The sequence below is a fragment of the Pigmentiphaga litoralis genome (genome assembly GCF_013408655.1).
Lineage (GTDB): Bacteria > Pseudomonadota > Gammaproteobacteria > Burkholderiales > Burkholderiaceae_B > Pigmentiphaga > Pigmentiphaga litoralis_A.
In genome coordinates this window covers 2907097-3135005 of sequence record NZ_JACCBP010000001.1, presented here as the reverse complement: position 1 = coordinate 3135005, position 227909 = coordinate 2907097, and the positions used below count along the sequence as shown (strand labels likewise).

Genomic DNA, 227909 nt, shown 5'->3' with positions numbered 1-227909 from the left:
TATGAAGACCTGCTGGGCCTGCCGCTGGTGCATGTCATCAAGAGCGACCACGTGCCCAGCACGGGCGAATACTGCCCCTACGTCCACATTTTTTTCCAGATGCGCGATGGTTCCTACATCGCGTTCTTCGACCTGGGCGACGACATCAAGGCCGATCCGTCGCCGAACACGCCGTCGTGGGTCAATCACATTGCCTTGCGCGTGGAGTCGGTGGCGGCGCTGCTGGCGGCCAAGGCCCGGCTCGAAGGCGCGGGGGTCGAGGTGCTGGGCGTGACCGATCACCACATCATCGAGTCCATCTATTTCTTTGATCCCAATGGCATTCGGGTCGAACTGACGACACCCACCGTGCCGCAATCCGAGATGGACGCGCATGCCTTGCATGCACGCGCCGATCTGGACGAGTGGACCGCGCGCAAAGCCGCCAGGCTGGCAGGGCAGGCCGCCCATGTCTGACCTGAAGATTGCCGTGATCGACGTCAAACCGGGCGCGTCGATGGAAAGCCAGTCCGGACTGCAGATGCTGCGGCCCCGCATCTTTGGCGCCTACCGTGCGCCGGCGGATCGCCGCAAGGTGGCTGCCATCGTCATGCACCCGACCAGCAATTTCATGGGGCACTATCTGATCGAGCCGCTGGCCGAGCGGGGCATCTGCTGCATGGGGTTGAACTCCCGCTACATGGGCAACGACACGTTGCTGCTGATGGAACGGGCGATCCAGGACCTGGGCGCGGGCGTCAAATACCTGCGTGACGCGGGGTACGAGAAGGTGGTGCTGATCGGCAATTCGGGCGGCGCGGCCCTGGCCAGTTTCTACCAGGCCCAGGCCGAGCGGCTGACCGCAACGCAGTTTCCGGATGGCGACCCCACCCATCTGCATGCTGACGATCTGCCGCCGGTCGATGGCATTGCGCTGTGTGCGGCGCACCTGGGCCGCAGCCGCCTGATGCGCGACTGGATCGATCCGTCGGTGACCGACGAACACGATCCAATGTCGGTCGACCCGGCGCTGGACATGTATGACCCGCGGCATGGCGGGCAGGGTGTGCAAGGTGTGCGCGAAGTGCAGGGTGTACAGGAAGTGCGTTATGACGCGGACTTTCTGGCGCGATTTTCCGCCGGGCAGCAGGCGCGATTGGACCGCATCGAACAGTGGGCGATGGACCGGCTGCGCACACTGCGCGCGACGCCGGGCGCGCCGCGCGATCAGGCCTTCATCGTGTATCGCACGCATGCCGACCCGCGTTGCCTGGACCTGTCTATCGACGCAAATGACCGCGCGCCCGGCAGCGTGTGGGGCGATGCGCGGCAGGTGAACTATTCGGCCAATGCGATGGGCCGCACCACGTCGCTGACGGCTTTCCTGTCGCAGTGGTCGTCCCGGTCGCAAGCCGATGGGCCGACCAATCTGGCGCGCACGTCGGTGCCGGTGCTGTTGCTGACCTATACGGCGGACCAGTCGACCTTCCCGAGCACACGCGATGCGTGGATGGCCGCGGGCGGCGATCGCATCCGCAATGTCGATATCGTTGGCGGCAACCACTATCTGGCCGGGCAACCTGCCTTGGTGCCGCAGGCAGCGGACGCCATCGCAGGCTGGGCAGACGGGCTATGACGCGCGTTTCCGCCGATGGTCATTCCGTGTCGGCAGGCGTACAAGGTGCAAAGGCTTCCTCCATGAATTCCCGCATGACATCCCCCTTTCCCACGGCACGCCCTGGCGACGCTGGCACCGGGCCCCTGCCGCCTGTTGCCGGTGACATGCCGCCTTCGGTCGGCGCCTTTCACTACACGCGATACACGTCGCCAATGCCTGCATTGGTGCACGGCGTCGAGCCGGGCGTGCATCCGGTGGTGATCGCCGGCGGGGGGCCGGTCGGCATGGCCCTGGCGCTGGGTCTGGCCAACCACGGCGTGCGCAGCGTGGTCCTGGAACTGGACGACACGGTATGCGTGGGCAGCCGCGCCGCCTGCATTTCGCGCCGCAGCCTGGAAATCGTGGAGCGCCTGGGCGCCTTGCCGGCGTTTCTTGCCAAGGGCCTGCCGTGGACAGGCGGCCGCAGCTATTACAAGACGGACGAGGTGTTCCGGTTTGCGATGCCGCACGACGACACGCAAAAGCTGCCGCCCATGATCAACCTCGAGCAGTACTACATCGAGCACTATCTGCTGCAGGAAATCGAGCGCCGCAACGCCGCGACACCAGGCCTGATTGATGTGCGGTGGAGCACCGAAGTGACCGCACTGACGCAGCACGACGATCACGTGATGCTGTCGGTGCGCCAGCCTGCAGGGGCCTATCAGTTGCGCGGCGCGTGGCTGGCGGCCTGCGATGGCGGGCAGAGCTTCGTGCGCAAATCGTTGGGGCTGAGCCTGGAAGGCACGGCCTATGAAGGCCGCTACGTCATCATCGATATCGAACTGCACAGCAGTCACCCGACCGAGCGCCGGGCCTGGTTCGATCCGCCCTGGAATCCGGGGTCGACCGTGCTGATGCACCGGCAGCCCGACGACATTTGGCGCATCGACTACCAGTTGCGGGAAGGGCAATCGACCGAAGACGCGCTGCAACCCGCCGCCGTGGCCGAGTTCGTGCAGCGGCATCTGGATGCGATTGGCGAGGGGCACCTGCCCTGGCACACGGTGTGGACGTCGGTGTACCGCGCCGGGGCCATGACCTTGCCCAGCTACCGTCACGATCGTGTGCTGTTCGCGGGCAATGCGGCGCATGCCATGCCGATCTTTGGCGTGCGCGGATTGAACTCGGGCTTTGACGACGCCGACAATCTGGCGTGGAAACTGGCGAGGGTTGCGCGCGGCGTGGCTGGCACGGGATTGCTGGACAGCTATTCCGGTGAACGGATCGCCGCGTTCCATGTGAATGCCGAGAACGCCATGCGCAGTACCGAGTTCATGTCGCCGCCGTCCCGGGGGTTCGACCTGCTGCGCGAAGCGGCGTTGTCCTTGTCGGGCCGGCATCGGGATATCGCGAATCTGATCAATCCGCGGCAGACGCAAGCCGTGCGCTACGCGGCGTCGCCGCTGTCGTCGGACAGCGATGCCCTGGCAGCCGGACCCCTGCCGGGCGAGGTCATGCCGAACCTGAAACTGGGACCGGACAGGCATCTGAGTGACCTGCTGCAGACGCCGGGGTTTGTGGTGCTGGCGGTGGGCACCGAGCCGCCCGGCAGCGCAGAGATCGAAGCGTGTTTGCGGCAGGATCCGCACCTGTCGGTTCACGTGCTGCGTCGTGAGGACACTGGCGAACCTGCGCTTGCCGCACTTGGCGCCGCCGGGGCAACCGGCGCATCTGGTGCCACCGGTGCATCTGGTGCCACCGGCGCCACGTATCTGCTGCGGCCCGACAGCCACGTTGCGGCCCGCTGGTCTGGCAGGCTGGCGGACGGCGTGCTTGCGCAGGCGCTCGCCCGCGCCCTATGTTTGCCGGCATCAACGCTGCCGCCCGAAAGGTTGTCACCTGCAACGTTGTCACCCGCAACGTTGCCGCCCACAACGTTGTCGTCGTCAACGTTGTCATCATCCACTTCCCCGCTGGAGGCCTCATGAGCGCCCCGCTGGCCCCCGACGCGCGCGACCGCCTGTACGCGGCGTGCGCCAACGCCGTGACCGACGCCGGTCCGGAACGCGAATCCCTGTTTCTGGCGCGTCTGGCCCTGCTGCTGTTCGAGCAGGTCGGCGACGAGGCGCGCTGCCGCCAGGCGCTAACCGACGCGCTGGAGGACCTGCCCATGCCTTCGCTTTCCTAGATTCGCTTTCCCAGATTCGAATTTCCCCTGGAGACATCAACAATGACACTGCAACGCAGAACCTTCCTGGCCGGCATGGCGGCCGCCGCGGCATCGACCACACTGCCGTCCCTGGCCCGCGCCCAAGGCTATCCCGAACAACTCGTCAAATGGGTCGTGCCTTACCCGGCCGGCGGGGGCACCGACGTGATCGCGCGCACCCTGGCCGACGCCATCCGCCCGGCGCTGGGGCAATCCCTGGTGATCGACAACCGCCCGGGCGCATCGACCAACATCGGCGCCGACCTGGTCGCCAAGAGCAAGCCCGACGGCTACACCATCATGTCGGCCGACAACGCCGTGCTCGCCTTCAACGAATTCCTGTTCGGCAAGCTGCCCTTCAATCCCGAAAAAGACTTCACCTACATCGGCGCGATCGGCCGCTTTCCGCTGGCCCTGGTCGTCAATCCCGAATTCCCGGCCAAGGACTTCAAGGCCTTCCTGGCCTATGCCAAGGCCAATCCCGGCAAGCTGAACTACGCGTCACCCGGCAACGGCTCGCCGCATCACCTGGCCATGGAGATGTTCAAGAACCGCACCGGCACCTTCATCACGCACATTCCCTATCGCGGCGCGGCGCCTGCCATGGCCGACGTGATGGGCGGACAGGTGAACTGCATGTTCCTGGACCTGGCATCGGGCCTGCAGATCATGCAGGCCGGCAAGGTGCGCGTCCTGGCCATCGGCTCGGCCCAGCGCAGCAAGCTGCTGCCCGACATCCCGACCCTGGCCGAAGTCGGTGTGCCGAACACCGAGGTCTTCGCCTTCCAGGGCGTGCTTGGCCCGGCCGGCATGCCCCCGGCCGTGGTGTCGCGCCTCAACGCGGAATTGAACAAGGCCTTCAGCAACCCGGCGGTGCAAAAGCGCTTTACCGACTTCGGCATGGAAGCACTGCCTGGCACGCCCGAACAGTTCGCGGCCCTGTCGCGGGGCGAGGCGAACCGGTGGGGCCCGATCATCAAGGCACAGGGGATCCGGCTGGACTAAGGCCACACTGCAGCCACTACGGATGAGCTGGAAGCAAGAAAAGGTTACATTAGGAATGAGAAATATTCTCAAAACTGACATAACTTTGGATTTCCAGCATGCGTCGTCTCGTCGTTTCGGTGTGCGTTCTCAACGCCTCATCGCTTGCCTGGGCACAACAGCCCCCGGGTGCCCCTTCAGCCGTCCAACTGGATGCCGTGACGGTCTACGCACCCGGCGAAACGGCGGAAGGCCCCGTCGTTGGCTACCGGGCCACCCGGTCGGCCAGCGCCACGCGCACCGATACGCCGCTGCATGACACCCCCCAGTCGGTCACGGTGCTGCCGCGCGATGTCGTGGAGGACACCGCCGCCACGCGGCTGATCGACGTGCTCGATTACGCGGGCGGCGTGGGCCGCGTCAACAATTTTGGCGGGCAGGGGCTGGCGCTCTTCAGCACGCGCGGCTTTACCAGTGGCGAGTTCTATCGCAACGGTTTCCCGATCAATCGCGGTTACCCCACGGCGCCCGATGCGTCCACCATCGAGCGGCTGGAAGTCGTGCGCGGCCCGTCGGCAGCCCTGTACGGACGCGGCGATCCGGGCGGCACCTTCAACATCGTGTCCAAGCAGCCCCTGTCGCGGCCCGCGGTCACGGTCGGCAGCCAGCTGAGCGATCAAGGCCTGCGGCGCGCAACAGTCGATGCGACCGGTCCGTTGGACACCGAAGGCAAGCTGGCCTATCGGCTGAACGCGGTGGCCGAGGGCGGCAAGACGTTCCGTGATGGCGCAGACACCGAACGGTACGGCGTCTCTCCAGTTATCAGCTGGCAATTGACCGAGGCGACCCGGATCATTTTTGAAGCCGACCTGATGCGCAACAACGCCCCGCTGGATCGCGGGCGTACCGCCTATACGACGCAGCAGGGACGATCCTCGCGCAGCGTCAACTTGTGGGAGATGGGCAATGGCAATCTTCTGCACAGCGACAATGCCATGGCCCAGGTGCGCTTCGATCACGCCATCAATGACGACTGGACGCTGGCGGGCGGTGTGCAATGGATGGATGGGTCCCTCAAGGGCAATGCCGTCGAAGCCAATGGCCTGCAAGGCGATGGCCGCACGCTGGGGCGCAATGCCAACTACCGCAGGCTGGACTGGACGGACCGCACCGTTCAATTGAACCTGACCGGCAAGGTCGACACCTGGGGCATCCGGCACACGCTGTTCACAGGCGTCGAATACGACAACTACGACTACGCGTCGATCATCCAGCGCTCTGCCGCCGGGGCGACCGCCTATCCGATCGATATCTTCAATCCGGCCGTGGGCCAGCCCTGGCCTGCGTTGACCCGCACCACCACCCACGACCGCGAATCGCTCAACACCTGGGCTGCGTTCGTGCAGGACCAGATCAGCCTGACCGACAAGCTCAAGGCCCTGGTGGGCGTGCGGCTCGAGCGCTTCAAGCATGACTACACCGACCTGTCACCCGCCGCGCGCAGCTTTGCCAAATCCGATACGGCTGTCACCCCGCGCTTTGGGCTGATGTATGACGTGACGCCCACCGTCGCGGTGTACGCCAACACGGCGCGATCCTACAAGCCCAACACAGGCGCACAGCGGCTGGGGGGCGGCTTTGACCCTGAGAAGGGCCGGTCCAATGAGGTCGGCGTGAAATGGGAAGCGCTGGATCGCACCCTTAGCGTCAATGGCGCGCTGTACCACACGGTCAAACAGAACGTGCAGACCGTCGACCCGGTCGATTCCAGCTATCGCATTGCAACGGGCGAAGTGCGCAGCCAGGGACTGGACCTGAACGTGGTGGGCAACATCACCCCCGCCTGGCGTGTGATCGCCGGCTACGCGTTGGTGGATGCCGAAGTGACCAAAGACAACGTTGCGCCGGCAGGCACGCGGCTGGCAAACATTCCGCGCACCATGGCGAGCTTGCTGAACGTGTACACCTTTCAGGAAGGACCGGCCCGCGGGCTGGGCCTGGGCGCCGGCATCAAACACACGGCGGATCGCCCGGCCTCTACCGGAACGGGGGCCTACACCATGAAGCGCTACACCGTGGTCGACCTGCTGGCCTTCTACCAGGTGAACAGGAAACTGCGCGTCAACCTGGACGTCAGGAACCTGTTCAACAAGGATTATGACGAGGGCGCGTTCCAGTCCTACGTCTACCCGGGCGCGCCGCGCACCGTCCAGGTCGGGATGGCATACACGTTCTGATTCTGACGGCGAAGAAGTCGGTGCACCGACATATCAAGTCGCAGGTGACCCGGTGGAATTAAGGCGCGCTTCGCTTTCGCGCCGTCGTGTGATGTCGGCCAATGTGGTGCTGCAGGTTTTACTTTTCCCGCCGCGACGTCCGCGAGTCCTTTTTCAGCATCATCGATCAGTTTCAGATGTAGATATTCACGTTTTCGCTGACCTCCCTCGCAGGTCGATGTGTTGTCGACTTCGTTCATTGCATCCCCTCGGTGCAGGTAATTGACGGTTGCATGTAGAGGATACGGCACGAAGTCTCCGCGTGGCGCTTCCCCGCAGTTGCTGGTATTCTTGCCAACGCGCCGTGTGCCTACGCCCGGCGCGTCCCAGACCGATCTCTCAAGCATTCCAGAAATGATGTCGATGACGCCGATTCGTATTGCCAAGTGGTGGTGGCGCTTCTTCTAAGAAGCGGCATGCTTACGCGGTACGAATCCGCACCTTGCCGCCGTTCCCGGACAGGCAAGGTATCGGAATCCTCTCTCCAGGCGCGGCGGCTCACTCCAGAGACCGATCGATGCCCAGCACGTATCCCCCTTCCGTTTTACCGACGTTCGCGCACCGCCTGCCCCGGCAGCCGTTGACTCGCGCTCATACGCCCCACGCACCCCGCCGTCCCGCCGCGGCCGGACGATGGCGCCCTGTCGATTAGCCCTTGCCCGCGCGGATCCTTCCGCGCCACATCGACTTTTCATTGATCGCGACTGATTCGCGAACGACAGGTGCCCCATGCTGCTCATGCTCGACAATTACGATTCCTTTACCTACAACCTGGTGCAGTACTTCGGCGAACTCGGCGAAGACGTGCGCGTGTATCGCAACGATGAGATCACCCTGGACGAGGTCGAACGCCTGGCGCCCGACCGGATCTGCGTGTCGCCCGGGCCGTGCTCCCCGGCGGAAGCCGGCATCTCGGTGCCGCTGATCCAGAGGTTTGCCGGGCAGGTGCCGATCCTGGGCGTGTGCCTGGGGCATCAGGCCATCGGCGCCGCGTTCGGTGGCAAAATCGTGCGCGCACAGCAGTTGATGCATGGCAAAACGTCGGTGATTACCCACCGTGGCACCGATGTGTTCCGCGATCTGCCGTCGCCTTACACCGTGATCCGTTACCATTCGCTGGCGATCGACCGCGACGAGGTGCCGGACTGCCTTGATGTGACGGCGCAGACGCTGGACGGCGAGATCATGGGCGTGCGGCATCGCACGCTGCCGGTGGTGGGCGTGCAGTTCCACCCCGAATCCATCCTGAGCGAACATGGTCATGCGCTGCTGCGCAATTTCCTGACGCTGGCCGCATGAACCACGCGCAACGATTCCCCAAGGAGACCGTGTTGCCCATCACCCCCAACGAAGCACTGGTGCGTTGCATCGAACATCGGGAAATCTTTCACGACGAGATGCTGTCTCTGATGCGCATGCTGATGCGCGGCGAGATGGCGCCCGCGACGGCCTCGGCCCTGATCATGGGGTTGCGCGTCAAGAAAGAGACGATCGGCGAAATCACCGCGGCCGCGCAGGTCATGCGCGAATTCGCGACCCGCGTCGATGTGCCCGACACCAGCAGCCTGGTCGACCTGGCCGGCACGGGGGGCGACGCCGCCCACACCTTCAACATTTCCACGGCCGCCATGTTCGTGGCGGCGGCGGGCGGCGCGCGAATCGCCAAGCACGGCAACCGCAGCGTGTCGTCGTCGTCGGGCAGTGCCGATGTGCTCGAAGCGCTGGGCGTGAACGTCATGCTGCCGTCCGACGCGGTGGCCGACTGTATCGACGCCACGGGAATTGGTTTCATGTTCGCGCCGTCCCACCACAGCGCCATGAAGAACATCGCGCCGATCCGCAAGGAGCTGGGCGTGCGAACCATCTTCAATCTGCTCGGTCCCTTGACTAACCCCGCCAACGCGGCGAACCAGCTGATGGGCGTGTTCCACCAGGACCTGGTCGGCATCCAGGTCCGGGTCCTGCAGCGTCTGGGCTCGCGCCATGTGCTGGTCGTGTACGGCAAGGACGGCATGGATGAAGCGTCGCTGGGCGCGGCCACCCTGGTGGGTGAACTGCGTGATGGCGAAGTGCACGAGTACGAGATCCATCCGGAAGACTTCGGTCTGCAGATGGTGTCGAACCGGAGCCTGAAGGTCGGCAATCGCGATGAGTCGCGCGACATGGTGCTGGAAGCGCTCGGCAATGTGCCCGGCGCGGCGCGTGACATCGTGGCGTTGAACGGGGGGCTCGCGCTGTATGCGGGCAATGTCGTCCCGTCGATTGCCGACGGTATTCAGCGGGCCTTCGAGATCATTGCGAGCGGTCAGGCGCGGGCCAAGCTCGACGCCTTCGTCCAGTTCACGCAGTCCGCTTCACGTACCCCTAGGTAGTTTTTTCATGAACGACATTCTGAAACGTATCCTTGACGTCAAGGCAGAGGAAGTGGCCGCGGCGCGGCGCATGCGCAGCGAATCCGAACTGCGCCGCGAGGCCGAGGCGCGCCAGGACGTGCGCGGTTTTGCGGCCGCGATCGAACGCCGCATCGAAGGCGGCAGGGCAGGCGTGATCGCCGAGATCAAGAAGGCGTCGCCTTCCAAGGGCGTGATCCGCGAGAACTTCCAGCCGGCCGAGATTGCCGTGTCCTACGCCGCGCATGGGGCGGCCTGCCTGTCGGTGCTGACCGACATGCAGTTCTTCCAGGGGTCGATGGACTACTTGCGCCAGGCCCGTGCGGCGTGCGCCTTGCCGGTGCTGCGCAAGGACTTCATTGTCGATACCTACCAGATCGTTGAAGCGCGTGCGCGCGGCGCCGATTGCATCCTGCTGATCGTGGCGGCGCTGTCGCCGTCGCAGTTGCGGGACTATGAAGCGCTGGCCATGGAACTGGGCATGGATGTGCTGGTGGAAGTGCACGACGCGGCCGAACTGGACGTCGCGCTGGACCTGCGCACCACGCTGCTGGGCGTGAACAACCGCAACCTGCGCACCTTCGAGACGTCCTTGCAGAACACGATCGATCTGCTGCCGCGCATTCCGGAAGGCAAGCGGGTCGTGACCGAAAGCGCGATCGCCACGCCGGACGATGTGCGCTTCATGCGCGAGCACGATGTGCATGCCTTCCTGGTGGGCGAGGCCTTCATGCGCGCGCCGGACCCCGGTGTCGAACTGGCGCGGTTGTTCGCGTGAGGGACCTGTTTTCGGACCTGGAGGCGCCCGACGACGAGGGCGCTGCGCAGCGCGTCATTCCTGCATCCTCTGCGTCCGCCGCCGGCAACACCCTGGATACCCCGCTCCGCGACCAGTTGGCGACCTTGCCGCCATCCTGGCGGGCGTTGCTGTCGGACGTGCTGACCTCGTCCACCTTCGATGCCCTCGCGCATTTCGTGGATGCCCGTCGAGAAGCCGGCGCGGTGATCTATCCGTCACGGCCCTTCCGCGCGCTGGACCTGGCGACGCCCGCCACGACCCGCGTCGTGATCCTGGGCCAGGATCCCTATCACGGTCCGGGCCAGGCACAAGGCCTGTCGTTCTCGGTCCCGATGGGCTTCAAACGGCCGCCCAGTCTGCGCAATATCTTCAAGGAAGTCGCGGCCGACTTTGGCGGCAATCCGGTTGCTTTCAACAACGATCTGACCCGGTGGGCCGAGCAGGGTGTGTTGCTGCTCAACACCGTGCTGACGGTGGAAGATGGCCAGCCGGCGTCACATGCCAAGCACGGCTGGGAAGCCTTCACGGACGAGGTGATCGCGCAGGTCGCGCGGGAACCGGAGCCCAAGGTGTTCATGCTGTGGGGATCCCATGCACAGGCCAAGCAGGCCTTGCTGCCTGCCAACAGCGGACACCTGGTGCTGATGTCGAATCACCCGTCGCCCCTGTCCGCCACGCGGCCGCCCGTGCCCTTCGTGGGCTGCGGGCATTTTGCCAAGGCCAATGCGTGGCTGCAGGAACAGGGCTTGGCGCCGATCGACTGGCGCTAGCGTTCCCCTACACCGCTGCCGTCAGCACGCAATCCGTTGCGGGCGGCGCGGCCAGCTTCAGCCTGACGCTGCGCAGTTCATCGCGGCGGAAGGCATGCACCACCACCGTGTCGCCCGCCCGATAGCGCCCCAGCACCTTGTCCAGATTGGTGGCCGAGACACGCACGCCGTCGATTGCCACGATCACGTCGTGGGCCGACAGCCCCGCCTTGTGCGCCGGGCCTTTTTCGATCACTGCCGACAAACGCAAGTCATCGCCTTGCTTGCCGGTGCGCGCGCCGATCGACGGCAGCGTGGATGCCGCCTTCCATTGCACGGTGATGCCCTGGCGCGCCAGCAACGCTTCGAGCGGCGGGTCTTCGCGGCCATCCACATAGCGGGCCAGGAAGTCGGTAATGTCGACACCGGTCGCTTCCTTGACCAGTTCGCCAATCGCGTCTTCGGGTACGCCCAGGCCAGCGCCCTGGTAGAAGTCGCGGCCATACCGGTCCCACAACAGACGCATCAGGTCATCCAGGCTGCGGCGGTTGCGCGTTTCGCTGCGGATCGTCAGGTCCAGGGCCAGGGCCACCAACGACCCCTTGGTGTAGTAGCTGACGATGGCGTTGACCGAATTTTCGTCCTGCCGGTAGTACTTGGTCCAGGCATCGAAAGAACTGTCGGCCACCGACTGCTTGAGCCGGCCGGGCGATCCCAGCACCGACGTGATCGTCTTGCCCAGCGTGCGCAGGTAGTCGCTCATGCCGATCACCTGCGTGCGCACCAGGAACAGGTCGTCGTAGTAGGACGTAAAGCCTTCGAACAGCCACAGCAGGCGGGTCGGATTTTCCTTGTCGAGGTCGTAGGGCGCGAACACGGCCGGCTTGATGCGCTTGACGTTCCACGTGTGGAAGTATTCGTGGCTGACCAGCCCCAGGAAGTTGCGATAGCCGTCGGTCTGCCCGGGCACGCCGCGCACGGGCAGGTCGCCCCGCGCCGTCATCAGCGCGGTCGATGCACGGTGTTCGAGACCACCATAGCCATCGCCCGTGACCATGGTCATGAACACGTAACGGTTGGCGCTGTCCAGGAAAGGGGCCTGTCGCGTGCGGGGTTCGAAAAAGGCAATCTGCGCATCGCAAATGCGTTGGACGTCGTCCGACAGCCGTTCCAGATCCAGGTTGGGCATGGCGCCCGTGAATACCAGTTCGTGCGTCGCGCCGTGCGCGGTGAACGTGGCGACCTGGGGCGTGCCCATTTCGATCGGGTGATCCAGCAGGGCGTCGTAATCGGGCGCGCGGTACATGCCAAAGCCATGGCGCGGCGCCGCCTGCGCATGGCCCTTGGCTTCGGGCAGGCTGGTGTAGACGCGCCAGGGCAGTTGCAGGGCATCGCGCGGCGGCTGCAGGTCGAGCAGGCAGGGCTGGCGTTCCTGCCCATGTACGCGCAGAAAGACGCTGGTGCCGTTGAAGAAGCCGTGCGTGTCGTCCAGATGCGCGGCGCGCACCGACAGGTCCCACGCGTAGATGACGCAGGTGATGACCAGCGGGCCGCGGCAGGGCGCGGCTTTCCAGGTGTGCTTGTCCAGCTTGTCGAGCGGCACGCGGCGGCCGCCGGCGCGGGCGTCGATGGTCTCGATGTTGCGCGCGAAGTCACGGATCATGTAGCTGCCCGGGATCCAGGCCGGCAGGCTCAGCGTCTGGCCCGCGGGGTCCGGATGCGGCACGGTCAGCACCACGGTGCAACGGTGGCCGGCGGGGTCGGACGGAGAAAGCTGATAGGTGATCGCGTCGTGCATCGAGGAGTCGGTCATCGAAGTCGGGTTCCGTGAAGATGACGATATGTTAGGGCAAGCGGCCGGCGGGATCGAATCGCGCCATCACCCCATTGCAGTGCGCCCGACCCGCGGCGTGGTCAGTGCGTCGGGCGTATCCACATCGAACAGGCAGCCGGGGTCGTCCACTTCGATCAGCGTGAGCCGGCCGCGGATCAACGATCGCGCGCCTTCATCGCCTTCGAGCGTGGCCAGCGACGCGCTCCAGTCCGACCCGAACAGCACCGGGTGGCCGCGCACGCCGTGATAGGCCGGCGCCAGCACGCATTTGCGGCGGGTGGCGGCGGGCAGCTTGCGCCACACGTCCAGCAATCGCACGATGGTGGCGGTGGAAATGCGCGGCATGTCGGCGGGCATGACGCACCAGCAGGGCGGCTCGTTGCCGGCGGCGGCTTCGCGCGCGGTGGCCTGCATCACGGCCTGGGCAAGCGTCACGCCCATGCCTTCGGACGCGCGATCGCACACCAGCACTTCACAGCCGGCCGCGGCCAGGGCCTTGCCGACATCAGGCGAATGCGGCGACGTGGCCGCGAGCACGCGCAGTTGCGCGTTCTTCAGGGACTGGGCCGCGCCGACACAGACGGCCTGGCCGTCGATGCGCGCGAGCAATTTGTTGCGGCTGGCGTCGGGCGAAAAACGGGTGCCGCGTCCGCCGGCGAGCAAGAGGCCCAACACCGTACGGCCGCTGCTTGCTGAAAGGGTCATGCCAAAGTCTCCAAGGGTGAGGCGCCGCGGATGTCGCGCGCCCCGGGTCGTGCTGTCATTGGGGGCGGGTCACGCGAGCGGGAAGGTCACCTGCGCGCGCAACCCGCCAAGGGTGGGCGATCGATCGAGCACGATCGTCGCGCCATGTCTGTCGGCGATCGCCTTGACGATCGCCAGGCCCAGGCCACTGCCGACCCCGGTCGCGTCCGACGACCGATAGAAGCGGTCAAAGACCCGTTCGCGTTCGGCGTCGGGAATGCCGGGGCCGCTGTCGTCGACCGTCAGGGTCGCGCGGCGGTCGGCTGCGTTGCGGTGGATGGCGACGTCCACGCGTCCCGGGCCTGGCGTGTACTTCACTGCGTTGTCGATCAGGTTGCGCACCAGCACGACCGATTCATCACGCGCAAGGGGCAGCAGCACATCGTCGTCGCCGTCTGCATGCACCGCGCCAAGATTGATCTCGCGGGCCTGCGCCAGGGGCAACACATCGGCGATGGCGACGCCCACGGCATCGCGCAAGGACGTGGCAGGCACGGGCTGCGAGGGTGCCGGCGCCCCGCCGCCTTCCTGCCGCGCCAGGAGCAGCAGTTGTTCGACCAGGTGCGTCGCACGATCGATGCCGGCCGCCAGCCGGCGCGTGGCCGTCTCGCGCGTGGTGTCGTCGGTTGCGCGCTGCAACGACTGGATCTGCAACTTGAGCGCGGCGAGCGGCGACCGCAGTTCGTGCGCGGCGTCGCCCACGAACCGCTTCTGCGTCGCGAAGGCGTCCTGCACCCGCGACAAGAGCAGGTTCAATTCATGCACCAGCGGCCGCACTTCATCGGGCAGGCCCTGGTCGCCAATGGGCGACAGGTCATTGGCTTGACGGGTCGCCACCTGCCTGCGCGCGCGATCGACCGGTCGCAGCGATACGCTGATCACCCACCACACCACCAGCATCAACAAGGGCGCCAGCGCGGCGATCGGCCACACGGCGCGCAAGGCCAGGGTACTGGCCATGCCTGTGCGCACGGCCATGTCCTGCGCGACCTGGATCACTTGCGATCGCGTCTGCAACGAGAACACGCGGTACGTGGCGCCATGCCATTCCATGTCCGAAAAGCCGAGCACCGTGCGATCCGGCAAGGGCAGGCGCGGCGCGGACCGGAACACGCGCACCCCGTCGGGTGTCCAGACCTGGATGACCAGATCGCGGTCTTCGGGGATGTCGCCGGTTTCTCCATTGCCCGGCATGTTGGCGATGGGATTGCCCGCGCTCAAGGAAAACGCCGTGCGCTGCAAGTGGTAGTCGAAGATCTCGTCGGCCTGCGCCAGCGCGCCGCGATAGGCGACGCCGCCTTGCACCACCGCGGTCAGCAGGATCGCAGCGAGCAGGAAAAACAGCAGCCGCGCGCGCAGGGAATGGAGGATGGACAGGTTCATGCCGCCGTTCCGGTCCGGGGCACCAGATAGCCCACCCCACGCACGTTCTGGATCAGGTCGTTGCCCAGCTTCTTGCGCAATCCATGCACATACACTTCGACCGCATTGCTGCTGATGTCGTCTTTCCAGCTGTACAGTTTTTCTTCAAGCTGCGCGCGCGACAGGATCATGCCCGGGCGCGCCAGCAGCGGTTCAAGTACGGCCCATTCCCGCGCAGTCAGGGTCACGGGCTGCCCGGCCACCAGCACTTCGCGCGTGGCCGGATGGATGCTGACATCGCCATGGACATAGACCGGTTCGGCGCGGCCCGCGCTGCGCCGGACCAGCGCGCGGATCCGGGCCAGCAGTTCATCGACGTCATACGGTTTGACGACGTAATCGTCGGCGCCGGCATCGAGTCCGGCAATGCGCTGTTCGACCGCATCGCGCGCCGTGGCGATCAGCACGGGCAAGCGTTCCTGCCGCGCGCGCAGATCGCGCAGCACGCTCAGGCCATCCCGATCGGGCAGGCCCAGGTCCAGCAAGACCAGGTCGTATTGCTCGGTGCGCAGCGCCGTATCGGCCTGGGCCGCGCGCTTGACCCAGTCCACCGCATAGTGCTCCGCGCGCAGCACATCCAGCACGGTCTCGCCGATCATGATGTCGTCTTCAACCAGCAGGATGCGCATGGGCAGGGGAGTCCTATCGTTTGTCCGTAAAAGCGTACAGCAGGGCCAGCACCGGCAAGGCCAGGGCCACCCATAAGGTTGTCATCCATCCCCCATGGGCATAGGTCCATACGCCCAGGGTGGAACCGGCTGCGCCGCCTGCAAAGAACAGCGCCATGAAAACGCCGTTGACCCGGCTGCGCACATCGGCGCCGATGGAGAATATGACACGCTGACTGAGGATCAAGTTCGCGGACACGCCCATATCGATGACGATGGCGGTGACGACCAGGGCGGCCAGCGCGCCCGACATGGCCGGAGGAACCAGGATCGCCAGCACCAAGGCAGCCGCCACCAGGCCAAGGGCCAGGAAGGTGCCCGAGCGAACCAGGCCGCGATCGGCCATGCGTCCGGCTACTGGCGCCGCCACGGCACCGGCCACGCCGGCCAACGCAAACAATGCGATCTGCGACTGCGACATGCCGAAGGCCGGGCTGGCCAGCAGCAAGGGCACGGTGGTCCAGAACAGGCTGAAGGTGCCGAACGCAAACACGTGATAGACGGCGCGGCGGCGCAGCAGCTTGGACGTGCACAGCAGGTCCCACATTGACCGCAGCAGGGCCAGGTAGGCCATGCTGGATTGCGGCTGGCGGCGCGGCAGGGTGCGCATCAGAAAACCCGCCAGCAACAGATTGGCCACGGCCGACCCGGCGAACACGGCGTGCCAGCCGAACACGTCGGCGACCAGGCTGGCGATGGGCCGGGCCAGCATGATGCCGGCAAACAGGCCGCTCATGACGTTGCCCACCACGCGCCCGCGGGTGGCCTCCGGCGCCAGGTTGGCCGCGAACGGCACCAGGATCTGCGCGACGACGGACCCGAGTCCCACGCACACCGACGCGGCCAGGAATACGGGCGTGGAACGCGCGAAGGCGGTGACGGCCAGTGCGCCTGCGGTCAGCATCAGCACCCCCACGACCAGCTTGCGGTTTTCCAGGCGGTCGCCCAGGGGCACCAGGAACAGCAGGCCCAGCACATAGCCGATCTGCGTCAACGTGACGATCACACCGGCCACTTCGGGCGCCAGTTTCAGGTCGCCGCTGATGGGACCGATCAGCGGCTGCGCGTAATACAGGTTGGCGACGATGATGCCGCAGGCAACGGCCAGCAATAGCGTGGTCCACCCCGACATGGGGCGAACGGCGGGCACGGCGGGACTGGACAGGGGAGAGGACATGGACGGGGACGCGCGTGGGGGCAGGGGAGGGGGCACAAGGAGGGATGCAGCGCCATAGTACCCGCCGGGGGCGGCACTACAATGGCGGCTTCCTTTCGCCATGTACGCTTTTGTTTCAGGGACTTTGCCCGTGCCGGCCCGTTATGAATCCAAGATCCTGACCCCCCAGGCCTGCGCCGATGCCATCGCGCAGCAGCGCTGGCCGCGCCCGCTGGTGTTCACCAACGGCGTGTTCGACATTCTGCATCGCGGTCACGTGACCTATCTGGACGCCGCCGCGCAGTTAGGCAGTGCACTGATTGTTGCGATCAACACCGATGCGTCGGCGCGCCGGCTGGGCAAGGGACCTGACCGCCCGCTGAATACCGAAGCCGATCGCGCCGCCTTGCTGGCCGCGCTGGCGTGTGTGGATGCCGTGACGTGGTTCGACGAAGACACGCCCGAAGCGCTGATCGCGCTGCTGCGGCCGGACCTGATCGTGAAGGGGGGTGACTACGACATGGAAAAGCTGCCCGAGACGCATCTGGTGCGCAGTTGGGGCGGGGATGCCGTTGCGATCGACTTCGAACATGACCGGTCGACGACGCGGCTGGTCAAGAAGATCCGGGGCGAATGACCGCTGTCAGCAGCTTCCGACGTTCTGCCGCGTGAACGTGGCGCGGGCGGCCTGCAGCGCCTGCTGCTGATCGGCGGTGGCATTGCGCACGACCAACCATGAACGGATGATGCCGCCGGGCCGCGTCACGACCTTGGCGTTGCGCACGCCCTGGCCTTGCAACATGTCGACCTGACGATGCGCGCTGTCTTCATTGCGGAAGACGCCCAGCGAAATCGCATTCTGGTACGGACCGGCTTCCTGGATCACGAACAGGTCCTTCACGCCGCGCCGGTTGAGCTGGATCGCGGCTGCCTGGGCGGCATCGGCATCGGCAAAGGCTGGCACGATCACCATCCAGTTGGGGCGGTCGCCAATGCGGCGGATTTCTGCTCTGGCGCCCGTCAGGCGTTCTTCGGCCCAGCGCTGCGCGGCAGGGAGTTCGGCGTCGGTGAAGCTGCCCCATTCGAGGCAGGCCAGGGCGGCGTTGGCTGCCGGGGTGGCGGGAGTGGGCGTGGCCGGCGTGCTCGCGGCCTGTGGGCCGATGGCGGGCACCAGCACGGCGGCGGCGCCCGAACCCGCGGCCGCGGCGGTTCCGCCCGCGGGTGCAGCGGTTGCCGAGCTTGCGGTTGTCGGTGCGGCCGGCGTTGCCGATTCCGACGACCGCGGCCCCGTTTCATTCACGCCCGGCATGCGGGGCACTTCGATCGCTTCTTCGCGGATCTGCTGGTTCAGCCGCGCCGGCTCGCGCCCGCGTTGCGATTTGGCCTGGCCAAACCAGCCGTGGCCGATACCGAACAGGGCCAGGTTGGCGAGGAGCAACACGACGAACACACTACGCATGGCGGGCAGATTTCACGAACGGTGGGAAGACAGGGAATGCGCGTCGGCCTCGGCCACGCAGGCCAGACCGTCCAACACCGGATTATCGACCACACGGATGATCTGCGTCGATCCAATGGCGCCCAGCAAGTGTTGTACTTCCGTCGCAATTGATAGCCACGCCCCGCCACTGACGTGCAGCAGCGGCGGCCGGCCGTACCGGTCACGCACGGCCAGCCACTGCCGCGCCACCGCGCCGGCCTGTGCCGCGGCCACGCCGGACGCAATGGCGTCGTGCGTGTCGCCGGGGAAGGGCTGGATATGGCCTTCCGCCGCGGGCAGGTTGGCGGTGCCGGTCGCCAGGGATCGCCGCATCATCTCGCGGCCTGGCAGGATCATGCCCCCCACGAAATGGCCGGTCGCGTCGATGGTGTCGAGCGTGGTGGCCGTGCCAAAGTGGGCCAGCAGGTGTTCGGTGGGCAGGGGGGAGGTCGTCAGGAAGGCGGCGCGCTGCGCACAGGCCCAGATGCCGACCATGCCCAGCCACCGGTCCGGTCCCAGGCGCGTCGGTTCGCGATATCCGTTGACCAGGCCGAGCCGCGATGCCGTGGCGGTCTGCCACTGGATCACCGCGCCGCGCGCGGCCAGCAGATCGTCCAGCATGCGCTGCACGGCGGCGCCGGCAACGTTGGTGCCCAGCACGCCAGGGATGCCGGGGGCAGCTTCCGCAACCATCATCCCATCCAGCCAGACCGCGATGGCCTCGGCCTCGTCATAGCCGAACGCCATCTGCATCGTTTCACGGGGCGCGGGCAGGGCCGAGTAATCGCGATCGCGCCGCAGCCCGAACTTGACGCGGGTATTGCCCGCATCGATCAGCAAGGTCGTCATGCGCTGCGCACCGACACATCGCCCACCGTCACTGCCCGCAAGCCTTCCGTGGTCGAGACCTGCAGACGGCCGGTCGCGTCGACCCCGCTGGCAATGCCTTCGAACAGCACCCGATCCCCATCCAGCACCCGCACGGTGTGGCCGGCCAGCGCATCGTGCCGGGCAAATCGGGCCACGAACGGCGCAAAGCCCTCGGCCGCATAGACATCGATCGCGGTGCGCCAGGCCTCGGCAATGGCCGCCACCAGGTCGGCCGGATCGGCGCGGCCGCCAGTCATCGACCAATCCGCCACCGCCCGGCCCAGATGGGTGGATAGCGCCGCGCCGCCGCGCAGGTTCACGCCAATGCCCAGCACCAGGCCGATCTGGTGCTGCGCCGTGCGCAGTCCGGCCGGCAGGCTGACGGTTTCTGGCAGGATGCCGGCCAGCTTGGCGCTGCCCCACTGCAGATCATTGGGCCACTTGACCGTGACGGGCTGGGCGGCGGCGGGCAGGAAGCGGTTCAGCGCCTCGCACGCCGCCACGCCCGCCACCACCGACAGCGGCGGCAATTGCGCAGGCGGCAGCCGGGTCTGCAGGCCGCAGGAAAACAGCAGGGCGTCGCCTGCCTGGGTGCGCCAGGGGCGGCCAGCCCGGCCGCGGCCGGCGGTCTGCAGGTCGGCGCCGCGAAGCAGCGGACCGCGCCAGTCGGCCAGGGCGGCGCGCGTGGCGCGTTGCAGATCGGCGTTGGTCGACGCGGTTTCAGTCACCCAGCTGACGTCGTGCCAGTCGGGCAGCAGCCGGGCGACGCGGTCGGCGAAGGGGTTCGGGGCGGGGGACGCAGGGTCCCGGCCAGAGGCGGAAGACGCGAACATGGGCGGGATTGTAGGCCGCAACGCCGGGCAGGACCCGGTTTTTCCCCCGGGTAGCCCCGGTTGGGCAAGAACGACACGCCGACTCCACGTAAACTTGGGGGCATGTCGCAAATGCATGTCATTTATCTTTCATGAGCATCGTTGGCCCCGCGGCCGAGCCGGCTCCTCCGGCACTCGGCCACGCCGCGCCGCTGGCCCGGCTGGCGCTGTTGATCGTGCTGCTGCTGGTCGCCTACGCCAGCCTGTATCCCTTCACCGACTGGATGGACGTCGGGGTGCCCGCGTTCGCCTATCTGAAGGCGCCGTGGCCAAGGTACTGGGTCGGCTCCGAAATCGCCGCCAACGTGGCTGCCTACTTCCCGGCGGGCGCTCTCTTTGTCTGGGCCGTCTACCCCCACTGCCGGGGAGCGCTGGCGGTGCTGCTGGCCGTGCTGCTGTGCGGCGGCGTGTCTGGCGGCCTGGAAGCGCTGCAGACCTTCCTGCCCGATCGCATCTCGTCCAATGTCGACCTGGCGGCCAACGCCGCCGGCGCCTTCCTGGGCGCACTGGTGGGCGTGGCCACCGCCCGCCGGCTGATCGGCCGCAGCGCGCTGCTCAAATGGCGCCTGCGCTGGTTCCTGCCCGACGCCGGCCCGGCCCTGATCCTGGCCGCGCTGTGGGTGATTGTGCAGGTGCCGCGCCAGCCCATGCTGTTTGGGACCGGCGAATTCTGGTTGCTGCTGGGGGACTGGGCCGCTTTCCCGGCCGAGCTGGTGGCCGAGTTCTGGGCGCCCGAACCCGTGCACCGCGTGTGGGCCGAACAGATCTGCACCGCGGTCGCCACCGTGGGCGCCGCCATGCTGCTGCTGCACAGCGCCAAGCCCGTGGCCGCGCGCGGCGTGCTGCCGGTGGCCCTGGTGGTGCTGGCGCTGACCATCAAGGTGCTGCTGCAGCCGCTGGCCATTCCGGGACTCGATCCGGCCATCTGGCTGACCGAAGGCGCGGTGGTGGGCGGCTGCGTCGGCGTGGCTTTCGCGGTACTGTTGTCGTATGTGCCGAACGGCGTCCAGCGTGGCCTGGGGATTGCCGCGCTGGTCATGCAACTTGCGATCGTCAACCTGTTTCCGGCCGACCAGTACTTCGGCATGTCGACCGTGTTCCGCGCCGGATGGCTGCATCTGGAATCGCTCACGCTTGGCCTGTCGGTGATCTGGCCCGTTGCGGCGCTGGTCTGGCTGACGCGTCCGCGTCGGGCCCCCATCGTTGCCGCTCCCCCTCCTTGAAGGACGCCTGTCCATGAGTTCCTACTACAAACATCATGTGTTTTTCTGTCTGAACGAGCGCGAGGAAAAAGCCTCGCGCCCGAGCTGCGCCCGCCGCGATGCGCAAGCCATGCAGGAATACGCCAAGAAACGCATCAAGTCGCTCGGCCTGTCGGGCAAGGGTGAAGTCCGTATCAACAAGGCGGGCTGTCTGGACCGCTGCGAAGAAGCGCCGGTGCTGGTCGTCTACCCCGAAGGCATCTGGTATACGTACATCGACAAAAGCGACATCGACGAAATCATCGATTCGCACTTCGTCAAGGGTCAGCCGGTCGAACGGCTGATGATCTAACACCCCTTTCAATCACGTTTTCCGGATACGCATGGCAGCTTCTACCGAGACCATCACCTTTACCGGCCAGGCCGGCCTTATCGACTGCGCGCTGGACATTCCCGAGGGCGGCATCGACGGCGCGATCGGCTGGGCGCTGGTGCTGCACCCCCACCCGCTGTTTGGCGGCACCCGCGACAACAAGGTGGTGACGACGCTATCGCGCGCCTGCGTGCAGGAAGGCTATGTGACGGTGCGGCCCAATTTCCGCGGCATAGGCAAATCCGAAGGCGTGTTCGACAACGGCATCGGTGAAGCCCTGGACATGGCCGACCTGGTGGACCAGTTTCGCGAACGGTATCCGGCGCTGGCCACGGGGCGTTTCGTGCTGTCCGGCTTTTCATTCGGCAGCGCCGTGGCAAGCCAGGTGTTTGCGGCGTGCGGCCCTGACAGCCCGCGCGGCCTGCCTGTGTCGTCGCTGATGCTGCTAGGCACCGCGGCCAGCCGCTTCCAGGTGGCCACCGTGCCGGAAGACACCCTGGTGATCCATGGCGAGCAGGACGACACGGTGTCGCTGTCGTCGGTCATGGACTGGGCGCGGCCGCAGTCATTGCCCGTGACCGTCATCCCGGGCGCGGGCCATTTCTTCCACGGCAACCTGACCATCGTCAAACGCCTGGTGCTGGCGCACCTGACACGCCCCTGATTTGGCAACAGTAGCAATCCGTTGCATTCCCCGGCCGGACCCGCGCCGGGCCCCGGCTGGCCGGGGTGCCTATAATCGGTCTTTTCCATCTCGCATGCCGGGTCAAGCGATCCCGTCGTCCCTGGCGTGGTACCGCCGGCCGGCGCCCAGTCCCGCATGCACGACTCGAATTCTCCCCCCATGAATCTGCGTTCCACTCTGGGTGCTACAGGTCGTCGATACGCCCTGACCGCCCTGGCTTCGGCCATGCTCGTCACGTCCACCGCACTGCCTGCCGCATTCGCCGCAGCGCCGACGCCCACGGCCCCTGCCACGGCTGCCGGCCCTGCCGCTGCGCCGGCCGCCACCACGTCGTCGGCCCAGCCCAGCGCGCCGTCGATGTCGTCGGTGGGCCTGCTGTCGGCCATTCCGGCGCCGGCCATCGCAGCCCGTTCGTGGGTGACGATCGACGTGACCAGCGACCAGGTGCTGGCCGAGGACCGTGCCGACGAACGAGTGGAACCTGCGTCGCTGACCAAGGTGATGTCCGCCTACCTGGTCTTCAACGCGCTCAAGGAAAAACGCCTGACGCTGGACCAGACGATCAACGTGTCGCAAAAAGCCTGGCGCACCGGCGGCTCGCGCATGTTCATCGAACCGCGCAAGCCGGTCACGGTCGACGAACTGATCCGCGGCATGATCATCCAGTCGGGCAACGATGCCACGGTGGCCCTGGCCGAAGCCGTGTCGGGCACCGAAGAAGCCTTTGCCACGCTCATGAACCAGGAAGCGCTGCGCCTGGGCTTGAACAACACGCACTTCGTGAATTCGACGGGCCTGCCCGATCCGACGCACGTGACCACCGCGCGCGACCTGGCGCTGCTGGCCAAGCGCCTGATCCAGGATCACCCTGCGTACTACTCGACGTACTACAAGGAACGCCAGTTCACGTACAACAAGATTTCGCAGCCGAACCGCAACCGCCTGCTGTTCCTGGATCCGTCGGTCGATGGCATGAAGACGGGTCACACCGATGCCGCCGGCTACTGCCTGATCGCGTCGGCCATGCGCGGCGATCGCCGCATCCTGACCGTGATGGTGGGTGCTTCCAGCGAGCACTCACGTTCGCAGGAAAGCCTGAAGCTGATGAACTGGAGCTTCCAGAACTTCGACACCGTGCGTGTGTACGCGGCCAACCAGGCCGTTGCCGAACCGCCTGTGTGGAAGGGCAGCGCCAAGACCGCCAAGCTGGGTTCGCCGCAGCCGATCTGGGTGACGGTGCCGCGTGGCCAGGCCGGCAACATCAAGTCGGGCATCGAACGCACCGATCCGCTGGTGGCCCCGTTGCTCCCGGGCCAGCAAGTCGGTACGCTCAAGCTCACGCTGAACGACAAGCCGGTGCGCGAAGTGCCGCTGGTGGTGCTGGAGCCGGTCGAACTGGCCGGCATCTTTGGCCGCGCGTTCGACGCCATGCGTCTCTGGTTCAAATAATCTTCAAGGAAACGGGATGATCGACGGGATCACGGGCGACCCACTGGTCTATCTGAATGGCGCGTGGTCGCCGCTGTCGGAAGCCAAGATCTCGGTGCTCGACCGGGGCTTCATTTTTGGCGACGGCATCTATGAAGTCGTGCCGGTCTACCACCGCAAGCCGTTCCGCATGAGCCATCACCTGGCTCGCCTGGAACGCAGCCTGGGCGCGCTGCGCATCCGCAATCCGCATACGCTGGTGGAGTGGGAAGACCTGGTTCGGCAACTGATCGACAGTTCGCCCGCCGACGATCAATTCGTCTACCTGCAGGTGACGCGCGGGGTGGCCAAGCGCGATCACGCCTTCCCGACCAATGACGTGACGCCCACCGTGTTCGGCATGACGTCGCCGTTCACGCGGCCCGACGCGCGGCAACGCGACCACGGCGTCAGCGTCGTCAGCATGCCCGACGAACGCTGGCTGCATTGCGAGATCAAGTCCACGTCGCTGCTGGGCAATGTGCTGGCCAAGCAGTACGCTGTGGATCATCAGGCGCAGGAAGTCGTGATGTTCCGCGACGGGTTCCTGTCGGAAGGGTCGTCGAGCAATATCTGGGTGGTCAAAGACGGTGCGATCATCGCGCCGCTCAAGAACCACTTGATTCTTGAAGGCATCCGTTACGGATTCATCGAAGGCCTGGCCGCCGCGCGCGGCCTGCCCATCGAGATCCGCCCAGTTACCGAAGCCGAAGTGCAAGCGGCCGACGAATTGATGTTGTCGTCGGCCACCAAGGAAATCCTGCCTATCGTGTCCTACAACGGCCAACCGGTCGGCGCCGGGAAACCCGGACCGGTCTACGCGCGGCTGCGCAAGGAATACGACGAGGCCATTGCGGCGTTGTGATCATGGAAAAAATCGAATCCCCTGACGAACGGACCTCGTTGATCGAGTATCCGTCGGACTTTCCCATCAAGGTGATGGGTCAGCACCACCCCGAATTCGCGGCCACGCTGACCGAACTCGTGCTGCGCTACGACCCGGTATTCGACCCGGCAACGGTGGAAATGCGGCCCAGCAAGGGCGGCAATTACCTGGGCCTGACCTTTACCGTGCGCGCCACGTCGCGCGAACAGCTCGATGCGCTCTATCAAGAGCTGAGCGGCCACCCGATGGTCAAGATCGTCCTGTGATGGCTGCGGTGGGGCGGCCGCCGGTGCCGCCATGCTGATCCGCTGGCTGCCGCGCCCGTCTGACTACCAGACCACCTGGGAAGCCATGCGCGCCTTCACGGCGGCGCGTACTCCCGACACGCCCGACGAAATGTGGCTGGTCGAGCATTCCCCTGTCTACACGCAAGGCCTGGCCGGCAAGCCCGAACACCTGCTGGCGCCCAGCCACATTCCGGTCGTACAAAGCGATCGGGGCGGCCAGGTGACCTATCACGGGCCCGGGCAGGTGGTGGCCTATGTGCTGCTGGACTTGCGGCGCGTGGGCTATTTCGTGAAGGAATACGTGTCGCGCGTGGAACAGGCGCTGATCGATACCCTGGCCGAATTTGGCGTGAATGACGCGCAGCGCAAAGACGGCGCGCCGGGGGTCTATGTGCCGTGGCCACGGCCGGCGGCGGGATTGCCTCGAGACCCTGGCGACAAGGTGCATGGCGAGCAACGTGCAGGTAGGGAGCATCCCCTCGGCGCGGCGGCCGCCGTTTACCCCGTGGAGCTTGCGAAAATCGCCGCCCTGGGCATCAAGGTCCATAAGCACTGTACCTATCATGGCCTGGCCCTGAACGTGGCGATGGACCTGTCGCCCTTTGACGGCATCAACCCCTGCGGCTACGCGGGCCTGCGTACGGTGGACCTGGCCGCCTGCGGCATCCACGTGGACCTGGTCACCGCGGGCGACCGACTGGCCGCCCACCTGACCGCGCAACTGCTGGCACCGGCGGGCGGCGCGTCCCGCAGTGCAACAACGCGAGACCCCTCAGCGGCGGTAGAATAGGGGGTTATCACCAATCACAGCCCCCGGTTCTACCCCGGCCCCGCTGTTCAGGAATACTAGCCATGAGCTCTGTAGTCGATACGTCGGTTGATGCGGCCAGCGCGGCCACCCCCGCCGAACCCGTCATCATCAACAAGTCCTACGACCCGCTAAAAAAGCAGAAGTCGGAGGCCAAGATCTCCCGCATTCCCGTCAAGGTTGTCGCAGCCGAAAAGCTGAAGAAGCCGGACTGGATCCGCGTGCGCGCCGCCTCGCCGGGTTCGCGCTTCTACGAAATCAAGCAGATCCTGCGCGAACACAAGCTGCACACCGTGTGCGAAGAAGCGTCCTGCCCGAACATCGGTGAATGCTTCGGCAAGGGCACCGCCACGTTCATGATCATGGGCGACAAGTGCACCCGCCGCTGCCCCTTCTGTGATGTCGGCCACGGCCGCCCCGACCCGCTCGACACCAACGAGCCGCTCAACCTTGCGCGCACCATCGGCGCCATGAAGCTGAACTACGTCGTGATCACGTCGGTCGACCGCGACGACCTGCGCGACGGCGGCGCGGCCCACTTTGTCGAGTGCATCCAGAAGACGCGTGAATTGTCGCCGAACACCCGCATCGAAGTGCTGGTGCCCGACTTCCGCGGCCGCCTGGACCGCGCCCTGGCGATCCTGAACGCCGGCCCGCCCGATGTCATGAACCACAACCTGGAAACCGTGCCGCGCCTGTACAAACAGGCCCGTCCGGGCTCGGACTACAAGCACTCGCTCAAGCTGCTGGCCGACTTCAAGGCGCTGCACCCGAACGTGCCGACCAAGTCCGGCCTGATGCTGGGCCTGGGCGAGACCGACGAAGAGATCCTGGAAGTCATGCGCGACATGCGTGCGCACAACGTCGACATGCTGACGATCGGCCAGTACCTGCAGCCGTCCGAGCATCACCTGCCGGTGCTGCGTTATGTCCACCCCGACACGTTCAAGATGTTCGAACGCGAAGCCTACGCCATGGGCTTTACCCATGCGGCAGTGGGCGCCATGGTCCGCTCGTCGTACCACGCCGACGAACAGGCCCACGCGGCTGGCGTGGCGGATTCGTTGAACTGATCTGCGCTGTGGTTTGCAGAAAAGCGGCCTTCGGGCCGCTTTTTTATTGCCCTGCGAGTTGTGGCGTGCACAACGTCCGGATGATGAAGAATGAGAATCATTGCTATACACTTGCGTCCTTGTGCATGCCTGTGCAGCCGCCGCCACCCCATCGACCAGGTGCTTCCTTGCCCGAGCGTTACTACAGAGAACTGCTAAGGTATTTCACGCGCAAGTCGGGCGACGGCCACACCGCCGCCGACGTGGTGCAGGAAGCCTATGCACGCATCTACGCGCTGCAGGACTCAGGCGGCGCCATCCTGGAACCTCGGGCGTTGCTGTATCACGCGGGCCGCAACATTGCCGCGACAGCTGCCGCGCGGCGCGCCGCGGAGCAGCGCGTGCTGGATACGCTGGGGCTGGTGTCCGCCGACAGCGTTCCGTCGGTGGAAGGTCAGGTGATTGCGCGCCAGCAGCTGGATCGGCTGATGCAGCGCCTGGCCGTCATGCCCCCCAAACGGCGCGCCGTGTTCATCCTTGTCAGGGTGCATGGCTACAGCTATGCCGAAGCCGGCGAACGCATGGGACTGAACGTGACGGCGATCGAGCGGCATGTGATGCGGGGCATCCTGGACTGCGCCGGGTTGGCGCCAGCGCGCGCATGACGCCGGCCCTTTCCATGACCTGTCCATGATGTCCACCCGACCTTCCCGCGCCTTGATCGAAAGGGCCCTGCTGCTTGTCGGCCGGACGCACAAGGGCAGCCCCGACGTGGCGCAGGCTGCGCGGGACGAGTTGGCTCGGTGGCGTGACGGCACGCCCGCCCAGGTCCAGGCCGTAGCCGCTGCGGAACGGCTGTGGGACAGCACGGACGCCAGTGGGCTGCAGGGTACTGTCCCGGTGCCGCGCAGCCAGGCCGCGGCCCAGGAAGGCCGCCGCCGCGCGCTGGGCATGCTGGGCGTCGGCGGCGTGATCGCGGCGCTGGCGGGCGGCAGCCGGTTTTATTGGCTCCAACCGCTGGAACAACTTGCGCTGTCGACCGGCAGGGCGCAGCAACTCGATCGCACGCTGTCGGACCGGTCCGAACTGAGTCTTGCCGCCCGGACGACCTGTACGGTCGCGATCTACCGCAATCGCCGCGAAGTGCAGTTGGCCGCCGGCGAAGTCCGCTTCAACGTCACCCATGATCCCGATCGGCCGTTCATGGTCATGACCGAGTGGGGACAGGTTCGGGTGCTTGGAACGACATTCACGGTCAGCGCACGGGAAGGGCATATGCGGGTGGCCGTGGCCAACGGTCGCGTGGGTGTCTGGCCGCGCAGTGATGCGGACACGTCAGCAGGATCGTCGGGCGTCCTTTCAGACCCTCCTCCGATCGTGTTGCAGGCGGGCGAGGCGATCGACGCCGACGCGCAAGGCCTTGGCATGCGCCGCACGTTGCCGCCCGACGACGTCGGCGCCTGGCGCCAAGGCTGGCTGGTCTTCGACAACACCCCGCTGGTGGAAGCCCTGGCGCGCTGGAACGACTACGTGCCTCAGCCCTTCCGCTTGCGAGACCAACCTCGGTTGCGCGATCTGCGCGTCAGCGGCAGTTTCCCGCTGCGCGATCCGCAGGCATTTCTGCAGGGACTGCCGGACATGCTGCCGGTGCGCGTGACGCGTACCGCGGGCGAGCCGGTGACTATCGAACTGCGATAGCAAAAATAGTTGTCAGGGTTCGGGCGACTTCTTGGTCTTCTGCCTGAAACCCACCCGAGGACAAGGTCCATGATCCGACAACACCCCCGTGCAGCGTTGCCCAACGCCGGCCGCGCGCCGCGCGCTACCCCGCGTTCGACCACGTCTTCAACCAAGCATGCCGACCGCGTCGCGACCCATTCGCTGTGCGCGATCGCTCTGGCATGCAGCGCCGCGTTCGGCATGGCAACAGCGCCCGAGTACGCGTCCGCGCAAAATGCCCCTTTGCCCACCACCACGATGTCGGTCGCGTTGCCGGAACAACCCCTGGCGCAGACCCTGAACGCCTTGTCGCGGCAGTCGGGTGTGGCGATCGGGGCCGATGGCGCCCTGCTGGCGGGAAGAACCGCGCCGCCGCTGCAAGGATCGTTGACGCTGCAACAGGCGCTGGATACCGCCTTGCGGGGCAGCGGCCTGGTGCCGGTGCGCAGCGGGCCAGGCACGATCACGATCCAACGCCAGGCGGCCGGCTCGGCCGCCATTTCGACCCTGCCCGCCGTGAGCGTGACCGCCGACGCCATCGCGTCCGGCCTGCCCGCACCCTATGCGGGCGGCCAGGTGGCGCGCGGATCCCGCCTGGGCATCCTGGGCAACAAGGACATGCTCGACACGCCGTTCAGCGCCACGCAATACACGTCGCAACTGATCGAAGACCAGCAGGCGCAGAACCTGGGCGACATCCTGGTCAATGATCCCGCCATCCGCAACACTTACTCGCGTGATGCCGGCCGCGACGAATTCAATATTCGCGGATTTACGCTGTTCAACTACGACATCTCGTTCAACGGGCTGTACGGCATGTCGCCGCGCGATTCCAGTTCGCTGATCGGCGTGGAACGGGTCGATGTGCTGCGCGGCCCCAATGCGCTGCTGAACGGCATGGCGCCTGCCGGCTCGGTGGGCGGCGCGATCAACCTGGTACCCAAGCGCGCCGGCCCCGAGCCACTGAATCGCGTCACGCTGTCGTACATGGAGGGCGGCCAGTTCGGCACGCACGTCGACCTGGCGCGGCGTTTTGGTGAGAACAAGGAATGGGGCGTCCGGCTCAACGCGATCCGCCGGTCGGGGGACACGCCGGTCGATCATTCCAGTGCCGCGCTGAGCGCCGTCGCCCTGGGTGTCGACTACCAGGGCGACAAGGTGCGCCTTGAGGCCGACGTGAATTACCAGAAGCGCCGCACGGGTGCCCGCAGTGGGCTGCTGCTGCCGGACAGTGGCGTGGCGATCGGCCGCGCGCCCGACAACAAGACGAACTTTCTGCCCGACTGGACCTACTGGGACGTGAAGGAACTGGCCGCCACCGTGCGCGGCGAAATCGACCTGTCGTCCAACCTGACGGCGTACGGCGCGGCGGGCGCCATGAACTATGACTTCACCAGCCTGCAAACCTCGTTCTTGCTGCAGGATCCCGCCGGTAGCCTGATCGGACGGCCGGTGCGCCTGAACCAGTATGTCGACACGCGCACGGCCGAAGGTGGCGTGCGCGGAAAGTTCGCCACCGGGGGCCTGCAGCACGTGGCGGTCGCCAGCGTCAGTACCCTGACCATGAACAGTGGATCGCGCCGCCAGAACGGGTCGGTGATTTCGTCGAATCTGTATTCGCCAGTGTTCAACGCGCGGCCGGAAATTGCCATTGCCGATGGCGTCCCAAAGACAGGGCAGACGCGGTTGAACAGCATCGCGCTGGCTGACACCATTTCGATGGCCGACCAGCGGCTGCAGTTGACACTGGGCGCACGGCGTCAGCAGGTCGAATCGTCCAACTTCGACGCCGTCACCAGTAACCGCATCGATCCAAGCTACAAGAAAAGCGCCATCACACCGGTTGCCGCATTGGTGTTCAAAGTCACGCCTGTGCTGTCCGTGTACGGCAATTACATCGAAGGCTTGACCCAAGGCCCCACCGCGCCTGCCGACGCCATCAACGCCAATCAGATGTTCCCGCCGTCCAAGGCCAAGCAGATGGAGGTCGGGACCAAATACGACTTTGGCCGATTCGCCGCCACCTTCAGCGCGTTCCAGATCGAACGCGCCAACGGCTACCGGAACCCGGCCACCAACGTCTTTGGGGTGGACGGCCAGCAGCGCAATCGTGGACTGGAACTGGTCACCCAAGGCGAAGTGGCAACCGGCGTGCGTCTGCTGGCCGGTGCCGCGTTTACCGACGGCAAGCTGACGCGCACCGAAGGCGGGCTGAATGACGGCCGCAACGCGCCGGCCGTGCCGCGCTTTCAGTTCAACGCCGCCGCCGAATGGGATACGCCCTTCCTGGTGGGCCTGACCCTGACCACTCGCGCCGTACGGACCAGCTCGCAATTCGTGGATACCGAGAACGTCCAGCAGATTCCCGGCTGGACACGGTTTGACGTTGGCGCGCGTTATCGCTTCGTGGCGGGCAAGACGCCCATCACGATCCGCGCTGCCATCGAAAACGTGGCCGACAAGAACTACTGGCAGTCGGCGGCGCGCCAGGGGCTGACGATCGGCGCACCACGCACCTTGCTGCTGTCGCTGTCCGCAGATATCTAAGCGCAACATGAGCGCAGCAAGGTGGGCCGCCCATCGCGCATCGGCCAGGGTTTCCATGTGATGACGCCCGCTCGACGAGACGTCCTGTGGCGCGCGCTTGCAGCGGTTGCCGGCGGCTATGCGGTGGCCAACTTCGTGCCGGTGGCGCTGATCATTGGGTGGGGACTGGAACGCGTGGATGCGGCGTTGGTCGCCATGCAATTGAGCTTCGTGGTGTATGCCGCCGCCGTCATGGGGGCTTTTGGCGCGTGCACCATGAAGAACGCCTTTCGCCAGTCCATGGCATGGCTGCACACCTGGCTGGGCGTGCTGGTCGGGTGGCTGCTGTACTTCATGTTCATCACCGGGACGGTCGGGTATCTGGATACCGAGATCGATCGGTGGATGCGGCCGGAGTTGCCGGTGGCAACGGTGTCGGCCCCGCCGCTGGCGAGCGACGCGGCTATCCACCTGGCGACGGCTTATCTGAGAGACCATGCACACGGCGCGCGGCGCTGGACCATCACGCTGCCGATCGACCGCAATGCGCCGTATCTGGAAGTGGCCTGGCAAGCGCCGCGGGCCGCATCGCCGGGAGTATCGCCAGGAGGCGAGACTTCCGGTTCGGCTTACCTTGACGCCACCACCGGCGCCGAGCTGCCCACGCGCCGCACGGGCGGCGGGCAAACGCTCTACCAGATGCACTGGCGGCTGCACTATCTGCCGCAGCGGGCCAGTGAGTGGATCGTTGGTATCGCCACGTTGATGATGCTGATCGGCCTGGTCACCGGCGTTGTCGTGCACAAAAAGATCTTCAAGGACTTTTTCACGTTTCGTCCTGACAAGGGCCAGCGGTCCTGGCTTGACGCGCACAATGCCGTCAGCGTCCTGACATTGCCCTTCCAGGTAATGATCACGTATTCCGGATTGGTGTTCGTCATGTTCACGTTGATGCCGTTGATCGTGGCCCCATGGTACGGAACGGGTGAGGCCGGCCGCAGCGCGTTCCTGAATGACGTGTTCGTGCCTCTGGCGCCCGCCGACGCGTCAGGCCACGTGGCAACGCCGTTGCCCTTGGACCGTATCGCGTCCGACGCACACCGGCGCTGGGGCACTGCGCCGATCGCCGCGCTCGATATCCGGAACCCGTTCGATGCCAACGCCCGCGTCACCGTGGTCGGCGACTTTTCAGCCGGCCCGATGCGGGCCACCGACATCCTGGCTTACGACGGCATTACCGGTGACCTGCTCGCCGAACGCCGCGCCTGGCAATCCGGCCCCAAGGCCTTCCGCGACCTGATGCTGGGCCTGCACGAAGGGCAGTTCGCACCGCCCGCATTGCGTGTGCTGTACGTGCTGTCCGGCCTGCTCGGCGCCGCCATGATTGCAACCGGCATGGTGCTGTGGACCGTCAAACGACGCCAACGCGCCGAACGCGGCCGGCAGGTCCATCTTGCAGGATTGGCAGGTGTCGAACGCCTCAACGTGGCCGCCATTGTCGGACTGCCCATCGCCATCGCCGCCTACTTCTGGGCCAACCGCCTGATTCCGGTCGATGCTGCCCCCCGCGCCGCGATGGAAATCAACACGCTATTCGTGACATGGTCGCTGCTGGCTGTCCATGCGTTGCTGCGGCCAGTCAGCCGCCTGTGGTGTGAGCAGGCCCTGATCGCTGCCCTGGCGTTTGGACTGCTGCCCGTGCTGAACGCCATCACGACCCACCGCCACCTGGGGCGGACCCTGACCGACGGGGACTGGGTCATGGCAGGATTCGACCTGACAATGCTCGGGCTGGGCGCAATCTTCGCGGCGCTTGCAGTGCGTACTAAAAACCACCGGCCATAAAAAAACGCACCGTCACCGGTGCGTTCTTGCCAATCACAGCCATCCGATTCAATGGCTCACGGCCCCATCAATCCACCTTGATGTTCCGCTCGGTAATCAGCGCCTTGCCCTTCTTGGTCTCTTCGGCCAGATAGGTCTTCAGTTCCGCGGGCGATCCGCCGATCGGCTCGGCGCCGATCGAGGCCAGGGTCGCCTGGACCTTCGGGTTCTTCAAGGCGTCGCGCATGGCTGCGTTCAGCTTGTCGATGATCGGCTGCGGCGTGCCGGCCGGGGCGAAGGCGGCGAACCAGGGCGTCAGTTCGTAATTCTTCACGCCCGCTTCGGCGATCGTTGGCACGTTCGGCAACGCGGCGGACCGCTTGCTGGTGGTGACGGCGATGGCGGTCAGCTTGCCGGCGTCGATGTGCGGCTTGGCCGACGTGACGCTGTCGAACATGTAGTCGACCTGGCCGCCGAGCATGTCGGCAATGGCCGGGCCGCTGCCCTTGTATGGGATGTGCAGCAGGTTGGTGCCGGTCATGGACGCGAACAGCTCGCCCGCCAGGTGGATGGACGTGCCGACGCCGGCCGACGCGTAGGTGTATTTGCCGGGCGCAGCCTTGGCCTTGCTGATGACTTCGGCCACGGTCTTGACGTCGTTGCGCTTGGGATTGGTCACCAGCACATTGGGCACCACGGCCAGCAGCGAGATCGGCGCAAAGTCGGCGATCGGATCGTAGTTCATGCTGCGGTACAGGAACGGGTTCACGGCCATGCCGTTGGCGACGATCATGATGGTGTAGCCGTCGGGCGCCGAGCGGGCCACGCTGCTTGCGCCGATGTTGCCGCCCGCGCCGGGGCGGTTTTCGATCACGAAGGATTGGCCGAGCGATGCGCCCATGGTTTCACCCAGGGTGCGCGCGATGTTGTCCATGGCGCCGCCGGGCGGGAAGGGCACGACCCAGCGGACCGGACGATCGGGATAGGTTTGCGCGAAAGCGGTGGGGGCCAGGGCCGAGGCGAGCGCCGTCAGCGCCAGCGCGCCGAGGACTCGGCGCGACGGGTTGAAAAGGGTCAAAACAGTCTCCGTTATAGGTAAAAGCTTGCGGTTCAGCGAATGGAAGAGGGGTGTTGCGCCAGGGGCGTCACGTGGATTTCCATGTACGGGAACAGCGGCAAGCCGGACAGCAGGGTGTGCAGTTCGTCATTCGATTCGACGTCGAACAGGCTGTAGTTGGCGTATTCGCCGACCACGCGATAGATCGCCTGCCATTTGCCCGAACGCTGCAAGTCTTGCGAGTAGTTCTTTTCGCGCAGCTTGATGGCGTCGACATCGGTGGCGGGCAGATCGTGCGGAATGCGTACGTCCATACGAACCAGGAACATCATGGTGGGTCTCCTCAGGTGCCTTGCCGGCGGTAGTGCTTGAGCTTGTCGTCGTCCAGCTCGAGTCCCAGGCCGGGCGTGGTGGGCACGGTCAGTGCAAAATCGCGGAATTCGGGGCGGTTGACGACAATGTCGTCGGTCAGCAGCAGGGGGCCGAACAGTTCGGTGCCCCAGGCCAGGCGGGGCAGGGTGGCGAACACGTGGGCCGATGCTATGGACCCCACGCTGCCTTCGAGCATGGTGCCGCCGTACAGGGCCATGCCGGCGGCGTCACCGACGGCTGCCGTGCGCACCAGGCCGAACAGGCCGCCGGACTTGGCGATCTTCAGCGCCAGGACATCGGCGGCGCCAAGGCGGGCGATTTCCAGCGCGTCTTCCGGGCTGTGCACGGCTTCGTCCGCCATGATCGGCACCACGAAGCGCGCGGCGAGCCGGGCCATGCCAGCCAGATGGGCACGCGGCAGAGGCTGCTCGATCAGGTCGACGCCATTGGCTTCCAGCTGGGCAATCGCGCCCGCGGCTTCGGCCTCGTTCCAGGCCTGGTTGACGTCCACCGTGACGCGGGCGCGGTCGCCCAGCGCGCGTTTGATGGCGCACACGTGGGCCACGTCGTCGGCCACGGCGCGGCGGCCGATCTTCAGCTTGAAGGTGTTGTGGCGGCGCGATTCCAGCAGGGACTCGGCTTCGGCAATGTCGCGCTGCGTATCGCCGCTGGCCAGGGTCCACAGCACCGGCAGACGGTCGCGCACCGCGCCGCCCAGCAGGGTCGATACCGGCACACCCAGGCGTTTGCCTTGCGCGTCCAGCAGCGCGGTTTCCAGCGCGGACTTGGCAAAGGTGTTGCCCCGCGCGGTGTACGCGAGCTTGGCCATGGCGGCGTGGATGTTGGTGGCGTCGCGGCCGATCAGCGCCGGGGCAAGGTAAGTGTCGATATTGAGCTTGATGCTCTCGGGACTTTCTTCGCCGTAGCTCAGGCCGCCAATGGTGGTGGCCTCGCCAATACCTTCGATGCCGTCCGAGCAGCGCAGCCGCACGATCACCATCGACTGCGTGTTCATGACGGTCATCGCCAGCTGGTGGGCGCGAATCGTCGGAAGGTCGACAATCAAGGTTTCTACTGCGACAACGTTAGGGTGATCCATACTTTTTTGATCGGAAGGGTCGATCCGGCCAAGTATGCGTAGTGACGCTGGGCCCGTCCAAGACTATATTTGTCGTTTGCCATACTCTGAAGGTATCGAATGGACCTCCGGCAGCTGCGCTACTTCCAGACCGTGGCCCAGGAACTGAACGTGACCCGGGCCGCCGCGCGCCTGCATATGGCGCAGCCGCCGCTCAGCCGGCAGATCAAGAGTCTGGAAGAAGACCTGGGCGTGGCGCTGTTCGACCGGTCGGAACGCGCGCTCAAGCTGACCGAGGCCGGCCGCTTCCTGCTCGAGCAATCCCTGCAACTGACGCTGCGCTTTCAGGAGATGATCGAGGGCACCCGGCGCATCGGCCAGCAGGGGCGGCGCTGGTTTGGGATCGGCTTTGTTCCGTCCACGCTGTACGGCTTTGTGCCTGAACTGATCCGCCGGGTGCGTAGCGCCGATCCCCAGGTTGAAGTCGGCCTGTCGGAAATGACGACGCTGCAGCAGATGGATGCCCTGAAAGCCGGACGGATCGATGTCGGCTTTGGCCGCATCCTGTTCGACGACCCGGCCATTGAACGCACGGTATTGATGGCGGAGCCGCTGGTGGCTGTTTTTCCGCATGCGCATCCGCTGCTGCTACGCAAGGGTGAGGCGGGCGTGACGGCGGCCGACCTGGCGCCCCTGCCGTTCGTGCTGTACCCGGCGCGGCCCCGGCCCAGCTATGCCGACCATGTGCTGGCGCTGTTTCGCGCGGCGGGCCACACCCTGAACATCGTGCAGGAAGCGAATGAACTGCAGACCGCGATCGGCCTGGTGGCGGCGGGGCTGGGGGTGACAGCGGTGCCCGCGTCGGTGCGGCGGCTGCATCGGGATGACATCGGCTACGCGCCGCTGATGACACCGGGGTTTTCATCCCCGGTGATCGTGAGCTATCGACGGGATGACCGGTCGGTGTTCCTGAAGCAGGCCGTGGCGCTGGCGGAGACGCTGGCCACGGCGCAGGCGGGGAAGAGTGCGTAGGCGGCTGTCTTCCGTGGCGGCATCAACGCATGGGCATCACTGCAACGGTATCACTCAGGCGACATCACCCTGGCAACATCACTCCAGCCGCACGCTGCCCTTCGCGGCCGACCGCGTGCCCGGCACCGGATGGTTGCTGGCCGCATGGTAGGTGAACACGGCCGAAAACTTCACCTGATCGCTCAGATTCCGGCCCGCCGCGTGCAGCGTATTGCTGTGGAAGAACATGATGTCGCCCGCATTCAGTTCCGGCACGACCGCACGTGCGATCAGCGCCTGGTTGTCGGCCAAATCATCCCGCAAGAATTTCTTTTCGTCGAAGCGCGCAGGCGCGATCGTTTCGGTATGCGAGCGCGGCACCAGGTGCAGCCCGCCGTTGTGATCATTTTCCGGACCCAGCGCCACCCACACCGACACCATGTCGGGCCGGTCAAACGCCCAATAGCGGAAGTCGCGATGCCAGCCGGTCAGGCTGCCATAGCGGGGGTGTTTGGTCATCACGCAGTTGTGATGGGCCAGCGACAGACACGCCGGTTCGTTGAAGTACGCCTGCATCCATTCGCGGATCGGGGCACCGGTTGCCCAGGTCCGATAGGCTTCGTTGCGTGACCACGCATCGAGCAGACGGCGCACCGTGCCGCCGCCTTCATCCGCCTGTGAGGACGGCGCACCCGGATAGCCCAGGTCGGCTTCCAGTTCCAGGGGTTCGACGCGCGCGTCCAGATCCGCCTGAGCCAGGCACCGCAGCTCGGCCACCTGGCCGGCATCAAGCATGTTCCGCACTACCACCAACCCTTCCTGGCGGAGGGTGGCGACCTGATCGTCTATAGACTCGGAATGCATGGTCTGTACTTCGGTATTCGAGGGGATAACTGACTAGGATACGCTTATCGCGACGCGTCGTCAGAGCACGGCGCGGCGTGACGCGAGGCGGCGCGCACTGCGTGTATCGATGGCCAGACAACGGACGTGAAAACGGCCCGACAAAGCGGGCCGCAAGGTACAGGCTTGAACCGCGGCGGGAGGCATGCCTGCTGCAGTCACCACGGTTACCGCAGTACCTCCATCACTGCAATCACCGCGGTCGCCCTTTCCGCTTATTCCACCGTGATGTTGTTGCTCTTCACCAGCGCGCCCCAGCGCGTCGTTTCCTTCTGGATGAAGCTGGCGAATTCGGCTGGCGTGCTGCCCACCGGGTCCAGGCCCAGCTTTTCCAGCTTGCCGCGCGTTTCAGGATCCGTCACGGCGGCCTTCACTTCCTTGGCCAGGCGATCCACCACGGCAGCCGGCGTGCCCTTGGGAACAAAGAAGCCGTTCCACTCCAGCACATCAAAGTCCTTGAAGCCGTTTTCCTGGATCGTCGTGACTTCCGGCAGCGCCGCCATCCGCTTGGCCGACGTCACCGCAATCGCCTTGAGGCGGCCCGACTGCACATAACTCAAGCCGGACGCGGCATTCGCGAAGTAGGCATCGACCTGTCCGCCCATGACGTCGGCCAGGGCCGGTGCGCCGCCTTTGTACGGGACGTGCAGCATGTCCAGCTTGGCCTGGTTCTTGAGCAGCTCGCCCACCAGATGGGCCGGGCTGCCCGCGCCGTACGACGCGTAGGTGACCTTGCCCGGATTCTTCTGGGCGTAGGCCAGGAATTCCTTGAAGTTGTTGTACGGCGCCTTGGGCGGCACGACCAGGATGTTGGGCACGCTGATCGCCAGCGACACCGGGATCAGATCCTTGGCCGCGTCGAAAGGCATCTTGCGCAAGACGGGGTTCACCGCATAGGTGGATGCGTCATACAGCACGGTGTAGCCATCGGGATCCGCCTGGGCCACTGCCTGCCCGCCGATCATGCCGCTGGCGCCCGGACGGTTGTCGATGACCACCGTCTGGCCCAGCGACTTGCCGATGGTCTGCGCCAGGATGCGCGCCGCGTTGTCGGCGCCGCCGCCGGCCGAATAAGGCACGATCAGGCGAATGGGTTTGGTGGGCCACGATTGCGCGAAGCTGGGGGCGGCGGCGCCAAGGGCGGCTGCCGTCAGGCCGACAGCGGCCAGGGTCTTGATGAAAGTCATCGTGTCTCCGATGGTGTTGAAAATTCTTGTAGAGGGCGCCGGATACGCTCGGGATGGCCTATGCCCGTGAACCCATCCCGGCCTGCCGCGCCAGCACGTGCTGCGGCGACAGTTCCGGATGGGCCATGGCCGTCAGCGGCATCATGTAGGTCTGTTCCAGCATGAACTGGCCGGTCATGGCGGCATGCGGCGTCTGGTCCGAAAAACAGATCCAGGTGCTGCCCGGCGGAAACTCGAACGCTTCCTGCTCGCCATTCGCCTGGTAATCGGCATCGGCCTTCATGCGGTCATGCATCTGCAGCATCAGGTGGTCATAGGCGCTGCGACGCGTTTTTGTGATGTGCAGGCGGTGCATCAGCCAGGCCAGGCTGGGCCGGAACGGCGTCGCGCCCGGCACGAAGCGCTGCGCCAGCGATTCGAAGTCCTGTCCCACCCGCCACTGGCGCGATTGCCCATGCGGGTTGATGTTGTTGAAGACACGCAAGATCCGCTGCTCACCTGTGGGCCGCGACGGAAACGCGTCCACATGCAGCCGCGTATCGTCCTTGCGCCACGACGGCTTCCACGTGCCGATGCGATGCAGGCGCAGGCTGGTCGTCGGCTTGTGCAGGCTGTCCAGATAGCCCGGCACCAGGTGCGACAGCAGCGCGCGCGTGGACGTGTAGTAGCGTCTGACCAGCGCGGCAATCGCGTCCTTGCGGGCATCGTCCACCACCACGCCGGTCAGCACACCGGTGGTGGCATTCAGGCTGATGTTCTTGCGTTTGGGGTCCACCAAGGCCGGATCAAGCAGCGCGAGTTCAGCCGGGCTGAGCGTGAATGCCAGCTTGGGGAAATACAGCACCTTGCCGCGTTCCAGTTCGTCGATCGGGGACGCGCCCGGCTGGCTGGGCGGGGCGGCGTTCCAGTCCTGGAGGTCGAACGGGACGATGCGGCTGGAACGGGTCATGGGCACAGGCAGTCGGGCTGAGGCAGGAGCAGGGTCGACACGCAATCGGTCAACCTGCCAGCGCCTTTTCTATGGTGGCGTGGAATTCGGCTTCGTCGGGCTCGCCAAGGTAACGTTTGATGATGTTGCCTTGCTTGTCGATCAGGAAGGACGTGGGCGTCAGTTTGACGTCCTGGAACGCCTTGGCAATGTCGCCGACCGGATCGAGCGCGACCTTGAAGGGCAGCTGGCGGGTCTCGGCAAAATTGAGCACGTAGTTGGCCGGGTCGTAGCTCATCGCCACCGCCACCATGTCATAGCCTTTGGGCGCATACTTCTTGTAGGTCTCGACCATCATCGGCATTTCTTTCACACACGTGACGCAGCTGGTGGCCCAGAAATTGACCAGCACGACCTTGCCGCGCAGGCTTTCGGTCGTGAACTTTTCGCCCTGGATCGACGTGAATGTCGTTTCAGGCGCCTTGCTTGACGGCGCCAGGGCGAACCAGGCGCCAGCGGCTGCGATTGCGGCCACGGCGGCGACCGCGATAAGCTTGGCCGCCCCGCGCTGTGCGCGAAACGTTACCGGATAGCCCTGAGAGGCAGACAATGAAGACATATCGGTCCATGCACGTAAGTGAGTCTGGCCAGGCCCGGCAAGTGGCAACGGCAGTGGATGCCATCAACCTGCGTCGCCGGGATATCCTTGGCATTATAGGCCTCGTGGCCCTGGGCGGCGCCTTGCTGTCCCCGCGCCATGTCCTGGCGGCCAGCGTGTCCAGCCTGTCGAGCACGGAAGCATCGGCCGGGCTGAAAGAAGCCTTGCTCAAAGGGTCCGAAACCGCGGTCAACCTGCTCGGTCAGCCGGGCGGCTTCCTGGACAACGCCAAGGTGCGCATTCCCCTGCCTGAAGGGCTGAAAAAGGCGCAGGCCGTGCTGCGGATGATGGGGCGTGGCCAGCAGGCCGAAGAACTCGAAGTCGCCATGAACCGGGCGGCCGAATCGGCGGTGCAGGAAGCCAAACCCCTGCTGGTCAACGCCGTGCAGACCATGACCGTCCAGGACGCCAAGGGCATCCTGACGGGCGGCGACGATTCGGTCACGACCTACTTCAAGGGCAAGACCCAGGCGCCGCTGGCGCAGCGTTTCCTGCCCATCGTGTCCAAAGAGATCGACAAGCTGGGCCTGGCGCAGATGTACAACCAGTACGCCGGCCAGGCGGCGCAGTTCGGCGTGGTCCGCAAGGAAGACGCCAACGTGCAGCAGTACGTGACGCGCAAGGCGCTGGACGGCCTGTACCTGATGATCGGCGAACAGGAACGCAGCATTCGCGCCGACCCGGTCGGGACCGGCAGCGCGATCCTGAAGAAGGTGTTCGGGTCGATGAAGTAGTCGGGGGGCTCGTCAAGCAGGCGACGCCTTGAGCTTGCGGCCCAGGCGCCGCCAGCCGATCACCACGCCCGTCACGCTCAGCGCCGCGCCACCCAGGCTCAGCAGGATCAACAGCGTGTCCCATAACGGACGCCGATCCAGCAATGGCAGCCAGTCCCAGCTATGCAGCATCGCAAACAGCCACCGGCTCAGGCGCCGTGCGTCGTCGGTCTGGCTGATGATGGTCGCCGTGTGTGGGTCGATGTGCACCCACGTGTGGGACGGATCGTCGAAGCGCACGCGCAGGATCGGCAGCGGCTTGTCGGTGCCGCCGGTCATGGTGTGCTCGTCACGGTCGTAGTAGTAGGTGTCGTAGTCGGTCAGGCGGTCGATGCGCGCGACGGGGGCAGCCATCAGCCGTGCGGCGGCGGTTGCGATGGCGGCTTCATTGAAGTTCGTGAGGCGGGCGGTCCTGGCGTCGAGCACTTGCGGCGCGCCCGTGGCGGTCCGTGCCAGGACGATGGGTTGCCCCGTCGCGTAGGACCAACGGAGCTCGCGGGCGGCCCCACCCGCCGCGGCAAGAAGATCGGAAATCGGCGCGCGTGATGGGCTGCCGCCTTCAGCCTGCAAACGTCCACCCTGCATCGCCTCGATCTTCAATGCCGGTCCACTGGCGCTGAACATCTTCCACGGATTCATCGACATCCATCCGCTGAAGATCCAGGTGATCGTAATGACCGCGAACAGCAGGCCGCTGATGTGATGCCAGCGCATCATCGGGCCGGTATAGGGCGACCGCGATCCCGTGCGATAGACGCGGCCGAAGCGCCACCGCAGGATGCCAATGACCGAACCCGTCAGCGCCACGGCCAGCCCCAGCACCGATAGCGTGTTGACGATGCCGGACCAGTACGGATCGAAAACGTTGCCGCGGAAGGGATAGAGCCAATGGATCCATGCGCCCGCGTAATTCCAGAGCCGTTCGGTACGCGGCGCGTCACGGACCACCTCGCCCGTGCGGCCGGAAATGTACAGGCGCGTGCGTTCCGCATCGTTCACGTCGACGACGTGCAAGGGCCGATGGGCATCCAGGCCGCGGGAGTGCGAAAAGGCGTCTTCGTCGATTTCGCCAAGGTAGGACAGGGATGGGCTCGAGACGGCGTGGAGGGTGGGGCGATCACCAGCGCCCGCCCACGCCGCCGCGCTTGCGAGCGCGTCTTCGCGCGTGGTCGCAGGCAACCGCTTCCCGGTGACCGCATCGACCACGATCGGTCCGCGACCGGGAGCCGCGCCATGCCCTCCGCCGGCTGCGCCCGTGGCAGCCTGCGGCTCCACCAGATACACCGGCTGCCCCGCCCGTGCGCGTGCCAGACGCAGGTCCCGCAGCGGACCCTGAATACCCGCCGCAGCCAACGCCGCTAACGGATCCAGCATCGTCACGGTCCCATCCAGCGCCGGCAAATGCGCCAGCCGTTCCGCCGTCGTCAGCTTGGGATAGCCGACATACATCATGACGACGCCCGACACGAACCACATGGCAAAGAACAGGCAGACGGTGATGCCCATCCAGCGGTGAATCAGGAACAGCCAGCGTTTCGCGCGATGCATGGCGGCGTCCTCAGAACGACGCGCGCAGCGTCAGGTCCGCGGTCCGCGGCGCACCCAGGTACACCTGCGTCGTGGAACTGGCGTTGGCCGCGTACACCCGGTCCGTCAGGTTGCGGATGCGGCCGGTCAACGACATGGCCTTGCTGAACTGCCAGCTGACGCCCACGTCGACAAGCGTGTAGGCGGACCACGTCGCCGTGTTGGCGGCATCGGCGTAGACCCGTCCGACATGCCGTACGCCCACGATGCCGGTCCATGCCGGTGCAAAGGCGTACGAGGTCCAGACATTGGCCACGAACGACGGCGTGTTGTTCGGCGTCTTGCCTGCCAGCGACACGCCGCCTTGCGTGAAGTTGTCATAGGTCGCGTCGACCAGGGTCACGTTGCCCTGCACGGCCCATCGGGACGTCGGCCGCAAGGCCAGGGCCGCTTCGATCCCCTTCGAGCTTTGTTCGCCCACCGGCAATGTCAATGCGCTGTTGTTCGGATCTTGCGTCGCGATATTTTTACGATTGATGTGATACGCGGCCAGGGTCGCCGTGGCCTTGCGGTCCCAGAAGTCGACCTTGCTGCCGACTTCGACTTGCTTGCCGGTGGTGAGCTTGCTGTTGTTCATCACGTCCGCAAACGACGCCGTCGACAACACGCCCGAAGGAGGATCCGCCGCCGTCGCGTATTGCACGTACAGATTGGCGTCCTGCGTCACGTCCCACACCAGGCCAATGCGCCCGGTGGTGGGCGAGTACGAACGTTCATAACTGGCCGGTGCGGCCGCCGTGACGGCGCGCCGGTTGGTCAGGTCCAGGTCGATCCGTTCGTGCCGCAACGCTGTCACAAGATTCAGGGTGGGCAGCAGGGCCGTGCGGTTTTCCAGATACACCGCCAGCGTCTTGATCTTCACGTCGCGATCAGGATTGAAGCCGGGTGACGTCCCCGGAATCTGATAGAAATCGCCGGGCGTGAACTGATACGGATCCACTGTGTTGACGGTTCCGGCCAGGCTGTTCGGAAACCGCGTCTGGCGATTGGTGCTGACGTCGGCGCCGAACGCCCAGTCGCTCTTGCGGCCGAACAGCGTGCTTTGGTACAGCGCGTCGACCCGATCGCCAATCAGTTGCTGATCGTGCCGTTGCAGGAAAGCGCCCGACCGCTGGATGGCACGGTTGTCCGGCGTGTAGCGGTAGGTCTCGACGTTCCGGTAATCGCGCAGCGCGTCGTAGACATAAAACGTGTTCGTCAGCTTGAGCCTATCGGTCGCCTTCCATTCCGTGATCGACCGCAACCACTGCACCCGCTGTTGGTACAGCCCGTCCGCCGCGTTGTAGTTCTTGAAGCGTGTGCCCTTGTCGATGGTCAGCTCGCCCGACGACGGGTTCAGCACCGGCGTGCCCCAATACGGGCGGTCCACGTGTTCGGCCTGGTACTCGTAGGCCAGGGTGTGGGTCAGGCCCTGCCCAAAGTCCGACAGCAATGACGCCGCCACCTGCGTGGAGCGTGTGCCCGTACCCGCCGTCCAGCTGTTCGCGTCGCGGTGGTTCACATCGATGCGCGCGTAGTGGTTGACGCCGCTTTCGCCATCCCCGGCAATGCGGCGGTTCAGGCCGAACGACACTTCTTTCAGGCCATAGCTGCCGAAGCGCACCTGCGCGTCGCCAACGTCTTCTCGCTGCGCCAGCTTGGTCAGGTAGTTGATCGATCCGCCCACGGCGCCCGAGCCATACAGGAAGCTCGACGGTCCGCCGATGACTTCGACGCGGTCATAGATCCAGCTGTCCACCGGTCTTGCTGCGATGCTGTACTGCACGTTGATGCCATTGAACAGCTGGCTGACTGAACTGCTGTTGAAGCCGCGGTAGCTGACACCGATGTTGCCCGGCGCACTGTGCGCGGTGATGCCCGGGACGGCACGTAGGATTTCCTGGGTGTCGAGCGCGCCGCGCAATTCGATGGCGTCGCGATCGACCACGGTGACCGACGCCGGCGTTTCGCGCGGCGTCAGGCCCAGGCGGCTGGCAGTGTCGGATGGCTTGTCCAGGTTCAGGTTGCCCAGTCCCGCGGGCGCGGGTGCATCGGCTTCGACCGTGATGGTGGAGAGCGTGGCGGGCGACTCGGCAGCCTGCGCCTGCACCAGGCCAGGCGCACTGGTGCCCCCAAGCAAGGTGATCGCAAAAGCAAGAGACGTCGGCCGAAAGGCGGCCGGTCGATGGGTAGGAACAGACGGGCGGGACGGCTGGCGCGGACGCGCAGGGGCGGCGCAAGGTAGACGCAAACGTGACATGGCAAAACCTGATCGGGACGTGTCCCTGCCCGCACGGCGGGGCCGGCGGTGCAAGGCACGAGGCAAGAAAGACGCAGTCGGAAAACGGATCCGCAGGGATCCTTCACGACTGCACGAGCGTCGAGGTCAGGTCAGCGAGGGAGGCCCTCGCGCCGGAAGAGGCGAGAGCGTGGCGGCCGCAAGACGGGCCGCTGGAATGGACTTGAGGACGTAGGCGAGCGGATCGGACGTCTGCGCCACCCGCACCGGCGTGGGCATGAGACCAACGGGCGCGAAGCACAACGGGCAATCCATGACCATGCGGTCACCGTCGCCCGCAGACGAATCCTGGTCATGCACGATGATCTTGACGACGCCCGAACCCGAGCAGATCACATCGAACAGCGCCGGCTTGATGATCGGCGACGCAATGGCTGCCCCCAGCGTCATGGCGAACCAAAGCAGCACGGTAAGGTGCAGAAAGCGAAAGGTCCGAAGGGCATGCATGGGGCGGATGATCCCCCGGGGAAGTACGTAGCGTCAAGCGACGGCGGCTCGACAGTGAAGCGACAGTCGTTAGCAGGCGTGACGTGCGGCGCCTTGCACGATGGCCTGCACACGATCCGATACGGGCTGGTCACCATCGAATCGCATCACGCGGCAGGTGCGTTCTGCCATGGCCGAGAGCAGGGCGGACAGGCGCGCCGGTGTATCCACCTTGTCTCTGAAGGGCGGGTCCGTCGGCTTCCAGTAGAAATCGTCCGCGTCGATGAACCGGCCGCCGATCTCTGTCGCCAGGGCGCACGCCAGCGTCGACGTCTCGGAACCGGGTGCGCCGACGATATTGATCCGATGGTAGGGAAAGGGGGGCATCAGTACGGACGGGAGCCAGGCAGCCCGGCGTGCAAATAACGCAAACGGGCTGACCTGCGGTCGGACAGCGCCGCTGCCCGGCACCCCTTCAACAATGCATCGCTGCAATCAAGCGGTGCCGTAAGCGGAAAGTTTGCCGCCGCGCCCGTTACCTTCCTATTGGCGCCTTACTTCGCGCCCGGTGCGTTCTTGGCGGCTTCGTCCTGCTCGGCTTTGACCTTCGACAGGTCGGCCAGCTCGGCTTCGGTGATGTAATCGAACACCTTCACGACCTTGGTCACCCCGCTGACGCCGGCGGCGATCGACGCGGCGCGCTTGCCTTCACGTTCGGTCACGCGGCCCATCAGGTAGACGGTGCCACGCTGCGTGTTGATCAGGAAAGCGTTGGCGAACAAATCCTTGGCGTCGATCAGCGAGGCCTTCACCTTGCCGGTGATGAGCGTGTCGTTGGAACGGGTCGTCAGCGAGCTTGGCGGGCCGACCTGCAATTCGTTGATCACCGACCGCACGTTTTCGATCGTGGACGCCTGCAGTTCGGCATCGGCCTTGGCCGCGTCGTTCGGGACTTCACCGGTCAGCAGCACCTTGCGGTTGTACGCGTTGATGACGACGTGACCCTTGTCGCCATAGCGGCCCGAAATGCGGTTGCTGGATTTGAGTTCGATGCTTTGGTCTTCGACCTGGTTGCCCATGGTGCGGCGGTCGGTCGCTGCAAACGTGCCCATGACCGCGCCGCCCATGATGATGGGGATGCAACCGCCCACGGCCAGTGCGCCGGTGGCGATGGCAAGGGCGACCGCGATCGGGCGGGCGAGCGTCAGCAGAGGGGTGTGCGGCATTACATGTCTCCGAGCAATTGGGCATCGATGCCGTCGCATATGGCATGCAACAGCAGGATGTGGACTTCCTGGATCCGCAGAGTGCGGTCGTGAGGGACGCACAGGTGAACGTCGGTCTCGGCCAGCATCGCGCCGATCTGCCCGCCACCCTTGCCGGTCAAGGCGATCACGTGCATTTCACGTGACTGGGCCGCCTCGATCGCCTGGATGACGTTGGTCGAATTGCCGCTGGTCGAAATCGCCAGCAGCACGTCGCCGGGCTGACCCAGTGCGTTGACCTGCTGAGAGAAGACCCGGTCATAGCCGAAGTCGTTCCCCACCGCAGTCAGGATAGAGGTGTCGGTATTCAGCGCGATCGCCGCCAGGGGCAGGCGTTCGCGTTCGAACCGGCCGACCAGTTCGGCAACGAAGTGCTGGGCGTCGGCGGCCGAACCGCCGTTGCCGCAGGCCAGGATCTTGCCGTTGTTGGTCAACGTGTGGAAACACGCATCCACGGCGGCAGCCGTTGGCGCGGGCAGCACGTCTTGCGACTGTTCGAAGAGCGCGATGGCGTCACGAAAATGAGCGGAAATGCGGGCAGAAAGGTCCATGCGCGAATTATCTCATGTGGCCGGATGGCGGAAACGGGCGTCGTTCGCCCAAAGTGTGTCCACTGTAACCGGCCACGGGCCGCGCTGTCCTCAACCGACCGCCCCGAAGGCGCCCTGCAGCCAATGCATCCCCTGCGCGTCCTGGGCTACCACGTCGAACCGGCAGGGCGGCAGCGGCCCTTGCCAGCGATATACCAGGAAGAATTGCGCGGCGAGCTGCACCCGGCGCTGCTTGGCCCGGCCCACGCTGGCCGCGGCGCCACCGAAGCGGGAGGCGGCCCGATGCCGTACCTCCACGAAAACGAGGGTGTCGCGGTCCATCATGATCAGGTCGATCTCGCCCTGCCGGCACGCCAGGTTTCGGGCAACCAGCACCAGGCCGCTCTGCTCCAGCAGGCGAAGGGCTTCATTTTCGGCGGCGTCGCCCACGCGCTGCGTGGGCGAGCGTTTGAGTTCGGGCAGCGCCTCTGGGCTGTCCGGCAGCCTGACGCAGGCCTTGCGCTGCCGCCGACGCCGCGCCCGCCGCTGGGCGACCCGCGCGGCGTCGAATTCGCCGTGGTGGGTGAGGGGGGGCGGGGCGGCAGCATCTGGTTCCAGGGCATCCGGTGCAGCCGAGCATTCAACCGTTGTCGAAGGCGGGCTTTGTGGTGCGGCGTCGGCACCAAGTCCATTGGCCGAAGCGTCAGCTACCACCCTTTGGCGGGACCGCATGACAGTCAGCGTGGGACGGGAAGGCTTGCCGGTGTTCATGGCTGAGTCCCCAGACCTGAAAGCCAAGGGGCTGGACGCTCGGGTATCCTCACGGGATGCAAAACGAACCTGGCATGACCCCCTCTGGCGCGAGTGCGTCCGAGAAAGACGAGACCGGCGGGCTTCCGCATGTGACGAACCCGCTTGGCGCAGACACGGTTGCGGTGCCCACGTCGCCCTCCAGCGCCTGGATGCGCATGGCGGACCGGGTCGCGACGCAGTTCTGGCCCAAGCCGGCCTTGTATGTCGTGGCGACGCCCATCGGTAACCTGGGGGACCTGAGCCTGCGCGCCCAGATCAGCCTGCAGCAGGCGGACGTGATTGCGGCCGAAGACACGCGGTTGACGCGGCCGCTGCTTGACGCCTGGGGCATCCGCACGCCATTGATTGCGGCGCATCGTCATAACGAAGCGCAAGTGGCCGAAGCCATCGTCGGCCGACTGGCTGCGGGCGAGCGAGTGGCGCTGGTGTCGGATGCCGGTGCACCCGGGGTGAGCGACCCGGGGGCGCGCGTGGTCCGGGTGGTGCGTGAGGCCGGCTATCCGGTCGTACCAGTGCCCGGTCCAAGCGCGGTGATCGCAGCGCTGATGGCCAGCGGCGTGACCACCGACGAAAATCCGGCCTTTGCCTTCGCTGGCTTTCCGCCGCCCAAGCCGGTGGCCCGCCGACGCTGGCTGGAAGAGTGGTGCCGTCTGCAGGCGCCGGTGGCCATGTACGAGTCGCCGCACCGCCTGTCGGCCACGCTGGCAGACTTGCTGGCCGTCTGCGGGCCCGAGCGGCCCCTGACCATTGCCCGGGAATTGACCAAACGCTTCGAAGAGATCGTGACCTTGCCGCTGGCCGACGCGCAGGACTGGCTGGTGGCGCACCCCCAGCGCGCGCAGGGCGAGTTCGTGCTGATCGTGGGGGCTGCCGCCGCGCCGGAAAGCGACATGCTCGATGCCCGGACGGAAGAAGTCGTCCAGGCCCTGCTGGAAGTGATGAGCGTGCGGGACTGCGCCAAGGTGGCCGCCAAGATTACGGGCCTGCCCCGCGACGCCTTGTATGCCCGTGCGCTGGCGATCAAGAACGGGAAAGGCGACGAAGAATAGGCCAGGCGCGACGTTGCCGCACCTGAATGCGGCGTGCCTGAGGCTGCGGTGCCCCAGACCGTCATGCCTGCGCCCGGCGCACGGCTTGCGGGTGAACGACCTGTGGGCGCCTGCGTCCAGCGCCGGGTAGTCGGCCGGACGAGAGGGAACGGTGGAATGCATGGGTACGTCTCCGGCAACGCTGCCAGGCAGCGAAAAAGCCAGTCCAACGCATGCTCCGGCAACGCGCCGTGGCAACGAAGGTGCCACGGCTGACGACGCCCGCAACGCCGCCGTGTTCTGCCTGGACTGGTGTTGCCAGCATGCGCGCCACGCGCCGAATGCACGATTGGAACTGCGTGTCCTTGTCACGTCAGGCTTGCGCCGACGGGGCTGTGGAGCTTCCACCATGACAACGCGCTGCGCATCCGCAATACTCACAGCATCAGCTTTCCCTGATTGACGACAGAGCACACCTTCTCAATGCGACCAACTCCTTCAGACGCCCGGATCCCGCCAAGCTCCGCGGTGGCTTTAGCCGAGGGACATACCGCGGAGCCGCGGCCATCGGCAGCTACCCCGACGCCGTTATCGACCCAGGCACCTTCAATGCCATCACCGACCCGACCCGCGTCAACGCCGTCACCGACCCGACCCGCGTCAACGCTCAGGACCGCACCGACCCGATGGCGATATCTGGACATGGGAACGCCGCTTGGCGCCTTGCGCATCGCGGTGCGTGCGCATGGGCATCCGGCGGATTGCGTGGGCTTGGCCGAGCAAGGGCTAGCAGTTGTGGGTGACCACCCCGCAAATGGCCTTGCAGGCGCGTGGTTCGTCAACGATCAGAAATACCTGCCGGAACTGACGCCAGAGTGGGAAGCAGCAAGTGACCATGCGTTCCTGAACGAAGCGCAGGAAGACATACAGGCGTGGTTCAACGGGGAACGTGAGGCGTTCAGGACGGCGTTGTCACCGAGCGGGACGCCGTTCCAGGAAGCGGTATGGCAGGGATTGCTGGGGATTGCGTACGGCGAAACGGAAAGCTACGCGGCGTTGACGCATCGTATCGGCTATCCGCCGACCGCCGTTCGCGCCGTGGCCGGTGCGGTTGGGCGCAATCCGATTTCAGTATTGATCCCATGCCATCGCGTAATTGGCAGCGACGGCGCGTTGACCGGCTACGCAGGTGGCCTGCCGCGCAAGCAGTTCCTGCTGCGACTGGAGCAATCCAGCCGGCAGACGGCCATGCCGTTCAGCCTGCACTCCTGATGGCAGAGACTTGAGTCGCCGAAACCAGCCCTAACACCGCGCCCTCACACCGCGTCACAGCACAGGATCCCCGCAAAGCGCCGCAGCGCAGGGCGTCTACCGCGTAACGATCACCGGCGTGACATCCACCCGCGCCTGCATGCGCTGGGCTGCCGCCATGGCGGCTTCGCGGTCCGGGTACGGGCCGACCTGAACCCGATGCAGACTGCCGCCGCTGACCACACGCAGGGCCTCGACGTCCGGTACCCGAGTACGGATACGGTTGACCAGGTCTTCGGCGTTGCGTTCGCCGTTGAAGGCGCCAACTTGCAGGTAAATGCCAGAACTTAGCGGCGCAGAGACTGGAGTAGGTCGATAGGTCGACGGCACGGTAACCGGCGCCGACGCCTGGTACGAAGGTGAAGCCGCCCCGGAGCTGCCGCCTGACCCATAGGCAGAACCTGATCCGTAGGCAGAAGACCCGTAGGTAGAAGACCCGTAGGTAGAAGACCCGTAGGCAGAACCCGACCCGGCTGGATAACCCGCGCCAGAGCCACCTGCCGCGCCGGTCGCCCCGGTCGCCCCAGCAACCTCCGCCCCGGACGCCCCATTGACCGAACCCGCGCCCGCGCCAGTCCACGCGCCGTCCGCTCCGGCCACCGTGGCGCTTGGACGCGGTGCCGGCCGCAACGCCGGCGTCGGCGCCAGGATCTGCACCGGCAAGGCGCCGGCCGTGGGTTCGACGGGCATCGTCATGGCAATCGCGTCGATCTCAGGACCCGTCCCGGTCGTTGTGGCCACGCCGGTGTAATTCGACGCCACCGGCAAAGCCGCCCCGGCAGACCCCATAGACCCCGCAGACCCAGCCGACCCAGCCGACCCCGCCGGCGCCATCGCCAGCACCGGCTCGCCATTGCGTTCCGCCCGGATCCGCGCGATTTCCGCCGGCATCAGCAGTTCCACCACCACTTCCGAACTGCCCTTGCCCAGGATGCCCAGCTTGTGCGCCGCCGTGTAGGACAGGTCGATCAGCCGATCGCTGTGGAAGGGCCCGCGATCGTTGATCCGCACGATCACCGACTTGTTGTTCGCCACCCTGGTGACCCGCGCGTAGCTGGGAATCGGCATCGTCGGGTGGGCGGCCGTCATGGCGTACATGTCGTAGATCTCGCCGTTCGACGTCCGCGCGCCATGGAATTTCTTGCCGTACCACGAGGCCACGCCGCGCGCGGTGTAGGCCTGCTGGGTGGTATCAGGCACATACCGTTTGCCGAAGATCACATACGGCTTGTTCGGACCGCTGGCCAGCGGTTCGAGCTGGGGCAGGGCATCCGGCACCATGTCCAGGTTGGCCGGCGGATTGTCTTCCGGGCCGTCGTCCTTGTAGTACCCCCCGCCTTTGCCGCCCGACGACGCCACGCTGCCGCCACTCTTGGTGGGCGTACTGCCGCAGCCTGCCAGCGCAAACGCGGCAAGGGTCGCGGCCATGACGGTGGTGCGGCTGGGCGTCAGGGTCATCTCGAAGCACTCCGGGCAGGGGCGTTGGGGACCAGATCGTGGGCAACCTGGTCATGCAGGTCGAATTGTTTTTGCGCGCGGTGGCGCACCAGTACCTGGCCCTGGTCAGCAAACAGCGCGGCCAGCCGTTCCACAACGTAGACCGACCGATGTTTGCCGCCCGTGCAGCCTATCGCCACCGTCAGGTAGCTCCGAGTGTCCTGCATGTACTGGGGAAGCCATGTGCGGATAAAGCCGGCAATATCATCGATCATCCGCTGAACGACCGGGATCCCCGCAAGGTAAGCGGCGACCGGCGCATCGCGACCGGTCAGGGGCCGCAGCAGGGGATCGTAGTGCGGGTTGGGCAGGCAGCGCATGTCGAACATCAGGTCGGCATCCAGCGGCACGCCTTCCTTGAACGCGAACGATTCGAAGGTCAGCACCAGCGGATGGCTGTCGGCGTGGACCACATTGCGGACCCAGGCGCGCAATTGGCCTGGCGTCAGCCCAGTCGTATCAATGACATTGCCCAGTTCACGCAGCGGGCCGAGCAGTTCGCGTTCGCTGAAGATGCAGGCTTCGACCGACGGCGCGACACCCTGGTGGTACAGCTTCTGGGTCAGCGGATGGCGGCGGCGCGATTCGGAATAGCGGGTTACCAGGGTGTTGGTGTCGGCGTCCAGGAAGACCACGCGGATCTCGGTGCCCATCTTGCGCAGCGCGACGATGATGCGCGGCAGGCTGGCGATGTCGCCGCTGGACCGGGCGTCGATCGATACCGCCACCCGCTGCTGGTCTTCGTCGCGGGCGGCCGCCACGAATTCCTGCAGGAAGCGCACAGGCAGATTATCGACACAGTTGTAGCCGGCGTCTTCCAGCGTCCGGAGCGCAACCGATTTGCCGGATCCGGAAATGCCGGTAATGAATACGACGCGAAGCACTGCCTGGTTTTGCATGGGTGACCGTCGTGGTGGGGAATCAACTACCGTTCTGGATGGCTTGCGCCTGGCGTTCCATGAAGTCCTGCATCGTATCGATGCCACGCAACTGCAAAATGACGTTGCGCACCGCGGCCTCGACCAGCACGGCCAGGTTGCGGCCGGCTGCGACGGGCAACACGACCTTGCGGATAGGCAGCGCCAGGACTTCCTGCGTTTGCGCCTGCAAGGGCAGGCGTTCGAAATTGGCTTCAGGCGACGTGGTGCGCACCAGGTGCACGATAAGCTTGAGCTTCATCTTGCGCCGCACCGACGTTTCGCCAAAGATCGCCCGGATATCGAGCAGGCCCAGGCCGCGCACTTCCAGCAGGTTCTGCAGCAGCGGGGGGCAGCGGCCTTCGATCATGTTCGGCGCGATGCGCGAGAATTCGACGGCGTCATCGGCCACCAGGCCATGCCCGCGCGAAATCAGTTCCAGCGCCAGTTCGCTCTTGCCCAGGCCGGACTCGCCCGAAATCAGCACGCCCATGCCCAGCACGTCCATGAAGACGCCATGGACGGTGGTCATTGGCGCCAGCTTCTTGGCCAGGTAGATCCGCAGCATGTCGATCACCTGCGCGGCCGACTTGGGCGACGCCAGCACCGCCACGTTCTGCTGTTCGCAGTGCGTGATGATGTCTTCGGGCGCATCCAGGCCGTCCGCCATGATGATGGCAGGCACGCCCCCGGCGATCAGTTCGTCCAGGTGATGGGCGCGTTTGCGCAGTTCAAAACGCGTGTAGTAGGACAGCTCTTCATGCCCGAACACCTGGATCCGCGAAGGGTGGATCAGGTTCAGGTGGCCCACCAGGTCGGACGCGGCCAGACAGGTCGCCGGCAGGGGCGAGCGTCCGGCGCTGCCGCGGCCCGCCAGCCAGGTCAGGCTGATCTTGTCCGCGTTGTCGTCGACCAGCTTTTCAATTGTCAGCATCACGTGTCAGTTCGCCGGACACAGGTCCGGAAGGTGGAACGGCAGGAAAGCGCAAGCTGGATGCGCGAGGCCACAAGGTCAGGCCGTCGCGCCCGACTGTGCCGGCTCCCAGTGCGTGAGCAGGGAATGCACGGCGCTGGCCGAAGGTTCCGCCAGCAGGGCATCGCGCAATGCGCGGTTCGACAGCATTTGTGCGAGTTCGGACAGGATTTCGAGGTGCATCTGCGTCGCCTGTTCGGGCACCAGCAGGAACACAAGCAACTGCACGGGCTTGCCGTCGGGCGCTTCGAACCCGATCGGCGCGGCCAGGCGCACGAACGCGGCAACCGCTTCGGTCAGGCCCTTGATGCGCCCATGCGGCACGGCGACACCTTGACCGAGTCCGGTGGACCCGAGGCGCTCGCGCGAGAACAGGCTATCGAACACGACCGATCGGGCGATACCGTGATTGTTTTCAAACAGGAGCCCGATCTGCTCGAAGACCCGCTTCTTGCTGGTGACTTCCAGGTCGAGCAGGACGTTGGAGGGGGGCAATATCCGAGAAATCAGATTCATAGTGTGGGCGACCGGCCCGTGCAGGAACTGCGTTGCACAGGAAAGGAACCAGAGGTGACAGCGCTTGGCCTTGGACGTCGATTATAGCCAGCATGTCCGATCTGTCACTCAATCGGTATATTTATGCATATTTTGTGCTGGAATTTCATCCGTTTGGATGCTATGGCGCGGTGAGAGTTCCGCGCCGGCCCGGGAGGGGTTGACCACGCCATGGTGGTCGTCCGGGCCGGTGTCAGTCGCCGGCAGCCCGATCAGGGCGCAGCGGTCATATCCGTGCCATCAACGATCGGCAGGATCTGCCTGGGATCAGAGATCGGCAGGGATCTGCCTTTTGGGCGCTTCGTCGATCGTGACGCGAGTGGTCTGGATCTTGTCCTTGTACTTGATGACCTGGCGATCCACCTTGTCGACCAGCGTGTCGATCGCGGCGTACAGATTATCTTCCTGGGCCTCGCAGTGGATGTCCTTGCCCTTGAGGTGCACGGTGACTTCGGCCAGATGCTTCAGCTTTTCTACCGAAAGGATCACTTGGATGTCGATGACATGATCGAAATGACGCAAAACCCGCTCGATCTTGTTCATGACGTACTCCCGGATGGCGGGAGTGACCACGAGGTGATGACCGCTGATGCTCAGATTCATGTAAAGCCCTCCTTGAAGCTGTTTTCGGGAAGGGATCTTCCCAAAACCTGCCGGCCCTGCGTGAGCGGGAACCGGCATCGTGGCACTCGCATGCCACTTTGGTTGCGTCGCGGAAAGGAGGGTCTCCGGACTAAGCCACGCAACAAAAGTAGCGAGCCAATGCATCAACCGATGACGTTCAAATGGGCTCGTATCCGAAGCCTTCAATAGCTGAGTTGCAAGCAGCGATGTGGAAATGTTTCTTGGACATCGCGGGGTGCGGATGCGGCTCGGCTAGATCGCCTTGCGCAGGGAGACGGGGGGAATCTTCAGGGCTTCGCGGTACTTGGCGACAGTGCGCCGGGCCACCACGATGCCTTGCTCTCCAAGCATCTGCGCAAGCTGGCTGTCGGATAGCGGCTGGGTGGGTTCCTCCGCGCAAACAAGCTGTTTGATCAAGGCCCGGATGGCCGTGGAGGACGCTGCCCCGCCGGTTTCCGTTGCCACATGGCTGCCGAAGAAGTACTTGAGTTCAAACGTGCCCAGCGGGGTGAGCATGTATTTCTGGGTGGTGACCCGCGAGATCGTCGACTCGTGTAGCCCTAGTGTATCTGCTATTTCACGTAACACAAGGGGCCGCATGGCGACTTCGCCGTGGTTCAGGAAGCCGTGCTGACGCTCGACAATGGCCTGCGCCACGCGCTGGATCGTGTCGAAGCGCTGCTGCACGTTGCGGATCAGCCAGCGGGCTTCCTGCAGCTGTGAGGACAAGCCCGGATGGGCCGATGCGCGCTCGGATTTCAGGATCTGGGCGTACATCTGGTTGACGCGCAGCCGGGGCACGGCGTCGGAGTTCAGGATGGCGCGCCACTGGTTGCCGACCTTGCGCACGACCACGTCGGGCACCACGAAGTCGGCCGCCGGCGACGAATACTTCGAGCCAGGGCGGGGGTCCAGCTTGCGGATCAGGGTCTGGGCGGACCGCAGCAGATCGTCGTCGCAGCTCAGGGCCTTGCGCAGCTTGGCGTAGTCGCGCGCGCCCAGCAGGGCCAGGTGGTCGACCACGATGGCGCGGGCGCACTGGAGCACGGCGGGGTCGCGTGCTTCGGGCAGGCAGCCCAGGTCGGGGTCGCGCAGTTGCAGGCGCAGGCACTCGGCCATGTTGCGCGCGCCCACGCCGGTGGGGTCGAACGATTGCAGCAGGCCCAGTGCCGACCGCAGTTCGTCTTCGTCGATGTCGAGTTCGGGCGGGAACAGGCTGGCGATCTCGTCCAGCGGGGTCGTCAGGTAGCCGTTGTCGTCCAGTTCGTCGATCAGCGCGCCCACCAGGGCGCCGTCGCGATGCGTGACCTGGGTCAGCGACAGCTGCTCGTGCAGGTGCTCGCGCAGCGATGTCGACCGCGCCGCCAGTTGTGGCGCCGTGTCGTCGTCATGCTCGGATCCCGGGCGATGCAGTTCGGGCATCTCGTGCGACGAATCCTGCGACTCGCGCGCGTCGTCCACGGCCGTCGACGGCTCGCTCGAATCGGCGGGCGTCTCGGCCGGCGTTTCGGTGCGCTGCGTCTCGTGCATGCTGCCATCGGCGTCGACGCGCAGGTTCCCGATCGCCGCGTCTTCATCGCGTTCGAGCAACGGGTTTTCCTGCAGGATCTGCTCGATCTCGTGTTCGAGTTCGAGCGTGGACAACTGCAGCAGCTTGATGGACTGCTGCAATGCCGGCGTCAGCGCCAGATGCTGGGACGTGCGAAGTTGAAGGCCTGGTTTAAGCATGGTCACCGCTACATGCGGAAGTGTTCCCCCAAATACACGCGCCGCACCGCGGGATCGCCCACGATTTCTTCCGGATGGCCATTGGCCAGCACGGTCCCTTCACTGATGATGTAGGCGCGGTCGCAGATGCCGAGCGTTTCGCGAACGTTGTGGTCGGTGATCAGGACACCGATGCCGCGTCCCTTCAGGAAACGCACGATGCGCTGGATCTCGATCACCGCGATCGGATCGACGCCCGCGAAGGGTTCGTCGAGCAGGATGAAGCGGGGATTGGTCGCCAGCGCGCGCGCGATTTCGACGCGGCGGCGTTCGCCCCCCGACAAGGAAATCGCGGCATTGCTCCGGATATGGCCGATCTGCAGTTCTTCAAGCAGCGCTTCAAGATGCTCGGCGACCCGGGCCGATTTGAGCGTGGCGCCATGTTCGTCGCGCTGCAATTCCAGCACGGCGCGGATGTTCTGTTCCACCGTCAGGCGGCGGAACACCGACGCGTCCTGGGGCAGATACGACAGGCCGCGACGCGCGCGCTGGTGGATAGGCAGGGCCGTGATCGACTCGCCGTCGATATCGATGCTGCCCGCGTCCGCCGGCACCAGGCCGACGATCATGTAGAAGCAGGTCGTCTTGCCGGCGCCGTTCGGGCCGAGCAGGCCCACCACTTCGCCGCCGTCGACTTCCAGCGATACGTTCTGGACGACCGTGCGGCCCGAGTAAGCCTTGCGCAGTCCGGTGGCGCGCAGCTTGCCCGACTGCTTGGTCTGGCCGCCCACGGCCGAGGCCGGTGCGTCCTCGACCACGGGAGGCGTGACGGGAGCGTTCATCGGCCCCCCTTGGCGGCGGCCGGGGCGCCGGGGCGCGCGCAGCCATTGTCTTGCGCGGCACCGCCGCTTTCGCGCGGCTGGATCACCGTGCGCACGCGCTGATTCGGCGTCGCGGCACGGGGGCCGCCGTTGGCGCTGTACGTTTCGGCGCGCTGGTCATACGTGATCTGCTGGCCGCGGACTTCGTCCACGACCTGCTCACATGCCAGGCGTTTGACGACCGCGCGCGAGATGAAGTGGATCTTGTCGTTGCGGCCATCGAATTCGGCCCGCTCGGCTTCGCCTTCGATGTATTCGTCGGTGCCTTCACGGCGCTGGCGAACGAAGACGAGCTTGCTGCCGGTCGCGGTGGCGACGCCATGCTGGAAGCCCTCGGGATCCTCGCGCAGTTCCAGGCGGTCGGCGCGCAGCGTCAACGAGCCCTTGGTCAGCACGACGTTGCCCGTGAACACGCTGGTCTGCTTCAGGTCGTCATACCGCAGCGAGTCGGCATCGACCAGGGTCGGCTGCTGATTGTCGGTCTTGGCCGCCAGGGCGGCCCCGGCGGTCAGGGTCACGCTGGCGATCGCGATCAGCGCCTGCGCGGCGAAGCGGGTGAATGAAAGGTTCGGCACGATGATTTTCTTGTCCTTGTCTAGGGCTGCCGCGGTGCGGGGGATTTCCCCGGAGTGATTTCTACCTGAGTGCGCTGCGCGATCGACAACTCGCGCGTGACATTGTTGTAGCGCATGCCGCGGCCCTGGATGCGTGAGCGTCCGTTCAGGATCGTGGCGGGCTGATCGGTGAATGCCAGGTCTTCGTCGGGGCGCAACGTCATCTGTTCGCTGCGGATCGTCAGGGCGTCCCGTCCCTGGGCCGCCATGCGCTGGAAGTCGACATTGCCGCGCATGTCGATCCGCGCGCCGTCTTCGTCCATGCGCGCAAAGTTCGACGAGACCACGGTGGTCGGCCGGTCGGCGCGCTGGTTGACCGCGCGCAGCTGGGTCACCTCGGACGAATCGTCATCCGGGTAATGCACCAGCCGCTTGCCTTCCATACGGGTGCTGGGCAGGCCTTCGGGATCGCTGCGCACCATCACGAAATCTTCGACATACGAATCGATTTCGTGCGTCAGCCGGCGCGGCGGGTCAGTCGTGACGGCCCGCTGCGCGTAGTCGGCCGCCCACCACGTGCCGGCCACGAGGGACACAAGCAGGATGATGGAAACGGCGGAGGCGAGGCGATCTCTCATGGCGGCCTGGGCTTATTGCGGTGAACCGACGGTCAGCGGGGCGCGCGGCCGGCCGGCAATGAAGCCGCCCAGGCGGCCCTGCGCGGCCAGGATCAGGTCGCAGCATTCGCGGGCGGCGCCCGTGCCGGCCGGCCGGCTGGAAATCCAGTGCGCGGCCTGCGCCACGTAGGGCGGCGCTTCGGGCACGCTGGCCGCAAAACCGACGCGTTGCATGGCATGCAGGTCGATCACGTCGTCCCCCATGAACCCGATGTGTTCCATGTCCAGGCCGTGGCGCTGGGCCAGCACCGTCAGGGCCTGCGACTTGTCGCGCACGCCCTGCTGCACGTCCGAAATGCCCAGGTCGGCGGCGCGGCGCGCCACGATGGGCGAGTCGCGGCCGGTAATGAAGGACACCAGGATGCCGCTTTCCTGCAGCATGCGGATGCCAAAGCCATCCAGCGCATGGAAGGCCTTGATGGATTCGCCGTGCTCGCCATAGAGCAGGGTGCCGTCGGTCAGCACGCCGTCCACGTCGAAAATCATGAGGCGCAGGCGCGTCGCGCGTTCGCAGACAGCCTGCGAGGTGCGGGCCAGGATCAGCGCTTCGGCGGGGTGGGAGGGAGTCAGTTTGATTGCCATCGGGATTCAGAGCACCTTTGCTGCCATCAGGTCATGGGTATGCAGGGCGCCGACGAGGCGGCCCGTGTCATCCAGGACCAGAAGCTGATTCTTGCGGTTTTCGTCCATTTGCGCGGCGGCTTCGACTGCCAGCGCGTCGGGGCCGACGTGGCGCGGCGACCGCGTCATTCCGCTGGCCACTGTCAGGCTGCGGATGTCGCCTTCGCGCTCGATCAGGCGGCGCAGGTCGCCATCGGTAAAGATGCCGACCAGTTCGCTGCCGTCCAGGACGGCGGTCATGCCCATGCCCTTGCGGGTGATTTCAATCAGGGCTTCGGTAATGGAGGCGTCGACCGACACCACCGGGATCGCGTCGCCGGTGCGCATCACGTCGCGCACATGGGTCAGCAGACGCCGGCCCAGCGCGCCGCCCGGATGCGAGCGGGCGAAATCTTCCGGACCGAAACCCCGCGCTTCCAGGCAGGCCACGGCCAGCGCGTCGCCCAGCCCGAGGGCGGCGGTCGTGCTGGCCGTGGGCGCCAGGTTCAGCGGGCAGGCTTCGATGTCGACGCCGCCATTCAGGTGGACATCCGACAGCTTGGCAAGTTCGGAATGCGGATTGCCGGTAATGCTGATGAGCTTGGCGTCCATGCGTTTCACGGCCGGCACAATGGTCAGCAATTCGGCCGTGGTGCCCGAATAGGAAATCGCCAGCATGACGTCGTCGGACGTGATCATGCCCAGGTCACCGTGCACGGCTTCGGCCGCGTGCACAAAGAAGGCGGGTGTGCCGGTGGAAGCCAGCGTGGCGGCGATCTTGCGGGCAATGTGGCCGGATTTGCCGATGCCGCTGACGACGACGCGGCCACGGCAGGCAAGCAGGATCCCGACCGCGGCTTCGAAGCTGGCGTCGAGCCGCTCGGCCAGGGTGACAAGGGCCTGTGCTTCGATCGTGAGCGTGCGGCGCGCGGACGGCAATGCGTCGGCGGCGTTCGGCACGGGAACGCGAGCAGGGCCTGTCGTGGGAAGCGAAGCTGTCATGGGCTGCGATTGTGACCGGAGTGTGGCGGTGCGACGCGGGGGGCCGACACGATGTGATGAAAAACAGAGCGTGCGGGCGCTGGCCGGGTTACTTTTGCCGTAGTTTAATTCAGCGGACCTACCAGTATAGTAGCAAGGCACGGTCCTTGCTTGACCGGCTGCGCCGCGTTTTTTAGTGCTTACTCTCCTTGGACTGTCGATGTTTCTGGACCCCAATTACATCCGCGACCGCATTCGTACGGTGCCCGACTGGCCGCAGGCGGGGGTGATGTTCCGCGATATCACACCCTTGTTGCAGGACGCCAAGACGTTCCGGGCGCTGATCGACATGTTTGTCTATCGCTACATGGGACAGCGGCTGGACCTGGTGGCGGGGATCGATGCCCGGGGCTTCATCCTGGCCAGCGTGGTTGCCTATGAACTGAATCTGGGCTTCGTGCCGGTGCGCAAAAAGGGCAAGCTGCCCTTTGCATCGATCACGGAAGAGTACGCATTGGAATACGGCAGCGCCGCGGTCGAGATGCATGCCGACGCCGTGCGCCCCGGCCAGCGGGTATTGCTGATGGACGATCTGGTGGCCACCGGCGGCACCTTGCTGGCGGGCGCCAAGCTGCTGCAGCGCCTGGGCGCCAATGTGGTGGAAGCCGCGGCGATCGTGGATCTGCCGTCGCTGGGCGGCGGGGACCGGATCCGGGCGTCGGGGCTGGATCTGTATGCGGTGTGCGCGTTCCCGGACTGACGCGTTCCACCCTCCTGCCTGGCTTGCCTGAAAAAAATCCCGTCATTCACGTGACGGGATTTTTTGTTTTCAGATCAAAGGATGCTGATTCCTGACCGGGCTCACCGCTTCCAGGATGGCTGCGGCGTGGAGCAGGGTGGGCTCGGCCTGCCAGGCGCCCACCAGCTGGATGCCGATGGGCATGCCGTCGTGACTGGTGCCAAAGCGCATTGACATGCCGGGAAGCCCCGTCAGGTTCAACGGGACCGTCGACCCTTGCAGGTAGGTGGCGTCGACCGTCTGCCCGTTGATCCGGAATTCGGTCGTGCCGTGGGGTTGCGCAGGGATCGGCTGCACCGGTGTGATCAGCAGGTCATACCGCGAAAAGTAGTCGGCAAAACCATCACGCAAGCGCTCGGCAGCCTGTTCCGCATCGATGAAGTCGGCCATCGATGTGTCAGGCGTGGCCAGCATGGTCCGGGCCATCATGTAGATCTCGTCGTCGCGGCGTCCGGCCGTCGCTGCCCGGAAGGCCGGCTTCATTTCCATGACGTGCAGGCGGTTGAAGACGTCCAGGGCAAAGTCGAGTTCCAACGCCGGGATGCGGACGGCTTCGACGTGGTGCCCGGCTTGCCGCATGGCTTCGGCCGCGGCTTTGACGGTGGCGGCCACTTCCGGATCGATGGGGCCGAATCCCGGCTCGACCAGCCAGCCCACGCGCAGGGGGCTGGTATCCAAGCCCCCTTTCAGGGCGCCACTTGCCGGTTGCGCGGCCCCGATGCTGCTCGAAAACGCATCGTGCCCATCCGGTCCGGCCAGCAGGGAATACGCCAGGGCAATGTCACGCACGCTGCGGGCCATCGGGCCGATATGCCAGAAGCGGCGCGGCGCACGGGGCCAGATGCCGGTCATCGGCACGCGGCCGTGGGTCGCTTTCAAGGACGTGATGCCTGTCTGAGCTGCCGGTCCGCGGACCGAGATCGCCAGGTCGGTGCCCAGGCCCAGGGGCGACATGCCCGCGGCAATCGCCGCCGATTCCCCGCCGCTCGACCCGCCTGGCGTGCGGGCCAGATTCCACGGGTTGTTGGTGCGTCCGGACAGCAGATTGTCGCTTTCGATCCAGTACGAAAATTCCGGCAGGTTGGTTTTGGCAAGCAGGATGCCGCCTGCCTGCTTGAGCCGGGCAACGCTGGTGGCGTCGGTGTCCGGGTTGCGCCCCTTGAAGATCGGGGACCCCCGCTGCGTCAGCACGCCTGCGGTATCGATCGAATCCTTGGCGGTAAATGGCACCCCATGCAGCGGGCCAAGGACATCGCCGCGCAGTACCGCGGCTTCGGCGCGCTTCGCGTCGGCCAATGCCTGGTCGGCGATCGTCACGATGGCATTGATTTTGGGATCGACGTCAGCAATGCGGTCCAGGTGGGCCTGGACGACCTCTACCGGCGACACATCGCGGTTGCGGATCATTTCTGCCAGTTGGGTGGCGTCGTAGCGGGTCAGGTTTGTCATGGTGGTGTTCCTCTATCTATCAATTGATAGGCAAATAGTAGGAGCGGTTTGCGCAGCTTGTCAAAGACTATCTATCAATTGGTAGAATTATCGTGGACGGGTAGAATGAGGCGTTGGCGCGCTCTGTCCGCGCGCCCTTTGAGATCCCCCATGAGCTTGATCAACGCCAAAGAAGCCATCCTTGCCGCCGCTACTCGTACCGCGCAGGCGCACGGCTACGCCGGACTGAACTTCCGGGAATTGGGGGCAGAGGTCGGCATTAAGAGTGCGAGCATTCACTATCACTTCCCGACCAAGGCGGACCTGGGGGTGGCCGTGGCGCGGCGGTATTGGGAGGACACGTCAGCCGTGCTGGACGGGATCGCCGAAGCCGAAGGGGATCCTGTCGCCAGCCTGCGCCGCTATCCCGAGATCTTTCGTCAATCGCTGGAGCGTGAAAACCGCATGTGCCTGTGCAGCTTCATGGCGGCCGAATACGACGATCTGCCCGACGCGGTAAAGGTCGAAGTCCAGACCTTTACCGACGTCAATGTCGCCTGGTTGGTGAAGATGTTGCTGGCGGCCAAGCGGGTGGGGGCCGATGGCGCAGAAGCAAGGGCGCGCGCCATCTTTGCTGCCGTGGCCGGCGCCCAACTGGTGGCGCGAAGCCGTGCCGACCTGTCGCTGTTCGACACGCTGATGGCGAATTATCGGGACGCCGGGCTGCTGCCCGGCTGACCCGATCGCCTTACGCCGCGTCCGGATCCGCGACTTTCTTGCTGGCCCGGGCCGGCTTGGCCGTCTTCTTGTTCGCAGCCGCCGTCTCGAGCAGTCGCGCCAGGTACTTGCCGGTGTGGCTGGCCGGATTCCGGGCAATGTCCTCGGGCGTGCCCTGGGCCACGATCTGCCCGCCGCCGTCCCCGCCTTCCGGGCCCATGTCGATCACCCAGTCCGCCGTCTTGATGACGTCCAGGTTGTGCTCGATCACGACCACGGTATTGCCCGTGATGACCAGTTGGCCGATCACTTCCAGCAGCAGCGCAATGTCGTGGAAGTGCAGACCCGTGGTCGGCTCATCCAGGATGTACAGCGTGCTGCCCGTGCCGCGCTTGGACAGTTCCTGCGACAGCTTGACGCGCTGCGCCTCGCCGCCCGACAGGGTGGTCGCGCTCTGGCCCAGGCGGATATATCCCAGGCCCACCTCGATCAGCGTCTGCAGCTTGCGCGCGATCGCAGGCACCGCTTCGAAATAGGTCAGCGCCTGTTCGACCGTCAGGTCCAGCACTTCGCTGATGTTCCGGCCGCGATACCGGATTTCCAGCGTTTCGCGGTTGTAGCGCTTGCCGTGGCAGACGTCGCAGGGCACATAGATGTCGGGCAGAAAGTGCATTTCCACCTTGACCATGCCGTCGCCCTGGCAGGCTTCGCAGCGGCCGCCCTTGACGTTGAAGCTGAAGCGGCCCGGATCGTAGCCCCGCGCCCGCGACTCGGGCACGCCGGCAAACAGTTCACGGATCGGCGTGAACAGGCCCGTGTAGGTGGCTGGATTGCTGCGTGGCGTGCGGCCGATCGGGCTCTGGTCGACACTGATGATCTTGTCGAAATGGTCCAGCCCGTCGATCGACACGTACGGCGCCGGCTCGGTCTGGCTGTTGTACAGGTGCTGCGACACGGTCGGCACCAGGGTGTCGTTGATCAGCGTGGACTTGCCCGATCCCGACACGCCTGCAATGCACACCAGGCGGCCGACCGGAATGTGCAGGTCGACCGACTTCAGGTTGTTGCCCGATGCGCCCAGCAGATGCAGCCACTTCAGGTCCGGCTCGTCGTGCACAGGCCGGCGGGCGGGCACCGCAATGGTCAGCGCGCCGCTCATGTACTGGCCGGTCAAGGATTTCGGGTCGTCCAGCACATGCGCCGGCGTGCCTTCGGACACGATTTCGCCGCCGTGTTCCCCGGCGCCCGGTCCCATGTCCACCACCCAGTCGGCCGCGCGGATCATGTCTTCGTCATGCTCGACCACGATCACGCTGTTGCCCAGGTCGCGCAGGTGACGCAAGGTGTCGATCAGGCGATCGTTGTCGCGCTGGTGCAAGCCGATCGACGGCTCGTCCAGCACGTACATCACGCCCGTCAGGCCGGAACCGATCTGGCTGGCCAGCCGGATCCGCTGCGCCTCGCCACCCGAAATGGTGTCGGCGCTGCGGTCCAGAGACAGGTAACTCAGGCCGACGTTATTCAGGAAGGACAGGCGCGACGCGATTTCCTTGACGATACGGTCGGCAATGTCGCGCTTGGCGCCGGTCAGCGCCAGTTCTTCGAACCAGCGCAGGCATTCGGCCAGCGGCAGGGCTTCCAGTTCATAGATGGCCAGGCCCTGTTCGCCTTCGCCCACCTTCACAAAGCGCGCTTCCCGGCGCAGGCGCGACCCCCCGCAGTCCGGACAGGTCTTGATGTTCCGGTACTTGCCCAGTTCTTCACGCACCGTGGCCGACTCGGTTTCCTTCCAGCGCCGTTCCAGGTTCGGAATCACGCCCTCAAAGGCATGCGTCTTGACCGACGTGCGGCCCTTCTCGTTCACATAGGTGAACGGAATTTCCTGTTCCCCCGACCCGAACAGCACCCGTTCCTGCACCTCGGGCAGCAGTTCTTCAAACGGCGTATCGACTTCGAATTCGTAGAAGGCCGCCAGGTTGGTCAGCAACTGGTGATAGAACGGATTGCGTCGGTCCCAGCCCTTGATGGCGCCACTGGCCAGGCTCAGTTCCGGAAAGGCCACGACCCGCTTGGGGTCGAAGAAACCGACATGGCCAATGCCATCGCAGGTCGGGCACGCGCCCACCGGGTTGTTGAAGCTGAACAGGCGCGGTTCCAGTTCCGGCAGGCTGTGGCTGCACACCGGGCAGGCATAGCGGCTGGAAAACAGGTGTTCCTTGCCGTGCGTTTCGTCTTCCGCGGCGTCCAGTTCCAGCACGATCGCGCGGCCCTGGGCCAGCGTGATCGCCGTCTCGAAACTTTCCGCCAGGCGCTGCTGTGCTTCCGGGCGCACCCGCAGCCGGTCGATCACGATGTCGATATCGTGCTTGTCGTTCTTTTTCAGCGGCGGCACGCTGGCAATGTCCATGACCTCGCCATCGACCCGCACCCGCACGAAGCCCTGCGCCTGCAGGCTGGCCAGGTCGTCTTCGAAACTGCCCTTGCGGTCGCGCACCAGCGGCGCCAGGATCGCCAGGCGCATTTCGGGCGACATGGCCAGCGTGGCATCGACCATCTGGCTCACGCTCTGCGCCTGCAAGGGCAGCAGGTGGTCCGGGCAATAGGGCGTCCCCACCCGCGCAAACAGCAGGCGCAGGTAGTCGTGGATTTCGGTCACGGTGCCCACGGTGGACCGCGGATTGTGGCTGGCGGCCTTCTGTTCGATCGAAATCGCCGGCGACAGGCCTTCGATCAGGTCGACCTCGGGCTTGTCCATAAGCTGCAGGAATTGCCGGGCGTAGGCGGACAGGCTTTCGACATAACGCCGTTGGCCTTCTGCGTACAGCGTATCGAACGCCAGCGACGACTTGCCCGAACCCGACAAGCCGGTAATCACCACCAACTGGTGCCGCGGCAGTTCCAGCGACACGTTCTTGAGGTTGTGCGTGCGGGCGCCCCGGATCCGTATTACATCCATGACCCTGCACCCACTTTGCCGTTCATTACTCTGCAACCCATCAGTTTTGCTTATCCGTTTGCTGTTCCGGCATCGGCCGGCCGAACGTTTGCGTCCAACCCGGTCAAAAGCCAACTTGGTACTATAACGCGCTGCAATATCGCGCGCCTATCCGATCCGCCCTCGCTGCATCCATGCGTCCTGATGACCGCTCCTGACTCCTTTCGCATGACCCCGTCCGAACGGCGCGCCAGCTTCTCGCTGGCCGGCCTGTTCATGTGCCGGATGCTCGGGCTGTTCCTGCTGCTGCCGGTATTTGCCGTCGCGGCCCAGGGCCTGCCCGGCGGGAACGACCCCGCCCGCGTGGGCCTGGCGCTGGGCATGTACGGTCTGACGCAGGCCTTCATGCAGATTCCTTTTGGCATTGCGTCCGACAAGTGGGGCCGCCGGCCGGTGGTCGTGTTCGGGCTGCTTCTGTTCGTGCTCGGCAGCATCGTCTGTGCGCTGTCCGATGACCTCTTCTGGATCACCCTCGGGCGAGCCATCCAGGGCTCCGGCGCCATATCGGCCGCCGTCACCGCCTGGCTGGCCGACGCCACCCGCGACCACGTCCGCACCAAAGCCATGGCCATGATCGGCGTGTCGATCGGCATCACGTTTGCCATTTCCCTGGTGCTGGCGCCCCTGCTGGTCGGCTGGGGCGGGCTGCCCGGGCTGTTCTGGACCATCGCCGCACTGGGGGTGGCCGCCCTGGCCGTTGCCGCCTGGATCGTCCCGGCCGCGCCGCCCACGCCGCCGTCCACCGGCAAGATTCCGTTCCGCACCGTGCTGCTGAACCCCGACCTGCTGCGCCTGAATCTTGGCGTATTCACATTGCATTTGATCCAGGTGGCGCTGTTTGTCGTCGTGCCAGCCACCCTGGTGCGCATCGGCGGGCTCGAAGCCAGCACCTTATGGCGCGTCTACCTGCCCGTGATCGTCGTGTCCTTCCTGGTCATGGTGCCCATCATTGGCGTGACGGAACGCTTTTCGACCCACCGGCAGACCATGCGGGGCGCAGTCGGCGCCTTATTGCTGGTCTGTATCGGGCTGGTCTGGGCGCAGGCGCATTATGTGGCGCTGGTCATCGCGTTGACCGCCTTCTTCTCGGTCTTCAACGTGCTGGAAGCCATGCAGCCGTCTCTGGTTTCGCGGGTGGCGCCACCTACCGTCAAGGGCCTGGCGCTGGGCTTTTACAACACCAGCCAGGCCGCCGGGCTGTTCGCCGGGGGCGCGCTGGGCGGCTACCTGTCGTTGCACGCAAGTTCTTCAGCCGTATACGTATTGGCCGCCGTGCTCGCGGTAATATGGCTGATTGCCACCTGGCGGCTGACACCCCTGCCGCCGCGCCGCACGGCCCGGCAGGCCGCGGCGTCCTGATGGCGCCGGCAGGGCGGGTGGAACCCGCCCGCAGGCAGGACCGAAATATCCGGGCCATACGAGCCACCCCGCATGGTGGCCCGGGCCCATCGAACGAATCATGACGGGCTGCGACCGGCGGCGTTCTGTGCCCCACCCGCCGACGCGCGCAGCCCGACATTGCAATTGAATCATTTGGAGAAAGTGGAATGGCATCCGTCAACAAAGTAATCCTCGTCGGCAACCTGGGACGCGACCCCGAAGTCCGCTACAGCCCCGATGGCGCGGCAATCTGCAACGTATCCATCGCCACCACGTCCAGCTGGAAAGACAAGACGTCCGGCGAAAAGCGTGAAGAAACCGAATGGCACCGCGTGGTGTTCTACAACCGCCTGGCCGAAATCGCCGGCGAATACCTGAAGAAGGGTCGCCCGGTCTACGTGGAAGGCCGCCTGAAGACGCGCAAGTGGCAGGACAAGGACACCGGCGCCGACAAGTTCACGACCGAAATCGTGGCCGACCAGATGCAATTGCTGGGTGGCCGTGAAGGCGGCGGTGGCGGCGGCGGCAACGACGGCGGCGATCAGACCTACAACGCCCCGGCTGCCCGCCCGGCCGCCCGTCCGGCCAGCAGCCCGCGTCCGGCCGCGTCGCAAGGCTCGAGCAACAATGCCGCGCCGAACTTTGCGGACATGGACGACGACATTCCGTTCTGATCGATCGAGCAGTCTGGTACCAGGAACCCCGCGGCGACGCGGGGTTTTTCTTTGGGCGATGGGTTTGTACGTGGTTGCCACGATGGCCGCGGAAGGCGTGTGGCGTATGCGTCGCAGAAAGCACAACGCCACCCAGTGGGTGGCGCAGGCTCTATTACGGCGGGGGCTTCACCAATTTCGGTTCAAGAACCTAAGGGCACCCGGTCTTGCGACTGGGTTTGGGAGCGGCGGATCCCGCCGTGCATCAAAAAAGTATAGTTATCGAGGATGTTCACGTCAATGCCTTACCAAGCTTACCTGGACACGTTATCCAGACCGCGCGCAGGGGTTTACCGACGCGTCTTTCGTACACAGACCGATGCAGAAACGGCTGGCGCCATCCTTTGGAGCCAATCAATGGCAATGTGTCTGCAATCGCTTGTCCACACATTCGAGATCACACTCCGGAATCGGATTCATGTCAGTTTGTCCCGTCAGGCGAGTATGGCCGCGGGTGAGCCGGCCACATCTGTCGCCTGGTACGACCACAAAGCCGGATGGATGATCCTTTACGGGGAAACATTCGAAAAGGTGGAAAAGATACTTTGCGCGAACAGCGGCCTGCGCCTCGCTGTTCTCCCACCTCCCGGCCGTGTTGTCGCATCGCTCTCGTTCGGTGTCTGGCCCAATGTGCTCGATTCGCAGCTGCCGACACCTGCGATCGAAGCGACGACTTTCGTTGACGTGTTTCCGGCGCATCCGAGAGCCAGGCAGCATTGGCGATTCCAGCCTAACCGGAAGGAGACGGTCGCCGTGGTCAAAGATGCGCAGAACTGGCGCAACCGGCTCTCACATTGCAAGCCGGTCTGGTCGGAAGGATGGTTCCGCAGCAGTCCCGCGCAGCATTGGTCCGACATGCTGCAGCGGGTGATGTCCAGGCGGCAGCGGATACTCCAAGTGATGGCGTGGATGTGCCCTCAGACCGCACAGGTTCATAGACACGGATTTCAAGGCAGGCTGTTCGATCAGCTTGTTCAGGATGCGGCCGTATTTGCCTACGTCAGCCAGCCTCTTGCTCCATGGTCAGAAGGCGTTCCAATCTCTGACAATGCAGGCTTGGCGTTGTACAAGCAAAGGCGATAGCCGGTCACGGCGCATACGTCAATCACCGATGTCTTGGCGACGCCCCTTTCCCCAACCGCGTCAGGCCGAACAACAGCACGCCCAGCAGCAGCAACCCGCCACCGCGCAGCACCGTTTCCAGGCTCTGTTGCGACGCCAGCAGCAGGCAGCAGCCGATCGACAGCCACGGCAGGATGGTCGGCACGCGAAAGTGCGGCTCGGCCACCACGTCCTTGCGCAGCACCAGCACGGCAATGTTGGTGCTCAGGAACACCACCAGCAGCAACAGGACGACGGTGCCGGCCAGGACTTCCAGGGTGGATGTGAAGGTCAGGGCCATCGCGACGACGGTGGTCCAGAGAATGGCTGTGCCGGGAGTGCGGCGCACGGGCAGGACGCTGGCGAGGCGGTCGGGCAGCAGGCCTTCGCGGGCCATGCCGTAGGTCAGGCGGCTGGCCATGATCATGGTGAGCAGGGCGCCGTTGGCGACGGCGACGAGGGCAATCACCGCGAACCAGCGGGGCGGGATGCCTAGGCCGGACGCGCGGACGACTTCCAGCAGCGGGGCGGATGAGTTGGCCAGCTGATCGATCGGGACGATCAGCGATGCAGCCAGGGCAACGAGCACGTACACAAGGCCCGCGATGAGCAGCGACGCAAACAGGGCGATGGGGTAGACGCGGCGCACGTCGCGGACTTCTTCGGCCAGGTTGGCGGATGTCTCGAAGCCGACAAAGGAATAGAAGGCGAGCAGGGCACCGCCAAGCACGGCCATGGCCGGCGACACGCCGGGACGGAATTGGGTCAGCTGGCTGAAGTTGCCTTGTCCTTTGGTCACCAGATAGATGCCGCAGGCGATGACGATCAGCAGGCCGGATAGCTCGATCAACGTCATGACCAGGTTGGCGCTGAGCGATTCCTTGATGCCGCGGGCATTGAGCAGGGCGATGGCGACGAGAAAGACGAGCGCGGCGGCGATGGGGGGCACGTTGATGAACGCGCTCAAATAGTCGCCGGCAAAGGCGACGGCCAGGCCAGCGGCGCTGGTGACGCCCGCGGCGACCATGCAGAAGCCGACCAAAAATGAGATGACAGGCCGTTTGAAGGCCTTGGCCGCAAAGACAGCCGCGCCGCCTGCGCGCGGGTATTTGGTGACGAGTTCCGCGTAGGACCCGGCTACCAGCAGTGCAAAGACGAGTGCGAGCAAGAGTGGCGCCCACAGTGCGCCGCCGACGCGCCCGGCAATGGTGCCGGCCAGGGTGTAGACGCCTGCGCCCAGCACGTCGCCCAGAATAAAGAAGAGCAGCAGCGGGCCGGTGATGGCGCGGCGCAGCGGTTCGCCGGTCACATCACGCATGGCGGGCTCACCGGTCGAAGGCAATTCCTGGGACGACATGGCATTCCTTGCGCGGAACTGGGCCGGCGCTTGAGTGAAAGTTGGGATCCTGGCGTCGCATGGCGCGGGCAAAGTCCGCGGCCGATAATCGGATAATCCAATAGTGCGATAGTCCGATCCGCTAAGCCTGCTGATCGTGGCGCACGGACCATCGCCGGTGCCACACGATCGATCAGTCCAGGTTGCGCAATACCTTTCCGAGCTTGTCGAACAATTCGTCGATCTGGGCCTTCTCGATCACCAGCGGCGGCGACAAGGCGATGATGTCCCCCGTCACCCGGATGAGCAGGCCATCGGCGAACGCGCGGCGGAAGGCCTCGAACGCCCGCGCACCGGGCTGGCCGGCGCGGGGCGCCAGTTCGATCCCGATGACCATGCCGATCGCACGAATGTCGATCACATTCGGCGCGTCACGCAGCGCAAAGGCGGCATCGTGCCAATACTCGACCACGCTTTGAGCATGTTCAAGAATGCCGTCCTGCTCAAAAATATCGAGTGTGGCCAGGCCCGCCGCGCACGCCAGCGGATGGCCGGAGTAGGTGTAGCCGTGCGCGAGTTCGATGCCGGCCGGGCCATGCATGAAGGCGTCGTACACGTGCGGCTGGACCATGACGGCGCCCATCGGCACGACGCCGTTCGTCACGCCCTTGGCGGTGGTGACCATGTCGGGCATGACATCGAAGTAGTCATACGCGAAGGGGGTGCCCAGGCGGCCAAAACCGGTAATGACTTCATCAAAGATGAGCAGGATGCCGTGCTTGGTGCAGATGTCGCGCAGGCGTTTCAGGTAGCCCACGGGCGGAATCAGCACGCCGGTGGAGCCGGATACGGGCTCGACAATCACTGCGGCAATGTTGGACGCATCGTGCAGCGTCACCAGCCGTTCCAGTTCATCCGCCAGTTCGGCGCCATGCTGCGGCACGCCGCGGCTGAAGGCGTTGCGGGTCAGATCGTGCGTATGCTGAAGATGATCCACGCCGGGCAGCAAGGACGCATGGAAGGTCTTGCGATTGCCCGGGATGCCGCCCACCGACATGCCGCCAAAGCCCACGCCGTGGTACCCGCGTTCGCGACCGATGAAGCGGGTGCGCGTGGGTTCGCCGCGCGCCCGATGGTAGCCAAGCGCAATCTTCAGTGCACTGTCGACCGATTCCGATCCCGAACCGGTAAAGAAGATCTGGCTGAAGCGGCCACCGGTGTAGTCACGCAGGCGATCCGCCAATTCAAAGGCCGCCGGGTGGCCCATCTGGAATGACGGTGCGTAGTCCAGCGTGGCCACGGCCTTCTGCACGGCTGACACGATGCGCGGCTGGCTGTGGCCCAGCGGCACGCACCAGAGTCCCGCTGTCCCGTCGAGCACGGCGTTGCCGGCATCGTCGCGGTAGTACATGCCTTCGGCCGAGACCAGCATGCGCGGGTGCGCCTTGAAGTCCCGGTTGGCCGTGAACGGCATCCAGTAGGCAGACAGGTCGGAAGGGGAAGGGGAGGAGGGAGAGGCCATTGCCGCAGCGTCGCTCAAGGAAGAGAGAGAACTGCGATTATGGCCAGCCGCGCCGCTCGCGGCCAGCCCCCTTTGGCTACGAGGTGAAAATCGGGGGCTGCCTAGGTGGCGCGCGGCTTCGTGCGAAAGGCGTTTCTGCGCGACATGACGCGCATGGCGATCCGCGCGGCCAGCGGCACGCCGAACACGACCACGCCAACGAGGACTTCGGTCATCAGGGTCTGGCCGGCAAGGATGCCCAAGTACCCATGCACCACCGTTGCGGCCAGCCACAGAATGATAAAGGCAGCATTCACGGTACGCGTCGGCAGCCGCAACGCACGTTCAATGACGAGCAGGACGCCAAGGAAGAGCAGGCCGGCAAGCGTCGCGAGCAAGGTGTGCATGGTGCTTCCTCAGACCTCGTCCTGCATCAAGCCAGACCGCCGTTCGCGCGCAGCACCTGCCCGTTCACCCAGCCCGACTCCTGGCTGACCAGGAAGGCGACGACCTTGGCGATGTCGTCGGTCTGGCCCAGGCGTTCCAGCGGCGGCATCTTGGCGAACTGCTGCACCTGCTCTTCCGTCTTGCCGTTCAGGAACAGGTCGGTGGCCACCGGGCCCGGGGCGACGACGTTGACGCGGATCTGGCGGCCGCGCAGCTCTTTCGCAAACACGCGGGTGAAGGCCTCGACCGCAGCCTTGGTGCCGTTGTAGATCGCGTAGCCCGGCAGGTTCAGCGCCAGCGTCGTGCTGGAAAAGTTGACGATGCGCCCGCCATCGTTGAGTCGTTTGCCCGCTTCGCGCAGGGTGTTGAAGGTGCCGCGCACGTTGACGCCAAAGGTCGACTCGTATAGCTCGTCGCTGGTCTGGGCCAGGGGCATCGTCGTCAGGATGCCGGCATTGTTGACAAGCACATCGACTTTGCCGAGCTGGCTTTCAGCTTCGTCGAACAGGCGCTGCACGTCGGCAGACTGGGCCACGTCGGCTTTGACGGCGATGGCGCGGTGGCCGTCGGCGGCCAGCGACGCGACAAGCGCGTCCGCGTCGGTGGACCGGCTGGCGTAATTCACGACCACGGCATAGCCGTCATGGGCCAGGCGGCGGGCGATGTCTGCACCGATGCCGCGCGAGGCGCCAGTGATGATGGCAACGCCTGCCTGGCCGGCGGCGGCGGTAGTCGAAGAGGTCGAAGTGGTCGGGTGGGTCATGGCTAAGGTCCTTGAGTCGATGTGGCAATGACTGCATGGTGCGCCTTCAGTCCGAGCAGATAAAGCCCCTGGCCTTGACGTTATTATTCAAGATCGCACAACAATCCACGTGCAACAATCCTGGCGTCACCCTCAGGAATCCCCCATGCCCATCGACACCCTGCGCGCGATGAAGGTCTTCGTCCGCATCTACGAGCGCAAAAGTTTCACGCTTGCCGCGGATGACCTGAATATGCCCCGCGCGACGCTGACGCACACCATCAACGCCCTGGAAGCGCACCTGGGGGCCCGTCTGCTGGAGCGCAGTACCCGGCGGGTGGAACCGACCCTGGATGGCGACGCCTATTACGAACGATGTTTGCACCTGCTGGCCGAAATCGAGGATGCCGAAAACGCCTTCCGCACGGTGGCGCCCAAGGGATTGTTGCGTGTGAACCTGCAAGGGTCGCTGGCGCGGCAGTTCGTGATTCCCGCCTTGCCCGCATTCATGGAGCGCTTTCCGGACATCGAACTGGCGGTGAGCGAGGCGGATCGATTTGTGGATCTGGTCCGTGAAGGTGTCGATTGCGTGCTGCGCGCGGGCACGCTGGGTGACTCATCATTGACCGGCCGGCGGGTGGCGACCCTGCGCCAGGCCACCTGCGCAAGCGTCGGGTACGTGCAGCAGTATGGCCAACCGGATTCGCTGGACGACCTGGCGGCGCACCGCGCCATCAACTACGTGTCGTCGACCGGCAGGCGTTACCCGTTCGAGTTCATGGTGGAGGGCACGCAGACCGATGTGGAGATCGGCGGGCGGGTGACGGTGTCGGGCGCCGAGGTGTACACGGCGGCCGGGCTGGCCGGCCTGGGCATGATCCAGGTGCCGCGGTACCGCATCGCGGCGCTGCTCGATGCCGGGACCTTGATCGAATTGCTGCCGCAGCATCCGCCGCCGCCCATGCCGGTGTCGGTGCTGTATCCGCAAAGCCGGCACATGTCGCCGCGCGTGCGGGTGTTCGTGGACTGGTTGACGCAGGTGTTTGCGGACGCCAAGGCGGCTGGAACCCTTTAAGGCAGCGGGGACCGTTCAGCGCCGCGAGGCCATCGCTTCCATCATGGCTGCCAGCGTCGGCACGCGCGCAGCCTGCGCGGCCACGGTTGCGGGATCGACGGCCTCCAGCGACGGCACTTCGGCAATGACCGGCACCTTGCCGAATCGTTCGATCGCCAAACGATTGCCTGCCGACGGCGGGCCGTTCATCACCACCCCGGCGACGGCAATGCCGGCGGCCTTCAACGCCTGCAAGCTCAACAAGGTGTGATTGATGGTGCCCAGACTGCTGCGCGCGACCAGGACGACGGGCAAGCCTAGCCGCGCAATCAGGTCGATCATCATCACCTCGTCGTTGATCGGCACCAGCAGGCCGCCCGCGCCTTCGACGATCAGCGGGGACGCCGTCAGGGGGCAGGTCAGCGCATCGGTGTCGATCCGCACGCCTTCCAGCGGTGCCGCGGCCCAGGGGGACAGCGGCGCCTGCAGCACCACGAATGGCGCGTGCACTCGCGACGGCGCCAGGTCAGCAAGTTGCATGACGCTGGGGGTATCGCCCGGTTCGTCCGCCACGCCGGTCTGCAGCGGCTTCCAGTAATCGGCGTGCCAGGCCTTGGCCAGGATGGCGGACACCAGGGTCTTGCCGACGCCGGTGTCGGTGCCGGTGACGAAGACGCCGCGGTGGGGCAGTGGGGATGCGTGGGTCATGGGGGAGCTGCTCGTGGAAGAGGGGTCACAGGTCGAGGTAGCGATGCGAAGGTGCGACGGTGCGACGGCCGCCAGGCTGCGTCATGATGCACCCTCTGTGCGTAGCCACAGCCCATAGGCGATCTCATACGTCACCATGGCGCCTTCGTCCGTGAAACGGGACAGCACCCGCCTGAAATCCAAGGGGCGCAGTGCCTGGGCTCCTTCGCGCGGCAAGGTGGCGCCGATGCCCTTCAGGCTGCGCACGAAAGCCAGTCCGTCCGAAAAGCGAACCCGCTGCGGATCGATGGTAATGCCACCTGCATGACCAGGCAGGACGCGCGCCAGTGTGTCTGCCGCGGGATAGTCCGGCGTGGCAGCCCGTAGATCGAAGTGGCGGTGCGCGTCGCGCCATTCCTCAAAGGTGTTGGCAGTCAGTGTACTGATGGCCAGGGCGCCGCCCGGCGCAAGGCAGCCTGCAAGACGCTGCAAGCCCGCTTCGATATCGTCGAACCATTGCACGGCCAGGCTGGAGCAGACCAGGTCGTACCGCTTCAGGTGCGACGCGTCGGGATGCTCGCCGTCCATGCAGGCGTATCGCACGGCGCCGCTCATGCGGATACGCCCATCGGTAACGGCACGCTGCGTGGCGGCAATCATGTCGGGAGCAACGTCGGTAATCGTCCAATCCGCCACCGGAATACGTGCGGCCAACGCCGCAGTCAGCAGCCCCGTGCCGCAACCAATTTCAAGAATGCGCGGGCGCGGCGGCAAGTGCAGCGCAGCGATCCGCGCAGCCAATGTCGACGCGGCATGGCGCTGCACGTCGGCGTGGTCGTCATAGCGGTCGGCTGCGCGAGCAAACCGTGCGGCGATCGCTTCGCGTCGGGCGGATGCAGTCATGGCGCGGACGCTGGCGGCGCCATGTCGTTGACGATGACAACGTTTTGCGACCGGTTTGCCGAGGCATTCGGTGACGATGCCGGCCCGTTCAGCGCGGCAAGTTGCCCCGCAGGCAGTGATTGAACCAACCGGCGCACGGCATCGGCGCAGTCATCGGGACGTGTCAGTGGCAACACATGGCCGCCATCCGCAAGCATGGCAACCTGCATCGCACCCTGATCTGCAAACGTCATCGCCGTCATGGCCGGCGGCACGATGGGGTCGTCCTCGGCAGCGACCACCACGATCGGCACCGGGCATGCGGCCAGTGCGGCCCGGGCATCGTCATCGCGCAGTGCGGACAGGTCCGCAAACAGCGCATCCACATCCAGTTCGGTCGTGACCGGGTACGGTTCCGCGCCGCACCGTGCACGAAAAGTATTGACCACGCCCATGGGGTCTTGCCGCAGCCGTTGCAGCATCCGATCGATGAGCCGCAGGGGCGTGCCGGCAGCAAAGTCGGGCGCCGCGGAAAACCGCGCAAATCCATTCAGGCAGATGATGCCCACGCAGTGCGCCGGAAGATCCTTCAGTACACGCATCATTCCGAACGAATGCGCAATGGCGATGAACGGCTCCGAAGGTGGCGCAAGCAACGATGCGCCGACGTAACCCGCGTCGTATCGCCGCTGCGGGCCGAGAGGCATGGGGTCAATCGATGCATCCGTCAAGGAACCCGCCAACGCATCCGCCAACCGATGGCACACACTCGCATCAAAGCCCCAGCCATGCACGAACCACAGCGTTGGCGTCATGACCCACCCCGCAGCGGATCGCGCGCCAGGGCATCCAGTAATCGATCGACATCATCCACGGTATGCGCGGCGCTCAATGCGATGCGCAGGCGGCTGGTGCCGGCAGGCACCGTCGGCGGCCGGATCGCGACGGCGAGCATGCCGGCGTCTTTCAGCCTGGCGCTCAACGCCACCGCGTCCCCCGCATCGCCCACCATGGCAGGCACGATCTGCGTGGACGACGCGCCCGTATCCCGGCCCTGCGCCTGCAAGCCCTCACGCAGCCGCGCCGACAGCCGCGCCAGATGCGCGCGTTCGGCATCCATGCCGGGCACCAGGTCCAGCGCCGCGTCCATCGCACCCAATACCGACGGCGGTAAACCGGTCGAATAAATAAAGCCCGAGCACGTGTTCACCAGGAAGTCACACAGGGCCCGTGACCCCGCCACATAGGCGCCAAAGCCCCCCAGCGCCTTGCTGAACGTCCCCATGATCAGGTCGACGCCGCCGGGCGCCAGTCCCGACAGGCCCATGCCCTGCGGGCCCAGCACGCCGGTTGCATGGGCTTCATCCAGGTACAGGAAGGCTCCATGCCGGTCCGCCAAGGCCGCCAGGGCTGGCACGTCGGCGCGGTCGCCGTCCATGCTGAACACGCTTTCGGTCACGATCAGGCGGCGCACGCCAGGCGCGGCACGGTCGGTCAGCAAACGATCCAGATGCGCCAGATCGTTGTGCCGGAAACGGGTCTGCTTGACGCCGGCAGCCTGGCAGCCGTGGTGCATGCTGGCGTGCACGAGCTTGTCGGTATAGACCTCGACCTGCCCACGGGCGCCCAGTCCCTGGATCAAGGCGGGCAGCACACTGGCGTTCAACTGCCAGCCGCTGGCAAAGAGCAACGCCGCTTCGGTGCCCTTCAGCCGCGCAAGCTTCGCTTCGACCTGCGCGTGCGCATCCAGGGTGCCGGTCACCAGCCGCGAGGCCTGCGCCCCCGCACCGTCACGGCGGGCCCAGTCGGCCGCGCGTTCGGTCAGCAAGGGGTGCCGCGCCAATCCCAGGTAGTCATTGCCCGAAAAATTGAGCAGCTCGCGGCCTTCGCTGACGATGCGTCCCGCCGCCGCAGCGGCCAGCGGCCTGACGTGGCGGCGCATGTTGCGCGCGGACGCATCGGCAAGGAGCTGCTCGAAACAAAGGTCAAACGTCGACATGGATGAATTTGAGGATCTGAAGGGTCGCGGCGGAAGGGCTGCAACAGAAGGGTTGCAGCATAACCGGATGGCCGCTCACCCCTTACCTGCGCTGCAATACCTCTTGCGCCGTCCGGCCATGCGCGGCGCGGAAACAGCGGCTGAAGTGCGACAGATCGCTGAAGCCACAGGCCAGCGCCGCGTCGGTCACGCTGTGCGCCGTTCCGTTGGCAAGCGCGTCATGGGCCGCCCGCAATCGCTGCGCCAGCAACCATCGCATGGGCGTGACGCCCTCTGCCGCAAACAGGCGGATCAGGGTTCGGGTGGACACGTGGTGCGCAGTTGCGATGGTGACGATGTCCAGTTCCGGGTCGTCCAGCCGGTCCAGCATGTAGCGTTTGACCTCGTGCAGCCGCCGCGTCGCCGCCGTTGCGCGCGCGGACGGCAGCACCGCTGCGCCATCCAGTGCACTGTCCAGCAGGGTCGACCAGATATCCAGCGCCGCATCGCACAGGCGGTCCGCCGTGGCGTCCGGCAGGTTCTCTGGCGACCGCGCCACCTGCCTGGCCAGCGTCGCCGACAGCCGGGCCAGCGGCATGTCCCGCGCGATACGTTGGGCCACCAATCGTTCCGCCAACGGCAGGCGCACGGTCAGGTACGCGCGCGGCATCACCACCATGATGGCCGACGACATCGATGCGAACGTCAACGAAAACGGACGCGCCTGATCATGCAGTGCGAGATCCCCGGGACCGAGCACGGCAACGCGTCCGTCCTGCTCGATACACGTCGTTCCCCTGCGCGCAATCCACAGCAGGAAATCGTCTCGTGGATCGCGCCGGATGTCGGCGGGCGCGCGCGTCACGGTCAGGCGATCGCCCTGTGCAAGTTCAGAGGCGATCTCGCTGAGGGCGACCGGACCGAACGGGCGCACGCGCACGCTTGCCCGGAAGTGCTTGTCCGGCACACCGCGGCTTTGTGTCGTCGAATAGTTTCGGCAGGTAGCGTGGTGCCAGGTTTCGAAGCTATCGCCGGGCCGGACTAAAGCATAGGGCTGCATGGAAGACTCCTGCGGCGGGACGGGGATGTCGCTCATGGCAAAGCGCATGGCGCTGGCGGTCAAGCGTGCCGGATCCGGAAATTCTACTGTGGGACTTCTGTGTTCCACCACCGGAGTTCACCATGCCCTACCAACTCGATTCGATCGATCCCCGCACCACCGCTGTGATCGTGGTCGACATGCAGAATGATTTCGTCGCGGACGGCGCGCCGCTCCAGTCGCGTCAGGCCACCGACATGATGCCCCGGCTTGCGCGCACGTTGAACACGTGCCGGGAACGAGGCATCCGCGTCATCTATACCTCGCATGTCCACCGCAGCGACGGCTGCGACATGGGCCGGTATGGCGACCTGTACCCGCCGATTGCCAGCCGGGCCGCGTTGATCGATGGCACGGCCGGCGTCGACATCCATCCGGGGCTGGCGCCGGCAGCGGGTGAACACGTGATCAAGAAGCACCGCTACAGCGGGTTCTTTGCCACCGACATGGACCTGATCCTGCGCGAATGGGGGATCACCACGGTCGCCATCACTGGCACCACGACCGAAAACTGCTGTCATGCCACGGCGCGCGATGCCATGTTCCACAACTATCGCGTCGCCTTCCTGTCGGATGCAACGGGAACGTTCGACTATCCCGACCTGGGCTATGGCGCCCTGACCGCGGCGCAAGTCCATCAGGCCACCCTGGCCATTCTGGCCTTCTCGACCGCGCATGTAATGACCTGCGAGGAATTCCTGCAGCGCGCTGCAGCACGCTAGGCCACGGCCGATCCCGGCCGGCAAGGGGGGGGCTCCCCCGGGCACGCACCGACATGGCTACACTCGGGTCCCTGTTCAGCAGACTTGTTTCCCGGATGTGCCCATGACGCGTTCCCCCGACTGGATCGACCACGGCAGCCGCCATATCTGGCTGCCGTATACGCAAATGAAAACAGCCGCGCCGCCTTTGCCGGTGGTGCGGACGTCCGGCACGCGTATCGAACTGGCCGATGGACGCAGCCTGGTGGACGGCATTGCGTCCTGGTGGACGGCCTGCCATGGCTACAACCATCCCCACATTGCCGAGGCCATCCGCGCTCAGCTGGAGGTGATGCCGCACGTCATGTTCGGCGGGTTGACGCATGAACCGGCGCTGCTCCTGGCACAGCGGCTGGCGGCCTTGCTGGGCCCTGGGCTGGACCGGGTGTTCTTTACCGAGTCCGGGTCGGTGGCGGTCGAAGTCGCCATGAAGATGGCCATGCAGTACTGGCTCAATCGCGGCGAGCCAGGCCGATCGCGCTTCCTGGTGTTCAAGGGCAGTTATCACGGCGATACCTTCGGCACGATGGCGGTATGCGATCCGGATGACGGCATGCACGCCGTGTTCAAAGGGTTGCTGGCGACGCATGACGTGGCGGCGCTGCCGGTGGATGAGGCGTCGATGGCGGCACTGGATGCGCACCTGGCGCAGCATGCCGGCCAGCTCGCAGGTATCCTGGTGGAACCGCTGGTGCAGGGCGCGGGCGGCATGCTGCTGCACTCGCCTGTCGTGCTGCAGCGGCTGCGCACGCTGGCCGACCGGTACGGCATGCTGTTGATTTTTGACGAGATCTTTACCGGCTTCGGGCGGACGGGCAGCCTGTTTGCGTTCGAGCAGGCTGGCATCCGACCCGACATCATCACGCTATCCAAGGCACTGACCGGCGGCACCTTGCCCCTGGCCGCCACGGTGGCGAGCCAACGCGTCTTTGACGCGTTCCTGTCCGACGATCCCGGCCATGCGCTGATGCATGGGCCGACCTTCATGGGCAACGCGCTGGCCTGCGCGGCGGCGCATGCGTCCCTGGATCTGTTCGAGCAGGAACCGCGACTTGCGCAGGCGGCAGCGATCGGTGCCACCTTGCGCGAAGGCCTGGCAGCCCTCGCAGGTTTGCCGTGGGTGAAAGACGTTCGCACACTGGGCGCGATCGGTGTCGTGGAGCTGACCCGCATCAACGACATGAACCGGCTCAAGCAGCGGCTGATCGATCAGGGGGTGTGGGTGCGGCCGTTCGGGCGCATTGTGTATCTGACGCCCGCCTTGACGATCGGGCCGGAGGATCTGCAGCGGCTGATCCAGGCCGTGAATGCGGTCGTGGCCGCGGGCGCGCCCTGAGTGCTGTGCGCGTCAGCCCAGCGCGGACGACACCTTCCCGGCCGCTGGTTCGATTGATTCCGCCAGCAGCAGGCGGGTCATCAGGTCGGCCACCTGCTCGATATCGCGCACGTCACCGATCCGGGTATTGATCACGAAACCATCGAACGCCATCCACACCAAGTGGGACAGCAGCGGGTGACGCGCGGCGCCGTCGGCCTCGTCGGGCAGGCATTCCGCAATCATGCCGCTCAGTACCGCTTCGACATCCGCCAGCAGCGTGTTGGACTTTCCGGCGCCCACCGGCGACACCGCCAGCGCTTCGATCAGCGCGTTCGCAAAGCAGTGATCGGCCGCGGGGATGTCGCCCCACAAGCCGATGAACAGCCGGCGCAGCCGCGCCTGCGGCGACCGGAACTTGCGCACCGATTCGGCCAGCGCCTGCAACTGGGTATCCAGCCACGGCCGGTACAGCTCGTGCAGGATCAGCAGCTTGGAATCGAAGTACACATACAGGTTGGCCACGGTCATGTTCGAGGTCCGCGCGATCTCGGCCATGGTGGTGGTGGTGTAGCCCTTGCGCGAGAACAGGTCGAAGGCGGCCTGCAGGATCGCCTCGCGCATGCCGCTTTTCTTGACTTGTGCCACGGTGCTTGAATGGACATCCGGTTGGAATTTGCTGACGATCGTAGCACGGTGCACCAGGCAGAGCCGTCCATGCACCTGTCCGCTCATCCCGCTGATTAGCTATCGTCATTCGTTTTTGAAGCGTCCTATCGTGGTGCGGCATCGAGCATTGAAATGGTGCCGCCACGTCTGAATATGGTGCGTTGCGGTGACCGAAAGCGCCCCTGAAAACACGGGCTGCACCCAGGCCAAAAAAACTTGACATTCATTTTTTCGGAATAGAGAATGAGGTTCGGTTTTCAGTCGTGCGTTCACGGAGTCATCGTATGGACATGTCCAGTACCCGTCTGATCCCCGCTCCCCAGGAAGCTGTCTGGGACGCACTCAATGACGCGGACACACTGCAGTCCTGCATCGCCGGCTGCGAGCGCATCGAGCTTGTCGCTCCCGACACGTACGACGTGGCCATGGCCGTCAAGGTCGGCCCGGTCAGCGCGCGCTTCAAGGGCCGCATGACGCTGTCCGACATCATCGAACCCCAGTCCTATGTGATCCGCTTCGAAGGGCAGGGCGGAGTCGCCGGTTTCGCCAAGGGCCAGGCCGCTGTCTCGCTCGTTCCAGAAGGCGCTGGAACCCTGCTTTCCTACACCGTCCACGCCCAGATCGGCGGCAAGCTCGCACAGCTTGGCGCGCGGCTCGTCGACAGTTCGGCCCGCAAGATGGCTGACGAATTCTTTGGCAAGTTCCTGGCCCGTTTCGAAGGCCACGCGGCGACCGCCACGTAACCTTCTGCCTGGCCCCCGATCGACCCACGACTGACAGGACGACCTTATGAATTCCCATCGCAGGGTGAAGACCGTGTGCGCGCTGCTTGGCGCGCTGGCGGCAGGTGGCGCGGCGCATGCCGACGTCAGGATCGGCTTTTCGGGTCCGCTGTCCGGACCGCAGGCCGTCGTCGGGCAGGACCAGGCCGACGGGTTTGCGCTGGCCCTGGAACAGCTGGGCGGCAAGCTGGGCGGCCAAGCCACCACGGTGATCAAGGAAGACGACCAGCTCAAGCCCGAGATCGGCGTGCAGATCGTGCGCAAATTCCTGGAGCGCGACCGGGTCGATGCGATCGTCGGGCTGGGCTATTCCAATGTGCTGATGGCCACCCTGCGCCGGCTGTCGGAGTCGGGCGTGCCCGCCATTGCGACCAGCGCCGGCCCGTCGCCCATGGCAGGAAGTCAATGCGCGGCGAATGTGTTTTCGGTATCGTTCCAGAATGACGGGTTTGGCGAGGCCATCGGCAAGCTGATGCAGGAAAAGGGCTACAAGAACGTGTACCTGATGGCGCCGAACTACCAGGCGGGCAAGGACATGCTTGCGGGCTTCAAACGCTTCTACAAGGGAACCGTGGCCGAAGAGGTCTACACCCAGGTCAACCAGGCGGATTACTCGGCCGAGATCACGCAACTGCAAAGCAGCAAGGCCGATGCCCTCTTCATGTTCTACACCGGCGGCATGGGCGTCAACTTCACCAAACAACTGAGCCAGTCCGGCATGGTCGGCAAGCTGCCGGTCTATTCGACCTTTACCGTCGACGGCGCGAACCTGCCTGCGCTGCGCGAGTCCGCGGTGGGCGTGGTCAGCGGCAATATGTGGGATGCGACGCTGGAAAACGCCGAGAACGCCCGCTTCGTCAAAACGTTCATCGCCAAGTATCAGCGGGTGCCCAGCGCGTATGCGGCCACGGGCTACGATGCCGCCAATCTGCTGGACGTGGCCGTGCGCAAGGTCAATGGCAAAGTGACCGACAAGCCGGCCTTCGTGGCGGCGGTCAAGGCAGCCGGCAACGAATTCAAGTCGGTGCGCGGACCGTTCAAGTTCAACACGAACAACCTGCCGATTCAGGACTACTACGCGTTTGAGATGGTCAAGGATGATGGCCAGATCCGCGGCAAGCTGATCGCCACGCCATTGAAGGATCACAAGGATGCCTACTACAGCGCGTGCGCGCTCAAGTAGGCCGGAGCCCGCAACCCCATGAAAGCGCCAGACTTTGCCTATTGCCGTCCTGCCAGCATCGATGCGGTCTGTGCGCTGCTGGCCGAGCATCGCGATGACGCCCGCATTCTTGCAGGCGGGCAGAGTCTGATGGCGACGCTGAACCTGCGGCTGTCGGCGCCGGCATTGCTGGTCGATATCAACCGGATCGATGCCCTGCGCGGGATTCATCTGGCCGGCGACGGCAACTACTTGCGTATCGGTGCGCTGGCCCGTCACGCCGAGGTGGCCCGATCGCCCCTGGTGGCCCTGCACGCGCCGCTGATCACGGCGGCCATGCGCCATGTCGCGCATCCGGCGATCCGCAATCGTGGCACGACTTGCGGCAGCCTGGCGCTGGCGGATCCCTCTGCCGAGATGCCCGCCTGTGCGATTGCGCTCGACGCCACGCTGGTGCTGCAAAGCCAGTCTGGAACGCGTGGCGTGCCGGCCCGGGACTTTTTCTTTGGTCTCTATGAAACGGCGCGCCGCGATGACGAACTGCTGATCGAAGTGCGCGTGCCCTGCCAGCCGGCCGATCAACGCGTCGGCTTCGATGAACTGAGCCGCCGGCATGGGGACTTCGCGATGGTGGGCGTCGCCGTTACCGCGCGTGGCACCCCAGACAGAATGACCGACCTGCGGCTGGTCGTATTCGGGACCGACACCATGCCGATCGATTGCCGCGACGCGGCCGCGCTGGCGGACCGGCAGGCCTGGTCGCCTGCGCTGGGTGAAGCGATTGCATCGGCCGCCGCGGCATCGCTGGATCCTGACACCAATATGTTTGGCGGCCCGGCCGTCAAACGCCGGCAGGCCGCGGCGCTGATCCGCCGTGTACTGACGGCCACGTTCACTTCACGGGAAGCCTGGCATGGATAAGCGTGCCGACATCGTTGTCGTCGTCAACGGCCTGGCGCGCCAGCTGAACGTGCCGGTGCGGCGCAACCTGGTCGACATGCTGCGCCACGACCTTGGCCTGACGGGTGCGCATGTCGGCTGCGAGCATGGCGTGTGCGGCGCGTGCAATGTGCGCGTGGATGGCGTGGTGGTGCGCGGATGCCTGATGCTGGCGGTGCAGGCCGACGGCGCCACGGTCGACACCATTGAGGGACTGACGGCCACGGGCGAGATCGCCGCGCTGCAATCGGCCTTTGTCGAGCGCAACGCCTTGCAATGCGGCTATTGCACGCCCGGCATGCTGATGACCGGAGCCGAATTACTGTCGCAGCAAACCTGTCCCAGCCGCGCCGTGATCCGCGATGCGATCTCCGGCAATTACTGCCGCTGCACGGGCTACCAGGCCATCGTCGACGCGATCGAGACCACGGCACTGGCGCGCAAGGATGGCATCCCATCATGAGTGATCACGCTGCAAGCGCACCGGCCACCTCGTTGCTTGGCGGATCGCCCACCCGCCCGGAAGCCCGCCGTTTCGTGTCCGGGCAGGGCCGCTACCTTGACGACATCGACATGGCGGGCGTGCTGCAGGTCGCCTTCCTGCGCAGCCCGTTTGCACGCGCCACATTCCAGATCCTGGATCTGGAGGCGGCCCGCGCGTGCCCCGGTGTTGTCGCCGTCATGACTGGCGAGGACCTGCACGCGGTGTGCGCGCCCTGGCAGACGACCTTTGCCACGCTGCCCACGCATCACAGCGCGCCGCAGCATCCGATGGCCATTGGCGAGGCCTACTGGCAGGGCGAGGCGATCGTTGCGGTGGTGGCCGAGACCCGCGCCCAGGCCGAAGACGCGCTGGAACAGGTCGTGATCGACTGGACTTCCATCGACGCCACCGTCGATCCCCACGCGGCGCTGCAAGACGGCGCGCTGCCGTGCCACCCCGCCTTGCAGAACAACCTTGCGCTGGATCGGCGGATCGATATCGGTGATGCCGACACGGCGTTTGCGACGGCGGCGCATGTGGTCACGCAGCGCTTCGTGTTCGGCCGGCAGACCGGGGTCACGCTGGAACCGCGTGGCATCCTGGCCGCTTTCGATGCGCGGGTGGGCGAGCTGACCGTGTATGCCTCCCACCAGGCGCCGTTCCAGATGCAGGAAATCTTTGCCCGGCAACTGGCCTTGCCGCTGGAACAGGTGCGCGTGGTATGCCCCGATGTGGGCGGCGCATTCGGCATCAAGCTGCATGCGTATGCGGACGAAGTGGCGGTCGCGGCCATGGCCGTGCTGCTGGGCCGTCCGCTCACCTTCCAGCCCGACCGCCTGGAATCCTTTCTGAGCGACGTCCATGCGCGTGACGCGCGGGTCGAAGCGCGGCTGGCCGTCCATGAAGATGGCACGATCGCCGCGCTGGAAGTGGACGCGCTGTTTTCATTCGGCGCCTACTCCATCTATCCGCGCAGCAGCCTGGGCGAGGCATTGCAGGCGCTCGACCTGTGCGGCTGCGCCTACCGCTTGCCCGCCATGCGCGGGCGCGTGCGGGGCGCCTACCTGAACAAGGTGCCGACCGGCGCCTATCGCGCGGTAGGCCAGCCAATCGCCAGCGCAGTCATCGAACAGTTGCTGGACCATGCCGCGGCCGCCGTTGGCATTGATCCCCTGGAGATCCGCCGCCGCAATCATCTTGCGCCCGTGCCGGACGATGGCAAGCCGCATCTGAGTGCGACCGGAATGGCCGTGGGCCCGCTGTCGCTCGACGCCTGCCTGACCCGAATTGAAGAACAGATGGGCTACGCCCGGTTGCGCAGCGAGCAGGCGCAGCGGCGCGAGCAGAACGTGTATCGCGGCATCGGCCTGTGCACCTTCGTGGAAATGACAGGCGTGGGGTCGCGCCTGTATGGACCCGCCGGCATCCGGATTGCAGGCAAGGAAAGCGTGCGCCTGAGCCTGACGCCATCGGGCCGCATCACCTGCCGCACCAGCGCCACCGACCAGGGGCAAGGCGTGCGTACCGGCATCGCGCAGGTCATCGCGTCAACGTTGGGGGTGGCGCTGGACGAGGTGCTCGTCATTAGCGGGGACACGGCGACCGATCCGCTGGGGGGCGGCGCCTGGGCATCACGAGGCATCGCACTGGCAGGCGAAGCGGCGGGCAGGGCGGCGGCCGAACTGCGCGCCAACATCCTGGCGATCGCAGCGGCGTTGATCGGCGTGGACGCCGCAGGCCTCAGCATTGCCGGGGACAGCATTGTCGATGACACCGGTCAGCCCGTGCGCAGCCTGCGCCAGGTGGCGACCGCCGCGCACTACGACGCGTCGGCGATCGCGGTGCATCCGCTTCCGCCCTTGACGCTGGAAGCGTCCTTCGCCCCGACAGACAAGCCTTACTTCATGGCCAACGGCGTGCAAGCCGCGCATGTCGAAGTCGACATCGACACGGGCGTCATCCGGGTGCTGGACTTCTGGGTGGTGGAAGACTGCGGGCGCGTCATCAACCCATTGCTGGCGGACGAGCAGGTGCGCGGCGGCGTGGTGCAGGGCATCGGCGCCGCGCTGTATGAACACTGCGTGTACGACGAGACGGGTCAGATGACGAACGCATCGTTGGCGGACTACTTGGTGCCGATGGCATCGGAAATGCCCGACATCCACGTGTCCCATGTCAGCACGCCCGAACGCGCCACGCTGCTGGGCGCCAAGGGCATTGGCGAAGCCGGCACGGTCGGCGCCGTGGGCGCCATCTGGTGTGCGGTGAACGATGCCTTGCGGCCCACGGGCCACCAGGTCTGGCAGCAACCGTTTACGCCCAGCCACGTGCTGGACGTGCTGTATCCCGACGACGCGGACTCGGGATCCCTGGACCGTTAAGCCCGCAAGCGAGCCATGACGGCCAAGACTGCCAGGACGGCAACCGCCCTGGCGTAGACCACCCTAACGCGCTGCGCGCCGCCCGGCGCGCTTGCCGGGCGGGACCTGCAACGCTTCGGGATCGAGCGCATTAAGGTGTTCATAGACCGCTTCCATGGCGGACTTCAGGCGCAGCACTTCGGCCTTGCCGAAGCTGTGGATCGCCACTTCCTCGAACTGCATTGCCAGCGGGATCAGCTCTTCCGCCAGCGCGCGCCCGGCCGCCGTCAGGTTGATCGCGACCACGCGCGCGTTGTCATCCAGGCGATGCCGCGTCACATGGCCGCGCGTTTCCATTGTCCCGATCAGTCGCGACAGCGTTGACACTTCCATGACCGTTGCCTTGCTCAATTCATTGAGCCGCTGGTCGCTGCGTTCCCATAACGAGGCCAGCACCCGGTACATCGGCAGGGTCACGTCATACGGTTTGAGACGTTCGGTGAACAGTTCACCAATGCGCACACCCACGCGGTTGAGCAGGTAGGGGAACGAGTCGGTCAGTCGATACATGGGTGTCTTCGGGGTGACCCGGGGTGGGAAAACCCCGAGCTGAAAAGGAGTGAAATCGACTGTACAACAATTGCAAACGCAACTGTTGTGTGTGAAACTTTGTTCACGGTTCACAGAGCCCCGGGTTCACAGAGACCCGATGGAGGAAGACACATGACTGCCCAAGCACTGACGCACGACATCGCCGACCCTGCATCCGTCCAGCGCGACTTTCGCCTGGCCATGCGCGGCATTGCATCCACGGTCACCATCGTGACCGCCGGCGACCGGGAACGCGGGCATGGCATGACTGCCACCGCCGTCTCGTCCGTCTCGCTCGACCCCGCCGCCCTGCTGGTCTGCATCCACCAGAAAACGCTGCTGCACGACATCATGTCGTCCACCGACGGCTTCTGCGTGAACGTGCTGTCCGAAGACCACATCGACCTGTCCAACGCCTTCAGCGGCGGCGTGCCGCCCGCCGATCGGTTCCTGACCGGCGACTGGTCCGAGACGGACACCGGCATCAAATACCTGACAAGCGCGCAGGCCCGCATCTTCTGCCGCAAGCAGGTGGTCGTGCCCTTCGGCACCCACACCATCTTCATCGGCGCGGTGAACGACGTGCAGCTTGCCGACAACACGTCGCCCTTGCTCTACCGCAACGCTACCTACTGCCGGTCCACGCCCGTCGCGGCGCGCTGACCCGTCATCCTCACGCCCGGGGGCCACCCTTGGCGCATACCGACAACAAGATCAAGGAGTTGACCATGAACAGTTTCGTGGAGCATGCCGTCCTGGACGCGCCGTCGCACACTGCCTTCGACAAGGCCGCCTTGCTGCGCGGCATCGATGCACTGTCCCCGCAATTCAAGGCCGCCGCGCGGCAGACCGAGCGGGATGGACAGGTGCCCGATTCGCACATGCAGGCGCTGCGTGACATCGGCTATTTCGACATCGTGAAGCCGCGGGAATTTGGCGGCTACCAGGAACACTTTGACGTGCTGGTCGAAGCCAATCTGCAGCTGGCGCGCAGCTGCGCATCCACGGCGTGGGTGGCGGGCCTGCTGTCGGCGCATCAGTGGCTGGCCGCCAGCTTTCCGGTGCAGGCCCAGCGCGATGTCTGGGGCGACAACCCCGATGCGCTGCTGTGCGGCTCGTATGCCCCCGCCGCCAAGGCAGGCGTGGACGATGGCGGCTACCGCCTGTCGGGCACCTGGAGCTTCAGCAGCGGTTGTGAAAACGCCGACTGGGCGCTGTGCGCGGCCATGATTCCCGCACTGTCGGGCGACGGGCTGGAACCCGCGTTCCTGCTGGTGCCGGCTGCCGATTACACAATCCTGGAAACGTGGGATGTGGTCGGCCTGGGTGGCACGGGCAGCAAGACACTGGAATTGAAAGACGTGTTCGTGCCCGGCCATCGCGTCCTGACCTTTGCGCAGAGCACGTCGGGCAACACGCCGGGGGCGGGGCACTATGCCGATGACCTGGCCTTGCGGGTGCCGATGCTGACGGTGATCCCGTCCTGCCTCGCCTCCGTCGCGGTAGGCGCGGCAGCCGGGGCGCTCGACGACTATCTGGAAGCTACCGGAGCCCGCGTGACGCGCGGCGCCGTGGCCGGCGCGCATCAGAAGATGGCGGAATTTCCGACCATCCAATTGCGGGTGGCCGATGCCGCCGCCAGCACGGATGCCGCGCAGGAAATCCTGCTGCGTGACCTGCGCCGGGTCACGGACAAGACCCTGGCCGGCGACGCCGTCACGGTAGAAGACCGCATCCTGAGCCGCCGCGGTCAGTCGTTTGCCGTGTCGCTCGCGCTGCGTGCCGCCGAAGCGTTGAATGCTTCCACGGGCGGCCTCGGGCTGAACCTGTCGAACCCGGTGCAACGGGCCTGGCGCGATGTCAACGCCGTCAGCCGCCACATCAGCATGAACTGGGACGCCGTCGGCACGATGTACGGGCAGATGGCCCTGGGGTTGACCCCACGCGGCCAGTATTGACACGCGGCCGCCCGGCGGCCGACGCTTGCGTGACGTGCCGCGGTGATCGCGGCGCGTTGCGACCGATTCCGCACTGACCACCGACTGACTATTCGACAAGGATCCGAGATGACCGGAAAAATTGCGCTTGAAGAACACTTCGCCACGGAAGAGACACTGATGGATTCGGCCGGCTTCGTGCCGGACAAGGACTGGCCCGAACTGCGTTCGCGCCTGCTCGACATCCAGGACCGCCGCCTGCGGCTGATGGATGAATACCAGATCGAGACGATGATCCTGTCCTTGAATGCGCCGGCGGTGCAGGCCATTCCGGACACGAAGCAGGCGTCGGAAGTGGCGCAGCGCGCCAACGATTTCCTGGCAGAGCAGATCGTGCGCCAGCCGACCCGCTTTCGCGGGTTTGCCGCATTGCCGATGCAGTCGCCGGAATTGGCCGCGAATGAACTGGAACGTTGCGTGCGCGACCTGGGTTTTGTCGGTGCGCTGGTCAACGGCTTTTCGCAGGTCGAGAATCCCGACCATGCCGTGTACTACGACTTGAAGCAGTACTGGCCGTTCTGGGAAAAGGTCCAATCGCTGGACGTGCCGTTCTACCTGCACCCGCGCAACCCTTTGCCGAAAGACTGCGCCATCTATGACGGCCACCCCTGGCTGATGGGACCCACCTGGGCCTTCGGGCAAGAGACCGCGGTGCATGCACTGCGGCTGATGGGGTCGGGCCTGTTCGATGCCTATCCCGACCTGCGGATCATCCTGGGTCACATGGGCGAAGGGCTGCCGTACAGCATGTGGCGCATCGACCATCGCAACGCATGGGTCAAGACCACGCCGAAGTATCCGGCCAAACGCAAGATCGTTGATTACTTCAACGAAAACTTCTACCTGACCACGTCGGGCAATTTCCGCACGCAGACGCTGATTGACGCGATCCTCGAGATCGGCGCCGACCGCATCCTGTTTTCCACCGACTGGCCGTTCGAAAACATCGACCACGCGTCGGATTGGTTTGCTTCAGCAAGCATCAGCGAAGCCGATCGCAAGAAAATTGGCCACGGGAATGCAGCCAAGCTATTCAAGCTCTAGAGATCTGCACGTACACAACGGTGCTAGTTGCATCGATATAAGGACGCAGCGGATCTGGCTTTGCCAGTCCGCCAGCGTCGCCCCTGGGGGAGGCGCATAGCGCCGCGGGGGGGCCAAATCTAGGAGGAAGACAATGAAGATCAGGAATCGCTGGTGGGTGGTGGTGGGGTCCGTGTTCGGGCTTTTTGTCGGCAATGGGCCGATCATGCAATTCACCTTCGGCGTGTTCCTGCTGCCGGTGACGAAGGCGTTCGGGTGGGAGCGGTCGACGACGTCGCTGGCGTTGGTGATCGGGTTGACGATGACGGCATTGTTCGTGCCGGTGGCGGGGCGCCTGATCGATAGGTTCGGCATACGGGCGGTGACGCTGCCGGCGATTGTGCTGTTCGCGGCGGCGACGGCGTCGCTGGCCTTGCTCGCGGATACGCCGGCCAAGTTCATGATCATCTATGCCTTGATGGGCATCGCCGCGGCGGGGCAGACGCCGCTGCCGTATGCCAAGGCAATCTCGGCCTGGTTTGATGACAAGCGCGGCCTGGCGCTGGGTGTCGCCATGGCGGGCGTGGGGCTGGGCGCGGCGCTGGTGCCGCAATATGCGCAGGCCTTGCTGACGGCGTTCGGATGGAAGGGCGCGTATCTGGGGCTGGCTGCGCTGACCCTTGTGGTTGGGCTGACGGCGGTGTCGCTGGCGGTGCGTGAGCCGGATCAAATGCGGCCTGTGGCGGGCACGACGGCGGCGGCCTTGCCGGGTGCCACGGGTCGTGAAGCCTTGCGGTCAGGCGTGTTCTGGAAGCTGGCGCTGGCGTTCTTTGCAGTGGCCCTGGCGACCAACGGCACCATCGCGCATGTCGTGCCGCTGTTGGTCGATCGCGGTATTGCACCGGGTGTAGCCACCACGGCCATGGCGTTTGCCGGCGCGGCGTTGATCGGCGGACGGTTGCTGGCGGGCTATCTGCTGGACCGGATTTTTGCACCGTATGTGGCGGCGTTCTTTTTCGCGATTCCGTTGATCGGTATTGGCATGCTGCTTGCCAACCTGCCGCCGCAGTACGCCGCGTTGTCGGTGGTGCTGGTCGGATTGGGGCTGGGCGCCGAGGTCGATCTGATCGCCTTTTTGTTGTCGCGGTATCTGGGCCTGAAGAGCTTCGGCGAGCTGTATGGCTACCTGTTCGCGGCCTTCATGCTGGGTTCCGGAGCAGGGCCGTACATCATGGGCCTGGCGTTCGACAAGACGGGCGGCTATGCCACGGCGTTGTCGGCGTTGTGTGTGGCGTTGCTCGCGGCGTGCGCGTTAATGATGTCCCTGGGTCGCTACGTCTACCCGCAGAAAGAGATGGCCGGGATGCGGTGGACCAAGCTGCAGGGTGCGCACTGATAAAGCCCCCCCTAGGCGCGTTGCGCCTCCCCCAGGGGCAGCACTGGCGGACTGGCGGAGCCAGATCCGCTGTGCCCTGGGTGGCGCGGTGACTGGCACGGGACGGTGTATCTATACGTGTGCAGGGCGGCTGGTCTGGCCGGGCAATAAAGGGTGACCGGGTAGAGTAGGGGTCTGCCGCCTTCCTTGCCGTCCATCATGTCGCTTTCGCTGCAACGCATCTTTCCTGCCCTGTCCGAGCCTACCCTGAGGCGTTATCTGACCGGGCAGGTGGTGTCGGTGCTGGGGAGCTGGACGCAGAACGTCACGTTGAATCTGGTGGTGTATCACCTGTCGGGGTCGGGCGCGGTGCTGGCCTTGTTGAACTTCCTGCTGTATGGGCCGCAACTGGTGATTGCGCCGATCGCGGGGGCGCGCATCTCTTCTCACAATGCGCGGCGCACGACGCTGGCGGTGTTGTACACGTCGCTGGCCGTGGCGTGCAGCCTGGCGGTGCTGTCGGCCTTCGGGGTGTTGACCCTGCCGCTGATCCTGGCGCACGCAATCGTGATCGGGGTGCTGACGTCGATCGAATCGCCTGCGCGTCAGGTGCTGCTGGTGTCCTGCCTGGAAGACGCAGCCTTGCTGCCGAATGCGGTGGCCATGAACACGATGGTCTACAACGTGGGCCGCATGGTGGGTCCGACGATTGCGGCTGTGCTGTACCCCACGCTGGGTCCTCCCTTCGCGTTCGCCACCTATGCCGTGGCTTTGTGCGTGATGGCCTGGTGCGTGCGATCGATGGTGATCCAGCCGCGCATGACCAAAAAGGGGGACAGCCGCGGCGGTTTGCGCGCGGCGTTTGCCTACATTCTTGATGATCCCTTTACCGCCAAATACCTGTCGATCCTGGCCTGCATGGGCTTGTTCGCGGGCAGCTACCAGACGCTGGTGCCGCTGATCGCGGACCGTGTGTTCCACGATGCCGCCACCTACACGGGGGTGTTCTTTGCCGCAGCCGGGGTCGGGTCCTTGAGCGCAGCGGTGATCCTGTCGTCAGCAATCGGTTCGATGATGACGCAGCGTTACTTGAGCGTGGCCCCGTGGATCGCCGGGGTGGCGTTGGCCGTGCTGGCGTTGGCGGGGCATGCGGCGCTGACGGCGTTTGCCTTCTTTGCGCTGGGCTTCAGCCTGACCTTCAGCGCCACATCAACCAATGCGACCATCCAGCGGCGCTGCCCGGATTCCGTGCGTGGCGCGCTGGTGGGCATGTATGGCATGGCCTACAACGGCACCATGCCCTTCGGCTATCTGCTGGTGGGCGCCGTGTCGGAAGCGTTGGGCGTGCAGGGTGCGTTCGGTGCGATGGCCGTGGTGCTCGGCGCCAGCCTGGCCTTGCTGACCGTGCTGCATCGGGTCAAGGCGGCGCACTGAAGCACCGCCTGGCCGCGCCTAGGTAACGGGCCACAGGCCGGCCAGGTCAGTCTCGTTGAAGCGCCGCGCACTGACGCGCCGCCCACCGCCCACCGCCCACCGCCGCGTCAGTCCGCCGTCGCGCCCGACGCCTTCACCACCGCGCCCAGCCGCACGTTTTCCGACTTGATCAGCTTTTCGAATTGTTCCGGCGTGCCGCCCACTGCGGGCGTCCCCAGCGCTTCCCATCGCGCGCGCAGTTCCGGATCGGCAAACGCGGTGTTGACTACCTGGTTGAGCCTGTCAACTATCGGCCGTGGCGTGCCGGCGGCCACCGCGATGCCGTGCCACCCTGACATGTCGAAGCCGGGCAGGCCCGATTCGGCCAGCGTCGGCACATCCGGCAGCGCCGCGCTGCGCTGTGCCGTCGTCACCGCGATCGGCCGCAGGCGTCCCGCCTTGATGTACTGCAAGGAACTGCCCACGATATCCAGCATGACCGGCACCTGACCACCGACCAGATCATTCAGCGCCGGGCCCGCACCCTTGTAGGGGACGTGCTGCATGGTGGTGCCGGCCGCGCGGTTGAACATCTCACCGGCCAGGTGCTGCGGCGTGCCGCTGCCGGCGGACGCGAAGCTGAACAGTTCCGGCTTGGCCTTGGCCGCGGCAATGAAGGACTTCAGGTCGGTCGCCTTGACCACATTGGGATTGACCTCGAGCACCATCGGAAAGGCAGAGATCTGCACCACCGGCGCAAAGTCCTTGACCGGGTTGAAGGGCAGCGCCTTGTACAGCGTGGGATTGACGGCCATCGGGCCACTCGCGGCCAGCAGCAGGGTGTGCCCGTCGGGCTCGGATTTCGCGACCTGGTCGGATCCGATGTTGCCGCCCGCGCCGGCCTTGTTTTCAACCACCACCGACACGCCCAGCTGCTTCTGCATCGACACCTGCAGCAGCCTTGCCATCAGGTCGGTCGGGCCGCCAGGCGGGTAGGGCACGATGAAACGGATGGGTTTGGACGGGTAGGCATCCGCCGCGATCGCGGAGGCAGGCAAGATGGCAGCGGGCAGCGTGGCGGCGCAGGCCAGCGCCAGCAAGGTCTTCTTCAACATGGAGTGTCTCCTGCGCTTTCAGGCAAGCGCGTGGTGTGTCTTCTGATGGGTCTTGTCGTTATGCGAGCGCCGGCGGGGAGCCGGTCGCGTCCTCAAACGGCGCCCGGTGCGGACGCGGTCCTTCCTGCCTTCAAACCCGTTGCCGGAATCACCCAAATCGCCGACGCACATCGTCGGCGGTGGCCAGCCGCCGGCCACAGTCCAGTCCGGCCTGCGCGGCCTGCTTCACCAGCGCCGCGTTATCGGGCGCAATGCTGCCATCCTTCAAAAACAGATTGTTCTCGAACCCGACCCGCGCGTGTCCACCCAGCGCGGCGGCTGCCGCGGCGCACGCATGTTCGTGCTTGCCAAACGCGCACATGGCCCAGGGGTAGGTGCGATCGTCCGCTGCCAGAAAAGGCAGCAGGTCGGCCGGCAGGGACGTCTGGCCTGCCGTGTAGCGGCCCAGCACGAACAGCAGGAACCAGGGCGCTTCAGGCACCACGCCGCGTTGACGGTAGGACTGCCACTGCGCCACGTCGGCGGTGTCATACAAAATGACCTGCGTCATGATGCGTTCGCGGGCCAGCCAGCCGAACAGCTTGGCGACGCGGGCATCGGCTTCCGGCCCGACGGCGACTTCGCGCAGGCCTACCGACACGGCTTCGGGCGACACCGCCATGACCGACGCGACCTGCTCGTCGGGCGCATACACCTGCGCGGCCTCGGTGGTGATCTGGATGACCAGTTCCTGGCCGACGGCCCGGCGCACGGTCTCGGTCGCCAGCAAGTAGGCGGCCGGGTCCAGGCTGTGGCGTTCGTCGTCCGCGCGCACGTGCATGTGGATCATGGCGGCGCCCGCGTCCAGGCACCGTTTGGCGGTGTCGGCCAGGTGCTCGGGGGTGACTGGCAACGCGCCGTGATCGGCCCGTTTCTTGTACGCCCCATTCGGCGCGACGGTCAGGATCAGGGGTTCGGCAAAGGCGGTGGCGGCATCAATCATGGTCAGGTCCCGGTTTGAGCGGCGGCAGTTCCTTGGCAAGCAACGTCAGGCCGGCCTTGAGCAGGTCATCGTAGCGCTTGCGCTCGGCGGCAATGGTTTCCGGCGTCCAGCGATAAAAACCCTGGCCCGTTTTCATGCCCAGGTGTCCGGCAGCCACCCGGTCGCTCAGGGCCTTGGCCGGCAAGGGCGAATTATTCAGCGTGGGGTACATGGTTGCGCCCGCGGCGCAGTGCACTTCGATCCCGGCATGGTCGCGCTGCATGACCGGACCGGCTGCCAGAAAGCGGAAGCCGAAGCCGAAGCGCACGGCGGCGTCCACGTCTTCAGGCGACGCAATCCCTTGATCGATCATGTCGAACGCTTCGCGCGACAGGGCGTGCTGCAGGCGGTTGGCCAGGAAGCCCGGCAGGTCTTTCCTGACCAGCACCGGCACCATGGCGCAGCGGCGCATGAAGTCGGACAGGGCCTGCGCGTGGGCCAGTTCGCTGGCGCCGCCCATCACCACCTCGACCAGGGGCACCAGGTGCGCCGGCATGAAGAAATGCAGACCCAGCATCCGGCCGCCGGTGCTCAAGCCCTCGGCAATGGCGCTGATCGGAAAGCTGGAACTGTTGCTGGTCAGCAGGCAATCGGGCCGGGCGAGCTTTTCGAGCCGGGCGAACAGGGCCTGCTTGATGTCGACACGTTCCGGAATGCATTCGATGACCAGGTCAATGCCCGACCAATCGATGTCGTCCAGGTCGGCAACCACCGACACCAGATGGGCCTGGGCCGCATGGGTATCGAGCGCGGCGGCCAGCGTGCCGGGCAGGGCCGCACGGCGCGGGGCGGACGATTCAACGATGACGGTCGGGCAACTGGCGCGGGCAAGCACCGCGGCAACATCGTTGCCCATGGTGCCGCCACCGACGACCACGGCACGCGACTGGGACGGATACATCAACATAAGAGGAGGCTCCCTTCAAGGCAGGCGGCCAGTCTATGCGCCGGCAGCTTATCGGTTAAGCGATCCTTTTTGATATATTGATCGAAATTCAAGATAAATAGATGAAAGCCGACCTGTCCACCCACGACTTGCGTACTTTCCTGGCGGTGGCGGGCACCCTCAGCTTCAGCCAGGCCGCGACGCAACTGCACCTGTCGCAGTCGGCGGTGTCGTCCATCGTGCTGCGGATCGAAGCGGCGGTGGATGCCCGGCTGTTCCAGCGCACGACACGCAAGGTCAGCCTGACGGCGGCCGGCGAACAGTTCGTGGCCGACGCCAGCGATGTGCTGGCGCGCTTCGACGCCGCCGTCGCCGCCGTGCGCGATATCTCGCAACTGCGCAGCGGCTCCGTGGCCGTGGCCGCGCTGCCCTCGTTCGCAGCCAAGCTGATGCCCGACCTGTTCGCGGCCTACAGCGCCCGCCACCCCGACATCCGGCTGCGGCTGATCGACACCCTGTCCGCGCCGGCCTTTGCCCTGGTCCAGCGGGGGGAGGTCGACTTCGCCTTGACCGCGGCCGACCCCGCCTATGCCGACCTGACCTACCAATCCCTGACCGAAGACCGTTTCGTGCTGCTGATGCCGCGCGGTCACCCGCTGGCGGGCGACGCGGCGATTCCGTTCGCGTCCTGCCTGGCCTACCCGCACGTGTCCATGTCGCATCCGACCAGTGTGCGGCAGTACGTGGCGGCGGCCGCCTTGCAGCACGGCGTGCAGTTTTCACCTGCCTACGAGGTGGATCACCTGATGACGGTGGCAGCCATGGTGATGGCCGGGTGTGGCGTCGCGGCGCTGCCGTCGGTCGCCGCCGCGGTGGTCGCCCAGGCCGGCCTGGTGCAGCGCGACCTGGTGGATCCGGTGATTCGCCGGCCGATCGGGCTGGTCTGGCGCGCCGATCGGGACCTGTCGCCAGCCGCACGCGCGATGGCGGATCTGCTTCTGGAGCGGGTTGGTGAGGGCTTGCTCACACCAGACGTAATAAATCCCTCAATTCTCTCCTGATCCTGCCGTAAAGGTGCTCACACTCGTTCGCGTGATTCCCACGGCCCTGTTCATCAGGCCGTTCCAGGCAATCCGGAGCGTCCGACAATAACGTGGGGTGGGAAACGATGGCGTCGTCTTTCAGCCTTGGTCAGCGTTCGCTGGCCAAGCAAGTCTTGGTATTGGCTCTGTCACTGAGCGCAATCATTTCAGGGGTGACCGCCGTCGTGGTGGCCGTGCAGGGCGTCCGCGCCGCGCGGCAGGCCGTCGAACGGGAAATGATGGCGTCGCTGGATTCCGTCAGCGCCAGCCTGGTGTCTTCCTTCGAATCGACCCGCCTGCGTGTCGAACGCCAGCTGCTGGTGTTCCAGCGCATGCTGGGTGAACTGCCGTCCCCCGATGGCACCATGACCGAAACCGGCACCGCCGGCGAAGTCGTCACGGTGCGCGCGGGCGAAACCATCCTGAACGGCAATACCTCGGTGCTGCAGCGCATGCGCAGTTACACCGGCGCCGACCCCGAACTGATCGTGCGCCACAACAATCAGTGGATCCGCGCGGCCACCATGCTGCGTGGCGCCGACGGCCAGCCCCTGACCGGCGCCGCCGTGCCGACTGACGACTTCATCGTCAAGACGCTGGACACGTCCACCGCCGCGACCAACCTGGTGTACCGCGGTGGCCGCTGGTACGCCATGCACGTGCGTCCCCTGAAAGACGACAACGGCAAGATCTTCGGCGGCCTGACGCTGCAGGTGGACCTGTCCGACGACGTCGCGGCCACGCTCAAGTACATCGAAACGTCGACCGTGGCCGGCTTCGGCAGCATGTTCGCGCTGACCTCGGGCGCCAACGGCACCGCCGAATTCCTGGTGCACCCGACCTACAAGGGCAAGCTGGTGTCGGACACGCCCGAAGCCGACCGCCCGGTGTTCCAGGAGATCGTCGATCAGACCTCGGGCTTTGTCGAATCGAAGCTGACGACCGACGACGCCACGCAGTTCGTCGCCTTCAAGACTGTACCGAGCTGGGGCTGGACGCTGGCTGCCACCGGCGCCAAGTCCGACTTCCTGGCTGCGCAATACAAGCAGATCGGCCTGGTCGTGGCCCTGCTGCTGATCAGCGGCATCCTGACCGGCCTGGTGGTGTTCGCCCGCATGTCGTTCGCGCTGCGCCCCGTGCGTGACGTGGTGGCGGGCGTGACACGCCTGGGTGAAGGCGACCTGACCCGCGACGTGCCCACCGGCCCGGTCGGCTCGAACAACGAAATCCACATCATGGCCGAGCGCATCAACGCCACCCGCGTTCGTATTGCCCAACTGGCGCAGCAGATGAACGCCACCGGTTCGCAAGTGGCCGTGGCCACCACGCAGACCCTGCAGGCGCTGAACCAGATCGGCCGCGGTACCGAAGTGCAGTCCGAAGCCGCCAGCGGCGTGGCTGCCGCCGTCGAAGAACTGACCGTGTCGATCTCGCAGATCGCCGACAGCACCCGCGAAGCCAACGGCTTCTCGAAGGCGTCGAGCACCGCTGCCGAAGAAGGCTCGGCGGTCGTCAAGCAGACGGTCAGCGAAATCGAAAAGATGGCCGATCGCGTCGCCAATTCGGCCGAAGTCGTGCAGGAACTCGAAGCGTCGTCGCGCCAGATCTCCGCCGTGGTCAAGACCATCCAGGAAATCGCCGAACAGACCAACCTGCTGGCCCTGAACGCCGCCATCGAAGCGGCGCGTGCTGGCGAAGAAGGTCGGGGCTTCTCGGTCGTGGCCGACGAAGTGCGCGGCCTGGCCGAACGCACCAAGACGTCGACCGCGCAGATCGCATCGGTCATTGCCGCCGTGCAGAAGCAGACCACGATTGCCGCGCAGTCCATGCGCGAGGTCAACACCGACATGCAGGCATCGGCTGCCGGCGCGCGCCAGGCCGGTACGGTGCTCAGCCGCATCCAGGAAGCCGCCACCCGCACGGCCGAAGTTATTGCCGATATTTCCAACGCCGCGATGGAACAGAAGTCGGCGTCGGAACAGATCGCCAGCCGCGTCGAGCAGATTGCTCAGTACGCGGAAGAATCGGCAGCGGCCGTGCAGCAATCGGTGGCCTCCGCCGAATCGCTGCAGAACCAGGCGCAGGTGCTGGACGAAACGATCCGTACGCTGCGCACCTGATCACCCTGCTGTAAAGATCGCGCAGAGGGTTCATGGGCCCGCCGGTTCGCCGTGCGGGCCTTGTCGTTGATAGGCCGCGGTCATCTTCTTGCCGCGGTGCCATGGCTATAATGCCCCCCATGCGCCGCTTCATATTCCTGCTGATGATCGTCTTGCTGCCGCTCCAGTCCGTCTGGGCGAGCGCGGCTGCGTACTGTCAGCACGAAGCCGGCGCGGCCAAGGTCACTCACTTTGGCCACCACGAGCATGAGCATCGCGCGTCTGCCGAAAAGCGGACCGACGGATCCCTGATCCCGGACCAGGATTGCATGATCTGCCACCTGATCGCGTGCCCCAGCGTCCTGCCCATTGCCCCGGTCGTTGCCGCGCCTGCCGCGCGGCCGCATGCGACGCCCGCTGCAACCTTTGCGGTCATGTCGGCCCGCGTGGCCGAGCCCGAACGTCCCAATTGGCTGCGTCTCGCCTGACCGGCGAGACGACGTCCTCCTGCTCCGCGCCTGCCTGACTGCGTCAGCGCGCGTCCCCATGTAGACGGCCCCGGCACGGATCTTTCGATCCGCCTCGTCTCGCCTCCGATTGTCTTTGACTCTGGATGCGATGAATGACGCCATGGTGGTTGCCGCCCTTGTTAGCGGCCTGCTCGATGTTCCCTGCGTACACGTACGCGCAGCTTGCGCCCCCGGCGCCGGCTGCCGTGCCTGCTCAGGCCCTTACCCCCCTTGTTACTTCCGAACCCCTCACGCTTGCGCAGGCACTTGAACGCGCGTCGGCCGGCAGCTTCTTCCTGTCCGCCGCCGCCCGCGATATCGATATCGCCGAAGGCGAAGCCATCCAGGCCGCGACGCGGCCCAACCCCGAAGTCGGCACGTCGATGGAGGACACCCGCCAGTCCAGCCGGATCACGACGGCGCAGATCGGCCTGCCGATCGAATTGGGCGGCAAGCGCGCCGCCCGGATGACAGCGGCCGATGCCAGCCGCGATCTGGCGCGGGCGCAGTTCAACGTGGCCCGGGCCCAGTTGCGGGCCGAGGTGATCGGCGCCTTCTTTGCGATCCTGATCGCGCAGGAACGCATCCGCCTCAGCCAGGCGTCGGTCGACCTGGCCAGCCAGGGCTCGCGCATTGCGGGCCGGCGGGTGGAAGCTGGCAAGATTTCGCCGGTCGAAGCCACCAAGGCCGGGGTCGAACAGGCCAATGCCGAACTCGCCCTGGCGGAAGGCCGCGCCGCGCTGCAGGTGGCGCGCGACGGCCTGGTGTCCTTGTGGGGCAATGCGGCCACGGCCTTTGGCGACGTGGGGGGCGTGCTGGATGACCTGCCCGAACGCCCGCCGGTGGATGCCTTGCTGCAGGCACTGGCCGATTCGCCCGATGTGGTGGCGAGCCAGCGCGAGTCGGACCGCCTGCGCGCGCAGGTCGAGGTGGAACGCACGCGCCGTTATCCCGACGTGACCTTCAACGTGGGCGCGCGCCGCAACAATGAACTGGGCCTGACGCAGGCAGTGGTGGGGGTGTCCATCCCGATTCCCGTATTCGACCGCAACCAGGGGAATCTGTACCAGGCGCTGAGCCGGGCCGATCAGGCACGCGACCAGCAGCAGGTACTGGCCGCGCGGCTGGGTTTCGAACTGCGCCGCGCGTCGGCCGCATTGACGGTGTCGCGCGAGTCGGCCAACACCTTGCGCACGGCGATCCTGCCAGCCGCGCAGCAGGCCTTCGATGCCGCCACCCGCGGCTTCGAAGCCGGCAAGTTCAGCTTTCTTGAAGTGCTCGACAGCCAGCGCACCCTGTTCCAGGCCCGTGCGCGCTACCTCGACCAGCTGGCCAGCGCCTACCAGGCCGCCGCCACCATCGACCGCATTCTTGGTCGCTAAGGAAACCTTTATGGCAATCTCGAACAAACAACGGGCCGCGATGGCGGCAGTGATCCTGGTGGGCGTCGTGGCGGGCGCCGCGATGCTGTTCAGCGGACGCGAATCCGGTCACGACGACGGGCACGATGACCACGGACATGGCGAACAGACCACGCAAGGCGGCACGACAGAAACCGGCACCGCGCAAGGCGGTCACAACGACGCCAGCCACGGCGCGCCGGGCAAGACGCCCGCCGCCTCGGCACCCGCAGTCGCCGGACAAAAGCCAGGCGCGGCCGACGCGCACGCCGGCGAGGCCGTCAAACTCAGCCCCGCCCAACTGTCGGCATCGGGCGTCACGATCGCCACGGCCGGACCGGCCACGGTGCAGGACGCCACCGAATTCCCCGGCGAAATCAAATTCAACGACGACATGACTGCGCATGTGGTGCCGCGCGTGGGTGGCGTGGTTGAACGCGTGCCGGCCAGCATCGGCCAGCAGGTCAGGAAAGGCGATGTGCTGGCCGTGATCGCCAGTCCGGGCGTATCCGACATGCGCAGCGAACTGCAGGCCGCGCAACGCCGGCTGGATCTGGCGCAGCGGCTGCACCAGCGCGAAAAGACCCTGTTCGAAGAAAAGATCTCGGCCGAGCAGGACTACCTTCAAGCCACCACGGCCTTGCAGGAATCGCAGATCGCGGTGCGCAACGCCACGGAAAAACTCGCCGCCATTGGCGCGCAACGGGGCGGCGCGCAGCTGAACCAGTACGAACTGCGTGCCCCCTTTGACGGCGTCATCGTCGAAAAGCACATTTCGCTGGGCGAGGCGGTGGCCGACAACGCGACCGTTTTCACGCTGTCCGACCTGCGGTCGGTATGGGCCGAATTTGTCGTGTCCGCGCAAGACCTGGGGCGCGTGCGGGTGGGCCAGCAGGCCAGCATCCGCGCCGCGGCGTTCGAAGCGCAGGCCACGGGCAAGGTGTCTTACATCGGCTCGCTGCTTGGCCAGCAAACCCGCACCGCCACCGCCCGCGTCACGCTGGCCAATCCCGACATGGCCTGGCGTCCGGGGCTGTTCGTCACGGTGCGGGCACTGGTCGATCGGGTGACGGCGCCGGTTGCCGTCGAAGTCGCCGCAATCCAGACCGTGGAAGACAAGCCGTCGGTTTTTGTGGTCGATGGCGACACCTTGCGCGCGCGTCCGGTCACGGTGGGCCGGTCGTCGTCCACGCATGTGGAAATCGTCAGTGGACTGCAGGCCGGTGAGCGGTATGCATCGGGCAACAGCTTTGTGTTGAAGTCGGAGCTGGGCAAGTCCAGCGCCGAACATACCCATTGAACGGAGCAGGCATGTTTGAAAGACTGATCCGTTTCGCCATCGATCAACGATGGCTGGTCATGCTGGGCGTGGCGCTGGTCGCGGCGCTGGGCCTGTACAACGCCACCCGCCTGCCCATCGATGCCGTCCCCGACATCACCAATGTGCAGGTGCAGATCAACACGTCCGCGCCGGGTTATTCCCCCCTGGAAACCGAGCAGCGGGTGAGCTATCCGGTCGAAACCGCCATGGCCGGCTTGCCTGGCCTGCAGCAGACGCGGTCGCTGTCGCGCTACGGGCTGTCGCAGGTCACGGCCATCTTCAAGGACGGCACCGACATCCACGCCGCGCGGCAACTGGTCAACCAACGGCTGCAAGAGGCTGCCGCCCAGCTGCCGGTGGGCGTGGTGCCGGCCATGGGACCGATTTCAACCGGCCTGGGCGAGATCTACCTGTGGACGGTGGAAACCGAGCCAGGCGCCCGAAAGCCCGATGGCTCGGCCTATACGCCGACCGACCTGCGCGAGATCCAGGACTGGGTGATCAAGCCACAACTGCGCAACGTGCCGGGCGTGACCGAGATCAACACCATTGGCGGCTTTGCCAAGGAATACCACGTGGCCCCCAGTGTCGATCGCCTGTCGTCCTACGGCCTGACCTTGCAGGACGTGGTGACGGCGCTGAACCGCAACAACGACAACGTGGGCGCGGGGTATATCGAAAAGCAGGGCGAGCAATACCTGGTGCGCGCGCCGGGCCAGGTCCGGACCGAAGAAGACATTCGCGACATTCTGGTGGGCCGTGCCCAGGGCCAGCCCATCCGGATCCGTGACGTGGCGCAGGTGGGCATCGGGCGCGAACTGCGCACGGGCGCCGCCACGGAAAACGGGTCCGAAGTCGTGCTGGGCACCGTCTTCATGCTGATCGGCGAGAACAGCCGCACGGTGTCGCGCGCGGTCGATCGCAAGATGGCGGACATCAACCAGACCCTGCCCAAGGGCGTCAAGGCGGTCACCGTGTACGACCGCACGGTGCTGGTGAACAAGGCGATCGCCACCGTGCGCACCAATCTGCTGGAAGGCGCGGCGCTGGTGATTGCGGTGCTGTTCGTGTTCCTGGGCAACCTGCGGGCGGCGCTGATCACCGCCATGGTGATTCCCCTGTCGATGCTGTTCACGTTCAGCGGCATGGTCACGTATCGCATCAGCGCCAACCTGATGAGCCTGGGCGCGCTGGACTTCGGCATCATCGTCGACGGCGCCGTGGTGATCGTTGAAAACTGCGTGCGGCGGCTGGCCCACGCGCAGCAGGCACGGGGCCGCAACCTGACCCTGCAGGAACGCTTCGACCAGGTGTTCGAAGCGGCCCGCGAAGCGCGCCGGCCCTTGCTGTACGGGCAACTGATCATCATGGTCGTCTACCTGCCGATCTTTGCGCTGACCGGTGTCGAAGGCAAGATGTTCCACCCCATGGCCTTTACGGTGGTGCTGGCGCTGATCGGCGCCATGCTGCTGTCGCTGACCTTCGTGCCGGCGGCCGTCGCCCTGTTCATCGGCAACCGGGTCGTTGAGAAAGACAACCGGTTGATGCAGGGGGCGTCACGGGCCTATCGGCGCGGACTGGACACGGCATTGGCCAATGGCCCGGTCGTGCTGACCATCGCGGCAGTTGCGATCGCGCTGTCGGGCATCATGGCCAGCCGCCTCGGCAGCGAATTCATTCCCAATCTGGACGAAGGCGACATCGCCATCCAGGCGCTGCGTATCCCGGGCACCAGCCTGACGCAGTCGGTGGCATTGCAGCAGCAGCTGGAACGCCGTCTGGTGGACCGCTTTCCGGAAATCGAGCGGGTGTTCGCGCGCACGGGTACGGCCGAGGTGGCGTCCGATCCCATGCCGCCCAACATCTCGGACGGCTACATCATGCTCAAGCCGCGCGATGAATGGCCCACGCCACGCAAGACACGCGCCGAGCTGCTGGCCGCGATCCAGGAAGAAGCGGCCCAGGTGCCCGGCAATGCGTACGAGTTTTCGCAGCCGATCCAGTTGCGTTTCAACGAGCTGATTTCGGGCGTGCGCAGCGACGTCGCGGTCAAGGTCTTCGGCGACGACCAGGCAGTGCTGAACCGCACGGCCAATGCCATCGCCGCCGTGCTGCAGCGCGTGCCGGGGGCCACGGGTGTCAAGGTCGAGCAGACCACGGGCCTGCCCATGCTGACCGTCAACATCGATCGGCAAGCGGCGGCGCGCTATGGCCTGAATCTGGCCGACGTGCAATTTGCGATCGGCACCGCCATTGGCGGACAGGAAGCCGGCACCTTTTTCCAGGGCGACCGGCGGTTTGCGATCGTGGTCCGCTTGCCCGAGAGCACCCGCGCCGACCTGGATGCCATGCGCCGCTTGCCGATCGCCTTGCCGGCGGGGGCGGGCGGGCCGACGACTTTCCTGCCGTTGGGGGAAATCGCAAGCTTCGATCTGGCGCCGGGCCCCAACCAGGTGTCGCGTGAAGACGGCAAACGCCGGGTGGTGGTCAGCACCAACGTGACCGGCCGGGACATCGGTTCGTTCGTGACCGAAGCCGAAGCCGCGATCCGCGCGCAGGTGACGGTGCCGCCCGGTTACTGGACAGGGTGGGGCGGCACCTTCGAACAGTTGCAGTCCGCAACGGAACGGTTGATGTGGGTGGTGCCTGCGGCGCTCGCGCTGGTGTTCGTGATCCTGTTTGCCATGTTCGGCAACCTGAAGGACGGGCTGATCGTGTTCACCGGCATTCCGTTTGCATTGACCGGCGGCATCCTGGCGCTGTACCTGCGCGATCTGCCGCTGTCGATCACCGCGGCGGTCGGCTTCATTGCGCTGTCGGGGGTGGCCGTGCTCAACGGGCTGGTCATGCTGTCCTTCATCCGTGGCTTGCGGGAAGCCGGGCATGCGCTGGACGAGGCCATTCGTGAAGGGGCGGCCACGCGCCTGCGGCCGGTGCTGATGACGGCACTGGTGGCATCGCTGGGCTTCGTGCCGATGGCGCTGGCCACCGGCACGGGCGCCGAGGTGCAACGGCCGCTGGCCACGGTGGTGATCGGCGGCATCCTGTCTTCGACGGCGCTGACCCTGCTGGTGCTGCCAGTGCTGTACCGGTGGGCGCATGGCCGGCGTGAACGCGCCAGGGCTGGCGCCCCGGTGCCGGTCTGATCCTGTCTGACCTGGCGTGATCCTGGCGCGATCCGGCCTGATCTGGACTCATCCGCCCTGATCCGCAACAAGGGCGGCGGGTACACTTCCCGCTGCCCTGTTTTTCTGGATACGCCCTCAATGCCCGTGATGAGTCCGAGCCCCGTCGAACTGCTGGCCACCGCCCTGTTTGCGATCGCCATCCTGCACACCTTCTCGGTGCCCTTCTTTGCGCGCCTGGCGCACAAGGACGGCCCGCACGCCGGCTTCTGGCACCTGATGGCCGAGGTCGAAGTGGTGTTTGGCGTGTGGGCCTTCGTGCTCATCGTCGGCATGGCGTTGCTGGCGGGCACGGCCACCACGGTCGAATACATGGACACCCGCAACTTTACTGAGCCGCTGTTCGTGTTCGCCATCATGGTGATCGCGGCCAGCCGGCCCATCCTGGATCTGGTCATGGATGCGGTGGCGGGCATCGCGGCGCGTGTGCCGGCCCATCGCGCGGTTGTCACCTACTTCATCACGCTGTCGGTGGTGCCCCTGCTCGGGTCGCTGATCACGGAACCGGCCGCCATGACCCTGGCCGCGATCATGCTGCGCGACACGGCCTTTCGCCGCATCGACAACACCCGCTTCCAATACCTGACCCTGGGCGTGCTGTTCGTCAACATTTCGATCGGGGGGGTGCTGACGGCCTATGCCGCGCCGCCTGTGCTCATGGTCGCGTCGACCTTCGGCTGGGATTCGGCCTTCATGGCGACCCATTTCGGCTGGCGGGCCGCGTGCGCCGTCGTGCTGAATGCCGCGGTCGCCACGCTGCTGTTCCGTGGCCTGCTGGTGCGGCACGTGCCCGCCAAGCTCGAAGTGCATCGCCACAAGATCCCGGTCGCGGTTGCCGCCGTGCACCTGCTGTTCCTGATCGGGGTGGTGCTGTTCGCGCATCACCCGGCCATCTTCATGGGCATGTTCCTGCTGTTCATCGGCTACACCACGGCGTACAAGCGCTTCCAGGACCGGCTGATGATCAAGGAAGGGCTGATGGTCGGCTTTTTCCTGGCCGGGCTGATCGTGCTGGGCGGGCTGCAGAAATGGTGGTTGCAGGACCTGCTGGGCAGCCTGTCGCCCATGGCGCTGTACTGGGGCGCCACGATCCTGACGGCCGTGACCGACAACGCCGCGCTGACCTACCTGGGGTCCCTGGTCGAAGGCAGCAGCGAGGCCTGGCGCTACATGCTGGTGGCGGGCGCCGTGACCGGCGGCGGCCTGACGGTGATCGCCAACGCGCCGAACCCGGCCGGCTTTTCGATCCTGAAGCCGACGTTTGCGGGCGGCACGATTTCGCCCCTGTTCCTGTTGTTCGGATCACTCGGGCCGACGATCGTCGCAGCGGTCTTTTTCCTGCTGCCGGGGTGATCCGGACGATGTTTTTGCCGCGCCGCCGCACAAGACGCGCTAAATACCCAAAAAGTCGCTAAAATTCAAGGCTTTGGTCGATTTCCTGCAAGGGAGCGGCCAGCGATGGTCGTGGCGCTCGATACCCGGGCGCGCCTGGAGTTCTGGTAATGCCTATCTACGCGTATAAATGCAGCAACTGCGGCTTTGAAAAAGATGCCCTGCAGAAGATGTCCGATGCCCCGCTCACGGATTGCCCGTCGTGTGGCGAGCCTGCGCTCAAGAAGCAGGTCACGGCGGCCGGCTTCCAGCTGAAGGGATCGGGTTGGTACGTGACCGATTTCCGGAATGGAAACAACGCCGGCAACAAGCCCGCCACCGGCGTCGCGCCGGCGACGGGTGGCGATGGCGCCAGCGCCAAGACCGACACTGCCGCGCCGGCTGCGTCCGACAGCAAGACGTCGTCGTCCGACAGCAGCGGCGGCAGCAGCACGTCGGCCGCCGCGGCACCTGCCGCCGTGCCAGCCAAGCCCGCGGCGTCGTGAACGTCTAACTGGAACGCCTGTGCTCAAACGTTATTTCATTACCGGCCTCCTCGTCTGGATCCCCATCGTCATCACCCTCTGGGTGCTGGGCATGGTGGTCTCGACGTTCGAGTCGGTGGTGCCAGGCTTCCTGACCTCGGAAGCCCTGTTCGGCCGTCACATTCCGGGCTTCGGTTTTGCGCTGGTGGTGGTGGTCGTCGTGTTGACGGGGCTGTTCACCGCCAACCTGCTGGGCCGCAAGCTGTTCGAAATCTGGGAAGGCCTGCTGAGCCGGATCCCGCTGGTGCGGACCATCTACAACTCGGTCAAGCAGGTCAGCGATACGGTATTGGCCCCCAACGGCCAGGCGTTTCGCAAGGCCGTCCTGTTCCAGTATCCCCGCGCGGGCTCGTGGACGATCGGTTTCCTGACCGGTTCGCCGGGCGGCGAAGTCGCGTCCCTGCTGCCGGGTGAGCATGTCAGCGTGTATATTCCGACGACGCCGAATCCGACGTCGGGGTTCTTTTTGATGGTGCCGCGTTCCGAAGTCTTCGAACTCAACATGAGTGTGGACGCGGCCTTGAAGTACATCGTGTCGATGGGAGTGGTCGCGCCGGGCGGTATGCCGGCGCGCGGTAATTGACGCGGCCCCGCGCCGAGGTGCGCCGCCCTGTGCGAGCGCCCCGGCCGTCCCCGCTGATTCAGTCACCTGCTGCCCCAACCCTGTCGACCTCTACCCCTATTTAGACGGAGATTCCATGCGTACCTGCTATACCGGCCAGGTCTCGAGCGAGCACCTCGGACAAATCGTGACCCTGTTTGGCTGGGTGCATCGTCGCCGAGACCACGGCGGCGTCATCTTCATCGATCTGCGCGATCGTGAAGGCCTTGCCCAGATCGTCTGCGACCCCGATCGTGTCGACACCTTCCAGATCGCCGAGCGGCTGCGCAATGAATTCTGCGTCAGCATTACCGGCCTGGTCCGCAAGCGCCCCGAAGGCACGACCAACGCCAGCCTGAAATCCGGCGAAGTGGAAATCCTGGCGCATGACATCGACATCCTGAACGCCTCGGTGCCGGTGCCTTTCCAGCTGGACGACGACAACCTGTCGGAAACCACCCGCCTGACGCACCGCGTGCTCGACCTGCGCCGTCCGCAGATGCAGCAGAACCTGATGCTGCGCTATCGCGTGTCGATCGAAGTGCGCAAGTACCTGGATCAGCTGGGCTTCATCGACATCGAAACGCCGATGCTGACCAAGAGCACGCCCGAAGGCGCCCGCGACTACCTGGTGCCGTCGCGCGTCAACGCCGGCCAGTTCTTCGCGCTGCCCCAGTCGCCCCAGCTGTTCAAGCAGCTGCTGATGGTGTCGGGCTTTGATCGCTACTACCAGATCGTGAAGTGCTTCCGCGACGAAGACCTGCGCGCCGACCGTCAGCCCGAATTCACGCAGATCGACTGCGAGACCTCGTTCCTGAACGAACAGCAGATCCGCGACATCTTTGAAGACATGATCCGCCACGTCTTCAAGACCGTGAAGAACGTCGACCTGGCCAACCCGTTCCCGGTCATGCCGTGGAGCGAAGCCATGCACCGCTTCGGTTCGGACAAGCCCGACCTGCGCGTCTCGCTTGAATTCACCGACCTGACCGACATCATGAAAGATGTCGACTTCAAGGTGTTCGCCGGCGCGGCCAACAGCGAAGGCGGCCGTGTCGTCGCGCTGCGCGTGCCCGGCGGTGGCGACATGAGCCGCAGCGAAATCGATGCCTACACGCAGTTCGTCGGCATCTACGGCGCGCGCGGCCTGGCCTGGATCAAGGTCAACGACCTGGCCAAGGGCCGTGAAGGCCTGCAGTCGCCGATCGTCAAGAACATCCACGACGTCGCACTGAACGCGGTCCTGGAACGCTCCGGCGCCCAGAACGGCGACATCATCTTCTTTGGCGCCGACAAGGCCAAGGTCGTCAACGATGCGATCGGCGCGCTGCGCGTCAAGATCGGCCACAGCGAATTCGGCCGCAAGCAGGGCCTGATGGCCGTGGGCGAATGGCGTCCGCTGTGGGTCGTCGACTTCCCGATGTTCGAATACGACGAAGAAGCCGGCCGCTACACCGCCGCGCATCACCCGTTCACGGCGCCGAAAGATGGCCACGAAGACCTGCTGACCACCAACCCCGCCGCGGCGTTGGCCAAGGCCTACGACATGGTCCTGAACGGCTGGGAAATCGGTGGTGGTTCGGTCCGTATCCATCGCGAAGAAGTGCAGAGCAAGGTCTTCCGTGCACTGAAGATCGACGCCGAAGAAGCCCAGCTCAAGTTCGGCTTCCTGCTCGACGCCCTGCAATACGGCGCCCCGCCGCACGGTGGCATCGCCTTCGGCCTGGACCGCATCGTCACGATGATGACCGGCGCCGAATCGATCCGCGACGTGATCGCCTTCCCCAAGACCCAGCGCGCCCAGGACCTGCTCACGCAAGCCCCGTCCGCCGTCGACGAGAAGCAATTGCGCGAACTGCACATCCGCCTGCGCATGCCCGAAGTCAAGACCGCCGGCTGACCGGCGCATCTTGGGGTCAGGACGGAAAACCCGTCCTTGCCCAGGGGTAAAAAACCCGTCCTGCCCTTCGGTAGGGCGGGTTTTTTTTTATGGGGGAAGCGGATGTCTGACGCCCATGATGTCGCCGCGGCGCCAGGACAAGTCGAGCCCATGGACGGCGTTGTCCTATGCCAGATTGCGATTCAATGAGCCCATGCAAGCGGCGCACGCGCTGGCCCGCAAAGTGTAATTTTCAGTGCTATAGTTTTCCGTGTTGTCCAGGGTGTCATGAGGATCTTCAAAACGAAGGGCGTGGTACGTTTCGCGCGCCAGGCATCGGGAAAATTTGGCTTGCCGCGCCAGCTGACAAGGTCAGTCTTGCATTGCGCGACGGTGATCTGCAGGAGATCGACAATGACGAAAGCAACTTCTAGCCGCCTGTCGGCCGAGCTGGTGGAAATGGCCGACGCGCAGCGCCGGCTTGACATCATGGACGCAGCCACGCACCAGAAAATTACCGCGCGGCATCTTGGATCGGCGCAGCTCCCCACTGCTGAACCCATCAGCCCGGAGCAAGTCCGGCAGGTCCGAGAGGAAGCGCATCTGAGCCAGGCTGCACTGGCAAGATACTTGAATATGACGGCTGGCTACGTGTCGCAACTCGAGCGAGGCATCACCCAGGCTCAGGGCCCGGCGCTGGCTTTGCTGAACGTCATTCGGCGCAAAGGCATTTCCGTGCTGTCTTGAGCGCATGCACAGACCAGAAACGACAAAGGCCAGTCGTGTCATCCGAACATCACAAGAGACGTGCGCTCTTGGAATTCAGGATGGCTCAGACTGACCTTGGTGGTACTGCAACCGCGACTGCGACTTCGACTTCGACTGCGACTTCGACTTCGACTACGACTGCTACTGCTACTACCAGAACTCCGACTTCACCTGGACTTCAACGTCTTCCGTGCACGCCTGCCGCGTCAACCCTTGCGGACGGTGCGGCCGGGAACCGGGTAGGTCGCGTCGTTGAAGTAATAGCCGTCGGCACGCCACTTTGCCAGGTCGGCGCGGGTCTGCTCATACGACGTGGTGCTGGGCGTGCCCATGGGTAGCAGGCCATACAGCTCGCTGTCGCCCATCTGGCCATTGGCCTTGGCCTGCATCAGTTCCTGGCGGACCTGAGCGGCGCTGACGGTGCTGGGTGTGAAGCTGTTGACGTAGGGATATTCGCCGGTACGGTTGATTTCCTGGGCTTGCACGCCCAGGGCGGCCAGGCCGATCAGGCCGGCAGACACGATGCCAAGGATACGAGGGGTCTTCATGATGATGCTCTCTCTTCAATGATTGGGGGCTTCCCCCAAAATGACAAAGGCCAGTCATGTCATCCGAACATCACAGCGGACTCGCGCCTCTGGAGTTCAAGATGGAACAGACTGACCTCGGTGGTACTGCAACTGCAACTACGACAACTGCGCGAACATCGACTTCAGTACTGACTCACTGCAAGTGCACGACTGCGTCGTACGCTTAACCGCGGCGGGCAGTGCGGCCTGGAACGGGATAGGTCGCGTTGTTGAAGTAGTAGCCGTCAGCCTTCGATTGCAGCAGTTGTTGCTTGGTCTGGGCATACGATGCGTCGCTGTTGGTGCTCATGGGCAGCAGGCCATACAGATCACCGTCGACGACTTCACCGCGGGCCTTGGCTTGCATCAGTTCCTGATGGACTTGAGCGGCGCTGACTTCACTGCTTTGCGAGGTGGACGATGCGTAGGGGTATTCGCCGGTGCGGTTGATTTCCTGGGCTTGGGCGCCAAAAGCGGCGAGGCCGATCAGGGTTGCCGACAGGGCGCTGATAACGTGGGTCTTGGTCATGATCTATCTCTCTCTGTTATTGGAAGGGGTCGGTGCAGAAGGCTGCTTGGTGACCGTGAGAGAATGATCTGCCTGTTTTGAGTATATTGGAAATAGATTGGGCATATTCAAGCTATATGCCCAAGTGATACCAGAACTGTGAACAAAGCACGCAGCCGGCGGTCAACGCGCGCGATTCAAACCCATGACGGTGGCGCGGTCAAGGATGGTGGGGTGGCCTGACCAATGCATCCGCCTGCACCGTCAGGCTGTCCACCAAGGCCTTCAGCACCGGGTCCTTCAGCGCGGACTGCCGCACCAGCACGCCGATTTCGCGATGCAGGGGCGGTCCGGGCAACGCCATCACACGTACCCGTTCACCGCGCACGCCAGCCAGCAGGCCTGGCAGGATCGCGCATCCCAGGCCTTCGCGCACCATGCGCAGAATCACGGCGGGCTCGTCCAGTTCCATGATGTCGTTGACCTGCAGCCGCTGCCGTTTCAGGAACTGGTCAACCGGCTGGCCGCCGTACGATCGGCGGTTGTACCGGATGAAAGGCAGGGTGCGCAGCAGGCCATCCAGCGTGCCGCGGCTGCGCAAGGGGGCAATCGCCACATACGGTTCCTGCATCAGCGGCAGCCATTTCAGGTCTTTCGGGATGCCCAGGTTGGGCTTGATCATGACCGCGGCATCCAGTTCCTGCGCATCGATCTGCGACAGCAATTGCACCGACATGCCGGGCAGCACATTCACATGCACGCCGGGATAGACATCGCGAAACCCCCGCAGCGCGCGGGGCAGCAGACCGATCTGCGCGGTGGAGATCGCCCCGATGGCGATGGGCGTGCTGGCCACGCGTGCCTGGCCGCCCTTGAGCGAGTCGTACAGGTCCAGGATGCGTTCGGCCGTGGCCAGCGCCTGGCGGCCCTGGGCGTTGAGCGCAACCGACTTGCCGGCGCGGTCGAACAGCGTGTAGCCCAGGTCGTCTTCCAGGCGCTTGATCTGCGTGCTGACGGCGGATTGCGTCAGCCCCAGCCGGTCGCCGGTGGCCGAGAACGACGCGGTCTGCGCCGCCGTGGCGAAGGTTCGAAGGTAGCGGATCACTTATCGAATTTCCTGGGGCTAAGGCTAGAAAATATTCGTTTCATATTAAGAGTTACGCTAACTACAATCAAATCTTTCCCGATCTTCAAGCGAGCACTTCATGGCGAACATCCCGTTGTTTCATCTGGCATTCCCGGTCGACAGCCTGGCAGAAGCCCGTGCCTTCTACGGCGAACTTCTCGGCTGTCCCGAAGGTCGAAGCTCCGACGCCTGGGTGGACTTCGACTTCTATGGTCACCAGATCGTGGCCCACCTGTCGCCAGGCGAAGCCCGCAGCGCCAAGACCAGCGACGTTGACGACCACGCCGTGCCGGTCCGTCACTTCGGTGCGATCCTGTCCATGGAACAGTGGGATACGCTGGCCGACAAGCTGCGCGCCGCCGGCACCAAATTCGTCATCGAACCCTATGTGCGCTTCAAGGGCGAAGTGGGCGAACAGGCTACTATGTTCTTTATGGATCCCTCGGGCAACGCACTCGAATTCAAGGCTTTCGGCGACATGAGCCAGGTCTTCGCGAAGTAATTTCGCATCGGCCTTTCGCGGCGTTGGCTTCACTGTTTTTTGTGTTTGTGTAAGGAAACGCCGCAATGTTGCGCTCTTCTCGTGTCCTGCTCGCCTGTGCCGCCCCCATGGGCGCGTCGGGCGTCATCTTTGCAGCGATGGCCACCCATCTGCAAGGCGGCGGCACCCTTTCCACCGCGGCATTGTTCCTGTTGATGCACGCCTGCGCCGTCCTGGGCATGGCGGCGCTGCTTCCCCACGTGGAAGGCGGCCGGCGCGCCCTGTGCGTTGCCGGGGCCTTGCTGGTGGCGGGCACCTTCCTGTTCTCGGGCGACCTGGTGCTGCGCCAGCTGGCGGGCATGAAGCTGCTGTGGGGCACCGCGCCTTTCGGCGGCGGCATGATGATCGTCGGCTGGCTGGCCGCCGCGGTACCTGTCCTGTTTGACAGGCGGGCGCGCGCATCCTGACTGGCGCCTGACATGTTGAATCCGGTAACCACACCGCCACGCGGTGGGGCCGGTAGTGCCTCTAGAATCCGTCATCAGGTTTGAGGCAGCACCGCCATGTCCATTGTCAGAGTCGTCAGCTACAACATCCATAAAGGGATGTCGGCCATGGGCGGGCGCGAGTCCGGCCAGGACCTGCGCCTGGGCCTGCATGGCTTGCGTGCCGACCTGGCCTTCCTGCAGGAAGTGCAGGGCCGCAACGACCGCCGCGGCACCCTGAACGCCCAGCACGAAATGCTGGCCGCCGCGTTAAGGCTGGAAGCTGCCTATGGCCGCAACGCCATCCGCCGCGACACCGATCACGGCAATGCGCTGCTGTCGCGCTTTCCCATCCTGTCGCATCACAACGAAGACATTTCCGACCATCGCATGGAGCAGCGCGGCTTGCTGCACGCCACCGTGCAGGTCGCCGATCACGAAGTGCATTGTTTCGTGGTGCATCTGGGCCTGTTCGCCGCGGGCCGGTCGCGGCAGATCGAAGCGCTGGTTGCCCGCATCGGCAGCCTGGTGCCGTCGCACTGCCCGATCCTGATCGCCGGTGACTTCAACGACTGGACCAATGTGCTGTCGAAAGTGCTGGTGGAACGGCTGGGTGTGCATGAAGTGTTCGCGACGGCCCCGCGTGGCCAGAGCACCGAGCTGCCGCGCCTGCGCGATTCCGCCAGGGTGCTGGGGCAGATGCTGAAGGACCGGAATCTGTCGCCGCTGCGCCAGGGCATTGGCGCGCAACCGCTGCGCATCGGCGCGGGCGGGGCCTTCCAGGCGCCGCGTCCACCGCGTACCTTCCCGGCAGTGTTCCCGTGGTTGCGGCTGGACCGCATTTACCAACGGGGCTTTTCGGTGAGGCATGCCAGCGTGCTGCATGGCCGGCCGTGGACACGCTTGTCGGACCACGCGCCGCTGCTGGCGGAACTGGAATTGCCTTAAGGGCATTGCAAGCCGGCTGTCTGGTAGCGCACGCCAGTCCGCGCGCCAGGGGGCCTGCGCAAAAGCCTTGCCGACCCGACCTTACCCCGCCGGCGCCCGCAGCTTGCCACCCTTGCGCGCGGCACTGACAATCGACGACGCGATCGTGAAGACCACGGCCAGCGTCAGCGCACCGGTGGGCCCATGCGATGGCAACGCGGTGAACGCCAACGCCGTCAGCGCCGCACCCCACGCCATCCCGAACTGGCGCGCCGTGGCCTGCAGGCCACCCGCACCGCCGCTACGTGCCCGGGGGGCCGCCGTCAGCATGACGCGATTGTTCGGCGTCTGGAACATGCCGAAGCCTGCGCCGGCCACCGCCATGCATCCCATCAGCACCCCGTTGGGCACCGACGCGGGCAGCAGGATCATCGTCGTCAACGACAAGCCCAGCAAGGCCGTGCCGAGGGAACACAGCACCGACGGTGAAATCATTTCCGATACGCGGCCCGACACCGGCGCCGCGATCGCCACGGCCAGCGGCCACGGCATCATCAACAGACCGGTTTCGAGCTGGCTGCGGCCCATGGCCTGCTGAAAGTAGAAAGGCAGCGAAATGAAGGCGGCGGTCTGGGCCGAAAACGCGCATACCGATGCCCCGATCGAAAAGGCGAACACCCGGATCCGCAGCAGGTCCAGCGGCAGCAGCGGCACGGCGCGAGGCAGCTCGCGCCGGATCAGCAGGAAGCCCGCCACGGCCGACGCCACCAGCGTGATCATGGCCGTGCCGAAGTCGGACAGCAGATGGTCCACCCCGTAGATCAGCAGGCCGAAAAACAGGGCGCTGAGCAGGGCGCTGAGCCAGTCGAAGTCCCGTTTGGCCAGTTCCGTAACGGGCTGGTGCTTGACGCCAAAAGCCAGGATGGCGATCCCGATCGGAACGTTCACCGCAAACAGCCAGGGCCACGACGCCACCGACAGGATCAGCGATCCGATCACCGGCCCGGCCGCCGACGAGCAGGCCACCACCAGGGCGTTGAAGCCGATCGCGCGGCCGAATTGTTTCTGGGAATAGATGAAGCGGAGCAGGGCGGGCGTCACGCTCATGGTCGCGGCGGCGCCCAGGCCCTGCAGCAGGCGAAAGCCGATCAGCAGGTCGAACGATCCCGCAATGGCGCAGCCGGCCGAGGCCGCCGTGAACAAGGCCATGCCGACCGCGAATACCCGCCGGTAGCCGTAGATTTCGCCCAGCGATGAACACGGCAGCAAGCCCACCACAATGGCCAGCTGATAGGCGTTGACGATCCAGACGGCCTGCGCCGGCTGGATCGCCAGGTCGCGCGCGATGGTCGGCAGGGCAATGTTGGTGATGGTCGCTTCGAGGACCGTCATGGCCATCGCTAGCAGGGTCGCGGCGAGTGCCCAGTATTTACGCGGCGTGGGCAGGCCATCTGAGACGTGCATGGAATGAGAATGCAGGGTCGGCGCACGCCGCGTGCGACAACGCGCGGGTCAGCGGACCGGGAAATTGAAGTAAGTGTCGGGGTAGGGCTCGTCCAGGAGGGTGAAGTGCCACCATTCTTCCTGCACGCCCGTGAACCCATGTTTGAGCATGAGGGTCTCGAGGAACTTCCGGTTATGTCGCACTTCCTCGGGAAGATCCGGATTGTCCGTGTGCGACTGTACATCAAAAAGGTCGAAGGGCGTGCCCATGTCCACCTCGCCATTGGGCAGCAGCACGCCCCGCGTGGGCCGCGCCCCGGGGGCTGTGCCGACTGCCTCCGGCAAGGAAACCGGGGGCAGGGCCGTCAGGGTCAGATCGACCGTGCTGCCGCGGCTGTGGCCCGACCGTTCCGCAATGAAGCCGCGTTCGAACAGCTGGTCCTTGGGCACATTGGGGTAATAGGCCGCCTTGGCCTTCTGGTCGGACGCATCCTTTGCCCAGGCAATGAAGTCGTCCACGGCCTGCTGCGGCCGGTAGCAGTCGAACACCTTGAGCGACAGGCCGGACGGCCGCAGTTCGCGCTGGATGTCGCGCAGCCGCTGCGCCGCGGGCAGGGTCAGGATGCAGGTGGGCGCGTGGTAGCCCCGCACCGGCCGGCCCAGGAAGTTATTGCTGCCGTGATAGCGGACATCCAGCGGAATGGTCTGCGCGATGTCGGTCAGGTGCACGAAACCCGCCGGGATCGACAGGTCGGGGCCGGGCTGGGCCTGCACGGGCGTGATAGCAGCCACTGACGTAAGCAGGGCGGCGGCGGCCAGGCAGGCGCCGGCCGTGGAAGAAGATCGTGTCATCGTAGGATCCGCAATGCGCGGAATGGCGGTGTTGGATCGATGCTGCATAGTAGGCGATTGCGGGTAACCCCGAGTCCGAGCAGGTATACTCGCCCCCGTCATTGGGGAGTAGCCTCCCTCCGCACCGGAGGGGCTTGCGTCAACATACTTGCTCGACACACGGGCATGGCGCAGGCGGTTCAGTCTTGGCGAGACCTTTGATCGTGCCGCACACCGGAAGGGCCGGGGTGGCTGCACGATCATTGGTTTTCATCGTCCGGCCCTCGGAGTCCCCTGCATGGAAGCGTTTCTCGTCTCGACCGGCATCGTTGCCCTGGCCGAGATCGGCGATAAGACCCAACTGCTCGCCCTGTTCCTGGCCGCCCGCTGGCGCCGCCCCTGGCCCATCATCCTGGGCATCCTTGCCGCCACCATCGTCAACCATGCGCTTGCCGGCGCCGTGGGCGCGTGGCTCACCAGCTTCATCGGTCCGCAGGCGCTGCGCTGGATCCTTGGCGTGTCCTTCATCGGCATGGCCGTCTGGATGATGATTCCCGACAAGCTCGACGACACCGACACCGGATCCGGCCGCTTCGGCGTGTTTGGCACGACCCTGATTGCCTTCTTCCTGGCGGAAATGGGCGACAAGACGCAGATCGCCACCGTGGCCCTGGTCGCCCAGTTCCAGGCCTATACCGCCGTGGTCGCCGGCACGACGCTGGGCATGATGATCGCCAACGTCCCGGCCGTGATCCTGGGTGACAAGATGGCGCACAAGCTGCCGGTCAAGCTGGTGCACGGCATCGCCGCCTTCATCTTTGCCTGTCTGGGCGTGGTCGCCCTCATGGGCGGCCTGGGCTTCTGAGGCCTTCGGCTGCTGACGTCCCTCGGCGGCCGCCGACCCTGATCGGCTCTATCCGGCTTTACCCCGCTTCCCATCGGCCCGGGAAACGGGGTAATCTGCATGGAAATAGCACGTTCGTTCTTTTTTCGTGCGATGTCCGTTTTTTCTGCTCTCTGCCCCGTCCCCTGCCATGCACGCGTCACCGACCGCCAGCCGCAAGACAACGACCCCTTCCGAGCCCGACCGCGAGTCCCGGCATCGCAAGGGCGCGCTGACGCGCGCGGCCATCCTGGACGCCGCCTTGCTGCTGTCGGCGCGCGAGGGCATGGAAGGACTGACGCTGGGCATGCTGGCCGACGCCATGCAGATGAGCAAAAGCGGTGTCTATGCCCACTTTGGGTCGCGGGAAGACATGCAGGTGGCGGTGGTGCAGGAATACCGGCGGCGGTTCGAGCTGGATGTGTTCCTGCCCGCGCTGGACCAGCCGCGCGGCCTGCCCCGGCTCGACGCCCTGTTCGGCAACTGGATCAAGCGGGTCTCGCACGAAATCGCGCAGGGCTGCATCTACATCGGTGGCGCGGTCGAATACGACGACCGTAGCGGGCCGGTGCGCGCTGCCTTGATCGAATCGGTTGGGCTGTGGCGGTCCGCCTTGCTGCGGGCCTGCAAGCAGGCGATTGCCGAAGGCCACTTGCGTGCCGGTACCGACCCGGAACAACTGCTGTTCGAAATGTATGGATTGATCCTGGTGCTGCACCACGATTCGCGCTTTCTGAAGCTGCCGGGCTGCGTCAAGCGCGCGTCCGACGGGTTTTCGCGCTTGATCGACGCGTACCGGGCGCACTGAACCCATTGCTGCAATCTTGTTCTGACACTAATAACGACTATCCGCGTTCCGCCGCTACAGGAGAATTTTGTGCCCCGCTACACCCCCCCGCTGCGTGACCAGACCTTCGTGCTGCATGAATTGCTGGCTGTGACCGACGCGTACCAGGCGATGCCGGCGCATGCTTCTTTGGATGCCGACACGATCAACCAGGTAGTCGAAGCGTCCGGCACCTTCTGTGCCGAGGTGCTGTTTCCATTGAACCAGTCGGGCGATCAGGAAGGCTGCCATTTCGACCCGGCCACGCATGCGGTGACCACGCCCAAGGGTTTCAAGGAGGCCTGGGACAGCTTCTGCGCGGCGGGCTGGCCGTCCTTGCATGCCGATCCGGAATTCGGTGGACAGGGCCTGCCGGCCTTGCTGCAGAACGTGTTCTTCGAAATGCAGTACTCGACCAACCAGGCGTGGGCCATGTACCCGGGGCTGACCAGCGGCGCCTACGAATGCCTGCACGCCCACGGCACGCCGGAACAGAAGCAGCTGTACCTGCCCAAACTCGTGTCAGGCGAATGGACCGGCACCATGTGCCTGACCGAAGCGCATTGCGGCACCGACCTGGGCCTGATCCGCACCCGCGCGGTTCCCAAGGAAGACGGCACGTATGCGCTGACCGGCAGCAAGATCTTCATCTCGTCGGGCGAACACGACTTGTCGAAGAACATCGTGCACCTGGTGCTGGCCAAGCTGCCCGGCGCGCCCGAAGGCACCAAGGGCATCTCCTTGTTCCTGGTGCCCAAGTTCGTGCCCGATGCCAAGGGCGACGCCGGCGAGCGCAACGGCATCTTCTGCACCGGCATCGAACACAAGATGGGCATCCATGCCAACAGCACCTGCCAGATCACCATGGAAGACGCCACCGGCTACTTGGTGGCCGAGCCCAACAAGGGCCTGAACGCCATGTTCGTGATGATGAACGGCGCGCGGCTGGGCGTGGGCATGCAGGGCCTGGGCCTGACCGAAGTGGCCTACCAGAACGCCGCGGCGTATGCGAAAGACCGCCGCCAGGGCCGTGCCTTGTCGGAATCGGCACGCACGGATCAGTCCGCCGATCCCATCATCGTGCACCCCGACGTGCGCAAGATGCTGCTGACCGCGCGTGCGTATGCCGAGGGGGGCCGTGCCTTCGGCTACTGGGTGGCGCTGGAATACGACAAGTCCCTGCATCATCCGGACGAAGCGGTTCGCAATGCATCCAGCGCGATGGTCGGACTGATGACGCCGATCGTCAAAGCCTTCATGACCGACAACGGATTCCAATGCGCGTCGACCTGCCTGCAGGTGTTTGGCGGCCACGGCTACATCCGTGAATGGGGCATGGAGCAGTATGTGCGCGATGCCCGCATCAACATGATCTACGAAGGCACCAACACGATCCAGGCGCTGGATCTGCTGGGCCGCAAGGTGCTGCGCGACAACGGCGCGACCCTGCGCGCGTTTGGCGAGCAGGTGCGGGCCTTTGTCGAAGACCATGGCGCGGACGAAGCCATGAATGAATTCATCACGCCGCTGGCCGACCTGGGCGACAAGCTGACCAAGCTGACCATGGAAATCGGCATGAAGGCGATGCAGAACCCCGACGAAGTCGGCGCGGCCGCGGTCGACTACCTGCGGGTGGTGGGCCATCTGGTCTATGCCTACTTCTGGGCCCGCATGGCCAGGATCGCGCTCGACAAGGAAAGCAGTGGCGATCCGTTCTATCGCGCCAAGCTGGCCACGGCGCGCTTCTACTTTGCGCGGCTGCTGCCCGAGACGGCATCCAGCATTCGCGCCGCACGGTCGGGCGCCGCGGTGCTGAACGCGCTCGACGCCGACCTGTTTTAATGTCTATCGCCTACCTTGCCAGAGAAAATCATGCCGAATTTCATCGTTCGTAAAGTCGCTGTGCTGGGCGCCGGGGTCATGGGCGCGCAGATCGCCGCGCATTGTGTGAACGCCAATGTGCCTGTCGTGCTGTTCGATCTGCCCGCGCGCGAAGGTCCCAAGAACGGCATCGCGCTCAAGGCCATCGAGAACCTGAAGAAGCTGAGCCCCGCGCCCCTGGGCAGCCCCGATCTGGCCGCGCTGATCGTGCCGGCCAACTACGAAGAGCATCTGGACAAGCTGCGCGAATGCGATCTGGTGATCGAAGCGATCGCCGAACGCATGGACTGGAAGCACGACCTGTACAAGAAGGTGGCTGGCGCCATTGCGCCCGACGCCATCTTTGCGACCAACACGTCGGGCCTGTCGATCACCGAACTGGCCAAGGGCATTGGCGAAGGCCTGCAGTCGCGCTTCTGCGGCGTGCACTTCTTCAACCCGCCGCGCTACATGCACTTGGCCGAACTGATCCCCACGGCTAAGACCGACCCGGCCATTCTGGACCGCCTGGAAACCTTCCTGACCACCACCCTGGGCAAGGGCGTGGTGCGCGCCAAGGACACGCCCAACTTCGTGGGCAACCGGGTGGGCGTGTTCGGCATTCTGTCGGCCATGATCGAAGCGGAACGGTTCAACATCCCGTTCGATGTGGTGGACGACCTGACCGGCGCCAAGCTGGGCCGCGCCAGATCGGGCACCTTCCGCACGGGTGACGTGGTCGGCCTGGATACCCTGGGTCATGTCATCAAGACCATGGAAGACCAGTTGCCCAATGACCCGTTCGCGCCGCTGTATGGCACGCCTGCGGTCCTGAAAGGGCTGATCGAAAAGGGCGCCTTGGGCCAGAAGACCGGGGCGGGTTTCTTCAAGAAAGAAGGCAAGGCCATCTTGCGGCTGGACCCGGCCACGGGCACCTACGTGCCGGCCGATGCCAAGGCTGACGACCTGGTCGTGCGCATCCTGAAAAAGAAGGATGCGGGCGAACGCCTGCAGCTGCTGCGCGAATCGACGCACCCGCAAGCGCAGTTCGTGTGGGCGATCCTGCGCGACACCTTCCAATACATTGCGGTCCACCTGGCCGAGATTGCCGAAACCGCGCGCGACGTGGACTTTGCCATGCGCTGGGGCTTTGGCCAGACGCAGGGCCCCTTCGAACTGTGGCAATCCGCTGGCTGGCTGAAAGTGGCCAAGTGGGTGCAGGAAGACATTCGCGAAGGCAAGGCACTGTCCGACACACCGCTGCCCGAATGGGTGACGAGCGGCCCGGTGGCCGAGCGCGGCGGGGTGCATACGCATCAGGGTTCGTGGAACCCGACCACGCAGAATTTCGAAGCCCGGTCGACCCTGCCGGTGTATGCGCGGCAGGTATTCCGCGCGCCGCTGTTCGGTGACGGCGTGGACATTGCCACCACCGGCACGACTGTGTTCGAAGACGAATCGATCCGCCTCTGGACGCTGCCGAATCCGGGCCTGAACGAGGTCCTGATCGCCAGCTTCAAGACCAAGATGCATGCGATCGGGCCGGGGGTCAGCGCCGGATTGCTGAAGGCGGTGGACCTGGCCGAAGCGGACTACCGCGGCCTGGTGATCTGGAATGCGGGCGAGCCGTTCTCGGCCGGCGCCGACCTGCAAGCCATGCTGCCGCTGTTCATGAGCGGTGGCGTACAGGCCATTGAACCCGAAGAAGAACGCCTGCAGCAGGTCATGCTGCGCTTGCGGTATGCGCACGTGCCGACCGTGGCCGCGATCGCGGGCATGGCGTTGGGCGGCGGCTGCGAAATGGCGGTGCACTGCACACGCCGCGTCGCCCATCTGGAAAGCTATATCGGCCTGGTGGAAGTGGGCGTGGGCCTGGTGCCCGGCGCCGGCGGCCTGACCTACGGCGCGCGCCGCGCAGCCGAAGAACACGCGCTGGCGCCCGATGCGCCGCTGCTGCATTTCCTGAAGAAATACCTGATGCAGGCGGCTACCGCCCAGGTGTCCAAGTCCGCGATCGAAGCGCGCAGCATGGGCTACCTGCGGGACAGCGACCCGATCGTCTTCAACGTGCAGGAAGTGCTGTTCGTGGCGATCAAGCAGGCGATGGCGCTGCATGATGGCGGCTACCGTCCGCCGCTGCCCGTGCCGTTCGAAGTCGCCGGCCGCGACGGCGTGGCGGCCATCCTGTCGCAGCTCGTGAACATGCGGGATGGCGGCTTCATTTCGGCCCACGACTACCACCTGGGCAAGACGATTGCCGAGATCCTGTGCGGCGGCGACATTGCGCCTGGATCGCGCGTCGACGAACAGTGGCTGATGAAGCATGAACGGCAGGCCTTCATGTCGCTGCTGAACCATCCCAAAACACAGGAACGCGTCATGGGCATGATGCAGACCGGCAAGCCCGTGCGTAATTGAGGAACAACGACATGACACGACAATTCCAGGAAGCCTATATCGTTGCCGCCTCGCGCACGCCGATCGGCAAGGCGCCCAAGGGCGTGCTGCGCCATGTGCGTCCGGACGATCTGCTGGTGCATGCCATCCGCGCGGCGCTGGCGCAAGTCCCCGGGCTGGACCCGGCACGCATCCAGGACGCCATCGTCGGCTGCGCGATGCCCGAAGGCCCGCAGGGCCTGAACGTGGCGCGTATTGGGGTGTTGCTGGCCGGCCTGCCGAACACCGTAGGCGGCATGACGGTGAACCGCTTCTGCGCATCGGGCCTGTCGGCCATCGTGGCCGCGGCCGACCGCATCCGCACGGGCGAAGCCGACGTCATGATCGCGGGTGGCGTCGAATCCATGAGCCAGGTGCCCATGATGGGCAACACACCGTCGGTCAACCCGCGCGTGTTTGAAGGCAATGACAACATCGGCATCGCCTACGGCATGGGCCTCACGGCCGAGAAGGTGGCCGCGCAGTGGAAGGTGTCGCGCGAGGACCAGGACGCGTTCGCCCTGGCCTCGCACACCAAGGCGTTGGCCGCGCAGCAGGCCGGTGAATTCGCCGACGAAATCGCGCCGATCGAGATCATTGATCGCACGCCCGACCTGACCACGGGCGAGGTGCGCGTGAACAAGCACACGCTCAGCCTGGACGAAGGCCCGCGTGCCGACACCAGCCTGGAAGCGCTGGCCAAGCTGCGGCCGGTATTTGCCGCCAAAGGCAGCGTCACCGCCGGCAACAGCTCGCAGATGTCGGACGGTGCCGGCGCCTTGCTGATCGTGTCCGAAAAGATCCTGAAGGAATATTCGCTGACGCCGCTGGCGCGTTTCGTGGCGGCATCCGTGCGCGGCGTACCGCCCGAGATCATGGGCATCGGCCCGAAAGAAGCCGTGCCTGCGGCCTTGCGGGCGGCCGGCCTGTCGCTCGACGACATGGGCTGGATCGAGCTGAACGAAGCCTTTGCCGCGCAATCGCTGGCAGTGATCCGCGACCTGGGCCTGGACCCGGCCAAGGTCAACCCGATGGGCGGCGCGATCGCCCTGGGCCACCCCTTGGGCGCAACCGGCGCCATTCGCGCGGCAACAGTCGTGCATGCGCTGCGCCGCCACAACCTGGACTACGGCATGCTGACCATGTGCGTAGGGACGGGCATGGGCGCGGCCGGGATCTTCCAGCGGGTGTAAACGCGAGGTCATGGGGCAGGTGTCGGGCCGGCTCGGCCAACAGGAGACGGCGGTGGATGTCACGGTAGACAAGGTGGACGGCGTCGCGCGGATCGGCTTTGCGCGGCCCGGCAAAAAGAACGCGTTGACCGGGGGCATGTACGCTCGTCTGGCGCAGGCCGTGATGGACGCGGAGTCCGACGACACCATCGCGGCCCTGCTGCTGCATGGGGATCGCCAGGCCTTCACGGCGGGCAACGACCTGGAAGATTTCCTGGCGAATCCGCCCGGGCCTGATGCGCCAGTGTTCGATTTCATGCAGGCGCTGTCCACCGCCCGCAAGCCGGTCGTTGCGTCTGTCAACGGCATGGCCGTGGGCATCGGCACGACGATGCTGCTGCATTGCGACCTGGTGTATCTGGCCGATGATGCGATGTTGGTGATGCCTTTCGTCAAGCTTGGGCTATGTCCGGAATTCGCGGCAAGCCGTCTGGTGCCGGCCCGTATCGGGCATGCGCGTGCTGCAGAAGCCTTGCTGCTGTCCGAACCGATCCGTGCGGCGGACGCGTTGGCGATGGGCCTGGCCACCCGGCTGCTGCCACCCGATGACGTGTTCGGCTTTGCCTGCGCGCAGGCCGCCAGGTTCGCCTTGCTGCCGCCAACCGCGGTGCAGGAAACCAAACGCCTGATGAAGCAGGGCGATGCCGTCGGCGTGGCGCGGCAGATCCAGGACGAGGCCACCGTGTTCGCCGACCTGCTGCACAGCGATGAAGCCCGGGCGGCGTTCAAGGCGTTTCTGACCCGGCCGCGTGGCGGTTGACGACCTGTCATAAACGCTAGGATTTGTTAGGGCGGCTTGGGAAGTCTTCCGGCCGGGAGTATCCTCTAGCCTCCATGCCCGACATACGACCCACACCGGCTGGCACACCCGCCGGCCCCGATGGCCGCGCTGCCAACACTGCACCGCCATCCCACGCCGCCCCGATCGAAAACCCCCGTGAACTGCTGCTGGCCGTCCTGGGCGTGTGCGCAGTCGTGGTGCTGGTCGCGCTCGATGCGACCATCGTCGGCACGGTGCTGCCCAAGGTCGCCACCGAACTCGGCGGCATTGCCTTGTATGCGTGGGTGGGCACGGGCTACCTGCTGTCCTCGGTCATCATGATCCCGATCTTCGGGCGTCTGGGCGACTTGTATGGACGCAAGACGTTTATTCTTGTATCGATCGGCGTCGTCGCCTTGGGCTCCATCCTTTGCGGCATTTCGCAGTCCATGCCGCAGCTGATCGGCGCGCGATCGTTGCAGGGGATAGGTGGCGGCATGATGATCGCCACGGCCTTTGCCGCGCCGGCCGACCTGTTCCCCGATGCGCTGCGGCGCGTGAAATGGCAGGCGTTGATTTCAACGGCCTTTGCCGTCGCCAGTGGCGTCGGCCCGCTGATCGGCGGCGCCGTGACCGAAGCCATCAATTGGCGCGCGGCCTTCTTTGTCACCCCGTTGATGGCCATCGTGGCCTTCGCCCTGCTGTGGGTCTATTTCCCGCGGCTGACGCCCGTGCACACGTCCCGCCCACGTATCGATTGGCTAGGCGGCGCCTTGCTTGCCGTGGCCGTGGGCGCGCCCATGGCCGCCCTGGAACTGGGCTTTGGCGAAGTGTCGCGGCCCCTGCTGGCCGGTGTGCTGGCCCTGGTCGGCGCCGTCGCCATCGCCGTGCTGATTCCGTATGAAGGCCGCGTCACATCGCCCATGTTGCCGTTGCAGGTGCTCAAGACCCGCGAGTCGCGGCTGCTGAATCTGGTCGGCCTGATGATGGGTTCGGTCATGTTCACGTTGATGTACTACGGGCCCTTGCTTCTGCAAGTGGAAGTCGGCATGACGCCATCGCAGGCGGGCGGCATTCTGGCGCCGTTGGTGGCGTGCATTCCGATCGGCAGCGTGATCAACGGCCGCCTGTTCCCGCGTCAATCACAGCCGCAGCGCCTGATGATGCTGGGCGCCATTGTGCTGGCGGTCGGCTGCTTCGGCATCATGACGCTGGAACGCGGCAGCGCAACCTGGTTTGCCGTCGTTGCCTTTTCGATCAGCGGCCTGGGACTGGGCTTTATCGTGCCCAACCTGACCCTGTTCATGCAGATGATTGCCGACCGCCGCGACGTGGGGGTGGCCTCGGCCCTGATCCAGACCACCCGCACGCTGGGTAGCGCGATCGGCACCGCGGCCGTCGGCATCATCATCGCGCGCACGTCGGTGCTGACCGGCGTCAAGATCGGCATGGTCATCGCCGTGCTGTTCTGCATCGCGACCGTGGCGCTGTCCAGCCAGATCAGGATGAAAAACGCCCGCATGTGAGCGGGCGGGTTCTGAACTTCCGGCCGTTCAATGCATGAACGTGTGATACGCGATGATCGCCATAATCACACCCGGCACCACCAGCCACGACACCTTCGACAGGATCTCGCTGCGATGCGCCGCGACCACCGGATCGGGTTCCACCGGCACCTTCATCACCTTGGCCTGCTCGTTGCGTTCGAACGTCTTGTCGGCGCAGACCGAGAACAGCGAAAAGAAATTGTCCGTCATCTTGCGGGCGATCTTTTCCGCCTGGTCGGGCCGCAGCTGGGCCAGCCTCCCGCCCAGATCCGCATGGGCCTTGTACGCAAACCGGGTGCCTTCGCCTTCGGGCTCGAGCACCACGTCGGCATCCCCCTTGGCATACCCCGCCGGCCCGCCTTCGCCTTCGAACTGCAGGTGGTAGGAGTGGGGCGGCTTCATGTCGGTCAGTTTCAGGCGGCCCTTGAAGCGGGCGTGCACGGGTCCGACGTCGGCGCGCAGGCCGACCAGGTACTCGTTGTCGGAAACGCGTTCCAGCGTTTCGCAACCGGTAATGCAGACCTTGAGGGTTTCAGGAGCGATGAGTTTGTTCCAGGTGCGCTGCTGCGACGCCGGAACGAAACGTGAGTTGGCCAGTTCCATGATGTGTCTCCTTCTTGGGCCGGAAGCAGATCACCACCGGCCGCGATGGGATGTCGTTGTCATGGCCCACCTGTGCCGGCGGGCTCCGGAAAAACCTATTTTCCTTAGGGGCAATTTGCCACTATTCCCCCAGGGTGTCCAGCGGGGGGACCCTAGGTGCCGTAACGTCTGGTAAGGGACGGGGCTGGCGCGACTCGTCCGTGGCCACATAGACCAGCGTGGCTTCGGTCACCTTCACGACCTCGGAATCGAGCCGGATCCGTTCGGCATAGACTTCGACCGCCACGGTCACCGACGTGCGGCCGGTAGCGATGACCTTGGCGTAGAAGCTGACCAGGTCGCCCACGAACACGGGCTGCTTGAACACGAAGGACGTGACCGCCACCGTGGCCACGCGGCCATTGGCGCGGCTGACGGCGGGCAGCGATCCGGCAATGTCCACCTGCGCCATGATCCAGCCGCCAAACACATCGCCATGGAAGTTGGCGTCGGAACGCATCGGCACCATCCGCAAGACGGGCTGGGCATCGGGCAGGCGGTCGGCGGAAGGAAGGGCGGGAGCGGTGGTCGAGTCGGTCACGATAGCGAGCCTCGGGGGCGTGAAGAGGCCTTCAGTGTAGTGGCTGACCGCTCGCGGCGGCCCCCGGCTATCGCCTACAATTCGCCAACTCGCCAGGGAACAGCATGGAAGCCAAGTGGCTGGAAGACTTTGTCGCGCTCGCCGACACGCGGTCCTTTTCGCGCGCAGCCGAACTGCGCCACATCACGCAGCCGGCGTTTTCGCGGCGCATCCAGGCGCTGGAAGCCTGGGTCGGCACCGACCTGGTCGACCGCGCCGTCTACCCGACCCGGCTCACGCCCGCCGGGGAAACCTTTCGGGCCGAAGCCATCGACATGCTGGCCCGGCTGGACGAAACGCGCGCCATGCTGCGCGGCATGCGTCCGGCGTCGCGCGAGATCGTTGATTTTGCGGTGCCACATACGCTGTCGCTCACGTTCTTCCCGAGCTGGCTGAGCCGCATCCAGGCCGGCGGCGCGGCCCCGGCCTTCAGCACGCGCCTGCAGGCGCTGAATGTGCACGACGCCGCCATGAGCCTGGTGCAGGGCGGCAGCGATCTGGCCATGGTGTACTGGAACCCGCGCCTGCCCGTGCAGCTGGACCCCCGTCATTACGACATGCTGGTGCTGGGCACCGAAACCGTCTATCCCTATGCGCGCCGCCTGCCCGACGGCCGGCCCGAATACGCGCTGGACGGCAAGACCGACCGGCCCACGCCCTACCTGGGCTACACGCCCAATGCCTACCTGGGGCGGATCGCCGAACTGATCCTGTCCGAAGCCAAACCCCGGCCGGCGCTGGAACAACGGTATGAAACCGACATGGCCGAAGCCCTGAAAGTCATGGTGCTGGCGGGCCATGGCGTGGCTTTCCTGCCCGACAGCGCGGTGCGCAACGACCTGGCTGCGCAGCGGCTGGCCTGCGCGGGCGAAGCCTATACCCAGACCATGGAAATCCGCCTGTACCGCGAACATCCAATTAGCGGCAGTGGCAAGCCGGTGGTCAACGCCCTGTGGGCCTACCTGAGCGCGCAACAGACGGGCGATGCCTGACCCGTTCGGATGAGTCGGCAGCACTGTCCGCACGGCGTTTGCCCTGCAATGCACAAACGGCATTGGCTCATGTTGGAATAGCATTGGCGCGCCGTCGGGGGCGGTCCCTATAGTGTCTGCATTGCCGGCGCACCGTGCGCCGGCCGCAGACGATGGAACCGCAATGAGCAATGCAGGCCAGATAAACGCCTTCCGGATCGAACACGATCTGCTGGGTGAACGCGACATTCCCGCAGCATCCTACTGGGGCATCCACACGCTCCGGGCCACGGAAAACTTCCCCATCACCGGTACCCCGATCGGCGCGCAGCCCGATCTGTTGCGCGCGCTGGCCTGCGTCAAGCAAGCTGCCGCGCGGGCCAACCGCGACCTGGGCGTGATCGCCCCGGAACGCGCTGCCGTGATCGTGCAGGCCTGCGAAGAAATCATGAATGGCGCGCTGGGGGACCAGTTCGTCGTTGACGTGATCCAAGGGGGCGCGGGTACGTCCACCAACATGAACGCCAACGAAGTCATCGCCAATCGCGCGCTGGAATTGCTTGGCCAGGAAAAGGGCCGCTACGAAGTCCTGCACCCGATCCAGGACGTGAACGCGTCGCAAAGCACCAACGACGTCTACCCGACCGCGCTGCGTATCGCCACCTGCTTTGCCATCGAGCGCCTGCTGGCCGCCATGGCCGAATTGCGCCAGGCCTTCGAAGCCAAGGCGCATGAATTCGACGACGTGCTGAAAATGGGCCGCACGCAGTTGCAGGACGCCGTGCCCATGACCCTGGGCCAGGAATTCCTGACCTACGCGGTCATGCTGGGCGAAGACGAATTGCGCCTGAGCGAAGCGCGCGCATTGATGGTCGAAGTCAATCTGGGCGCCACGGCCATCGGTACCGGCATCAACACGGATCCCGACTACAGCCCGCTGGCCGTCAAGTACCTGGCCGAGATCACCGGCCTGCCGCTGGTACGCGCCGCCAACATGATCGAAGCTACGCAAGACACCGGCGCCTTCGTGCAGATGTCGGGCGTGTTGAAGCGCATCGCGTGCAAGCTGTCCAAGACCTGCAACGACCTGCGCCTGCTGTCGTCGGGTCCGCAATCGGGCTTGAACGAAATCAACCTGCCCGAACGTGCGGCGGGCAGCTCCATCATGCCGGGCAAGGTCAATCCGATCATCCCGGAAGTCGTGAACCAGATCGCGTTTGAAGTGATCGGCAACGACATGACGGTCACGATGGCGTCCGAAGCCGGCCAGCTGCAGCTGAACGCCTTCGAACCCATCATTGCGTGGAGCCTGGTCAAGAGCATCTCGCACCTGGAAGCGGGTTGCACCACCTTGGCGCGCAACTGCGTGTCGGGCATTACCGCCAACCGCGAAAAGCTGCTTGAAGCCGTCAAGCGTTCGGCCGGTCTGGCCACTGCCTTCAACCCCGTGATCGGCTACGAAGCGGCCACCCGCGTGGCCCGCGAAGCCATACGTTCCGGGCGTTCGGTGTCGGAACTGGTACTCGAACTGGGCTTGATGGACGAGGCCACGCTGGCGCAATTGCTGCGTCCGGAAGTCCTCACCAAACCCTATCGGTATGTGCGTCCGGTCGTCCCCGATGTGGTGCCTGCCGCACCGATCAACGACTCGTCGGAAGTGCCGCCACCACCGCCTGAAGAAGTCGCGCACTGACCTGATTTTCCGGGCGCGAATCGAGGTCGGACGAAGGTTCGCAACGCAACGAATTTCGCAAGAAAACAGCAACTGAAGTCGCAACAATTCCGTGGCTGTTTTTCGTTCGTTGTTTGCTACACTCGTCCGAACCTCATCTACAGGAAGGCGATTTCATGAAGAAGTCCATCGTGCTGTTTTCCGTCGCGCTGACCCTTGCCGCGGGCTCCGTCCACGCGCAGGAACTGACTGGCCGCCTAAAGAAAATCAAGGACACGGGAACCATCACACTTGGCCACCGCGATTCGTCAATTCCGTTCTCGTATCTCGACGACCAGCAAAAGCCGATCGGCTATTCGATGGACATCTGCAACAAGATTGCCGAAGCCGTCAAAACCGAACTGAAGCTGCAAAAGATCAACGTCAAGCTGCAACCCGTCACGTCCGCCACGCGCCTGCCGCTGATCGCCAACGGCACCGTGGACCTGGAGTGCGGTTCCACCACCAACAACACCGAACGCCAGCAGCAAGTGTCGTTCGCGCCGACCACGTTCGTGACGGCCACCCGCTTTGTCGCCAAGACCACCGCCAAGCTCAATGACCTGCCCGACTTCAAGGGCAAGACGGTCGTATCGACTGCCGGCACAAGCAACCTGAAGTGGCTGACGGAAACGAACGGCAAGGAAAACCTGGGCATGAACATCATTCCCGCCAAGGACCATGCCGAAGCGTTCCTGATGGTCGAAAGCGGCCGCGCTGCCGCCTTCTTCATGGATGACATCCTGCTGTACAGCCTGGTCGCCGGCTCCAAGGCGCCCAAGACCTACATGATCAGCAGCAAGCCCTACACCGTCGAACCGTACGGCATCATCGAACCCAAGGGCGACGAAGCCTTCAAGAAGGTCGTCGACAAGGCCGTGACCGACCTGATGGCATCGGGCGAACTCGCCAAGATGTACACGAAGTGGTTCAACCAGCCCATCGCGCCGCGTAACCTGAACCTGAACGTTCCCATGAGCGAACAGCTGAAGAAGGTCATCGCCAAGCCGACTGATTCGGGCGACGGCAAAGACTACATGTAAAGCCATTTCCAACGCGTTCCGGATCCACCCGACGACGCCTGGCTCACAGAGGACCCAACGCGGGTCCTTTGTGTTTATGGGCACCGCCCGGGCATCTCCCGATTGACGAATCCACCCCGCAGGAAACGCCATGAACTACAACTGGAACTGGAAGATCTTCTGGGAGCTTTCCCCGGACGGCCAGGGCACCTATCTCGACACCATGATCTCAGGGCTGTGGTGGACCCTGTCCACGGCCTTGCTTGCCTGGATCATTGCCTTCACGCTGGGGTCGCTGATCGGCGTGCTGCGCACCACCGATTCCAAATGGGGCGTTCGCCTGGGCAATGCCTATGTCGAACTGTTCCGCAACATTCCCCTGCTGGTGCAGCTGTTCCTCTGGTACTTCGTGCTGCCCGAAGCCTTGCCGGAGTCGATGGGCGACGCCATGAAGCAGGTGCCGCCGCCCTGGGGCTCCTTCATTCCCGCCGTGCTCTGTCTCGGTTTCTTCACGTCCGCGCGGGTGGCCGAGCAGGTGCGCGCCGGCATCCAGTCGTTGCCGCGTGGTCAGCGCATGGCGGCGACGGCGCTGGGCATGCGCGGCTTCCAGGCTTACCGCTATGTGCTGCTGCCCATCGCCTATCGCGTGGTGCTGCCGCCCATGACGTCCGAGTTCATGAACATCATCAAGAACTCGTCGGTCGCCCTGACGATCGGACTGCTTGAAATCACGGGCCGCGCGCGGTCCATGCAGGAATTCAGCTTCCAGGTGTTCGAAGCCTTCACGGCCGCGACCATCCTGTATCTGTGCATCAGCTTGTGCGTGGTGTTCGGCATGCGATGGCTCGAGCAGCGCGTCTCGATCCCAGGTTTCAGCGGGCCCCGGCAAAACGCCGGCGGCCATTGATCGGAGCGAGCCATGTTTGAAAATTTCGACTTCGATACCATCTGGCGGACCGCCCCCTATCTGTTCAAAGAGGGCATGGTCTTCACGCTGACGCTGACCGTCACGGCAACGTTCTTTGGCGTCATCTTTGGCACCCTGCTGGCCATGATGCGGCTGTCACCCTACAAGGTGCTGTCGGGCGTGGCGGGCACGTACGTGAACCTGATGCGCTCGCTGCCCCTGCTGCTGGTGATCTTCTGGTTCTACTTCCTGGTGCCGTATATCGGCGCGTGGATCATCGGTTCCAGCACGCCGATCCAGGTGGGCGCCTACTGGTCATCGGTGATCACCTTCACGATGTTCGAGGCGGCCTTCTTCTGCGAAATCATGCGCGCCGGGATCCAGTCGATCTCGCGCGGGCAGGCGTGGGCAGGCTATGCGCTGGGCCTGAACTACTGGCAGGTCATGGCGACCGTCATCCTGCCGCAGGCCTTCCGCAACATGATCCCGATCCTGCTGACGCAGACCATCGTGCTGTTCCAGGACACGTCGCTGGTGTACGTGCTGTCGATCACCGACTTCCTGGGTGCGGCGTCGAAGGTGGCGCAGCGCGACGGCCGGCTGGTCGAGATGTATGTCTTTGCCGCCCTGGTCTATTTCATCATCTGCTTTGGCGCATCGAAACTCGTGAAGCACCTGCAGCAACGCGTCGCGATCATCCGCTGACCCTTTCATTGCCTACCCATTTCTTTACGGAGTCTCGGACATGATCGAGATCAAGAACGTCAGCAAGTGGTACGGTTCCTTCCAGGTTCTGACCGACTGCACCACCTCCATCGCCAAGGGTGAAGTCGTCGTGGTGTGCGGGCCATCGGGCTCGGGCAAGTCGACCCTGATCAAGACGGTCAACGCGCTTGAACCGATCCAGAAGGGCGACATCGTGGTCGACGGGATTTCCGTCGCGAATCCCAAGACCGACCTGCCCAAGCTGCGCTCGCGCGTCGGCATGGTGTTCCAGCATTTCGAGTTGTTCCCCCACCTGACGGTGACGGACAACCTGACGCTGGCGCAGGTCAAGGTGCTCAAGCGCGGCAAGGAAGAAGCCCGCGTGCGCGCCCTGAAGCTGCTGGATCGTGTGGGCCTGCAGGCGCACAAAGACAAGTTCCCGGGCCAGCTGTCGGGCGGCCAGCAGCAGCGCGTGGCCATTGCCCGCGCCCTGTCGATGGACCCGATCGCCATGCTGTTCGACGAACCCACGTCGGCGCTCGACCCGGAAATGGTCAACGAAGTGCTGGACGTGATGGTCGACCTGGCCAAGGAAGGCATGACGATGATGGTGGTGACGCACGAGATGGGCTTTGCCCGGAAAGTGGCGCACCGGGTCATCTTCATGGATGCCGGCAAGATCGTGGAAGACTGCTCGAAAGAAGCGTTCTTCAGCCCGACCGAAGAACGGTCGGACCGCGCCAAGCAGTTCCTGTCGAAGATTCTTCAGCACTGAAAGGGCGGGGGGCGGCGGCAAGTTGCCGCCTGCCCTTCCAGCGGCGGGTCGCTGTCACCCAACAGCGGCCGGTCGCTGTCCTTCTGCAGCGGCGGGTCGCTGTCCTTCTGCAGCAGGGGACGCTACCGCCGCCACGGCGGTACGTCCCCCAGGCTGGCACACAGAAAGTCGACAAAGGTCTTCACCTTGGCCGGGACCCGTTCCCGTTCCGGGTACACCGCAAAAATGTCTGCCGGCGCGGGTTTCCACGCCGGCAGCACTTCCACCAGCCGCCCGGCCTTCACGTCGGCGGCCACGTCCCATTCCGACCGCATGATGATGCCCAGGCCGGCCAGCGCCCATTGCCGGACAGCCTCGCCGTCGTTCGACGACAGGGCGCCCTGGACCCGGACCGTCCGTGCCAACCGCCCCGAGCCCAGCCGCCACAGCGCATAGGCGTCGTGGTTTTCGCGGATCACCAGGCACTGATGCAAGGCCAGGTCGGCGGGTTTGTCGGGCATGCCGTGGGCCGCCAGGTAGTCAGGTGACGCCAGCAGCAACTTGCGGTTCGGGGCGATCCGCCGCGCGACCAAGATCGTATCGGCCAGGGGCGCAACGCGGATGCCCAGGTCGAACGCCTGGTCGGCCAGGTCCAGCGGTTCATCGGTCAACTGCAACTGCAGTTGCACGTCGGGATACTGTCGGGCGAACGCGGTCATGGCCGGTACCAGGTGCGCGCGCCCGAAGCCGAAGGTGGCATTGACCCGCAGCAGGCCCCGGGGCTGATGATGCGCGGTGGCGATCGAGGCTTCGGCCGCATCGATATCGGCCAGGATGCGTTGGGCATGCCCCAGATAGGTTTCGCCTTCTTGCGTCAGGCTCATGCTGCGGGTGGTGCGTTGCACCAGGCGCACGCCCAACCGCCGCTCCAGCTGCTGGAGCCGTTTGCTGACGGCGCCCGGCGTAACCCCCAATTCGCGCGCGGTGGCGGTCAGACTGCCGTGCCGGGCCAGCAGCGTGAAAAAACCAAGGTCGGATTCGTTCGCCATCGTCATGGTTCCTGGGTGGCGCAAGCCGGGATTCGTGAATGCCAGGAATGAATGGTTTTCCGGCACGCACATTATGCCCGTGCCAGAATGTGTGCCATGCAATCGAGGTGGCGCGCCCGGATGTGTCGCGGCGCCGAACTTTTCCGCCTTAGCTCGGCACCCTATTTCTTTCAGGCCCTGTCATGACCGCCATTGTTGCTTCCGATTCGCTATTCGACCTGCCCGTGCAGCACGTGGCCGTCAATGGTGTCGACATCGCCTACCGCCAGGCCGGCACGGGCCCGGTGCTGCTTCTGCTGCACGGCCACCCGCAAACGCATGTCATGTGGCACAAGCTGTGGCCGTCTTTGACCCAACGCTTCACCTGCATCGCGGCGGACCTGCGCGGCTATGGCGACAGCGAAAAGCCCCAGGGTGGCGATGATCACCACGGGTACAGCAAGCGCGTCATGGCGCAAGACCTGGCGTCGTTGATGACGCATCTGGGGCACGAGCGTTTCCAGGTGCTGGCCCATGACCGGGGCGCCCGCGTCGCGCACCGGCTTGCGCTGGATCACGCCGCGCGGGTTGACCGCATGATGCTGCTCGATATTGCGCCCACGCTCGACATGTACGACCAGACCACGCGCGGTTTCGCGCAAGCGTATTTCCATTGGTTCTTCCTGATCCAGCCGGCCCCCTTGCCTGATCGTATGGTCGAAGCCGATCCGGTGTTCTACATCCGGTCGGTGATGGGCGGGCGGCATGCGGGCCTGGCGCCGTTCACTGATCAAGCCATGGCCGAATACGAACGCTGCGTGCGCAAGACGGGCTGGGCCTACGCCATCTGCGAGGACTACCGCGCGTCCGCCAGCATCGACCTGGATCACGACCGCGACGGCCGTGCATCGGGTGAAAAGGTGCAATGCCCGCTGCGTGTGCTGTGGGGCGCCAAGGGCGTCGTCGCGCGGCACTTTGACGTGCTGAAGTTATGGCAGGCCGTCGCCAACGACGTGGATGGCCACCCCGTTGAATGTGGCCATTACCTGGCCGAAGAAGCCCCCGATCTGCTGTTGCCCGACGTGCTGGCCTTCTTCAAGAACTGAACCGAATGTGCTCCAAATTCTGGCTCTGGTCCGACCTCGGCACAGACCGGACCTCGACCCAAGCTCGACCTTGAACCGAACTGAATCCCCCCGCTTTCCAGGAGACTATGTCATGACACACCGTATTGCAGTGATCCCCGGCGATGGCATCGGCACCGAAGTGATGCCCGAAGGCATCAAGGTGCTGAAGGCCGCGGCCAAGCGCTTCAACATCGACCTGAGCTTTGACGAATTCGACTTTGCTTCTTGCGACTACTACGCCAAGCATGGCGCCATGATGCCGGACGACTGGAAAGCGCAGATCGGTGGTCACGACGCCATCTTTTTTGGCGCCGTGGGTTGGCCTGCGACCGTGCCCGACCACATCTCCTTGTGGGGCTCGCTGCTCAAGTTCCGCCGCGAATTCGACCAGTACGTGAACCTGCGCCCGGTGCGCCTGATGCCCGGCGTGCCGTCGCCGCTGGCCAATCGGAATCCGGGTGACATCGACTTCTACGTGGTCCGCGAAAACACTGAAGGCGAATATTCCAGCGTGGGCGGCCGCATGTTCGAAGGCACCGACCGCGAAGTGGTGATCCAGGAAACGGTCATGACCCGCACTGGCGTGGACCGTGTGCTCAAGTTTGCGTTCGAGCTGGCCCAGTCGCGTCCCAAGAAACACCTGACGTCGGCCACCAAGTCGAACGGCATCGCGATCACCATGCCGTATTGGGACGAACGCGTCGAAGCCATGTCGGCCAACTATGGCGACGTCAAGGTCGACAAGTTCCACATCGACATCCTGACCGCGCACTTCGTGCAGCACCCCGACTGGTTCGACGTGGTGGTGGCATCCAACCTGTTTGGCGACATCCTGTCCGACCTGGGTCCGGCCTGCACGGGCACCATCGGCATTGCGCCGTCGGCCAACCTGAACCCGGATCGCAACTTCCCGTCGCTGTTCGAACCGGTGCACGGTTCGGCGCCCGATATCGCCGGCAAGGGCATCGCCAACCCGATCGCAATGATCTGGTCCGGCGCGCTCATGCTGGAATTCCTGGGCTACCGCGAAGCCCACGACGTGATCCTGGCCGCGATCGAACAAGTGCTGGCCGACGGGCCGCGCACTGGCGACATGAAGGGCACGGCCAATACCACGCAAGTCGGCGACGCCATCGCGGCGATCGTCGCAGGCTGACCGCAGGGCGGGCAGCGTTACGTCAAGGCTCGACGAACCGCTGCTTGTACATGACGGCGTCGAGCAGCGGGCCGGGCGGCTGCGTGGCGGTGCCTTCACGGGCCACCTTACGCAGCCCGTCCTTGGCGTCGAAGCTTGGCAGCTTGCCAAGCGACAAGGCCGTCATGCGGTCCACCAGAATGTCGTTGTCGCGCAAGGCCACCATCTTGCGCGCGGCCGCGATCACCGCATCGCGGTACGACGTCACGTCATCCAGCCGGTAAGCCGACAGATCCGGATCGCGCCGTTTGCGCAGCCAATAGGCCCACGCCATTTCGACATGCGGCGTGCCCCCCTGCGGGCGCACATAACCAATGCCTCGCGTAAAGAACACCAGGCTGCGGTACGGGTCATCACGCAGGTCAACCAGGCGGAAGGTCTGCGGCAAGGCTTCGGGCGCGATCATCTGGCCCTGGGCGTTGCGCAGCCAGACGCGCCGCTCCGCCGCCATCCGCGTCCAGAAGCCGACGCCTGGCAGCATCTGGCTGTAGTTTTCCACCACCCGCACCGTCATCCGCACATGGCTGCCGCCGTCGGGCAAGGACGTCAGCGTCACCGCCGTGTGGTGGCCGGACTGCAGGTAGAACGTGCCGCCGGGGCCGATCACCACGCCGTACAGGGTGGCCGCATGGGGCGACGCCGCGTCGGGCGCGTCCTGCTTGCACGCAAAGCTGGCGGGATCGTCGATGCGCGACGTGCCTGCATCGAACGCTTTGACGCCGCGCTGGCCGTTGACGAAACAATAGTCGTCGAACTTGTCTTGCGGGCTGCGCCGGTAGCGCTCCAGCGTCGCGTAGATCTGGTCGTAGCCGACGGCGGGCTGGGTCGGGCGCAGGTCGTCGATACGCAGGTGCAGGACCGCACCCGGTGCCAGATCGGCAATCGCGCGGGGAAGGGAAGCCACGTCGGCGGCCGACGCAAGGGCCGGTCCGGTCAACGCCAGCGAGGTGGCAAGGGCGGCAGCGGCGCGCGCTGCGGCCGGGCGGCGCAAAAACGGGAACATCATGGCAAGGTACGACTCAGTGAATGCCAGTCAGGACTGGCGATGAAACATTCACTCGACGGGCGCGGCGCGTGGCCGAACGCCGTCATGTGGCATAACGGTCGGGTTCATCAGGGAACGGGGCCGGTGTGATCCGGCGCGGGTCAGGTCCGCGCCGGATCACACCCATATCGGGAAATGAACTCGGCCAGGCAGGCCGGCTTGCCTGCACCATCGGTTTCGATGGTGATTGCCCACACCGCTTGCGCGCCGCGCTGGGTGGGGGTCTCGGGCAGCATGTCGAAAGAGGTGAGGGTAAAGCGCGCGCGCAGACGGCTGTTGACCGGCACGGGCGATGCGAACCGGACGCGGTTGAGCCCGTAATTGACGCCAGTCACCACGTCGGCAATGTGCATGGCGCTGGCAGCAAACAGCGGGATCAGGGACAGCGTCAGGAAGCCGTGCGCCACCGGCACGCCGAAGGGGCCGCCGGCCGCGCGGTCGGGGTCGACATGGATCCAGGCATGGTCGCCGGTGGCATCGGCAAACCGGTCGATCCGCGACTGGTCGATCACGAGCCAATCGCTGATGGCGACCTCGGTTCCGACGTGGTCGATCAGTTCGTTCAGTGTGTCAAAATGCCGCATGCCGGTGCCTCCTCCAACCCGCCATGTTAGCCGACAGATGACTACAAAACGGCGCTAACGCTGGCGTTTACAACACCAAGACGTCATTTTCGCCATGCAAACGCTCCTGCTCGAATCGTTCCAGGCCGCTGTGGCCGCCGCCGATCCCCTGTGTGTCATTGCCGCGCATCTGCCTTCGCCGCCCAAGGGCCGGACGGTGGTGGTCGGGGCAGGCAAAGCCGCCGCCAGCATGGCGCGCGCCGTGGAAAATGCGTGGCCGGCCGACGCCCCCCTGTCGGGGGTGGTGGTGACGCGGTATCGCCACGGCCTGCCGCTGTCGCGGATCCGTTGCCTGGAAGCGGCGCATCCGGTGCCCGACTCCGCTGGCGAAGATGCCTCTCGTGAAATTCTGGCCCTGGCGCGCGAACTGGGGCCCGATGACCTCATGATCGCCCTGGTGTCGGGCGGCGGGTCCAGCCTGCTGTCCTTGCCGGTGCCGGGTGTGTCGATGGACGACCTGAAAGCCGTCACCCAGGCCCTGCTGCGCAGCGGGGCGCCGATTGAATCCATGAATGTGGTGCGCAAGCACCTGTCCCAGGTGCAGGGCGGCCGCCTGGTGGCTGCCACGCGTGCACCCGTGCTGGGCCTGATCATTTCGGACGTGGCGGGGGACGATCCTTCGGCGATCGCGTCGGGGCCGACCGTGGCCGACCCCAGTACCTATGCCGATGCCCTGGCCATCCTGGCGCGGTACGAAGTGGACACGCCGGAATCCGTGGCCGCCTGGCTGCAGGCCGGCGCGGCAGGCGAGCATACCGAAACGCCCAAGGCCGATGATCCCCTGTTCCAGCGGGTCGACAATCGCATGATCGCCACCGCGCAGCAAAGCCTGCAGGCCGGCGCCGCCGTGTTCGAACGGGCCGGCATCCGCACCGTGGTGCTGGGCGATACCGTGACGGGCGAAGCCCGCGAAGTCGCCAAGGTCTATGCGGCCCTGGTCCGGCAGATCGTGCGCTTCCAGCAGCCCTTCACGGCGCCGGTAGCCTTGATCTCGGGCGGGGAGTGCACCGTGACGGTCAAGGGCAGCGGGCGGGGCGGCCGCTGCACGGAATTCCTGCTGTCGCTGGCGGCCGAACTGGGCGATCAGCCCGGCATCGCGGCGCTGGCGGCCGATACCGATGGCATCGACGGCAGTGAGGACAACGCTGGCGCCTGGTTCGACAGCGCTCACCTGACGGCCGCCGCGGCGCGCGGCGTCACGCCGCAATCCTGGCTGGATACGAATGATGCGTGGGGATATTTTGACGCGCTCGGAACGCTGGTCATGACCGGCCCGACGCTGACGAACGTGAACGACTATCGGGTGATTCTGCTGACCTGAGCGTGACCATGGCCTGACACAGGGCCTGATCCGGGCCGATGCGCCGGCTTTCACCGCAACCACATGCCGGACCGCAGTCTTGCGCCGCGGTCCGCGTCGGGCCAGCTAAGCGGCCGACTCAGCGGCCTACTCAGCGCCCAGCTCAGCGGCCGACTAAGCGGCCAGTGCAGCGGCCAGCTAAGCGGCCAGTTCAGCGGCCAGTTCAGCGGCCTACTCAGCGGCCTACTCAGCGGCCAGCTTCCACGGTCTCGGCCGTCTCGGCCACTGCCCCGGCATGCGCACTGAACCACTGGTGCACCAGGTTCACCCAGTACGTCGCCCCCAGCGGCAGCAGGTCATCATTGAAGTCATAGCTGCCGTTGTGCAGGGTGCACGGACCCAGCCCATGGCCGGCGTCGCGATGGTCGCCTTCGCCATTGCCGATGAACACATAGCAGCCCGGCTTTTCCTGCAGCATGAACGCAAAGTCTTCGGCGCCCATGGTCGGTTCGCACTCGGCGTTGACCTTGTCCGGCCCCACCAGCGCCGCCAGCACCTTGGCGGCAAACGCCGTTTCCTTGGGGTGGTTGATCAGCGGTGGATAGTTGCGATCGAACACCATGTCCACGGTCGCCCCAAATGCCTCGGCCGTGTGCGTGGCGATCGCCCGCATGCGCGCCTCGATCATGTCCAGTACGTCCATCGAGAAGGTGCGCACCGTTCCGCGCAGCACGGCATCGTTCGGCACGATGTTGGTTGCGCTGCCCGAATGGATCTGCGTGATGCTGATCACGGCCGCGTCGATCGGCTTCTTGTTGCGCGTCATGATGGTCTGCAGCGACTGCGCGATCTGCACCGCCACCATGATCGGATCGACCCCCAGATGTGGCAGCGCGGCGTGCGCGCCCTTGCCGTTCACGGTGATCTCGAATTCGTTGCTGGACGCCATCATCGGGCCGGGCGTAACCGCGAACTGGCCGACCGGAATGCCGGGCCAGTTGTGCATGCCGAACACGGCGTCCATCGGAAAGCGGGTAAACAGGCCATCGTCCATCATGCAACGCGCGCCGCCGCCGCCTTCTTCGGCCGGTTGGAAGATCAGGTAGACCGTGCCGGCAAAGTCGCGATTGGCCGCCAGGTGACGGGCCGCGCCCAGCAGCATGGCGGTATGGCCGTCGTGCCCGCAGGCGTGCATTTTTCCTTCGTGGCGGCTGGCGTGGTCGAAGGTATTGCGCTCCTGCATCGGCAGGGCGTCCATGTCGGCGCGCAGGCCGATCGCGCCACCGTTGCCGCTACGGGTCCCCTTGACGATGCCGACCACGCCCGTGGTGGCCAGGCCCCGTTCAACCGGAATGCCCCAGGCTTCGAGCTGCCGGGCAACGACGTCGGCAGTGCGGACTTCTTCGAACGACAGTTCGGGATGCGCGTGGATGTCGCGGCGGATGGCTTTCAGTTCTTGCTGAAATTGGATGATGGGTTCGAGCAGATTCATGGCGGGCCTCCAGGCGCGTGCAGCGGCGGGGAAGGGCAGTGCCAGCCTGACCGGCCGGTGTGCCCAGGTCCACACGGTGCACGAACTTCCATTATGGCCAATGTGCCCGCGGAATGCGACCCGGCCAAAAGCGGGGCCTGGCGTGCCGCTGGGGCCGAGTCAGCGCCTGAGCCAGCGCCTGAGTCAGTGTCTGAGCCAGCGCCTGAGTCAGCGCCTGAGCCAGCGCCTGCCTGGGCGGGTGGGCGAGCCGCCGCGGCGCCTCTGCTACGCTAGGCGCTCCCGACTTTTCAGGATCCGATCCGATGCCCGCTTGCGTGCGCCGCCTGCCGACCGCTGCCCGCCTGCTGACCGCCGCGCACCTGCCCGGCGCTGCGGGCCTGTCCCCTGCGGCTCGCCTGCTGTCTATGGCTGTCGCGACCCTGGCCCTGGCCGGGTGCGCGCAGGTCGGCTCGCAGGTTGTCTCGCAGGTCGGCTATTACGCCCAGTCCGTCGGCGGCCATTCGGCCCTGCTGCAGGCCGCCCGTCCGGTGGACGCGGTGCTGGCCGATCCGGCCACGCCGCCCGACTTGCGCAGCCGGCTGGAACAAGCCGTGGCGGCGCGCCGCTTCGCGAGCCAGTCGCTGGGCCTGCCCGACAACGACAGCTACACCCGCTATGCCGACGTCAAACGGCCGTTCGTGGTGTGGAACGTATTTGCCACGCCCGAATTGTCGTTGCGGATGAAAACGTCCTGCTTCCCGGTGGTCGGCTGCCTGGACTATCGCGGCTACTACAGCGAGACGGCCGCGCGCGCCACGGCGCAGGACCTGAAGGCCGGCGGCTGGGAAGTCACGGTCGGCGGCGTGCCGGCCTATTCGACGCTGGGCTGGTACGACGATCCGCTCGTCAATACCTTCATCCGGTATCCGGCGGGTGAGGTGGCCCGGCTGATCTTCCACGAGCTGGCGCACCAGACGGTCTACGCCCGCAACGACACCATGTTCAACGAATCCTTCGCCACCACGGTGGAAGAGATCGGCGTCGAGCGGTGGCTGCAGCAACCCGACAACGCACCGATCCGCGACCAGTACACGGCGTTTGCCACGCGCAAGCGGCAGTTCATTGCCTTGCTGCTGGAAACCCGCCGTGAGCTGGAAAAAGCCTATGGTGAAGACACCCCCGACGCCAAACGCGCCAAGGCGCCGACCCGCCCCGATCCGGTCGGCCTGTCGGACGCCCAGGTTGCCGAGCGCCGCGCCGCCAAGGCCGCCATCCTGGCGGAATTGCGCGTGCGGTATGACGCCCTGAAGCGCGACGCATGGCAGGGATTCAACGGCTACGACGGCTGGTTCGCGGGCGAGATCAACAATGCCCGCTTTGCCTCGGTCGCCACCTACCATCAGTGGGTACCGGCTTTCCGCGTGCTGTACGCCCGCTGCGCCTCATGCCAGCAAGGCAGCCTGGCGCCGTTCTTTGCCGAGGTCAAGGCGCTGGCGGACCTGCCATCGGCCGACCGGCGACGCGCCTTGACCGCCCTGGCGGCCGGCGGGTGAGGGCACCCCCCACTGTGCCCGGAAACGCCCTGGGCTATCATCGAAACGATGAGCAGCGCCCATGCTGCGCCCCAGTGCCGATGTCCCGACAACAACGATAAGCGGAGGAGTCCTTTTTCATGGATAAACCCTGGCTCGCGCAATATCCCCCCGGCATTCCTGCCGAGATCGACCCGACCCGGTACGCCTCGCTGGCGCATCTGCTGGAGGAGTCCTTCACCAAGTTCGCCGAGCGCAAGGCCTTCGTCTGCATGGACAAGGTGCTGACCTACGCGCAGGTGGATCGCCTGTCGCGGCAACTGGGCGCCTGGCTGCAGTCGCGGGGCCTGGCGCGCGGCGCCCGGGTCGCGCTGATGATGCCCAATGTGCTGCAGTACCCGGTGGCGATCGCCGCCGTGCTGCGCGCCGGTTACACGGTCGTCAACGTCAACCCGCTGTACACCGCGCCCGAACTCGAACACCAGCTGAAAGACAGCGGCGCCGAAGCCATCGTCATCCTGGAAAATTTCGCGTGCACGCTGCAGAAGGTGATTGCGCGCACCCACATCAAGCACGTCGTGGTCGCGTCCATGGGCGATCTGCTCGGACCCTTCAAGGGACTGATCGTCAACCTGGTCGTCCGGCACATCAAGAAGCTGGTGCCGGCCTGGCAGATCGACAGGCATGTCTCGTTCAAGCGCGCCTTGTCGGAAGGCGCGCGCCTGCGGCTCAAACCCGTCACCATCACCCCCGACGACGTGGCCTTCCTGCAGTACACGGGGGGCACGACCGGCGTGGCCAAGGGCGCAACGCTGCTGCACCGGAACGTGGTCGCCAACGTGTTGCAGTGCGATGCCTGGCTGCTCAATGACGAGATCCGCAACGCACCCGGCACCCGGGGCTCGCAACAGGTGTTTGTGTGCGCGCTGCCGCTGTATCACATCTTCGGACTGACGGCCTGCGGCCTGCTGGGCATGCGCGCCGGGGGTCTGTGCCTGATGATCCCGAATCCGCGCGACATTCCCGGCCTGATCAAGGAGCTGCGCAAGCAGCCCTTCACGCTGTTCCCGGCGGTCAATACGCTGTTCAACGCCCTGGCCAACAACCCCGACTTTGCCAGCCTGGACTTTTCGGCCCTGCGGGTGAGCGTGGGCGGTGGCATGGCCGTGCAAAAGGCGGTGGCCGAACGCTGGCTGAAGGCGACCGGCACGCCGATCTGCGAAGGCTATGGCCTGTCCGAAACGTCGCCGGTGGCCTTCTGCAACCCGGTCACGGTGCGCGAGTACACCGGCACGATCGGGGTGCCGCTGCCGTCCACCGAAGTGCTGATGCTGGACGACGCCGGCGAGCCGGTGCCGATCGGCAGCCAGGGCGAAATCGCGCTGCGCGGTCCGCAGGTCATGCCGGGCTACTGGAACATGCCCGACGAAACCGCCAAGGCCATGACGCCCGACGGCTTTTTCAAGACCGGTGATATTGGCGTGATGGACGAGCGCGGCTACGTGCGCATCGTCGACCGCAAGAAAGACATGATTCTGGTGTCGGGCTTCAACGTCTATCCGAACGAGGTCGAAGCCGTCGTCGTGCAGCATCCGGGCGTGCTCGAATGCGCGGCAGTGGGCGTGCCCGATGAGCATTCCGGCGAGGTGGTCAAGATATTCGTGGTCCGCAAGGACCCGGCGCTGACCGAAACCGACCTGCTGGCCTTCTGCAAGGAACATCTGACCGGCTATAAGCGGCCCCGGAAAGTGGAGTTCCGCGATGAGTTGCCCAAAACCAACGTCGGCAAAATCCTTCGACGGGAATTGCGTGATTCAGACAAAAAAACGTCTTGAAATAGCTAAGCCCGGCAGGTTTTTCTTTCGGCACTAGAATAGCTGGCGCTCCCACGAGGAGCGCTTATTGTTTTGGCAGCAGTTTGAGCAGAATCGAGGACATCATGGTGCGCAGGGGTTTCAGGTTGAACAAGCGGCTTGCCGCGGGCGGTCGGACCGTACCGATGGCGGCGGCAGCGGCCGTGGCGGCGCTGGCGCTGGGCGCCCCGTTGGCGGCGGACGCGGCGGTCACCTTCCGCCTGGATCGCCTTCAGGCGGGCCCTGGCGAGACCGTCAAGGTCGAAGCCATGCTGTTCAACGACGGCAATGGCACCCTGAGCTATGTCGCACCGCGTGAACTGGTGCTGCAGTGGCGTAACGCCGAAGGCGGCGTGATCCGCTCGCGCGCCCGGCTGGAACGTGACGTGGCCGCCATCGAACTGCCGGTGGGGCGCTTTTCCCGCGTGACCTGGACGGCCACCGTGCCGCAACAGGTCAAGGGCCTGCAGGCCGTGAACATCGAAGGCGAACCGGTGCTGCTGGCGCTTGACGCGACTACCGCCGAACGCGGCACCATCGCGTCCACCCCGGCGGTCGGCCCGATCATCGACGCCGACAAGCAGGCGCTGGACGGCAAGACCGTGGCCGTGGTGCCCGATTCCGGCGTGCTGAGCGGCGTGTCCGCGGCCAGCGGCGGCGTGGCGGGCAACGCCACGGTGGGCCCGGCTCCGGCCGACGCGGTCGCCAATTCCAGCTTCGAAAGCTCGACGCTGGACCGATTCCGCAGCGCGCTGTCGTCCAACGAACCGGTGTATTTCAGCCTGGGCGGCCGCGGCGACCTGAACGCCAAATTCCAGATCAGCCTGAAGTACCGCTTCTTCCAGCCCACCAGCACCCAAAGCACCGGCTTCAAGGACAACCTGTATTTCGGCTACACGCAAACGTCGATCTGGGACCTGGGCGAAGAATCTGCACCGTTCCGCGACAGCAGCTACCGCCCCAGCTTCTTCTGGTTGTCGGACCGCATCTGGGAATCCGAAAGCCGCCGCTTCTCGATGGGCTTTGACGGCGGTTTCGAACACGAATCCAACGGCAAGGAAGGCACGCTGTCCCGGGCGGTGAACACGCTGTACGCCCGTCCGGCCCTGCGCTATCGCCTGGAAAACGGCAGCACACTGAGCTTCGCGCCCAAGGTGCGGACCTTCCTGACGCGCGAAGGCAACCCCGACATTACCGATTACCGCGGCCATACCGACTACCAGATCCGCTGGGCGATGGATGATGGCCCGATGGTGTCGAGCGTGATTCGCCGGGGCGATGGCCGGGGGTCGCTGCAGTTCGACGTGGCCTACCCGCTGCGCGGCGAATACCTGGGCAACCTCAACGGCTTCCTGCACCTGCAGTACTTCAACGGGTACGGCGAGACGCTGCTGGACTACAACCGCGCGTCGGGGTCGCAGTTCCGCGTGGGCTTGATGATCGTTCGGTGATGCGGCGGTGATTCCGCCGTGATCGTTATAAAAGAGCCGGCATTGCCGGCTCTTTTTACGTCGGGTGGCCGTGCCTGGCCGGCGCCGCGTCGATCTGCCGCGAAGGACCCGCGAGGCACGGATCCGCAGCCATCATTTGGGCAGGTGCGGCTGGATCATGGTCATCAATGCCGGCGCCACGGTGTTGTTCCCCGACACGACATTGCCATCGATCGGCCACGGGTGCTTGCCCATCGCATCAAAACACTGGCCGCCGGCTTCGCGCACCAGCAGCGTGCCGGCCGCCACATCCCACGGCTTCAACCGCAATTCCCAGAAGCCGTCGAAACGCCCGCACGCTACCCATGCCAGGTCGAGCGCGGCCGCGCCGTTGCGCCGCACGCCCTGGGTCTGGTGGATGGCGTCGTTCAGCATCGGCATGTAGTGCTCGCTGAACGACATGTCGCTGTAGGGAAAGCCGGTGCCCAGCACCGCGTCATTGAACGACGCCGTCCGCGACACGTGGATGCGGTGGCTGTTCAGCCAGGCGCCCACGCCATGGACGGCCGTGAACATCTCTTCGCGTACCGGGTCGTACACCACGGCAACGACCGGACCGCTTTCTGTCATGGGCGTACCGAAGCACACCGCGCAGCCGGGCTGGGCGACCAGGGCGATCGATACGGCGTAATGCGGAATCGAGTGGATGAAGTTGGTCGTGCCGTCCAGCGGGTCGATATACCAGCTGGCCACGCCCGATGGCGTGCCGCCGGTTTCCTCGGCGACGATGCCGAACTGCGGCGTGCGGGCCTTTAGCACGTCGATGATGGCCGCCTCGGCCTCCCGGTCGGCCTGCGACACCAGGTCGTTGCGCGCCTTGGTGTCGACCACCAGTTCGGCGCGTTTGTGGGCGTAGGCCTGGAGCACCGCCGCGCCGGCATGGGCGGCCGTGACCGCGGCGTCAAGCGCGGCAAAAAGATCCAGGGCAGGGGACTTGGCGGGGGCGGTAGGTGTGCTCATGGTTCGAGTTTACGTCCGGCCGGACTAGGGCGTAAGGGGCACAACGTGAAGGCTTTGTGACGGGGGCCCACCCTCTGCAGCGGTATCATGGCGCCCGTGTACACCCCCTTGATTCCTTCCCAGCCTGCCTTCGCGTCCGCCAACGTGCCGTTCAGCGAACGGTACCGCGACGTCTATCACGCGGTTCAAGGCCCCATCGCCCAGGCCGACTACGTGTTCCTGCAAGGCAACGGCCTGCCCGAACGCTGGCGTGGCCGCGAGCGTTTCACCGTGTGCGAGACCGGTTTTGGCCTGGGCTTCAATTTCCTGGCGCTCTGGCAGGCCTGGCGGGCGGATCAGGACCGGCCGGCGCGGCTGCACGTGGTGTCGGTGGAAGCGCACCCGTTTTCGCGCGAGCACATGGCGGCGCTGCTAGCGGGCAAGCTGGAAGGCGACCTGCGGGTCATGGCGGACACCTTGATTGCGCAATGGCCGCCCTTGCTGCCCGGGCTGCATCGGATCGACCTTGAAGGCGGCGCGCTCACGTTGACGCTGGCTTTTGGCTACGCGCTGGACGTGGTGCCGCAACTGACGGCGCATGTCGACGCCTTTTTCCTGGACGGGTTTTCGCCCGACCGCAATCCCGACATGTGGTCGCCGCCGCTGATAAAGGCGCTGGCGAGGCTGGCCGCGCCCGGCGCGACGGCGGCGACCTGGTCGAGCGCCGGAGACGTGCGCCGCGCCCTGGCCGAGGCCGGGTTCACGGTGCGCAAGCATCCCGGCTTTGGCTACAAACGGGTGATGACGGTGGCGACCTACGCCCCGCGTTATGTCCCGCGGCATGCATCGACGCCGCCGCCGGTGTTCAGGGAACGGCACGCGGTGGTGGTGGGGGCCGGGATAGCGGGCGCCAATGTGGCGCATGCGCTGGCGTTGCGCGGGTGGCGGGTGACGGTGGTCGCGCCAGAGGCGGGGGGTGGGGCAACGCCTGCGGGCGCGGACTGTTCGGATTCGGCCGAAGCGGATTCGGCCAATGCGGCCAATGCGGCCAATGCGGCCTCAGCCGATGAAGTCGTCAATGTCGGCCACCTTGCTGCCGCGCTGACGCCTCTGGTCGCGCGTGACGACAATGCCCGCGCGCGGCTGACACGCGCCGGGGCCTTGCGGGCGTTGGCGCGGTGGGCGCCCTGGATCGACGGCGATGTCGTGGCTCGTACCGGCACCCTGCAACTGGCCAAGTCTGCGGGCAAGGAAGCGGACCTGCAGGCCACTGTGGATGCCCTGGGCTTTCCGTCCGACTGGGTGCGGGCGGTAACTGCTCAAGAAGCGTCCAGTATCGCTGGCACGTCGATTCCCCGAGGTGGCCTGTATTTCCCGGACGGCCTGCGTGTTCGGCCGCAGGCGTTGTGCGAGCGGCTGCTGGCGCACCCGGGCATCACCCGCGTCACGGCGCGGGTGGAATCGTTACGTCAACTAGACATCAGGCCGGAAGCTGGCACTCAGTCCGCAGACGCTCCGCCACCTGCCGGCTCCCAGGTATGGCAAGCCCTGGACGCCAACGGCGCCGTGCTCGCCGTAGCGGAAAGCATCATCATTGCCAACAGCACCGGCGCGCCGCAACTTCTGCACCGGGCTTCCTCCGCGCCGCGGCCTCCGGCCCGCTTCTACGACCAGCTCGCCGTCGCCGGCCAGATCACCACCTTGCCGGCAAAAAACAGCGAGTGGGGCCCGCCACCCCGGTGCATCGTGGCCGGCGAAGGCTATGTTTTGCCTCCGGTAGACGACCAATGTGTAACAGGCAGTACCTACGTCTATGACGTTGCCACCGCCCGCGCCACTCTGGAAGGCACCGACGCCAACTTGGCGCGAGCAACCCATCTGCTGCCCTCCATCGCCCCTGTCACACGTGACCTGAAAGGGCTGGGCGGGTGGGCCGGATGGCGTGCCGTGATACCTGGACGCCTGCCTGTCGTAGGCGAATGGCCCGGTGCACCGGGCGTTTGGCTCGCCACGGGCTATGCTTCGCGCGGGCTGACGTGGTCGGCCTTGGCGGGCGACGTTATCGCTGCCGCACTGGACGGCGAACCGCTCATGCTGGAGCGGGAATTGCTTCATTTGATCGGATGGCGCTGAAATCCGACTGAATCATGGGAAAATAGCGGCTGGATCTCGCGCAAACGGTGCGATTGCGGTGTTTTTTACCGTGGCGCATAGTGTGGCGGGACGCGTGGGCGGGGCGCAGGGTGTCACAAGAGGTTTATTTGACACTCCGAATCCGTCAAAATAGAGGTTTTGGCAAAAATGAATGTCGGCGTGCGTCCTGTCCGGATCGATCCGGACGTTGAAGCGACTGCGCGCGGGTGCTCGTGAGCCAAGCTGCCGAAAGCGATCGAGGGAACCTGTGCCACTTCAATTCGACTCCTCCCGCTACCAGCGTCTGGAATCCCTTTCTCTTCAAACGTCCAACCCGGTCGCCTTTTCGTTTACCACCGACGGGGGCCAGGCGCTTCTGATCGAAGCGCATGCGCCGGGGGTATTCCGCGTGTGCATAGGCGGGCCTGCGGCCACCGGCCAGCCCGGCACGGGCATGGCCACGCGCGCGGCCGCGCTGCACGACCTGCTGGCGCGCGCCGAAGCCATTGGCGAAGGCACGCTTGAAGAAGTCACGGTCGATGGCCGCCCCGGATTCAAGATCCTGCAGGGCGAGCACGCGCTCGAAATCGCGACGCAGCCGCTGCGCTTCACGCTCTATCGCAAAGACGTGCCGGTGCTGGTGTCATCGCCCGATCCGGCGCTGACCACGCTGGGCATGCAGGCGGCTGATGGCGATCGCCCGGGCGCCTTCGCCCTGGCCTTCACGCTGGACCCGCACGAGGCCTTGTACGGCCTGGGCGAGAGCACCGTCGCGCTGGACCGCCGCTGTGAAACCGTGGTGACCGACGATCCGGTCGCGCGCGCCTTGCCACTGTGCTGGAGCCCGCGCGGCTGGGGTGTCTACGTCAACACCGTGGAACGCGTGGTGCACCACCTGGGCACGGACGAACTCAGCCCCGACAACTACGTGCTGGCGATCGAAGATGGCCAACTCGACCTGTTCCTGTTCGTCGGCGAACCGGTTGAAATCCTCAACCAGTACACGCAGATCACTGGCCGCGCCGGCCAGCCCACGCTGTGGAGCATGGGCACCTGGTTGCACCAGGCCAAAGGCGCCAGCCCGGCCGACGTGGCCGAAGTCGCCGCGCAGATGCGTGCGCGGGGCATCGGCTTCGACGCCGTGTCGCTCGATACGCCCGCCGGCTGGGAAATCAAGGCCAAGCTGGCGTTCGAATGGGACGCCACCCGCTTTCCGGATCCGCGCCAGGCGCTGGCCGCGTTCAAGGCGGTCGATGCTCGCGTGTGCGCGCCCGGCTTCCCAGGCGTCACCACGCAAAGCCCCATGTTTGCCGAACTGGAAGACAAGGGCTGGCTGCTGACCAACGACAACGGCAACGCCCAGGTGTTTGCCGGCGTCCCGGCCACCAACGGCCTCGAATTCGGCCTGCTGGACCTGACGCACAAAGACGTCTGGACCTTCTGGCGCGACAAGCACCGCGCCATCCTGGACGAAGGCGTGGACGCAATTGCGTGCGATGTCGAAATCGACATCCCCGACGACGTCACCGCCCGCAATGGCGACACCGGCGCGCGCCTGCGCACCGTGTACCCCATGCTGGCCAAACGATGTCTGTTCGAGGCGGCGTCCTGGAACAAGACGCCGGCCGAAGGCGTGGTCTGGAGCCATGACGTCTTCCCGACCGGCCAGCGCGTGCCGCTGCAGGCCTCCACCGACGTCCCGAATACCTGGGAAGGCCTGGCCGAATCGATCCGCGCGGCGCTGACCGTCGGCATGAGCGGCCTGCCGTCCCATGCGCATGACATCGGCTCGCAAGACCACCCGATCGACACCATGACGCCCGAGCTGTACCTGCGCTGGCTCGCGGCCGGCGTGTTCAGCTCGCACTTCCGCTTTCACGGCACGCCGGGCCTGCTGCCCTGGGCCTTCGGCGACGAGGTACTGCAACAGGCCCAGACCTGGATGCAGTTCCGCTATCGCCTGATCCCCTACGTGCTGGGCGCGATCGAAGACGCGGCGCGTACCGGCCTGCCGGTGCAGCGGTCAATGGCGCTGGCCTTCCCGGACGATACCGAAGCGCATTACCACGAGCTGCAATACCTGCTCGGCCCGGCCCTGCTGGTCGTGCCGGCCGTGCAGCCCGGCAAGGAAATGCGCGTCTACCTGCCCAAGGGCGACGCGTGGTGGGACCTGAACACCGGCTGGCGCTACGAAGGCGGCACGACCTGGACCTTCGAATGTGACACGGACCGCCTGCCTGTCTTTGGTCGCGAAGGCCACATGCTGTGCCTGGGCCCGACGGCGCACCACACCGGCGAATTCAATTCGGCCCGGATTCTGGATGAAGTGTGGCTGTTCGGCATGCCGGTCCATAACCCGGTCGTCATGCGCAACAAGATCCGTGTCATGCAAATGCAGGGATCCAGCTACGCCAAGGGTCTGGAAGGCTTGAAGATCCTGCCGTCCGAAGGCCTGGAAGTGAAGCGCCGCGGAGCGGAAGTCCGGATTTCGCGGGCACGTTGACACCTTGCAGTACTAAACGGGTATCCGGTTGATCATCGGATACTTGGAAATGCCGCGGTCCTTCGCTAAGGGACCGCGGCATTTTTTATGCGCGCGCTTGTCCATCCGTAACCCGGCGCGCCAACGTGCGTGCAGGCCGGTAAGATCGCCAGAACCATAAGGCGACACCACGGGGAGACGGCATGCGCTACATACTGGCATTCGACCAGGGCACCACCAGTTCACGCGCCATCGTGTTCGACCATTCCGGCGCCATCCGCGGACTGGGACAACAAGAGTTCACCCAGCACTATCCGCAGCCCGGCTGGGTCGAACACGACGCCACCGAAATCTGGACCAGTCAGTTGGCCGTCGCCCGCCGCGCCATGCGCAACGCCGGCGTTGCCGCCGCCGACATCGCCGCCATCGGCATCACCAACCAACGCGAAACCACGGTGCTGTGGGACCGCGCCACCGGCGACCCGGTTGGCCGCGCCATCGTCTGGCAAGACCGCCGCACCGCCGCCGCCTGCGACGCCCTGCGCGAGGCCGGCCACGGCGACTTCATCCAGGCACGCACAGGGCTGGTCGTCGACGCCTACTTCTCCGCCACCAAACTGGCCTGGCTGCTCGACAACATCCCCGGCGCCCGCGACCGCGCCGAACGCGGCGAGCTCGCCTTCGGCACCGTGGACAGCTGGCTGGTCTGGAACCTGACCGGCGGCGCCGTCCACAGCACCGACTACGGCAACGCGGCCCGCACCATGCTGTTCGATCTGCACACGCGCGACTGGTGCGACGCGTTGTTGGATCTGTTGCGGATTCCAAAGTCCCTGTTGCCCTCGATCGCACCCAGCAGCGGGGTGGTGGGCAATACGCTGCCCGAATTGCTGGGCGGCGCCGTGCCCATCGCAGGCGTCGCCGGCGACCAGCACGCCGCCACGTTCGGCCAGGCATGCCTGACACCCGGCATGGCCAAGAACACCTATGGCACCGGCTGCTTCATGTTGATGAACGTGGGCAAGGAACCGGTTGTCTCCCACAACAATCTGCTGTCGACCGTGGGGTGGGCGTTTCCGGCGGAAGTGGTGTCCGCAGCATCCGTCGGCGGACCCGCAGTTGCCAGTGCTGCTGACAGCGTGGCACCAAATCCGGCTGTTCCCGCGCCTGCGATCACATCAGGCGCATCGGCCGGGCTTGCGAAGGCATTCGCAGTCGACATCGACTTCATGCTCGAAGGCAGCATCTTCATGGCCGGCGCCACCGTGCAATGGCTGCGCGACGGCCTCGGCATCATCGACACCTCCCCCGAAGTCGAAGCCCTGGCCACCAGCGTCCCCGACACCGGCGACGTCTTTCTGGTGCCCGCCTTCACCGGCCTCGGCGCCCCCTACTGGGACCCCTACGCCCGCGGCGCCATCGTCGGCATGACCCGCGGCACCACCAAAGCCCACATCGCCCGCGCCGCCGTCGAAGCCATCGCCTTCCAGACCGCCGAGCTCCTCGACGCCATGCAGAAAGACAGCGGCATCGACCTGCAGGAACTGCGCGTCGACGGCGGCGCGTCCCACAACAACCTGCTGATGCAATTCCAGGCCGACCTGCTGGGGGTGGATGTCGTGCGCCCCCGCGTGACCGAAACCACCGCGCTAGGCGCGGCCTACCTAGCCGGGTTGGCCGTCGGCTTCTGGTCCAACAAGGAAGAAGTGCAAGCCAACTGGCGCGCCGAACGAAGGTTCAAACCTGCCATGGCGGAAGAGGTCAGAGCCAAAAAAATGGCGCGGTGGCGTCAGGCGGTGGCGCATGCGCGGGGGTGGGCTGCGCCCGAGTAGCCGTCCCCGTTTCATCCCCACGTAACACTCCGCCCCTAAGCTGTGCCGCTTCTTTCAATGCACAGCCCCGGCTCACGCCGTGGTGGAGTTCTTTTACATGACCTGGATGCCCGTTCGCGCCGGCACGTATGCCGTGACCGCGCTTGTACTCGTTTCGTCGCTCGCCGCTTGCGGGGGCGATGACGACACCGCGCCGGTGGCCGTTGCCCCGCAAACCCCATCCGCGCCTGCCGGCCTGGGATCGGTCGACACCGCTCCCGTGCCCGACGCCGCCACCGTCATCCCGTTCATCGACACCATCGCCACCAACGAACGCGGCGACGCGCGTTATGCGACGCTGCAGACCAATGCCGGTGTGCGGGTGCTGGGCGGCATGCTCGACGTGTGGAAGCCGTCGACGCTGCTGGTGGATGCCGGCCAGTCCGCCCCGGCCAACGGCAACTTCCCGGCCGTGACGCCGTCGACGTGGACCGGCATTCCTGGTGACGCGACCGATGGCACGGTGCTCAACAAATCCGTGCACGACGCCAACATCCAGACCGTCGTGGATATGACCAAGGCGCGCACGGCTGACCAGGCCACCCTGGCCTATCTGGACGACCGCCGCGGCAAGGCCTATAGCGTCACGGACGCGTTGGGACCGCTGGCAGACGCATGGCGCAAGGCCGCGCAGCAGGTCACCACCGTCAACGGCGTGCCTGCCGATGCCACGACCGTGAAGTACGAAGACGAAGGCAACAACCGGGGCGTGGGGGGCACGGCCAACCCGACGTTCGGTCTGGTGGTGGACTTGATCGGCAACATGGGTGCCAGTGCGTCGACCGAGCCGGCCAAGCGGTTCTACAAGTACGCACGTCCTTATCGCTGGAGCACGAACGTCGTGGTGCTGCCGTCACTGGTCCCCGCCAAGAGCGCGACCCCGGGCACCGATGGCGGCTTCCCAAGTGGCCACACAGCCGAGGCCGGTCGCAATACGCTGGCAATGGCCTATGTCCTGCCGGAACGCTTCGAAGAACTTGCCGCGCGCGGTGTCGAGATGGGCGAAAGCCGCATCCTGGCCGGCATGCATTCGCCGCTGGACGTGATCGGTGGCCGCATCCAGGCCATCGCTGCCGTTGCTGCCAACCTGGCGGCGATTCCGCCAGCCACGCGTCAGGCTGCCGTCGCCCAGGCCCGCACTGCCATGATGGCCGCGACCAACACGACGACGTTGACCGACCTGTACGCCGCCGCCCACGCAGGCACACCGGCCACGGACCGCTTTGCCGACTACTCGGTCAACAAGGCCAATAACCTGCGCCGTCACACCTACAACTTCGCGCAGATCGGCGACAAGACCAAGCCCGCGGTGGTGCCCAAGGGCGCTGAAATCCTGCTGGAAACGCGTCTGCCGTACCTGACCGCCGACCAGCGCCGCGTCGTGCTCAAGACCACCGCCTTGCCGTCGGGCTACCCGGTCATGGACGATGCCGAAGGATGGGGTCGCCTGAACATCTTCGCCGCGGGCGGTGCGTACGGCGCCTTCAACGGCGACGTCAGCGTGACCATGGACGCCACCCTGGGCGGCTTCCACGCGCGCGACAACTGGCGCAACGACATTGCTGGCGCGGGCAAGCTGACCAAGCTTGGCTCCGGCGCGCTGCGCTTGAGCGGCGCCAACACCTACAGCGGCGGCACCGAGGTCAAGGCGGGCACGCTGGAAGCCGGATCGGTCACGGCCTTTGGCAAGGGTGATGTGTATGTGTCCGGCGGCGCGGTGGTGGCCGACACGACAGCAGCCGTTGCGATGGCCGGCAATTACACGCAACTGGCTGCAGGCGGCCTGCAACTGCGCCTGGGTTCGGCCACCAGCAGCCGCCTGTCGGTGGCCAAGCTGGCGACCCTGGGTGGCACGTTGACCGTCACGTTCGCGAACGGCTACCGCCCCGCGATCGGCAGCACACTGACGTTGATCACGGCGGGAAGCCTGACCGGTACCTTCTCTACCGTGACGGTAAACGGCTATCGTGTCACGCCGATCTACACGTCAACGGGCATGCAGATCCGCATTGATGCGTGAGTAGATAGTTGCTCACGGCAACGAGGTGGGGGGCGAAGCCAGAGGTGCACTACCGCGGGTCCGTACGATTCTTGCTTTATCCTACGAACCGCTCCATCACCCCCTGACTCGTCGATCCATCCTCGTGCCCCCCACTTCTGACTCCCCCTCGTCGACCAAAGCCGCCGACCTCCACCGCCACCGCACCTTTGAAGACGCGGTGGCCCTGGTCGTCGGTACCCTGCTCATCTCGCTGGGCGTCACCTTCTACGTCAGCGCGGGTCTGCTCACCGGCGGCATTTCGGGACTGGCCTTCCTGGTCACCTACCTGACCGGCTTCACGTTCGGCCAAGCCTTCTTCGTCCTGAACCTGCCGTTCTATTGGTTGGCGTTACGGCGCATGGGATGGCGCTTTACGATCAAGACCTTCATCGCCGTCGCGCTGCTGTCGGTGCTGACAGATCTGCGCCCGCACTTCCTGACCCTGGAAGCGGTGCACCCCGCCTACGCCAGCGTCATCGCAGGCGCCTTGCTCGGCACGGGTTTCCTGATCCTGTTCCGCCACAAGGCCAGCCTGGGCGGCGTCGGCATCCTGGCCTTGTATCTGCAGGATCGGTATGGCTGGTCAGTTGGCAAGACGCAGATGTCGATCGATTGTGTGATCGTGCTGCTGGCCTTGCTCACATTGGATCCGGTCAAGGTCGGCTGGTCGGTGCTGAGTGCAGTCGTGCTCAACCTGATCCTGACCTTCAATCACAAGCCGGGACGTTATGTCGGCTCGTGAAGCTCAATTCTCGCAAGGGCTATTGAGCGTCCCGCGCGACAGGTTCTGCACTTCCACCTGCTCGACCGGCGGCTGACCGGTCGACACGATACGGCCATCCACCCACATCAGCACCGACGTACCCGGCGCCACACGCAGCTTGCTGTACGCATCCGCCAAGGCCTGTCCCTGACCGGTCGATGCCACCGGATAGGTCTTGCCCGTGCCGCACAACGCGATCGTCGTCTTGCCTTCGGTGGATGTCACGCGCCCGCGCATGGCGAACGGCTCGGTAATCAGGTCCGAATCAAACTGCTGCGTCAGCGAATAGTTCAGCGCCGACCGGGCCGGCTCGCCATCCTGATCGACCAGCTTCAACGCGCTGTTCTGGGTCACTTCGTACGTTGCCGTATCGTTGCGATCGCCCATCACGCGGATCTGGCGCAGATTGTCGAGCGACCGCTCCCATCGTCCGGTGCTGATAAACGTCTGGTCCTTGCCATCGCGCGTGCCGAAGTACGTGCGGCGCATGCGCCACGTCCAGTCCGGCAGCAGCGTCAAGGTCACGCGCTGACCCGTGCAATCCGCGCAAGGGATCACGCCGCGATAGGTTTGAGCCTCGCGAATCGGATTCGACTGGCTCATACGCTGCGCGGTGGCCAGCACATCACCCGGTGGGGGCGGCACGGCAGCCTGGGCTTCCGCGGTCTGGGGAATCTTGCTGTCAGGCAGGGTAATGGCGCAACCGGCCAACGTGGCCGCCACGGCGAGGGCGCCAAGCGCCAGTGGCAGGCGTGAAAGGAAAGACGAAGAAGGGGTGGGGTGAGGCATTAGGTGCTCCGGCGCATGCATAGACGAAGTCTACCTTGTGTTGTCCCGGGCCATCCCGGCAACGTGGTCGGCAATCGCCATGCACGACGTCAACCCCGGCGACTCGATCCCGAACAGGTGAATGATCCCCGGCACACCATGTTCCGCCGGACCCGTGATCATGAAATCCACCGCCGGTTCGCCCGGCGCCTGGATCTTCGGGCGAATCCCGGAATACGCCGGCTGCAAGGCGCCGTCCTTCAGCGCCGGCCAATACGTCCGGATCGCCGCATAGAAGCTGTCAGCACGCTGCGGATCCACTTCGTAGTCCAGCGTGTCCACCCACTCCACGTCCGGGCCGAAGCGGGCCTGATACCCCATGTCGATCGTCAGGTGCACGCCCAACCCGGCCGCTTCCGGCACCGGATAGATCAGCCGCGAAAACGGCGCCCGGCCCGAAATCGAAAAGTAATTGCCCTTGGCATAGTGCGACGGCGGAATGAGTTCCGGCGGGAACCCATCGATGGCTTTCGCCAGCGCCTGCGCGTGCAGGCTTGCGCTGTTGACGACCAGCCTGGCCACCAAGCTCATCGGTTCGTCGCCGCCCGTCTCCAGCAGAATGCCGTCGTCCGTCACCTTGCCGCCCACCACCGGGCTGCCAAACACGACCATCGCACCCGCATTCTCGGCATCGCCCTGCAGCGACAACATCAATGCATGCGTATCGACAATGCCCGAACTGGGGCTGTGCAGCGCCGCCGCGCAGGTCAGCTCCGGCTCCATCGCCATGGCTTCCTCGCCCGTCAGCATCCGCAGATCGGTCATGCCATTGGTCGTGCCGGTGCGCTGCAGCTGTTCCAGCTTCGGGATCTGGTCCGTATGCGCCGCCACGACCAGCTTGCCGCACCGTTCGTGGCCGATGCCGCGCTCGGCGCAGTAGGCATAGAGCATGCGGTTGCCTTCCACGCAGAATCTGGCCTTGAGGGATCCGGGCGGGTAATACAGCCCGCCGTGGATCACTTCGCTATTGCGCGCGCTGACCCCCGTGCCAATGCCGCGTTCCGATTCCAGGACGAGGACTTCCCGGCCGGACAATGCCAACGCCCGAGCGACTGCCAAGCCGACAACGCCGGCACCAATTACGACTACGTCTACGTGTTCTGCCACTGTCTTGTTCCTTCTGCGCCGTTCCGCAGGCTTCCGATGGGAGAAGTATTACATCCCCGGGCGCGCTGTGGCTTCTACGGATGGAGAAAGGGGGGCGGCGGGCCGCATCATTGGCGGTGGCGGTGAGAGGATACCCAGACCGAAACAGCTCCATGGAACGCTGCAATGCCTGGGTATTCGAACCAACCGGAACGCATTCTGGAGAACGACAATGCCGTTGCTGAAAATCAGGAATCTGCCAGATCCGCTGTACCGCGCGTTGCGGACGCGCGCTTTGGCCCACGGACGAAGTATCGACGCGGAAGTACGAGCCATATTGGAGCGCACGGTCGGCGCCGACAAAGCCTTGCCGACGCTCAGGAACATCCACGAAACAGAGCCGGTCGCCCTCCCATGGACATGCATGTCGGAAATGTCGCGTGCGGCGGGCCTGACCAACGAGGACTTCGAGGTACTCGACAACGTGCGGGCAATGATTCGCGCGGAACAGGCGGACCAGTATCTATCGTCATTGACACCAACGTCGCGTCCGAGGTGATGAAGCCGAATCCTGACGCCCGCGTCAAAGCCTGGATGCAGAGGCAGGCGCCCAGTACGCTGTATCTCACTTGCGTCTCTGTTGCCGAGATCAAATTCGGGGTCGGCATCTTGCCAGAGGGCAAACGCAAGCGGGAGCTGACTGCAATCTTTGAAGCGTTGATGCGGCTGTATGTTGGCCGAGTACTTAGCTTCGATCTCAAGGCTGCCAGCCAGTACGCCAAGGTCAGCGTAGCTGCCCGAGCGGTTGGTAAAACATTGCCTACTGCCGACGGCTACATCGCGGCAATGGCTTTCGCCAAGGGGTATGCGGTAGCAAGCCGCGACGAGGGGCCATTTCTCGCAGCAGGGCTGGAGGTCATCAATCCGTGGAATTGATCGCTTCGGCTGCTTAAAATTATGCCCACGGCGTCACCGCGCCGTAGGCTTGCCGTCGTCACCCCCATTGTTATAATTGAGATTCATCCAGAGGCCACGTCCTCCCCACTCTCGTGGGTCATCAAGTCCGGGACGGCCCGGCCCTTTCAGGAGGGTCGTCATGCCCTGGATTTATCTGGTGATTGCAGGTCTGCTCGAGGTCGTCTGGGCCTTTTCCATGAAGCAGTCCGACGGCTTCACCCGTCTCTACCCCTCGCTTATTACCCTGGTCACCATGATCGCCAGCTTCGGCTTGCTGTCGTTCGCCATGCGTTCGTTGCCGCTTGGCACGGCGTACATGATCTGGACGGGGATCGGTGCGGTGGGGGCGTTCCTGGTGGGCATCATGGTGCTTGGCGAGCATGTCAGTGCCACGCGGTTGGCGGCGGCCGGTTTGATCGTGGCCGGAATCGTGTTGATGAAGCTGGCGACGCCGTAAGCGGGCGTACGCCAAGCCCACGGCGATTCGCGGCGAACCATAGTGCTAATCACGCTTCGACCCAGGACACTTCTGTCCTGATCGTCCCCTCGGCGGACGCCTGCGCGGTTACTCTCTCGCTGTGCCGGTTGCCGGCGTCTTGTCGATGAGTCCATGGAATTCCTGCAATTGCTGTCCGCGTCCCCCGGCGTCGCCTTGGCCTTGGCGGCTGTGCTTGGCTTGATCATCGGCAGCTTCCTCAATGTCGTGATCGCCCGGTTGCCGGTGATGATGCAGCGGGAGTGGGAAGCGCAATGCCGGGAGTTGATTGCCAGCAGCGGCGAAGGACAGGATCGCGCTGCAATCGAAGCCGCACTCAGTGGCGAGGTGCACGCCGAGCCGATTCGCTTCAATCTGTCGAATCCGCCATCCCACTGCCCCACCTGCAAGCAGCCCATCGCCTGGTATCGCAATATCCCCGTCGTGAGTTGGCTGCTGCTTCGAGGCAAGTGCTCCAACTGCGGCACGGCGATCTCGTGGCGCTATCCGGTGGTCGAACTGCTGACGGCCGCGTTGTTCGCCGCCTGCGTGGCGATGCTCGGCGTGACCGGGGCGGCGCTGGCGGGGATGGCTTTCTGCGCGGCGTGCGTGGCGCTGGCCTTTATCGATGCAGACACGTCCTTCCTTCCCGACGACATCACGCTGCCCTTGTTATGGGGCGGGCTGCTGGTGAACCTGTTCGCGCTCTTCGTGCCGATTTCCGAAGCGGTCGTCGGCGCCATGGCTGGCTATCTGGCCTTATGGCTGGTGTACTGGGCGTTCAAGCTGCTCACCGGCAAGGAAGGGATGGGCTACGGCGACTTCAAGTTGCTGGCGGCGATCGGCGCCTGGATGGGGTGGCAGGCGTTGCCGGTGGTGATCCTGGCGTCGTCCATCGCCGGCGTGCTCATCGGCGGCGGGATGATCCTGTCGGGCCGGGCGGCGCGGGGGCAGGCGTTGCCGTTCGGGCCGTATCTGGCGGTGGCAGGGGTGGCGGTGCTGCTGTCCAACGGGGCGTGGCGCGGACTCATGGGCTGGTGACGGGACCGACTTGGCAGCAAGCTTGCCGCCAGCCCCCACCAGGCCCGACCAGGCCCCTTGTCCGCGTAACCCGCAAGGCAGCCATTCCAAAGCCCCGTTTGACGCCACGCGCCGCTTGCCCCTACAAAGAGGGCTGAACCTTCAAGCCGAAAGCCGCGCGCATGACGTCTCCCGCTTCCACCCCCACGCCCCTGAAGATCGGCCTGACCGGCGGCATCGGCTCGGGCAAGACGCGGGTGGCCGACCTGCTGGCAGAGCACGGTGCCGCCATCATCGACACCGATCTGATCGCCCATCAGCTGACCGCCCCTGGCGGCGCCGCGATCGAACCGCTCCGGCAGGCCTTCGGCGATGCCATGATCGACGCCAGTGGCGCGCTCGACCGGGCCAAAATGCGAGAGTTAGTATTCACTAACCCATCCGCGAAGACACAACTCGAAACGCTATTGCACCCGATGATCGGTCACAGTGTGAACGCCGAAGCCGACCGCGTGCAGGGCCTGTATCAGGTCTTTGTTGTGCCGCTGCTGGTGGAAAACGGCCGTTGGCGTCACCGGGTCGACCGGATCTGCGTCGTGGATTGCGACGAGGCCACCCAAGTGCGTCGGGTCCAGGCGCGCAGCGGTCTCGACCCTGCGCTAATCGATCGCATCATGGCAGCGCAGGCGACGCGCGCGGCGCGGCTGGCCGTTGCCGACGACGTCATCCTCAACGATGGCGCGACGGACCCCGAGCAGCTCGTACAGCGCACGCTGGCCCAGCATCAACGCTGGCTGACCATGGCGCACGCACCGCGCTCGATCGCGGAAGCACCGAACTAGCGCGCGCCCGGCGGCCACGGCATCATCCTCGATCCCCTTTCAGGGACGGGTATATTCATCTCATTGCGATCCGGGGCGGTCTAGTGGTTCTATACGAATACCCCTTCAACGAACGTGTCCGCACGCTTCTGCGTCTGGAAAAACTGTTCGATTCCATGTTCTTCTTCGTGCGTCAGCCCGACGCGCGCGGTCATCATGTCGCAGTGACGACCCTGTTCGAGATCCTTGACGTCTCGGCCCGCGCCGATCTGAAGTCGGATTTGTTGCAAGATCTTGAACGTTACCGGCAGTCCCTGCACGGCCTGCGCGAGCATCCCGGCGTCGATCACGAAGCCCTCGGCGCGCTGCTGTCCAGCATCGAAGAGGCCGCCGCGGCGCTCAACCATCAGGGCAAGACGGGCGATCCCATCCGCCAGAACGACTGGCTGACCAGCATTCGCAGCCGCCTTGCCATTCCGGGCGGCGTATGCGAGTTCGACCTGCCGGCCTATCACGCGTGGCGGCACAAGCCTGCCCAGCAGCGCGTCAACGACCTGGCCCAATGGGTCGAGCCGTTCTTGCCGCTGCGAGAAGGCCTGACGATCGTGTTAAAAATGCTGCGGGAATCCAGCCAGCCTCAGCCCCTGGTGGCCGAAGAAGGCGCCTATCGGCAGATGCTGGGCGGCAAGGCTTTCCAGTTGCTGCGCGTATACGTGGAAGAGGGCGACGGGATATTTCCCGAGATCAGCGCCAACAAATACATGGTGTCGATCCGCTTTTCGATCCAGGGCGGCGACATGAAGCCGCAGCACGTGCAGCAAGACGTTCCTTTCCAACTGGCCCTGTGCAACAGCATCTAGGGACCGCACACGACAGCGCATCATGGTTAAAAAAGTGAAATGCCCCACCTGCTCCAAAATGGCGGAGTGGAGCACCGACAATCCGTACCGCCCCTTCTGTTCCGAACGCTGCAAGCAAATCGACCTGGGCGCCTGGGCCGATGAAAAGTTCGCGATCCCAGGCGCGCCGCTGGAAACGGACGGCCTGACGGGGGACAGCGGCGACAAGCTGAGCCCGCCGCCTAAATCGCTGCTGAACTGATCGGAACACCCCGCTTAGCGTTTTGGCCGGACCAGGCTGTCGATCACGTGCAGCTCTTCGGCCACCACGGCCCGCAAAATGTCGGTAAACGCCGCGGCAAAGCGCGACGGCGCAGGCATGTCGCGGTACACCGCCGCAAACGGCATCGAAATTTTCGGGCTGAATGGCCGGATCGCGACCTGCTCGGCGCCCGGCCCCATCACCGCGATCGGGTCGATCACCGCCACCCCCACGCCCTGGCTCACATAGCTCACGACGGACGACGAGTGCACGGTCTCCAGCCGAATGTTCGGCCGCACGCCGGCCTTCAGCATGGCCGCGTTGATCTGCATGCGCTGCATGCTGTTCGACCCAAGGGCTATGAAATCCTCGTCGTGCAGGTCGCCCACCGCCACGGATCGCTTGCGCTCAAGGCGGTGCCCCAGCGGCATCACACACACCGCCTGGGTTGGCGGGAAAGGGACGTGCACCAGCCCGCGCGGATCGCCCGGCGGCACTGCGTAGGCGACGTCGAGCTGGCCATGCAGCAGCATCTGGTTCAGGTTGACCGAGCTGTCGGGGTGCACCGAGATCACCAGGTCGGGATACTGGCTCAGCATTGCCGAGACGGCTTTCGGAATGCAGACCATCGACAGGTTCGGCATGGTGCCGATGTGCAGGTAGCCCGCCTTGGACAGCCGCAATGACCGGGCCGCATCGCGGATCCGTTCGGCGCCGGAAAAGTGCCGTTCGACTTCGCGGTACAGCTCACGCGCTTCTTCGCTTGGGACGATATGCGTGCCCTGGCGATGGAACAGCGACAGCTTCAATTCCGCTTCCAGGTCGCGGATCAGTCGCGACACGGCGGGCTGCGAGATCGACAGCGAATGGCCGGCGCCGGTGATGCTGCCGGTCAGCATGACGGCGCGAAAAGCCTCGAGCTGGCGAAAATTGAGGGGTCTGACCACCGGCGGGTTCCGCGAGGAAGGATCGGCCCGCACCTTACCGTTATCCGCGCCGGTGGGCAAGGTGCGGCCGCGTCAGCGCGCGGGCGTCGTCAGGGCAAAGTCGGCGTCGGTGATGGGATCCAGGCAGGTCTCCAGCAAGGTGCCATAGCCGGACACTGGCATTTTCAGCCCCAGCCTGCGCAGGCATGCCCAGAAGCATGCCTGGTTGCTGGTGACAACCGGTTTGCCCAGTTCCTGTTCGATCTCGGCAATCATGTCGAGCGATGCCAGGTTGGTGCACGACAGGAAGATCACGTCGGCGTCGGGACGGTCGATGGCGCGGGCGAGTCGATAGATCGCTTCGGGCGGCACTCGGCCGATGGCGCGGCGTTCCTCCTGGGTCTCGCCCAGCAGCAGACCCTGCATGGCCGTGACGTCGAACCCATATTCCTGCAGGAAGGCGACTTCGCGTTGGTTGACGAAATCAACATACGGCGTGCCTAGCGCGACGCGTTTGGCGCCCAGGGCGCGCAGGGCAGCGACCACCGCGCCCGCTGCCGCAATGGCCGGCGTTCCGGTGCGCTTGGCCATGCCGTCCACAATCTCGTCCATGGGACACACGAACGATCCGGACGTGCAGCCGTAGGCAACGATGTCGACTTCCGCCGTGGCCAACTGTTCGGCCGCCCCGTCGACTGCGGCGGCCATCCGGTAATACGATTCTTCGCTCGCAGCGCCCAGCAGCATGGCGCGCGCGGTAAAAATGGCGACGCCGTCGGGCGCCATCTGCCAGAACTCGGGCTCGTTCACGATGTTCGTCGACGGAACGATCAGGCCGATCTTCGCCTTCCAGCCGTAGTGGCTGTACAGGGCAACCGCTTTCATGTCTTGTCTCCTTGTGCAGTCTTGGGTGCGGTCAGTCGAGCTTGATGCCCATGGTGCGGATCAGGTCGCCGTATTTCTTTTCTTCCGACACCAGCAGGGTCTGCAACTCAGCGGGCGAGCTGCCCACGATCTGCGCGCCGGCATCTTCCAGACGCTTGCGTACGGGCGGAAGGTTGAGAACAGCAACGATCTCGCGATTGAGCAGCTTCACGATGTCCGGCGGCGTGTTGGCCGGGGCGATCACGGCGCCCCACGACTCGGCACGAAATCCCGGAAAGCCGGCTTCGGCCACGGTGGGCAGGTCGGGGTAGAGCGGCAGGCGGTCCGCGCCCGCAGCCAGCAGTTTCATCTTGCCCGCGGCAATGTGCGGCTGCACGGCGCCCAGCGTATCGAACACGATCTGCGTGCGGCCGGCCATCAGGTCGACATGCGCGGCGGCGCTGCCTTTATAGGGCACGTGCGCCATCTGCAGCGCGGCCAGGTCCGCGAACGATTGTCCGAATATATGGACATTGCTCCCATTGCCGGCCGACGCAAAGGCCAGCTGGTTGGGCCGCGCCTTCACGTAGCTGATCAGCTCGGGCACGTTCTTGACAGGCAGGTCGGGCGTCGCGACCAGCACCATCGCAGTCCGCGTCGCCAAAGTGACTGGCGTGAAATCCTTGATGGGATCAAAGGGCAGATCGGGCATCAAGGATTTGCCGAACACGTGGGAACTGACGACCAATGCCAGCGTGTGCCCGTCGGGTGCGGCCTTTGCAACGAGCGCCGTGCCGATCGATCCATTGGCGCCGGGCCGGTTTTCGACCATGACTGTCGTACCCAGACGGGTGCTCAGGTGGTCGGACAGCAGGCGCGCCGTGATGTCGGCCAGGCCGCCTGCGGCGTACGGCACCACGATGCGCACGGGCTTGCCGGCCAGGGACGGCGTGTCGGGCGTGGCCGCCTGGGCGCCGGTCAGCGGCAAGGCAGAAAACGCGATACCGCACACGGCGGCCGCAACAAGGCGTTTGAAGAAAGACGTCATGGTGGACTCGATGAAGTTAACGGTCGATATCGCCGTGGGACAGCCCGCGGTCGGGCGGAGCGATGTTCACGCGGACCATGTCCCGAAGAAGTTGAACGATGGCCATCGAGCTTTCGCCTTCGGTGCCATCGACAATGAAGCGGGAAGTGCAGTACCGCATTTCCCAACCGCCCGCGTCGAGGCAGGCAGTCACGATCTTGCGTTCGAGTTCGGGCGTCTGCACCAGGTTTTGCTGCTTGCACAGAAAGGCCAGCATGGCGCAGATGCCATAGGCGCCCCAGTTGGAAATCGACGCCGGCAGAAAGATGTCAGTCGCAACGATCGTCGGCACCCCCTTGCCGCCGTCGTACTGGCAGCGGCGGCAATACGGATGGAAGTCCTGCATGAAGCCGTGGATGCGGCCAAAGCCGATTTCGTTGCCGTTGTCACCTATCCCGATCGACAGCACATCGTGCTTGCGGGCTTCGTCGAACAAGGGCGACAGGTCCACGCAGCCTTCAGGGCGCACCCCGGTCGAATAATGCAGGATGCCGTCCACGTTCGGGCCCAGGCGCTCGATCGCAATAATGGCCGCGGGTCGGCAGGTCTCGAAGATGCCAGCAGCCCATTCCGCAACGGCATGCTGCTCGGTGGGCGAGGTCATCAGCGCAGCGCCCATGCGGCGCGATTTGGCCAGCGGATAGTCCCGGACCATGATGCCGGCCGCCTGGCTGCTCGCCACGACCGGCGGCGCATGGCACGGCTCGGTCACAAAGACCGGGACGGCGCGCAGCCCCCAGAACAAGGCGCGGGCCAGCGCAGCCGCGCCCGGCGGCCCGTCGCTTTCGCCATTGGGCGCTTCGGGCGCATACCCCGCGCCGGTCACGATCAGCACGGTATCGCCAGGCTTGACGCGGTCGGCCAGCGCTTGCGCAGCCCGTGCCGTGATCGGGCGGCCACCGCCTTCGCGGCGGGCTTCGTCGTAGATCTGGCGGATGATGCCGTGGTTCATTGCGCGGTTGCGCATCTCGACCGTGATCAATCGATCTACGGTGTCGCCAATGATGTCGGGCATGTGTCCTCCGGAAAGCTGCACTGATGCATCCATTCTGGTGGACCCGACGCCGGCTGAAAAATCAAATTATCGGCTGTCTGGATAACAGGATGTTATGGATGCACGGCAGCAGAAAGCGCGTTCACGTCGCTTCTGCAGGATTGCCGACCGTAGAATGGGAGCCCTGTCTGCTTCTGCCACCCACGCTGCCCGTATCCATGACTGCCTCGTTTTCCACCCTTCGCGCGTTCATGGAAGTGGCCCGGCTGCAAAGCTTCACGCGGGCTGCCGAAACCTTGTGCATCACGCAAAGCGCGGTCAGCAAACAGGTCCAGGTGCTTGAACACCAGTTGGGATTTCGCCTGTTCCAGCGGTCGCGCCGCGCGCTGCTGCTGACCCCCGCGGGCAGCGCCTACCTGTCGCATGCCGCCGATGCGCTGGCAATGCTGGATGAAGGCAAGGCGATCGCACAGGAAGTGGCCGGCGAAAAAGCGGCCGGATCGTCCGTCGAGCTGTCGGCCTCTCCGGCCTTTGCTGCGCATTGGCTGGTGGCCCGCTTGCCGCGCTTCCTGGCCAATGCCCCGACCACCAAGCTGAGCTTGCGGCCACGCCTGCCCGACTTTTCGCCGGTGACCGAACGCTTTGATATGGAAATCCGGGTCGGGGGAGGGCGGTGGCCCGACGCGCGCGCCACCTACCTGCTGGGTCGCGAGATGGCCCTGGTGGCCAGCCCGGGACTGCTCGCCGGCCGCCGTATCGAGTCGCCGCGCGATCTGGATGGCCTGCCCCTGCTGCAGCGCGCCCAGCGCGGATACGACTGGCGCGAATGGAGCGCGGTCGCCGCACCCGACTGGCAGCATGATGGGCCGGAGCTTCTGTTCGAGGGCTTTTCCGTGCTCATTCCGGCGGTTATCGCGGGTTGCGGGCTTGCCATCTGTCCACTGTTCATGGTGCTCGACCAGTTGCAAAGCGGGCAACTGGTGCGTCCGCTCAATGATTGCGTGCGTGCACGGTACGCCTACTACGGCGTGGTGCCTGCCGGGGCCGGCAGAAACTCGGCCCGTGATCGCCTGCTCGACTGGATGTTGTCCGAGGCGCAACTGACTCAGATGCGCCTGCAGTCCTATCTGGACCGTTAGATCACCGTCGTCGCGGTGGCCTGGGCAGGTTGCATTCCGATCTGGAATAAGAGTCGTCGGCTTTTCGTTTGACCCTGTCCGGACAGCAAACTTAAGGTAGCGGCTTCCTCGACTCCCTTGTGTGGCACCGATCATGGTCTGCTCGATCCTCCGGAAGCTGTCTGCCAGCCTGTTTGCCTGCGCGTTGATGACGCCCGTCTTGATGACGCCAGTCACGGCTGCTGCCGAGACCTACCCGTCACGTCCGATCGAACTCGTGGTGCCTTACGCCCCGGGCGGCGCGTCGGACATCATCGTCCGCGCCATGGCGCCCTTCCTGCAAAAGGAAATGGGCCAGTCCATCGTCGTGATCAACCGCGCCGGCGCCAACACCGCCATCGCTGCCACCCAACTGGCCCGCAGCCCGGCAGACGGCTACACCCTGATGCTGGGTGACGTCGCGCTGTTGTTGAACGCTGCCGTGCGGACCGCATCGCCCGGCTACGACACCGAGAAAGACTTCACCCCGGTCAGCCAGATCGGATCGGCCCCGCTGGTGCTGTTCGTGCCCTTTGCCGGCAGCCGCACCGTAGACGAATTCCTGGCACGCGGCAAGGATCGCGGCGTCAATATCGCCAATGCCGGTCCCGGGTCGCTGGGCCATCTGGCCGCCGAACTGCTGCAACTGAAGACCGCCACGTCCATCGTCAGCGTGCCGTATCGCGGATCCGGGCTGGCCATCAACGAGACCATGGCGGGCCAGGTCGACGCCACTTTCACCAGCACCGCGTCGGGCATGCCTCTTGTCAAGAGCGAACGCCTGCGCGCGCTCGCCATTGCATCGGCCACACCCAGCAAGGAATTCCCGGAGATCCCGACCTTCGATCAACTCGGCATCAAGGGCGTGTATGCACTGAACTGGTGGGGCATCATCGGACCAGCCGGGCTGGACAAAGCCGTTGTCGATCGCATCAATCTCGCATTGAAAAACGTGATGGCCTTGCCAGAAATGCGTGAACGCTTTGCGGCACTGGGCATCACGCCGTCGCTCAAGCCGACCACGGAATTCGCGGCAGTGATGAAGAATGATCTGACGCAGTGGCGCACCGTCGTGCAGCAGGCCAAGATCAAGGTCGACTGAATCCCGATGTACGGACGTTCAGACATTCAGACATAGACAGACCCAGGAGAAGACACATGACCCGCACCCTCAACCTGACAGCCGCCGACGGTTTCGAACTGAAGGCCTACGTGGCGGAACCCGAGGGCACGCCGCGCGCGGCCCTCGTGATCCTGCCCGAGATCTTTGGCGTCAACAGCCACATCCGCAGCGTGACGGACCGCTACGCCCGGCATGGTTACCTCGCCATCGCCCCGAACATGTTCGACCGCGTGGAGCGCGATCTGGACCTGGGCTATGGCGACGACGACGTCAAGAAAGGCCAGGCGTTGATGCGCGAGCTGGACTGGGATCAGGCCGTGCTCGACATCGAAGCCGCAGCACAGGCCGTGGGCCATGCCGGCAAGGTCGGCATTGTCGGCTACTGCTGGGGCGGCACGGCGGCCTGGGTGGCGGCGTCGCGCAGCACGGGCGGCAATGGCAGCGGGGGTGCCGATAGCAGCGCCAGCATCACCTGCGCCGTGTCCTACTACGGCAACGCGATCACTACCGTCATGGACGATCGCCCCTGCATTCCGATGATGCTGCATTGGGGCGAGAAGGATCACCTGATTGCCCTGGCCGACATCGAACGCGTGCGCGACATTGCGCCCGCCTCGTCGCAGACTTTTATCTACCCGACCGGGCATGGCTTCAATTGCGATCAGCGATCGCTGTATCACCCGGAATCGGCAGCGCTGGCTGAGCAGCGCACCCTGGACTTCCTGAAAGCCCACATCGGCTGAACGACGTCCATGCCTACTGTTTCCTCCATGTCACTGCCTCTGGCCGACTACCTGCGCGCCGTTCAGAACGATCCCGCCCTGTGGGCCGACTTCAACGCGTTGTGCGATACCGGTGGCCGGCTGGCCGGCACGCCCAGCGAAGCGGCCGCGCAGGCCTGGTGCGCCTCGCGGCTCGATGCCATCCTGCCCGGCGCCGTGACACGGCGAGATCCCACGCCGTACGCGGGTTGGGTCTGCCATGTCGCCGAGGTCCGCGCGGTCAACGAACACGAAGCGTCTACGGCGTCGCAACCGCTGGTCGCGACGCCGCTGCTTGGCACCGCTTCCACGCCGGCCGACGGCTTGACGCTCGATGTCCTCGACCTCGGTCGCGGCACGCCGGAACAGATTCAGGCGGCAGGTGATGCGGTGCGCGGCAAGGCCGTGCTGGTCGCGCATGAATATCCTTTCTCGACGTCCACCGTGCATCGCCGCGTCAAGCTGGCGGCCGCGCAAGCGGCAGGCGCCGCCGCGTTTTTTGTCGCGCATCCCGAAGCCAACGTCGGGCCAGTGTCGGGCTCGTCAGGCCGCGGTGGCGCGCCAGGGATTCCTGCGATGGGGCTGTCGGCCGAATCGGCGACGGTGCTCAAGCAGCCCGGCGCACGCGTGCACGTGCGTATCGATGCCGAAGACCTGACCGGCGCGCAGACGGATGTGCTGGTGCTGGACCTGCCGGGCGCAGGGCCGGATCGTGTGGTGCTGTCGGCGCATATCGATGGCCACCCGCTGGCAGAAAGCGCGATCGACAACGGCACCGGTGTGGCCGCAGCGCTGGCGCTCGCACGTCAGATCGCGCCGCACGTGGCCGGCCTGCAGCGCGGTCTGACGGTCTGCATTTTCAGCGCCGAAGAATGGGCGCTGAACGGTTCTCGCGAATGGTTGGCCAAGCTGTCGTCGGAAGTGCGCGATCGCATCAAGCTCAACGTCAATCTGGACTCGCTGGCCGGCTCGCCCAATTTGACTGCGCTCATTTCCGGGTTCGCCGGTCTGGCGCCGCTGATTGATACGGCAGCCCGGGGCGCAAGCCATCCGATCGGGCAGCACTTGCCGCTGATGTCGAACAGCGATCATGCCAACTTCGCGGCGGTCGGCATTCCTGCCATGCGATTGATTGCAGGCTTCAACGAGCCGGACAGCGCGCTGCGTCTGTTGCTGACACCGGCCGACACGCGGGACCTGGTCGACGAGTCAGTGCTGCGCAAGGCCACGGCGACGGCGGGTGCCGTGCTGTGGACGGCGCTGACCGCGAGCAATGAGCAGATATCGACATTGAGCGCGCCCAACAATGAGCAGTAAAGACACCCCGCCTGGCCGCGGCACCGTCGCCGTCCTTGGCGCTGGCCTGGTCGGCCTGGCCTGCGCCCGCGCGCTGCAACGCGCCGGTTTCCAGGTCACGGTGGTCGATCGCGGCGGCCCGGGCGAAGGCGCAAGCTTCGGCAATGCGTCCCACATCGCCACTGCGTCGGTCATCCCGCAGGCCACGCCTGGCATCCTGCGCCAGACGATCAACCTGCTTCGTGATCCGACCGGCCCGCTGGTCGCGCGCCCCGGCTATGTGGCCAAACATTTGCCATGGTTCCTGCGCTTCATCAACAACGGCAACCCGGCCACCATGAAAGCCGGATCGCTGGCGATGGCCGCAATGATCGGCAAGGCCTGGGACAGCTGGCTGCCCGTGCTGGACGACATCCGCGCGCGCCATCTGGTCAAGCAGTCGGGTGCGTTGCACGTCTTCCGGAGCCGGGCGGCGCTGGACGCCGCTCAGGGGTCCTACGCCTTTCGTCGCGACCTGGGCGTGGCATCGGAACGGCTCGATGCGGACGCAGCCCGAGCCATCGAACCCACCTTGTCAGCGGGAATCGGCGGCGCGATGCACGTCCCCAGCATGGGCTACGTGACGGACACGCTCAGCCTGTCGCTGGCCCTGGCCGCGCGTATCGAACAAGCCGGTGGCCGGATCGTGAAGGCCACGGCAACAGGCCTGGACGCAAAAGGCATCCAGACCCAGGACGGCCGGATCGATGCCGACCTGGTGGTGCTGGCGGCAGGCGCGTGGTCGCAGGCCTTCGCCAAACAACTGGGCGTGCATATTCCGCTGGTGTCCGAGCGCGGCTATCACGTGATGCTGCCGCGCGACAGCAGCGCGCTGCGCATGCCGCTATTGCTGGTCGAACGGAAGGTGGCCGTCACGCCGATGGAAAAGGGCATCCGGCTGGCCAGCATGGCCGAGTTCGATGTGCCCGACGCGAAGCCCGATCACGACCGCGCGGTGCCGGTGTTGACGGGTCTGGATGGCTGGGCAAAGGGGCTGGATGCCGAGCCCATCAGTCGCTGGGTCGGCCCCCGGCCTTCGGTGCCCGACAGCCGGCCGGTGATCGGCCGCGCACCCGGAGCACCGAACGTGCTGCTGGCCTGCGGCCACGGACACCTCGGGTTGACGCTGGCTGCGCTGACAGGGGATGCCATCACAGCCCTGGCGTTGGGGCAAGAACCCGAGATCGATATGGAAGCCGTGTCGCCGCTCAGGTTTCGCTGAGATCGAGCAGCCCGCGTATCCCCGCAATGCCATGCGCGCCGTGCTCACGCGCCAGTTCCTCCGTCGCCTCGGACTGCCCGCCCAACGCAAATACCGGCAGCCCGGCAGCCTGCACCAGATCGGCAAAGCCATCCCAACCCAGTGGTTTCGCGCCGGGATGGGACGCCGTGTCCAACACGGGGCCCAGCACCGCAAACTCCGCATCCAGCGCCCGAGCGCACGCCAGATCCGCCGCGTTATGTGCAGACACCGCACGCCATTTCCCGGCGGGCAGGGAGGTCGGGGCAGTATCCCGATTTGCAGAATCGCCGTTTTCTGCCACATTTGCCGCATGCAAAGCCTGCGCGGCATCTGTGGCACGAAAGTGCACTCCGTCAGAAAAAGACCACCACGCCGCGGGGTGCACGCTGTTGACCAACAGGCGCGCGCCGGCGAACCGCGTGCGCGCCAGGATCTGCTGCAAGGCGTCAAACAGGCTGTCGGCATCGACGCCGTCGACCCAGGCAGGCTCGCGCAGTTGCACAAGCTTCAGGCCCGACGCCAGCGCCGCGTCCAGGCGCTCCAGATACGCGGGCAGGGCGTCGGGACCGCCAATCTGGGTGATGGCATAGCGCGTCGGCACCTGCAGCCAGCGCAAGGGTGGCAGGGCGGCCGGCAGCAGCGGGCCGACGGCAGGCGTCAGGGCCAGACCCAAGGCGTCTTCAGGTGCCTGGGCACGGGCTTGCGCGATGTCCAGTTCGCCCGGGGTCTCGCCGGCTGCCCTGCGGGCTTCCAGCGCGGCTAGGCGGTCCGACAGGGCCACACGCGCCGCAGAGATCTCATCTTCGGTCGCCAACCGCGACCCAACCCACTGCAGCGCCTGCGATTCCAGTCCGCGCGGCTCGCCCGTCCACGCCGTGACGCGGCAGAAGAACAGCCGCACCGTGGCGTGGCTGTACGCGTGGATGTGCGTGACCCACGGGGTCGACGCCGTCACGTCGATATCCACTTCTTCTTTCAGTTCGCGGGCTAGGGCTTCAAGCACGGTTTCGCCGGGCTCGAGTTTGCCACCGGGCAACTCCCACCAGCCCGCATAGGGCTTGCCGTCAGGCCGCTGGCCCAGCAGCAGGCTGCCGTCGGGGCGGATGACGACGCCCACCGCAACGTCAAGCAGCTTGACGGGAGTTCCCGCCGCGGTTGTTTCCGATGCCGTCATAGATCGCTTTCGTCCGACGCGGCGCCATAGTCCGCAATCATGGGCCGCTTTTCCGGCGGCGTGCTGCCCAGGTCCTTGGCCGCCTTCTTGGCGGCCTTGCGCGAGGCCTTGTCATCCACAGACGCCTCGCCGCGCACCGGCAATGCCGTCACGCCCGCGCCGCCGTGCCGCGCGGCCCAGTCCTTCGCGAACTGCCACGCCACGCGGCCCGATCGCGAGCCGCGCTCCAGCGTCCACTGCAACGCTTCCATGCGCGCGGCCGCGATCGAGTCGGCATCGCAGCCCAGCTCTTCCAGCCAGTGCGCGACGATGTCCAGGTAGTCGTCCTGCTTGAACGGGTAGAACGACAGCCACAGACCGAACCGTTCCGACAACGAAATCTTTTCTTCGACCGTTTCGCCCGGATGAATCTCGCCGTCGGTCTGGTGCTTGGCCGACAGGTTCTCGTTCATGTATTCAGGCATCAGGTGCCGGCGGTTCGACGTCGCGTAGATCAGCACGTTGTTCGTGGCCGCGGCAATCGATCCGTCCAGCACCGACTTCAGGGCCTTGTAGTCTGCCTCGCCTTCTTCGAACGACAGATCGTCGCAGAACACGATGAACCGTTCCGGACGCTGGGCCACCGCTTCAACGATCTCCTGCAGGTCGCACAGGTCGGACTTGTCGACCTCGATCAGGCGCAGGCCTTCGTCAGCGTACTGAGCAAGCATGGCCTTGACCAACGAGCTTTTGCCCGTGCCACGCGCGCCCGTCATCAGCACATTGTTGGCCGGGCGGTTCGCCAGGAACTGCGCCGTATTGCGGTCGATGATCTGCTTTTGCCGATCGATGTGCTGCAAGTCATCCATGCCGATGCGCGCAATGTGGCGCACGGGTTCCAGCCAGCCGCGCGAACCGCGACGACGCCAGCGGAAGGCATGCGACTCCCACTCGGTCGCCGGCGCGGCAGGGGGCAGGAAGGCTTCCAGTTGCGCGAGCACGCGGTCGGCGCGCGCCAGGAAGGCGCCCAGATCGACGGCGTCGAGCGTAGGCAGTGCGACAGGCTTGGACTTTGCCACGGGTGACCTCTTGTTGTTATGAGCGGTAGTCGGCGTTGATCGTGACGTATTCGTGCGAAAAGTCGCAGGTGTACACGGTCTCGGTCACGTTGCCGCGGCCCAGGCCGATGCGCACCAGGATCTCGGCCTGCTTCATCACGCGCTGGCCATCGGCTTCCTGATAGTCGGGATTGCGGCCGCCATTCACGGCCACATGCACGTCATCCAGCCACAGGTTGACGCCGCTCACGTCCAGATCGTCGATGCCGGCATAACCAATTGCCGCCAGGATGCGGCCCAGGTTGGGGTCCGATGCATAGAAGGCGGTCTTGACCAGCGGCGAGTGCGCCACGGCATAGGCCACTTTCAGGGCTTCGTCTTGCGTGCCTGCGCCTTCGACCTTGATGGTCATGAACTTGGTGGCGCCTTCGGCATCGCGCACTATCAGCTGCGCCAGTTCGGTCGCCACCGCCTTCAGTGCATCGCGAAGCTCAGCGTACTGAGGCTCTTCCGCCGACGTCACCATGACGCCTGATTTGCCCGTGGCCGCAATGATGAACGAGTCATTGGTGGACGTGTCGCCGTCGACCGTGATCCGGTTGAACGACACATCGGCCACGTCGCGCGCCACTTGCGTCAGCAAGCTCTGGTCGATACCGGCATCGGTGCCCAGAAAGCCGAGCATGGTCGCCATGTTCGGGCGGATCATGCCCGCGCCTTTGCTGATGCCGGTCAACGTGACGGTCTTGCCGCCAATCGATACCTTGCGCGACACGATCTTGGGCAGCGTGTCGGTAGTCATGATGCCGTGCGCGGCGTCGAACCAGTTGTTAGGCCCCAGCGCCTTGATTGCCGCAGGCAGGCCCGCAACGATGCGATCCACTGGCAGCGGTTCCAGGATCACGCCGGTCGAAAATGGCAGGATCTGATCGGAAGCCACGCCCAGCAAGCCCGCCAGCGCATCGCAGGTCGCGCGTGCCGCGGCCAGGCCAGACTCGCCGGTGCCGGCGTTGGCGTTACCCGTATTGATGACCATGGCGCGGATGGCCGTGCCCTTGCCCAGATGATCCTGGCAGACCAGCACGGGCGCGGCGCAGAAGCGGTTGCGCGTGAACACACCGGCCACCGACGTGCCTTCCGCGAACCGGAACACGGTCAGGTCGCGGCGGTTGGCCTTGCGGACCCCGGCTTCGGTCACGCCGATCTCGATACCATCGACAGGCAGGATCGTGTCCTGGGCGGGAATGTTCAGGTTGACGGCCATGGAAGGTCCTCGCAGGCAGTAAGAATAGGAAAAGACAAAAGGGACAACGAAGCCGGCAACGGTCAGCGCGCGGTGATCTCCGCAAACGCAGCTTGCGCCACGTCCAGCGTGTTCTTGATGACGGCATCGTCATGCATGGCCGACACAAAGCCGGCTTCGAACGCCGACGGCGCGAACATCACGCCGCGCGATAGCGCTGCATGGAAAAACTGGTTGAAAGCGTCAACATTCGATGCCGACACTTCGGCCAGCGACGTCGGGATGGTGTCGCGGAAATAGATGCCGAACATGCCGCCGACCGAATCCGCGCTGAACGGAATGCCCGCTTCCGACGCGAGCGAACACAGCCCCTTCACCAGCCGCGCGGTCTGCGTTTCCAGGCGCGCGTAAAAGTCTGGCTCGCCGATCAGGCGCAGGGTCGTGATGCCGGCCGCCACCGCAATCGGATTGCCCGACAAGGTGCCAGCCTGGTAGACCGGACCGAGCGGCGCGATCTTGGCCATCACGTCGCGGCGGCCGCCAAATGCGCCCATCGGCATGCCGCCGCCGATCACCTTGGCCAGCGTCGTCAAGTCGGGCGTGATGCCCACGCGGCCCTGCACGCCCTGCGGGCCAACGCGAAAGCCGGTCATGACTTCATCAAAAATCAGCAGCGCGCCATGGCGCGTGCACTGCTCGCGCAAGCCCTGCAAAAATCCCGGCTTGGGCTGGACCATGTTCATGTTGCCCGCGACCGGCTCGACGATGATGCACGCGATCTGGCCGCCGTATTCCTTGAAGGCCGCTTCCACCGCGTCCAGGTCGTTGTAGTCCAGCACCAGCGTGTGCGCGGCAAATTCAGCGGGCACGCCCGCCGACGTCGGGTTGCCGAAGGTCAACAGGCCCGACCCGGCCTTGACCAGCAGGCTGTCGGCATGGCCGTGATAGCAGCCTTCGAACTTGATGATCTTGTCGCGGCCGGTAAAGCCCCGCGCCAGCCGGATCGCGCTCATGGTCGCTTCCGTGCCCGAACTGACCATGCGCACCTGCTCGATCGATGGCATGCGTTCGCACAGCATCTCGGCCAGCTGCACTTCGCCTTCGGTCGGCGCGCCAAACGACAGGCCATTCACGGCCGCGTCCTGCACCGCCTTGATCACGGCCGGGTGGGCGTGACCCAGAATCGCCGGCCCCCACGAGCCCACGTAATCGATATACCGCTGCTTGTCGGCATCCCACACATACGGGCCGGCCGCGCGTTCAATGAACGGCGGCGTGCCGCCCACCGACCGATAGGCACGCACGGGCGAATTCACGCCTCCGGGAATGGTGCGGCATGCGCGCTCGTAAAGCTCTGCGTTGCGGGTCATGGCTGGGCCTTATTCAGATAGGGGTTGAAGCAGGCGACGCGAAGGCCCGGCTGAACGCGCGGGCAGTGGCTTCGATGTCGTCGGTCTCGAAAAGGGCGCTGATCACGGCCAGCGCGTCGGCCCCGGCAGCGACGACGGACGGCGCGTTGTCGGGGGTGATGCCACCGATGGCGACGACGGCGGGGCGGCGCGCGTCGGCGCCGTTGGGCGGCAGGCGCAAGTCGCGTGCCGCGGTCAGGCACGACAGGGGCGCGCGCACGGCCAGGGGTTTGGTCGGCGACGTGAACACTGCCCCGAACGCCACGTGATCGGCGCCTTCGCGCACCGCGGACTCGGCCAGCGCCAGCTCGTTATAGCAGGACGCACCGATGAGCATGCCCTGGCCGACCTGCGCACGCACGGGCGCCAGATCGCCGTCATCCCGGCCCAGATGCACGCCGGTCGCGCCCACGTCCAGCGCCAGGCGCCAGTCATCGTTGATGATGTAGACGATTCCGAGCCGGTCGCACAGATCCTTCAGCCGCCGTGCCTCGCCCAGCTTGCGGTCCCCGGAAGCGAGCTTGCGGCGGAACTGCAGCACCTGCATGCCGCCCCGGAAAGCGGATGTGATGCCGTCGACCAGCCGGTCGATGTCATCCCATTCAGGCGTGATGCCATACAGGCCGCGTACCGGACTGGCAGGGGGAAAGGCTGACGACATCGTCCGTGCTCCCGGCAAGGTCAGGACGACAGACCGCCGCGCGCGGGATCGATGGCCGCGCCGCTGACGGTATCGTCGCCGATGGTAGAAGGGTGCCCGCCGTCACGATCCGGCTGGCGGGCCCAGAAAAAGCGATCGGGCAGAATGCGCCCCATGCCCGGCTGAAAGCCGGCGGACAGGGCCTGCCACGTGTATTCCTGCGCTTCGGCGGCGGCGTCGGGCGCTTCCACGCCCCCGGCCATCATCGCGGCCAGCGCGGCGGACAGCGTATTGCCCGCGCCGCGGAAATTGCCCGGCAGGCGGATCCAGCGGTATTCCACCTCGATCACGTCCGACGGCGATTCGCCCGCCCCGGTCAGGGTGTTGACCACATTTTCGCCGCCCAGATGCAGCCCGGTGGTCAGCACCCAGCCGGCGCCCAGGCGCAGCAGGGCCTGCACGCCCGATTCCGAGCTCGATTCCAGTTCCAGCAGGCCATCGGCCACCCACTGGCGCAGGCGCATCGCGTCCACCACCACCAGGGTCGCCTGCGGCACCAGCAGTTCCAGCGCGGCCGACAGGATTTCTTCGGCCGAATCTTCGGCCTCGGCATCCTGCGTTTCCAGGGGATCGGACCCCAGGTGCAGCACCACAGGGATGGCCGAATAGTCGGCCAGGATCTCGGCAATCGTGCTGACGGCTTCGGGGCTGAACATGCCGCCGATCTTGAAGGCGCGCACCGGCATGTCTTCCAGCAGGCTGCGCGCCTGATCGTCGATCCATTCCGGATCGACTTCCTGGCTGTCTTCGATGCCCGCCGAATCCTGCACCGTCAACCCGGTCAGGACCGTCAGGGCCTGGCACCCCATGCTGGCACAGGTAAGCAGGTCGGCCTGGATCCCGCCGCCACCACTGGGGTCTGACGGCGCGAACGTAAGGACAAGGGGAGGGGTCAAGGCAGAGGCTGGCAAACGTGAAATCTGTAAAAGGTGGCGAACGCCGGCGACGGCGCGCGACGGGGGCCAACGGGTTTGGGTAAGATGCGTGATTCTAATGGAAGCCCGCCGAATCCCTGATTTCCGGGTCGGCCTACAGAGCGAAACTCGATAATGCGTACCTGGATGTGTTTGATTTGCGGCTGGATCTACGACGAAGAAGCCGGTCTGCCTGAAGAAGGCATCGCCCCCGGCACCCGTTGGGAAGACGTGCCGCCGAACTGGGTCTGTCCGGAATGCGGCGCCCGGAAGGAAGACTTCGAAATGGTAGAGATCTGAGTATTCCGCGCAGCCGCATTACAATCCCAGCATGACCGACAGCCCCGCCATCGACCTCTCCAACCAGTTTCTGATCGCCATGCCCAACATGGCGGATCCCAATTTTGCAGGCGTGGTCATCTACGTCTGCGAACACACGCCTGAAGGGGCGCTGGGGCTGGTGATCAACCGGCCCACGGATCTGACCCTGGCCGGCCTTCTGGAACGCATCGAACTCGACATCGACGACGTCGACACCGACGGCCACACCGAACCGGTCTTTTACGGCGGCCCGGTGCAGACCGACCGGGGGTTCGTGCTGCACGCGCCCACCGGCAAGTACATGTCCACGGTCGAAGTGGGCGAACTGGCCCTGACCACGTCCCGCGACGTGCTGCAGGCCGTCGCCGAAGGCGATGGTCCGCCGCGCCTCCTGGTCACCCTGGGCTATTCGGGCTGGGGCGCCGGGCAGCTGGAAGAAGAATTGTCCGACAACGCCTGGCTCACCGTCATGGCCAGCCCGGACATCATCTTCAATACGCCGCCCGAACAGCGCTTCAACGCGGCCCTCAAGCTTCTTGGCATCGACCCCATCATGCTGGCGGGCGAAGCCGGCCATGCCTGACGAGACGCTGCTGGCCTTCGACTACGGCACCCAGTTCATCGGCATTGCGGTCGGCAACACCCTGACCGCCCATGCCCGGCCGCTGGAAGTCCTGGGCAATACGTCACGCGATGCGCGCTTTGCCCGCATCGACGCACTGATCAAGGAATGGCAGCCGGGCCGCCTGGTGGTGGGCCTGTCGCTCAATGTGGATGGTGAAGAGCAACCCATGACGGCGCACTGCCGCAAGTTCGCCAACCAGCTCAAGGGCCGCTTCGGTCTGCCGGTGGTGCTGGTGGACGAGCGCGGCACCAGCCTGGCCGCGCAGTCGGAAATGGGCGGATCGCGCCGCGGAAAGCGCGTCGATGCCGTTGCCGCCGCCATCATCCTGCAAAGCTACTTCGACGAGCCGCCGACGGACATCACGCCCGAAAGCCCGCCGGACACGCCGCATGCGTAACCCCCAGCTCAACCGTAACGGCGAACTGACGCACCTGCTGTCCATCGAAGGGCTGCCGCGCGCCGTCATCAACCACGTGCTCGATACCGCCGCGTCGTATGCGCCGCTGGCCGACCACGACGTCAAGAAGGTGCCCCTGCTGCACGGCAAGAGCGTCTTCAACCTGTTCTTCGAAAACTCGACGCGCACCCGCACCACGTTCGAGATCGCCGCGAAACGCCTGTCAGCCGACGTCTACAACCTGAATATCAATGCGTCGTCGGCCAGCAAGGGTGAATCGTTGCTGGACACCATCAACAATCTGTCGGCCATGCAGGCGGACCTGTTCGTGGTCCGCCATGCGTCCAGCGGCGCGCCGCACCTGATCGCCCAGCATGTCGCGCCGCACATCCACGTGATCAATGCCGGTGACGGCCGTCATGCGCACCCCACCCAGGGGCTGCTCGACATGTACACCATCCGTCACTACAAGCAGGACTTCACCAAGCTGACGGTTGCGATCGTCGGCGACGTGCTGCATTCGCGGGTGGCGCGGTCCGACATCCATGCCTTGACCACCCTGGGCGTGCCCGAAGTCCGCGTGATCGCGCCGCTCACCCTGCTGCCTGCCGGCATGGAAAGCCTGGGCGTCAAAGTCTTTACCGACATGGCCGAAGGCCTGAAAGGCGTCGACGTCATCATCATGCTGCGCCTGCAGAACGAACGCATGCGCGGCGCGCTGCTGCCCTCGGCACAGGAATACTTTAAGCATTACGGCCTGACGCAAGACAAGCTGGCGCTGGCCGCCCCCGACGCCATCGTGATGCACCCGGGGCCCATGAATCGCGGCGTGGAAATCGACTCATCCGTCGCCGACGGCAAACAGGCGGTGATCCTGAATCAGGTCACGTTCGGGATTGCCGTGCGGATGGCGGTCATGAGTATCGTGGCAGGCGCCTAGACTGCTCCGGTAACCCGCCTTGCGGATGACCACCGGCATTCGATCTAGAGCCGCTACGCCATGGGCGTACGGCATACGCGTCTAGGTGTTCCGCAACCGCGGCCGTTTAATGGCGAGGCGTTCAGTGGTCAGGTTTCCTGCACTGCGACGCGGAACACAGTTCCCAGCGGATGCCCTCGCCATGAAAATCATCAAGAAAGTCTTGCGGCGCCTCTACTTCCTGTACTGCCGTGCAGGAAAAACCGTCGCCTCCTGCCAGCCGGGCGTCTCCCTGAAAAAGGGCGTGACCTTCCTGGGACTTCCCATCATCACCCTGATGGCAGACTCCACCCTGGAAATCGGCCAGCGCACCGTGCTCGTTTCGACATCGATGGTGGCCGATCTGGGTGTCATCAACCCCGTCATCTTGCGAACGGTGCGCCCGCACGCCCATATTTCGATCGGCGATGACGCCGGCCTGACTGGCACAGTCATCTGCGCGGCCAAGTCGGTCACGGTGGGGCGGCACTGCCTGATCGGGTCCGACGTAATCATTGCCGACAACGACTTTCATCCGGTCACGGCGCCCAATCGCCGCTATGAACGCGACCCCGATCGGATCGGCGCCAAGCCCGTCGTGATCGGCGACAACGTCTTCATCGGGGCACGGTCCGTGATCCTCAAGGGTGTCCACATCGGCGACAACGCCGTGATTGGCGCGGGGTCGGTCGTCACGCACGACATCCCGGCCAACACGATCGCAGCGGGCAATCCGGCGCGCGTGGTGGCGGGCGTCCCGCCCATCCGCAGCCTGTCCATGCTGCGTGACACCGGCATGCCCAGCTTCGACGATCTGGCCGGACTGCAGCCCATCGTGGTGGCCTCGGCGTCGGCAGCGTCACAAACGACGCATTGAAGCGCGCAGACGGGGTGGTGGCCCGCGGCGGCGCCTAGGCCACGCTGTCGGGCGGCGGCGCCACCATGTGCGGATCGAAGAAACTCGCCGCACTCATGCCGGGAATGTATTGGTCCGAAATGTAGGACCGGCAACGCTGCATGAACACTTCCACCAGGCGGGATCGTTTCATGGCGCTATAGGTGGCCAGGCCCAGCAGCATTGGCCGGTTCTCGCCGGCCAGGCGGCGCCGCACCAGGCGTTTGCCGTCCAGCGACTGATTGGATTTCGGCCGCACGTTGAACAGCGTGTAGCCGATGCCATTCGCCACCATCGACCGCACCACTTCTTCGGACCGCGACCGCGCCACAACATTGGCCGGCACGCCGGCCTTTGCGAACAAGGACAGGAAGTACTCGCGGCTTATGGGCAAGTCCAGCAGCACCATGGGTTCCGGGGACAATTCCTCGAACGTGACCGCGGGCTGCAGCGCCAGGGGATGCAGTTCGCTGACCAGCACGTGGGGCGGCAGATGGGCCAGCGTTTCGAAGGTGATCTCGTCGGTCAGCTGCAGGTCGTAGGTGATCGCGACATCGATCTCGTGCGCGTGCAGCTTGTTCATCAGCTCCTGCTGATCGCCTTCCACCAGCCGCACTTCGACTTTCGAGAAGGCGCGGGCAAAACCGAAAATGACTTCGGGCGCCAGCATCGGCGTCAACGGCTGAAAGCTGCCGACCCGCAGCACACCCTGGATCGCATTGCTGGAGTCCGACGCAATGTCATACAGGCGAGACGCGCGTTCCAGCAGGTCTTCGCACTGCTGCATCACCAGCGTGCCCACGGTCGTCAGCGCCAGGCCTTTGGACGGATGTCGCACAAAAAGCTGCACGCCCAGTTCGGCTTCGATATGCGCGATCGCGGCCGAGATGGACGGTGATGAAATGTGGACCTGGGCCGATGCCGAGGCAATGCTGCCCAGCTTGGCAGTGGCCACGAAATATTCCATCTGGCGCAAGGAAAGGCGATTGAGCATGGCAGGGTACGGAAGGGCGGCTGACGCAGGAGCCATAGCATGCCAGATCGACCCGCCGCGGTCGCCTGCCGCGGATGACTAGGCCGGTCGCCTACAGATCTCCGGGCACGCCGAAGCTGGGCGCCGCACGCGGGTCGCGGGCGCGGGTGATGTAATCCTGCACCTGCGGCTCGTAGATCTTCCACGTCTCGTACAGCGCCTGCACGGGATCGGCATCCACCCAGTCCAGCCGCAGGTCCACCATGGGCCAGTCCAGGTCGCCCACCACCAGCAAACCGGCCGAATGCACCGGGCCTGCCTCGCCACCCGCCGCCTGCCCGGCCAGGAGCGCCAGCATCAGGCGTTCGGCCAGCGCGCCGTCGGCCGCATCGAATGCCTCCAGCATGCGGGCCGGCACGTCCAGCGACGCCAGCATGTTGCCGGCGCACGCGGCATGCTCGCCCAGTGCACTCGCCAGGGTGCCCAAGGCGCTGGCGCCCGTAAAGATCGCGGGCGGGTTTGTGGCATCGATCGCCATCAGCTGCCGGTAGGCAATAAAGGGCCGGTCCTGCAGGGCGTCCAGCGCCTGCTGCGGCCCGTGCCCCGCGGCCATCAAGTCCAGCAACCGCGGTCCCAGGCCCGGGTCGGTAATGTTCTGGCTGACCGCCGCGCCGACGCCGCTACGGGCGCGGATGCAGCGGGCCGCCACCGCGGGGGACGATGACGACACCGCCGCACCGAACTGCCCGGTCGCGGGGCAGCGCGCAATGATGGAGAACGTCATGGTCAGTCCGGGATCACGGCGGTGGCGTCGATCTCCACCAGCCATTCGGGCCGGGCCAACGCCGACACCACGATCCCGGTCGACACCGGAAACACGCCCTTCAACCAGGTCCCCACCACGCGATACACCGCCTCGCGATAGCGCGGGTCGATGATGTAGATCGTGATCTTGCAGATGTCTTCCAGCTCGCCGCCGGCTTCTTTCATCAGCATGGCAATGTTCTTCATGGCCTGTTCCGCCTGCCCGGCCACGTCACCGATGCAGACGCTTTCCGACGTGTCCAGGTCCTGGCCGATCTGGCCCCGCAGGAACACGGTGCGCCCCCGCGCCACCACGGCCTGGCACAGGTCGTTGTCCAGGTTCTGCTCGGGGTAGGTGGCCTTGGTGTTGAAGGTCCGAATGCGTGTGTGTTTCATGATCGGGTCGCCCAAAAGTCAGTCTCGACTTTGTACCGTGGGGCCTTTCAGGCGGCACCTCGGGAATTGTGAGCCAGGCATAAGGAAAAGGTGACTTGGTGCCGTGTGCCCTGTCTCCCATCATTGCCCTACACCGCTTCACTCAACCCAGAGGGCACTGCAATGATCCGAAAACTCATGACTGCCGGTTTGCTGTCGGCAACCTTGTTTGCGAATGTGGCCTGGGCTCAGGATGCCCTCGTCATCAGTACCTGGGGCGGAAGTTTCCGTGACCTCATTGACGAGAACATCGGAAAGGAATTCACGAAGCAGACCGGCGTGCCCGTCAAATACGTGACTGGCGGCACCATCGACCGGCTCAATAAAGCCAAGCTGGCGTCGACCCCCGAAAGCGACATCACCTTCACCACCTCGCATATCGGCTGGCTGTACGCCAACGGCAATCTGTTCGAAAAGCTCGATACGTCCAAGATCCCGAATTACTCGCACCTGGTGGACCAGGCCAAGATCAGCCCCTTCCACATCGGCAGCTGGGCCTACGTCTACACCATCGGCTATCGCCCCGACGCCGTGCCGGCCAACATCAAGTTCGACAGCTGGAACGACCTGTGGAAGCCTGAACTGAAAGGCAAGCTGTCGGTACCCGACTTTGACCCCAGCCACATCATTGCCGTGTCCGCCATGCTGTCGGGTGGCGATGCCAAGACCTGGGAAAAGGGCCAGGAAAAGCTGAAGGCGCTCAAGCCCAACATGAAGGCGTTCTACACCAACGACGCCAACAGCCAGCAACTGATCGCCACGGGCGAAACGCCGGTGCAGGTGCTGCTGTCCATGAATGCGTATTACATGATCGGCCAGGGCGTGCCCATCAAGGTCGTCATGCCGAAAGAAGGCGCCGTGCTGGGCGTCGACGCCATGGGCATCATGAAAGGGTCGACCAAAACCGAACTGGCCTACAAGTTCATGAACATTGCCCTGTCGTCCGACGTGCAGTCCAAGATCGTGGCCTTCAAGAAAGCCAGCCCGGTCGTCGACAACGCCAAGGTGTCCGCCGCCGACGCAGCCTTGCCCGGTGTCTTCACCACCAAGGAACAGTGGAAGTCGCAAGCGATTGTGATCGACAACCAGTTGCGCGCCGAAAAGACGGCCGAATGGCGCAAGTGGTTCACTGAAAACCTGATGAACTGATCGGTCACGACCAGGAGCCCCAAGAATGATGGCCATGCGTTCCGGGCTCAGAGCCTCCTTGTTGTCCCCGGCCTTTCTGGTCGCGGTCTGCATCTGCGTGGCGCTGCTCAGTGTCTTCCAGTTCAGCTTCCGGGCCTTCGTGCCCGGATCGATGGACGTTGGTGGCCTGACGCTGGCCAACTTCACCACGCTGAACAAATCGATCTATCTGGATGCGTTCATCAACACGCTGCGGCTTAGCGTCGAGACCACCGTCCTGTCCTTGCTGGTGGCCTATCCACTGGCCTACGCCCTGGTGCGGGTGCGCCGGCGGGTGCTCAAGTCCGCCATTCTCATCATCTCGATCACGCCGCTCTTCCTGGGCGAAATCGTTCGCACCTACTCGTGGATCATCGTCCTGGGCAGCAATGGCTTCTTGAACACGATGCTGCGCAAGCTGGGCATCATCGATCAGCCGCTGTCGCTCATGTTCACCCACCTGGGCGTGCTGGTCGCCCTGGTGCACGTGACCATCCCGGTGGTGGTGCTGATGCTGGCCACCGCCATTTCGCACATCAACCGCGATTACGAAAAGGCAGCCCAAAGCCTGGGCGCCGGCCCCATCCGCACCTTCCTGACCGTGACGCTGCCGCTGTCCATGCCCGGCATTCTGGCCAGCGTGACGACCGCGTTCGCGTGGACCTTCAGCGCGTTTGCCACCCCGCAGATGATAGGCGGGGGCCGCGTGCCGACGGTGTCCACCCTGGTCTATCAACTTGGATTTTCGTCGATGAACTTTCCGCTGGCGGCCAGCCTGAGCGTGGCGGGCCTGGCCATGACCATTGCCGCGCTTGTCATCCTGGGCCGGTTCACCCGGCGCATGAAACTGGCCGGAGGGCACTGACATGCGCACCCACCATTCCGTCTCGTTGCCGCTGCGTATTGCCGGCCCGGTTGTCGTCTTCCTGATCCTGGCCTTCGTCATGCTGCCGGTGGTCGTGGCCGTGCTGGCCGCCTTCAACGAAAAAGCCATGCTCAGCTTCCCGCCCGAAAGCTGGTCGTTGAAATGGTTCGAACGCGTCTTTACCTACAGCGACTTCAAAGACGGCTTTCATGCCAGCCTGATCGTTACCGCATGGTCGTCGGTGATCGCATTGGTCGTCGGCACGGGCCTCGCCATCGCCGTCAAACGGCTGGAATTTGTCGGCAAGGAAACGCTGCAGGCCATCCTGCATTCGCCGCTGGTCATCCCGCATTTCACCTTGGGCCTGGGCCTGTTGATCCTGGTGTCGCAGCTCAAGCTGCAGCGCGGGTATGCCGTGGTGATTCTGTGCCACGTCATGCTGGTGCTGCCCTTTGTGCTGCGCAGCGTCTACGTGTCCATGGAAAACCTGGACGAACGCCTGGAACAGGCCGCCGCCAGCCTGGGCGCATCGCCGCTCAAGGTGCTGTTCACGATCACCGTGCCCCTGCTTGCGCCCGGCTTGTTCGGTGGATGGTTGTTCGCCGCAATCATGTCGTTCAGCGAATTCACGGCGTCCTTGTTCATCACGACCCAGGCCACGCAGACGCTGCCGGTCTCCATGTACAACTATGTCCGCGAATTTGCCGATCCGACCCTGGCCGCGCTGTCGGCGGTCTACATCGTGGTGACCGCCTGTGTGCTTGCGTTTGCCAACTACTTTCTGGGGCTGGGCAAAGTGCTGAACATCGAAGACAGCCACTAGGCGAAAAAAAGCGCGGGGGAGATCCCGCGCTTTGTGCAGCATGCTGATGGGCTTGTCCTGGTACCTGCTTGCTGGTGTCGGTGCGCTGATGTTGGTGCCCTGATGTTGGTGCCCTGATGTCGGTGCGCTGATGTCGGTGCGCTGATGTCCGTGCGCTGAACTCAGCGTGCTGATGTCGGTGCCTTAATACCCGCGCGAAGGATCCACCTGATTCGCCGGCGCTTCCCTCCGCGACACTCGCAAAATGTTGTCCGCGATTTGCTTCGCCGACGATGACGGGATCGCCACCGACGCCAGATGCGGCGTGATCAACACATTTTCCATCGCCCACAATGGGTCGCCCGCAGGCAAGGGTTCCTGCGCAAACACATCTAGCGTCGCCGACCCGATATGCCCGTCGCGCAGCAGGTCCGTCATCGCCGCCTGGTCCACCAGAGCACCCCGCGCCACGTTGATCAATGCCGCGCCCTTGGGCAGACGTGACAGCCGCGCACGGTCCAGCAGGCCGCGCGTGTCCGTCGTCAGCGGCAACATCACCACCAGAATGTCGGCCTGCTCCAGCACCGTATCCAGCGTCTCGATGCCCGCAAAACATTGCACACCGTCGATCTGCCGCGGGCTGCGCGACCACCCCATCACGGTAAAGCCCTGGCGCTGCACTTCGCTGGCAGCCAGTGCACCCAGCTCGCCCAGGCCAAGCACCGCGACACGAATCGTCTCGGGCGACCGCGGATGCCGGTACGCCCATTGCCCGCGGCGTTGAGCCTGCTCAAAATGCGGGATCTCGCGGGCGTGGCGCAGCGTGGCAAACAGCACATAGCCCGCCATCATGCGCGCCATCTGCGGGTCGGTAATGCGGGTAATCGGCACACCCGCCGGAAGGTCGCGACGGCCCACCAGCGAATCCACGCCCGCGCCCAGATTGATGATCAGCCGCAGATTCACCATCTTGTCGAAGAAGCCTTCGGGCGGCTTCCAGGCCAAAGCGTAGTGGATAGCAGCGGGATCGGTGATCTCGCCTGTCGCGCCTGTTGCCCCAGCATCGACGATGGCCATGCCGGGCAGATGCGCGTGCAGCGCGTCCCGCCACACCTCAAAGGCATCGAACGCGCTGGAAAATACCAGGGTGCCGGAAGGAGACGTCATCGGCGGATCAGACGCGACATGGCCTCGATCGCCAGTTCGTACCCATCTCCACCCAGCCCGGCGATCACGCCATGCGCCGCCTTCGAAATATAGGAGTGATGACGGAAGGGCTCGCGCTTCCAGATGTTGCTCATGTGGACTTCGATGATGCTGCCCGGGAACGACAACAACGCATCCAGGATGGGGATGGACGAATACGTCAGCCCGGCCGCGTTGATGATGATGCCCTGGGCAACGCCGCGCGCTTCCTGTATCCAGTCGATCAACTGGCCTTCGTAGTTGGACTGCCGAAAGTTCAGCGTGATCTGCAGGCTCTCGGCCTTGGCTTCACAGCGTTGTTGCAGCACGGGAAAGCTGTCCGACCCGTAGGTGTTGTTGGCATCCAGGCCATACAGATTGGCGTTGGGACCATTCAGGAACCAGACCGTGGCGGGGGGCAGGGTGGGGGGTGTCATGGGGCAGCCTCAGGCATCGTGCGGTAGGGTGGCCTGCATCGCGGGCAGGGTGCGAAACACGGCATGCCAACGTGCGGTGCCGGGGTAACGCGCGGCCCAATCCAGTTTCGGGAACCGGAAGTCCAGATAGCCCAGCGCGCACCCCAGGGTGACGTCGCCGATGGTCGGCGTGTTGGATGTGAGCGAGTTCGAAGTGAGCGAGTTCGATGCGGGCAAGTTCGACGTCGGCGCATTCGAAGTAGGCGCGTTCGACGTCGGCGCATTCGATGCGGGCGCGGACAACGGATCTACCGACGCCTGAAACAGTGCGGCGGCCTGGTCTTCGATTTCGGCCAGTCCGGCTTCGACCTTGACCAGCTGCGCGTCATACCACTCGGTCCATTGCATGTCCGCAGGGCGCGCCGTGCGTTCATAGCGCGCCAGCAAGGCCGCATCCAGCAGGCCATCACCCAGCGCCTGCTGCGTCAAGGCCTGCCAACGCGCGGCGCCTGATGCGGGGAACAACTGCGTGTCCCCCGCGCGGCTGGCCAGGTATTCGCAGATCACGCGGCTGTCATACAAAGACTGCCCGTCTTCCAGAACCAGCGTCGGCACCTTGGCCAGCGGGTTATGCGCGGCAATGCGGTCGTCCCGCCGGATCGGATGCGCCGCGCTGGGCAACCATTCGATCTGGTCGGCCTGCCCCGTCAGGTGCGCACACACCATCACCTTGCGCACAAAGGGCGACGTAGGCGCGTACAAAAGTTGCATCGTGGTCATGGTGTTCTCGTGAACAGACTGATGCCATCTTCCGGCAACGCCAGCCCCGCCACGGCCCCGACGGGCCACAGCCGCATCGCGTCCAGCCCGGCGCTGCGCACCATCACCAATTGCCGCCCGGCCACCGGAATATCCACATCGATATAAGAATTCACATGGTCACCCTGGAACACATGATTGACCACCGTGCCGCTCAGCACCGATGCCGCATGCAGGCCTTCCATGCGGATCTGTTCCGGCCGCACATACATGTCCAGCCGGCCACCTTCGTGCGATCCCCCCACCAGGCGTTCGCGCGGCACCTGGATCAGGCCCGCCCCCAGGCGCACGTGCACACCCAATGCGTTCTCGCCGTGATAATGGCCGGGCAGGATATTGACGTCGCCCAGGAAGGACGCCACGAACGGATCCTGCGGATTGCGATACAGCTCATCCGGCGTCGCGATTTGGCGGATCACACCGGCCGACATCACCGCAATGCGATCCGACATGGCCAAGGCTTCCCCCTGGTCATGCGTTACAAAAATCGTGGTCACGCCCAGGCGCCGCTGGATCTCGCGTATTTCCACCTGCATCGATCCGCGCAGGCTTTTATCCAGCGCCGAAAACGGCTCGTCCAGCAGCAGCACCTTGGGGCGGATCACCAAGGCGCGGGCCAGGGCCACACGTTGCTGCTGGCCGCCCGACAACTCGCGCGGCTTGCGATCGGCCAGGCCATCCAGCCGCACCATCGCCATCACTTCTTTCACGCGCTGATCGATCTCGCTGTTGGCCATGCCGCGCACCCGCAAGCCGTAGCCGATATTGCGCGCCACGGTCATGTGCGGAAACAGCGCATAGCTCTGGAAGACGATGCCGATCTGGCGTTGATGCGCCGGCTCGTTGGTCACCAGCTGCCCATCGATAAAGATCTCGCCATTGTCCGCATTGGCAAAACCGGCGATCAGATTCAGCAGGGTCGTCTTGCCGCAGCCCGACGGTCCGAGCAGCGTCAGGAATTCGCCACGCCGGATCTTCAGCGACAGCTCGTGCAGCACGGTCTGGTCGCGGTATTTCTTGACGACGCCTTCCAGGCTGACCGCGATGGAGGAGGGCGCGGTGTCATACGCGGAGGCAACGGGTTCGACTGAGTTCATGGCTTCCTGGGGATTGACGACCTGTTTGAAGGATACGGCAGCCCCCTGCAATCGATGCTTTGTGGAATTTGACCCGGCCCTTAGGAAAATCAGAACAAGGTGCCTAAGCTTTTTCCTAAGCTCCGAGTCCAAAAAACCGGGTTCCCAGCCCGGCCGACTGTGGCCACACTCGACGCCATGCATGAAGCTGTCGCTCGCCGTCGAGCCGACCTATCTAGGGATGAACAATGTCAGTCGAAACAATCAATACGCTGGTGGTCGGTGGTGGCCAGGCCGGGGTCGCCATGAGCGAAAACCTGAGCGCCCTAAGCATTCCGCACATCGTGCTCGAACGCGGCCGCATTGCCGAACGGTGGCGCTCGGAACGCTGGGACTCGCTGGTGGCCAACGGCCCGGCCTGGCATGACCGCTTCCCCAGCCTGAAATTCGACGACGTCACCCCGGACACCTTCCCGCCCAAAGAACGCATGGCGAAATACTTCGAGGACTATGCAACGCTCCTCAAGGCCCCGATCCGCACCGGCGTCGCTGTCACGCACGTCAAGCGCAACGAAGGCCGCCCGGGCTTTACCGTGACGACATCGGACGGTGGTGTCATCGAAGCCATGAATGTCATTGCCGCGACCGGGCCGTTCCAGACGCCGTCCTACCCCAGGATCGTTCCGGAAAGCGCGGGCATCCAGCAACTGCATTCCTCCGCGTACAAGAACCCAAGCCAGCTGGCCGACGGCGCCGTGCTGGTCGTAGGCGCCGGCGCATCGGGCTCGCAGATCGCCGACGAACTCAACAAGGCTGGCAAAAAGGTCTACCTGTCGGTCGGCGAACACTACCGTCCCCCGCGTTCCTATCGCCAGCGCGACTACTGCTGGTGGCTGGCCGCGCTTGGCAAGTGGGACGAGGTCAAGGTCAAGCCCAAGAAAGAACACGTGGCGTTTGCCGTCAGCGGCTATGAGGGCGGCAAGACCATCGACTTCCGCAAGCTCGCCCACAGCGGCATCACCCTGGTCGGCATCACCCGCGCCTATGTGGGCGGCGTCATGACCTTCGACGAAGGCCTCGGCAAGAACATCGCTCAAGGCGACGCCGACTACTTCGACGTCCTGCGCGAAGCCGATGAATACATCATTCGCAACGGCCTGGACCTGCCCCCCGAGCCCGACGCCTGGGTCATCCCAGCCGACCCCGACAGCCTGACCCATCCGATCCTGAGCCTGGACCTGGCCAAGGCCGGCATCACCACCATCCTCTGGGCCACCGGCTTCAAATACGACTTCAACTGGCTTGATGTGGCCGCCTTCGACGACAAAGGCGACCCCCTGCAAAAACGCGGCATCTCCGCCGAAAAGGGCATCTACTTCCTGGGCCTGCCTAACCTGACCAACCGGTCCTCGTCCTTCATCTGGGGCGTGTGGCACGACGCCAAATACATTGCCGACCACATCTGGGTGCAGCAGGACTACCTGGCGTACGACAAGGCATAGTCATCTGGCCGCAGGCGGCGCCCTGTAGAATTCCGGGGTCACAGGCAATCACTGACCTCATGAATCTGCACATCAAAGGCGGCCGCCTTATCGATCCGGCCAATGGCGTCGACGCCGTGCAAGACCTGTATATCGCGGGCGGCCGCGTCGTCAGCATCGGCGCGGCGCCCGGCGGCTTCGTGCCCAACCGGGTCATCGACGCGACTGGCCTTGCCGTGTTGCCTGGCCTCGTCGACCTGTCCGCCCGTCTGCGCGAACCCGGCTTCGAATACCGCGCCACGCTCGAATCCGAAATGAACGCCGCGCTGGCCGGCGGCGTCACCAGCCTCGTCCTGCCGCCCGACACCGACCCCGTCCTGGACGAACCTGGCCTGGTCGAAATGCTCAAGCACCGTGCGCGCCAGCTCAACCAGGCACACGTCTATCCGCTGGGCGCCATCACCGTCGGGCTCAAGGGCCAAGTCCTCACCGAAATGGCCGAGCTGACAGAGGCCGGCTGCGTCGCCTTCTCGCAAGCCGATGTCGCCATTACCGACACCAACGTGTTGATGCGCGCCATGCAATACGCGCGCACCTTCGACTACGCCCTCTGGCTGCGCCCCCAAGATCCCTGGCTTGCTGCGGACGGCGTCGCCGCCAGCGGCGCCATGGCCACGCGACTGGGTCTGAATGGCATCCCCGAACAAGCCGAAACCCTGGCCCTGCAGACCATCTTTGAACTGCAACGCGCCACCGGCGCCCGCGTCCACCTGTGCCGCCTGTCCAGCGCCGCCGGCCTGAAACTGGTCCGCGCCGCCCGCGCCGAAGGCCTGCCCGTCACCTGCGACGTCAGCGCCCACCACGTCCACCTGACCGACATCGACATTGGCTACTTCGACTCCAACTGCCACCTGATTCCGCCCCTGCGCGGACAACGCGACCGCGACGCCATCCGTACGGGTCTCGCCGACGGCACCATCGACGCCATCTGCTCCGACCACACCCCGGTCGACGACGACTACAAAATGCTGCCCTTTGCCGAAGCCGAAGCCGGCGCCACCGGCCTGGAACTGCTGCTGTCCCTGGCACTGAAATGGTCCCGCGACTGCCGCCAGCCCTTGTCCCTGGCCATCGCCCGCGTCACCAGCGAACCCGCCAAACTGTTAGGCACCCGCGCCCTCGCATCCTGCGGGCAACTTGGTTTGGGCTCGCAAGCCGACCTGTGCCTGGTCGCCCTGGACGAAGAATGGATGGTCAGCGCCGACACCCTGCTCAGCCAAGGCAAACACACCCCCTTCCTGGGCATGGAACTGCCCGGCAAGGTGATGACGACCATCGTGGGCGGCCTGATCGCCTATCAAACGGCGCGCTGATCGTGCTGCACTTGCTGCGTTTCCTGATCCGCATCGTCGGCGTCATCGCCTGGATCCTGCTGGGCTTCGTCATCCTGCTCGGTTACTACCAGTGGGCCTCCATCTCGCGCCGCGACGCCCTCTACAAATGGTGGTCCACGGTATTGCTGCGGATCTGCGGCGTCCGCGTTGACGTCATTGGCGAGCCACTGGCATTCGGCAGCGGCCTTTTAGTTGCCAACCACGTCAGCTGGATCGACATATTCGTTCTATGCAGCCGCCGCGCCACGATATTCGTGGCCAAACGCGAAATCCGGCAGTGGCCCATATTGGGTTGGCTGGTCGCCCTGGTTGGCACGATATTCATCGAACGCGGAAACCGCAAAGCCGTAACGAATGTCGGCATTCAAATGGGCCGCCGATTTGAAACGCATCAGCTGGTCGGATTATTCCCGGAAGGCACCACGTCAGACGGAATGGACGTGCTGCCCTTCCATGCGGGGTTATTTGAACCGGCCTTGCAATCCGGCGTGGCCATACAGCCGGTGGCCTTGCGCTACCGATTGCGCGGCCAACGCAGCAGCTTCGCCGCGTATGTGGGAGACGAATCGTTGATCGCCAACGCGTGGCGGGTGCTGGGGGAGAGTGGGGTGTCGGTAGACGTCGTATACCTGCAGCCCATCCGCCGGTCGGATAGCGAATCCGGCTACGGATCGCGGCACGAGTTGTCGGAGAAGACGCGGCGGGCGATCCGGGAGCAGGTGGTCGAGGGGGAGTTCGTGCGGAAAACAAGATAAAGCTTCCCCGGCGCGTGGCTTCCCTGCCGACTTATCTTCAACGTACAAGGTGGGTTTGCCAGTAGCATTTCGCTGACCGCTTGTCATGCAGTGGATACCTCCATCCTTGCAGTGCAGGACAAGAGTAGACGGCATCTCCGCTCAGTCGCTAGGCTAAGAACAAAAGTTGAGCAGTGCGGGACGTTTGTGTGAGAATGTTATGCGGAATACCGGGTTCCGAGGATGTTGTCCTTTAAGTTACTAATGCCATCGATGAGAAGATAAATGGTCAAACCGTCTCCAGTTCTTGATGGCCTCCGTGGAACTGCATCAATCGTAATTCTAGTCCTGCACTTTCTCGTTGGTTTGGAGCGGGAATACATTATCCCTCATGCAGGCTTAGCAGTAGATTTCTTTTTCATGCTTAGTGGGTATTGTATTACCTCATATTATGCTGCTCAGGCATCAAGTCAAGTCTCTGGTCGCAAGCTATTTCTTGTACGTGCAGCGAACTACTACCCCGCGATTTTACTGGGTCTTGCACTTGGGTTCAGCGTTTATTTGTTGAAAGTTTCAATGTTGGCCGAAAGCGTCAACTGGATTGTGGTTGCGATTAATTTGGCTTTGTCGGTTTTTTTAGTGCCTTCACCTTTCGCGCTGACTGACACGTGGGATTTTATTTATCCGTTTAATGGTGTTACTTGGTCGATAATGGCCGAGTTGTCGATGGTTTTTCTGTTTGGAGCTTTCTTTGTGAATATGAGAAAGTCCCTACTGGTAATTCTGGTTATAGCTGGCGCGGCAGCCGCCACCTATCAGTGTTTTGTTTTCGGTGCGGTCACTGGGGGAATGAACTGGAGTCATATCGGAGATCATTCCCACCATTACATGGCCACAGTCGCAGGGTTTTCATTGCCTTTGCCTGTGTTTATTCCCTTAGCGTTAGTGCGGGCGTTTTTCCCGTTCTTCTGCGGCGTTTTGATCTATCGATGTTTTAGCTGCCGGCTTGGCGTCGGTGGAATTTACGCGGTGATTCCGCACTTTCTCCTTGCGGCAGTCCTTCTGACGTCCCTGCCCGTTTCTCGTTGGATCTATGAAAGCATCGCTATTACAATAATTTTCCCGATTATTTTGATGTGGGGGAGTCTTGCGCATGCAGGTGATCGTTACACCCGTATCTGCCACTGGCTAGGGAACATTGCCTACCCACTTTACTTGACTCATTACCCGCTGGTCATCGTTTTTTCTTATCTCATTCGAAAGAGTGGTGATCGCGTTCCCCTTTCTTTGTGGATCGCGGTGGAATTCGTTGTATGTGTCGCGTTTGCTCGTCTAGTATTTCTAGTAGTTGATAATCGCTTCCGTCGAAAAGTCCTGCCTAGGTTCGCATCAGCTGTGGACTGATACCACCACCTAAATCATCGAGAAAGTAAGCATGAATGAATTCTCTGCTGCCAGGTCACCCGGCGGAAAGGTGTTGGTTGCTGGTGGAGCTGGATATGTCGGCAGTATCTTGGTTCCGCTGCTGGTTGAAGCGGGATACAGCGTCGTAGTACTAGACCGGTTTTTCTTTGGCGATAGTCTTGCGGCAACCGCATCGGCGAAGCGAGGGTCACTGAAGTTAGTACGAGCCGATATACGCGATGTCGATGATTCAGTACTTGAAGGCGTTGATTCGGTCGTTGATCTATGTGGCATTTCCAACGATCCAGCGTGTGACCTCGATCCGGCTGTTACGACTGCCATAAATGTCGGCGGCGCTTCGCGGCTGATTGAACTGGCCTTGACGGTAGGCGTACGACGATATGTGTATGCGTCTTCATGCTCGGTTTACGGATATGGCGAACGCCTGCAGATGACGGAGGCGACGCAGTGCTCTCCGCAGACCTTGTATGCACAGTCTAAACTAAAGATTGAGCAGCTGCTTTTAGCGAAAGGCCGGTGCTCCAGTGGAATTTTTCAACCGGTCGTTCTTAGGCTCGGAACCCTTTTTGGCGTGTCACCCCGCATGAGATTCGACCTCGCATTGAATGCCATGGTGAAATCCGCATACGCGGAGGGGAAAATATGTGTCGATGGTGATGGCCTTCAGTGGCGGCCTTTTGTACACGTGGGTGATGCGGCATCGGCGTTTATTATTGCGCTGAATGCGCCTTCGAGGCTTGTTTCGAACAGGGTGTTCAACATCGGTGTGGGAGAAAATAACTGGCAGATTCGAGATTTGGCCATCGATATACAGCTCTGCTTGCCAGGGTCAGTTATTGCGTACAGCAAGCAATGTCGCGATTCAAGAAACTATAATGTAGATTTCGCCGCGGCAAAGACTGAGTTGGGATTCTCAGCTTCAACGTCGGTCAAGCAGGGAATACATGAGGTCATCGAGGCAATCGGTTCTGGAAAGGTGGATCTTAATGATGAGCGGTCGAACACGGTGCGACACTACCGCGCGTTGTTTGCTCAATCAGGTCTCGGCCTTATGCTGCCCGTAGTGTCGGTTCCTGAAGCCAGCATCGCGTAATGAAAGTCGAGTTTTACCGGCATCAGATGGGAGTTGACGAAGCGGTGGCGTGGCGGCAGGTGCTCGACACGGTTTTCTTGACTTTGGGACCCAAGGTGGAAGCCTTCGAGGAGGAACTCGCCAAGTTCTTGGTGCGTGGTCTTGAAGGGGTGCCCGGCAGCACGTCTATTGCACCCCATGTCGTCGGAACCAATAGTTGTTCAATGGGATTGCTGCTGGCGCTCAAGGCACTCGGTGTCGGACCCGGCGATGAAGTGATCACCACGGCGATGACCTTCGCCGCGACTGCTAGCGCCATATTGCATCTGGGTGCTCGCCCAGTTTTGGTGGATGTCGAACGGACGACAGGATTGATCGAGCCGCGGGCCGTCGAGGCAGCCATTAGCCCTCGGACAGTGGGTATTTTGCCTGTCCACCTCTATGGTCAACTTGCCGATATGCGAGCGTTATATGACATCGCGAACAGGCACTCGTTGTTTATTGTGGAAGATTCGGCGCATGGTGTGGAGATGGAGCGCGATGGTGTACGTCCAGGTGATCTTAGTGACTGCGCGGTTTTTTCGTTTTATGCAACCAAAAACCTGACTTCCGGTGATGGCGGAGCAATTTCGACTAGAAATTCGACTTTGGCCGATCGGCTCCGGCGCCTGCGCAACCATGGGATGTCGCGATCTGCGAGCGACAGGCATCTATCGGTGCATCAGCACTGGGATATGGTGGAACTCGGCTATAAGGCCAATATGACAGACTTAGATGCGGCGGTGCTTATGGCTCAGCTTCCGAAGGCAGAAACTAAACGCGAAAAGCGTGAGCAGCTTGCGAATCGATACGAGGCGGAATTGAGCAGCCGTGTCCTGGAGATCGGATTGGTTAAGCGTTGCGGACAGAGTTCGCACCATCTCTTTACCATACAGATTGTCGATAGTGTTGCAGCTCATGGACAGCGTCGCGATGCGATGTTGGTTGATCTCAAGACGGCCGGTATCGGTACGGCGGTTAATTATCGCGCTATTCACACCCTGACTTATCTAAAAGAAAAATTGGGGATTTCTTTGGGTGCGCTTCCTAATGCCGAGGCCATTGGAAATGCCACGTTGTCGTTGCCGCTCTATCCGACACTTTTGGAGACTGAACAGCAATACGTCATTGATGCTGTGGTTGCCAATTGGCGCCGCGCTTAATTGCGGGATGCACTCCGACAAGCAGGTGACGACGCTTCAACAAAAAGCCCAGGTCCGTTAGGACACTGGGCTTTTAACTGCGCAACTCGAAAACCGGTCTTTAGGTTTATGCGCGGCCGTAACGATCCTCGAACCGGACAATATCGTCCTCACCCAAATACGCACCCGACTGCACTTCGATCAGTTCAAGCGGGATCTTGCCCGGGTTTTCCAGCGCGTGCACCACACCAACCGGAATGTAGGTCGACTGGTTTTCCGTCAGCAGGATTTCCTTGTCGCCCAACAGCACCGTAGCTGTACCCGACACCACAATCCAGTGCTCGGCACGGTGGTGGTGCATCTGCACCGACAGCTTCTGACCCGGCTTCACGGTAATCCGCTTCACCTGATAGCGCCCACCGTTGTCGATCGAATCGTACGAGCCCCAAGGACGGAACACTTCCCGGTGCGCCGTCACTTCCGACCGCTTCTTGGCCTTCAGTTGATCAACCAGTTTCTTCACGTCCTGAACACGGTCCATCGGCGCAACCATCACAGCATCCGACGTCTCAACGATCACCATGTTGTCCAGTCCCAGGCCAGCCACCAGTCGGTGCTCAGCGTGAATATAACTGTTCGTGACGTTAGCCGTAATCACGTCGCCCTTGAGTGCGTTGTTCGACTCGTCGCGATCCAACGTCGCCCACACCGAGCCCCAGGCGCCAACATCGCTCCAGCCGGCGTCCATCGGCACGACCATGGCCTTGTCCGTCTTTTCCATCACGGCATAGTCGATCGAGTCGTCGGGCGAAGCCGAGAACTGCGCGTTGTCCAGGCGGATGAAATCCAGGTCGGTCTTGGCGGCATCGAACGCAGCGCGCGCTGCAGCCAGCACGGCCGGGCAGTGCTGTTCCAGCTCAGCCAGGATCACCGAGGCCTTGAACATGAACATGCCGCTGTTCCACAGGTGGCGGCCACCCGACACGTATTCCTGGGCTGTCTCGGAATTGGGCTTTTCAACGAAGGCTTCGACGGCAATCGGCCTCATCGTCGTCGTCGGTTCGCCCACGCGGATGTAGCCGTAGCCCGTCTCGGCCGCCGTCGGCACGATGCCGAAGGTCACGAGCTTGCCGGCTTCGGCAGCAGGTTGACCGGCGCGGATCGAAGCTTCGAACGCGGGGATGTCTTTGATGGCGTGGTCAGCAGCCAGCACCAGCAGGATAGGGTCATCGCCCTTGGCCGTTGCGGCAATCGCGGCAGCGGCAATGGCTGGCGCGGTATTGCGGCCGACCGGCTCCAGCAGGATGGCCTGCGGGTTGACGTCGATCGCACGGCATTGTTCGGCCACGATGAAACGGTGCGCTTCATTGCTCACGATGATGGGAGCCAGAGCCCCCGTCGACAGGCCGCGCAAGCGCTCAAGCGTGCCCTGGAACAGGCTGACATCATCCAGCAACTTGATGAATTGCTTGGGATGCAGCGCGCGAGACAGAGGCCAGAGGCGCGTACCGGAACCGCCTGACAGGATTACGGGGATCATGAAGCAAAGCTCCGCAAGAATATTTTTAAGAAAAGGTCTCAGACCTTCGAATCAACCAGGAACTCGATACTGCGGACATTGAACCTGGACGAGCTGCCGGTCATCCAGCCGCACCGCCGTCAGTTGTCCCCCCCACACGCAGCCGGTGTCCAGGCCCAGGACTCCAGGCTGGCGTACCAGGCCCAGAGTCGACCAATGGCCGAACACGACAGTGACCGACGCCGTTGCGCGGCCCGGCACGTCAAACCATGGCACATGGCCGGCAGGCGCATCGCCCGCCGCGTCCTTGGCGTCAAAGTCCATCGTGCCGTCCAGCGTGCAATAGCGCATGCGCGTCAACGCATTCACGATCACCCGCAAACGATCCGGGCCTTGCAGGCTATCCGACCAGGCCGCCGGCGCATTGCCGTACATCCGAGTCAAAAAGTCCCGCCACTTCGGTCCGCGCAACGCGGATTCGACCTCGGACGCCAACCCAAGCGTCTGGGCCGCCGTCCACGCCGGCAACACGCCCGCGTGCACCATCAGGTGCCCGCGTTCAAAGTGCGCCAATGGCCGCGACCGTATCCACGCCAACAACTGGTCCGCATCCGGCGCATCCAGGATTTCCTGCGTCGTATCCGACTTTCCGGGCTTTCGGATCCCGGCCGCCACGCCCAGCAGATGCAGGTCGTGATTGCCCAGGATACTGACTGCCCGGTTGCCCAGCGCCATGACCGTACGCAGCGTCTTGAGCGAGGCCGGACCCCGATTCACCAAGTCACCTGCAAACCAGAAACGAGCTTGCGGATCATTGGCGATCTCGGGCCGCGCCAGCAAGGCGTCCAGCGAGTCGCAGCAGCCCTGCAGATCACCGATCGCCCAGATGCTCATGCCCGCGACCCCCGCAGCGCCTTCCATCGCCGCGAAATCGTGCTGCCGTACTCAACGATCAGCACTGCCGTCATCGCCAGCACCAGGGCCAACGCATTCGGCCCCACTGCCGTCAACCACGCCGGCCACTTGTTCAGCATGCCGACGTTCAATGACAGCTGATTCAGCATGAAAAACCCGACGCCCAGCAAAATTCCCAGGAACACCTTTGCGCCCACGCCGCCGCGGCGCGTTTGCATGAAGCCCAACGGCGCCGCGATCGTCACCATCACCAACAACGTGAAGGGGTAAATCAGCTTACGCCACACAGCTACGATCTGGCGCTCCGCCACAAGGTGATTTGCGCTCAGGTATCCGATGTAGTCAAAGAGGTCGATGAAAGACATTCGCTCAGGTGTTAGGACCCGGGCAAACAGCAATTCTGGCGTCAGAGACGTTGGGACGGAGCGCGTCGCTTCCTTGGTAACCACCACCGGCGGCGTCGTTGCACGCGAACCTTTGGCCAACGCGGACTCAGTCTCTGGGCTGATAGTGTTGACCGTCACATCCTTCAACGAAAGCTCGCCTGTACCAAAAGCGCCACTCACAGCGGTGACCGTCGACGTCAGTTGTCTTTCAGCATTGAAGTCATACAGCGTGATCGTCAGTGCCCCACCGCCGGACTGCAGCGCGCCCACGTTGATGATCCGGTCACCCTCGGGCGTGGTTTCCTTGAACCAGTAGCCGCTGCGCAATACCCCGGCATTCTTGCCGGCGCTGCCGGTCAGCGACAAGGTTGCTTCGCTCAATTTAAGCTCGGCGGCCGGCGTCAGGAATTCAGCCAGGATCAGCGCAAAAATGACCACCGGGATCGTCACGATCCACAGCATCACCAGCATCCGCATCCCGCTGATGCCAGACACTCGCAAGATCACCAACTCATGCCGCTGAGCCAGCCCAGCAAGCGCAAGGATCGAACCGATCAACAAGCCGATCGGCAGAATGTCGTACAGGCGGGTGGGAAGGGCCAGCAGCTCAAGAAAGAGCAGGTGGTAGATCTTGAAGTCGCCGCGGCCGACCTTATCCAGGTCGTCCACAAGCGCAAAAAACGTGAACAGGCCCACCAGTGCAATGAGCACGACGGCGGACGAGCGGTAGATCTCAGTGGCGAGGTAGCGGCGGGCAGTTTTCACTTGGACAGCGCAGGTCTAGACAAGCTGCAGTGTAAAGGAAGCGCCCGCCCGAGCCCTCACTCGAAGCCGTGGTACTTGCGGCCGAGCGCAACTGTTGCTTCGAACAGACCCGCCTTGTTGCCGCAGTCGTAGCGCTTGCCTTCGTAGCGGTGAGCAAATACTTTGCGTTGGGCATTCATCAGGGCGGCAATGCCGTCCGTCAGCTGGATCTCGCCGCCGGCGCCTTTGCCGATCTTGCGCAGGTGGTCGAAAATCTCGCCTTCCAGCACATAGCGGCCAACGACTGCCAGAGTGGAAGGTGCTTCCTCGGGCTTGGGCTTTTCGACCATGCCGAACACTTCTGCCGTGGCGCCAGCCGCTTCGTGGGTGTCCACGATGCCGTACTTGGACGTGTCCTTGCGTTCGACGTCCTGAACCGCCAGCACGCTACCGTTGTTTGCGCGAGCCACATCGACCAGTTGCTTGGTGACAGACACGTCGGCATCGAGCAGGTCATCCGGCAGCAGCACAGCGAAAGGCTCGTTGCCAACCGCAGGTTCAGCGCACAGGACGGCATGACCCAGCCCAAGCGGAGCGGGTTGGCGAATAAAGATGCAATTAATGTTGGCGGGAAGGATGCCGCGCACGATCTCGAGCAGCTCATGCTTGCCCTTGGCGGTCAGTTCGGCTTCCAGGTCGGGCATCGTATCGAAGTGGTCTTCGATTGCGCGCTTGCTCCGACCGGTCACAAAGATCAGGTCGGTGATACCTGCTGCAATGGCTTCTTCAACTGCGTACTGGATCAGTGGCTTGTCGACGACGGGCAGCATTTCCTTTGGAATTGCCTTGGTGGCGGGCAGGAAACGGGTGCCAAGGCCGGCGACGGGAAATACGGCTTTACGGACAGGATTCATGAAAGCGCTCTTTTTGGGGATGCGTGATTTTGCGATGAACGGCTTGGCTTGTGGCCGCTACTCAGTGAATTTGTAAGAGGCTGTGGGGTTTCACGTGCAGCTTAAACAATAGGACACAAATTAAAAGCCGGGAATCTACAACAAACGGGCGGAAGACAATTGATTGACCGGAATTACGCGAAAAACTTGTCCGCGTGCGGAACGCGGCGAACCGACTGGTACAAGGAAAATGAGTCGGAATCAGGCGTAGCTGCGTTGTCAAGCTTGAGGCGTGCTCGGATGGTGCAGCAATCCCCGCAAAGGACGGCTTCACCGGCACTAGCGGATTGTGATAATGAATTCCGCCAGCCCTCTGATAAACTCCCCATCGCGCGAAGACAGCCGCTTTTGCGAGTGTCTGATGCTCGGTCAGATTACAGCCTTCACGTGTTCCCGGCACTGCTCCTTACGCCTTGCTCCGACAGGACGAGGGTTAGTCATCCGGGCGTGTCGGTTGGTGAGCATCGCTGTCAGAGCAACAACCCGATCAAATTGCGTCGTTCGTCCGAATCCACAATTCTCCCGTCACCGTTGTGTCCAATCCTACGGTGATGGGACGCATTCTTCTGCAGATAATGACCTACACCTACCTTCACCGCCCGCTTCGCGGCACAGTTGCAGCCGTACTTGCTGCACTGGTCAGTACGTCTGCCTTCGCGCAGTTTTCGTTGAATGGCTTGGGCAGCACTGCGCCGACTTCCGGCGGGGGCACCTACGTTTCTCCCAGTTCGGTCACCGGTTCAGGGATGAACGGAGCCCGGGCAACAAGCGCGACGAACAGCGGGATCGGTACGGGAACGTCCACCGGGGCCAATAACGTCCCCGGAATGGGAGTTGGCACTTCCCCCATGGGCGCGGGAAACAACTCGCTGGACTCCGGCCCCAACACGTTGCGTGATTCGCGTGGGCCGCAAGATCTCGACATGAACGGCGAGCAAGGCCCGGACGCATCCCGGCGCGGGAAAAAAGACGGGAATGCACCGGCCCGCCAGCGGCAGATCAGCCAGTTTCAGCAGTTTGTACAGCAGTCGACCGGCCGCCTCCTGCCCGTTTATGGACAGGATCTGTTTGACCTGCCTCAGGTGACTTACTCGCCAGACGGCGGCGCGCCCGCGCGCGACGATTACGTTCTTGGTCCGGGCGATGAGCTGCAGGTCCAGGTCTGGGGCGGCGTCGATTACAAGGGCAGCGTCACGATCGACCGCAACGGGCAGGCAAGCATCCCGCGCGTGGGCGTTGTGAACCTGGCTGGAACGCGCGTCGCAGACGTGGAAGCAGTCCTCCGGCAAAGCATTGGCAAGACCTTTACGAACTTCAACCTGAATGCGAGCCTCGGCAAATTGCGCTCCATCCAGGTGTATGTCGTTGGGCAGGCTCAGCAGCCTGGCACGTATAACCTGTCGAGTCTCGGCACGCTTGTCAACGCGCTATTCGCAAGTGGCGGGCCGAACGCCAATGGCAGCATGCGCAACATCGAGTTGAAGCGCGGCGGCAAGGTGGTCACCACTTTCGACCTGTATGACTTCATCGGTCGGGGTGAGAAAGGGCGCGATGTACCGCTCGCCTCGGGCGACGTCATCGTCATTCCACCCGTCGGGCCACGGGTAGCCATTGCAGGCGCGTTGGATAACGCGGCCATCTATGAGCTGAAGCCTGGGCAAAGTGTTGGCAACTCGCTGGGTGACATACTTGCGCTGGGGGGCGGCGTTCCTACTTTGGCAACTTCCCACAAAGCGTTGATCGAGCGGGTCGCGCCCCAACAGAATCCGCCAAGGCAAGTGCAGGATCTTGCGTTGGATAACGCTGGCCTGGCGACGCCGCTTCGCGATGGCGACATCGTGACGTTGCTGGGTATCAGCCCGGCATTCGCAAATGCCGTCACGCTGCAGGGCAACGTGGCAGCGCCGCTGCGTTATCGCTGGTTCAAGGGTATGAAGGTTCGAGATCTGATTCCCGAACGCGACGCCCTCATCACCGCCGACTATTACGTTCGCAAGAATCTGCTGGTTCAGAACGCTGAAGCGCTTGGCTCCGACGCCACCAAGGCCGGTAATCAGGTGGACCGCCGGGTGCGGAGCATGGTCGATGAAATCAATTGGGACTACGCCGTGGTCGAACGGCTTGACCGTGACAAGCTGCGCACGCAGTTGATTCCGTTCAATCTGGGCCGTGCTGTGCTCCAGGGCGACGAAAGCCAGAACCTGGTGCTGCAGCCGGGTGACGTGGTCACGATTCTCAGCCAGAACGATCTCAGGCTTCCCGCCGAGAAACGCACCCGGCTGGTTCGCGTGGAAGGTGAGGTCAGCGCGCCAGGCATCTACGAGGTGCTGCCCGGCGAAACCATGGGTCAGCTGATCCAGCGTGTCGGCGGAACGACGCCCCAGGCATATGTGTATGGAATCGAAATCGATCGGGAATCGGTTCGCCAGAAGCAGCAGCAAAACCTGGACTTGTTGATCCGCCGTCTGGAATCGCAACAGCAAAGCCAGATCCTGTACATCATGGCGAACCGGAATACAGCTGATGCCGCCGCGCAGGCGGCCGTGGCTCAGCAGCAGCAGGCGCTGGCGCGCTCGCAGCTTGAAGCGCTTCGCAAGCTGCGCAGCAATGGCCGTATCGCATTGGAAATGAGCGCGGGCAATCCGTCGATGAGCATTGCTTCGTTACCTGACCTGCCGCTGGAAGACGGGGACCGCGTCATGGTGCCAACCGTGCCGAGCTTTGTCTCGGCCGTGGGAGCCATCAACAACGAAAACGTCTTCATCTACAAGAACGGCCGTACCGTGGGTGAGGTCATCAAGTCCGCGGGCGTGCGGCCCGAAGCGGATCTGAAGCAGATGTTCGTGGTCCGTGCTGACGGCAGCATCCTTGCCTCCAGCACTGGATTCTTCAGCAGTGGCGTCGAGTCGGTGGCACTGATGCCCGGCGACACCATCGTCGTTCCTGAAAAGCTGGATCGCGAGACCACAGGCAACTTTGTCGCAAGACAGCTCAAAGACTGGACGCAGATCTTCTCGCAGCTCGGACTTGGCGTCGCGGCGCTTAGCGTGATCAGGGACTTGTAAAGTAATGACCGAAAGCACCATCAACAAGCCCGCAGGCAGCGTTCCTGGCGATTATCTTGCCAACGACGACGAGTTGAGCCTGATAGACGTCATGCAGGTCATCGCGGAAAACCTGCGTCTGCTGATCCTGGGACCCCTTTTGGTCGGCGTAATCGCGTTGGCCATCAGCTTCGCGATCACTCCCACGTTCACTGCGACTGCAAAGTTCCTTCCTCCGCAACAGCAACAGAGCGCGGCGCTTGGAATGCTGCAGTCATTGGGCGGCCTGGGGGGCCTCGCAGGCGCTGCGGCGGGCATCAAGAATCCGTCCGACCAATACGTTGCCTTTCTGCGAACCAACACGGTGCAGGATGCCCTGATCGACAAGTTTGCATTGATGGAACGCTATGAGCAGGAATACCGGCAGTCCACCCGCAAGACGCTTGATGGCAACACGCGCATCAATGCAGGCAAGGATGGCCTGATCACCGTCGAATTCGATGATCATGATCCGAAGTTTGCAGCGAATGTGGCTAACACGTACGTGGCCGAGCTGGGTGAGCTGTTGAACAGGCTTGCCATTACGGAAGCCCAGCAGCGACGCGTGTTCTTCGAGAAGCAGCTCGCGTCCACCAAAGAAAACCTGATCCGCGCCGAACAGGCCCTTGCCGCCAGCGGCGTGAGCCCATCGGCATTGAACGCGAACCCGTCCACCGCGCTGGAAGGCCCGGCCCGCCTGCGCGCGCAGGTGACTGCGCAAGAGGTCAGGCTCGCGGCAATGCGCAGCTATCTGACCGAGACGGCCCCGGAATTTCGTCAGGCGCAAGCCGAGTTGTCGGCGCTTCGGAATCAGCTATCCAAGGCCGAGCGTGAGCAGCCCGCAGGGAATGTCGGGGGCAATGATTACATCGCCAAGTACCGTGAGTTCAAGTACCAGGAGACCTTGTTCGACTTGTTCGCCCGCCAGTTCGAAACAGCGAAGATCGACGAAAGCCGCGAGGGCGCGTCCATCCAGGTGGTCGACGTCGCAAATCCACCTGAATTGAAGTCAAAGCCTAAGCGCGCCACTATTGCCGTAGCTGCAACATTTATCGCCGGTTTTCTACTGCTGATATTTGTTTTTGTTAGACAGATTTTGTGGGCCGGTGGACGTGATCCAGTCGCAGCGGAAAAGCTGGGAAAATTGCGTACCACATTCAGACGCGCACTTGGTCGTTAACAAGCGGTTGAGTGATGCCTGCTTCATATCAGTGTCAGTGCAGTTGAGCCGTGCTTTCCGAGAATGTTCAATCTGAAACGTTTGCTGGCCTGTCAAGCTGAATAGCCCGTTTGCCCGAAAGTGGAAGCTGGCGATCAATACCTTCGCTGATGTAATACCCTTTGAAAGTATTGGAAGGTTCCTATGGGCTGGATTAAACGTTAACTCCCGTTTGTCGATTCTATTTGATCCCTGTGAACCAATCTCGCATAGTGAGTTTTGGTAGTTCACCTAGCGGTGCGCAGTAACGTCCTCAGGCACGTCATGCTCTTCTATAGCATTATCCTTGTTATTGGCCTTTCCATACAGATTGTGGGAGCCTACACAATTTGGTTCAGCCGGACGAATATTGTCACGCATGTCTCCGCGGGATTTATTGTAATTGGCTACTTAATTCCCGGACTGTTCACAAATTATTACGCTGGGTTTTCTCAAGAATCGCTGGACATTTACGTCTGGACCTCGTTTGTTGGTGCGATCGCATACCTCCTTGGACTTCAAGCGTCTAGATTCTATTCAGTTCGCAAAGGCTGGATTAAGCGAAAAATCGCGATTCTGCAAACCCGAAACTTTGAACGTAATGCTGCAAAGCAGCTGAAGATACTACTGGTTCTAGCTATTGGTTTATTGGTCCTAGGGTACGTGATTATGGGTTTTGTACCTATGTTCGCGGCTGACCCGCTATCGGCCAAGCAGTTCAAAGGTGAGTACCGAGATAGCTATCTGCGTGCCGCTTGGTTCTTTCGATCAGGCTTAATGATCGCGATCTTTGTGATGCCAATCGCCGCAGTTTACTCATTCGTAACTAAGAAGCGATGGTTCCTTTTTGCCAGCGTATTGCTGGGCTTACTGATTATGGTGTCGCTTGCAAAAGGCGCGGCCGCGAACTGGTTGATCTTGGCCGGCGGGGTCTTGGCGGCTCGTAAACTTCGTTGGTTTTTAATCTATTTTGTATTCGTGATTGGTCTTAATCTGGCAGGCAGTATATTTAATTACATGCTTTCGGTGCTGACTGGCCTCCAGCTTTTCTCGACCAGTGAAGGTGGCCAGAGCTTCGCTGATATGGTAGCCGCAGGGGCTCCGGACATGGTAGATCAATTGAACCTGCTGGAGGCGTTCATTTCACATGGGTCGCCGTGGACGTATGGAAGAACATTCATTGGAGGTCTTGTGCCATTCTCCTATGAATGGAATCCATCCGTGTGGACGCTGAACCAGCTTAACGACGGCGCTGACGTTACAGAGATTGTTTCAGGCGGCCTTCGGCTACCAATCTCGCTTTGGGGCTATGTGAGCTTCGGCTGGATAGGCGTCGTGATGGTGCCTGCGCTATCGGGATTTCTGCTGGGGTGCTTCATGCGCATAGCAAAATCACTGATAAACGGCACGAACGATACTTTCGTGCTGGCAGTGGTCACCGTAGTGCTTAGTTATGCACTCATTCCGATTTCAGCGTTTTACGCGCTGAGCCTTTATTTTATACCGGCGGTGTTCATATCAATATTTTTGGTCCAGCGAAAACGGTTTGTTATTATGCCTGGAAAATATCTTTCGAATTTAGCTGCTACGAAACGCTGATATCTGATAATGCCGTTGTCTTAAGGCGCCATATTGCCGAAAACGTGCGCTAGGCAAGGCGACTCCTGAGCGTCGAATACAGAAACGATGCCGCAAGGCCTAATGATCGGAAAATGAAGACCAATAATTTTGACGTTCTGCGTTTTACCCTTGCGTTCATGGTCATGCTGTTTCACATCGGCATGTTGTCTGAAGCGCCAGAACTGAGAGGGCTCAGCCTGATTTCGGGCGCGTTTGCAGTGAATGCCTTCTTCATCATCAGCGGGTTCCTGATATGCATGAGCTGTGAGCGATCGAGCTCGATGTTCAGTTATGCATTGAAGCGACTGCGTCGTGTATATCCCGCGTATCTCGTGGCGATCCTGTTCACGTTCGTGATCGGCGTGGCATTCACGAAACTGAGCTTGCAGGAGTTTTTTGCGGCGGCGGAGACGTACAAGTACCTTTTCTACAATCTGATCTTCCTTAACTTCAAGCAGGTGAGCTTGCCGGGTGTCTTTGAGGACCATGTCGACATTGGCATGAACGGCTCCCTTTGGACCTTGAAGATCGAGATAATGTTCTACGCCCTGGTGCCGTTCATCATGCTGGCGTGCAGGAAGTTTGGCGCGTTCAAGGTTCTGGCGCTGGGCTATTTTCTTTCCATCGCATATCGGCTGACTTTTCTCTACCTGTTCGAAGTGCACGGCGATGAAATTTATAGCCGTTTTGGAAAGCAGCTTCCGGGTCAATTGTGTTTCTTCCTGTCAGGCGCATTGTTCTATTTCTGGTTTAAGGCAAAACGGGACATCCCGGCGTGGGTAGCGTTGCTTGGCATCGTCGCCTACAACCTTCCATTCGAATATGTGCAGATCGTGGTCGGGCCTTTGGGGTTGGGTGCCGCCATCGTCTGGTTTGCTTTGCATGCGATGCATCTGGGCAATTTCGGAAAGCATGGCGATATGTCTTACGGAATCTATGTCTATCACTTCCCGCTGGTCCAGGTCGCGGTAAGTCTGGGTCTCTTCGCCAGCGCGCCTTACCTTTCTACGCTGGCGATCTGCGCCATTGTTCTTGTGCTGGCCTATCTCTCCTTCAGATATATCGAGAATCCTTTTCTCGGGCGCAAGGGCTGACTTTGATGAGCCTGCTTGCCGGGTAAGGCGATGACGCTCGTCGCCAACACGGCGTGCAGGCCACCGGCGCACCCGACCATGCAGGATCATGCAATTGATCGTATGCAACACACTGAAGCAATGACTTTGCCTTTGAACTTAACGATTCCCCTCCAGACCATTCATCACCAAAGAATCGGAGGCACTGAGTCGGCCCTCTACAACCTTGCCAAAGGCATTGCGCACACCGACGCCAATCTGACGGTTGCATACTCGGACATCGACAGGCTGGCGCCGGAGTTCCGCGCCTGGCTGGACACTACGCCTGGTGTGTTGAAGAGGGCGACTCCAGCACTTCCCGGTCCGAAAAGCATGCGATTCATCGAAGAAACCCTCTTTGAATTCCTGCGTTCAAACGATGACTGGGTGCTATATCCAAATTATTTCGTGCCGCCAGCGATACGCCGCCGGCGGCCCACTGCAGTCCTCCTGCACGACATTCAGTACAAGCCCCTACCCCAATATCACTCGGAGCGCCGGCGTCAGTGGCTCGACTTTTACCTTCCGAAGATGTTCGAGTGGGCGGAAGTTGTTTTCCTGATATCGGAGTTTGAGCGGCAGCAGATCTTCAAGTATTTCGGCGATCGGTGCGGTCGTAAATGCACGGTTATCTACAACGCGATTGACTTCGAGAGGTTCGAGCAGCCCGCAAGTGGCAATGTTGCCGCGACTGCGAGCGCGCGCCCGTATGTGCTGACCGTATGCCATCATTTTCCGCACAAGAATGTCCGGACATTGCTGCAGGCGTTTGATCAATTGTCCAAACAGAATCCGGACGTCGATCTTTATCTGGTGGGTAAACAAACGCCGGAAAATATCGCATTTGTGCGGCAGTCTTTATCTGAATCGGCGGCAGATCGTGTAAAGCTGTTGGGTTTCGTGTCCGATGCCGAATTGGGCCAGTATTATCGCAATGCTTCACTGTTTGCATTGCCGTCCATCTATGAAGGCTTCGGTATGCCTGCCATAGAGGCCATGGGGCTTGGTGTACCTACCTTGCTCAGCGATATCCCATCGTTGCGCGAGATAACCTTCGGCAATGCCCACTACGTGGCTGACCCACTGAGCGCAAATGAGTGGGCGGCAGCGATGTCGGCTTTGCTGTCAAACCCGGGCCAGGATGCAGACAACGCAAATCTGGCTGAAAAGGTTCGAGCGGCGTACCACCCGCAAAAGGTGGCGGAGACATTGCTGGACCGATTACGCTGACAATCGCTTCAAGTCGAATGCGTCGCTTCTTTCCGCTGTCTTGTTTCCAACATTGCGACCAAGGGTCACACAGATTCGAACCATGGTAGATCTGCAAAACAAAAAAATTCTTCTGGTGATGCCGCAATTCTTTGGCTATGAGACACAGATCTCAACCAAGCTGAGGAGCAGGGGCGCTGACGTCACGTTTGTCGGCGACCGGCCCTCCCTGAGCACTTTTGCCAAAATCGCAACCCGGATCAGCCCGGGGATGATGAAGCCGTTCGCCGACCGCCATTTCAGGAGCATTTTTGCATCCATGGCGGCCGACTCATTCGATTACATCCTGATTATCAAGGGTGAATCCATGAGCATCGCAGTGACTAAGGAAATGTTCGCGCGCTTCCCGTCGGCGAAAAAGGTATTCTATCTTTGGGATAGCTTCAAGAACTCCAAGGGCGCGTTCTCGAAGCTCTCTCTGTTTGACGAAGTTCTGACCTTCGATCCAGTGGATGCGAAGCAGACTCCGGGCGTGCGCTTCAGGCCGCTTTTCTATGCTGATTCATACCTTGCAAGCCCGGGATCGACGAAGCCCGCGATAGACGTATTGTTTGTGGGCACTGCCCATACAGACCGATTCCCTGTCTTGCGCAAGCTGCGGGAGGCACTGCCACCGGGAACCCGGGTTTATTACTATCTTTTCCTGGCCAGCAAACTTGTGTTCTGGGGGCGAAAGGTCCTGGACCCGAGGTTGAAGCACTCGGGCATCGCTGATTTCAAGTTTGTTCCACTCTCTGGTAGTGAGAATGCTGCACTGTTTCAGCAGGCATTTGCGATCGCCGACGTGGAGCGCAAGGTGCAGCGAGGCTTGACCATGCGAACGCTGGAAGTACTCGCGGCACACAAAAAACTGATCACCACGAACGCGCAGGTGCGAGACTACGATTTCTACGACAGCAATAACATTCTGGTGATCGACCGGAATGAACCGGTGGTACCTGCCGATTTCTTCAATACGGACTTTCGGGCTGGTGATCCCTCCATCCTTCAGCGTTACAGCTTGGACGGGTGGATCGACGATGTCTTTGCGTGACAGCAAAACACAGCGATGCGTCTTGTCTGCCGGTCCAGGATTGTTAGGCCGATCTACCCCGGACGACGAACATTCGTGATCAGGGGTTTTCGCCTGTCAGTGCTTCGGCTGGGCGATCATCGCCGTGTTCAACCCATCCCGCATCGCCTTGAATACCCGCTTGCGACGATCTGGTGTGAATCGAATGCTTTTGACTGACATCGCCGCCACCGTGTAAGCGATGGCAATCCAACGTGTAAGCCCGTGGAGGTTCTTTCGTGCAAAGAACAGCCGGTTCCGGGTGGCGTAATACAGACTGAAGAGGCTGTCATTACCGCCAGTCGAGAAGCTGACCTTGTGAAACAGCTCGTATGTCGGAACATAAAGTACCGAAAATCCGCTGTGGTTCATGCGCCATACGAAGTCAGTATCGTCGTAGTAGACAAAGTACTGCTCGTCCATGAGTCCGACGACCTCGAAAACTGACGGGTCCAGGATCATGAAGCAGGTCGGCGCGTAGTTGGTTACCTGGACCGTATCGTACTGGCCGCGATCTGTTTCTAGATCTCCTTGATGAGGCGAAGTCGCCTTCAGCGAGGAAATATGACCACCCGCGCACCAGATAATGCGCGTCCCGAAGTAGAGCATCTTCGGTACGCTGGCTTTCGCGCCGCGTTTGATCATTTCGGCGATCATCCCCGCGATCATGTCTGGCGAATGGAATTCGACGTCGTTGTTCGACAGCACGACATAGTCGACGTTGTCCGCCAGTGCGAGCTCAATCCCTTGATTGTTGCCCTTGGCCACACCCAGATTCGCGTTGTTGAAGACGACTGTGGTCTTGATGCCGTAATCGGCTCCGAGCTTCTCGGACAGTTCGCTGCCTTCGGGCGTGGCGCTGTTATCGATCACGTAAAGTGATATATCGATGCCAGTCTGTTTCTGCAGGCTGCGAAAGAAACCTTCAAGGACATCGTTGCTATTGAATAGTACGGTGACGATACCGATTTTGATCATGCTGGACTCTGGGCCAAAAGCAATTCAGGTGGGTGAGGGCTCGTCAGGTGTCTGGACCACGGAGCCCTCGCAAGGATCGCGGACTGTTAACCCTTGAACAGGCCCTTCGCCTTCATCTCTTCGATGCTGGCTTCGTACTTGTCCACCTGCACTTCCTGCTTGTTGACCCACTTCGTGAATTCGCTGATTCCCTGCTCGAACGACACTTCGGGCACAAAGCCCAACTGCGAGCGCGCTTTTTCCAGGTCTGCAAAGTTGTGACGAATGTCACCCAGGCGATAGGCGCCTGTGGTTGTGACGGGTACCGGCGTGCCATAGGCGGCGATCAGACGGTCTGCGACCTCCTTGACGGTCGTGGCAATGCCAGAGCCGATGCCGTAGACCTCCGTGCTGGTGCCGTCACGAAGCAATGCCAGCGTGGTGGCTTTGACCACATCGCTGATGAACACGAAATCGCGGCTTTCCAGCCCATCTTCAAAGATGCTGATGGGGTTTCCGTTCTTGATGCGGGTCGAGAAAATCGAAAGAATGCCGGTGTAGGGATTGCTCAGTGACTGGCCCGGGCCATAGACGTTCTGGTAGCGAAGTGCAGTGCCCGCAATTCCGAGACTCGAACATACGGTAAGAACCATCTGCTCCTGGTTGAGCTTGGTGATGCCGTATACGGACGACGGATGCAGTTTGGCATCCTCGTCGGTGGCAACAAGCGTCAGCGGTTCTCCCGTCGTGGAGTCCACGTGTTCGAAGATGCCTTTTGACAGCGCGTCGTTGGTTCGGGCACCGGGATAGACGAACGATCCGTCTGCGGTCCGGTATTTGCCTTCGCCGTAGATGGAGCGTGACGATGCCACCACAACGCGTGAGACGGAATGCTTGGTGTTGGTAAGGAGGTCCAGCATGAGGGCTGTCCCGCCAATGTTCACATCAACGTATTTCTTGATTTCGTACATCGACTGGCCAGTGCCGGTTTCGGCCGCCAGATGCACGATCGCATGTTGACCATCCATCGCCTGGATCCAGGCCTGCTCATCGGTGACCGAACCTTCAATGAATCGTACCTTGTCCCGAATCGTCAGGAACAGTTCCGATTTGTCCTTGGCGTTATCACCATGAATCTGCGGCGATAGGTTGTCCAGCACGGTGATGCTGTGACCCAGGGAGATCAGGTGCAATGCGAGGTTTGAACCGATGAAGCCTGCGCCGCCAGTGATAAGTACGTTCATGATGATCCTTCCTTGATGTATTTGTTCGGTGTTCGCGCCGCAAGAAACTCGCGGCACGTCAGGTGTTGGTGGCAGAGGCCTTGACCCACGACGAGGTGGCGGCGTCAAACCGTTTGATCAGCTTTGCAGGAACGCCTGCAATGACACAGTTGTCGGGGAAGCTTTTGGTCACGACGCTATTGGCCGCGACGGTGCAATGCTCACCCAGTTGGACTCCGCTGGCAACGTACACATTGGCACCTATCCATGATCTGGCTCCGATACGGATGGGACCCTTGCTGACCAATGGCGACTGAATCATTCCAATGGAAGGATCGTCATAACCATGATCAAAATCGCACAGAAAGACGTTAGGCCCGAACGCGACGTCACGTCCAACAGTTACCTCCTGCGCGCAAGTAATGTTGCAGCTATGGTTCATATAGACGCCGTCCTCGATGACAATGCGTCCGTTGTGTTCGCTTTTTCCGTAAGCGCCAACTGAATAAAGAATGGCGTCACTCTCGATCCTGACATTGGAACCGATGAAGATATTTTTCGGACTCATGACTTGCCGCGGACGTTTCAGCCACGTGCCGCTGCCTATGGCACCGAATTCGCGTCGGTACACCGTTGCTGACTTGATGCGTGCCATCACGCCGGACAAGATATACCGCTTCTCGAATGAAGACAGGGCAGCGAACTTCTTCAGTTTAGCGAAAAGACTCATTTGGCTTTGAAGCTCTGGAGAACGTGGTCGCGCACCGTGTCGTTGCTGGCCTCGATGGAAGGGCGGTCCACTCCATGGGCTTTCTCGTAAGCCTTCATGGAAAGCATCCAACCGTAGAAAGCGCAATTGGCGGTCAGAAAGGCGCCTGCGGGCCCCGCTTTGTAGCCGCCGCGAAGGACATACTGCGTCAGAGCCATTTTGAGGGACGCCAGCACGAGGCGCAGAGGCGAACGATAAAGGCTCGGTGACGCCTGCACGTCGGTATAACGATCCATGGTCAGAATGTAGGACTTTGCGACGTTCGAGATGAAGTGGTGCACAAAATAACGATCGTCCAGCATCTTGATACGGGATTCCGGGACGGTGACCTTGCCGAAACCGTGAATCACATTGCCATTGAAGTCAATGGCGGCTTTACGGAAAATCCGGTTCATGCGATCGGCAAAAGCATCGTGGCAAAACTTGCCGTAATAGTAGTTTTTCCGGGTGATATTAACGATGTCGTAGTCGTTCGAGTCAACAGCAGCAGCAATCGCACCAGCGGTTTCATGATCGATCATTTCGTCTGCAAACCCCCAATAGATCCAGTCGGTCTGTACCGCTTCCTTGACGCGTGCGGCGGTTACTTCGTCTTCGACCCACCCTTGGTTCTTGTTCAGCAACACCGTTGCGCCGAATGAGCGGGCGATGTCTGCAGTCTGGTCCGTACTGTCGTTGTCAACCACCAGTATCGGGCCGATGCCCGCGAAGTTCTGCAGGACTCTAGTAATGCGTTGTTGTTCGTTATAAGTGAAAACAACAAAGGTGACGTTAGGGCAGAGCACTGATGGCCTATCGGTTGTTGATTTGAGTCAGATAAAACAGATGCAAGCATACGACGAGCTGGGAAACCAGCAATGGAATACCGATCAGATAAACATTCGACAGGTCGTATAGGTAAACGGCATAGAATGAAACCAGAACGGCAACGACGCCAAGAAGGTTTGCAGTAACCAACTGGGTCGCCTTTTGATTGATCGTCAAATACGTCGTAATGATGCCAATCAGGAAGTTCAAGCCTTCAACGGATGCTCCAAAGAGCAGGATCGGCCAGTATGCGGCCAGCGTTTCGCGAGTCAAGATCTTGAGAACGAGTTGGCCCAGAACCGCATATCCAACGATCGCAGTGAACACCAGACCGACGGCGATGGTCAGGTATTTCAGCAGATACGTTCCTTGTGACCGATAGAGCCTTGGCGTGAGGATCTGCGAAGCTATTTGGGCCAAGGCGTTCATCCCGACGGATCCGACGTTTGCCACGGTCGCATAGATACCTGCGATCGAGGCGAAGCCGAGTCCTACATAGACCAGGCGGTAAGCTTGTATCTGGATCCAGTTGCAGACGGCTGAAAACGATACGGGATAGGACGCGATCGCTGCGTCACGCATGCTCAGTCGGTAAGTCGAGTCTTGCGATATCGGAACGTTTTTCTTGAAGTAATACCCGATGATCAGCGCTTCGATCGCATAGGCAATGATCGCAGTTTGAAAAAGGGTCTCCGCCGTTGGGGGCCGGAACAGTTGTGAACCTGCAAACAGTCCGCCCCGCAATAAAGCTTCCAGAATGAGCGCAACCACCACGAACAGGCGTCGGTGCAGGTTATTCAGCAGGTTCCGGCTTGCCGTACAGACGTGCAACAGGGCCGAGTACAGCAGCACCTGCGGAATTTCGTGCATCTCGATCTTGCTGTAATGCCAGAAGATGCTGCCCACGACCGTAACGAAAATCAGTGCAATCAAGGCGGCTTTGGCGTTGAGTCCCAGAAACGCCTTGATTGGTACCGGTTTATCGTAGAAAGCAATCAACTTCGCCTGCTGGTAATAATCAAGCGGTATGAACACCAGGGCATTGGCTGAATACGACAGGGCGATCAGATAGAAAAAGCGTCCCAACTCTTCAGCAGTCAGAAAGTTCGTATAGATCTTGATGTAGACGAGCTGAAGAACGATGCTGCCCAGTCGCAGCATGATCAGCGAGAAGTTCCCCTTCATGGATTGTTCACGGTCTTCTAGGTCTCAACTCGGCAGATTCAACAGTCGCATGAATCAGGCAGCTTCCAGATCGTGCATGATCGCCTGCGCGGAAAGCCCGTGTTCCTGCATCAGGTGCCTGTAATCGCCGCAGGTTTCCGAGAATTGGTCGCGCACGCCGTAGGCATGGAACTGTCCTTGAAACTTTCCGACGATCAATTCTGCAATGGTGCTGGCCAGACCACCATGCACCGAGTGCTCCTCGATCACGATGATCCGTTTCCGCCCGCCAATGACCGGACCGAGATCGGCAGCGGTGAACGGCTTGATGCGAGGAACTGAATACACCGCGGCGCCCCCCAGCGAGTCAGCGATTTGCAAGGCGGTATTCACGCCTGAACCCGTTGCGATGATCAAGGTTGTTTCTTTTTCATCGCGGACGTTGATGATCGCGGATTCGGCTGTGACAGGTCCCTCATGCACGTCGCCCAGGTCGGCCTTGCCCATTCGCATGTAGCACGCCGATTTCGAAGCGAACATTGCATCCATGCTCGCGGTCAGTTCGTGCCGATCGGCAGGCGAGTAGATGGAAAGATGAGGGATCGGTCGCAGGACACTGATATCTTCGAAGCTCTGATGGCTGGCGCCCAGGTGGCTATACACGACGCCCGCGCCGTCGCCGATCAGGATGACGGGCAACTGCTCATAGCAGATGTCGATCTTTATCTGTTCGACAACGCGTACCGGGACGAAGGCCGCCAGTCCGTACACCACGGGTCGATATCCTGCCTTGGCCAAGCCGGCCGCAACGCCCACCATGTTCTGCTCGGCGATGCCGCAGTTGATGTATTGGTCGGGGCAGGCCTTTCGAAACGCGTCGAACAGGGCGTAACCGTGGTCGCCGGTCAGCAAGAGCACCTTTGGATCAGCTTTTGCGGCGGCGACAAGTGCGTTGGAAAAAGCGTCTCTCATGCTGCAGCCCCCAGTTCCGCGATGGCGTCGGCATACGTCGTCTCGTTAAGGCGCGTGTAATGCCAGATGTTGTCATGTTCCATGAAGGACACCCCCTTGCCTTTGACTGTCTGCGCAATCAATGCCTTCGGACGGCCATTCTGGGTGTCGCACAGCTTGCGCACCGTCTCGTCGATGCTGTCCTCGTCGTGGCCGTCGATCGTTACTGCGTCAAACCCGAACGCGGCAAACTTCGATTCGATGTTGCCGAGTGCCATGACCTCGTCGGTCGTACCCATTGCCTGAAAGCCATTGGCATCGACGATGACGACCAGATTGTCGAGCTTGAAGTGGGTGGCGAACAACGCAGCTTCCCAGATCGGGCCTTCATTGATTTCTCCGTCGCCGACAATTGCAAAGCACTTCTGATCGGTTTTCGAGAGCTTCGCAGCAAGTGCAAGCCCGGTGCCGACCGACAACCCATGGCCCAGTGAGCCCGACGTCACTTCGACGCCCGGGATGTGCGTATCGGCAAGGCCTTTCAGCGCACTGCCGTTCTTGAAATAATTGTGCAGGGCTTCGTCACTCAGCCAGCCCTTTTCACCAAGGCATGCGTACTGAGCCATGACGCCATGCCCCTTGCTCAGCACCATGTAATCCCGGTGTTCGTGCCGGGGATTGTCATCCGGAAATCGAAGGTGCGTTCTATAAAGAACCGCTAGCAATTCGACGATGGAGAACGCGCAACCAATATGGACCGTCTTGCCCGAGTAGGCCATGTCCAGAATGGTTCTTCGAATGCGCTTTGGATCGAAATCAGCCATGTAGAGACTCTTGTGTAAAGCTGGCCGTCGGGCCAGTGATCATTCCGATGTCGGGCTTCTGGTACTCAGGCGGCACGCGTGCCACCTGCGCGATGCCAGGCAAGTGTTCTTTCAATCGCATCATCGAGCGAGACACGGACCGCCAGACCCAGGTCATCGCGTGCTTTCGTGATGTCAGGCGCGTATTGCTGCGCCGGTGCTGCAGGAGACGGAGTCTGCCGGATGTGGACAGGTACAACGGCTCCGCTCGCCTTCGCGACCCGAGCCGCCAGATCCCCCAAGGAAATCGGCATGTCGGACCCCACGTTGTAGGCCTCGGCACGCTTGCCTTTGACAAGGATGGTCCAGAGCCACAACGCCAGATCGGCTGCGTACAAGTAGGATCTGAAAGGAGTACCGTCCCCCTGGATCACGATAGGTTCGGATGCCAGTTTGTTCTTGATGAAATTGCCAATGGCAAAGTGCTTGTCGATCGCAAGGTAGGGTCCGACAAGGGCGTAGATCCGGGCGATCTTTACAGGAATGTCGTAAGCGCTGTCGTAAGCGGTTGCCATCCACTCCGAACTCTTTTTTCCGAGTCCATAAGCCGACGCGAGCCGCATCGGATCAGGGCCGCCCAGGTAGGTTTCCGGCGTCAGGCTCATGTCCGGAGGAACGCTGCCGTAGACCGCGCCGGAACTTGTCAGTAGCAGTCCCTCGCAGCCTCCTCGCCGCGCCAGGTCGAGGACGCGGCGAGTGCCCGTCAGGTTTACGTCGAACACGTCGAGATGCGCTGCTGGACTTGCGTCCGCGGACACGTCCGTGGCAGCGTGAACGATGTAGTCGAATGAGGGAAGCCCGTCAGCCGGAAAGGTGCGGACGTCACCCTCAAGCAGTTCGATGGCAGCATGCCGGGCAAGGTGCGGCGCTTCAGTCGTGAAGGCCGAAGGCCGACGCGTCAGCAGGGTGGCTTTCACCCCGAGGCCGTAAATATCGTTCGCCCGGCAAAGCGCTTCAAGCATCCACTTGCCGACGAAGCCGGTTGCGCCGGTGAGGAAGATGGACTTGCCCCTCAGCGCTTCCCACACCCCTTCACCATGCTCCAGGATGTGCTTGAAATCGTCTTCCGCGATGCTGCTGACAGTCACTTGTTTTCCGCTCGTCAAATCCTGCCGGGCATTGAGCCCGGCATGTTCCGTTATCAGAAGTTCACGCCCAGGAACGTTTCGATCTTTTCGACGGTGTAGTCGAGCATTTCACGCGACAGGCCTGGGTACAGCCCGATCCAGAACGTCTGGTTCATGATGCGGTCGGTGTTGGTCAGTTCGCCAGAGATGCGGAAGTTGCGGCCCAGCATGTACGGCTGGCGCGTCAGGTTGCCCGCGAACAGCAGACGCGTGCCAATCTTGTTCTGGTCCAGGTAGGTCGTCAGGTCCAGACGCGTTACGCCGGCGTCTTCCTTAACGGTGATCGGATAGCCGAACCACGATGGATCGGCTTTCTCGGTTGCTTCCGGCAGGATCAGGAACTCTTCGCAGCTCTTGAGCTTTTCGGTCAGGTAGGCGAAGTTGTCCTTGCGGGCTTGCACGAAGCCTTCAAGACGGTCCATCTGCGCAAGCGCGCAGGCAGCCTGCATGTCCGAAATCTTCAGGTTGTAGCCAAGGTGCGAGTACGTGTACTTGTGGTCGTAGCCTTCAGGCAACGTACCGAGCTTCCAGCAGAAGCGCTTGTTGCAGGTGTTGTCCTTGCCTGGGGGGCAGTAGCAATCGCGGCCCCAGTCACGGAAGGATTCGGCGATCATCTTCAGTTCGTAGTCGTTCGTGAAGACGGCGCCGCCTTCGCCCATCGTGATGTGGTGCGCAGGGTAGAAGCTCAGCGTGGCGATGTCGCCGAAGGTGCCGACGACCTTGCCGTTGTACGTGGTGCCCAGTGCGTCACAGCAGTCTTCGATCAGCCACAGATTGTGCTTCTTGCACAGCGCGACGACCGTGTCCAGGTCGAACGTGTTGCCCAGCGTGTGGGCGATCATGACCGCCTTGGTCTTGGGCGTGATGGCCGCTTCGATCAGCGACGCGTCGGCGTTGTAGGTACCCATCTTGACGTCGACGAACACCGGCACGGCGCCGAATTGCAGGATCGGGTTGACGGTGGTCGGGAAGCCCGCAGCCACGCTGATGACTTCGTCACCTGGCTTGACGGCACGGTCGCCCAGCTTGTGGGACGTCAGGGTCGAAAAGGCAACCAGGTTGGCGGACGAACCCGAGTTGACCGTCATGACGTGATTGACGCCAAGGAACTTGGCCAGGCGGGCTTCGAACATGTCGTTGAAGCGGCCGGTGGTGAGCCATCCGTCGAGGGACGCATCGACCATCAGTTGGAGTTCTGGCGCGCCAATGACTTTGCCCGACGGGGGGACGACGGACACGCCCGGTACGAATTCTTTCGCAGCGGTGGACAAGGCACCATATTGGCCGACGAGCTGGATGATTTGCTCGCGAATCTGTTCTTTGCTCATGGTGCTCTCATGCCTTCAAAAGGGATGTTTGATACGAATCGATTTGGGTAAGGGTCAGCGCGCGCATGTCGGCGCCTTGCTGAGCGGCCTTGAACCATTCGACGATCTTGTCGATCGTGATAGGCAAGGTCCACTGCGGCCGCCAGCCGAGCTGGCTGCGGGCCTTCGAGCAGTCCAGCTTCAGGAAAGTGGCTTCATGAGGCTGCGGGTTCTTGTCCAGCTCCCAGCTTGCGCCGGCGCCCCAGGTTGACGTGAGACGTTCGACGATCCACTGGACGGGCTGCGTATCCGAATCTTCAGGGCCGAAGTTCCAGCCGTCGGCGAACGTGACGCCTTCGTTGTACAGGCGCTCTGCCAACGTCAGGTAACCGCTGAGCGGCTCCAGCACATGCTGCCACGGACGGATGGCGTGGGGGCTGCGGATATGCACCGATTGCCCGGCCGCGATCGCCCGCATCATGTCGGGAATGAGCCGATCCTGGGCCCAGTCGCCGCCGCCGATGACATTGCCTGCACGGCCGCTGCCCACGGCAACACCGTGGCGCGCGTAGTCGTCGGGATTGAAGAACGAGTTGCGATAGGCGCTGGTGACGAGTTCGGAGCATCCCTTGCTGTTGCTGTAGGGATCGTATCCGCCCATCGGCTCGTTTTCACGGTAGCCCCAGAGCCATTCCTTGTTCTCGTAGCACTTGTCGCTGGTCACGATCACAACGGCCTTCACGCCTTCGGTCTGGCGGACCGCTTCAAGCAAGTGCACCGTACCCATGACGTTGGTCGCGTAGGTCTCAACCGGGTTCACATAGGAATAACGCACCAGGGCCTGGGCGGCCATGTGAATGACGATCTCGGGTTGCGCGGCCTTGATTGCTGCCTGCATGGCTGCGAGGTCACGAATATCGCCGATCTGCGAGTTCATGCCTTCTGCAACGTTCGCGCGTTGGAACAGATTCGGCTCGGAGTCGGGGGCCAGCGAGAAGCCGGTCACTTCGGCGCCCAAGGATTGCAGCCAAAGCGACAGCCAGCTTCCCTTGAACCCCGTGTGGCCGGTCATGAAGACCCGCTTGCCTTTCCAGAATGTCGGATTCATTACCACTTCTTCCAGGGCGCTTTGCCGGATTGCCAGAGTTCTTCGAGGTGGACCTTGTCGCGAAGGGTATCCATGGGCTGCCAGAATCCGTCGTGTGCGTAGGCTGCCAGTTCACCTTCAGCCGCCAGGGCTTCCAGGGGCTCGCGTTCCCACACGCAGTCATCGCCGGTGATCAGGTCCAGCACTTTCGGTGACAGGACAAAGAAGCCGCCGTTGATCAGACCGCCGTCGCCCTTGGGCTTTTCCGTGAACGATTTGACCTTGTCGCCGCGGATATCAAGGGCGCCAAACCGGCCCGGAGGATAGGTCGCGGTAAGCGTCGCCTTGGTACCCGATTGCTTGTGGAATTCGACCAATTCGCCGATGTTTACGTCCGCCACGCCGTCGCCGTAGGTGAAGCAGAACGCTTCCTCGTCCTTGACGTAGTCCTTGACGCGGCCCAGGCGGCCGCCCGTCATGGAGTTTTCGCCCGTGTCGACCAGGGTGACCTTCCAGGATTCCGCGAAGCGCTGATGCACTTCCATCTGGTTGGTCGACATGTCGAACGTCACGTCCGACATGTGCAGGAAGTAGTTGGCAAAGTATTCCTTGATCACGTAGCCCTTGTAGCCGCAGCAGATCACGAAATCGTTGATCCCATAGTGGGAATAGATTTTCATGATGTGCCAGAGAATGGGCTTGCCGCCCACTTCGACCATCGGCTTGGGCTTGACGGAGGTTTCTTCGCTAATACGGGTGCCGAGACCACCGGCAAGAATGACAGCTTTCATCGTTCAGTTCTCAAGTTATCTGTTATCGGCCGATGGCCGTCATTCGAAGCAATCAGCGTCGCCCAGGGGCTTGCCGTTGGCATCTTTTGCCGCAAGCGAAGGCTCGCCGGAAAGTGGCCATTGAATCCCGACCGAGGCGTCAGACCAGAGCAGCGAACGCTCGAACTCGGGGTACCAGTAGTCGGTCGTCTTGTACAAGAATTGCGCGTTTTCCGATACCACCACGAAGCCGTGCGCGAAGCCCTCGGGCACCCACAGCTGCCGGTTGTTTTCCGCGCTCAACGTGACGCCGACCCACTTGCCGAAATTTGGCGAGCTCTTGCGCAGGTCCACTGCGACGTCGAACACTTCACCCTCGACCACCCGCACCAGCTTTCCCTGCGGATGCTGGATCTGGTAGTGCAAACCGCGCAGCACGTTGCGGGACGATTTCGAGTGATTGTCCTGAACGAATTCCTTGTTCAGTCCGGTGCATTTTTCAAAGTCGCGAGCGTTGAAGCTTTCGTAGAAAAACCCGCGGGAATCACCGAAAACTTTCGGCTCCAGGATCAGGACTTCAGGAAGATCGGTGGCAGTTACGGTGTAGGGCATGATCAGCCGGCGATAAGTTTTTGGAGATACTGGCCATAGCCATTCTTGGCCAGGGGCTTTGCAAGCTTCGCGACGTCATCGGCGGCGATCCAGCCGTTGCGGAACGCGATTTCTTCCGGGCAGGCAACCATCAGCCCTTGCCGCTTTTGCAGCGTCGCGATGAAGCTGCTGGCTTCGAGCAACGAGTCGTGGGTGCCGGTATCCAGCCACGCGAACCCGCGCCCCATGATCTCGACGTTCAACGACTTGTTTTCAAGATAGCGCTTGTTGACATCGGTGATTTCATATTCACCACGCGGCGATGGTGCAATGTCGGCAGCGATGTCGCACACGGTGTTGTCGTAGAAGTAGAGCCCCGTGACCGCGTAGTTGCTGCGCGGCTTGACTGGCTTTTCTTCGATGCTGAGCGCCCGGAATTCATCGTTGAATTCAACGACGCCGTAGCGTTCCGGATCGTGCACGTGGTAGGCGAAAACGGTAGCTCCGTCCGTACGGGCGTTCGCGCTTTCCAGCTGCTTGACCAGGTCGTGACCATAGAAAATGTTGTCGCCCAGGATCAATGACGAAGGCGCGTTGCCCACGAACTCGCGGCCCAGCACGAAGGCTTGCGCGAGACCGTCCGGCGATGGTTGGACCTGATACTGGATATTCAGGCCCCATTGCGAACCGTCGCCCAGCAGGTCTGAAAAGCGTGGCGTGTCTTGCGGCGTCGAAATGATCAGGATGTCGCGGATACCGGAAAGCATCAACGTGGCCAACGGGTAATAGATCATCGGCTTGTCGTAGATAGGCATCAGCTGCTTGGACACCGCCTGCGTGATCGGGTACAGGCGCGTGCCGGAGCCACCCGCCAGGATGATGCCCTTGCGGGTGGGGGACGTTGCTGCCTTGATCATTGTTTTAGCTCTGCAAGAAGTTTGACGGTGCTTTCGACATGCACGGTCCAGTCAGGAAGGCGGATTCCGAAGGTCGACTCGAGTTTGTCGCACGACAACCGGGAGTTGTGCGGACGCTTGGCGGGTGTGGGATAGTCCGAGGTCGGGATGGGATGGACGCGCTCGGGCGCTGCCTTCAGTTCCAGCCCTGCTGCAATGCCTTCTGCAATGACCTTGGAGGCATAGGCATGCCACGTGGTCTCGCCCTTGGCCGTGAGGTTGTACAGGCCAAACGGGAAGGTGCCCGACGCCGTGCCAGCATTGCGGGCAGCAAAATACTGCGCAACGATGTGCGCGCTGACGTCCGCAATCAGCGCCGCGCTGGTCGGCACGCCATGCTGGTCCGCAATGACGTTGAGGCTTTCGCGCGCGCCCGCCAGCTTCAGCATCGTCTTTGCAAAATTGCCGCCGTGTGCCCCAAAGACCCACGTCGTGCGAAAGATCAGATGTTCGCGAAGTTCGGCTGCAATAGCCTGTTCGCCTGCCAGCTTGCTGGCGCCGTAGACGTTGACCGGGCTGGTTGCATCGTCTTCCGTATAGGCACTGGCTTTGGACCCATCGAACACGTAGTCGGTCGAATAGTGCACCAGCAATGCGCCGACCTTCGCAGCCGACTGGGCAAGCGCTTTGACTGCATTGGCGTTGACCAGGTAGGCCTTGTCCTGATCGCTTTCCGCCTTGTCGACAGCGGTGTAGGCGGCCGCGTTGACGATGACGTCGGGCCGAAGCGTCGCGACAAGGTTGTCGACCGCCGCAGCATCGGCAAGATCACACGTCGACCGATCGACGCCGACGACCTGACCCAACGGTTGCAACGCGCGCATCAGCTCGAAGCCGAGCTGACCCTTCTGGCCAATCACAAGCAGGGTAGGGGACTCAAGCGCCATATTGCTTTTCCACCCATTTGCGGTAGTCGCCGCTGACCACGTTATTCAACCAGGGCTGGTTTGCCAGATACCACTCGATGGTCTTGCGCATGCCGGTTTCGAACGTTTCGGCCGGGCGCCAGCCCAGTTCACGCTCGAGCTTGGTGGCGTCGATGGCGTATCGGCGGTCATGCCCCGGCCGGTCTTTCACGAACGTAATTTGTTCGGTGTAGGAAACCTTGTCTTCGCGCGGCTTGAGTTCGTTCAGCAGCGAGCAGATCGTGTCGACGACTTCCAGATTAGTCTTTTCGTTCCAGCCGCCAACGTTATACGTTTCACCAAGGCGACCGGATTCGATCACGCGATGGATCGCGCTGGCGTGATCGGCAACGAACAACCAGTCGCGGACGTTCTTGCCATCGCCGTAGATCGGCAGCGGCTTTTGTCCCAGCGCATTCAGGATGACCAACGGAATCAGCTTTTCCGGAAAGTGGTAGAAGCCGTAGTTGTTCGAGCAGTTGGTCGTCGTGACTGGCAAACCATACGTATGGAAATAGGCCCGGACCAAGTGATCGCTGGCAGCCTTGCTTGCCGAATACGGCGAATTGGGCGCAAACGGCGTTTCTTCGGTAAAGGCTGGATCGTCGAGCTCCAGCGTGCCGTACACCTCGTCGGTCGAAATGTGGTGGAAACGGCGCGTTTGCTGCAGCGTTTCCTTGTCGAGTTTCTGCTCGGTCTGCCAGAACTGACGGCAGGCTTCCAGAAGGCAATACGTGCCCTCGATATTGGTTCTGACGAATTCACCAGGGGCAGTAATCGAACGGTCGACATGGCTTTCGGCAGCAAAGTGGACCACGGTATCGATGCTGTGTTCGCGAAGCAGCCGATCTACCAGCGCGCGATCGCAAATGTCGCCTTGCACCAAGGTATGACGCTCTTCGCCATCCATCCCCTTGAGGTTGTCTGGGTTGCCCGCATAGGTCAGCAGATCAAGGTTGACCACGTTGACGTCTTTGGCAGCGCCAAGGAGGTAGCGCACGAAATTGGAACCGATGAATCCGGCACCGCCAGTGACGAGAATGTTTTTGGGCTGGTAGCTCATTGCTTGGATATGAATGGACCGTTCGGGTTGTGCGACACATCAGCGCAGTCGTGCCGATGTGTTTGTTGAAAATTTGACGGATCCGTCGGGAATCCGCCGGCGATCGAGGCAAGCCTCAGTAGGCTCCGTCCCGCTGCAGCACGACGCCAGCGGTCTTGAAAAGAATGGCGACGTCATAAAAGAGCGACCAATTCTTCACGTACCAGGCATCCAGATAGACGCGCGTTGCATAGTCGATATTGTTGCGTCCGCTGATCTGCCAGAGACCGGTCATGCCGGGCTTGACCATCATGTAGTAGTCGGCGTCGTCGGCATACCGCGCCAGTTCGGCCTCGACGATCGGACGCGGTCCGACCAGGCTCATCTCGCCCTTCAACACATTCCAGAGCTGGGGCAATTCGTCAAGACTGGTTCGACGGAGGAAACCACCGATCTTGGTAATGCGCGGATCGTTTTTAAGCTTGAAGTCCAGATTCCATTCTTCGCGTGCTGCCGGATCGTTGGCGAGCAAATTCCGAAGGACTTCTTCTGAATTCAGCACCATCGATCGCAGCTTGAGGCAGCTGAATTTCTTGCCGTTCTGGCCGATGCGAGTG

At 64.0% G+C, this 227909-nt stretch carries 215 protein-coding genes, 2 pseudogenes and 1 riboswitch (2 of these 218 only partly in view); of the genes and pseudogenes, 115 read left to right on the top strand and 102 right to left on the bottom strand.

The genetic code is table 11. From position 1 onward, the window contains the following. The 6 genes from HD883_RS14145 to HD883_RS14120 all read left to right on the top strand — a co-directional run. A protein-coding gene (locus HD883_RS14145) for a VOC family protein (protein WP_179584394.1) crosses the window boundary here: on the top strand, nucleotides 1–456 show its 3' portion. Its footprint begins 114 nt before the window's first position; 456 of the gene's 570 nt are visible here — the last part of the coding sequence; its start codon lies off the left edge, out of view; the stop codon is at nucleotides 454–456. Next, nucleotides 449–1615, top strand: a complete 1167-nt coding sequence (locus HD883_RS14140; protein WP_179584396.1) for an alpha/beta hydrolase family protein — start codon at nucleotides 449–451, stop codon at nucleotides 1613–1615. The genes HD883_RS14145 and HD883_RS14140 overlap by 8 nt, the downstream gene beginning before the upstream one ends. 74 nt (nucleotides 1616–1689) lie before the next feature. After that, entirely contained in the window at nucleotides 1690–3567 is a 1878-nt protein-coding gene (locus tag HD883_RS14135) for an FAD-dependent monooxygenase (protein ID WP_179584398.1), read from the top strand. Continuing rightward, on the top strand, nucleotides 3564–3767 hold the full coding sequence (locus tag HD883_RS14130; RefSeq protein WP_179584400.1) for a DUF2783 domain-containing protein: 204 nt from the start codon (nucleotides 3564–3566) through the stop codon (nucleotides 3765–3767). Before HD883_RS14135 ends, HD883_RS14130 begins: the two co-directional genes overlap by 4 nt. Nucleotides 3768–3815: 48 nt before the next feature. After that, nucleotides 3816–4793 carry a Bug family tripartite tricarboxylate transporter substrate binding protein gene (locus HD883_RS14125; protein ID WP_179588560.1) on the top strand — a complete coding sequence of 326 codons (978 nt, stop codon included), beginning with the start codon at nucleotides 3816–3818 and terminating at the stop codon, nucleotides 4791–4793. Nucleotides 4794–4891: 98 nt separating this feature from the next. Next, nucleotides 4892–7009 carry a TonB-dependent siderophore receptor gene (locus tag HD883_RS14120; RefSeq protein WP_179584402.1) on the top strand — a complete coding sequence of 706 codons (2118 nt, stop codon included), beginning with the start codon at nucleotides 4892–4894 and terminating at the stop codon, nucleotides 7007–7009. On the opposite strand, the gene HD883_RS14115 is transcribed toward HD883_RS14120, so the two are convergent. Then, the gene (locus HD883_RS14115) at nucleotides 6958–7248 is read right to left on the bottom strand and encodes a hypothetical protein (protein WP_179584404.1); all 291 of its coding nucleotides are present in this window, start codon (nucleotides 7246–7248) and stop codon (nucleotides 6958–6960) included. The two genes, HD883_RS14120 and HD883_RS14115, sit on opposite strands and share 52 nt — an antisense overlap. 529 nt (nucleotides 7249–7777) lie before the next feature. On the opposite strand from HD883_RS14115, the gene HD883_RS14110 reads away from it, so the two are divergent. Genes HD883_RS14110 through HD883_RS14095 form a run of 4 tightly spaced genes read left to right on the top strand, consistent with a single transcriptional unit; the run spans nucleotide 7778 to nucleotide 11007 of the window. Then, on the top strand, nucleotides 7778–8347 hold the full coding sequence (locus HD883_RS14110) for an aminodeoxychorismate/anthranilate synthase component II (protein ID WP_179584406.1): 570 nt from the start codon (nucleotides 7778–7780) through the stop codon (nucleotides 8345–8347). A gap of 32 nt (nucleotides 8348–8379) precedes the next feature. Then, entirely contained in the window at nucleotides 8380–9420 is a 1041-nt protein-coding gene (gene trpD / locus HD883_RS14105; protein WP_179584408.1) for an anthranilate phosphoribosyltransferase, read from the top strand. Between the two features lie 7 nt (nucleotides 9421–9427). Continuing rightward, nucleotides 9428–10216, top strand: a complete 789-nt coding sequence (gene trpC, locus HD883_RS14100; RefSeq protein ID WP_179584410.1) for an indole-3-glycerol phosphate synthase TrpC — start codon at nucleotides 9428–9430, stop codon at nucleotides 10214–10216. A 56-nt stretch (nucleotides 10217–10272) separates the two neighbouring features. Beyond that, nucleotides 10273–11007: a uracil-DNA glycosylase gene (locus HD883_RS14095; RefSeq protein WP_373563431.1), complete on the top strand. Its 735-nt coding sequence runs from the start codon at nucleotides 10273–10275 to the stop codon at nucleotides 11005–11007. 7 nt (nucleotides 11008–11014) lie between these two features. On the opposite strand, the gene HD883_RS14090 is transcribed toward HD883_RS14095, so the two are convergent. The 5 genes from HD883_RS14090 to HD883_RS14070 all read right to left on the bottom strand — a co-directional run bounded on the left by HD883_RS14090 (nucleotide 11015) and on the right by HD883_RS14070 (nucleotide 16831). After that, nucleotides 11015–12799 (bottom strand): M61 family metallopeptidase, encoded by a 1785-nt coding sequence (locus tag HD883_RS14090; protein ID WP_257022184.1) that lies wholly within the window; start codon nucleotides 12797–12799, stop codon nucleotides 11015–11017. A 66-nt stretch (nucleotides 12800–12865) separates the two neighbouring features. Beyond that, on the bottom strand, nucleotides 12866–13525 hold the full coding sequence (locus HD883_RS14085) for a nucleotidyltransferase family protein (RefSeq protein ID WP_179584412.1): 660 nt from the start codon (nucleotides 13523–13525) through the stop codon (nucleotides 12866–12868). Nucleotides 13526–13594: 69 nt separating this feature from the next. Further along, nucleotides 13595–14947, bottom strand: a complete 1353-nt coding sequence (locus HD883_RS14080) for an ATP-binding protein (protein WP_179584414.1) — start codon at nucleotides 14945–14947, stop codon at nucleotides 13595–13597. Next, nucleotides 14944–15615, bottom strand: coding sequence for a response regulator (locus HD883_RS14075; protein WP_179584416.1), 672 nt, complete (start codon nucleotides 15613–15615; stop codon nucleotides 14944–14946). The genes HD883_RS14080 and HD883_RS14075 overlap by 4 nt, the downstream gene beginning before the upstream one ends. Before the next feature lie 13 nt (nucleotides 15616–15628). Next, the gene (locus HD883_RS14070; RefSeq protein WP_306455871.1) at nucleotides 15629–16831 is read right to left on the bottom strand and encodes an MFS transporter; all 1203 of its coding nucleotides are present in this window, start codon (nucleotides 16829–16831) and stop codon (nucleotides 15629–15631) included. A gap of 130 nt (nucleotides 16832–16961) precedes the next feature. On the opposite strand from HD883_RS14070, the gene rfaE2 reads away from it, so the two are divergent. After that, complete coding sequence (rfaE2, locus tag HD883_RS14065; protein ID WP_373563369.1) at nucleotides 16962–17447, top strand: D-glycero-beta-D-manno-heptose 1-phosphate adenylyltransferase; 486 nt, start codon at nucleotides 16962–16964, stop codon at nucleotides 17445–17447. Between the two features lie 6 nt (nucleotides 17448–17453). On the opposite strand, the gene HD883_RS14060 is transcribed toward rfaE2, so the two are convergent. The 3 genes from HD883_RS14060 to HD883_RS14050 are packed head-to-tail and all read right to left on the bottom strand — an operon-like array spanning nucleotide 17454 to nucleotide 19993. After that, nucleotides 17454–18269: a hypothetical protein gene (locus HD883_RS14060; protein ID WP_179584420.1), complete on the bottom strand. Its 816-nt coding sequence runs from the start codon at nucleotides 18267–18269 to the stop codon at nucleotides 17454–17456. Nucleotides 18270–18281: 12 nt separating this feature from the next. Beyond that, the gene (locus tag HD883_RS14055; protein WP_179584422.1) at nucleotides 18282–19139 is read right to left on the bottom strand and encodes a type III pantothenate kinase; all 858 of its coding nucleotides are present in this window, start codon (nucleotides 19137–19139) and stop codon (nucleotides 18282–18284) included. After that, nucleotides 19136–19993: a biotin--[acetyl-CoA-carboxylase] ligase gene (locus HD883_RS14050; RefSeq protein ID WP_179584424.1), complete on the bottom strand. Its 858-nt coding sequence runs from the start codon at nucleotides 19991–19993 to the stop codon at nucleotides 19136–19138. The genes HD883_RS14055 and HD883_RS14050 overlap by 4 nt, the downstream gene beginning before the upstream one ends. Nucleotides 19994–20124: 131 nt before the next feature. Between HD883_RS14050 and HD883_RS14045 the strand changes: the two genes are divergently transcribed. The 12 genes from HD883_RS14045 to HD883_RS13990 all read left to right on the top strand — a co-directional run bounded on the left by HD883_RS14045 (nucleotide 20125) and on the right by HD883_RS13990 (nucleotide 32882). After that, nucleotides 20125–21255, top strand: a complete 1131-nt coding sequence (locus HD883_RS14045; protein ID WP_179584426.1) for a VanZ family protein — start codon at nucleotides 20125–20127, stop codon at nucleotides 21253–21255. Nucleotides 21256–21268: 13 nt separating this feature from the next. Continuing rightward, entirely contained in the window at nucleotides 21269–21586 is a 318-nt protein-coding gene (locus HD883_RS14040) for a (2Fe-2S) ferredoxin domain-containing protein (protein WP_179584428.1), read from the top strand. A gap of 31 nt (nucleotides 21587–21617) precedes the next feature. Beyond that, entirely contained in the window at nucleotides 21618–22271 is a 654-nt protein-coding gene (locus HD883_RS14035; protein WP_179584430.1) for an alpha/beta hydrolase, read from the top strand. A gap of 180 nt (nucleotides 22272–22451) precedes the next feature. Continuing rightward, the gene (locus HD883_RS14030; protein ID WP_373563368.1) at nucleotides 22452–23741 is read left to right on the top strand and encodes a D-alanyl-D-alanine carboxypeptidase family protein; all 1290 of its coding nucleotides are present in this window, start codon (nucleotides 22452–22454) and stop codon (nucleotides 23739–23741) included. A 16-nt stretch (nucleotides 23742–23757) separates the two neighbouring features. Further along, the gene (locus HD883_RS14025) at nucleotides 23758–24624 is read left to right on the top strand and encodes a D-amino acid aminotransferase (RefSeq protein ID WP_179584432.1); all 867 of its coding nucleotides are present in this window, start codon (nucleotides 23758–23760) and stop codon (nucleotides 24622–24624) included. Between the two features lie 2 nt (nucleotides 24625–24626). After that, nucleotides 24627–24911, top strand: coding sequence for a DUF493 family protein (locus HD883_RS14020; protein WP_179584433.1), 285 nt, complete (start codon nucleotides 24627–24629; stop codon nucleotides 24909–24911). A 34-nt stretch (nucleotides 24912–24945) separates the two neighbouring features. After that, nucleotides 24946–25722, top strand: coding sequence for a lipoyl(octanoyl) transferase LipB (gene lipB, locus HD883_RS14015; RefSeq protein ID WP_257022505.1), 777 nt, complete (start codon nucleotides 24946–24948; stop codon nucleotides 25720–25722). A gap of 62 nt (nucleotides 25723–25784) precedes the next feature. Further along, entirely contained in the window at nucleotides 25785–26813 is a 1029-nt protein-coding gene (lipA, locus tag HD883_RS14010) for a lipoyl synthase (RefSeq protein ID WP_179584437.1), read from the top strand. A gap of 167 nt (nucleotides 26814–26980) precedes the next feature. Beyond that, the gene (locus tag HD883_RS14005) at nucleotides 26981–27457 is read left to right on the top strand and encodes an RNA polymerase sigma factor (protein WP_179584439.1); all 477 of its coding nucleotides are present in this window, start codon (nucleotides 26981–26983) and stop codon (nucleotides 27455–27457) included. Between the two features lie 25 nt (nucleotides 27458–27482). Then, nucleotides 27483–28490 carry a FecR family protein gene (locus tag HD883_RS14000; protein ID WP_179584441.1) on the top strand — a complete coding sequence of 336 codons (1008 nt, stop codon included), beginning with the start codon at nucleotides 27483–27485 and terminating at the stop codon, nucleotides 28488–28490. A 69-nt stretch (nucleotides 28491–28559) separates the two neighbouring features. Beyond that, entirely contained in the window at nucleotides 28560–31058 is a 2499-nt protein-coding gene (locus tag HD883_RS13995; RefSeq protein ID WP_257022181.1) for a TonB-dependent receptor, read from the top strand. Nucleotides 31059–31118: 60 nt separating this feature from the next. Then, complete coding sequence (locus HD883_RS13990) at nucleotides 31119–32882, top strand: PepSY-associated TM helix domain-containing protein (RefSeq protein ID WP_257022180.1); 1764 nt, start codon at nucleotides 31119–31121, stop codon at nucleotides 32880–32882. A 67-nt stretch (nucleotides 32883–32949) separates the two neighbouring features. On the opposite strand, the gene HD883_RS13985 is transcribed toward HD883_RS13990, so the two are convergent. The 3 genes from HD883_RS13985 to HD883_RS13975 are packed head-to-tail and all read right to left on the bottom strand — an operon-like array spanning nucleotide 32950 to nucleotide 35389. Next, nucleotides 32950–33939 carry a tripartite tricarboxylate transporter substrate binding protein gene (locus tag HD883_RS13985; protein ID WP_179584443.1) on the bottom strand — a complete coding sequence of 330 codons (990 nt, stop codon included), beginning with the start codon at nucleotides 33937–33939 and terminating at the stop codon, nucleotides 32950–32952. Between the two features lie 32 nt (nucleotides 33940–33971). Continuing rightward, complete coding sequence (catC, locus tag HD883_RS13980) at nucleotides 33972–34250, bottom strand: muconolactone Delta-isomerase (protein WP_179584445.1); 279 nt, start codon at nucleotides 34248–34250, stop codon at nucleotides 33972–33974. 11 nt (nucleotides 34251–34261) lie between these two features. After that, complete coding sequence (locus HD883_RS13975) at nucleotides 34262–35389, bottom strand: muconate/chloromuconate family cycloisomerase (protein WP_179584447.1); 1128 nt, start codon at nucleotides 35387–35389, stop codon at nucleotides 34262–34264. Nucleotides 35390–35488: 99 nt separating this feature from the next. Here HD883_RS13975 and HD883_RS13970 point away from each other — a divergent pair, with 99 nt between their 5' ends. Next, nucleotides 35489–36400, top strand: a complete 912-nt coding sequence (locus tag HD883_RS13970; protein WP_179584449.1) for a LysR family transcriptional regulator — start codon at nucleotides 35489–35491, stop codon at nucleotides 36398–36400. Between the two features lie 78 nt (nucleotides 36401–36478). On the opposite strand, the gene HD883_RS13965 is transcribed toward HD883_RS13970, so the two are convergent. The 4 genes from HD883_RS13965 to HD883_RS13950 all read right to left on the bottom strand — a co-directional run bounded on the left by HD883_RS13965 (nucleotide 36479) and on the right by HD883_RS13950 (nucleotide 40016). After that, a complete protein-coding gene (locus tag HD883_RS13965) occupies nucleotides 36479–37243 on the bottom strand; it encodes a phytanoyl-CoA dioxygenase family protein (RefSeq protein WP_179584451.1) in 765 nt (254 codons plus the stop codon). A gap of 254 nt (nucleotides 37244–37497) precedes the next feature. Then, on the bottom strand, nucleotides 37498–38469 hold the full coding sequence (locus HD883_RS13960; protein ID WP_179584453.1) for a tripartite tricarboxylate transporter substrate binding protein: 972 nt from the start codon (nucleotides 38467–38469) through the stop codon (nucleotides 37498–37500). Nucleotides 38470–38527: 58 nt separating this feature from the next. Then, complete coding sequence (locus HD883_RS13955) at nucleotides 38528–39418, bottom strand: Kdo hydroxylase family protein (RefSeq protein ID WP_179584455.1); 891 nt, start codon at nucleotides 39416–39418, stop codon at nucleotides 38528–38530. A gap of 49 nt (nucleotides 39419–39467) precedes the next feature. Continuing rightward, complete coding sequence (locus tag HD883_RS13950; RefSeq protein WP_179584457.1) at nucleotides 39468–40016, bottom strand: TlpA disulfide reductase family protein; 549 nt, start codon at nucleotides 40014–40016, stop codon at nucleotides 39468–39470. A gap of 53 nt (nucleotides 40017–40069) precedes the next feature. Between HD883_RS13950 and HD883_RS13945 the strand changes: the two genes are divergently transcribed. After that, nucleotides 40070–40789, top strand: coding sequence for a DUF4197 domain-containing protein (locus HD883_RS13945; RefSeq protein ID WP_373563367.1), 720 nt, complete (start codon nucleotides 40070–40072; stop codon nucleotides 40787–40789). A 12-nt stretch (nucleotides 40790–40801) separates the two neighbouring features. Here the strand turns inward: HD883_RS13945 and HD883_RS13940 are convergent, their stop codons facing one another. The 7 genes from HD883_RS13940 to HD883_RS13910 form a co-directional block, all read right to left on the bottom strand. Beyond that, nucleotides 40802–42376, bottom strand: a complete 1575-nt coding sequence (locus HD883_RS13940; protein ID WP_179584460.1) for a PepSY domain-containing protein — start codon at nucleotides 42374–42376, stop codon at nucleotides 40802–40804. Nucleotides 42377–42386: 10 nt separating this feature from the next. Next, nucleotides 42387–44654: a TonB-dependent receptor gene (locus HD883_RS13935; RefSeq protein ID WP_179584463.1), complete on the bottom strand. Its 2268-nt coding sequence runs from the start codon at nucleotides 44652–44654 to the stop codon at nucleotides 42387–42389. Nucleotides 44655–44780: 126 nt separating this feature from the next. Further along, nucleotides 44781–45140 carry a DUF2946 family protein gene (locus HD883_RS13930; RefSeq protein ID WP_179584465.1) on the bottom strand — a complete coding sequence of 120 codons (360 nt, stop codon included), beginning with the start codon at nucleotides 45138–45140 and terminating at the stop codon, nucleotides 44781–44783. 69 nt (nucleotides 45141–45209) lie between these two features. Further along, nucleotides 45210–45506 (bottom strand): hypothetical protein, encoded by a 297-nt coding sequence (locus HD883_RS13925; RefSeq protein ID WP_179584467.1) that lies wholly within the window; start codon nucleotides 45504–45506, stop codon nucleotides 45210–45212. Nucleotides 45507–45673: 167 nt separating this feature from the next. Beyond that, a complete protein-coding gene (locus HD883_RS13920) occupies nucleotides 45674–46345 on the bottom strand; it encodes a BON domain-containing protein (protein ID WP_179584469.1) in 672 nt (223 codons plus the stop codon). Continuing rightward, on the bottom strand, nucleotides 46345–46935 hold the full coding sequence (locus tag HD883_RS13915) for a phosphoheptose isomerase (protein WP_179584471.1): 591 nt from the start codon (nucleotides 46933–46935) through the stop codon (nucleotides 46345–46347). Before HD883_RS13915 ends, HD883_RS13920 begins: the two co-directional genes overlap by 1 nt. A 90-nt stretch (nucleotides 46936–47025) precedes the next feature. After that, the gene (locus tag HD883_RS13910) at nucleotides 47026–47685 is read right to left on the bottom strand and encodes a YraN family protein (RefSeq protein ID WP_257022178.1); all 660 of its coding nucleotides are present in this window, start codon (nucleotides 47683–47685) and stop codon (nucleotides 47026–47028) included. A 191-nt stretch (nucleotides 47686–47876) separates the two neighbouring features. On the opposite strand from HD883_RS13910, the gene rsmI reads away from it, so the two are divergent. Together rsmI and HD883_RS13900 are read left to right on the top strand one after the other, a co-directional pair. Continuing rightward, complete coding sequence (gene rsmI, locus HD883_RS13905; RefSeq protein ID WP_257022502.1) at nucleotides 47877–48776, top strand: 16S rRNA (cytidine(1402)-2'-O)-methyltransferase; 900 nt, start codon at nucleotides 47877–47879, stop codon at nucleotides 48774–48776. 750 nt (nucleotides 48777–49526) lie between these two features. Next, a complete protein-coding gene (locus HD883_RS13900; RefSeq protein WP_257022177.1) occupies nucleotides 49527–50027 on the top strand; it encodes a methylated-DNA--[protein]-cysteine S-methyltransferase in 501 nt (166 codons plus the stop codon). Nucleotides 50028–50123: 96 nt separating this feature from the next. Here HD883_RS13900 and HD883_RS28090 read toward each other — a convergent pair whose 3' ends face one another. The 12 genes and pseudogenes from HD883_RS28090 to HD883_RS13845 form a co-directional block, all read right to left on the bottom strand. Next, nucleotides 50124–50396, bottom strand: a complete 273-nt coding sequence (locus tag HD883_RS28090) for an SPOR domain-containing protein (protein ID WP_444964401.1) — start codon at nucleotides 50394–50396, stop codon at nucleotides 50124–50126. Nucleotides 50397–50645: 249 nt separating this feature from the next. Further along, nucleotides 50646–51518 (bottom strand): annotated as a pseudogene (locus tag HD883_RS28085) (septal ring lytic transglycosylase RlpA family protein); the annotation flags it as partial. A gap of 2 nt (nucleotides 51519–51520) precedes the next feature. After that, nucleotides 51521–52447, bottom strand: coding sequence for an RNase adapter RapZ (gene rapZ / locus HD883_RS13890; RefSeq protein ID WP_179588568.1), 927 nt, complete (start codon nucleotides 52445–52447; stop codon nucleotides 51521–51523). A 37-nt stretch (nucleotides 52448–52484) separates the two neighbouring features. Continuing rightward, a complete protein-coding gene (hprK, locus tag HD883_RS13885; RefSeq protein ID WP_179584479.1) occupies nucleotides 52485–53414 on the bottom strand; it encodes an HPr(Ser) kinase/phosphatase in 930 nt (309 codons plus the stop codon). A gap of 78 nt (nucleotides 53415–53492) precedes the next feature. Further along, on the bottom strand, nucleotides 53493–53969 hold the full coding sequence (gene ptsN, locus HD883_RS13880; protein WP_179584481.1) for a PTS IIA-like nitrogen regulatory protein PtsN: 477 nt from the start codon (nucleotides 53967–53969) through the stop codon (nucleotides 53493–53495). A 306-nt stretch (nucleotides 53970–54275) separates the two neighbouring features. Further along, nucleotides 54276–54611: a ribosome hibernation-promoting factor, HPF/YfiA family gene (hpf, locus tag HD883_RS13875; RefSeq protein ID WP_179584484.1), complete on the bottom strand. Its 336-nt coding sequence runs from the start codon at nucleotides 54609–54611 to the stop codon at nucleotides 54276–54278. 273 nt (nucleotides 54612–54884) lie between these two features. Further along, a complete protein-coding gene (locus HD883_RS13870; RefSeq protein ID WP_179584485.1) occupies nucleotides 54885–56360 on the bottom strand; it encodes an RNA polymerase factor sigma-54 in 1476 nt (491 codons plus the stop codon). A gap of 8 nt (nucleotides 56361–56368) precedes the next feature. Continuing rightward, the gene (lptB, locus tag HD883_RS13865) at nucleotides 56369–57181 is read right to left on the bottom strand and encodes an LPS export ABC transporter ATP-binding protein (RefSeq protein WP_179584487.1); all 813 of its coding nucleotides are present in this window, start codon (nucleotides 57179–57181) and stop codon (nucleotides 56369–56371) included. Then, the gene (gene lptA, locus HD883_RS13860) at nucleotides 57178–57795 is read right to left on the bottom strand and encodes a lipopolysaccharide transport periplasmic protein LptA (protein WP_179584489.1); all 618 of its coding nucleotides are present in this window, start codon (nucleotides 57793–57795) and stop codon (nucleotides 57178–57180) included. Before lptA ends, lptB begins: the two co-directional genes overlap by 4 nt. Before the next feature lie 20 nt (nucleotides 57796–57815). Next, complete coding sequence (gene lptC, locus HD883_RS13855) at nucleotides 57816–58412, bottom strand: LPS export ABC transporter periplasmic protein LptC (RefSeq protein ID WP_179584491.1); 597 nt, start codon at nucleotides 58410–58412, stop codon at nucleotides 57816–57818. 12 nt (nucleotides 58413–58424) lie between these two features. Next, complete coding sequence (locus HD883_RS13850; RefSeq protein ID WP_179584493.1) at nucleotides 58425–59033, bottom strand: KdsC family phosphatase; 609 nt, start codon at nucleotides 59031–59033, stop codon at nucleotides 58425–58427. Nucleotides 59034–59039: 6 nt separating this feature from the next. Next, entirely contained in the window at nucleotides 59040–60053 is a 1014-nt protein-coding gene (locus tag HD883_RS13845; protein WP_179584495.1) for a KpsF/GutQ family sugar-phosphate isomerase, read from the bottom strand. A gap of 199 nt (nucleotides 60054–60252) precedes the next feature. Between HD883_RS13845 and HD883_RS13840 the strand changes: the two genes are divergently transcribed. Continuing rightward, on the top strand, nucleotides 60253–60792 hold the full coding sequence (locus HD883_RS13840; protein ID WP_179584497.1) for an adenine phosphoribosyltransferase: 540 nt from the start codon (nucleotides 60253–60255) through the stop codon (nucleotides 60790–60792). A 69-nt stretch (nucleotides 60793–60861) separates the two neighbouring features. Here the strand turns inward: HD883_RS13840 and HD883_RS13835 are convergent, their stop codons facing one another. Further along, nucleotides 60862–62280 (bottom strand): amidase, encoded by a 1419-nt coding sequence (locus HD883_RS13835; RefSeq protein ID WP_179584499.1) that lies wholly within the window; start codon nucleotides 62278–62280, stop codon nucleotides 60862–60864. Between the two features lie 150 nt (nucleotides 62281–62430). Here HD883_RS13835 and HD883_RS13830 point away from each other — a divergent pair, with 150 nt between their 5' ends. Beyond that, nucleotides 62431–62997, top strand: a complete 567-nt coding sequence (locus tag HD883_RS13830) for a TetR/AcrR family transcriptional regulator (RefSeq protein ID WP_179584501.1) — start codon at nucleotides 62431–62433, stop codon at nucleotides 62995–62997. 10 nt (nucleotides 62998–63007) lie between these two features. On the opposite strand, the gene uvrA is transcribed toward HD883_RS13830, so the two are convergent. Continuing rightward, nucleotides 63008–65932 carry an excinuclease ABC subunit UvrA gene (gene uvrA, locus HD883_RS13825; RefSeq protein WP_179584503.1) on the bottom strand — a complete coding sequence of 975 codons (2925 nt, stop codon included), beginning with the start codon at nucleotides 65930–65932 and terminating at the stop codon, nucleotides 63008–63010. A gap of 183 nt (nucleotides 65933–66115) precedes the next feature. Here uvrA and HD883_RS13820 point away from each other — a divergent pair, with 183 nt between their 5' ends. The 3 genes from HD883_RS13820 (at nucleotide 66116) to HD883_RS13810 (ending at nucleotide 69147) form a co-directional block, all read left to right on the top strand. Beyond that, complete coding sequence (locus HD883_RS13820; protein ID WP_257022176.1) at nucleotides 66116–67330, top strand: MFS transporter; 1215 nt, start codon at nucleotides 66116–66118, stop codon at nucleotides 67328–67330. Nucleotides 67331–67518: 188 nt separating this feature from the next. Then, the gene (gene ssb / locus HD883_RS13815; RefSeq protein ID WP_179584505.1) at nucleotides 67519–68025 is read left to right on the top strand and encodes a single-stranded DNA-binding protein; all 507 of its coding nucleotides are present in this window, start codon (nucleotides 67519–67521) and stop codon (nucleotides 68023–68025) included. A gap of 396 nt (nucleotides 68026–68421) precedes the next feature. After that, nucleotides 68422–69147 carry a hypothetical protein gene (locus HD883_RS13810; RefSeq protein WP_179584507.1) on the top strand — a complete coding sequence of 242 codons (726 nt, stop codon included), beginning with the start codon at nucleotides 68422–68424 and terminating at the stop codon, nucleotides 69145–69147. A gap of 22 nt (nucleotides 69148–69169) precedes the next feature. On the opposite strand, the gene HD883_RS13805 is transcribed toward HD883_RS13810, so the two are convergent. From HD883_RS13805 to HD883_RS13790, 4 genes are all read right to left on the bottom strand, one after another. After that, nucleotides 69170–70522 (bottom strand): APC family permease, encoded by a 1353-nt coding sequence (locus tag HD883_RS13805; protein WP_218863139.1) that lies wholly within the window; start codon nucleotides 70520–70522, stop codon nucleotides 69170–69172. A 172-nt stretch (nucleotides 70523–70694) separates the two neighbouring features. After that, nucleotides 70695–72023, bottom strand: a complete 1329-nt coding sequence (locus tag HD883_RS13800) for an aspartate aminotransferase family protein (protein WP_179584509.1) — start codon at nucleotides 72021–72023, stop codon at nucleotides 70695–70697. Nucleotides 72024–72124: 101 nt separating this feature from the next. Further along, on the bottom strand, nucleotides 72125–72409 hold the full coding sequence (locus HD883_RS13795; RefSeq protein ID WP_179584511.1) for a hypothetical protein: 285 nt from the start codon (nucleotides 72407–72409) through the stop codon (nucleotides 72125–72127). Between the two features lie 26 nt (nucleotides 72410–72435). Further along, the gene (locus HD883_RS13790; RefSeq protein WP_179584513.1) at nucleotides 72436–73212 is read right to left on the bottom strand and encodes an SDR family oxidoreductase; all 777 of its coding nucleotides are present in this window, start codon (nucleotides 73210–73212) and stop codon (nucleotides 72436–72438) included. A gap of 151 nt (nucleotides 73213–73363) precedes the next feature. Between HD883_RS13790 and HD883_RS13785 the strand changes: the two genes are divergently transcribed. Then, nucleotides 73364–74266: a LysR family transcriptional regulator gene (locus HD883_RS13785; protein WP_179588571.1), complete on the top strand. Its 903-nt coding sequence runs from the start codon at nucleotides 73364–73366 to the stop codon at nucleotides 74264–74266. Nucleotides 74267–74281: 15 nt separating this feature from the next. On the opposite strand, the gene bioD is transcribed toward HD883_RS13785, so the two are convergent. From bioD to HD883_RS13760, 5 genes are all read right to left on the bottom strand, one after another. Then, nucleotides 74282–74953 carry a dethiobiotin synthase gene (gene bioD / locus HD883_RS13780; protein WP_179584515.1) on the bottom strand — a complete coding sequence of 224 codons (672 nt, stop codon included), beginning with the start codon at nucleotides 74951–74953 and terminating at the stop codon, nucleotides 74282–74284. An 81-nt stretch (nucleotides 74954–75034) separates the two neighbouring features. Beyond that, nucleotides 75035–75835, bottom strand: a complete 801-nt coding sequence (locus HD883_RS13775) for a methyltransferase (RefSeq protein ID WP_179584517.1) — start codon at nucleotides 75833–75835, stop codon at nucleotides 75035–75037. Continuing rightward, nucleotides 75832–76629: an alpha/beta fold hydrolase gene (locus HD883_RS13770; protein WP_179584519.1), complete on the bottom strand. Its 798-nt coding sequence runs from the start codon at nucleotides 76627–76629 to the stop codon at nucleotides 75832–75834. Before HD883_RS13770 ends, HD883_RS13775 begins: the two co-directional genes overlap by 4 nt. Continuing rightward, complete coding sequence (locus HD883_RS13765; protein WP_179584521.1) at nucleotides 76626–77813, bottom strand: aminotransferase class I/II-fold pyridoxal phosphate-dependent enzyme; 1188 nt, start codon at nucleotides 77811–77813, stop codon at nucleotides 76626–76628. Before HD883_RS13765 ends, HD883_RS13770 begins: the two co-directional genes overlap by 4 nt. Before the next feature lie 82 nt (nucleotides 77814–77895). After that, entirely contained in the window at nucleotides 77896–78852 is a 957-nt protein-coding gene (locus HD883_RS13760) for a helix-turn-helix domain-containing protein (protein WP_179584524.1), read from the bottom strand. A gap of 122 nt (nucleotides 78853–78974) precedes the next feature. Here HD883_RS13760 and HD883_RS13755 point away from each other — a divergent pair, with 122 nt between their 5' ends. Further along, nucleotides 78975–79613, top strand: a complete 639-nt coding sequence (locus tag HD883_RS13755) for a cysteine hydrolase family protein (RefSeq protein WP_179584526.1) — start codon at nucleotides 78975–78977, stop codon at nucleotides 79611–79613. 103 nt (nucleotides 79614–79716) lie between these two features. After that, entirely contained in the window at nucleotides 79717–80988 is a 1272-nt protein-coding gene (locus HD883_RS13750; RefSeq protein ID WP_179584528.1) for an adenosylmethionine--8-amino-7-oxononanoate transaminase, read from the top strand. A 12-nt stretch (nucleotides 80989–81000) separates the two neighbouring features. Here HD883_RS13750 and HD883_RS13745 read toward each other — a convergent pair whose 3' ends face one another. After that, nucleotides 81001–81591 (bottom strand): TetR/AcrR family transcriptional regulator, encoded by a 591-nt coding sequence (locus tag HD883_RS13745; protein WP_218863143.1) that lies wholly within the window; start codon nucleotides 81589–81591, stop codon nucleotides 81001–81003. A 335-nt stretch (nucleotides 81592–81926) separates the two neighbouring features. On the opposite strand from HD883_RS13745, the gene HD883_RS13740 reads away from it, so the two are divergent. The 5 genes from HD883_RS13740 to HD883_RS13720 are packed head-to-tail and all read left to right on the top strand — an operon-like array spanning nucleotide 81927 to nucleotide 87384. Continuing rightward, nucleotides 81927–82379 (top strand): CoxG family protein, encoded by a 453-nt coding sequence (locus tag HD883_RS13740; RefSeq protein ID WP_257022175.1) that lies wholly within the window; start codon nucleotides 81927–81929, stop codon nucleotides 82377–82379. A gap of 46 nt (nucleotides 82380–82425) precedes the next feature. Further along, the gene (locus HD883_RS13735) at nucleotides 82426–83601 is read left to right on the top strand and encodes an ABC transporter substrate-binding protein (protein WP_179584534.1); all 1176 of its coding nucleotides are present in this window, start codon (nucleotides 82426–82428) and stop codon (nucleotides 83599–83601) included. A gap of 18 nt (nucleotides 83602–83619) precedes the next feature. Then, complete coding sequence (locus tag HD883_RS13730) at nucleotides 83620–84501, top strand: FAD binding domain-containing protein (RefSeq protein WP_179584536.1); 882 nt, start codon at nucleotides 83620–83622, stop codon at nucleotides 84499–84501. Continuing rightward, nucleotides 84494–84982, top strand: a complete 489-nt coding sequence (locus HD883_RS13725; protein ID WP_179584538.1) for a (2Fe-2S)-binding protein — start codon at nucleotides 84494–84496, stop codon at nucleotides 84980–84982. The genes HD883_RS13730 and HD883_RS13725 overlap by 8 nt, the downstream gene beginning before the upstream one ends. Further along, entirely contained in the window at nucleotides 84979–87384 is a 2406-nt protein-coding gene (locus HD883_RS13720) for a xanthine dehydrogenase family protein molybdopterin-binding subunit (RefSeq protein ID WP_179584540.1), read from the top strand. Before HD883_RS13725 ends, HD883_RS13720 begins: the two co-directional genes overlap by 4 nt. Nucleotides 87385–87447: 63 nt before the next feature. On the opposite strand, the gene HD883_RS13715 is transcribed toward HD883_RS13720, so the two are convergent. Beyond that, nucleotides 87448–87933, bottom strand: coding sequence for a MarR family winged helix-turn-helix transcriptional regulator (locus HD883_RS13715; RefSeq protein ID WP_179584542.1), 486 nt, complete (start codon nucleotides 87931–87933; stop codon nucleotides 87448–87450). 153 nt (nucleotides 87934–88086) lie between these two features. Here HD883_RS13715 and HD883_RS13710 point away from each other — a divergent pair, with 153 nt between their 5' ends. From HD883_RS13710 to HD883_RS13690, 5 genes are all read left to right on the top strand, one after another. Beyond that, the gene (locus tag HD883_RS13710; protein ID WP_257022174.1) at nucleotides 88087–88617 is read left to right on the top strand and encodes a flavin reductase family protein; all 531 of its coding nucleotides are present in this window, start codon (nucleotides 88087–88089) and stop codon (nucleotides 88615–88617) included. 65 nt (nucleotides 88618–88682) lie between these two features. Further along, the gene (locus HD883_RS13705) at nucleotides 88683–89912 is read left to right on the top strand and encodes an acyl-CoA dehydrogenase family protein (RefSeq protein WP_179584544.1); all 1230 of its coding nucleotides are present in this window, start codon (nucleotides 88683–88685) and stop codon (nucleotides 89910–89912) included. A 108-nt stretch (nucleotides 89913–90020) separates the two neighbouring features. Further along, on the top strand, nucleotides 90021–90995 hold the full coding sequence (gene tsdA / locus HD883_RS13700; RefSeq protein ID WP_179584546.1) for a gamma-resorcylate decarboxylase: 975 nt from the start codon (nucleotides 90021–90023) through the stop codon (nucleotides 90993–90995). A gap of 133 nt (nucleotides 90996–91128) precedes the next feature. Continuing rightward, nucleotides 91129–92370, top strand: coding sequence for an MFS transporter (locus HD883_RS13695; protein ID WP_179584548.1), 1242 nt, complete (start codon nucleotides 91129–91131; stop codon nucleotides 92368–92370). A 198-nt stretch (nucleotides 92371–92568) separates the two neighbouring features. Next, nucleotides 92569–93783, top strand: a complete 1215-nt coding sequence (locus tag HD883_RS13690) for an MFS transporter (protein ID WP_179584550.1) — start codon at nucleotides 92569–92571, stop codon at nucleotides 93781–93783. A gap of 107 nt (nucleotides 93784–93890) precedes the next feature. Here HD883_RS13690 and HD883_RS13685 read toward each other — a convergent pair whose 3' ends face one another. The 3 genes from HD883_RS13685 to HD883_RS13675 form a co-directional block, all read right to left on the bottom strand. After that, complete coding sequence (locus tag HD883_RS13685) at nucleotides 93891–94877, bottom strand: Bug family tripartite tricarboxylate transporter substrate binding protein (protein ID WP_179584552.1); 987 nt, start codon at nucleotides 94875–94877, stop codon at nucleotides 93891–93893. Nucleotides 94878–95025: 148 nt separating this feature from the next. Then, entirely contained in the window at nucleotides 95026–95859 is an 834-nt protein-coding gene (locus HD883_RS13680; protein WP_179584554.1) for a 3-keto-5-aminohexanoate cleavage protein, read from the bottom strand. Further along, nucleotides 95852–96805: a 3-hydroxyacyl-CoA dehydrogenase family protein gene (locus tag HD883_RS13675; protein WP_179584556.1), complete on the bottom strand. Its 954-nt coding sequence runs from the start codon at nucleotides 96803–96805 to the stop codon at nucleotides 95852–95854. The genes HD883_RS13680 and HD883_RS13675 overlap by 8 nt, the downstream gene beginning before the upstream one ends. Before the next feature lie 101 nt (nucleotides 96806–96906). On the opposite strand from HD883_RS13675, the gene HD883_RS13670 reads away from it, so the two are divergent. From HD883_RS13670 to HD883_RS13620, 11 genes are all read left to right on the top strand, one after another. Continuing rightward, a complete protein-coding gene (locus HD883_RS13670; protein WP_179584558.1) occupies nucleotides 96907–97845 on the top strand; it encodes a LysR family transcriptional regulator in 939 nt (312 codons plus the stop codon). 107 nt (nucleotides 97846–97952) lie between these two features. After that, nucleotides 97953–99986: a methyl-accepting chemotaxis protein gene (locus HD883_RS13665; protein ID WP_179584560.1), complete on the top strand. Its 2034-nt coding sequence runs from the start codon at nucleotides 97953–97955 to the stop codon at nucleotides 99984–99986. 101 nt (nucleotides 99987–100087) lie between these two features. After that, nucleotides 100088–100453 carry a cation efflux protein, CzcI family gene (gene czcI / locus HD883_RS13660; protein WP_179584563.1) on the top strand — a complete coding sequence of 122 codons (366 nt, stop codon included), beginning with the start codon at nucleotides 100088–100090 and terminating at the stop codon, nucleotides 100451–100453. A 134-nt stretch (nucleotides 100454–100587) separates the two neighbouring features. Continuing rightward, nucleotides 100588–101856 (top strand): TolC family protein, encoded by a 1269-nt coding sequence (locus HD883_RS13655; RefSeq protein WP_179584565.1) that lies wholly within the window; start codon nucleotides 100588–100590, stop codon nucleotides 101854–101856. A gap of 10 nt (nucleotides 101857–101866) precedes the next feature. Next, the gene (locus HD883_RS13650) at nucleotides 101867–103174 is read left to right on the top strand and encodes an efflux RND transporter periplasmic adaptor subunit (RefSeq protein ID WP_179584567.1); all 1308 of its coding nucleotides are present in this window, start codon (nucleotides 101867–101869) and stop codon (nucleotides 103172–103174) included. Nucleotides 103175–103185: 11 nt separating this feature from the next. Continuing rightward, entirely contained in the window at nucleotides 103186–106341 is a 3156-nt protein-coding gene (locus HD883_RS13645) for an efflux RND transporter permease subunit (protein WP_179584569.1), read from the top strand. 129 nt (nucleotides 106342–106470) lie between these two features. Beyond that, the gene (locus HD883_RS13640) at nucleotides 106471–107733 is read left to right on the top strand and encodes a putative Na+/H+ antiporter (protein ID WP_179584571.1); all 1263 of its coding nucleotides are present in this window, start codon (nucleotides 106471–106473) and stop codon (nucleotides 107731–107733) included. 149 nt (nucleotides 107734–107882) lie between these two features. Next, nucleotides 107883–108257 (top strand): FmdB family zinc ribbon protein, encoded by a 375-nt coding sequence (locus tag HD883_RS13635; protein WP_179584573.1) that lies wholly within the window; start codon nucleotides 107883–107885, stop codon nucleotides 108255–108257. A gap of 19 nt (nucleotides 108258–108276) precedes the next feature. After that, on the top strand, nucleotides 108277–108879 hold the full coding sequence (locus tag HD883_RS13630; protein WP_373563366.1) for a DUF502 domain-containing protein: 603 nt from the start codon (nucleotides 108277–108279) through the stop codon (nucleotides 108877–108879). A gap of 115 nt (nucleotides 108880–108994) precedes the next feature. Continuing rightward, nucleotides 108995–110797, top strand: coding sequence for an aspartate--tRNA ligase (gene aspS, locus HD883_RS13625; protein WP_179584575.1), 1803 nt, complete (start codon nucleotides 108995–108997; stop codon nucleotides 110795–110797). Nucleotides 110798–111064: 267 nt separating this feature from the next. After that, complete coding sequence (locus tag HD883_RS13620; protein ID WP_218863145.1) at nucleotides 111065–111523, top strand: helix-turn-helix domain-containing protein; 459 nt, start codon at nucleotides 111065–111067, stop codon at nucleotides 111521–111523. A gap of 227 nt (nucleotides 111524–111750) precedes the next feature. Here the strand turns inward: HD883_RS13620 and HD883_RS13615 are convergent, their stop codons facing one another. From HD883_RS13615 to HD883_RS13605, 3 genes are all read right to left on the bottom strand, one after another. Continuing rightward, nucleotides 111751–112092, bottom strand: a complete 342-nt coding sequence (locus HD883_RS13615; RefSeq protein WP_179584577.1) for a DUF4148 domain-containing protein — start codon at nucleotides 112090–112092, stop codon at nucleotides 111751–111753. A 205-nt stretch (nucleotides 112093–112297) separates the two neighbouring features. Then, entirely contained in the window at nucleotides 112298–112642 is a 345-nt protein-coding gene (locus tag HD883_RS13610; protein WP_179584579.1) for a DUF4148 domain-containing protein, read from the bottom strand. Nucleotides 112643–112841: 199 nt separating this feature from the next. Beyond that, the gene (locus HD883_RS13605) at nucleotides 112842–113726 is read right to left on the bottom strand and encodes a LysR family transcriptional regulator (protein ID WP_179584581.1); all 885 of its coding nucleotides are present in this window, start codon (nucleotides 113724–113726) and stop codon (nucleotides 112842–112844) included. A gap of 100 nt (nucleotides 113727–113826) precedes the next feature. Between HD883_RS13605 and HD883_RS13600 the strand changes: the two genes are divergently transcribed. The 3 genes from HD883_RS13600 (at nucleotide 113827) to HD883_RS13590 (ending at nucleotide 115661) form a co-directional block, all read left to right on the top strand. After that, nucleotides 113827–114249 (top strand): VOC family protein, encoded by a 423-nt coding sequence (locus tag HD883_RS13600; RefSeq protein ID WP_179584583.1) that lies wholly within the window; start codon nucleotides 113827–113829, stop codon nucleotides 114247–114249. Nucleotides 114250–114314: 65 nt separating this feature from the next. Further along, the gene (locus HD883_RS13595) at nucleotides 114315–114695 is read left to right on the top strand and encodes a DUF423 domain-containing protein (RefSeq protein ID WP_179584585.1); all 381 of its coding nucleotides are present in this window, start codon (nucleotides 114315–114317) and stop codon (nucleotides 114693–114695) included. Nucleotides 114696–114791: 96 nt separating this feature from the next. Continuing rightward, complete coding sequence (locus tag HD883_RS13590) at nucleotides 114792–115661, top strand: endonuclease/exonuclease/phosphatase family protein (RefSeq protein WP_179584587.1); 870 nt, start codon at nucleotides 114792–114794, stop codon at nucleotides 115659–115661. An 81-nt stretch (nucleotides 115662–115742) separates the two neighbouring features. Here the strand turns inward: HD883_RS13590 and HD883_RS13585 are convergent, their stop codons facing one another. Both HD883_RS13585 and HD883_RS13580 read right to left on the bottom strand, forming a co-directional pair. Then, nucleotides 115743–117104 carry an MFS transporter gene (locus HD883_RS13585; RefSeq protein WP_179584589.1) on the bottom strand — a complete coding sequence of 454 codons (1362 nt, stop codon included), beginning with the start codon at nucleotides 117102–117104 and terminating at the stop codon, nucleotides 115743–115745. Between the two features lie 48 nt (nucleotides 117105–117152). Next, the gene (locus HD883_RS13580; RefSeq protein WP_179584591.1) at nucleotides 117153–117935 is read right to left on the bottom strand and encodes a M15 family metallopeptidase; all 783 of its coding nucleotides are present in this window, start codon (nucleotides 117933–117935) and stop codon (nucleotides 117153–117155) included. Nucleotides 117936–118026: 91 nt separating this feature from the next. Continuing rightward, nucleotides 118027–118207: riboswitch (yybP-ykoY riboswitch) on the top strand. A 5-nt stretch (nucleotides 118208–118212) separates the two neighbouring features. Here HD883_RS13580 and HD883_RS13575 point away from each other — a divergent pair. From HD883_RS13575 to HD883_RS13545, 7 genes are all read left to right on the top strand, one after another. Beyond that, nucleotides 118213–118779, top strand: coding sequence for a TMEM165/GDT1 family protein (locus HD883_RS13575; RefSeq protein WP_179584592.1), 567 nt, complete (start codon nucleotides 118213–118215; stop codon nucleotides 118777–118779). A gap of 169 nt (nucleotides 118780–118948) precedes the next feature. Beyond that, nucleotides 118949–119605 (top strand): TetR/AcrR family transcriptional regulator, encoded by a 657-nt coding sequence (locus HD883_RS13570; RefSeq protein ID WP_179584594.1) that lies wholly within the window; start codon nucleotides 118949–118951, stop codon nucleotides 119603–119605. A gap of 69 nt (nucleotides 119606–119674) precedes the next feature. Continuing rightward, nucleotides 119675–121465 (top strand): acyl-CoA dehydrogenase C-terminal domain-containing protein, encoded by a 1791-nt coding sequence (locus HD883_RS13565; RefSeq protein ID WP_179584596.1) that lies wholly within the window; start codon nucleotides 119675–119677, stop codon nucleotides 121463–121465. Nucleotides 121466–121495: 30 nt separating this feature from the next. Then, nucleotides 121496–123901: a 3-hydroxyacyl-CoA dehydrogenase/enoyl-CoA hydratase family protein gene (locus HD883_RS13560; protein ID WP_179584598.1), complete on the top strand. Its 2406-nt coding sequence runs from the start codon at nucleotides 121496–121498 to the stop codon at nucleotides 123899–123901. Between the two features lie 11 nt (nucleotides 123902–123912). Then, complete coding sequence (locus HD883_RS13555; protein WP_179584600.1) at nucleotides 123913–125112, top strand: acetyl-CoA C-acyltransferase; 1200 nt, start codon at nucleotides 123913–123915, stop codon at nucleotides 125110–125112. Between the two features lie 52 nt (nucleotides 125113–125164). After that, a complete protein-coding gene (locus tag HD883_RS13550) occupies nucleotides 125165–125911 on the top strand; it encodes an enoyl-CoA hydratase (RefSeq protein WP_373563365.1) in 747 nt (248 codons plus the stop codon). A gap of 188 nt (nucleotides 125912–126099) precedes the next feature. Then, nucleotides 126100–127437 (top strand): MFS transporter, encoded by a 1338-nt coding sequence (locus HD883_RS13545; RefSeq protein WP_257022497.1) that lies wholly within the window; start codon nucleotides 126100–126102, stop codon nucleotides 127435–127437. Between the two features lie 27 nt (nucleotides 127438–127464). Here HD883_RS13545 and HD883_RS13540 read toward each other — a convergent pair whose 3' ends face one another. Together HD883_RS13540 and HD883_RS13535 are read right to left on the bottom strand one after the other, a co-directional pair. Then, nucleotides 127465–128061, bottom strand: coding sequence for a CoxG family protein (locus HD883_RS13540; protein ID WP_179584606.1), 597 nt, complete (start codon nucleotides 128059–128061; stop codon nucleotides 127465–127467). A gap of 121 nt (nucleotides 128062–128182) precedes the next feature. Then, on the bottom strand, nucleotides 128183–128641 hold the full coding sequence (locus tag HD883_RS13535; RefSeq protein ID WP_373563364.1) for an acyl-CoA thioesterase: 459 nt from the start codon (nucleotides 128639–128641) through the stop codon (nucleotides 128183–128185). Between the two features lie 104 nt (nucleotides 128642–128745). On the opposite strand from HD883_RS13535, the gene HD883_RS13530 reads away from it, so the two are divergent. The 6 genes from HD883_RS13530 to HD883_RS13505 all read left to right on the top strand — a co-directional run bounded on the left by HD883_RS13530 (nucleotide 128746) and on the right by HD883_RS13505 (nucleotide 134771). After that, on the top strand, nucleotides 128746–129672 hold the full coding sequence (locus tag HD883_RS13530; RefSeq protein ID WP_179584608.1) for a LysR family transcriptional regulator: 927 nt from the start codon (nucleotides 128746–128748) through the stop codon (nucleotides 129670–129672). 163 nt (nucleotides 129673–129835) lie between these two features. Beyond that, nucleotides 129836–131344, top strand: a complete 1509-nt coding sequence (aspA, locus tag HD883_RS13525; RefSeq protein WP_179584610.1) for an aspartate ammonia-lyase — start codon at nucleotides 129836–129838, stop codon at nucleotides 131342–131344. A gap of 155 nt (nucleotides 131345–131499) precedes the next feature. Continuing rightward, nucleotides 131500–132405 (top strand): amino acid ABC transporter substrate-binding protein, encoded by a 906-nt coding sequence (locus HD883_RS13520; protein ID WP_179584612.1) that lies wholly within the window; start codon nucleotides 131500–131502, stop codon nucleotides 132403–132405. Nucleotides 132406–132535: 130 nt separating this feature from the next. Continuing rightward, entirely contained in the window at nucleotides 132536–133291 is a 756-nt protein-coding gene (locus HD883_RS13515) for an amino acid ABC transporter permease (RefSeq protein WP_179584614.1), read from the top strand. Nucleotides 133292–133303: 12 nt separating this feature from the next. Then, complete coding sequence (locus HD883_RS13510) at nucleotides 133304–133996, top strand: amino acid ABC transporter permease (RefSeq protein ID WP_179584616.1); 693 nt, start codon at nucleotides 133304–133306, stop codon at nucleotides 133994–133996. Nucleotides 133997–134036: 40 nt separating this feature from the next. After that, nucleotides 134037–134771 (top strand): amino acid ABC transporter ATP-binding protein, encoded by a 735-nt coding sequence (locus tag HD883_RS13505; RefSeq protein WP_179584618.1) that lies wholly within the window; start codon nucleotides 134037–134039, stop codon nucleotides 134769–134771. A 122-nt stretch (nucleotides 134772–134893) separates the two neighbouring features. Here the strand turns inward: HD883_RS13505 and HD883_RS13500 are convergent, their stop codons facing one another. Next, nucleotides 134894–135799: a LysR family transcriptional regulator gene (locus tag HD883_RS13500; RefSeq protein WP_179584620.1), complete on the bottom strand. Its 906-nt coding sequence runs from the start codon at nucleotides 135797–135799 to the stop codon at nucleotides 134894–134896. Between the two features lie 182 nt (nucleotides 135800–135981). Between HD883_RS13500 and HD883_RS13495 the strand changes: the two genes are divergently transcribed. Then, on the top strand, nucleotides 135982–136884 hold the full coding sequence (locus tag HD883_RS13495) for an alpha/beta fold hydrolase (protein WP_179584622.1): 903 nt from the start codon (nucleotides 135982–135984) through the stop codon (nucleotides 136882–136884). Nucleotides 136885–136996: 112 nt separating this feature from the next. Next, nucleotides 136997–138061 (top strand): tartrate dehydrogenase, encoded by a 1065-nt coding sequence (locus HD883_RS13490; RefSeq protein ID WP_179584624.1) that lies wholly within the window; start codon nucleotides 136997–136999, stop codon nucleotides 138059–138061. Nucleotides 138062–138083: 22 nt separating this feature from the next. Here the strand turns inward: HD883_RS13490 and HD883_RS13485 are convergent, their stop codons facing one another. Both HD883_RS13485 and HD883_RS13480 read right to left on the bottom strand, forming a co-directional pair. After that, entirely contained in the window at nucleotides 138084–139106 is a 1023-nt protein-coding gene (locus tag HD883_RS13485) for a ParB/Srx family N-terminal domain-containing protein (RefSeq protein ID WP_179584626.1), read from the bottom strand. Between the two features lie 140 nt (nucleotides 139107–139246). Next, a complete protein-coding gene (locus HD883_RS13480) occupies nucleotides 139247–139729 on the bottom strand; it encodes a MaoC family dehydratase (protein WP_179584628.1) in 483 nt (160 codons plus the stop codon). Nucleotides 139730–139823: 94 nt separating this feature from the next. Here HD883_RS13480 and HD883_RS13475 point away from each other — a divergent pair, with 94 nt between their 5' ends. Then, nucleotides 139824–141089: a glycerate kinase type-2 family protein gene (locus tag HD883_RS13475; RefSeq protein ID WP_179584630.1), complete on the top strand. Its 1266-nt coding sequence runs from the start codon at nucleotides 139824–139826 to the stop codon at nucleotides 141087–141089. A gap of 226 nt (nucleotides 141090–141315) precedes the next feature. Here the strand turns inward: HD883_RS13475 and HD883_RS13470 are convergent, their stop codons facing one another. Beyond that, entirely contained in the window at nucleotides 141316–142560 is a 1245-nt protein-coding gene (locus HD883_RS13470) for a M20 aminoacylase family protein (protein ID WP_179584633.1), read from the bottom strand. 302 nt (nucleotides 142561–142862) lie between these two features. On the opposite strand from HD883_RS13470, the gene HD883_RS13465 reads away from it, so the two are divergent. The 3 genes from HD883_RS13465 to HD883_RS13455 all read left to right on the top strand — a co-directional run bounded on the left by HD883_RS13465 (nucleotide 142863) and on the right by HD883_RS13455 (nucleotide 147375). Beyond that, nucleotides 142863–144092 carry an aminopeptidase gene (locus HD883_RS13465; protein ID WP_179584635.1) on the top strand — a complete coding sequence of 410 codons (1230 nt, stop codon included), beginning with the start codon at nucleotides 142863–142865 and terminating at the stop codon, nucleotides 144090–144092. A gap of 119 nt (nucleotides 144093–144211) precedes the next feature. Beyond that, nucleotides 144212–145906 carry a long-chain-fatty-acid--CoA ligase gene (locus HD883_RS13460; protein WP_179584637.1) on the top strand — a complete coding sequence of 565 codons (1695 nt, stop codon included), beginning with the start codon at nucleotides 144212–144214 and terminating at the stop codon, nucleotides 145904–145906. A 104-nt stretch (nucleotides 145907–146010) separates the two neighbouring features. Further along, a complete protein-coding gene (locus tag HD883_RS13455) occupies nucleotides 146011–147375 on the top strand; it encodes a phospholipase A (protein ID WP_257022172.1) in 1365 nt (454 codons plus the stop codon). A gap of 132 nt (nucleotides 147376–147507) precedes the next feature. On the opposite strand, the gene HD883_RS13450 is transcribed toward HD883_RS13455, so the two are convergent. Further along, the gene (locus HD883_RS13450; protein ID WP_179584639.1) at nucleotides 147508–148374 is read right to left on the bottom strand and encodes an inositol monophosphatase family protein; all 867 of its coding nucleotides are present in this window, start codon (nucleotides 148372–148374) and stop codon (nucleotides 147508–147510) included. Between the two features lie 87 nt (nucleotides 148375–148461). Here HD883_RS13450 and mnmC point away from each other — a divergent pair, with 87 nt between their 5' ends. The 5 genes from mnmC to HD883_RS13425 all read left to right on the top strand — a co-directional run bounded on the left by mnmC (nucleotide 148462) and on the right by HD883_RS13425 (nucleotide 157622). Next, a complete protein-coding gene (mnmC, locus tag HD883_RS13445) occupies nucleotides 148462–150486 on the top strand; it encodes an FAD-dependent 5-carboxymethylaminomethyl-2-thiouridine(34) oxidoreductase MnmC (RefSeq protein ID WP_179584641.1) in 2025 nt (674 codons plus the stop codon). Nucleotides 150487–150754: 268 nt separating this feature from the next. After that, complete coding sequence (locus HD883_RS13440; RefSeq protein ID WP_179584643.1) at nucleotides 150755–152989, top strand: glycoside hydrolase family 31 protein; 2235 nt, start codon at nucleotides 150755–150757, stop codon at nucleotides 152987–152989. Nucleotides 152990–153171: 182 nt separating this feature from the next. After that, on the top strand, nucleotides 153172–154800 hold the full coding sequence (locus HD883_RS13435; protein WP_179584645.1) for an FGGY family carbohydrate kinase: 1629 nt from the start codon (nucleotides 153172–153174) through the stop codon (nucleotides 154798–154800). 97 nt (nucleotides 154801–154897) lie between these two features. Beyond that, a complete protein-coding gene (locus tag HD883_RS13430) occupies nucleotides 154898–156859 on the top strand; it encodes a phosphatase PAP2 family protein (protein ID WP_257022171.1) in 1962 nt (653 codons plus the stop codon). Nucleotides 156860–156983: 124 nt separating this feature from the next. After that, nucleotides 156984–157622, top strand: coding sequence for a YitT family protein (locus HD883_RS13425; protein ID WP_179584647.1), 639 nt, complete (start codon nucleotides 156984–156986; stop codon nucleotides 157620–157622). A gap of 3 nt (nucleotides 157623–157625) precedes the next feature. On the opposite strand, the gene HD883_RS13420 is transcribed toward HD883_RS13425, so the two are convergent. Together HD883_RS13420 and HD883_RS13415 are read right to left on the bottom strand one after the other, a co-directional pair. Continuing rightward, a complete protein-coding gene (locus HD883_RS13420; protein WP_179584649.1) occupies nucleotides 157626–158432 on the bottom strand; it encodes a copper resistance protein NlpE N-terminal domain-containing protein in 807 nt (268 codons plus the stop codon). Nucleotides 158433–158462: 30 nt separating this feature from the next. Then, nucleotides 158463–159578 carry an NAD(P)/FAD-dependent oxidoreductase gene (locus HD883_RS13415; RefSeq protein WP_179584651.1) on the bottom strand — a complete coding sequence of 372 codons (1116 nt, stop codon included), beginning with the start codon at nucleotides 159576–159578 and terminating at the stop codon, nucleotides 158463–158465. 211 nt (nucleotides 159579–159789) lie between these two features. On the opposite strand from HD883_RS13415, the gene HD883_RS13410 reads away from it, so the two are divergent. The 7 genes from HD883_RS13410 (at nucleotide 159790) to HD883_RS13380 (ending at nucleotide 163931) form a co-directional block, all read left to right on the top strand. Beyond that, nucleotides 159790–160116 carry a FitA-like ribbon-helix-helix domain-containing protein gene (locus HD883_RS13410; RefSeq protein WP_179584653.1) on the top strand — a complete coding sequence of 109 codons (327 nt, stop codon included), beginning with the start codon at nucleotides 159790–159792 and terminating at the stop codon, nucleotides 160114–160116. Next, nucleotides 160116–160493, top strand: a complete 378-nt coding sequence (locus HD883_RS13405) for a type II toxin-antitoxin system VapC family toxin (RefSeq protein WP_179582096.1) — start codon at nucleotides 160116–160118, stop codon at nucleotides 160491–160493. The genes HD883_RS13410 and HD883_RS13405 overlap by 1 nt, the downstream gene beginning before the upstream one ends. Before the next feature lie 160 nt (nucleotides 160494–160653). After that, nucleotides 160654–160971 (top strand): quaternary ammonium compound efflux SMR transporter SugE, encoded by a 318-nt coding sequence (sugE, locus tag HD883_RS13400; RefSeq protein ID WP_179584655.1) that lies wholly within the window; start codon nucleotides 160654–160656, stop codon nucleotides 160969–160971. Nucleotides 160972–161124: 153 nt separating this feature from the next. Next, entirely contained in the window at nucleotides 161125–162030 is a 906-nt protein-coding gene (locus HD883_RS13395) for a prepilin peptidase (RefSeq protein ID WP_179584657.1), read from the top strand. Nucleotides 162031–162191: 161 nt separating this feature from the next. Then, the gene (gene coaE, locus HD883_RS13390) at nucleotides 162192–162851 is read left to right on the top strand and encodes a dephospho-CoA kinase (RefSeq protein ID WP_179584659.1); all 660 of its coding nucleotides are present in this window, start codon (nucleotides 162192–162194) and stop codon (nucleotides 162849–162851) included. A gap of 83 nt (nucleotides 162852–162934) precedes the next feature. Then, nucleotides 162935–163690: a cell division protein ZapD gene (gene zapD, locus HD883_RS13385; RefSeq protein ID WP_179584661.1), complete on the top strand. Its 756-nt coding sequence runs from the start codon at nucleotides 162935–162937 to the stop codon at nucleotides 163688–163690. A gap of 22 nt (nucleotides 163691–163712) precedes the next feature. Continuing rightward, nucleotides 163713–163931 carry a DNA gyrase inhibitor YacG gene (locus HD883_RS13380; protein ID WP_179584663.1) on the top strand — a complete coding sequence of 73 codons (219 nt, stop codon included), beginning with the start codon at nucleotides 163713–163715 and terminating at the stop codon, nucleotides 163929–163931. Between the two features lie 14 nt (nucleotides 163932–163945). On the opposite strand, the gene HD883_RS13375 is transcribed toward HD883_RS13380, so the two are convergent. The 4 genes from HD883_RS13375 to HD883_RS13360 all read right to left on the bottom strand — a co-directional run bounded on the left by HD883_RS13375 (nucleotide 163946) and on the right by HD883_RS13360 (nucleotide 167823). Continuing rightward, nucleotides 163946–164878 carry a LysR family transcriptional regulator gene (locus tag HD883_RS13375; RefSeq protein ID WP_179584665.1) on the bottom strand — a complete coding sequence of 311 codons (933 nt, stop codon included), beginning with the start codon at nucleotides 164876–164878 and terminating at the stop codon, nucleotides 163946–163948. A gap of 72 nt (nucleotides 164879–164950) precedes the next feature. Continuing rightward, nucleotides 164951–165742 (bottom strand): maleate cis-trans isomerase family protein, encoded by a 792-nt coding sequence (locus tag HD883_RS13370; protein ID WP_179584667.1) that lies wholly within the window; start codon nucleotides 165740–165742, stop codon nucleotides 164951–164953. A gap of 31 nt (nucleotides 165743–165773) precedes the next feature. Continuing rightward, complete coding sequence (locus HD883_RS13365) at nucleotides 165774–166769, bottom strand: Bug family tripartite tricarboxylate transporter substrate binding protein (protein WP_179584669.1); 996 nt, start codon at nucleotides 166767–166769, stop codon at nucleotides 165774–165776. Between the two features lie 16 nt (nucleotides 166770–166785). Beyond that, nucleotides 166786–167823: a glutamate cyclase domain-containing protein gene (locus tag HD883_RS13360; protein ID WP_179584671.1), complete on the bottom strand. Its 1038-nt coding sequence runs from the start codon at nucleotides 167821–167823 to the stop codon at nucleotides 166786–166788. A 197-nt stretch (nucleotides 167824–168020) separates the two neighbouring features. On the opposite strand from HD883_RS13360, the gene HD883_RS13355 reads away from it, so the two are divergent. The 5 genes from HD883_RS13355 (at nucleotide 168021) to HD883_RS13335 (ending at nucleotide 173400) form a co-directional block, all read left to right on the top strand. After that, complete coding sequence (locus tag HD883_RS13355) at nucleotides 168021–168941, top strand: LysR substrate-binding domain-containing protein (protein WP_179584673.1); 921 nt, start codon at nucleotides 168021–168023, stop codon at nucleotides 168939–168941. A 133-nt stretch (nucleotides 168942–169074) separates the two neighbouring features. Further along, the gene (locus HD883_RS13350) at nucleotides 169075–170061 is read left to right on the top strand and encodes a Bug family tripartite tricarboxylate transporter substrate binding protein (protein ID WP_179584675.1); all 987 of its coding nucleotides are present in this window, start codon (nucleotides 169075–169077) and stop codon (nucleotides 170059–170061) included. A 56-nt stretch (nucleotides 170062–170117) separates the two neighbouring features. Further along, on the top strand, nucleotides 170118–170825 hold the full coding sequence (locus HD883_RS13345; protein WP_179584677.1) for a dienelactone hydrolase family protein: 708 nt from the start codon (nucleotides 170118–170120) through the stop codon (nucleotides 170823–170825). Nucleotides 170826–170852: 27 nt separating this feature from the next. Then, entirely contained in the window at nucleotides 170853–172160 is a 1308-nt protein-coding gene (locus tag HD883_RS13340; protein ID WP_179584679.1) for a M28 family metallopeptidase, read from the top strand. After that, on the top strand, nucleotides 172150–173400 hold the full coding sequence (locus tag HD883_RS13335) for an NAD(P)/FAD-dependent oxidoreductase (RefSeq protein WP_179584681.1): 1251 nt from the start codon (nucleotides 172150–172152) through the stop codon (nucleotides 173398–173400). Before HD883_RS13340 ends, HD883_RS13335 begins: the two co-directional genes overlap by 11 nt. On the opposite strand, the gene HD883_RS27470 is transcribed toward HD883_RS13335, so the two are convergent. From HD883_RS27470 to thiD, 6 genes and pseudogenes are all read right to left on the bottom strand, one after another. Further along, nucleotides 173387–174595 carry a thiamine phosphate synthase gene (locus HD883_RS27470; RefSeq protein WP_257022169.1) on the bottom strand — a complete coding sequence of 403 codons (1209 nt, stop codon included), beginning with the start codon at nucleotides 174593–174595 and terminating at the stop codon, nucleotides 173387–173389. The genes HD883_RS13335 and HD883_RS27470 overlap by 14 nt on opposite strands. A gap of 164 nt (nucleotides 174596–174759) precedes the next feature. After that, a pseudogene (locus tag HD883_RS13325) lies at nucleotides 174760–175605 on the bottom strand (ATP-binding protein); the annotation flags it as partial. A 64-nt stretch (nucleotides 175606–175669) separates the two neighbouring features. Continuing rightward, the gene (gene argJ / locus HD883_RS13320) at nucleotides 175670–176896 is read right to left on the bottom strand and encodes a bifunctional glutamate N-acetyltransferase/amino-acid acetyltransferase ArgJ (RefSeq protein WP_179584683.1); all 1227 of its coding nucleotides are present in this window, start codon (nucleotides 176894–176896) and stop codon (nucleotides 175670–175672) included. A 62-nt stretch (nucleotides 176897–176958) separates the two neighbouring features. Next, nucleotides 176959–178245 (bottom strand): glutamate-1-semialdehyde 2,1-aminomutase, encoded by a 1287-nt coding sequence (gene hemL, locus HD883_RS13315; RefSeq protein WP_179584685.1) that lies wholly within the window; start codon nucleotides 178243–178245, stop codon nucleotides 176959–176961. A 13-nt stretch (nucleotides 178246–178258) separates the two neighbouring features. After that, nucleotides 178259–178945 carry a thiamine phosphate synthase gene (gene thiE, locus HD883_RS13310; protein WP_179584687.1) on the bottom strand — a complete coding sequence of 229 codons (687 nt, stop codon included), beginning with the start codon at nucleotides 178943–178945 and terminating at the stop codon, nucleotides 178259–178261. Between the two features lie 20 nt (nucleotides 178946–178965). After that, nucleotides 178966–179880: a bifunctional hydroxymethylpyrimidine kinase/phosphomethylpyrimidine kinase gene (gene thiD, locus HD883_RS13305; RefSeq protein ID WP_218863149.1), complete on the bottom strand. Its 915-nt coding sequence runs from the start codon at nucleotides 179878–179880 to the stop codon at nucleotides 178966–178968. A gap of 153 nt (nucleotides 179881–180033) precedes the next feature. On the opposite strand from thiD, the gene HD883_RS13300 reads away from it, so the two are divergent. The 5 genes from HD883_RS13300 (at nucleotide 180034) to HD883_RS13280 (ending at nucleotide 183076) form a co-directional block, all read left to right on the top strand. Further along, a complete protein-coding gene (locus HD883_RS13300; protein WP_179584690.1) occupies nucleotides 180034–180198 on the top strand; it encodes a rubredoxin in 165 nt (54 codons plus the stop codon). Between the two features lie 31 nt (nucleotides 180199–180229). Beyond that, on the top strand, nucleotides 180230–180802 hold the full coding sequence (locus HD883_RS13295; protein WP_179584692.1) for a YqgE/AlgH family protein: 573 nt from the start codon (nucleotides 180230–180232) through the stop codon (nucleotides 180800–180802). Then, nucleotides 180795–181241, top strand: a complete 447-nt coding sequence (gene ruvX, locus HD883_RS13290) for a Holliday junction resolvase RuvX (protein ID WP_179584694.1) — start codon at nucleotides 180795–180797, stop codon at nucleotides 181239–181241. The genes HD883_RS13295 and ruvX overlap by 8 nt, the downstream gene beginning before the upstream one ends. Continuing rightward, nucleotides 181234–182181, top strand: coding sequence for an aspartate carbamoyltransferase catalytic subunit (locus HD883_RS13285; protein ID WP_179584696.1), 948 nt, complete (start codon nucleotides 181234–181236; stop codon nucleotides 182179–182181). The genes ruvX and HD883_RS13285 overlap by 8 nt, the downstream gene beginning before the upstream one ends. Nucleotides 182182–182362: 181 nt before the next feature. Next, entirely contained in the window at nucleotides 182363–183076 is a 714-nt protein-coding gene (locus HD883_RS13280) for an acyltransferase (RefSeq protein WP_179584698.1), read from the top strand. Between the two features lie 34 nt (nucleotides 183077–183110). On the opposite strand, the gene HD883_RS13275 is transcribed toward HD883_RS13280, so the two are convergent. The 3 genes from HD883_RS13275 to HD883_RS13265 all read right to left on the bottom strand — a co-directional run bounded on the left by HD883_RS13275 (nucleotide 183111) and on the right by HD883_RS13265 (nucleotide 185267). Further along, complete coding sequence (locus HD883_RS13275; RefSeq protein WP_179584700.1) at nucleotides 183111–184088, bottom strand: LysR substrate-binding domain-containing protein; 978 nt, start codon at nucleotides 184086–184088, stop codon at nucleotides 183111–183113. A 91-nt stretch (nucleotides 184089–184179) separates the two neighbouring features. Continuing rightward, nucleotides 184180–184851, bottom strand: a complete 672-nt coding sequence (locus HD883_RS13270; RefSeq protein ID WP_179584702.1) for a DUF1028 domain-containing protein — start codon at nucleotides 184849–184851, stop codon at nucleotides 184180–184182. 2 nt (nucleotides 184852–184853) lie between these two features. Beyond that, the gene (locus HD883_RS13265) at nucleotides 184854–185267 is read right to left on the bottom strand and encodes a RidA family protein (protein WP_179584704.1); all 414 of its coding nucleotides are present in this window, start codon (nucleotides 185265–185267) and stop codon (nucleotides 184854–184856) included. 162 nt (nucleotides 185268–185429) lie between these two features. Between HD883_RS13265 and HD883_RS13260 the strand changes: the two genes are divergently transcribed. From HD883_RS13260 to HD883_RS13250, 3 genes are read left to right on the top strand one after another with little or no spacing between them, the layout of a single operon-like run. Continuing rightward, nucleotides 185430–186455: an ABC transporter substrate-binding protein gene (locus HD883_RS13260; protein ID WP_179584707.1), complete on the top strand. Its 1026-nt coding sequence runs from the start codon at nucleotides 185430–185432 to the stop codon at nucleotides 186453–186455. A 28-nt stretch (nucleotides 186456–186483) separates the two neighbouring features. Further along, nucleotides 186484–187338, top strand: coding sequence for an ABC transporter permease (locus tag HD883_RS13255; protein ID WP_179584710.1), 855 nt, complete (start codon nucleotides 186484–186486; stop codon nucleotides 187336–187338). Nucleotide 187339: 1 nt separating this feature from the next. After that, on the top strand, nucleotides 187340–188161 hold the full coding sequence (locus HD883_RS13250; protein WP_179584712.1) for an ABC transporter permease: 822 nt from the start codon (nucleotides 187340–187342) through the stop codon (nucleotides 188159–188161). 183 nt (nucleotides 188162–188344) lie between these two features. On the opposite strand, the gene HD883_RS13245 is transcribed toward HD883_RS13250, so the two are convergent. Genes HD883_RS13245 through HD883_RS13230 form a run of 4 tightly spaced genes read right to left on the bottom strand, consistent with a single transcriptional unit; the run spans nucleotide 188345 to nucleotide 191657 of the window. Beyond that, nucleotides 188345–189307: a 2-hydroxyacid dehydrogenase gene (locus HD883_RS13245; protein ID WP_179584714.1), complete on the bottom strand. Its 963-nt coding sequence runs from the start codon at nucleotides 189305–189307 to the stop codon at nucleotides 188345–188347. Then, nucleotides 189304–189762 (bottom strand): type II 3-dehydroquinate dehydratase, encoded by a 459-nt coding sequence (locus HD883_RS13240; protein ID WP_179584716.1) that lies wholly within the window; start codon nucleotides 189760–189762, stop codon nucleotides 189304–189306. The genes HD883_RS13245 and HD883_RS13240 overlap by 4 nt, the downstream gene beginning before the upstream one ends. Nucleotides 189763–189771: 9 nt before the next feature. Continuing rightward, nucleotides 189772–190512 (bottom strand): glutathione S-transferase family protein, encoded by a 741-nt coding sequence (locus HD883_RS13235; RefSeq protein ID WP_179588580.1) that lies wholly within the window; start codon nucleotides 190510–190512, stop codon nucleotides 189772–189774. 5 nt (nucleotides 190513–190517) lie between these two features. Next, the gene (locus tag HD883_RS13230; protein ID WP_179584718.1) at nucleotides 190518–191657 is read right to left on the bottom strand and encodes an ABC transporter ATP-binding protein; all 1140 of its coding nucleotides are present in this window, start codon (nucleotides 191655–191657) and stop codon (nucleotides 190518–190520) included. A 227-nt stretch (nucleotides 191658–191884) separates the two neighbouring features. Between HD883_RS13230 and HD883_RS13225 the strand changes: the two genes are divergently transcribed. From HD883_RS13225 to HD883_RS13200, 6 genes are all read left to right on the top strand, one after another. Next, a complete protein-coding gene (locus HD883_RS13225) occupies nucleotides 191885–193138 on the top strand; it encodes a flavin-containing monooxygenase (RefSeq protein ID WP_179584720.1) in 1254 nt (417 codons plus the stop codon). 59 nt (nucleotides 193139–193197) lie between these two features. Further along, the gene (locus tag HD883_RS13220; RefSeq protein ID WP_179584722.1) at nucleotides 193198–194490 is read left to right on the top strand and encodes a dihydroorotase; all 1293 of its coding nucleotides are present in this window, start codon (nucleotides 193198–193200) and stop codon (nucleotides 194488–194490) included. A gap of 5 nt (nucleotides 194491–194495) precedes the next feature. Further along, the gene (locus tag HD883_RS13215) at nucleotides 194496–195266 is read left to right on the top strand and encodes a lysophospholipid acyltransferase family protein (RefSeq protein WP_179588581.1); all 771 of its coding nucleotides are present in this window, start codon (nucleotides 194496–194498) and stop codon (nucleotides 195264–195266) included. A 264-nt stretch (nucleotides 195267–195530) separates the two neighbouring features. Then, a complete protein-coding gene (locus HD883_RS13210) occupies nucleotides 195531–196649 on the top strand; it encodes an acyltransferase family protein (protein ID WP_179584725.1) in 1119 nt (372 codons plus the stop codon). Nucleotides 196650–196680: 31 nt separating this feature from the next. Further along, a complete protein-coding gene (locus HD883_RS13205) occupies nucleotides 196681–197763 on the top strand; it encodes an NAD-dependent epimerase/dehydratase family protein (protein ID WP_179584727.1) in 1083 nt (360 codons plus the stop codon). Then, a complete protein-coding gene (locus HD883_RS13200) occupies nucleotides 197763–198944 on the top strand; it encodes a DegT/DnrJ/EryC1/StrS family aminotransferase (RefSeq protein WP_179584729.1) in 1182 nt (393 codons plus the stop codon). Before HD883_RS13205 ends, HD883_RS13200 begins: the two co-directional genes overlap by 1 nt. A gap of 106 nt (nucleotides 198945–199050) precedes the next feature. Here the strand turns inward: HD883_RS13200 and HD883_RS13195 are convergent, their stop codons facing one another. Genes HD883_RS13195 through galU form a run of 4 tightly spaced genes read right to left on the bottom strand, consistent with a single transcriptional unit; the run spans nucleotide 199051 to nucleotide 203401 of the window. Further along, on the bottom strand, nucleotides 199051–200463 hold the full coding sequence (locus HD883_RS13195; protein ID WP_179584730.1) for a mannose-1-phosphate guanylyltransferase/mannose-6-phosphate isomerase: 1413 nt from the start codon (nucleotides 200461–200463) through the stop codon (nucleotides 199051–199053). A gap of 51 nt (nucleotides 200464–200514) precedes the next feature. Beyond that, entirely contained in the window at nucleotides 200515–201336 is an 822-nt protein-coding gene (locus HD883_RS13190) for a symmetrical bis(5'-nucleosyl)-tetraphosphatase (RefSeq protein ID WP_179584732.1), read from the bottom strand. Then, entirely contained in the window at nucleotides 201333–202508 is a 1176-nt protein-coding gene (gene lptG / locus HD883_RS13185) for an LPS export ABC transporter permease LptG (protein WP_179584734.1), read from the bottom strand. The genes HD883_RS13190 and lptG overlap by 4 nt, the downstream gene beginning before the upstream one ends. Nucleotides 202509–202564: 56 nt before the next feature. Continuing rightward, nucleotides 202565–203401 (bottom strand): UTP--glucose-1-phosphate uridylyltransferase GalU, encoded by an 837-nt coding sequence (gene galU, locus HD883_RS13180; protein ID WP_179584736.1) that lies wholly within the window; start codon nucleotides 203399–203401, stop codon nucleotides 202565–202567. Between the two features lie 614 nt (nucleotides 203402–204015). Here galU and HD883_RS13175 point away from each other — a divergent pair. The 6 genes from HD883_RS13175 to HD883_RS13150 all read left to right on the top strand — a co-directional run bounded on the left by HD883_RS13175 (nucleotide 204016) and on the right by HD883_RS13150 (nucleotide 212755). Then, the gene (locus HD883_RS13175) at nucleotides 204016–206505 is read left to right on the top strand and encodes a polysaccharide biosynthesis/export family protein (RefSeq protein ID WP_257022166.1); all 2490 of its coding nucleotides are present in this window, start codon (nucleotides 204016–204018) and stop codon (nucleotides 206503–206505) included. Nucleotides 206506–206509: 4 nt separating this feature from the next. Beyond that, nucleotides 206510–207703 carry a Wzz/FepE/Etk N-terminal domain-containing protein gene (locus HD883_RS13170; protein WP_179584738.1) on the top strand — a complete coding sequence of 398 codons (1194 nt, stop codon included), beginning with the start codon at nucleotides 206510–206512 and terminating at the stop codon, nucleotides 207701–207703. 303 nt (nucleotides 207704–208006) lie between these two features. Next, nucleotides 208007–209320, top strand: coding sequence for a hypothetical protein (locus HD883_RS13165; RefSeq protein WP_179584740.1), 1314 nt, complete (start codon nucleotides 208007–208009; stop codon nucleotides 209318–209320). 113 nt (nucleotides 209321–209433) lie between these two features. Further along, entirely contained in the window at nucleotides 209434–210435 is a 1002-nt protein-coding gene (locus tag HD883_RS13160) for an acyltransferase family protein (RefSeq protein WP_179584742.1), read from the top strand. Nucleotides 210436–210465: 30 nt separating this feature from the next. Further along, nucleotides 210466–211683 (top strand): glycosyltransferase family 4 protein, encoded by a 1218-nt coding sequence (locus HD883_RS13155; RefSeq protein WP_179584744.1) that lies wholly within the window; start codon nucleotides 210466–210468, stop codon nucleotides 211681–211683. Between the two features lie 82 nt (nucleotides 211684–211765). Further along, nucleotides 211766–212755 (top strand): hypothetical protein, encoded by a 990-nt coding sequence (locus tag HD883_RS13150; RefSeq protein ID WP_179584746.1) that lies wholly within the window; start codon nucleotides 211766–211768, stop codon nucleotides 212753–212755. 96 nt (nucleotides 212756–212851) lie between these two features. Here the strand turns inward: HD883_RS13150 and HD883_RS13145 are convergent, their stop codons facing one another. From HD883_RS13145 to wbaP, 16 genes are all read right to left on the bottom strand, one after another. Further along, nucleotides 212852–213751 carry a glycosyltransferase family 2 protein gene (locus HD883_RS13145; protein WP_179584748.1) on the bottom strand — a complete coding sequence of 300 codons (900 nt, stop codon included), beginning with the start codon at nucleotides 213749–213751 and terminating at the stop codon, nucleotides 212852–212854. An 86-nt stretch (nucleotides 213752–213837) separates the two neighbouring features. Next, the gene (locus HD883_RS13140) at nucleotides 213838–214974 is read right to left on the bottom strand and encodes an NAD-dependent epimerase/dehydratase family protein (RefSeq protein ID WP_179584750.1); all 1137 of its coding nucleotides are present in this window, start codon (nucleotides 214972–214974) and stop codon (nucleotides 213838–213840) included. Nucleotides 214975–215032: 58 nt separating this feature from the next. After that, entirely contained in the window at nucleotides 215033–215683 is a 651-nt protein-coding gene (locus HD883_RS13135; protein WP_179584752.1) for an acyltransferase, read from the bottom strand. Further along, nucleotides 215680–216507 carry a glycosyltransferase gene (locus HD883_RS13130; RefSeq protein WP_179584754.1) on the bottom strand — a complete coding sequence of 276 codons (828 nt, stop codon included), beginning with the start codon at nucleotides 216505–216507 and terminating at the stop codon, nucleotides 215680–215682. Before HD883_RS13130 ends, HD883_RS13135 begins: the two co-directional genes overlap by 4 nt. Before the next feature lie 7 nt (nucleotides 216508–216514). Further along, a complete protein-coding gene (locus HD883_RS13125) occupies nucleotides 216515–217714 on the bottom strand; it encodes a hypothetical protein (RefSeq protein ID WP_179584756.1) in 1200 nt (399 codons plus the stop codon). Between the two features lie 54 nt (nucleotides 217715–217768). After that, complete coding sequence (locus tag HD883_RS13120; protein ID WP_179584758.1) at nucleotides 217769–218665, bottom strand: transketolase family protein; 897 nt, start codon at nucleotides 218663–218665, stop codon at nucleotides 217769–217771. After that, on the bottom strand, nucleotides 218662–219468 hold the full coding sequence (locus HD883_RS13115) for a transketolase (RefSeq protein WP_179584760.1): 807 nt from the start codon (nucleotides 219466–219468) through the stop codon (nucleotides 218662–218664). The genes HD883_RS13120 and HD883_RS13115 overlap by 4 nt, the downstream gene beginning before the upstream one ends. Before the next feature lie 65 nt (nucleotides 219469–219533). Further along, nucleotides 219534–220595 carry an NAD-dependent epimerase/dehydratase family protein gene (locus HD883_RS13110; protein WP_179584761.1) on the bottom strand — a complete coding sequence of 354 codons (1062 nt, stop codon included), beginning with the start codon at nucleotides 220593–220595 and terminating at the stop codon, nucleotides 219534–219536. 53 nt (nucleotides 220596–220648) lie between these two features. Then, the gene (gene rfbH, locus HD883_RS13105) at nucleotides 220649–221962 is read right to left on the bottom strand and encodes a lipopolysaccharide biosynthesis protein RfbH (protein ID WP_179584763.1); all 1314 of its coding nucleotides are present in this window, start codon (nucleotides 221960–221962) and stop codon (nucleotides 220649–220651) included. Nucleotides 221963–221969: 7 nt separating this feature from the next. Further along, nucleotides 221970–223049, bottom strand: coding sequence for a CDP-glucose 4,6-dehydratase (rfbG, locus tag HD883_RS13100; protein WP_179584765.1), 1080 nt, complete (start codon nucleotides 223047–223049; stop codon nucleotides 221970–221972). Continuing rightward, entirely contained in the window at nucleotides 223049–223819 is a 771-nt protein-coding gene (gene rfbF, locus HD883_RS13095; RefSeq protein WP_179584766.1) for a glucose-1-phosphate cytidylyltransferase, read from the bottom strand. Before rfbF ends, rfbG begins: the two co-directional genes overlap by 1 nt. A 39-nt stretch (nucleotides 223820–223858) precedes the next feature. Beyond that, nucleotides 223859–224410 carry a dTDP-4-dehydrorhamnose 3,5-epimerase gene (gene rfbC, locus HD883_RS13090; protein ID WP_179584768.1) on the bottom strand — a complete coding sequence of 184 codons (552 nt, stop codon included), beginning with the start codon at nucleotides 224408–224410 and terminating at the stop codon, nucleotides 223859–223861. Nucleotides 224411–224412: 2 nt separating this feature from the next. Further along, nucleotides 224413–225306, bottom strand: a complete 894-nt coding sequence (gene rfbA, locus HD883_RS13085) for a glucose-1-phosphate thymidylyltransferase RfbA (protein ID WP_179584770.1) — start codon at nucleotides 225304–225306, stop codon at nucleotides 224413–224415. Further along, nucleotides 225303–226232, bottom strand: coding sequence for a dTDP-4-dehydrorhamnose reductase (gene rfbD, locus HD883_RS13080; RefSeq protein ID WP_179584773.1), 930 nt, complete (start codon nucleotides 226230–226232; stop codon nucleotides 225303–225305). The genes rfbA and rfbD overlap by 4 nt, the downstream gene beginning before the upstream one ends. Next, on the bottom strand, nucleotides 226222–227313 hold the full coding sequence (gene rfbB, locus HD883_RS13075) for a dTDP-glucose 4,6-dehydratase (RefSeq protein WP_179584775.1): 1092 nt from the start codon (nucleotides 227311–227313) through the stop codon (nucleotides 226222–226224). The genes rfbD and rfbB overlap by 11 nt, the downstream gene beginning before the upstream one ends. 115 nt (nucleotides 227314–227428) lie before the next feature. Beyond that, nucleotides 227429–227909, bottom strand: partial view of an undecaprenyl-phosphate galactose phosphotransferase WbaP gene (wbaP, locus tag HD883_RS13070; protein ID WP_179584777.1) — the final stretch only. The gene runs 989 nt beyond the window's last position; 481 of the gene's 1470 nt are visible here — the last part of the coding sequence; its start codon lies off the right edge, out of view; it ends in the stop codon at nucleotides 227429–227431.

Bases quoted from the DNA above. Each gene is read 5' to 3' on its own strand.
- HD883_RS14090 (WP_257022184.1), bottom strand. From the start codon at position 12,799: ATGACCGACTCCTCGATGCACGACGCGATCACCTATCAGCTTTCTCCG.
- HD883_RS13380 (WP_179584663.1), top strand. From the start codon at position 163,713: ATGGTTAAAAAAGTGAAATGCCCCACCTGCTCCAAAATGGCGGAGTGG.
- hemL (WP_179584685.1), bottom strand. From the start codon at position 178,245: ATGACCCGCAACGCAGAGCTTTACGAGCGCGCATGCCGCACCATTCCC.
- HD883_RS13610 (WP_179584579.1), bottom strand. From the start codon at position 112,642: ATGACCAAGACCCACGTTATCAGCGCCCTGTCGGCAACCCTGATCGGC.
- catC (WP_179584445.1), bottom strand. From the start codon at position 34,250: ATGATGTTCCTGGTTCGTATGGACGTACGCATTCCGCACGATCTGCCC.
- HD883_RS13805 (WP_218863139.1), bottom strand. From the start codon at position 70,522: ATGTCGTCCCAGGAATTGCCTTCGACCGGTGAGCCCGCCATGCGTGAT.
- HD883_RS14020 (WP_179584433.1), top strand. From the start codon at position 24,627: ATGGAAAAAATCGAATCCCCTGACGAACGGACCTCGTTGATCGAGTAT.
- HD883_RS14025 (WP_179584432.1), top strand. From the start codon at position 23,758: ATGATCGACGGGATCACGGGCGACCCACTGGTCTATCTGAATGGCGCG.
- ptsN (WP_179584481.1), bottom strand. From the start codon at position 53,969: ATGAATCTGATTTCTCGGATATTGCCCCCCTCCAACGTCCTGCTCGAC.
- HD883_RS13220 (WP_179584722.1), top strand. From the start codon at position 193,198: ATGAATCTGCACATCAAAGGCGGCCGCCTTATCGATCCGGCCAATGGC.
- HD883_RS13135 (WP_179584752.1), bottom strand. From the start codon at position 215,683: ATGAGTCTTTTCGCTAAACTGAAGAAGTTCGCTGCCCTGTCTTCATTC.
- HD883_RS13510 (WP_179584616.1), top strand. From the start codon at position 133,304: ATGTTTGAAAATTTCGACTTCGATACCATCTGGCGGACCGCCCCCTAT.
- HD883_RS14115 (WP_179584404.1), bottom strand. From the start codon at position 7,248: ATGAACGAAGTCGACAACACATCGACCTGCGAGGGAGGTCAGCGAAAA.
- HD883_RS14060 (WP_179584420.1), bottom strand. From the start codon at position 18,269: ATGCGTAGTGTGTTCGTCGTGTTGCTCCTCGCCAACCTGGCCCTGTTC.
- HD883_RS13580 (WP_179584591.1), bottom strand. From the start codon at position 117,935: ATGACACGATCTTCTTCCACGGCCGGCGCCTGCCTGGCCGCCGCCGCC.
- HD883_RS13915 (WP_179584471.1), bottom strand. From the start codon at position 46,935: ATGGACCTTTCTGCCCGCATTTCCGCTCATTTTCGTGACGCCATCGCG.
- aspA (WP_179584610.1), top strand. From the start codon at position 129,836: ATGAGCAATGCAGGCCAGATAAACGCCTTCCGGATCGAACACGATCTG.
- HD883_RS13355 (WP_179584673.1), top strand. From the start codon at position 168,021: ATGACTGCCTCGTTTTCCACCCTTCGCGCGTTCATGGAAGTGGCCCGG.
- HD883_RS13500 (WP_179584620.1), bottom strand. From the start codon at position 135,799: ATGGCGAACGAATCCGACCTTGGTTTTTTCACGCTGCTGGCCCGGCAC.
- HD883_RS14110 (WP_179584406.1), top strand. From the start codon at position 7,778: ATGCTGCTCATGCTCGACAATTACGATTCCTTTACCTACAACCTGGTG.
- HD883_RS13620 (WP_218863145.1), top strand. From the start codon at position 111,065: ATGAGGATCTTCAAAACGAAGGGCGTGGTACGTTTCGCGCGCCAGGCA.
- HD883_RS13455 (WP_257022172.1), top strand. From the start codon at position 146,011: ATGGTGCGCAGGGGTTTCAGGTTGAACAAGCGGCTTGCCGCGGGCGGT.
- HD883_RS13975 (WP_179584447.1), bottom strand. From the start codon at position 35,389: ATGGATCACCCTAACGTTGTCGCAGTAGAAACCTTGATTGTCGACCTT.
- HD883_RS13225 (WP_179584720.1), top strand. From the start codon at position 191,885: ATGTCAGTCGAAACAATCAATACGCTGGTGGTCGGTGGTGGCCAGGCC.
- HD883_RS13260 (WP_179584707.1), top strand. From the start codon at position 185,430: ATGATCCGAAAACTCATGACTGCCGGTTTGCTGTCGGCAACCTTGTTT.
- HD883_RS13410 (WP_179584653.1), top strand. From the start codon at position 159,790: ATGCCGTTGCTGAAAATCAGGAATCTGCCAGATCCGCTGTACCGCGCG.
- HD883_RS13210 (WP_179584725.1), top strand. From the start codon at position 195,531: ATGGTCAAACCGTCTCCAGTTCTTGATGGCCTCCGTGGAACTGCATCA.
- HD883_RS14045 (WP_179584426.1), top strand. From the start codon at position 20,125: ATGAGCATCGTTGGCCCCGCGGCCGAGCCGGCTCCTCCGGCACTCGGC.
- HD883_RS13485 (WP_179584626.1), bottom strand. From the start codon at position 139,106: ATGATGTTCCCGTTTTTGCGCCGCCCGGCCGCAGCGCGCGCCGCTGCC.
- HD883_RS13460 (WP_179584637.1), top strand. From the start codon at position 144,212: ATGGATAAACCCTGGCTCGCGCAATATCCCCCCGGCATTCCTGCCGAG.
- HD883_RS13245 (WP_179584714.1), bottom strand. From the start codon at position 189,307: ATGACGTCTCCTTCCGGCACCCTGGTATTTTCCAGCGCGTTCGATGCC.
- HD883_RS13770 (WP_179584519.1), bottom strand. From the start codon at position 76,629: ATGACGCCAACGCTGTGGTTCGTGCATGGCTGGGGCTTTGATGCGAGT.
- HD883_RS13970 (WP_179584449.1), top strand. From the start codon at position 35,489: ATGGACCTCCGGCAGCTGCGCTACTTCCAGACCGTGGCCCAGGAACTG.
- HD883_RS13800 (WP_179584509.1), bottom strand. From the start codon at position 72,023: ATGGCCTCTCCCTCCTCCCCTTCCCCTTCCGACCTGTCTGCCTACTGG.
- HD883_RS13585 (WP_179584589.1), bottom strand. From the start codon at position 117,104: ATGCACGTCTCAGATGGCCTGCCCACGCCGCGTAAATACTGGGCACTC.
- HD883_RS13450 (WP_179584639.1), bottom strand. From the start codon at position 148,374: ATGAGCACACCTACCGCCCCCGCCAAGTCCCCTGCCCTGGATCTTTTT.
- HD883_RS13490 (WP_179584624.1), top strand. From the start codon at position 136,997: ATGACACACCGTATTGCAGTGATCCCCGGCGATGGCATCGGCACCGAA.
- HD883_RS14120 (WP_179584402.1), top strand. From the start codon at position 4,892: ATGCGTCGTCTCGTCGTTTCGGTGTGCGTTCTCAACGCCTCATCGCTT.
- HD883_RS13370 (WP_179584667.1), bottom strand. From the start codon at position 165,742: ATGAAAGCGGTTGCCCTGTACAGCCACTACGGCTGGAAGGCGAAGATC.
- HD883_RS13725 (WP_179584538.1), top strand. From the start codon at position 84,494: ATGGATAAGCGTGCCGACATCGTTGTCGTCGTCAACGGCCTGGCGCGC.
- HD883_RS13650 (WP_179584567.1), top strand. From the start codon at position 101,867: ATGGCAATCTCGAACAAACAACGGGCCGCGATGGCGGCAGTGATCCTG.
- HD883_RS13920 (WP_179584469.1), bottom strand. From the start codon at position 46,345: ATGCCGCACACCCCTCTGCTGACGCTCGCCCGCCCGATCGCGGTCGCC.
- HD883_RS13530 (WP_179584608.1), top strand. From the start codon at position 128,746: ATGGAAGCCAAGTGGCTGGAAGACTTTGTCGCGCTCGCCGACACGCGG.
- HD883_RS14130 (WP_179584400.1), top strand. From the start codon at position 3,564: ATGAGCGCCCCGCTGGCCCCCGACGCGCGCGACCGCCTGTACGCGGCG.
- tsdA (WP_179584546.1), top strand. From the start codon at position 90,021: ATGACCGGAAAAATTGCGCTTGAAGAACACTTCGCCACGGAAGAGACA.
- HD883_RS13175 (WP_257022166.1), top strand. From the start codon at position 204,016: ATGACCTACACCTACCTTCACCGCCCGCTTCGCGGCACAGTTGCAGCC.
- HD883_RS13555 (WP_179584600.1), top strand. From the start codon at position 123,913: ATGACACGACAATTCCAGGAAGCCTATATCGTTGCCGCCTCGCGCACG.
- rfbA (WP_179584770.1), bottom strand. From the start codon at position 225,306: ATGATCAAGGCAGCAACGTCCCCCACCCGCAAGGGCATCATCCTGGCG.
- HD883_RS13965 (WP_179584451.1), bottom strand. From the start codon at position 37,243: ATGCATTCCGAGTCTATAGACGATCAGGTCGCCACCCTCCGCCAGGAA.
- HD883_RS13995 (WP_257022181.1), top strand. From the start codon at position 28,560: ATGATCCGACAACACCCCCGTGCAGCGTTGCCCAACGCCGGCCGCGCG.
- HD883_RS13845 (WP_179584495.1), bottom strand. From the start codon at position 60,053: ATGACAGCTTCGCTTCCCACGACAGGCCCTGCTCGCGTTCCCGTGCCG.
- HD883_RS13595 (WP_179584585.1), top strand. From the start codon at position 114,315: ATGTTGCGCTCTTCTCGTGTCCTGCTCGCCTGTGCCGCCCCCATGGGC.
- HD883_RS13465 (WP_179584635.1), top strand. From the start codon at position 142,863: ATGCCCGCTTGCGTGCGCCGCCTGCCGACCGCTGCCCGCCTGCTGACC.
- HD883_RS13395 (WP_179584657.1), top strand. From the start codon at position 161,125: ATGGAATTCCTGCAATTGCTGTCCGCGTCCCCCGGCGTCGCCTTGGCC.
- HD883_RS13810 (WP_179584507.1), top strand. From the start codon at position 68,422: ATGGCAATGTGTCTGCAATCGCTTGTCCACACATTCGAGATCACACTC.
- rfbB (WP_179584775.1), bottom strand. From the start codon at position 227,313: ATGAGCTACCAGCCCAAAAACATTCTCGTCACTGGCGGTGCCGGATTC.
- HD883_RS14075 (WP_179584416.1), bottom strand. From the start codon at position 15,615: ATGCGCATCCTGCTGGTTGAAGACGACATCATGATCGGCGAGACCGTG.
- HD883_RS13695 (WP_179584548.1), top strand. From the start codon at position 91,129: ATGAAGATCAGGAATCGCTGGTGGGTGGTGGTGGGGTCCGTGTTCGGG.
- HD883_RS13755 (WP_179584526.1), top strand. From the start codon at position 78,975: ATGCCCTACCAACTCGATTCGATCGATCCCCGCACCACCGCTGTGATC.
- HD883_RS13505 (WP_179584618.1), top strand. From the start codon at position 134,037: ATGATCGAGATCAAGAACGTCAGCAAGTGGTACGGTTCCTTCCAGGTT.
- HD883_RS14035 (WP_179584430.1), top strand. From the start codon at position 21,618: ATGGCAGCTTCTACCGAGACCATCACCTTTACCGGCCAGGCCGGCCTT.
- rsmI (WP_257022502.1), top strand. From the start codon at position 47,877: ATGCGCATGGCGGACCGGGTCGCGACGCAGTTCTGGCCCAAGCCGGCC.
- HD883_RS13125 (WP_179584756.1), bottom strand. From the start codon at position 217,714: ATGAAGGGGAACTTCTCGCTGATCATGCTGCGACTGGGCAGCATCGTT.
- HD883_RS13575 (WP_179584592.1), top strand. From the start codon at position 118,213: ATGGAAGCGTTTCTCGTCTCGACCGGCATCGTTGCCCTGGCCGAGATC.
- HD883_RS13155 (WP_179584744.1), top strand. From the start codon at position 210,466: ATGACGCTCGTCGCCAACACGGCGTGCAGGCCACCGGCGCACCCGACC.
- HD883_RS13470 (WP_179584633.1), bottom strand. From the start codon at position 142,560: ATGAATCTGCTCGAACCCATCATCCAATTTCAGCAAGAACTGAAAGCC.
- HD883_RS13275 (WP_179584700.1), bottom strand. From the start codon at position 184,088: ATGCTCAATCGCCTTTCCTTGCGCCAGATGGAATATTTCGTGGCCACT.
- HD883_RS13670 (WP_179584558.1), top strand. From the start codon at position 96,907: ATGAAAGCCGACCTGTCCACCCACGACTTGCGTACTTTCCTGGCGGTG.
- HD883_RS13720 (WP_179584540.1), top strand. From the start codon at position 84,979: ATGAGTGATCACGCTGCAAGCGCACCGGCCACCTCGTTGCTTGGCGGA.
- HD883_RS13240 (WP_179584716.1), bottom strand. From the start codon at position 189,762: ATGACACCCCCCACCCTGCCCCCCGCCACGGTCTGGTTCCTGAATGGT.
- HD883_RS13150 (WP_179584746.1), top strand. From the start codon at position 211,766: ATGGTAGATCTGCAAAACAAAAAAATTCTTCTGGTGATGCCGCAATTC.
- HD883_RS13570 (WP_179584594.1), top strand. From the start codon at position 118,949: ATGCACGCGTCACCGACCGCCAGCCGCAAGACAACGACCCCTTCCGAG.
- bioD (WP_179584515.1), bottom strand. From the start codon at position 74,953: ATGACCCACGCATCCCCACTGCCCCACCGCGGCGTCTTCGTCACCGGC.
- HD883_RS13170 (WP_179584738.1), top strand. From the start codon at position 206,510: ATGACCGAAAGCACCATCAACAAGCCCGCAGGCAGCGTTCCTGGCGAT.
- HD883_RS13730 (WP_179584536.1), top strand. From the start codon at position 83,620: ATGAAAGCGCCAGACTTTGCCTATTGCCGTCCTGCCAGCATCGATGCG.
- HD883_RS13960 (WP_179584453.1), bottom strand. From the start codon at position 38,469: ATGACTTTCATCAAGACCCTGGCCGCTGTCGGCCTGACGGCAGCCGCC.
- rfbH (WP_179584763.1), bottom strand. From the start codon at position 221,962: ATGAGCAAAGAACAGATTCGCGAGCAAATCATCCAGCTCGTCGGCCAA.
- HD883_RS13910 (WP_257022178.1), bottom strand. From the start codon at position 47,685: ATGAACACCGGCAAGCCTTCCCGTCCCACGCTGACTGTCATGCGGTCC.
- HD883_RS14040 (WP_179584428.1), top strand. From the start codon at position 21,269: ATGAGTTCCTACTACAAACATCATGTGTTTTTCTGTCTGAACGAGCGC.
- HD883_RS13270 (WP_179584702.1), bottom strand. From the start codon at position 184,851: ATGACGTTCTCCATCATTGCGCGCTGCCCCGCGACCGGGCAGTTCGGT.
- HD883_RS13430 (WP_257022171.1), top strand. From the start codon at position 154,898: ATGACCTGGATGCCCGTTCGCGCCGGCACGTATGCCGTGACCGCGCTT.
- HD883_RS13365 (WP_179584669.1), bottom strand. From the start codon at position 166,769: ATGACGTCTTTCTTCAAACGCCTTGTTGCGGCCGCCGTGTGCGGTATC.
- HD883_RS13335 (WP_179584681.1), top strand. From the start codon at position 172,150: ATGAGCAGTAAAGACACCCCGCCTGGCCGCGGCACCGTCGCCGTCCTT.
- mnmC (WP_179584641.1), top strand. From the start codon at position 148,462: ATGGCGCCCGTGTACACCCCCTTGATTCCTTCCCAGCCTGCCTTCGCG.
- HD883_RS13520 (WP_179584612.1), top strand. From the start codon at position 131,500: ATGAAGAAGTCCATCGTGCTGTTTTCCGTCGCGCTGACCCTTGCCGCG.
- lptC (WP_179584491.1), bottom strand. From the start codon at position 58,412: ATGAGAGATCGCCTCGCCTCCGCCGTTTCCATCATCCTGCTTGTGTCC.
- HD883_RS13515 (WP_179584614.1), top strand. From the start codon at position 132,536: ATGAACTACAACTGGAACTGGAAGATCTTCTGGGAGCTTTCCCCGGAC.
- trpC (WP_179584410.1), top strand. From the start codon at position 9,428: ATGAACGACATTCTGAAACGTATCCTTGACGTCAAGGCAGAGGAAGTG.
- HD883_RS14080 (WP_179584414.1), bottom strand. From the start codon at position 14,947: ATGAACCTGTCCATCCTCCATTCCCTGCGCGCGCGGCTGCTGTTTTTC.
- HD883_RS13435 (WP_179584645.1), top strand. From the start codon at position 153,172: ATGCGCTACATACTGGCATTCGACCAGGGCACCACCAGTTCACGCGCC.
- HD883_RS14030 (WP_373563368.1), top strand. From the start codon at position 22,452: ATGAATCTGCGTTCCACTCTGGGTGCTACAGGTCGTCGATACGCCCTG.
- HD883_RS27470 (WP_257022169.1), bottom strand. From the start codon at position 174,595: ATGACGGCATCGGAAACAACCGCGGCGGGAACTCCCGTCAAGCTGCTT.
- HD883_RS14050 (WP_179584424.1), bottom strand. From the start codon at position 19,993: ATGTTCGCGTCTTCCGCCTCTGGCCGGGACCCTGCGTCCCCCGCCCCG.
- HD883_RS13760 (WP_179584524.1), bottom strand. From the start codon at position 78,852: ATGCAGCCCTATGCTTTAGTCCGGCCCGGCGATAGCTTCGAAACCTGG.
- HD883_RS14000 (WP_179584441.1), top strand. From the start codon at position 27,483: ATGATGTCCACCCGACCTTCCCGCGCCTTGATCGAAAGGGCCCTGCTG.
- HD883_RS13285 (WP_179584696.1), top strand. From the start codon at position 181,234: ATGCGTAACCCCCAGCTCAACCGTAACGGCGAACTGACGCACCTGCTG.
- hpf (WP_179584484.1), bottom strand. From the start codon at position 54,611: ATGAATCTGAGCATCAGCGGTCATCACCTCGTGGTCACTCCCGCCATC.
- HD883_RS13735 (WP_179584534.1), top strand. From the start codon at position 82,426: ATGAATTCCCATCGCAGGGTGAAGACCGTGTGCGCGCTGCTTGGCGCG.
- czcI (WP_179584563.1), top strand. From the start codon at position 100,088: ATGGCTATAATGCCCCCCATGCGCCGCTTCATATTCCTGCTGATGATC.
- HD883_RS13190 (WP_179584732.1), bottom strand. From the start codon at position 201,336: ATGAGCATCTGGGCGATCGGTGATCTGCAGGGCTGCTGCGACTCGCTG.
- HD883_RS13990 (WP_257022180.1), top strand. From the start codon at position 31,119: ATGACGCCCGCTCGACGAGACGTCCTGTGGCGCGCGCTTGCAGCGGTT.
- uvrA (WP_179584503.1), bottom strand. From the start codon at position 65,932: ATGGATGTAATACGGATCCGGGGCGCCCGCACGCACAACCTCAAGAAC.
- HD883_RS13145 (WP_179584748.1), bottom strand. From the start codon at position 213,751: ATGATCAAAATCGGTATCGTCACCGTACTATTCAATAGCAACGATGTC.
- HD883_RS14085 (WP_179584412.1), bottom strand. From the start codon at position 13,525: ATGACCCTTTCAGCAAGCAGCGGCCGTACGGTGTTGGGCCTCTTGCTC.
- HD883_RS13300 (WP_179584690.1), top strand. From the start codon at position 180,034: ATGCGTACCTGGATGTGTTTGATTTGCGGCTGGATCTACGACGAAGAA.
- HD883_RS13715 (WP_179584542.1), bottom strand. From the start codon at position 87,933: ATGTATCGACTGACCGACTCGTTCCCCTACCTGCTCAACCGCGTGGGT.
- thiE (WP_179584687.1), bottom strand. From the start codon at position 178,945: ATGTCGTCAGCCTTTCCCCCTGCCAGTCCGGTACGCGGCCTGTATGGC.
- HD883_RS13200 (WP_179584729.1), top strand. From the start codon at position 197,763: ATGAAAGTCGAGTTTTACCGGCATCAGATGGGAGTTGACGAAGCGGTG.
- HD883_RS14140 (WP_179584396.1), top strand. From the start codon at position 449: ATGTCTGACCTGAAGATTGCCGTGATCGACGTCAAACCGGGCGCGTCG.
- HD883_RS13480 (WP_179584628.1), bottom strand. From the start codon at position 139,729: ATGCGGCATTTTGACACACTGAACGAACTGATCGACCACGTCGGAACC.
- HD883_RS13540 (WP_179584606.1), bottom strand. From the start codon at position 128,061: ATGGAACTGGCCAACTCACGTTTCGTTCCGGCGTCGCAGCAGCGCACC.
- HD883_RS13205 (WP_179584727.1), top strand. From the start codon at position 196,681: ATGAATGAATTCTCTGCTGCCAGGTCACCCGGCGGAAAGGTGTTGGTT.
- HD883_RS14070 (WP_306455871.1), bottom strand. From the start codon at position 16,831: ATGTCCTCTCCCCTGTCCAGTCCCGCCGTGCCCGCCGTTCGCCCCATG.
- HD883_RS13255 (WP_179584710.1), top strand. From the start codon at position 186,484: ATGGCCATGCGTTCCGGGCTCAGAGCCTCCTTGTTGTCCCCGGCCTTT.
- HD883_RS13665 (WP_179584560.1), top strand. From the start codon at position 97,953: ATGGCGTCGTCTTTCAGCCTTGGTCAGCGTTCGCTGGCCAAGCAAGTC.
- HD883_RS13560 (WP_179584598.1), top strand. From the start codon at position 121,496: ATGCCGAATTTCATCGTTCGTAAAGTCGCTGTGCTGGGCGCCGGGGTC.
- HD883_RS13655 (WP_179584565.1), top strand. From the start codon at position 100,588: ATGACGCCATGGTGGTTGCCGCCCTTGTTAGCGGCCTGCTCGATGTTC.
- HD883_RS13590 (WP_179584587.1), top strand. From the start codon at position 114,792: ATGTCCATTGTCAGAGTCGTCAGCTACAACATCCATAAAGGGATGTCG.
- HD883_RS13685 (WP_179584552.1), bottom strand. From the start codon at position 94,877: ATGTTGAAGAAGACCTTGCTGGCGCTGGCCTGCGCCGCCACGCTGCCC.
- hprK (WP_179584479.1), bottom strand. From the start codon at position 53,414: ATGCTGACAATTGAAAAGCTGGTCGACGACAACGCGGACAAGATCAGC.
- HD883_RS13495 (WP_179584622.1), top strand. From the start codon at position 135,982: ATGACCGCCATTGTTGCTTCCGATTCGCTATTCGACCTGCCCGTGCAG.
- HD883_RS13350 (WP_179584675.1), top strand. From the start codon at position 169,075: ATGGTCTGCTCGATCCTCCGGAAGCTGTCTGCCAGCCTGTTTGCCTGC.
- HD883_RS14055 (WP_179584422.1), bottom strand. From the start codon at position 19,139: ATGACGACCTTGCTGATCGATGCGGGCAATACCCGCGTCAAGTTCGGG.
- HD883_RS13645 (WP_179584569.1), top strand. From the start codon at position 103,186: ATGTTTGAAAGACTGATCCGTTTCGCCATCGATCAACGATGGCTGGTC.
- HD883_RS13930 (WP_179584465.1), bottom strand. From the start codon at position 45,140: ATGCATGCCCTTCGGACCTTTCGCTTTCTGCACCTTACCGTGCTGCTT.
- HD883_RS13475 (WP_179584630.1), top strand. From the start codon at position 139,824: ATGCAAACGCTCCTGCTCGAATCGTTCCAGGCCGCTGTGGCCGCCGCC.
- coaE (WP_179584659.1), top strand. From the start codon at position 162,192: ATGACGTCTCCCGCTTCCACCCCCACGCCCCTGAAGATCGGCCTGACC.
- sugE (WP_179584655.1), top strand. From the start codon at position 160,654: ATGCCCTGGATTTATCTGGTGATTGCAGGTCTGCTCGAGGTCGTCTGG.
- HD883_RS13795 (WP_179584511.1), bottom strand. From the start codon at position 72,409: ATGCACACCTTGCTCGCGACGCTTGCCGGCCTGCTCTTCCTTGGCGTC.
- HD883_RS13835 (WP_179584499.1), bottom strand. From the start codon at position 62,280: ATGACAAACCTGACCCGCTACGACGCCACCCAACTGGCAGAAATGATC.
- HD883_RS13820 (WP_257022176.1), top strand. From the start codon at position 66,116: ATGACCGCTCCTGACTCCTTTCGCATGACCCCGTCCGAACGGCGCGCC.
- HD883_RS13230 (WP_179584718.1), bottom strand. From the start codon at position 191,657: ATGAACTCAGTCGAACCCGTTGCCTCCGCGTATGACACCGCGCCCTCC.
- HD883_RS13830 (WP_179584501.1), top strand. From the start codon at position 62,431: ATGAGCTTGATCAACGCCAAAGAAGCCATCCTTGCCGCCGCTACTCGT.
- HD883_RS13265 (WP_179584704.1), bottom strand. From the start codon at position 185,267: ATGAAACACACACGCATTCGGACCTTCAACACCAAGGCCACCTACCCC.
- HD883_RS13740 (WP_257022175.1), top strand. From the start codon at position 81,927: ATGTCCAGTACCCGTCTGATCCCCGCTCCCCAGGAAGCTGTCTGGGAC.
- HD883_RS13115 (WP_179584760.1), bottom strand. From the start codon at position 219,468: ATGGCTGATTTCGATCCAAAGCGCATTCGAAGAACCATTCTGGACATG.
- HD883_RS13950 (WP_179584457.1), bottom strand. From the start codon at position 40,016: ATGTCTTCATTGTCTGCCTCTCAGGGCTATCCGGTAACGTTTCGCGCA.
- HD883_RS13940 (WP_179584460.1), bottom strand. From the start codon at position 42,376: ATGCATCGCGCGAAACGCTGGCTGTTCCTGATTCACCGCTGGATGGGC.
- argJ (WP_179584683.1), bottom strand. From the start codon at position 176,896: ATGGCCGTCAACCTGAACATTCCCGCCCAGGACACGATCCTGCCTGTC.
- rfbC (WP_179584768.1), bottom strand. From the start codon at position 224,410: ATGCCCTACACCGTAACTGCCACCGATCTTCCTGAAGTCCTGATCCTG.
- HD883_RS13295 (WP_179584692.1), top strand. From the start codon at position 180,230: ATGACCGACAGCCCCGCCATCGACCTCTCCAACCAGTTTCTGATCGCC.
- ruvX (WP_179584694.1), top strand. From the start codon at position 180,795: ATGCCTGACGAGACGCTGCTGGCCTTCGACTACGGCACCCAGTTCATC.
- HD883_RS13360 (WP_179584671.1), bottom strand. From the start codon at position 167,823: ATGCCCGACATCATTGGCGACACCGTAGATCGATTGATCACGGTCGAG.
- galU (WP_179584736.1), bottom strand. From the start codon at position 203,401: ATGAATCCTGTCCGTAAAGCCGTATTTCCCGTCGCCGGCCTTGGCACC.
- HD883_RS13850 (WP_179584493.1), bottom strand. From the start codon at position 59,033: ATGGCAATCAAACTGACTCCCTCCCACCCCGCCGAAGCGCTGATCCTG.
- HD883_RS13600 (WP_179584583.1), top strand. From the start codon at position 113,827: ATGGCGAACATCCCGTTGTTTCATCTGGCATTCCCGGTCGACAGCCTG.
- HD883_RS13405 (WP_179582096.1), top strand. From the start codon at position 160,116: ATGAAGCCGAATCCTGACGCCCGCGTCAAAGCCTGGATGCAGAGGCAG.
- HD883_RS13710 (WP_257022174.1), top strand. From the start codon at position 88,087: ATGACTGCCCAAGCACTGACGCACGACATCGCCGACCCTGCATCCGTC.
- rfbF (WP_179584766.1), bottom strand. From the start codon at position 223,819: ATGAAAGCTGTCATTCTTGCCGGTGGTCTCGGCACCCGTATTAGCGAA.
- HD883_RS13635 (WP_179584573.1), top strand. From the start codon at position 107,883: ATGCCTATCTACGCGTATAAATGCAGCAACTGCGGCTTTGAAAAAGAT.
- HD883_RS13680 (WP_179584554.1), bottom strand. From the start codon at position 95,859: ATGATTGATGCCGCCACCGCCTTTGCCGAACCCCTGATCCTGACCGTC.
- HD883_RS13765 (WP_179584521.1), bottom strand. From the start codon at position 77,813: ATGTCGACGTTTGACCTTTGTTTCGAGCAGCTCCTTGCCGATGCGTCC.
- HD883_RS13140 (WP_179584750.1), bottom strand. From the start codon at position 214,974: ATGAACGTACTTATCACTGGCGGCGCAGGCTTCATCGGTTCAAACCTC.
- lptB (WP_179584487.1), bottom strand. From the start codon at position 57,181: ATGAACGCTCCCGTCACGCCTCCCGTGGTCGAGGACGCACCGGCCTCG.
- HD883_RS13870 (WP_179584485.1), bottom strand. From the start codon at position 56,360: ATGCTTAAACCAGGCCTTCAACTTCGCACGTCCCAGCATCTGGCGCTG.
- lipA (WP_179584437.1), top strand. From the start codon at position 25,785: ATGAGCTCTGTAGTCGATACGTCGGTTGATGCGGCCAGCGCGGCCACC.
- HD883_RS13195 (WP_179584730.1), bottom strand. From the start codon at position 200,463: ATGATCCCCGTAATCCTGTCAGGCGGTTCCGGTACGCGCCTCTGGCCT.
- HD883_RS13840 (WP_179584497.1), top strand. From the start codon at position 60,253: ATGTTTCTGGACCCCAATTACATCCGCGACCGCATTCGTACGGTGCCC.
- HD883_RS13235 (WP_179588580.1), bottom strand. From the start codon at position 190,512: ATGCAACTTTTGTACGCGCCTACGTCGCCCTTTGTGCGCAAGGTGATG.
- ssb (WP_179584505.1), top strand. From the start codon at position 67,519: ATGGCATCCGTCAACAAAGTAATCCTCGTCGGCAACCTGGGACGCGAC.
- HD883_RS13420 (WP_179584649.1), bottom strand. From the start codon at position 158,432: ATGCCTCACCCCACCCCTTCTTCGTCTTTCCTTTCACGCCTGCCACTG.
- HD883_RS13925 (WP_179584467.1), bottom strand. From the start codon at position 45,506: ATGCCCCCCTTTCCCTACCATCGGATCAATATCGTCGGCGCACCCGGT.
- HD883_RS13280 (WP_179584698.1), top strand. From the start codon at position 182,363: ATGAAAATCATCAAGAAAGTCTTGCGGCGCCTCTACTTCCTGTACTGC.
- HD883_RS13775 (WP_179584517.1), bottom strand. From the start codon at position 75,835: ATGACTGCATCCGCCCGACGCGAAGCGATCGCCGCACGGTTTGCTCGC.
- HD883_RS13690 (WP_179584550.1), top strand. From the start codon at position 92,569: ATGTCGCTTTCGCTGCAACGCATCTTTCCTGCCCTGTCCGAGCCTACC.
- HD883_RS13705 (WP_179584544.1), top strand. From the start codon at position 88,683: ATGAACAGTTTCGTGGAGCATGCCGTCCTGGACGCGCCGTCGCACACT.
- HD883_RS13160 (WP_179584742.1), top strand. From the start codon at position 209,434: ATGAAGACCAATAATTTTGACGTTCTGCGTTTTACCCTTGCGTTCATG.
- HD883_RS13615 (WP_179584577.1), bottom strand. From the start codon at position 112,092: ATGAAGACCCCTCGTATCCTTGGCATCGTGTCTGCCGGCCTGATCGGC.
- HD883_RS13640 (WP_179584571.1), top strand. From the start codon at position 106,471: ATGAGTCCGAGCCCCGTCGAACTGCTGGCCACCGCCCTGTTTGCGATC.
- HD883_RS13165 (WP_179584740.1), top strand. From the start codon at position 208,007: ATGCTCTTCTATAGCATTATCCTTGTTATTGGCCTTTCCATACAGATT.
- HD883_RS13935 (WP_179584463.1), bottom strand. From the start codon at position 44,654: ATGTCACGTTTGCGTCTACCTTGCGCCGCCCCTGCGCGTCCGCGCCAG.
- rfbD (WP_179584773.1), bottom strand. From the start codon at position 226,232: ATGGCGCTTGAGTCCCCTACCCTGCTTGTGATTGGCCAGAAGGGTCAG.
- HD883_RS13675 (WP_179584556.1), bottom strand. From the start codon at position 96,805: ATGTTGATGTATCCGTCCCAGTCGCGTGCCGTGGTCGTCGGTGGCGGC.
- HD883_RS13345 (WP_179584677.1), top strand. From the start codon at position 170,118: ATGACCCGCACCCTCAACCTGACAGCCGCCGACGGTTTCGAACTGAAG.
- HD883_RS13750 (WP_179584528.1), top strand. From the start codon at position 79,717: ATGACGCGTTCCCCCGACTGGATCGACCACGGCAGCCGCCATATCTGG.
- aspS (WP_179584575.1), top strand. From the start codon at position 108,995: ATGCGTACCTGCTATACCGGCCAGGTCTCGAGCGAGCACCTCGGACAA.
- HD883_RS13745 (WP_218863143.1), bottom strand. From the start codon at position 81,591: ATGCGCGAGGCGATCCTGCAGGCCGCCTTCGACCTGTTCTCGCGCAAG.
- HD883_RS14135 (WP_179584398.1), top strand. From the start codon at position 1,690: ATGACATCCCCCTTTCCCACGGCACGCCCTGGCGACGCTGGCACCGGG.
- HD883_RS13955 (WP_179584455.1), bottom strand. From the start codon at position 39,418: ATGACCCGTTCCAGCCGCATCGTCCCGTTCGACCTCCAGGACTGGAAC.
- HD883_RS13120 (WP_179584758.1), bottom strand. From the start codon at position 218,665: ATGAGAGACGCTTTTTCCAACGCACTTGTCGCCGCCGCAAAAGCTGAT.
- HD883_RS13250 (WP_179584712.1), top strand. From the start codon at position 187,340: ATGCGCACCCACCATTCCGTCTCGTTGCCGCTGCGTATTGCCGGCCCG.
- rfbG (WP_179584765.1), bottom strand. From the start codon at position 223,049: ATGAATCCGACATTCTGGAAAGGCAAGCGGGTCTTCATGACCGGCCAC.
- HD883_RS13790 (WP_179584513.1), bottom strand. From the start codon at position 73,212: ATGACCCACCCGACCACTTCGACCTCTTCGACTACCGCCGCCGCCGGC.
- HD883_RS13340 (WP_179584679.1), top strand. From the start codon at position 170,853: ATGTCACTGCCTCTGGCCGACTACCTGCGCGCCGTTCAGAACGATCCC.